The 230,686-nt window shown below is 45.8% G+C and carries 194 protein-coding genes, 3 rRNA genes, 10 pseudogenes and 2 riboswitches (1 of these 209 cut by a window edge); of the genes and pseudogenes, 64 read left to right on the forward strand and 143 right to left on the reverse strand.

The window, feature by feature from the left end:
* Nucleotides 1-3,104: 3,104 nt before the first annotated feature.
* A pseudogene (locus HW560_RS33460) lies at nucleotides 3,105-3,218 on the forward strand (excalibur calcium-binding domain-containing protein); the annotation flags it as partial.
* A gap of 671 nt (nucleotides 3,219-3,889) precedes the next feature.
* Here the strand turns inward: HW560_RS33460 and HW560_RS00010 are convergent.
* The 17 genes and pseudogenes from HW560_RS00010 to HW560_RS00065 form a co-directional block, all read right to left on the reverse strand.
* On the reverse strand, nucleotides 3,890-4,060 hold the full coding sequence (locus HW560_RS00010; RefSeq protein ID WP_179261363.1) for a hypothetical protein: 171 nt from the start codon (nucleotides 4,058-4,060) through the stop codon (nucleotides 3,890-3,892).
* A 247-nt stretch (nucleotides 4,061-4,307) separates the two neighbouring features.
* Nucleotides 4,308-4,910: a phage lytic cycle repressor MrpR family protein gene (locus HW560_RS00015; protein ID WP_179261364.1), complete on the reverse strand. Its 603-nt coding sequence runs from the start codon at nucleotides 4,908-4,910 to the stop codon at nucleotides 4,308-4,310.
* Complete coding sequence (locus HW560_RS00020) at nucleotides 4,903-5,544, reverse strand: hypothetical protein (RefSeq protein WP_179261365.1); 642 nt, start codon at nucleotides 5,542-5,544, stop codon at nucleotides 4,903-4,905. Before HW560_RS00020 ends, HW560_RS00015 begins: the two co-directional genes overlap by 8 nt.
* 1,011 nt (nucleotides 5,545-6,555) lie before the next feature.
* On the reverse strand, nucleotides 6,556-6,705 hold the full coding sequence (locus tag HW560_RS00025; protein WP_179261366.1) for a hypothetical protein: 150 nt from the start codon (nucleotides 6,703-6,705) through the stop codon (nucleotides 6,556-6,558).
* 104 nt (nucleotides 6,706-6,809) lie between these two features.
* Nucleotides 6,810-6,938 (reverse strand): annotated as a pseudogene (locus HW560_RS00030) (LuxR C-terminal-related transcriptional regulator); the annotation flags it as partial.
* Nucleotides 6,939-7,272: 334 nt separating this feature from the next.
* Entirely contained in the window at nucleotides 7,273-7,512 is a 240-nt protein-coding gene (locus HW560_RS00035) for a YhcN/YlaJ family sporulation lipoprotein (protein ID WP_257031556.1), read from the reverse strand.
* A complete protein-coding gene (locus HW560_RS00040; protein WP_179261369.1) occupies nucleotides 7,460-7,786 on the reverse strand; it encodes a hypothetical protein in 327 nt (108 codons plus the stop codon). The genes HW560_RS00035 and HW560_RS00040 overlap by 53 nt, the downstream gene beginning before the upstream one ends.
* A 35-nt stretch (nucleotides 7,787-7,821) precedes the next feature.
* On the reverse strand, nucleotides 7,822-8,064 hold the full coding sequence (locus HW560_RS00045; RefSeq protein ID WP_179261371.1) for a YhcN/YlaJ family sporulation lipoprotein: 243 nt from the start codon (nucleotides 8,062-8,064) through the stop codon (nucleotides 7,822-7,824).
* Nucleotides 8,065-8,661: 597 nt separating this feature from the next.
* Entirely contained in the window at nucleotides 8,662-8,832 is a 171-nt protein-coding gene (locus HW560_RS33570; protein WP_257031557.1) for a hypothetical protein, read from the reverse strand.
* Nucleotides 8,829-9,059 carry a hypothetical protein gene (locus tag HW560_RS33575; protein WP_257031558.1) on the reverse strand — a complete coding sequence of 77 codons (231 nt, stop codon included), beginning with the start codon at nucleotides 9,057-9,059 and terminating at the stop codon, nucleotides 8,829-8,831. The genes HW560_RS33570 and HW560_RS33575 overlap by 4 nt, the downstream gene beginning before the upstream one ends.
* 40 nt (nucleotides 9,060-9,099) lie before the next feature.
* A complete protein-coding gene (locus HW560_RS33580; protein WP_257031559.1) occupies nucleotides 9,100-9,492 on the reverse strand; it encodes an ABC transporter substrate-binding protein in 393 nt (130 codons plus the stop codon).
* Complete coding sequence (locus HW560_RS33585) at nucleotides 9,470-9,700, reverse strand: hypothetical protein (protein WP_257031560.1); 231 nt, start codon at nucleotides 9,698-9,700, stop codon at nucleotides 9,470-9,472. Before HW560_RS33585 ends, HW560_RS33580 begins: the two co-directional genes overlap by 23 nt.
* 38 nt (nucleotides 9,701-9,738) lie before the next feature.
* Complete coding sequence (locus tag HW560_RS33590) at nucleotides 9,739-10,038, reverse strand: ABC transporter permease family protein (RefSeq protein ID WP_257031561.1); 300 nt, start codon at nucleotides 10,036-10,038, stop codon at nucleotides 9,739-9,741.
* Nucleotides 10,039-10,111: 73 nt separating this feature from the next.
* Entirely contained in the window at nucleotides 10,112-10,600 is a 489-nt protein-coding gene (locus HW560_RS33595) for a carbohydrate ABC transporter permease (RefSeq protein ID WP_257031562.1), read from the reverse strand.
* 12 nt (nucleotides 10,601-10,612) lie between these two features.
* Nucleotides 10,613-10,879, reverse strand: coding sequence for a hypothetical protein (locus HW560_RS33600; protein WP_257031563.1), 267 nt, complete (start codon nucleotides 10,877-10,879; stop codon nucleotides 10,613-10,615).
* A gap of 185 nt (nucleotides 10,880-11,064) precedes the next feature.
* The gene (locus tag HW560_RS33605) at nucleotides 11,065-11,451 is read right to left on the reverse strand and encodes a carbohydrate ABC transporter permease (RefSeq protein WP_257031564.1); all 387 of its coding nucleotides are present in this window, start codon (nucleotides 11,449-11,451) and stop codon (nucleotides 11,065-11,067) included.
* Between the two features lie 187 nt (nucleotides 11,452-11,638).
* Nucleotides 11,639-12,568: a Gfo/Idh/MocA family protein gene (locus HW560_RS00065; RefSeq protein WP_257031565.1), complete on the reverse strand. Its 930-nt coding sequence runs from the start codon at nucleotides 12,566-12,568 to the stop codon at nucleotides 11,639-11,641.
* Nucleotides 12,569-13,246: 678 nt separating this feature from the next.
* Here HW560_RS00065 and HW560_RS00070 point away from each other — a divergent pair.
* Nucleotides 13,247-15,238 carry a DUF4832 domain-containing protein gene (locus tag HW560_RS00070; RefSeq protein ID WP_179261374.1) on the forward strand — a complete coding sequence of 664 codons (1,992 nt, stop codon included), beginning with the start codon at nucleotides 13,247-13,249 and terminating at the stop codon, nucleotides 15,236-15,238.
* A 195-nt stretch (nucleotides 15,239-15,433) separates the two neighbouring features.
* Here HW560_RS00070 and HW560_RS00075 read toward each other — a convergent pair.
* The 10 genes and pseudogenes from HW560_RS00075 to HW560_RS00120 all read right to left on the reverse strand — a co-directional run bounded on the left by HW560_RS00075 (nucleotide 15,434) and on the right by HW560_RS00120 (nucleotide 29,222).
* Nucleotides 15,434-17,274, reverse strand: a pseudogene (locus HW560_RS00075) (ABC transporter ATP-binding protein).
* Entirely contained in the window at nucleotides 17,255-19,018 is a 1,764-nt protein-coding gene (locus tag HW560_RS00080) for an ABC transporter ATP-binding protein (protein WP_179265709.1), read from the reverse strand. The pseudogene HW560_RS00075 and the gene HW560_RS00080 overlap by 20 nt, the downstream one beginning before the upstream one ends.
* Before the next feature lie 292 nt (nucleotides 19,019-19,310).
* Nucleotides 19,311-20,966 carry an extracellular solute-binding protein gene (locus tag HW560_RS00085; RefSeq protein WP_090893700.1) on the reverse strand — a complete coding sequence of 552 codons (1,656 nt, stop codon included), beginning with the start codon at nucleotides 20,964-20,966 and terminating at the stop codon, nucleotides 19,311-19,313.
* A 62-nt stretch (nucleotides 20,967-21,028) separates the two neighbouring features.
* On the reverse strand, nucleotides 21,029-21,898 hold the full coding sequence (locus HW560_RS00090; protein WP_090893698.1) for a carbohydrate ABC transporter permease: 870 nt from the start codon (nucleotides 21,896-21,898) through the stop codon (nucleotides 21,029-21,031).
* 15 nt (nucleotides 21,899-21,913) lie between these two features.
* Nucleotides 21,914-22,885, reverse strand: a complete 972-nt coding sequence (locus HW560_RS00095; RefSeq protein WP_090893697.1) for an ABC transporter permease — start codon at nucleotides 22,883-22,885, stop codon at nucleotides 21,914-21,916.
* Between the two features lie 143 nt (nucleotides 22,886-23,028).
* Nucleotides 23,029-24,105, reverse strand: coding sequence for a response regulator (locus HW560_RS00100; protein WP_090893695.1), 1,077 nt, complete (start codon nucleotides 24,103-24,105; stop codon nucleotides 23,029-23,031).
* 46 nt (nucleotides 24,106-24,151) lie between these two features.
* A complete protein-coding gene (locus HW560_RS00105) occupies nucleotides 24,152-25,930 on the reverse strand; it encodes a cache domain-containing sensor histidine kinase (protein ID WP_179261376.1) in 1,779 nt (592 codons plus the stop codon).
* 176 nt (nucleotides 25,931-26,106) lie between these two features.
* A complete protein-coding gene (locus HW560_RS00110) occupies nucleotides 26,107-27,006 on the reverse strand; it encodes a hypothetical protein (protein ID WP_090893691.1) in 900 nt (299 codons plus the stop codon).
* Between the two features lie 343 nt (nucleotides 27,007-27,349).
* Entirely contained in the window at nucleotides 27,350-28,081 is a 732-nt protein-coding gene (locus tag HW560_RS00115; RefSeq protein ID WP_090893689.1) for a nuclease-related domain-containing protein, read from the reverse strand.
* A 247-nt stretch (nucleotides 28,082-28,328) separates the two neighbouring features.
* Nucleotides 28,329-29,222 carry an NAD(P)-dependent oxidoreductase gene (locus HW560_RS00120; RefSeq protein ID WP_090893687.1) on the reverse strand — a complete coding sequence of 298 codons (894 nt, stop codon included), beginning with the start codon at nucleotides 29,220-29,222 and terminating at the stop codon, nucleotides 28,329-28,331.
* A gap of 196 nt (nucleotides 29,223-29,418) precedes the next feature.
* Here HW560_RS00120 and HW560_RS00125 point away from each other — a divergent pair, with 196 nt between their 5' ends.
* The 3 genes from HW560_RS00125 to HW560_RS00135 are packed head-to-tail and all read left to right on the forward strand — an operon-like array spanning nucleotide 29,419 to nucleotide 33,177.
* The gene (locus HW560_RS00125; RefSeq protein ID WP_179261378.1) at nucleotides 29,419-30,555 is read left to right on the forward strand and encodes an endospore germination permease; all 1,137 of its coding nucleotides are present in this window, start codon (nucleotides 29,419-29,421) and stop codon (nucleotides 30,553-30,555) included.
* Nucleotides 30,512-32,017 carry a spore germination protein gene (locus HW560_RS00130; RefSeq protein ID WP_090893683.1) on the forward strand — a complete coding sequence of 502 codons (1,506 nt, stop codon included), beginning with the start codon at nucleotides 30,512-30,514 and terminating at the stop codon, nucleotides 32,015-32,017. The genes HW560_RS00125 and HW560_RS00130 overlap by 44 nt, the downstream gene beginning before the upstream one ends.
* Complete coding sequence (locus HW560_RS00135) at nucleotides 32,014-33,177, forward strand: Ger(x)C family spore germination protein (RefSeq protein ID WP_090893680.1); 1,164 nt, start codon at nucleotides 32,014-32,016, stop codon at nucleotides 33,175-33,177. The genes HW560_RS00130 and HW560_RS00135 overlap by 4 nt, the downstream gene beginning before the upstream one ends.
* Nucleotides 33,178-33,283: 106 nt before the next feature.
* Here HW560_RS00135 and HW560_RS00140 read toward each other — a convergent pair whose 3' ends face one another.
* From HW560_RS00140 to HW560_RS00150, 3 genes are all read right to left on the reverse strand, one after another.
* Nucleotides 33,284-33,850 (reverse strand): hypothetical protein, encoded by a 567-nt coding sequence (locus HW560_RS00140; protein WP_090893677.1) that lies wholly within the window; start codon nucleotides 33,848-33,850, stop codon nucleotides 33,284-33,286.
* A gap of 17 nt (nucleotides 33,851-33,867) precedes the next feature.
* Nucleotides 33,868-34,197 (reverse strand): hypothetical protein, encoded by a 330-nt coding sequence (locus HW560_RS00145; RefSeq protein WP_090893675.1) that lies wholly within the window; start codon nucleotides 34,195-34,197, stop codon nucleotides 33,868-33,870.
* Between the two features lie 196 nt (nucleotides 34,198-34,393).
* Nucleotides 34,394-34,759, reverse strand: coding sequence for a hypothetical protein (locus tag HW560_RS00150; protein ID WP_090893672.1), 366 nt, complete (start codon nucleotides 34,757-34,759; stop codon nucleotides 34,394-34,396).
* A gap of 148 nt (nucleotides 34,760-34,907) precedes the next feature.
* Between HW560_RS00150 and HW560_RS00155 the strand changes: the two genes are divergently transcribed.
* Nucleotides 34,908-35,438: a hypothetical protein gene (locus HW560_RS00155; protein WP_179261380.1), complete on the forward strand. Its 531-nt coding sequence runs from the start codon at nucleotides 34,908-34,910 to the stop codon at nucleotides 35,436-35,438.
* Nucleotides 35,439-35,540: 102 nt separating this feature from the next.
* Here the strand turns inward: HW560_RS00155 and HW560_RS00160 are convergent, their stop codons facing one another.
* Nucleotides 35,541-35,837: a WXG100 family type VII secretion target gene (locus HW560_RS00160; RefSeq protein ID WP_090893663.1), complete on the reverse strand. Its 297-nt coding sequence runs from the start codon at nucleotides 35,835-35,837 to the stop codon at nucleotides 35,541-35,543.
* A 39-nt stretch (nucleotides 35,838-35,876) separates the two neighbouring features.
* Entirely contained in the window at nucleotides 35,877-37,232 is a 1,356-nt protein-coding gene (locus HW560_RS00165) for a lipase family protein (RefSeq protein WP_177185619.1), read from the reverse strand.
* Between the two features lie 160 nt (nucleotides 37,233-37,392).
* On the opposite strand from HW560_RS00165, the gene HW560_RS00170 reads away from it, so the two are divergent.
* Nucleotides 37,393-37,641: a hypothetical protein gene (locus HW560_RS00170; RefSeq protein WP_090807756.1), complete on the forward strand. Its 249-nt coding sequence runs from the start codon at nucleotides 37,393-37,395 to the stop codon at nucleotides 37,639-37,641.
* A gap of 413 nt (nucleotides 37,642-38,054) precedes the next feature.
* Here the strand turns inward: HW560_RS00170 and HW560_RS00175 are convergent, their stop codons facing one another.
* From HW560_RS00175 to HW560_RS00210, 8 genes are all read right to left on the reverse strand, one after another.
* On the reverse strand, nucleotides 38,055-38,336 hold the full coding sequence (locus HW560_RS00175) for a hypothetical protein (protein ID WP_179261382.1): 282 nt from the start codon (nucleotides 38,334-38,336) through the stop codon (nucleotides 38,055-38,057).
* A gap of 298 nt (nucleotides 38,337-38,634) precedes the next feature.
* The gene (locus HW560_RS00180; RefSeq protein ID WP_179261384.1) at nucleotides 38,635-39,933 is read right to left on the reverse strand and encodes a galactokinase; all 1,299 of its coding nucleotides are present in this window, start codon (nucleotides 39,931-39,933) and stop codon (nucleotides 38,635-38,637) included.
* A 201-nt stretch (nucleotides 39,934-40,134) separates the two neighbouring features.
* Nucleotides 40,135-40,953, reverse strand: coding sequence for an NmrA family NAD(P)-binding protein (locus HW560_RS00185; protein ID WP_179261394.1), 819 nt, complete (start codon nucleotides 40,951-40,953; stop codon nucleotides 40,135-40,137).
* Nucleotides 40,954-41,120: 167 nt separating this feature from the next.
* Nucleotides 41,121-41,612 carry a MarR family winged helix-turn-helix transcriptional regulator gene (locus HW560_RS00190; protein WP_090893651.1) on the reverse strand — a complete coding sequence of 164 codons (492 nt, stop codon included), beginning with the start codon at nucleotides 41,610-41,612 and terminating at the stop codon, nucleotides 41,121-41,123.
* A gap of 273 nt (nucleotides 41,613-41,885) precedes the next feature.
* A complete protein-coding gene (locus tag HW560_RS00195) occupies nucleotides 41,886-42,137 on the reverse strand; it encodes a helix-turn-helix domain-containing protein (protein WP_090893648.1) in 252 nt (83 codons plus the stop codon).
* A complete protein-coding gene (locus HW560_RS00200; protein WP_090893646.1) occupies nucleotides 42,118-42,297 on the reverse strand; it encodes a YvrJ family protein in 180 nt (59 codons plus the stop codon). The genes HW560_RS00195 and HW560_RS00200 overlap by 20 nt, the downstream gene beginning before the upstream one ends.
* Before the next feature lie 3 nt (nucleotides 42,298-42,300).
* Nucleotides 42,301-42,924, reverse strand: a complete 624-nt coding sequence (locus HW560_RS00205; RefSeq protein WP_179261396.1) for a sigma-70 family RNA polymerase sigma factor — start codon at nucleotides 42,922-42,924, stop codon at nucleotides 42,301-42,303.
* Between the two features lie 567 nt (nucleotides 42,925-43,491).
* The gene (locus tag HW560_RS00210) at nucleotides 43,492-44,253 is read right to left on the reverse strand and encodes a hypothetical protein (protein ID WP_179261398.1); all 762 of its coding nucleotides are present in this window, start codon (nucleotides 44,251-44,253) and stop codon (nucleotides 43,492-43,494) included.
* A gap of 83 nt (nucleotides 44,254-44,336) precedes the next feature.
* Between HW560_RS00210 and HW560_RS00215 the strand changes: the two genes are divergently transcribed.
* From HW560_RS00215 to HW560_RS00225, 3 genes are all read left to right on the forward strand, one after another.
* A complete protein-coding gene (locus HW560_RS00215; protein ID WP_090893640.1) occupies nucleotides 44,337-45,056 on the forward strand; it encodes a hypothetical protein in 720 nt (239 codons plus the stop codon).
* 221 nt (nucleotides 45,057-45,277) lie between these two features.
* Nucleotides 45,278-46,204, forward strand: coding sequence for a DUF2268 domain-containing putative Zn-dependent protease (locus tag HW560_RS00220; protein WP_179261400.1), 927 nt, complete (start codon nucleotides 45,278-45,280; stop codon nucleotides 46,202-46,204).
* The gene (locus tag HW560_RS00225; RefSeq protein WP_179261402.1) at nucleotides 46,179-46,991 is read left to right on the forward strand and encodes a MerR family transcriptional regulator; all 813 of its coding nucleotides are present in this window, start codon (nucleotides 46,179-46,181) and stop codon (nucleotides 46,989-46,991) included. The genes HW560_RS00220 and HW560_RS00225 overlap by 26 nt, the downstream gene beginning before the upstream one ends.
* Before the next feature lie 104 nt (nucleotides 46,992-47,095).
* Here HW560_RS00225 and HW560_RS00230 read toward each other — a convergent pair whose 3' ends face one another.
* From HW560_RS00230 to HW560_RS00250, 5 genes and pseudogenes are all read right to left on the reverse strand, one after another.
* A complete protein-coding gene (locus HW560_RS00230; RefSeq protein ID WP_179261404.1) occupies nucleotides 47,096-49,015 on the reverse strand; it encodes a 3'-5' exonuclease in 1,920 nt (639 codons plus the stop codon).
* Nucleotides 49,016-49,247: 232 nt separating this feature from the next.
* Complete coding sequence (locus tag HW560_RS00235) at nucleotides 49,248-50,162, reverse strand: hypothetical protein (RefSeq protein ID WP_179261406.1); 915 nt, start codon at nucleotides 50,160-50,162, stop codon at nucleotides 49,248-49,250.
* A 352-nt stretch (nucleotides 50,163-50,514) separates the two neighbouring features.
* Nucleotides 50,515-52,951: pseudogene (locus HW560_RS00240) on the reverse strand (DEAD/DEAH box helicase family protein).
* Complete coding sequence (locus tag HW560_RS00245) at nucleotides 52,935-53,261, reverse strand: nucleoside triphosphate pyrophosphohydrolase (RefSeq protein WP_105405575.1); 327 nt, start codon at nucleotides 53,259-53,261, stop codon at nucleotides 52,935-52,937. The pseudogene HW560_RS00240 and the gene HW560_RS00245 overlap by 17 nt, the downstream one beginning before the upstream one ends.
* A gap of 517 nt (nucleotides 53,262-53,778) precedes the next feature.
* Entirely contained in the window at nucleotides 53,779-54,294 is a 516-nt protein-coding gene (locus HW560_RS00250) for a HEPN domain-containing protein (RefSeq protein WP_179261408.1), read from the reverse strand.
* Nucleotides 54,295-54,435: 141 nt separating this feature from the next.
* On the opposite strand from HW560_RS00250, the gene HW560_RS00255 reads away from it, so the two are divergent.
* Nucleotides 54,436-54,777, forward strand: coding sequence for a helix-turn-helix domain-containing protein (locus HW560_RS00255; protein WP_179261410.1), 342 nt, complete (start codon nucleotides 54,436-54,438; stop codon nucleotides 54,775-54,777).
* Between the two features lie 73 nt (nucleotides 54,778-54,850).
* Here HW560_RS00255 and HW560_RS00260 read toward each other — a convergent pair whose 3' ends face one another.
* From HW560_RS00260 to HW560_RS00270, 3 genes are read right to left on the reverse strand one after another with little or no spacing between them, the layout of a single operon-like run.
* A complete protein-coding gene (locus HW560_RS00260; RefSeq protein WP_179261412.1) occupies nucleotides 54,851-56,710 on the reverse strand; it encodes a DUF2075 domain-containing protein in 1,860 nt (619 codons plus the stop codon).
* 16 nt (nucleotides 56,711-56,726) lie between these two features.
* Nucleotides 56,727-57,692: a hypothetical protein gene (locus tag HW560_RS00265; RefSeq protein WP_179261414.1), complete on the reverse strand. Its 966-nt coding sequence runs from the start codon at nucleotides 57,690-57,692 to the stop codon at nucleotides 56,727-56,729.
* Nucleotides 57,693-57,722: 30 nt separating this feature from the next.
* Nucleotides 57,723-60,860 (reverse strand): DUF3427 domain-containing protein, encoded by a 3,138-nt coding sequence (locus HW560_RS00270; protein ID WP_179261416.1) that lies wholly within the window; start codon nucleotides 60,858-60,860, stop codon nucleotides 57,723-57,725.
* Between the two features lie 189 nt (nucleotides 60,861-61,049).
* Between HW560_RS00270 and HW560_RS00275 the strand changes: the two genes are divergently transcribed.
* The 4 genes and pseudogenes from HW560_RS00275 to HW560_RS00290 all read left to right on the forward strand — a co-directional run bounded on the left by HW560_RS00275 (nucleotide 61,050) and on the right by HW560_RS00290 (nucleotide 64,545).
* Nucleotides 61,050-61,415, forward strand: coding sequence for a hypothetical protein (locus tag HW560_RS00275; RefSeq protein ID WP_179261418.1), 366 nt, complete (start codon nucleotides 61,050-61,052; stop codon nucleotides 61,413-61,415).
* 84 nt (nucleotides 61,416-61,499) lie between these two features.
* Entirely contained in the window at nucleotides 61,500-62,597 is a 1,098-nt protein-coding gene (locus HW560_RS00280; RefSeq protein ID WP_090893609.1) for an ABC transporter permease, read from the forward strand.
* A 6-nt stretch (nucleotides 62,598-62,603) separates the two neighbouring features.
* Nucleotides 62,604-63,695 (forward strand): ABC transporter permease, encoded by a 1,092-nt coding sequence (locus HW560_RS00285; RefSeq protein WP_179261420.1) that lies wholly within the window; start codon nucleotides 62,604-62,606, stop codon nucleotides 63,693-63,695.
* Between the two features lie 155 nt (nucleotides 63,696-63,850).
* Nucleotides 63,851-64,545, forward strand: a pseudogene (locus HW560_RS00290) (ABC transporter ATP-binding protein).
* Nucleotides 64,546-64,679: 134 nt separating this feature from the next.
* On the opposite strand, the pseudogene HW560_RS00295 reads toward HW560_RS00290, so the two are convergent.
* The 3 genes and pseudogenes from HW560_RS00295 to HW560_RS00305 form a co-directional block, all read right to left on the reverse strand.
* Nucleotides 64,680-64,926: pseudogene (locus HW560_RS00295) on the reverse strand (hypothetical protein); the annotation flags it as partial.
* 113 nt (nucleotides 64,927-65,039) lie between these two features.
* Nucleotides 65,040-65,702 carry a hypothetical protein gene (locus HW560_RS00300; RefSeq protein WP_179261424.1) on the reverse strand — a complete coding sequence of 221 codons (663 nt, stop codon included), beginning with the start codon at nucleotides 65,700-65,702 and terminating at the stop codon, nucleotides 65,040-65,042.
* 98 nt (nucleotides 65,703-65,800) lie between these two features.
* Entirely contained in the window at nucleotides 65,801-66,286 is a 486-nt protein-coding gene (locus HW560_RS00305) for a hypothetical protein (RefSeq protein WP_179261426.1), read from the reverse strand.
* A 314-nt stretch (nucleotides 66,287-66,600) separates the two neighbouring features.
* Between HW560_RS00305 and HW560_RS00310 the strand changes: the two genes are divergently transcribed.
* Entirely contained in the window at nucleotides 66,601-67,122 is a 522-nt protein-coding gene (locus HW560_RS00310; RefSeq protein ID WP_090893597.1) for a GNAT family N-acetyltransferase, read from the forward strand.
* A gap of 407 nt (nucleotides 67,123-67,529) precedes the next feature.
* On the opposite strand, the gene HW560_RS00315 is transcribed toward HW560_RS00310, so the two are convergent.
* Both HW560_RS00315 and HW560_RS33610 read right to left on the reverse strand, forming a co-directional pair.
* Complete coding sequence (locus HW560_RS00315) at nucleotides 67,530-67,970, reverse strand: hypothetical protein (RefSeq protein ID WP_179265710.1); 441 nt, start codon at nucleotides 67,968-67,970, stop codon at nucleotides 67,530-67,532.
* 134 nt (nucleotides 67,971-68,104) lie between these two features.
* On the reverse strand, nucleotides 68,105-69,157 hold the full coding sequence (locus HW560_RS33610; RefSeq protein ID WP_257031566.1) for an EndoU domain-containing protein: 1,053 nt from the start codon (nucleotides 69,155-69,157) through the stop codon (nucleotides 68,105-68,107).
* A gap of 655 nt (nucleotides 69,158-69,812) precedes the next feature.
* On the opposite strand from HW560_RS33610, the gene HW560_RS00330 reads away from it, so the two are divergent.
* Nucleotides 69,813-70,223, forward strand: a complete 411-nt coding sequence (locus HW560_RS00330) for a hypothetical protein (RefSeq protein WP_179261428.1) — start codon at nucleotides 69,813-69,815, stop codon at nucleotides 70,221-70,223.
* 169 nt (nucleotides 70,224-70,392) lie between these two features.
* Here HW560_RS00330 and HW560_RS00335 read toward each other — a convergent pair whose 3' ends face one another.
* The 6 genes from HW560_RS00335 to HW560_RS00360 form a co-directional block, all read right to left on the reverse strand.
* Nucleotides 70,393-71,280 carry a permease prefix domain 1-containing protein gene (locus tag HW560_RS00335; RefSeq protein WP_090893591.1) on the reverse strand — a complete coding sequence of 296 codons (888 nt, stop codon included), beginning with the start codon at nucleotides 71,278-71,280 and terminating at the stop codon, nucleotides 70,393-70,395.
* A complete protein-coding gene (locus HW560_RS00340) occupies nucleotides 71,267-71,593 on the reverse strand; it encodes a PadR family transcriptional regulator (RefSeq protein WP_256221904.1) in 327 nt (108 codons plus the stop codon). Before HW560_RS00340 ends, HW560_RS00335 begins: the two co-directional genes overlap by 14 nt.
* A gap of 279 nt (nucleotides 71,594-71,872) precedes the next feature.
* On the reverse strand, nucleotides 71,873-72,157 hold the full coding sequence (locus tag HW560_RS00345) for a DUF4183 domain-containing protein (RefSeq protein WP_090893587.1): 285 nt from the start codon (nucleotides 72,155-72,157) through the stop codon (nucleotides 71,873-71,875).
* Nucleotides 72,158-72,239: 82 nt separating this feature from the next.
* Nucleotides 72,240-73,049: a DUF4183 domain-containing protein gene (locus tag HW560_RS00350; protein WP_179261430.1), complete on the reverse strand. Its 810-nt coding sequence runs from the start codon at nucleotides 73,047-73,049 to the stop codon at nucleotides 72,240-72,242.
* A gap of 298 nt (nucleotides 73,050-73,347) precedes the next feature.
* Nucleotides 73,348-73,722 (reverse strand): hypothetical protein, encoded by a 375-nt coding sequence (locus tag HW560_RS00355; protein ID WP_090893584.1) that lies wholly within the window; start codon nucleotides 73,720-73,722, stop codon nucleotides 73,348-73,350.
* A gap of 66 nt (nucleotides 73,723-73,788) precedes the next feature.
* The gene (locus HW560_RS00360; RefSeq protein ID WP_257031567.1) at nucleotides 73,789-74,568 is read right to left on the reverse strand and encodes an ATP-grasp domain-containing protein; all 780 of its coding nucleotides are present in this window, start codon (nucleotides 74,566-74,568) and stop codon (nucleotides 73,789-73,791) included.
* A 270-nt stretch (nucleotides 74,569-74,838) separates the two neighbouring features.
* Here HW560_RS00360 and HW560_RS00365 point away from each other — a divergent pair, with 270 nt between their 5' ends.
* Nucleotides 74,839-75,225, forward strand: coding sequence for a VOC family protein (locus HW560_RS00365; protein WP_179261434.1), 387 nt, complete (start codon nucleotides 74,839-74,841; stop codon nucleotides 75,223-75,225).
* A 126-nt stretch (nucleotides 75,226-75,351) separates the two neighbouring features.
* Here the strand turns inward: HW560_RS00365 and HW560_RS00370 are convergent, their stop codons facing one another.
* Both HW560_RS00370 and HW560_RS00375 read right to left on the reverse strand, forming a co-directional pair.
* On the reverse strand, nucleotides 75,352-75,822 hold the full coding sequence (locus tag HW560_RS00370; protein WP_179261436.1) for a DUF4362 domain-containing protein: 471 nt from the start codon (nucleotides 75,820-75,822) through the stop codon (nucleotides 75,352-75,354).
* A gap of 70 nt (nucleotides 75,823-75,892) precedes the next feature.
* Nucleotides 75,893-76,369, reverse strand: coding sequence for a DinB family protein (locus tag HW560_RS00375; protein ID WP_179261438.1), 477 nt, complete (start codon nucleotides 76,367-76,369; stop codon nucleotides 75,893-75,895).
* Between the two features lie 175 nt (nucleotides 76,370-76,544).
* Between HW560_RS00375 and HW560_RS00380 the strand changes: the two genes are divergently transcribed.
* Nucleotides 76,545-78,116 (forward strand): stalk domain-containing protein, encoded by a 1,572-nt coding sequence (locus HW560_RS00380; RefSeq protein WP_179261440.1) that lies wholly within the window; start codon nucleotides 76,545-76,547, stop codon nucleotides 78,114-78,116.
* A gap of 175 nt (nucleotides 78,117-78,291) precedes the next feature.
* Here HW560_RS00380 and HW560_RS00385 read toward each other — a convergent pair whose 3' ends face one another.
* From HW560_RS00385 to HW560_RS00395, 3 genes are all read right to left on the reverse strand, one after another.
* Nucleotides 78,292-79,107, reverse strand: coding sequence for a putative phage abortive infection protein (locus tag HW560_RS00385; RefSeq protein ID WP_090893574.1), 816 nt, complete (start codon nucleotides 79,105-79,107; stop codon nucleotides 78,292-78,294).
* A gap of 188 nt (nucleotides 79,108-79,295) precedes the next feature.
* Nucleotides 79,296-82,775: a glycoside hydrolase family 2 TIM barrel-domain containing protein gene (locus tag HW560_RS00390; RefSeq protein WP_179261442.1), complete on the reverse strand. Its 3,480-nt coding sequence runs from the start codon at nucleotides 82,773-82,775 to the stop codon at nucleotides 79,296-79,298.
* 223 nt (nucleotides 82,776-82,998) lie between these two features.
* A complete protein-coding gene (locus HW560_RS00395; protein ID WP_179261444.1) occupies nucleotides 82,999-84,156 on the reverse strand; it encodes an epoxide hydrolase family protein in 1,158 nt (385 codons plus the stop codon).
* 202 nt (nucleotides 84,157-84,358) lie between these two features.
* Here HW560_RS00395 and HW560_RS00400 point away from each other — a divergent pair, with 202 nt between their 5' ends.
* Entirely contained in the window at nucleotides 84,359-84,937 is a 579-nt protein-coding gene (locus HW560_RS00400) for a hypothetical protein (protein ID WP_179261446.1), read from the forward strand.
* A gap of 255 nt (nucleotides 84,938-85,192) precedes the next feature.
* Nucleotides 85,193-86,962 carry an alpha-glycosidase gene (locus HW560_RS00405; RefSeq protein WP_179261448.1) on the forward strand — a complete coding sequence of 590 codons (1,770 nt, stop codon included), beginning with the start codon at nucleotides 85,193-85,195 and terminating at the stop codon, nucleotides 86,960-86,962.
* A gap of 202 nt (nucleotides 86,963-87,164) precedes the next feature.
* Here HW560_RS00405 and HW560_RS00410 read toward each other — a convergent pair whose 3' ends face one another.
* Genes HW560_RS00410 through HW560_RS00420 form a run of 3 tightly spaced genes read right to left on the reverse strand, consistent with a single transcriptional unit; the run spans nucleotide 87,165 to nucleotide 91,368 of the window.
* The gene (locus tag HW560_RS00410) at nucleotides 87,165-88,580 is read right to left on the reverse strand and encodes an ANL family adenylate-forming protein (RefSeq protein ID WP_179261450.1); all 1,416 of its coding nucleotides are present in this window, start codon (nucleotides 88,578-88,580) and stop codon (nucleotides 87,165-87,167) included.
* Nucleotides 88,577-89,992, reverse strand: coding sequence for a cysteine peptidase family C39 domain-containing protein (locus HW560_RS00415; protein ID WP_179261452.1), 1,416 nt, complete (start codon nucleotides 89,990-89,992; stop codon nucleotides 88,577-88,579). Before HW560_RS00415 ends, HW560_RS00410 begins: the two co-directional genes overlap by 4 nt.
* Nucleotides 89,993-89,994: 2 nt before the next feature.
* Entirely contained in the window at nucleotides 89,995-91,368 is a 1,374-nt protein-coding gene (locus tag HW560_RS00420) for an alpha/beta hydrolase (RefSeq protein WP_179261454.1), read from the reverse strand.
* A 481-nt stretch (nucleotides 91,369-91,849) separates the two neighbouring features.
* Between HW560_RS00420 and HW560_RS00425 the strand changes: the two genes are divergently transcribed.
* Entirely contained in the window at nucleotides 91,850-94,009 is a 2,160-nt protein-coding gene (locus tag HW560_RS00425) for an alpha-amylase family glycosyl hydrolase (protein WP_179261456.1), read from the forward strand.
* 102 nt (nucleotides 94,010-94,111) lie between these two features.
* Here the strand turns inward: HW560_RS00425 and HW560_RS00430 are convergent, their stop codons facing one another.
* From HW560_RS00430 to HW560_RS00445, 4 genes are all read right to left on the reverse strand, one after another.
* On the reverse strand, nucleotides 94,112-95,398 hold the full coding sequence (locus HW560_RS00430; protein ID WP_090893557.1) for an MFS transporter: 1,287 nt from the start codon (nucleotides 95,396-95,398) through the stop codon (nucleotides 94,112-94,114).
* A gap of 156 nt (nucleotides 95,399-95,554) precedes the next feature.
* Entirely contained in the window at nucleotides 95,555-96,391 is an 837-nt protein-coding gene (locus tag HW560_RS00435; RefSeq protein WP_076290382.1) for a sugar ABC transporter permease, read from the reverse strand.
* Complete coding sequence (locus HW560_RS00440) at nucleotides 96,388-97,743, reverse strand: carbohydrate ABC transporter permease (protein ID WP_090893555.1); 1,356 nt, start codon at nucleotides 97,741-97,743, stop codon at nucleotides 96,388-96,390. The genes HW560_RS00435 and HW560_RS00440 overlap by 4 nt, the downstream gene beginning before the upstream one ends.
* A 96-nt stretch (nucleotides 97,744-97,839) precedes the next feature.
* Nucleotides 97,840-99,126: a sugar ABC transporter substrate-binding protein gene (locus HW560_RS00445; protein ID WP_090893553.1), complete on the reverse strand. Its 1,287-nt coding sequence runs from the start codon at nucleotides 99,124-99,126 to the stop codon at nucleotides 97,840-97,842.
* A 458-nt stretch (nucleotides 99,127-99,584) separates the two neighbouring features.
* On the opposite strand from HW560_RS00445, the gene HW560_RS00450 reads away from it, so the two are divergent.
* Complete coding sequence (locus HW560_RS00450; RefSeq protein WP_090893551.1) at nucleotides 99,585-100,613, forward strand: LacI family DNA-binding transcriptional regulator; 1,029 nt, start codon at nucleotides 99,585-99,587, stop codon at nucleotides 100,611-100,613.
* Between the two features lie 124 nt (nucleotides 100,614-100,737).
* Here HW560_RS00450 and HW560_RS00455 read toward each other — a convergent pair whose 3' ends face one another.
* On the reverse strand, nucleotides 100,738-101,496 hold the full coding sequence (locus tag HW560_RS00455; protein WP_179265711.1) for an SDR family oxidoreductase: 759 nt from the start codon (nucleotides 101,494-101,496) through the stop codon (nucleotides 100,738-100,740).
* 190 nt (nucleotides 101,497-101,686) lie between these two features.
* On the opposite strand from HW560_RS00455, the gene HW560_RS00460 reads away from it, so the two are divergent.
* Nucleotides 101,687-102,289: a TetR/AcrR family transcriptional regulator gene (locus HW560_RS00460; RefSeq protein ID WP_062321122.1), complete on the forward strand. Its 603-nt coding sequence runs from the start codon at nucleotides 101,687-101,689 to the stop codon at nucleotides 102,287-102,289.
* A gap of 105 nt (nucleotides 102,290-102,394) precedes the next feature.
* Here the strand turns inward: HW560_RS00460 and HW560_RS00465 are convergent, their stop codons facing one another.
* The 5 genes from HW560_RS00465 to HW560_RS00485 all read right to left on the reverse strand — a co-directional run bounded on the left by HW560_RS00465 (nucleotide 102,395) and on the right by HW560_RS00485 (nucleotide 109,382).
* Nucleotides 102,395-103,534: a toxic anion resistance protein gene (locus HW560_RS00465; protein ID WP_179261458.1), complete on the reverse strand. Its 1,140-nt coding sequence runs from the start codon at nucleotides 103,532-103,534 to the stop codon at nucleotides 102,395-102,397.
* A gap of 81 nt (nucleotides 103,535-103,615) precedes the next feature.
* Entirely contained in the window at nucleotides 103,616-105,304 is a 1,689-nt protein-coding gene (locus HW560_RS00470) for a vWA domain-containing protein (RefSeq protein ID WP_179261460.1), read from the reverse strand.
* A 12-nt stretch (nucleotides 105,305-105,316) separates the two neighbouring features.
* Nucleotides 105,317-106,048 (reverse strand): hypothetical protein, encoded by a 732-nt coding sequence (locus HW560_RS00475; protein ID WP_256221899.1) that lies wholly within the window; start codon nucleotides 106,046-106,048, stop codon nucleotides 105,317-105,319.
* 362 nt (nucleotides 106,049-106,410) lie between these two features.
* Nucleotides 106,411-106,977, reverse strand: coding sequence for a Uma2 family endonuclease (locus HW560_RS00480; RefSeq protein ID WP_179261462.1), 567 nt, complete (start codon nucleotides 106,975-106,977; stop codon nucleotides 106,411-106,413).
* Nucleotides 106,978-107,048: 71 nt separating this feature from the next.
* Nucleotides 107,049-109,382: a glycoside hydrolase family 127 protein gene (locus HW560_RS00485; protein WP_179261464.1), complete on the reverse strand. Its 2,334-nt coding sequence runs from the start codon at nucleotides 109,380-109,382 to the stop codon at nucleotides 107,049-107,051.
* Between the two features lie 194 nt (nucleotides 109,383-109,576).
* Here HW560_RS00485 and HW560_RS00490 point away from each other — a divergent pair, with 194 nt between their 5' ends.
* Together HW560_RS00490 and HW560_RS00495 are read left to right on the forward strand one after the other, a co-directional pair.
* Nucleotides 109,577-110,344 carry an AraC family transcriptional regulator gene (locus HW560_RS00490; RefSeq protein ID WP_179261466.1) on the forward strand — a complete coding sequence of 256 codons (768 nt, stop codon included), beginning with the start codon at nucleotides 109,577-109,579 and terminating at the stop codon, nucleotides 110,342-110,344.
* A 171-nt stretch (nucleotides 110,345-110,515) separates the two neighbouring features.
* Entirely contained in the window at nucleotides 110,516-111,025 is a 510-nt protein-coding gene (locus HW560_RS00495; protein ID WP_064640524.1) for a GNAT family N-acetyltransferase, read from the forward strand.
* 144 nt (nucleotides 111,026-111,169) lie between these two features.
* Here HW560_RS00495 and HW560_RS00500 read toward each other — a convergent pair whose 3' ends face one another.
* Entirely contained in the window at nucleotides 111,170-112,213 is a 1,044-nt protein-coding gene (locus tag HW560_RS00500) for a 2,3-butanediol dehydrogenase (RefSeq protein WP_179261468.1), read from the reverse strand.
* Nucleotides 112,214-112,354: 141 nt separating this feature from the next.
* On the opposite strand from HW560_RS00500, the gene HW560_RS00505 reads away from it, so the two are divergent.
* Nucleotides 112,355-113,260 (forward strand): LysR family transcriptional regulator, encoded by a 906-nt coding sequence (locus tag HW560_RS00505; protein ID WP_090893533.1) that lies wholly within the window; start codon nucleotides 112,355-112,357, stop codon nucleotides 113,258-113,260.
* Between the two features lie 111 nt (nucleotides 113,261-113,371).
* On the opposite strand, the gene HW560_RS00510 is transcribed toward HW560_RS00505, so the two are convergent.
* The 5 genes and pseudogenes from HW560_RS00510 to HW560_RS00530 form a co-directional block, all read right to left on the reverse strand.
* On the reverse strand, nucleotides 113,372-115,126 hold the full coding sequence (locus tag HW560_RS00510; protein WP_179261470.1) for a methyl-accepting chemotaxis protein: 1,755 nt from the start codon (nucleotides 115,124-115,126) through the stop codon (nucleotides 113,372-113,374).
* Nucleotides 115,127-115,370: 244 nt separating this feature from the next.
* On the reverse strand, nucleotides 115,371-116,351 hold the full coding sequence (locus HW560_RS00515) for an anti-sigma factor (protein WP_179261472.1): 981 nt from the start codon (nucleotides 116,349-116,351) through the stop codon (nucleotides 115,371-115,373).
* Between the two features lie 26 nt (nucleotides 116,352-116,377).
* Complete coding sequence (locus tag HW560_RS00520) at nucleotides 116,378-116,869, reverse strand: RNA polymerase sigma factor (RefSeq protein WP_179261474.1); 492 nt, start codon at nucleotides 116,867-116,869, stop codon at nucleotides 116,378-116,380.
* 494 nt (nucleotides 116,870-117,363) lie between these two features.
* Nucleotides 117,364-118,658 (reverse strand): annotated as a pseudogene (locus HW560_RS00525) (amino acid permease).
* Between the two features lie 414 nt (nucleotides 118,659-119,072).
* On the reverse strand, nucleotides 119,073-119,528 hold the full coding sequence (locus HW560_RS00530; protein ID WP_090893526.1) for a GNAT family N-acetyltransferase: 456 nt from the start codon (nucleotides 119,526-119,528) through the stop codon (nucleotides 119,073-119,075).
* 441 nt (nucleotides 119,529-119,969) lie between these two features.
* Between HW560_RS00530 and HW560_RS00535 the strand changes: the two genes are divergently transcribed.
* Together HW560_RS00535 and HW560_RS00540 are read left to right on the forward strand one after the other, a co-directional pair.
* Nucleotides 119,970-120,545, forward strand: coding sequence for a GNAT family N-acetyltransferase (locus tag HW560_RS00535; RefSeq protein ID WP_177185617.1), 576 nt, complete (start codon nucleotides 119,970-119,972; stop codon nucleotides 120,543-120,545).
* Nucleotides 120,542-120,889, forward strand: a complete 348-nt coding sequence (locus tag HW560_RS00540) for a DUF1801 domain-containing protein (RefSeq protein WP_179261476.1) — start codon at nucleotides 120,542-120,544, stop codon at nucleotides 120,887-120,889. Before HW560_RS00535 ends, HW560_RS00540 begins: the two co-directional genes overlap by 4 nt.
* A 208-nt stretch (nucleotides 120,890-121,097) precedes the next feature.
* Here the strand turns inward: HW560_RS00540 and HW560_RS00545 are convergent, their stop codons facing one another.
* The 4 genes from HW560_RS00545 to HW560_RS00560 all read right to left on the reverse strand — a co-directional run bounded on the left by HW560_RS00545 (nucleotide 121,098) and on the right by HW560_RS00560 (nucleotide 127,022).
* The gene (locus HW560_RS00545) at nucleotides 121,098-122,402 is read right to left on the reverse strand and encodes a DUF1963 domain-containing protein (protein WP_179261478.1); all 1,305 of its coding nucleotides are present in this window, start codon (nucleotides 122,400-122,402) and stop codon (nucleotides 121,098-121,100) included.
* 78 nt (nucleotides 122,403-122,480) lie between these two features.
* Complete coding sequence (locus HW560_RS00550; RefSeq protein ID WP_090893520.1) at nucleotides 122,481-123,659, reverse strand: alanyl-tRNA editing protein; 1,179 nt, start codon at nucleotides 123,657-123,659, stop codon at nucleotides 122,481-122,483.
* A gap of 450 nt (nucleotides 123,660-124,109) precedes the next feature.
* Nucleotides 124,110-125,879: a dihydroxyacetone kinase subunit DhaK gene (gene dhaK / locus HW560_RS00555; RefSeq protein WP_179261480.1), complete on the reverse strand. Its 1,770-nt coding sequence runs from the start codon at nucleotides 125,877-125,879 to the stop codon at nucleotides 124,110-124,112.
* On the reverse strand, nucleotides 125,880-127,022 hold the full coding sequence (locus HW560_RS00560) for a glycerol dehydrogenase (protein ID WP_090893517.1): 1,143 nt from the start codon (nucleotides 127,020-127,022) through the stop codon (nucleotides 125,880-125,882).
* A 370-nt stretch (nucleotides 127,023-127,392) separates the two neighbouring features.
* Between HW560_RS00560 and HW560_RS00565 the strand changes: the two genes are divergently transcribed.
* Nucleotides 127,393-128,424 carry a PocR ligand-binding domain-containing protein gene (locus tag HW560_RS00565; protein WP_090893515.1) on the forward strand — a complete coding sequence of 344 codons (1,032 nt, stop codon included), beginning with the start codon at nucleotides 127,393-127,395 and terminating at the stop codon, nucleotides 128,422-128,424.
* A gap of 140 nt (nucleotides 128,425-128,564) precedes the next feature.
* Complete coding sequence (locus HW560_RS00570; protein ID WP_179261482.1) at nucleotides 128,565-129,554, forward strand: aldo/keto reductase family protein; 990 nt, start codon at nucleotides 128,565-128,567, stop codon at nucleotides 129,552-129,554.
* A 197-nt stretch (nucleotides 129,555-129,751) separates the two neighbouring features.
* Here HW560_RS00570 and HW560_RS00575 read toward each other — a convergent pair whose 3' ends face one another.
* From HW560_RS00575 to HW560_RS34335, 5 genes and pseudogenes are all read right to left on the reverse strand, one after another.
* Nucleotides 129,752-130,651, reverse strand: coding sequence for a LysR substrate-binding domain-containing protein (locus HW560_RS00575; RefSeq protein WP_179261484.1), 900 nt, complete (start codon nucleotides 130,649-130,651; stop codon nucleotides 129,752-129,754).
* Between the two features lie 32 nt (nucleotides 130,652-130,683).
* Nucleotides 130,684-131,154, reverse strand: coding sequence for an SMI1/KNR4 family protein (locus tag HW560_RS00580; protein WP_090893508.1), 471 nt, complete (start codon nucleotides 131,152-131,154; stop codon nucleotides 130,684-130,686).
* Between the two features lie 199 nt (nucleotides 131,155-131,353).
* Entirely contained in the window at nucleotides 131,354-132,454 is a 1,101-nt protein-coding gene (locus HW560_RS00585; protein ID WP_179261486.1) for a threonine aldolase family protein, read from the reverse strand.
* Nucleotides 132,455-132,460: 6 nt separating this feature from the next.
* On the reverse strand, nucleotides 132,461-133,087 hold the full coding sequence (locus tag HW560_RS00590; protein WP_373565026.1) for a LysR substrate-binding domain-containing protein: 627 nt from the start codon (nucleotides 133,085-133,087) through the stop codon (nucleotides 132,461-132,463).
* 75 nt (nucleotides 133,088-133,162) lie between these two features.
* Nucleotides 133,163-133,336 (reverse strand): annotated as a pseudogene (locus HW560_RS34335) (LysR family transcriptional regulator); the annotation flags it as partial.
* 136 nt (nucleotides 133,337-133,472) lie between these two features.
* On the opposite strand from HW560_RS34335, the gene HW560_RS00595 reads away from it, so the two are divergent.
* The 3 genes from HW560_RS00595 (at nucleotide 133,473) to HW560_RS00605 (ending at nucleotide 135,597) form a co-directional block, all read left to right on the forward strand.
* On the forward strand, nucleotides 133,473-134,462 hold the full coding sequence (locus HW560_RS00595) for a zinc-binding dehydrogenase (RefSeq protein WP_179261491.1): 990 nt from the start codon (nucleotides 133,473-133,475) through the stop codon (nucleotides 134,460-134,462).
* A gap of 392 nt (nucleotides 134,463-134,854) precedes the next feature.
* Nucleotides 134,855-135,073: a bacteriocin immunity protein gene (locus HW560_RS00600; protein ID WP_090893504.1), complete on the forward strand. Its 219-nt coding sequence runs from the start codon at nucleotides 134,855-134,857 to the stop codon at nucleotides 135,071-135,073.
* Nucleotides 135,074-135,099: 26 nt separating this feature from the next.
* Nucleotides 135,100-135,597 (forward strand): hypothetical protein, encoded by a 498-nt coding sequence (locus HW560_RS00605; RefSeq protein ID WP_090893503.1) that lies wholly within the window; start codon nucleotides 135,100-135,102, stop codon nucleotides 135,595-135,597.
* A 269-nt stretch (nucleotides 135,598-135,866) separates the two neighbouring features.
* Here the strand turns inward: HW560_RS00605 and HW560_RS00610 are convergent, their stop codons facing one another.
* Nucleotides 135,867-140,204 (reverse strand): S-layer homology domain-containing protein, encoded by a 4,338-nt coding sequence (locus HW560_RS00610; protein ID WP_179261493.1) that lies wholly within the window; start codon nucleotides 140,202-140,204, stop codon nucleotides 135,867-135,869.
* 40 nt (nucleotides 140,205-140,244) lie between these two features.
* On the reverse strand, nucleotides 140,245-142,563 hold the full coding sequence (locus tag HW560_RS00615) for an S-layer homology domain-containing protein (RefSeq protein ID WP_179261495.1): 2,319 nt from the start codon (nucleotides 142,561-142,563) through the stop codon (nucleotides 140,245-140,247).
* A gap of 380 nt (nucleotides 142,564-142,943) precedes the next feature.
* Here HW560_RS00615 and HW560_RS00620 point away from each other — a divergent pair, with 380 nt between their 5' ends.
* Entirely contained in the window at nucleotides 142,944-143,732 is a 789-nt protein-coding gene (locus HW560_RS00620; protein WP_053784134.1) for a formate/nitrite transporter family protein, read from the forward strand.
* A gap of 205 nt (nucleotides 143,733-143,937) precedes the next feature.
* Here the strand turns inward: HW560_RS00620 and HW560_RS00625 are convergent, their stop codons facing one another.
* From HW560_RS00625 to fabF, 5 genes are all read right to left on the reverse strand, one after another.
* The gene (locus HW560_RS00625) at nucleotides 143,938-144,924 is read right to left on the reverse strand and encodes a WXG100 family type VII secretion target (protein ID WP_090952727.1); all 987 of its coding nucleotides are present in this window, start codon (nucleotides 144,922-144,924) and stop codon (nucleotides 143,938-143,940) included.
* Between the two features lie 51 nt (nucleotides 144,925-144,975).
* Entirely contained in the window at nucleotides 144,976-145,434 is a 459-nt protein-coding gene (locus HW560_RS00630) for an acetyltransferase (RefSeq protein WP_373564972.1), read from the reverse strand.
* A 316-nt stretch (nucleotides 145,435-145,750) separates the two neighbouring features.
* A complete protein-coding gene (locus HW560_RS00635; RefSeq protein ID WP_179261499.1) occupies nucleotides 145,751-150,736 on the reverse strand; it encodes a DUF4132 domain-containing protein in 4,986 nt (1,661 codons plus the stop codon).
* Between the two features lie 23 nt (nucleotides 150,737-150,759).
* Nucleotides 150,760-151,179 carry a hypothetical protein gene (locus tag HW560_RS00640; RefSeq protein ID WP_179261501.1) on the reverse strand — a complete coding sequence of 140 codons (420 nt, stop codon included), beginning with the start codon at nucleotides 151,177-151,179 and terminating at the stop codon, nucleotides 150,760-150,762.
* A 308-nt stretch (nucleotides 151,180-151,487) separates the two neighbouring features.
* Nucleotides 151,488-152,726, reverse strand: coding sequence for a beta-ketoacyl-ACP synthase II (gene fabF, locus HW560_RS00645; protein ID WP_090893496.1), 1,239 nt, complete (start codon nucleotides 152,724-152,726; stop codon nucleotides 151,488-151,490).
* 142 nt (nucleotides 152,727-152,868) lie between these two features.
* On the opposite strand from fabF, the gene HW560_RS00650 reads away from it, so the two are divergent.
* Entirely contained in the window at nucleotides 152,869-153,732 is an 864-nt protein-coding gene (locus HW560_RS00650) for a helix-turn-helix transcriptional regulator (RefSeq protein WP_090893495.1), read from the forward strand.
* Nucleotides 153,733-153,858: 126 nt separating this feature from the next.
* On the opposite strand, the gene HW560_RS00655 is transcribed toward HW560_RS00650, so the two are convergent.
* The 8 genes and pseudogenes from HW560_RS00655 to HW560_RS00685 all read right to left on the reverse strand — a co-directional run bounded on the left by HW560_RS00655 (nucleotide 153,859) and on the right by HW560_RS00685 (nucleotide 161,647).
* Nucleotides 153,859-154,698 (reverse strand): MetQ/NlpA family ABC transporter substrate-binding protein, encoded by an 840-nt coding sequence (locus tag HW560_RS00655; protein WP_090893494.1) that lies wholly within the window; start codon nucleotides 154,696-154,698, stop codon nucleotides 153,859-153,861.
* A gap of 77 nt (nucleotides 154,699-154,775) precedes the next feature.
* Complete coding sequence (locus HW560_RS00660) at nucleotides 154,776-155,444, reverse strand: methionine ABC transporter permease (RefSeq protein ID WP_179261503.1); 669 nt, start codon at nucleotides 155,442-155,444, stop codon at nucleotides 154,776-154,778.
* The gene (locus HW560_RS00665; protein WP_090893492.1) at nucleotides 155,434-156,252 is read right to left on the reverse strand and encodes a methionine ABC transporter ATP-binding protein; all 819 of its coding nucleotides are present in this window, start codon (nucleotides 156,250-156,252) and stop codon (nucleotides 155,434-155,436) included. The genes HW560_RS00660 and HW560_RS00665 overlap by 11 nt, the downstream gene beginning before the upstream one ends.
* A 131-nt stretch (nucleotides 156,253-156,383) precedes the next feature.
* Nucleotides 156,384-158,666 carry an outer membrane protein assembly factor BamB family protein gene (locus tag HW560_RS00670; protein WP_179261505.1) on the reverse strand — a complete coding sequence of 761 codons (2,283 nt, stop codon included), beginning with the start codon at nucleotides 158,664-158,666 and terminating at the stop codon, nucleotides 156,384-156,386.
* Nucleotides 158,667-158,775: 109 nt separating this feature from the next.
* Entirely contained in the window at nucleotides 158,776-159,570 is a 795-nt protein-coding gene (locus tag HW560_RS00675) for an energy-coupling factor transporter transmembrane component T family protein (RefSeq protein ID WP_179261507.1), read from the reverse strand.
* Nucleotides 159,545-160,639, reverse strand: coding sequence for an ATP-binding cassette domain-containing protein (locus HW560_RS00680; RefSeq protein WP_373565027.1), 1,095 nt, complete (start codon nucleotides 160,637-160,639; stop codon nucleotides 159,545-159,547). Before HW560_RS00680 ends, HW560_RS00675 begins: the two co-directional genes overlap by 26 nt.
* A pseudogene (locus HW560_RS34340) lies at nucleotides 160,613-160,963 on the reverse strand (ATP-binding cassette domain-containing protein); the annotation flags it as partial. The pseudogene HW560_RS34340 and the gene HW560_RS00680, both read right to left, overlap by 27 nt.
* A gap of 90 nt (nucleotides 160,964-161,053) precedes the next feature.
* Nucleotides 161,054-161,647 carry an ECF transporter S component gene (locus HW560_RS00685; protein ID WP_053784146.1) on the reverse strand — a complete coding sequence of 198 codons (594 nt, stop codon included), beginning with the start codon at nucleotides 161,645-161,647 and terminating at the stop codon, nucleotides 161,054-161,056.
* Between the two features lie 238 nt (nucleotides 161,648-161,885).
* A riboswitch (TPP riboswitch) is annotated at nucleotides 161,886-161,996 on the reverse strand.
* A gap of 163 nt (nucleotides 161,997-162,159) precedes the next feature.
* Between HW560_RS00685 and HW560_RS00690 the strand changes: the two genes are divergently transcribed.
* Complete coding sequence (locus HW560_RS00690; RefSeq protein ID WP_090893488.1) at nucleotides 162,160-163,113, forward strand: copper amine oxidase N-terminal domain-containing protein; 954 nt, start codon at nucleotides 162,160-162,162, stop codon at nucleotides 163,111-163,113.
* A 172-nt stretch (nucleotides 163,114-163,285) separates the two neighbouring features.
* Here the strand turns inward: HW560_RS00690 and HW560_RS00695 are convergent, their stop codons facing one another.
* The 3 genes from HW560_RS00695 to HW560_RS00705 form a co-directional block, all read right to left on the reverse strand.
* Nucleotides 163,286-163,954, reverse strand: coding sequence for a pectate lyase (locus HW560_RS00695; RefSeq protein WP_090893487.1), 669 nt, complete (start codon nucleotides 163,952-163,954; stop codon nucleotides 163,286-163,288).
* 367 nt (nucleotides 163,955-164,321) lie between these two features.
* The gene (locus HW560_RS00700; protein WP_064640556.1) at nucleotides 164,322-165,197 is read right to left on the reverse strand and encodes a radical SAM/SPASM domain-containing protein; all 876 of its coding nucleotides are present in this window, start codon (nucleotides 165,195-165,197) and stop codon (nucleotides 164,322-164,324) included.
* A 136-nt stretch (nucleotides 165,198-165,333) separates the two neighbouring features.
* Entirely contained in the window at nucleotides 165,334-166,026 is a 693-nt protein-coding gene (locus tag HW560_RS00705) for an aspartate/glutamate racemase family protein (protein WP_090893486.1), read from the reverse strand.
* 286 nt (nucleotides 166,027-166,312) lie between these two features.
* On the opposite strand from HW560_RS00705, the gene HW560_RS00710 reads away from it, so the two are divergent.
* The 13 genes from HW560_RS00710 to HW560_RS00770 all read left to right on the forward strand — a co-directional run bounded on the left by HW560_RS00710 (nucleotide 166,313) and on the right by HW560_RS00770 (nucleotide 178,639).
* A complete protein-coding gene (locus HW560_RS00710) occupies nucleotides 166,313-167,503 on the forward strand; it encodes an iron-containing alcohol dehydrogenase family protein (protein ID WP_090893485.1) in 1,191 nt (396 codons plus the stop codon).
* Nucleotides 167,500-168,555, forward strand: a complete 1,056-nt coding sequence (locus HW560_RS00715; protein ID WP_090893484.1) for an ABC transporter substrate-binding protein — start codon at nucleotides 167,500-167,502, stop codon at nucleotides 168,553-168,555. Before HW560_RS00710 ends, HW560_RS00715 begins: the two co-directional genes overlap by 4 nt.
* A gap of 27 nt (nucleotides 168,556-168,582) precedes the next feature.
* Nucleotides 168,583-169,368, forward strand: coding sequence for an ABC transporter permease subunit (locus HW560_RS00720; protein WP_090893483.1), 786 nt, complete (start codon nucleotides 168,583-168,585; stop codon nucleotides 169,366-169,368).
* Between the two features lie 23 nt (nucleotides 169,369-169,391).
* On the forward strand, nucleotides 169,392-170,168 hold the full coding sequence (locus tag HW560_RS00725) for an ATP-binding cassette domain-containing protein (protein WP_090893482.1): 777 nt from the start codon (nucleotides 169,392-169,394) through the stop codon (nucleotides 170,166-170,168).
* Between the two features lie 24 nt (nucleotides 170,169-170,192).
* The gene (gene hisC, locus HW560_RS00730) at nucleotides 170,193-171,314 is read left to right on the forward strand and encodes a histidinol-phosphate transaminase (protein WP_179261511.1); all 1,122 of its coding nucleotides are present in this window, start codon (nucleotides 170,193-170,195) and stop codon (nucleotides 171,312-171,314) included.
* 105 nt (nucleotides 171,315-171,419) lie between these two features.
* Nucleotides 171,420-171,522: riboswitch (TPP riboswitch) on the forward strand.
* 170 nt (nucleotides 171,523-171,692) lie between these two features.
* Nucleotides 171,693-172,460 carry an ABC transporter ATP-binding protein gene (locus HW560_RS00735; RefSeq protein WP_179261513.1) on the forward strand — a complete coding sequence of 256 codons (768 nt, stop codon included), beginning with the start codon at nucleotides 171,693-171,695 and terminating at the stop codon, nucleotides 172,458-172,460.
* Nucleotides 172,447-173,292: an ABC transporter permease gene (locus tag HW560_RS00740; RefSeq protein ID WP_179261515.1), complete on the forward strand. Its 846-nt coding sequence runs from the start codon at nucleotides 172,447-172,449 to the stop codon at nucleotides 173,290-173,292. The genes HW560_RS00735 and HW560_RS00740 overlap by 14 nt, the downstream gene beginning before the upstream one ends.
* 119 nt (nucleotides 173,293-173,411) lie before the next feature.
* Nucleotides 173,412-174,479 (forward strand): ABC transporter substrate-binding protein, encoded by a 1,068-nt coding sequence (locus tag HW560_RS00745; RefSeq protein ID WP_179261517.1) that lies wholly within the window; start codon nucleotides 173,412-173,414, stop codon nucleotides 174,477-174,479.
* A gap of 279 nt (nucleotides 174,480-174,758) precedes the next feature.
* Nucleotides 174,759-175,571, forward strand: coding sequence for a hydroxyethylthiazole kinase (gene thiM, locus HW560_RS00750; RefSeq protein ID WP_179261519.1), 813 nt, complete (start codon nucleotides 174,759-174,761; stop codon nucleotides 175,569-175,571).
* On the forward strand, nucleotides 175,568-176,380 hold the full coding sequence (gene thiD, locus HW560_RS00755) for a bifunctional hydroxymethylpyrimidine kinase/phosphomethylpyrimidine kinase (protein WP_179261521.1): 813 nt from the start codon (nucleotides 175,568-175,570) through the stop codon (nucleotides 176,378-176,380). The genes thiM and thiD overlap by 4 nt, the downstream gene beginning before the upstream one ends.
* Nucleotides 176,380-177,045, forward strand: a complete 666-nt coding sequence (gene thiE, locus HW560_RS00760) for a thiamine phosphate synthase (RefSeq protein ID WP_090893476.1) — start codon at nucleotides 176,380-176,382, stop codon at nucleotides 177,043-177,045. The genes thiD and thiE overlap by 1 nt, the downstream gene beginning before the upstream one ends.
* Before the next feature lie 167 nt (nucleotides 177,046-177,212).
* Entirely contained in the window at nucleotides 177,213-177,956 is a 744-nt protein-coding gene (locus HW560_RS00765; RefSeq protein ID WP_179261523.1) for a MerR family transcriptional regulator, read from the forward strand.
* Between the two features lie 221 nt (nucleotides 177,957-178,177).
* Nucleotides 178,178-178,639 carry a ferritin-like domain-containing protein gene (locus tag HW560_RS00770; protein WP_179261525.1) on the forward strand — a complete coding sequence of 154 codons (462 nt, stop codon included), beginning with the start codon at nucleotides 178,178-178,180 and terminating at the stop codon, nucleotides 178,637-178,639.
* A 94-nt stretch (nucleotides 178,640-178,733) separates the two neighbouring features.
* Here the strand turns inward: HW560_RS00770 and HW560_RS00775 are convergent, their stop codons facing one another.
* The 5 genes from HW560_RS00775 to HW560_RS00795 form a co-directional block, all read right to left on the reverse strand.
* Complete coding sequence (locus HW560_RS00775; protein WP_090893473.1) at nucleotides 178,734-179,384, reverse strand: deoxynucleoside kinase; 651 nt, start codon at nucleotides 179,382-179,384, stop codon at nucleotides 178,734-178,736.
* Nucleotides 179,381-180,004: a deoxynucleoside kinase gene (locus HW560_RS00780; RefSeq protein WP_090893472.1), complete on the reverse strand. Its 624-nt coding sequence runs from the start codon at nucleotides 180,002-180,004 to the stop codon at nucleotides 179,381-179,383. Before HW560_RS00780 ends, HW560_RS00775 begins: the two co-directional genes overlap by 4 nt.
* Before the next feature lie 224 nt (nucleotides 180,005-180,228).
* Nucleotides 180,229-180,345, reverse strand: a 5S ribosomal RNA gene (rrf, locus tag HW560_RS00785).
* An 82-nt stretch (nucleotides 180,346-180,427) separates the two neighbouring features.
* Nucleotides 180,428-183,353: ribosomal RNA gene (locus tag HW560_RS00790) — 23S ribosomal RNA — on the reverse strand.
* 339 nt (nucleotides 183,354-183,692) lie between these two features.
* A 16S ribosomal RNA gene (locus HW560_RS00795) occupies nucleotides 183,693-185,244 on the reverse strand.
* Together the 16S, 23S and 5S rRNA genes form the textbook arrangement of a ribosomal RNA operon.
* Nucleotides 185,245-186,258: 1,014 nt before the next feature.
* Between HW560_RS00795 and HW560_RS00800 the strand changes: the two genes are divergently transcribed.
* Complete coding sequence (locus tag HW560_RS00800) at nucleotides 186,259-188,025, forward strand: methyl-accepting chemotaxis protein (protein WP_090904768.1); 1,767 nt, start codon at nucleotides 186,259-186,261, stop codon at nucleotides 188,023-188,025.
* Nucleotides 188,026-188,198: 173 nt separating this feature from the next.
* Here HW560_RS00800 and HW560_RS00805 read toward each other — a convergent pair whose 3' ends face one another.
* The 7 genes from HW560_RS00805 to HW560_RS00835 all read right to left on the reverse strand — a co-directional run bounded on the left by HW560_RS00805 (nucleotide 188,199) and on the right by HW560_RS00835 (nucleotide 194,747).
* Complete coding sequence (locus HW560_RS00805) at nucleotides 188,199-189,371, reverse strand: YhgE/Pip domain-containing protein (RefSeq protein ID WP_090904769.1); 1,173 nt, start codon at nucleotides 189,369-189,371, stop codon at nucleotides 188,199-188,201.
* An 80-nt stretch (nucleotides 189,372-189,451) separates the two neighbouring features.
* The gene (locus HW560_RS00810) at nucleotides 189,452-189,883 is read right to left on the reverse strand and encodes a MarR family winged helix-turn-helix transcriptional regulator (protein ID WP_177185918.1); all 432 of its coding nucleotides are present in this window, start codon (nucleotides 189,881-189,883) and stop codon (nucleotides 189,452-189,454) included.
* A 166-nt stretch (nucleotides 189,884-190,049) separates the two neighbouring features.
* Nucleotides 190,050-190,217 (reverse strand): DUF3934 family protein, encoded by a 168-nt coding sequence (locus HW560_RS00815; RefSeq protein WP_090904771.1) that lies wholly within the window; start codon nucleotides 190,215-190,217, stop codon nucleotides 190,050-190,052.
* Between the two features lie 143 nt (nucleotides 190,218-190,360).
* On the reverse strand, nucleotides 190,361-191,581 hold the full coding sequence (locus tag HW560_RS00820) for an MFS transporter (protein ID WP_090904772.1): 1,221 nt from the start codon (nucleotides 191,579-191,581) through the stop codon (nucleotides 190,361-190,363).
* Nucleotides 191,582-191,613: 32 nt separating this feature from the next.
* Nucleotides 191,614-192,213, reverse strand: a complete 600-nt coding sequence (locus tag HW560_RS00825; protein ID WP_090904923.1) for a TetR/AcrR family transcriptional regulator — start codon at nucleotides 192,211-192,213, stop codon at nucleotides 191,614-191,616.
* A gap of 120 nt (nucleotides 192,214-192,333) precedes the next feature.
* The gene (locus HW560_RS00830) at nucleotides 192,334-193,488 is read right to left on the reverse strand and encodes a trypsin-like peptidase domain-containing protein (RefSeq protein ID WP_179261527.1); all 1,155 of its coding nucleotides are present in this window, start codon (nucleotides 193,486-193,488) and stop codon (nucleotides 192,334-192,336) included.
* A 14-nt stretch (nucleotides 193,489-193,502) separates the two neighbouring features.
* Nucleotides 193,503-194,747, reverse strand: coding sequence for an FxLYD domain-containing protein (locus tag HW560_RS00835; protein WP_179261529.1), 1,245 nt, complete (start codon nucleotides 194,745-194,747; stop codon nucleotides 193,503-193,505).
* 305 nt (nucleotides 194,748-195,052) lie between these two features.
* Between HW560_RS00835 and HW560_RS00840 the strand changes: the two genes are divergently transcribed.
* Complete coding sequence (locus HW560_RS00840; RefSeq protein WP_179261531.1) at nucleotides 195,053-195,808, forward strand: class I SAM-dependent methyltransferase; 756 nt, start codon at nucleotides 195,053-195,055, stop codon at nucleotides 195,806-195,808.
* Nucleotides 195,809-195,916: 108 nt separating this feature from the next.
* On the opposite strand, the gene HW560_RS00845 is transcribed toward HW560_RS00840, so the two are convergent.
* Nucleotides 195,917-198,001 carry a penicillin-binding protein PBP4(5) gene (locus HW560_RS00845; RefSeq protein ID WP_179261533.1) on the reverse strand — a complete coding sequence of 695 codons (2,085 nt, stop codon included), beginning with the start codon at nucleotides 197,999-198,001 and terminating at the stop codon, nucleotides 195,917-195,919.
* Between the two features lie 147 nt (nucleotides 198,002-198,148).
* Here HW560_RS00845 and HW560_RS00850 point away from each other — a divergent pair, with 147 nt between their 5' ends.
* The 5 genes from HW560_RS00850 (at nucleotide 198,149) to HW560_RS00870 (ending at nucleotide 205,180) form a co-directional block, all read left to right on the forward strand.
* Nucleotides 198,149-198,553, forward strand: a complete 405-nt coding sequence (locus HW560_RS00850) for a CBS domain-containing protein (protein WP_090904777.1) — start codon at nucleotides 198,149-198,151, stop codon at nucleotides 198,551-198,553.
* A 388-nt stretch (nucleotides 198,554-198,941) separates the two neighbouring features.
* Nucleotides 198,942-201,221: a glycosyltransferase gene (locus tag HW560_RS00855; RefSeq protein WP_090904778.1), complete on the forward strand. Its 2,280-nt coding sequence runs from the start codon at nucleotides 198,942-198,944 to the stop codon at nucleotides 201,219-201,221.
* A 17-nt stretch (nucleotides 201,222-201,238) separates the two neighbouring features.
* Nucleotides 201,239-202,390, forward strand: a complete 1,152-nt coding sequence (locus HW560_RS00860) for a hypothetical protein (protein ID WP_090904779.1) — start codon at nucleotides 201,239-201,241, stop codon at nucleotides 202,388-202,390.
* A gap of 117 nt (nucleotides 202,391-202,507) precedes the next feature.
* Nucleotides 202,508-203,929, forward strand: a complete 1,422-nt coding sequence (locus HW560_RS00865) for an MBOAT family O-acyltransferase (RefSeq protein WP_090904780.1) — start codon at nucleotides 202,508-202,510, stop codon at nucleotides 203,927-203,929.
* A gap of 39 nt (nucleotides 203,930-203,968) precedes the next feature.
* Nucleotides 203,969-205,180 carry an alginate O-acetyltransferase AlgX-related protein gene (locus tag HW560_RS00870; protein ID WP_090904781.1) on the forward strand — a complete coding sequence of 404 codons (1,212 nt, stop codon included), beginning with the start codon at nucleotides 203,969-203,971 and terminating at the stop codon, nucleotides 205,178-205,180.
* Nucleotides 205,181-205,434: 254 nt separating this feature from the next.
* Here the strand turns inward: HW560_RS00870 and HW560_RS00875 are convergent, their stop codons facing one another.
* The 3 genes from HW560_RS00875 to HW560_RS00885 form a co-directional block, all read right to left on the reverse strand.
* Nucleotides 205,435-205,881 carry a hypothetical protein gene (locus HW560_RS00875; RefSeq protein ID WP_179261535.1) on the reverse strand — a complete coding sequence of 149 codons (447 nt, stop codon included), beginning with the start codon at nucleotides 205,879-205,881 and terminating at the stop codon, nucleotides 205,435-205,437.
* A complete protein-coding gene (locus HW560_RS00880) occupies nucleotides 205,878-206,327 on the reverse strand; it encodes a hypothetical protein (RefSeq protein ID WP_090904784.1) in 450 nt (149 codons plus the stop codon). Before HW560_RS00880 ends, HW560_RS00875 begins: the two co-directional genes overlap by 4 nt.
* 339 nt (nucleotides 206,328-206,666) lie before the next feature.
* On the reverse strand, nucleotides 206,667-207,146 hold the full coding sequence (locus HW560_RS00885) for a GyrI-like domain-containing protein (protein ID WP_179261537.1): 480 nt from the start codon (nucleotides 207,144-207,146) through the stop codon (nucleotides 206,667-206,669).
* Between the two features lie 293 nt (nucleotides 207,147-207,439).
* Between HW560_RS00885 and HW560_RS00890 the strand changes: the two genes are divergently transcribed.
* Together HW560_RS00890 and HW560_RS00895 are read left to right on the forward strand one after the other, a co-directional pair.
* Nucleotides 207,440-208,009: a hypothetical protein gene (locus tag HW560_RS00890; RefSeq protein WP_179261539.1), complete on the forward strand. Its 570-nt coding sequence runs from the start codon at nucleotides 207,440-207,442 to the stop codon at nucleotides 208,007-208,009.
* 119 nt (nucleotides 208,010-208,128) lie between these two features.
* Nucleotides 208,129-208,341 (forward strand): DUF6366 family protein, encoded by a 213-nt coding sequence (locus HW560_RS00895; protein ID WP_090904787.1) that lies wholly within the window; start codon nucleotides 208,129-208,131, stop codon nucleotides 208,339-208,341.
* A 26-nt stretch (nucleotides 208,342-208,367) separates the two neighbouring features.
* Here HW560_RS00895 and HW560_RS00900 read toward each other — a convergent pair whose 3' ends face one another.
* The 5 genes from HW560_RS00900 to HW560_RS00920 all read right to left on the reverse strand — a co-directional run bounded on the left by HW560_RS00900 (nucleotide 208,368) and on the right by HW560_RS00920 (nucleotide 212,952).
* On the reverse strand, nucleotides 208,368-208,541 hold the full coding sequence (locus HW560_RS00900) for a GntR family transcriptional regulator (protein ID WP_256222516.1): 174 nt from the start codon (nucleotides 208,539-208,541) through the stop codon (nucleotides 208,368-208,370).
* 100 nt (nucleotides 208,542-208,641) lie between these two features.
* Nucleotides 208,642-209,172, reverse strand: a complete 531-nt coding sequence (locus tag HW560_RS00905; RefSeq protein WP_076291655.1) for an HAD family hydrolase — start codon at nucleotides 209,170-209,172, stop codon at nucleotides 208,642-208,644.
* Nucleotides 209,173-209,382: 210 nt separating this feature from the next.
* Nucleotides 209,383-210,387: a phosphotransferase enzyme family protein gene (locus HW560_RS00910; RefSeq protein WP_179261541.1), complete on the reverse strand. Its 1,005-nt coding sequence runs from the start codon at nucleotides 210,385-210,387 to the stop codon at nucleotides 209,383-209,385.
* 388 nt (nucleotides 210,388-210,775) lie between these two features.
* A complete protein-coding gene (locus HW560_RS00915; protein WP_179261543.1) occupies nucleotides 210,776-211,363 on the reverse strand; it encodes a hypothetical protein in 588 nt (195 codons plus the stop codon).
* Nucleotides 211,364-211,368: 5 nt separating this feature from the next.
* Complete coding sequence (locus HW560_RS00920) at nucleotides 211,369-212,952, reverse strand: glycosyltransferase family 39 protein (RefSeq protein ID WP_179261545.1); 1,584 nt, start codon at nucleotides 212,950-212,952, stop codon at nucleotides 211,369-211,371.
* A gap of 246 nt (nucleotides 212,953-213,198) precedes the next feature.
* Between HW560_RS00920 and HW560_RS00925 the strand changes: the two genes are divergently transcribed.
* Entirely contained in the window at nucleotides 213,199-213,774 is a 576-nt protein-coding gene (locus HW560_RS00925) for a dihydrofolate reductase family protein (protein WP_179261547.1), read from the forward strand.
* Nucleotides 213,775-214,179: 405 nt separating this feature from the next.
* Here HW560_RS00925 and HW560_RS00930 read toward each other — a convergent pair whose 3' ends face one another.
* Nucleotides 214,180-215,826: an RNA polymerase sigma factor gene (locus HW560_RS00930; protein WP_179261549.1), complete on the reverse strand. Its 1,647-nt coding sequence runs from the start codon at nucleotides 215,824-215,826 to the stop codon at nucleotides 214,180-214,182.
* A 533-nt stretch (nucleotides 215,827-216,359) separates the two neighbouring features.
* On the opposite strand from HW560_RS00930, the gene HW560_RS00935 reads away from it, so the two are divergent.
* Nucleotides 216,360-216,836 carry a hypothetical protein gene (locus HW560_RS00935; RefSeq protein WP_179261551.1) on the forward strand — a complete coding sequence of 159 codons (477 nt, stop codon included), beginning with the start codon at nucleotides 216,360-216,362 and terminating at the stop codon, nucleotides 216,834-216,836.
* 192 nt (nucleotides 216,837-217,028) lie between these two features.
* Here the strand turns inward: HW560_RS00935 and HW560_RS00940 are convergent, their stop codons facing one another.
* From HW560_RS00940 to HW560_RS00950, 3 genes are read right to left on the reverse strand one after another with little or no spacing between them, the layout of a single operon-like run.
* Nucleotides 217,029-217,562: an isochorismatase family protein gene (locus HW560_RS00940; protein WP_179261553.1), complete on the reverse strand. Its 534-nt coding sequence runs from the start codon at nucleotides 217,560-217,562 to the stop codon at nucleotides 217,029-217,031.
* A gap of 48 nt (nucleotides 217,563-217,610) precedes the next feature.
* Entirely contained in the window at nucleotides 217,611-217,997 is a 387-nt protein-coding gene (locus HW560_RS00945; RefSeq protein ID WP_090904794.1) for an iron chaperone, read from the reverse strand.
* Between the two features lie 43 nt (nucleotides 217,998-218,040).
* Nucleotides 218,041-218,703, reverse strand: a complete 663-nt coding sequence (locus HW560_RS00950; RefSeq protein WP_090904795.1) for a M48 family metallopeptidase — start codon at nucleotides 218,701-218,703, stop codon at nucleotides 218,041-218,043.
* A 162-nt stretch (nucleotides 218,704-218,865) separates the two neighbouring features.
* Here HW560_RS00950 and HW560_RS00955 point away from each other — a divergent pair, with 162 nt between their 5' ends.
* A complete protein-coding gene (locus tag HW560_RS00955) occupies nucleotides 218,866-219,624 on the forward strand; it encodes a GNAT family N-acetyltransferase (protein WP_179261555.1) in 759 nt (252 codons plus the stop codon).
* A gap of 44 nt (nucleotides 219,625-219,668) precedes the next feature.
* Here HW560_RS00955 and HW560_RS00960 read toward each other — a convergent pair whose 3' ends face one another.
* Together HW560_RS00960 and HW560_RS00965 are read right to left on the reverse strand one after the other, a co-directional pair.
* Nucleotides 219,669-220,106 (reverse strand): phospholipase domain-containing protein, encoded by a 438-nt coding sequence (locus HW560_RS00960; protein WP_090904797.1) that lies wholly within the window; start codon nucleotides 220,104-220,106, stop codon nucleotides 219,669-219,671.
* A gap of 69 nt (nucleotides 220,107-220,175) precedes the next feature.
* Nucleotides 220,176-220,595 carry an ester cyclase gene (locus HW560_RS00965; RefSeq protein ID WP_179261557.1) on the reverse strand — a complete coding sequence of 140 codons (420 nt, stop codon included), beginning with the start codon at nucleotides 220,593-220,595 and terminating at the stop codon, nucleotides 220,176-220,178.
* Nucleotides 220,596-220,915: 320 nt separating this feature from the next.
* Between HW560_RS00965 and HW560_RS00970 the strand changes: the two genes are divergently transcribed.
* Together HW560_RS00970 and HW560_RS00975 are read left to right on the forward strand one after the other, a co-directional pair.
* Entirely contained in the window at nucleotides 220,916-222,961 is a 2,046-nt protein-coding gene (locus HW560_RS00970; protein WP_179261559.1) for a ring-infected erythrocyte surface antigen domain-containing protein, read from the forward strand.
* Entirely contained in the window at nucleotides 222,898-223,425 is a 528-nt protein-coding gene (locus HW560_RS00975; RefSeq protein ID WP_179261561.1) for a transglutaminase-like domain-containing protein, read from the forward strand. Before HW560_RS00970 ends, HW560_RS00975 begins: the two co-directional genes overlap by 64 nt.
* A 123-nt stretch (nucleotides 223,426-223,548) precedes the next feature.
* Here HW560_RS00975 and HW560_RS00980 read toward each other — a convergent pair whose 3' ends face one another.
* From HW560_RS00980 to HW560_RS01005, 6 genes and pseudogenes are all read right to left on the reverse strand, one after another.
* Nucleotides 223,549-224,451, reverse strand: a complete 903-nt coding sequence (locus HW560_RS00980) for an SDR family oxidoreductase (RefSeq protein WP_179261563.1) — start codon at nucleotides 224,449-224,451, stop codon at nucleotides 223,549-223,551.
* Between the two features lie 536 nt (nucleotides 224,452-224,987).
* The gene (locus HW560_RS00985; protein ID WP_179261565.1) at nucleotides 224,988-226,367 is read right to left on the reverse strand and encodes an amino acid permease; all 1,380 of its coding nucleotides are present in this window, start codon (nucleotides 226,365-226,367) and stop codon (nucleotides 224,988-224,990) included.
* Between the two features lie 127 nt (nucleotides 226,368-226,494).
* Nucleotides 226,495-228,245 (reverse strand): annotated as a pseudogene (locus tag HW560_RS00990) (SulP family inorganic anion transporter).
* Between the two features lie 168 nt (nucleotides 228,246-228,413).
* Nucleotides 228,414-228,743 (reverse strand): ArsR/SmtB family transcription factor, encoded by a 330-nt coding sequence (locus HW560_RS00995; RefSeq protein ID WP_179261567.1) that lies wholly within the window; start codon nucleotides 228,741-228,743, stop codon nucleotides 228,414-228,416.
* Nucleotides 228,744-228,867: 124 nt separating this feature from the next.
* Nucleotides 228,868-229,767, reverse strand: coding sequence for a carbohydrate ABC transporter permease (locus HW560_RS01000; protein ID WP_090904804.1), 900 nt, complete (start codon nucleotides 229,765-229,767; stop codon nucleotides 228,868-228,870).
* Nucleotides 229,768-229,782: 15 nt separating this feature from the next.
* Nucleotides 229,783-230,686, reverse strand: the 3' portion of a protein-coding gene (locus HW560_RS01005; RefSeq protein ID WP_218152291.1) for an ABC transporter permease. The gene runs 71 nt beyond the window's last position; only the last 904 of its 975 coding nucleotides appear in the window; its start codon lies beyond the right edge, outside the window — the gene reads right to left on this strand; the stop codon is at nucleotides 229,783-229,785.

The following is a 230,686-nucleotide window of genomic DNA, read 5'->3' on the forward strand; positions in this document are numbered from 1 at the left end:
TTGTAGATTTCCCCGTACTCCAGGGTAACCTTACGAACTAATTCACCCTTATGTAGAGCCTTCACAGTACATTTAATGGCTTACCTACAACCTCTGAATACGAATTAATGTCATACAGCATAATCATTTATCCTTTTTATGAAAGTATTATTTCACTAAGATAACCTCGAAATTTAAATTGAAATATCAGCACATAATACGCTGGTCCCTATCAATATAGACTTACTTTGCTACCACAATTATACAACAACAAGTGTCCGTCTACCTATTGTTTTCTGAATGTAGCTGTATACCACTAAGGAATCTTAATTGGTTTGAGTTTATATTTTGGGATTTTACCAAATTAGAATAATTCAATAAGCATATGATCAAATGATCAAATGCCCGAAGTGGTACATATGATCGCTGTCGACCACATCGACTGCCAAGGTAGCCGTGTAAACTCAAGTTCAACCTGAACCCAACCTCTTTTGAACTTTGAAGTTATAAAGCAATGTTACTGTCTCAGAGTAACGATGTGGTTTCAACCCAAACGTCTTATACAATCCTCGTTGGACAAAATTTTCGCGCGAGAAAAATGTTCTTCTCTCAGTGAAGGTAAGTTATTCGTTTCAAATGAAATAGTACCGTAGCCCTTCAGAGGAGATCGTTGACTCTAGGACAGACTGTCCTAGAGACCATTCCGAGGAATATCTCGTTATTTTACGAAATGTTAAACAATTGTTATAGGATCTGTGACTCACGCCAATTTTCGGTCATTATTAGAGACTTGTATTCAAGTTGGACATAACGCCCAAATCAAGAAGGATGGAATTTCAACTCACCTTAAACAGTTACCCTCAGTTTGGGGCTTCAGGTTAAACTTACGAGTAATATAGTCATGAATCAATGTGGGCATTTTGTCCTTATTGTGACCACGAATATATAATGTAAAAAGGACAACATCCATTTGTGTCATCCTCATCTATCATATTCAACTTGTCTTGTTATCTCCTGTTCCATCATTCGTTTCTGCTTCCTGATTAATGTTAACTCCTACGTATTGCCATCCTACGTTCAATTTTAAGTCTAATCGATCCTTCAGCAACCAAATGGCTATATCGTGAATCAATTGTTATAGGCTTACATTGTTTCTTTGGCTTAATACGATTGGCTCTGAGTTTACTACTAGGCGACTGATACGGAATTTCCGTATAATTCAGGCTCATTATCATTTCGAACAGTGTCACGTTACTGTGCATTGGATTTCGTTCTCCTCTATCAATATTTGATTTCGTTTGGTAGTGGTCTAAGCACCTCACGAAATAAATCTGCAAACAATGACTCCAGCCCATTCAACTCTTGGCTAAGAGGTGGTAACAATTTTTTATCAATCAAGTCAATCATGGTCTGATATCTTACATCTAGCTCTTTAGCCCTTTCCATCATCCCTGTGACCATAGCTACATCTAAACCGTAAGAGACGAAGTATTTATCATTGCTATGCGAGTACGTAAATAGTGATCATAATTCCAGCTGCTTTTCATCTGGCGGTAAGTTCTCATAGTCCTGCTTGTATAATTCGTTCATGCATGTCCTCCTATTCAACTCATCTATAACCATTTAAATCAAGTTGAAATTGTAATTTTATCAAGTCAATCACTCTATAATTAGAGTTGTTATATGAATTTTTAAGATATGTTACGGTACAGTGTTGCATCTATAATCTATAAAATCATCGGTGGCACAGTCTCCCGACAGAGAGCCGATCTAGTTCCTGTCACATTTGTTTTAAATTTTTAATTACCATACAACTTTTCTAACACATCATTAAGATGAATGTTATTATCCAATTGCTTCAGTCTAACTACATCTTTGATGTTGATTCCCACAGCCTGATACGTTCAAGATGAGCCGTTGATACGCTATGCTTAAAATTGGATGAGTGCAGCAATCGGATTTAGTAAATATATGTCCAAAAATACATCATGTTCCATTGAGTTTGTTTTGAGTTGCTCATCACGCATCTCATCAAGTAAAGCGTGAATATTGAACCAGATGGTTTGTGAGGAATACGCATCATAAATTCGTTGCAGAGTTCGCCAGTTGTAAGAACTGCTTTCATATCAGCAATCAACATAAGCGCTTTTTTTTTGATTTCACACTCAGTCATGATTTCATCAAACGTCCCAAGCTGTGATTTAAAGTTGTTGTTATTGTAGTTTTGCTCCTCTGTTGTGAAGTAGTGGATGGTTTATTCATGAGTGTCATTATATATTCGTCTCCTTTGAAGTTAGTTTTGATGACTAAACGTATGCAACAGATTTCAGTGCTATCCACGTACCGTTACGTGTACGAATACATAATTGTCGGTGATTAATTTGCCATGTTTGTTTGTACACCTGTCTCGCTCCCTTCTGATGAGTTTGCTTGTGGGAAATTTTCCAACAGCATATTTTACAGTTGTTACATGAAATACGTTGTTACTAAGATACTATTCTTATGAATGTAAGTTACAGTACAATGTTGCGCTATTTGATGTACAATGTGTACACAGGTGTTAACGTTTGATACTCATAATTTGATTCGCATAAACGAATAATAATTACCTCTACATAATATTCGCTCAAACGAATCATGTCAACTGTTTTTTAGGGGGAATTTCTAGTTGCGCGTTCTGAGAATTAAACTTAAAGATGTACTAAAACAGAGAAATATCACTCAAAGACAATTAGAGAGCACGTCTGGAGTCAATCAAGCTAGAATATCGCAACTCTGCAAGCCGGGTAGACAAGAGATTAACTTAGGTATCCTTAGAGAAAATAGCCGCTGCCCTAGATATCACAGACATATCTGAACTGATTCAGTTTGAAGAAGTAGCAGATACGGAAAACGATGAGCATACATCGAATTAAGAACTCTGAATAAGGGTTCTTTTTTACTTTTTATCCAAAGGAAATATGTAGTACTACTCATATATTTTTGGTAAACTATCTTTGCAACTTACATAAACATTGAAGGAGTATCAAAGTATGAAAAAGAAATTAGTTTTTACTGTGTTAGCCACGATTTTGGTTGCAAACGTATCAGTAATAGCTGTACCTAAAGCTGAAGCAAAAAAAGTGTATTACAAGAACTGTACTGCTGTAAGGAAGGCTGGCAAAGCTCCACTATACAAAGGTGAGCCAGGATACCGTAAAGCATTGGATAGAGACGGGGATGGTGTAGCTTGTGAGAAGAAAAAACTAACTAAAATTTTCAGCGCCTTAATCTGCTTTTCTGTGGTTTCTACTGTAATTACAGTTCCTTCCCTTCAGCCTAAAGTAGAAGCTGCTGCTAAAAAGGAGAGTACTGTAGCAGAAAAAGTGGCGTATTTCCAAAAGCAAATCAAGAAACTTAAACATTTGATTGCTAAATTAGAAATTGAACGTAGTAGTATAATGGTTAAAGGTTCAAAAGAACATATAGCAAACCTCAAGCAGACAAAGAAATACACTGAACAGATCATATATTATTCAGAGAAGATCCTTGAACTATATAAGTAATATACAAGCACTCCATTTGGTTGGGGTGCTTTTGTCTTCCACTATTTAGAGTGGATTTGGGTGTCTGCACATTTTGAAGAAACTTAGTACACGGTTCCCCGAAATTTTCGTGAAAGCTTCCCGTCAAATTGACGACAACCTCAAATTTCGCGATCAGATATGTGTACATCGAGTACACAGTTAAAATTATCATTTTGGTCATATGGGTGGACTGTAAGTAGCTGATACATAATGACTTGCATCGGGGTTCCCCGAAATACTATGACATATAGGTGATGTGGGCAAGGGAGTGAAATCTGACTGCTTAGAGTTGCTTATTGTATCAAACAAAAAGGTGACACCAAGTGCCACCTCATGTGATCAAATTACTCCAATCCATAGACTGATTCAAGGTTTTCCATGTTCAAGAAATCCTTTTTTAATCTAGCATAAACAAAACCACCCTCACGTGTACGTCCAACATTATAACCTTCACATATAGCAAAATACTCCTTTTTGCCAAGCTTACCACTTTCTTTATACAGCTTGTATGCCATATATAACATTCCACTGTTTCTGATATTGTAGGCGTTAATGTTGGAACTTGGTACAGCTCTGATATCTTCTTTATTCTTCTATTGATCAATGCGGAAGCTGCTGGTACGTTACCCTCAACACCTGTACGTGCATCAGCCGCGCCACGAACTATGTAGTCCGTTTTAGTAAGATAGTTTTTGTTGTTTCTCATGCCTTCAAACTCTAATCCATTATTCTTGAAATTTATCTCTTCATTGTTGGCAATTCTCATATGTTATAAAGTTTGTTTGAGATGGGTATTACTCTTGATTCTTTACTGCCATCTGATGTTTCATTGAATAATTCAACTTCATAACTCAACGTATCGCTACTAACTTCTCTTACTCTGTCCATTTTAAGGGTCAAAAGTTCACTGTATTGTCTGCCATATATCCCTTCAAATATTCCGAGTATGGCAAGTTTATCTTGATGATTTATGCACTCATCCACCCAATCCATGATGTCATCGTGAGAGAATAATGTAGGCTCACTTGTATCTAGAAATTGCCTATAAAATTCATCAGAACTAACAGCATCAAGTGGATTTATATTGTCTGTACGTAAATCTTGCTCTATAGCCCATCTTATATAATTTTGTATTATGATTCCTGTAGCAGTGATTGTAGTCATCTTTGTGGACTTTAATAGAAGGAGTACCTGTTTAATCTCGCCCAAGTTAAAATCATATAGATCACGACCTAATTTGCTCTCAATACTCGAAGCTCTCTTCAGTACACGCCCATATGAGATTCTCGCTGCTTGACTCTGATTTTTCAAGTATCGTTCTTTCACGGATGAATTGTAGAAGGATTCATCATAGATTTTATTCACACTGTGCACCTCTAAATATGGAGTCGAAATACTTGATAATATCTTCACGTATACGCTTGTTTCCGGTTAATACATTCTTCTTGTTAAGTAGATTCAATAGTTTTTCATCTTTTAGATTAATGCTATTAATGTAATGAGATAATTTCTGTAGAGGAATCTTGTTCTCATACATGTAATGGGATAAAACGATATATCCTATGAACATAAGGGGGTGACTCATCATGTGACTTCCTCGTAGTTTTACATTGATTGAAAACTCATCTGGATAGCTTCCTACTAAATAAGCAACGAATTCTATCAAGTAATCCGATACTTGAAGCACATCAAATTGCCTTTCCAATTTGAACACTTTATCTACAGCATAAGAAAGGATATCAAAAGTTGTAAGTTCGCCAACTAAATCACTTACTTTGTTAGATGATGCAATCTGTTTCCCGATTTCAGACTTACGTTGCAGATTTGCCACTACTTTATCAGACAACCTTTCTTGAGCTAACTCTTCTCTTCTTTCCTTCTTCAACACGTTAACTGTATTAATCTGACCAAAGTATCTCTGCGCTGTTTCATGGTCATACGATCGTATAGATAGGATCAACTCCAAGTCTAAGTATGGATTGACTTGTAGCGCAACCACGCCACCTTGTAAGCGATGGAAACCATCAAGGATGGATACAACAGCCCCCTCGTTAATTGTCAGTGTGTTGGACTCCTCATTGTACGTAACAGGGTCAACTTCACTTGAGATGCATTAAGAGTGATCATATCTTCAAAATAACTGTTGGAAGCCATTTATCAGCAATCCTTTTAACACTGGCTTTGTTTACAATAGGAGTCCTAACTATCCCCCCTGATATGTTTGTCTTATAGTTGACTCCACGTTGTGTTTCATCGTCATAAATAATTAACTGGCTGTCGTACAACTTGACTAAGTTTTGAATTGAAATCTTAGTGATGTAGCTATCAAATTTAATCTTTGTACATTCCTCAAAATGGATAGGTAAAGTGATTCTTTCTTGAACTGATTGGCTAAGAACATTCTCGGCTTCTATAATTTCTCGCTTACCGAAATACCTATCTGGGTCGAATAGTTATCCTCAGTTACTTCATATAAAGCTTTGGTCAGGCCATAAAGCATGGGAACATCTAAATTGGAAACAGACTCCACATTAGATATTATTGAATTAATCTCTTCAACTGGAACATTTAATTCGATTAATTGAACCTGTAATTGGTGCTTTACTTTTTTAGTTTTAAGAACTACTTCAAGATGAGTCAAAGGATTTGCTCAACTTCTATTCTATCTATCTTCATATGTATCTTCACTCCTTAAATACAGTATAGCACCCGCCAAAGTGATTTTAAACGTAAAAATACATATTAGTTGTAAATCAAATGGTCGGTAAGAGTTGACGTGATGTCAGCCAGCCATAGGGTGTCACCAAATGACACCACGGTAGTAAAATTTTGCACTTCCGAAATTCGGAACCACAGTGTCACTGGGTGACACGATTATGAAGATTTAGGATTAGCTATGACCTATTTAAATGTAGAACACATTTTGTAAGGGGTAAATAAAAACAGCCGTGTGAGGGCTGTTAGAAGTTTATTTGAGGTATCTCTGGTTTAAGCGGTGCAATAACTGATGTTATAAACCTGATAAATGTTCAAATGAGTATCCAATAAAATCACCCACACCTTGATAGCTATAGTCTGTCTTGTAAGCAACGTACAACAAGATGAGAAATGCAGAGCCACCAACAAGTATAAGCTTGTCCTTTAACGATAATGATCTCATGTACAACCTCCCTTTTATAGGAATATTATACCATGAGCAAGAACATACTTTCTACTCCGCTCGTCACTACCCTGAGTAGTATCTATTATGGGGGTAATTTCAAACTGCATCACATTCGAAATATGGTTACGCACCGTTTTCTCGCTGATGAATAACTGCCCTGCGATGTCACGCGTCGTTTTGTCCTGAACCAGTAATTCGAATACTTCGCGTTCACGGTGGGTCAACAGAATTTGCTTTTATGATCGATACCCTTCAATGTTCACCCCTCCTTGCTCGGGTTGTGTTGGTGTAACAAGGTTAAGGGGATACAGTCAACTCATCTTATGTAAGGTCAAGGCGTTGGTTCAGTTTTATCAAAAAAATGGGCAGTCTTATATGAGATCCAATGACGATGCATGATGATGTCCATTAAAACAAGTGTGCCTTTGCTGCTGATGTAAACATCTGCGCAAAGGCAACTTGTTCTTACAATTATGAGTTACCGATGATTCATGCGATTCAAGCCATCGTAGTTATTACGATGCATGATGCCATCATCAAGCACGCCGTCACGGTGATTTGTGTTCAACGCATTCGTTGGAAAATACGTTCAACCATCGATTGGAACGTGTTAATCATGCCGCTAACCGGTTTGCCATTACGAATATCTTTGGAATACGTTTCTACATGTTGTACAAAGTCCGGGTTAGCTGACACGTATACGTTCTCCACGTGAGGTGCAAATTGTTTGATTTTCGCCGAGATTTTGGATTTAATCTCTTCGGGGTGTGTTGTCATCCGTGCTGTCAATACGCGATGTTTCACTCTTCATCCCGTAGTGACCATCGGTCATTGTACGTGCATTGCCACTGTTCGTCAGACCACGCATCATGCCATAAGATCCGGTTCCCATGGTTCCATAGATGCTGCGGTCATTGCCCATATGGCTGCGATCCGTAGCTGCATTCGTGTTCAATCCCGGTGCTATGCCACTGGTGCTGTATGGAGACATGGTTCCATTACCACCGTGTACACGCAACCCGCCCATATCTTGATTGTAGCTTTCTGTACGCATCGTGCCGTTCGCACGGTTACGCATCGATTTGCTTTCCAATTTGCCAGTGTGACCATCTGTCAACGGACTGCTACATATGCGTTACGATCGGTCAGCATGACACTTGCTGACTTCACTTCCTTCATTTCCGCAATGCGTTTAGCCAGCTCGTCACTGGATTTCAGGTTAGTGACGTTATGCGTCCGATAGCTTTTCGCACGAATACCATCCATCCCATTGGACTCAACACCATAACGGTTAATGCCTTTCACTTCATGACGAACACTTTTGGTGTGCAGATTGTTATCTTTGGTGTTGTTCACAACCCGTCAATCCGGCCATTACGAAGATTGCAGTAGACAAAGATAAGCTGATTGCTGTCGCCTTTTTGGCTGCTGGCATGTCTCATCCTCCAATTATGTTGGTTTTGGTCACAAGGATAGGATGCTCTTCTGCATGGACTGATATGCTGAAAGGATATGGAACAACAGCCTCCTTTATCTGGACTCCATGGGTTCTCTTCCACGTAAAAAAAGCGATGCTTGCACAACGTGCAGCACCGCTCTGTATAACCGCGTATATCCTGTTCAAGTGTGAACCTTCATTATCATGTTGAAGGGCCACTCACTTACTTGGATGAGGAATTCGCATCGCATCATCTTCACTCATAGAAGAGTTGCGTCTGATTCTGATTTTTGGATGGAATTCGGAAATTGTTCAGCTTCCTTCAGACTAGCTGCATCCATCGGATAAGCCCACTGACCGTCTGGTGTGACTACCCGATCTGATCCGGTTTCGATGGAATAGTAAGCCCCCTGTAAACATCTGTACAGCCTCTCCATTAACGATCTGCTCAACGGATAAAGTAAAGCGTGGCACAGTGCCTTTCAGTTCAGAGCTTTGCTTTGTAAGCCGCCTCTTCAGCTTTGTATTGGAGCTGATGGCAAGACCTGCTGCTGAACAACGTTTGGTTGGTTTGAATTTTGGCAAATAGGAGATACCGTAATCACACCAGCCTCCTGGTAGTTGGTTGTATTCCAGCTGCCACCCGGATTCATCGCTACTTTGGATGTCGTAATCGCAAGATTCACCTGTCCACCCAAACCTTCAATCTGTGCAGGAGTGGTGTTGATCTTTTTATTTTGGTCAAGTCGATAAAATAGTTCAGCACTTCCATCGCTTCAGGTGTCTCAAGCGCAAGGGAGCCATCGTCATTCACCAATTCGCACCGTTGGACCACAATTCCGGCTCCAGGAACCAATCCATCGTTGATCCTGGTGAAATGGACAAGCCCACTGCACAATGTTTCCGGCGTCAAAAACCCGCTTCGTCTGCGCTTTTCCCGTTCTTATCCAGCGTCAGCTGGTTGCAATGTCAGTAATTTCATCCCACGTTGGCTCAAGCGATGGAACGGGAGCTTTATGAGGATTCGTGGCTTCATTCTCAAAAATCGCTTTGTTGTAATACCATACGATGACGTTGGCATCGATAGGCAAGGATACTTGCTTGCCCTGATATTGGTGAAGACCGAGCAGACTTTTGTCCACATTGTTCAGATCAAACTGATTTTCCGCGAGCAAGCCGTCCAATTCCTTGAAAATGCCCAGCTCGGCGTATTTCTCCACGTATGCATAACTCGTTTTGAACACGTCCGGAAGTGTGCCCCCAGCTGCATTGGCTGTTAGTCCGTCCCAGTAGCTGCCCCAATCCTTGCCTTCGAGTTTGACCTTAATATCGGTATTGACCTTCATGAACTGATCCAGCAGTTCCTGGTACGATGAAGCTCTTCTGCCGTCCCCCACTGGGAGTATGTGATCGTAACAGGTTCGCTCTGGCTGCTGCCGGAATCAGAAGAGTCGGCGTTTTCGGACGATCCCCGTTTCCACATCCACTAATCACCACCATTGTAGCAAGTACAAGTGCCCAAACATTGAATAGCCGTTTACTCTTCGCTCTCATATACACAGCTCCCCTTTAAGTCATATCAATAAGTCCTGTCACCTGAAAACCGGAAAGCAGGCAGCCACTCTACCCTTTGGTGCCCGTAAGCACACCCCCTCGACGATATAACGTTGTGCAAACAGATACAGCAGACCAATAGGTACAATACTGATAAATGCACCTGCAGCAAGCGCCGGCAAATCCTGGCTCGTCTGACCAATCAACAGCTGCAAGCCTACGCTCATCGTAAACATTTCTGCATTTTTGATATACAGGAACGGCCCCAGAAAATCGAGCCAGGAGTTCACAAAGGCAAAAATAATAGTCGTCATAATAATGGGTTTGGACAGCGGCATAATGACTCGTGCATATCCGTCCAGCGATTGCCGCCATCGAGATATGTAGCCTCGTCCAGCTCCTGGGGAATCGTCATGAAAACTGTCGGAACAGGAAGATATAATAGGCACCTCCAAGCCAGGCTGGCACAATGAGCGGCAACCAGGTATCAATCCAGTTCAGCTTGGAAAAAAGGACGTACGAGGGAATCATCATAATGGATGGAGGAATCATTAAGGTAACAAGTACAACCGGGAACAGAATATTCCGGTACTTGGTTGCAAAACGGGAGAAACCGTAAGCCACAAGTGAACTGGACACCACCGCCCCCGCTGCAACAAAAAAGGAAATGATAAATGAGTTCTGAATCCACTGCCACATCATCGGCTGCACAGCGAACAACCGTTCAAAGGCTTCCAGACTGAATGTGTCCGGCAGGATGGTTGGAGGTACCTTGTAGGTTTCCGCTTTGGTTTTCAGCATGGTCGAGAGCATCCATACCAGAGGCCCTGCGAACAGCATTAATGCTGCAATCAGCATGGTATATTTGGACGCTTTTACCGCTATTTTTCGGCTGTTCATGTAACTCTCCTCCTATCGTTCTCCCTCGTAATACACAAAGCGGTTCGATACTTTCATCAGGATCAGGGTGACAAGCGAGATCACGGCGAACAGGAAAATCGACTGCGTCATCGCCATGCTGAATTTCAGATCGGTAAAGGCCGACTTGTAAATATTGTAGACAAACGTATAAGCAGAGTAGTTCGGACCACCCTTAGATAGCAGCAGCGCTTCCGTAAACATCTGAAAGTTATACATCGTCTGAATAATGATGACAAACAGGATGGAAGGACTGATCATCGGCAGTGTAATTGGAAAAATCGGCGAATCCCGCTTGCACCGTCAATTGCAGCAGCTTCATACAAATGTCTAGGTACATTTTTCAGTGCAGCCAGGAAGATCAAACCCGCTGCCCGAGATCCAGACCTGAAGCATGATGATGACCGGCTTAATCGTATGCTCCCCGCCAATCCAGTCCACTTTGCCTATACCCAGCGCGCCAAGTCGGCGTTCAGGATGCCGAATTCGGAGTTGAATACCAGTCGCCAGATAATGACCGTTGCTACGATAGGCACCAGGGTCGGTAAATAGAAGAAGGTACGGAACAGGGCAATACCTTTGACATTAAAATTAAGCAGCATGGCCAGACCCAGCATACCCGCCGTTACGATCGGAACACCGAATACCACGAAAAACATCGTGTTCATCAAGCTTTTCAGGAAGATGGGATCATCCATCATGTGCGTAAAATTATCAATGCCGACAAAATTGAAGTTGGTCGCTCCCGGGAGTCTCGCATCCGTAAAGGCGTAGAAAACCGAAGTCCCGAAAGGAAACAGGAAAAAGGTGATAAATCCGATAATCCAAGGCAAAATGAAGAGAAAAAACAGCAGTGTGTCATATTTCTCAACCTGTCATGATGACACCCCTCAGCCTGAAATTTCTTCTAAATAGACGTACCGTTCTTCCAAAATAGATTTCTCTGCCGCCAGAGCAAAAGCAGCGCGTTACGACCAACCTGAGCACTAGCAAAGGGCTGTCTGCCTTCCTGTACACATTTCAAAAAATCAATGCGCTGGGTCTGTCCACCCGTGTGTCCACCCATATGGAATCCGACGTCACATCAATCTCGAGATGGTCCTTCGTCCAGTCCTGCCCGCCAACGATATCAATCGTTTTGTCATTACGGGCAACCATTTGGCCGCCGTTCTCTCCGATCAGGCCAATCTCAAGCCCTTCTCCCATCAGATTGCGCGGTTTCAAATACATGCACAGGCCCAGATTGGCCTTGCTGCCGTTATCATAATCAATGGTGATAAAGGCATGGTCGACGATGGAGGTATCCGAAATTTCTTTCGTCGGGTAGTGACTGTATGAATTCTGAATCCGATTAGGCTCTCCTTGCTTCATGACATGCTGGCCTCCAGAGGCAAACACGCGGACAGGCTTCGCCTGGATCATCCAGTTGAAAATATCGAAGTGATGACAATCCTTCTCTACAATCGCTCCCCCAGACTTGGTCTTGTCATAGAACCAATCCGCAGGCGGGAACGGATCACGGAATTCCTTGCACCACATCAATTTCACGTCACCAAGACGTCCGCTCTCCAGTTCCTTCTCCATTCGGCGATACAGATTCGAATACCGATATACCAATCCGATCTGCAATACCCGTCCCGAGGCTTCCGCCGCTTCTATAATGGCATCACAGTCCTCAATGGTATGGGCAACCGGCTTCTCCAGAAATACATGCTTGCCTGCTTCCAGAAAAGCGACTGCCACTTCACGATGCAAATAGTTCGGTACACTGATGACCACCGCATCCAAATCTTCCTTGGCAAGCAGCTCACGATAATCGCTAACGATGGTAGGATTACTGTTCTTAAGTTCAGCCAGCGTACGTGCCACATTGGCTTCATTCATATCACAGATATAACGAACCTCACTATCCTCAAGCAAATCAAAACCAATGCAATGATGTGACCCCATCTCCTACACCGATAAAAGCCATTTTTTATCTTCCCCATGCTTACACTCTCCGTTGCTCGTTAATTTGCGGCAAATGCCATGAAGCCAACTCAATGTCAATAAATCTAACAAGACTGTGACTATGTAACGATAGTAAAATAGTTTTAAATCCTTGTCAATTGATTTTGGCTAAATTTTAAATTATTTTGCGGCAATATATTTGCAGTGCATTTCACATACTACTAAACAGTATAACTCTTTATTCATCATAAATTAAGCGTTTACATTTTTATTGTATTATCATATACTTTAATTTGTATTCATTTTTATTTGCGGCAAATATTATATTATTCCCATGTGTACTCATGTTCAAAATTCAATGGAACACGCTTATTTTCAATAGAAAACACAATAAATTCTGGAAAAAATTCTGTTGAATCTCCCGTATCCATCCCCTATAATGCAATTTAGACACAGAATCCAAGAACTAAAAATACATTTTAAATTTGCCGCAAACCAAAATCACATCTTTTTAGTTGTTTATCCCCCGATTACTACCATGAATCTTACATAAAACGTTACTATTCTGCTGCTTCATGCGGATCAGAAAGGAGTTGAGCTCTCCTAACGCTCCCTCATAACGAAATTCGGGGGGCAGAACGAGGTATCATTCAAAATCCATTATTCAGGAGGTATACCATGACAAGATTATTTGATAAAAGCAAGCGGAGCCTTGGATTGTTTTTGGCTTTTGTCCTCATGATTACCCTGCTATTGCCTGCGGGAGCCTTACCCAAAGCCTCTGCTGCAACCATCACCATTGATGGCAATATCAACGACTGGAGCAGCGTTAGTGCTCTCACCACCAATAGTGGCACTGCCCAGACGCTCAAGGTGACCAATGATGGAACCAATCTCTATCTGCTTATTCAAGGCTCTGGTCTGAGTACAACGATGGGCAACTTCTGGATCAATACCGATAACAATACGTCAACGGGTTACCAGGCTGCGGGTTGGGGAGCTACAGGTGTGGAGTGGCTGCTTGAAAATACGGGGTTATACCGCTACGGCGGCAGCGGAACGGACTGGGTCTGGAACTTCAACAGCACGTTGACCAGCTCCCAATTCTACCGCAGCTCCACCGTCATTGAGGTCGCTATTCCTCTCTCTACACTGCAAATCAGTGCTGGCAGCACAGTGCGGGTCGGGTATATCGACAACAGCTCGGATACGTCGAGATTGCCTGCGGCTGGACAAACACTGCCCGCTTACCTTCTGACCTCGGCTGGATCGGGTGGTGGTACAGGGAACAATACCGTAGTGAATCCTGTAGAGCTGGACAGCCCACTCAACAATCCATTCAAAGGCTGGGCGCCTTCGGCCAAGAGCACAACATATACACAGCCACACAGGCTTGTATATGCTGGTGTAACTTGGAAGGAGCTGGAGTCTACCAAAGGCACATATGATTTTAGTGCAATTGAAGCCGCCAACAATTTTGCCTACTGGAAAAGTAAAGGGGTCAAAGTGGTGTTTCGCTTCATTCTGGACAGCCCGACAGGACAGGCTCATCGGGATATTCCCGACTGGCTCTACAATGACATGATTGCCCGCGGAGAATCGCCTGGAACCGTATACAACGATACAACCGGAGGCATGGGTACGGGAAACAACATGGGCTTCTCCCCCAACTACAACTCCACCTATCTGCAAGAACGGCACAAATTAGCCATCGAAGCCATTGCGGCAAGGTACAACACGAATGATCGTCCGGTCACCTTTGTCCAAATCGGTTCCCTCGGACACTGGGGCGAGTTCCATACGTGGCCTTATGTCGGACCCAATGGTGAAACCAATTACACGGGTGCTTTCCCTACCAATGACATCTCGAACAAGTACGTTCAACATTATATTGATGCTTTTGCTGGCAAAGAGGACAAAATGCAGGTTCTGATCCGGCGCAGTATCGCCCTCGCCAAAACCAATAACAAAGGCATGGTCATGGGCATGTTCAACGATGTGTTTGGACATAAAGACAGCTTTGATGCCGATTGGGGCTGGTACACAGGTACCCAGAACGGTTATTGGGATGATATCGGCCAGCAGCAGCCAGGACATCCGAACTTCTGGGAGACACGTATCTCAGGAGGCGAATTTTACGGGGGAGCTTCCGGCATGCTTGCGGCATTAACTACCGGCAGCGGATTCACGGAAACGTTGCGTCAAACGGAGCTTAGCAAACCAAGTTGGCTGGGACCGAATTCCCCTGCCTCGCTTCCTCTAAATCATGCCTTACAGGCCAATATGGATGCACTCAAGAAACGAATGGGTTACCACTTTGTCGTGAAGGAAATTTCGCATCCATCCACCATTAGCGGAAGCACGTTTACAACAACGATTAAAGTGGAGAATAAAGGTGTACAGCACTTCCCATTTGCGTGGCCGGTTGAAATTCAACTGCGCAGCGGCAATACCGTGGTCGCCAAGAAAACAACAACCGTTAATCTGACCACGTGGAAAACGGGTACCTACACCCTGTCCGATTCCATTCCGGTCTCCGGTCTTGCTGCCGGAACCTATGATATCGCGATTGCGATCATTGACCCGGAAACGAATAAACCTGGCGTAGACTTTGCCAATACAAACAAGCTGACCGACGGCTCGTTCAAGCTGAGCAGTGTAACGAAATAAATTACCACAAGCTACAATTCATATCCAATTCAAATGCAAAGAGCAGGAATGCAGGGCACCATGCCCTCCATACCTGCTCTTTCTTTTCCGGGTATAAGAAACTGAACATTCTTTACCAGGATAGCTGGAAACTATCCAATAGAGCCTACAGAAAAGAGCATGGTCGCCATTGTTCTTGGTCCATGCTCTTCTGCGTTATTGCGCCTTGTTCCGCAGCTGACTGTAATACAGTTCGCTGTAGAAGCCACCTTGTTCCAGCAATGCGTCATGCGAACCCTGCTCCAGGAGCTGACCATCCTTCAGTACAAGAATACGATCGGCTTGGCGGATCGTGTTCAGTCTGTGAGCGATAACAAAGCTGGTGCGGCCTTGCATCAGGCGCTGCAGCCCTTCCTGGATTTTGATCTCCGTGACGGTATCGATGCTGCTGGTCGCCTCATCCAATACAAGAATGGACGGATCGGCCAGAATTGCCCGGGCAATCGCAAGCAGCTGCTTCTGTCCCTGACTGATGCCACTTCCGTCGGCCTGAAGCACTTTGTCGTACCCGTCCTTCATCCGTATGATGAACGAATGGGCATTCGCCAGCCTCGAAGCAGCTTCCACCTCTTCGTCGGTCGCATCCAGACGGCCGAAACGGATATTTTCACGAATCGTGCCCTGGAACAGGAATGAATCCTGAAGGACAAATGCCATATGTGAGCGCAAATTCTCGCGCCGAATGGTCGTAATGTCACGTCCATCCACCGTTAGTGTACCGGATGTAGGATCATAGAAGCGGGATAACAGCTGAATCAATGTTGTTTTCCCTGCCCCGGTCGGACCTACAAGAGCAATCATCTCACCCGGCTTGGCTTCAAAGTTAATTTCATGTAAAATATTGCGTCCTTCATCGTATCCAAAGGATACCTTGTCGAAGCGAACGGCTCCCTCCACCTTTTCGAGAGATACTGCTGCGCCTTCATCCTTCGCTTCCTCATCCTCATCCAATACCTCGAACACACGCTCTGCCCCGGCAATCGCAGACAGCAACGTATTCCACTGGTTGGCCAGATCGTTGAGCGGACGGGTAAACTGACGGGCATATTCTACGAAGATGATAATCACGCCGACGGTAACGGAACCTTGAATCGCCAAGATCCCGCCAATGCCTGCGACAATCGCAAAGCTCAGGTTGTTCAGACCATTCATCAGCTTTGGAATAAAACCGGAGATGGTCTGTGCCCAGAAACCGGACAACCGGATCTTCGTATTTCGTTCCTCAAAGCCGCGAATGACCCGCTCCTCCTGAGAGAACGCCTTGATAATCTTCTGCCCGGACAAGGTTTCCTCAATGTACCCATTGAGTTCGCCGAGATTACGTTGACGCTGTTTGAACAACGGTCCGGTTCTGCGCGTTATCCAGCGCATGCCGATAGCCATCAGTGGTACCACGATAAATGTAAGTAAGGTCAGCAGCGGACTTAACCAGAGCATCACGCCAAACGTTCCGATCAGTGTTAACACACTGGAGAAAATCTGGATGGCCGAGCTGTTCAGCGTACCGCTGACATTCTCAATGTCGTTGGTAACCCGGCTCATGATCTCCCCTGCTGACGCTTGCCGAAGAATGGAATCGGCAGTTTGTGCAGATGGGAGAACAGATCATACCGCATGCGGAACACGGTCTCCTGTGCAATTTCGATCATCCATATATTTTGCAGCCATGACGTCAGGGAGAAGAAAACGTAGACTGCCACCAGACCCAATAAAAATGTCGTCCAGCTGGAACTCGTTGCTTCTCCATCAATGAATTTATCCACGGCCACACCGACCATATAAGGACCAAGCAAAGCGAGTGCAGAACTAGCAAATACCATCAGCAGCACCATCGTCAGCTTGACCTTGCGACGGGCCAGATACGTCCAGATTCGGCCTAACGTACCAGACCAGTTCTTCGCCCTTGCCTTCGGCTTGCGACCTCCTCCTGCCTTCAGCGTATCGGGATCAATCGGAGGCGGGGGCTGACGGAAAGGTTCAATGAATGCTTTGAACATGTGGTGTACCCTCCCCGTATTGTGATTCATAGATTCGGCGATACAATTCGGATGAATCCATCAGATCCTCATGTTTCCCCTGTCCAATCAGACGCCCGTCGTCCAACAACAGAATCAGATCCGCAGAGGTGGTTGAGCTGATCTTCTGCGTGATGATAAACGTTGTACACGACAGCTCTTCCAGTGCGCCCAGCAGCCTTGCTTCCGTGGCTACATCGAGCGCACTTGTACTGTCATCCAGAATCAAGATGCTTGGACGACGAATCAATGCACGGGCAATCGAGAGCCGCTGCTTCTGTCCACCCGACAGATTGACTCCTCGCTGACCCAGCTGTGTATCATAGCCATTCGGCAGCTTCTCAATGGTCTCGTGAATCTGGGCACGCCGCGCTGCTTCCTTAATCTCTTCGAGCGTTGCGTCCTCCCGGCCCCAGGCGATGTTATCCCGTACCGATCCGGTAAAGAGGACCACCTCCTGGGGCACATAACCGATAGCTCCGCGCAATGTGGCTATGTCCAACTGTTCTGCGTCATTACCATCGATACGAACCTCGCCGTGATCTTCGGTATAGAGCCTTGGAATGAGCTGTACCAGCGAGGATTTACCCGAGCCTGTCGCTCCCATGATGGCGATACGCTCGCCTCGTTTGGCTGAGAACGTAATGTCCTCCAATACGGTAATTTCACTGCCCGGATAACTGAACCCTACACCCTGAAAATCAACTCCACCCTGGATCACAGGATTCCCTTTACCCGTTTTTGCAGAACGATCTGTATCCATGGATTGACCCGAATCCGAAACTTCCTCCGTGTCAAAAACTTCGTTAAGCCGTTGTGCCGAAGCACTCGCTCTGGAGAAGGTCACCAGAATCCAGGACAGCGCAGACATGGCGCCAATGGTGCGAAGCAGATAGTTAATAACTGCGACGACTTCACCCACGGTTGCACTTCCGGTAGTGATGTCACGTCGTCCAAACCATAGCACGGCGATGATACAACCATTCATCATGAGCAGCATGAATGGCATCGTCGTCTCCGTCAGGCGCAGCGCGGAGATCGTGCCCTTCATCAGCTTGCCGCTATATCCGGCAAAGCGTTCAATCTCGTGGCCCATCCGGACGAAGACACGGATCAGCCGAATGCCTGTCAGATTTTCCTGGATGACTCCGTTGACGGCATCCAGTCTGCGCTGCACATTGCGGAACAGCAGCGCTGCCTTTTTGATCATCCAGATGACAAACACGAGCAGTACAGGCACCATCACAACGAGCAGCAGACCCAGCTTCGGATTCACCACAACCGCCATAATCATGCTCCCAATCACCACCAGCGGCACACGTGTCATGAATCGCAGACTCATAAACACCGTATCCTGCACCTGTGTAACGTCTCCGGTCAACCGGGTAATCAGGGATGATGTGGCAAACCGGTTAAACACTGCATAAGAGAACGCTTGCACTTTGTCATACAGCTTCTCCCGCAGATCGTAACCGAAGCCGAGACTCGCATGTGACGCAAAAAACGAACTCGCAATTCCCGCGGCAAACGCCACAACGGCACTGCCCACAAGCACTCCACCCCATAGCCAAACCACTGACAGATCTCCTTGCTGGATACCGTTATCAATGATCTTTGAGATTAAATAGGGTTGAGCCAATTCGACCGTCAATTCAATCAGCATCATGACCAGTGCTGCGATGGCGGCGACTCGATACTTCTTCAAGTAGTACAACAGCTTGATCATAACCATTCCTCCGGCCCAGAGCGTTTCATCTTCGTGACGATTTGGTATGTTCACGCAGCTAGCTCCGTTAGTCTCTTTACATAAATCTATGTAAAATTTCACGTATCCAATACGCCTATTATATCGCATTTTGAACTTTCAAATCGCTAATATCTTCTATGCTTCTTATTATTAACCTGAAATAGACTTGGAGTGAACATTCATCTGCAACAAAAAACCTGAGCAGACTGCCCAGGTGCGATGATATTCCAATTCGAATACGTTTATTGACACTCAACTCATCCCAGCTATTTTACTCAGACTTCTTGAAATCGGCTTGCTGCTGTTCATAGATTTCATAGAAATCATCCCAGACAAGTACATTGTCCTTTTCTTTGCTCCACCAGTCTTTGTACCATGTTTCAATCTCCGGGCCACCACCCTGTTCCCACTTTTGCTGCGCTTCTGCAGCAGCCTGCTCAACTGTATACTTACTACCGCTGATAATGGAACGGGTGAAAATATCATTAATGGCTGTCGTCACATTGGTAAGCTTCACCTGAAGCTCTTTGGGCAGCTGCGGCATATGTTCTGAGTGGGTAACGCCTTCACCCACCGGCAGATCGTTCATGTATACTTCCCTTGCTTCCTTGAAGAGGCGAAGTCCTTCCTTCTGGGAAGGGATTTCCTCACTAAACAGCATTTCGGTGTAACCGCATTTGCCTTCCTCCAGGCGGCTGTACAGCATCGCGTAATCACCAGCCCAGCTTATTTCCTGTTTGTACTTTTCCTGATCAGATATACGCGGGCAGCCCTGTTCGTTCAACGTATAATGAGTGCCTTCGAACCCGTTCTTGACCGTTCGGCCTGTCTCGGTTTTGGTTAGAAAATCAATATATTGAATGACGGCTTCCGGATTTTTGGCACGGGCATTCACAACGGCCGTCATCTGCACCGGGTTATTCCATACCATCGTATATTGACCCACCAATGTGGAAGGCAGGGCAATGACCTTCAGCTTGGCATCAGGCACATTCTGCATGAGCGTATCCAGTTCCTTGGCCGCAAATCCAGTGTAATCAGCCGTCATTGCGGCATACATGCCTATTTTCCCGTTCAGGAAATCCTGTTTGGACTTAGCTCCATCCTTGTCGGTCAGAAAATCCTTGTCTACTACCCCCGCCTCAAACAATGCCCGCTTAAACGCCGTCATTTCCTTCATGTGATTGGGGCCAACAACGATCTCCCCGTCCTCCACGTTCACCCAATTGGCATTGTACATGTAGCGGAATAATCCCGCAGTGTCCCCAAATTGCAAACCTCCGATTCCAAAAGTATCGTCTGCACCGTTCCCATCCGGATCATTCTCTGTGAATGCCTTGGCGACCGCCAGCATCTCTGCTTCGTTCGTCGGCACCTCCAGGTTCAGCTTTTCCAGCCAATCTTCACGAATGAAGAAACTGGTCAGCGGAAATACCTCATTCATTCGGCCTACTTCATATAACTTGCCATCGCTCTTGATCCCAGCTTTCTTTAACTGTGGATACTTCTCCATCAGCGCTTTATATTCCACACTGGAGTTCTCAATCAGTTCATCCAGCGGCATCAGTTGTTTTTGATTAAATAACGTATTCCGAATAGGCGTTCCGAATTCAAAAATAACATCTGGTGCACTGCCCGAAGCAAACAGCACGTTTAATTTGGACTGCGATTCCCAGCGGGGAACCGCCGTATATTTGACATTGGCCGGGCCGTTCTCATTGATCCACTTGGACCACATGTTATCCTCAATCGTTCCCATACCGCTTGGTACGGCGCCCCGATCATAGATCGTCGACGTTATATTGCCGCGCGCACCTTCCCCTTCAGCCTGCTCACTTCCACTTCCTCCTGAACACCCTGCCAGTATTCCGCCGATTAAGCCCAGAACAAGACCGGACTTCATCCATGCCTTGATGGATATCACCATAAGATCAGACCCTCTTTCTTATATAATGTGAAATGAAATAAGCGAATGGCTTGCAGCCTGCACTACCCTTTGATGGAGCCCAGCATGACCCCTTTAACAAAGTACTTTTGCAAGAATGGATACACTGCCAAAATGGGAATGACCATCACGATTACGGCCGCTGCCCGAATGCCTTCTGGCGTTAGATTCGAAATCATCGTCGGATCGGTAAAATCCTGCACGTTCAGATTGGACATAATCATATTTTGGACCAATACAGTCATGTTGTACTTAGAGGTGTCGTTGATATAAATCATCACACTCATGAATGAATTCCAGTACCCTACACCATAGAACAGAGCAATGGTCGCCAGCAACGGTTTGGACAGAGGCAGCACGATCCGAAATAACAATCCGAGCTCTCCGCATCCATCGATGCGTGCAGCTTCGTCCACTTCCCCTGGCAGATTTTCAAAATACGATCTCATAATCAGCATGTTATACGTACTTACCAGACCTGGCAGCCAAAGTGCACCATAACTGTTCACCAGCCCAAGGTTCTGCACCACCAGATAAGTCGGAATCAATCCGCCGTTAAAAATCATCGTGAATACCATCGCCATCGTAAAAAACCTGCGGTGGTAAAAATGCCTGCGCGACAGCGGATACGCCGCCATAATCGTAACAGCCATACTCAGCCCCGTACCGATTAACGTAATCTCGACACTGTTCCAGAACGCATTCAGGATTGGCGTCCCAGTCATTAGACTGTGATAGGAAAACCAGGTGAAGTCGACTGGCCATAGCCCTACTTTACCGGATACAACGGCTCTCGCATCACTCAACGACAAAGCCACAATATTCAGAAGGGGCAGGATACAGCTGATGGCTACCAATGTTAACAACACATAATTGATCATATAAAAGACTTGTTCTCCTCGTGTTTTTCTCACTCTGCTCCGCCTCCCTTACCACAAACCTTCGTTAAATCGACGTGCAATATAGTTGGCACAATAGATGAGAATAAACGCGACCAGTGATTCGAATAATCCCATGGCCGTCGTCAGGCTGAACTGCGCTCCCTGAAGACCTGTGCGATAAATATACGTACTGATGACATCAGCAACCTCGTTCACGTTAGAGTTCTGCAGCATATACACTTGGTCAAATCCAACTTCCATCACGCGCCCCATCGACAGAATAAGCAGCAAAATAATGGTGGAGCGAATGCCCGGAAGCGTTACGTGCCAGATCTGTCGCATCTTGCTCGCCCCATCCATCTGTGCAGCTTCGTACTGGCTTGGATCGATGGTCGTTAGTGCCGCCAGAAAAATAATCGCGTTAAAGCCCATGTCCTTCCAGATACCTGACCCGACAAACACGGCGATCCAAGAGCCTTTGTTGTACATGAACGGATACGGCTCTCCCGTCCAGGCTTCCACCCATCGGTTCACAATTCCGTTCTCCAGTGAAAATACGGTCATGATCATCATTGCAATGATGACCCAGGAGAAAAAGTGCGGCATGTACACCACGGTCTGCACGGTCCGCTTAAACGCCATGTTTCTCACTTCATTCAGCATGATCGCCAGAATAATCGGGATCGGAAAACCCACGATAATGCTAAGCAGACTGAGAAATAGAGTATTACGGATGATCTCCACTGTGCGCGGATCGCTGAACAAGGTCTGAAAGTGTTGAAAGCCCACCCATGGACTGTTCCAAAGCCCGTCATAGAAGTTATAATCCTTGAAGGCGATGACCAGCCCCCCAATCGGCGCATAACGAAAGATAAGATAAAACAGGATCACCGGAAGAAACATCAATAGTAGCGGAATATTCGTCTTGAAACGGCGAAGCCGCTGCTGCCGGATTCTCTGCCTCACTTCGTTTTCTGGCGGTTCCAACCTTGGCGGCCCTGCGGCCAGCTCTCCCTTCATGTTCATCACTCCTCTCTGCTGTGGATGTCTATAGTTGTATTTTAGATATAAATGTAAGCGTAAACATTCGATATTTAACGATCCTTTTTTAAATTTCTACGCAAAATAACCCCACATCGTGGGGCTGTGTTCGGTAACAGCTTCTACTCGCTGCTCTCATGGCTCGGCTGCTTGCGAAATTCGCGGGGCGACAGCCCGGTTATCTGTTTGAACACGGTTGTAAAATAACTGGAGTTATCGAACCCGGTCTGTTCAGCAATGTCCGCCATGCTCTGCCGGGTACTGTGCAGCAGTAACTTCGCCTTATCCACTCTACGCTTGCTGACGTACTGGCTGAAGCCATGACCGGTTTCTTTTTTGAACAGGTGACTGAGATAATTGGGGGTCACGTGAACATGCGCGGCTGCCGCTTGAAGATTACAATTGCTGGAATAGTTCATCTCGATGTACTGAAGGACCCGTGTGACCACATGATCCTGTTGTTCCTGCGTAAGCCGGACCAGCATACCAAGCCATTCTTCTCTTTTGCAGCGTGCCCAAGCCATCACTTCCGCTACCGAATGAATCCAGAGCAACGGATCTGGGCCGAACTTGTCGACACTCGCAAACTGCTGAACACGGAACTGCTGCACTAACAGATCGGTCATCACTTTCATGAGCAGCTGAATCTCGGCTTTACATTCAGGGAGAGGCATCCGGGATGCATGGCTGAACAGTTCATCTATCCGTGCAGCCATTTGCTGCATCTGCTGCTTCAACAAGAATGCTGCCAACTCATCACGCAATCGATCCGATCTCTCTACCAGACTGTACTGTTCCCTAATTCGGTTATCGGATTGCCGCTGGCAGTATCGCTCATGCGCTTTGCGAAGAACACGACAGGCCTCATCTAGAGAGAAGGGCTTGAGCAGAAACTCCATAGCACCATAACGGATGGCGCGCTGTGCATATTCAAACTCCCGATAGCCCGTCAAAATAATGATCATAATGTCCTGACCACGATCATGGATCTGTTCTGCCAAGTCCAAGCCATCCATCACCGGCATGTTGATATCCGTAATAATTAGATCCGGTGTACAACTGTTTACGGCTTGCAGCGCTTCTTCTCCGTCGGCAGCTTCACCAACTACTTCCCACCCGAGTGGATTATTGGAAACCAGATGTATTAATCCTTGCCGAAACATCGCTTCATCATCGACTACGAGCATTCGTCCATTCAATGGATGTATTCTCCTCTCAGCATGTTATCTGTTCTCTTCCAGCAACCTATTCTACCTGATAGGGCAAACGAAGCCGCACCAGCGTTCCCACTTCAGGAGTGGATTCGATCTGCACACCATAAGGGTCGCCATGAATCAGTTCGATTCGTCTGATTACACTTCGCATGCCAATGTGTTGACGCTCCTCATCAGCGTGTGCCAAAGGTGCCAAAATACGATCCATCATGGATGGGTCCATCCCGCATCCGTTATCGGCTATCTCCAGAATAAGCATGTCCGATTCTGCATCATTTCCCGCGTACCGGAAGACGCGAATCTCGAGACGACGATTGTCTCTTTTGTCCGCAAAGGCATGAACAAACACATTCTCCACAATGGGTTGCAGCAGCAGCCGAATCACCTGGCAACGTAGCAGTTCAGAAGGAACAGAAATCTCGATCGATAAGGCCTCCTGATACCGGGCCTGCTGAATCTGCAGGTAATGGTCAATCTGGTTCATCTCATCCTGCAGGGTAGTCAACCGCTGGACTGGCTCCAGTGTATATTGCAGCATTTCGGACAAGGCCGTAACCAGACGCGCCGACTTCTCATCTCCAAGCATATAGAACTTCCAGAAGAACATACTTAATGTGTTATACAGAAAATGTGGATTCAACTGGGCCTGTATAGCCTTGAGCTCAGCTTGCTTTTCACTTAATTCACGCTCATAGACTTCATGAATCAACGTATCGATCCGTGATGCCATCGCATTGAATCGTTCTCCAATGAAGCCCAGCTCATCCTGTGTCTGAATCTGAACGCGTGTATCGAATTGTCCGTCGCGCACTCTTTTCATCGCGTTAACCAGACTGGCCAGTGGACGCAGCAGCCTGCGGCTGATGATGGTAATAATGATCCACGAACACAGAACCGTGGCTGCCGCAGAAAATACAGCAACCTTTACGATAATCTTGCCCTTATGCTGAATCTGAGCCAAGGATACTTTGCTGATTAACGTGAACTTGGCTTTGTCCGACGTTTGTTTTGTATACAAATGAGCGGTTCCCTGCTCGTCCCTAATCTCGGTTGCTCCCATGCTTAGTTGTGTAAGCGGTGGTGGGTCTGCATCTTGATTATGAAACGCATATACCAGTTTCCCATCTGCATCCAACAAATACGCGGCAATATCTTCATTAAGACGTAGGTCCTTAAGATAGGATTCATACAGAGAGGTATTAAAGAGGATCAACATGACCCCATACGTCTCCAGATCAACAGAACGCATTAAGCGCCCTGCCAGAATCCAGTTGGATTTTTCCTCCTGAAGAAAAGCATCTACATCCAGACGGTTCCATACATATTCTCCTCCCGTCCCTTCCAGCTTATGGACCATCTCAGCCAAATATGAGGGGTCCATCTGTTGGAACGATCCGGCAAACGTACCGAGATTAAATATGTTCCCCTTCAAATCATAGATTCGAATTCCCATGATCTCCGGTGCATCGAGACGAACCTGATACAACTGATCATCCAGTTCCTCCTCCAGCTTCATCTGATCATAGGAGGAAATGCCCGCAGCCTGCGCCTTAATTGCATTTTTCACGGAGGGATTCAGCGTAATGTAGTCCGTCACTTTATACATGTCGTGCACCCTGGAATCGAGTCTTGCAAGTACCTGTTCTGCGGTAAGACTATACTGGCGACTCACTTCCTCATTAAACAGCGAAATATGTATGCGATAAGTAATTAACCCCGTGATGCCTGATATCAATACAGTCGCCGCCGACAGAAACAAAATCAGTTTTGTTCTGAATTTAAAGCGTTTACATAACTGAATCCATCTCATCACTCTTCGCACCTCACCCTTGTCCCGCACCACTTTATTCTTAAAAAAGATATCATACCCCTATGTAAAACAACAGAAAAACCCTGACCCCGTGTTGACGGTAGTCAGAGTTTCTACCTGCTCTATGAAGGATAAGCCGTATGAACATTTGTCAGAACAGTATTTTCCATAGATGACTATTTGCCGTATGTCTGCTCCATACGTTCTTCTTCATTGGTGGACAGCAAAATGTTCAGCAGCCCCATCACGTTATTCGCTTCTGTTCTGGCTTCCGTATACTTCTCAGCAAATGCGGCTTCGTCCTGTTCCGGATCTATTGCAGCCAGTTTGGCCCACGACTCGCGTGCTTTATCGTAAAGTTTCGTTAAAGTGATGTCATACGTATGCTGCGCGACAGGTGCCATGGAGTCGAACTCCGCTGCATTCTTGAAAAATACCATCGAGTCCGTAAAGGACTGACTGGTGTAATCCTTGTTCTTCATGGCATCCTCCGTGAGGAGCAGCGCCTGACGAGAGATAAACAACGTCTTTACCATGGCACGTTCCAGATTGGTTGCTTCTTCCCATGATACATAGGAGACTTCCGGTGCCTGAACGGTTGTGAAAAAAGGAAAGGCATCATCGATCAAACGCTGTGAATCGGAATGGATGGGAATACCTGTGTTCATATTCACTACCGCATCACTGTAGTTGGCGATATTAATATTTTTGGAGCCTTCTTCACTTACCCTGCGTACCGGATGATCGTTAAGCGGGACACGGATATAGCCAAGCTTGTCTGCATATTTCTGCTTCAATTCCTCCAGTGTAGAGTCCACTCCGATCTTGCCTTCTTCAGGCGAAGACCCCGCTGTATCGGAAGTTGAGGAGGTGCCCGCAGAGTCTTCAGCATTGGTATCTGCTGCGGACGTGTCAGTCGTTGACGTGTCCGAGCTATTGGTCGCTGTAGCCACCGTGCCAGCATCCTGAGCAGACTCCTTCATCGTTGCTTCCTTCGCCCCACCGCCACATGCAGTCAATATGGCAACCAAGCTGAAAATGGCCGTGAACATCTTGATTCTATGATTCCAACTCATTGTGTAATCTTCCCCTTATCTTATGTATGTACCTGTGTTATATTAACCTCTACTTCAATCCATGAATAGTTCATTCCATAAACATTCTTTCGGATAACATAGATAGACTACTATATAATCTGGTCTTTATTCTATCATAAGTTAAATACTGGGTGTATAAGACATTGTGCCTGCATGCTTATGCTGTATTTCCGTCAGTCCTATTCTCACTTACGGAGAGAACAAAAAACACGGTCATCCATGAAAGGATAACCGTGTTGATATGCACGCTCGGTAAGCTGCATTATTCGTTTTCAATTCATCGCCGTATGAATGATGCAGCAGGTTGCAGGTTCGATTCCTCTTATTTGATGCCTTTGGCCTTCTCCATATGATCAGCCCGAATCTGGGGATCCGTGGAATTGACTGCGGACAGCATGTTGTAGATGGCCTGAATATCCTGTTCCTTATACAACGTTTCGGGGACTTCGGTCTCAAGCCTTTCCGTTTTGCGCAGGATGGTCTCCACCAATTCATGATCATAGATAATCAGTTCATCCGAATTAACATACCGCACAGCTGGATCAACACTGATCCGGCAGCGATTGGTGAAGGTCACCATAGAGACGAGACGAACTCTTTTATAATCACCGAGGTGTGCCTGAATGGCCTCCACATGCCCTCGGTGCTGCATCAGTGGGTTGTACATCTTGATTCGGCTGCTGCTGACTGTCCAGTTGGCCTCTCTTCGGCCGCCACGAATCTCACCTGTCGTCAGGTTTCGTGTCTCAATCACGAAGATTCCCCGTGGACCGATAACGACATGATCAATCGATGAGTAACCCGAGCGAGACTTGGGATTGGCAACGAGCAAGTCGTTCAGCACTTTGTATTCACCCGGAAGAGCATGCAGCTGCTGGGCAGTGCTTGGTTCCTCGGGCTGACGGGTCCAATCTCCGTCCGATTTCGTTTTGCGACGACTACGGACCATACGTGTGGGAATGGGGGCCGTTGACGGTAAAGATGAAGCGGAAGCTGATATCTGGTTCGCGAGCTCTGGCTGTGACTTGAACAGAGACAGGATTTTTTTGAACATGGGCAAGCTCCGTTCTATGTAGTGTGGGTTTCGCACATCCATTATGTATACTTCTATTACTTATGTCGGATAAAGAGGGGCAAAAATAAAGGGAAGAGGACCAACAATCCATTGTTCAACTAAAGTATATACCAATATTTAACCAATACTGTGACTTTAGACGCATACGAGAAGGGGAATTTTAAAAAAAACAGCGTATTCCTTTCTATTGAAGAAAAAGAACACGCTGTTGTCTTGGTTGTGAGGATTAAGCCTGTAAATAATAGGTGTAAAGCACCTGCGTACCCTTTTCATCCAGACCGTTGCTGGATATTTCCTGATACAAGGACTCAGCCAAGGCCAGCCCTGGTGTCTTCATCCCCATAGCTTTGGCAGATTCGAGAGCGATACCCATGTCTTTGATAAAATGTTTCACATAGAATCCAGGCTCATAATCGCCTGCGATCATGCGCGGACCGAGATTGCTAAGTGACCAGCTCCCGGCTGCACCGGTAGCGATGCTCTTCAGCACATTCTCCGCGTCCAGACCGGATGTCTTGGCATAAGCGAGTGCCTCGCATACACCCATCATGCCTGAAGCAATGGCGATTTGGTTGCACATTTTGGTATGCTGTCCTGCTCCTGCTTTGCCTTGCAGCACAATGTTAGTGCCCATTTGCTCGAACAACGGACGAACCGCTTCAAAAGCCTCCGTACTACCACCAACCATTATGGACAGCTTGGCATCCCTTGCTCCGATATCCCCACCGGAAACCGGTGCATCCAATGCATGCAGTCCTTTCGCTTCCGCGGCTTCATAGATCCGTGCAGCCAGCAGCGGACTGGATGTGGTCATATCAATCAGGTACGAGCCTGGTTTCGCGTTGGCCACGAGACCATCTTCACCAAGATAAATCTCCTCAACATCCTTCGGATACCCCACCATCGTGATGATGACATCACACTCGGCTGCCAGTTTGCCTGGTGTGTCATGCCATACGGCACCTTCCTTCACCAGCGCATCCGCCTTGGCGGCCGTGCGCGTATAGACATGCAGTGGATAGCCTGCCTGCTGGATATGCCCTGCCATGCTTTTGCCCATTACGCCTGTACCGATAAAGCCAACTTTCGTCTCTCCAGGTGCCTTCGTTGTATTTGTCATCGCAGGTTTCCTCCTATTTCTCTATACTTCGTTTGGAGCTTGTCTTCTAAACTTGCTATATCTGTATGTTAATGCTTTCTGTCTCTTCCGTCTATCTTGTTTCGTCTTCTATTGTTCAAAAAGATAAAACAGGAATCGAAAATCCATTTCCTGTACAACCTAACGGAAACTTCCTTGAACGGAAAGGAGAATTCCCATGAGCCGTGAAAAGGGAGAAATCACGATTTGGCTGTCCTTTTCCATCATTTTGTTAAGTGCAGGCCTCGTGTGCCATGTGCTGTCCATTCCGGCGATCCTGGATTATGCAGGCAGAGATGGCTGGCTATCGGTAGTCGCTGCTGCTCCCTTATTTTTGTTATTTCTATGTATGATGTTCGTTATTATCCGGCGGGTACGCGGACAGCGTTTGACGGACTGGATCACGCGGGAATTTGGCGTAATTCCTTCATGGGTTTTCCGTATCACTGCCTCACTCATGCTGCTTGCACTTGGATCACATACCTTATATGAAACAACAAACTGGACGGTATCCACCTATCTTCAATTCACCCCACCCTATGTGCTCGCAGGTGTGGGTGCACTGGTTGCTGCCTGGGCGGCTGCCAAAGGTATCCGTTCCATTGCCATGACTTCAAGTCTTCTGCTTCCATTCGTGATCCTGCTTGGATATTTCGTGATGTCAGCCAACATGAAATATAAAGACTATGGTCAGTTGTTTCCCATCATGGAATATGGTTCCGGCCCCGTTCTAAGGGGCATGATCTATTCGCTTGCTGGACTGATGGAAATCTGGATATTAATGCTGTTCCAACACGATATCAAAAGTAAAATTCGCTGGTGGCATCTTCTGCTGCTTGGGTTATTCATGCTCAGTATGGCAATTGGCCCAACGCTGGGAGCCATCGTTGAGTTCGGTCCGGAGGAAGCAGCAAAACAACGAAATAGCCCCTATGAACAATGGAAGCTGGTGAATATAGGAAAATTGCTCCAGCACGTGGACTTCCTGTCCATCTATCAATGGCTAAGCGGTTCATTTGCCAGAGTGGCGATCTCCATCTATCTTATCGTCGATCTGCTCGATTTTCGTAGACCAAAGAAAAGGTACGTTGCCGTTCTAATTGTCACCTTCATCATGTGCGCCATAGCTGTACAGTGGTGGAGAATTGATTACGTTGACTATTATGTAAACCATATTCAATTTCCCGTGATGCTGGCCTATGTATCCACGGTAACAGTCCTGTTGACCCTCGCCGCATTCATACACAAAAAAGACAAGGAGGCTCCCGCCCATGCCGCTCACAACCACACCAAAGAAGAACCCCCATCTGGCTGAACCATTCCGAATCAATGAGCATAATCTGACGACGTTTTTTGCAGGTTCAGACGATGTGATCACCAGCAGCCATATGATTGGGGAATCTCCGCAGCAGATTGTCATCGTGTATTGCAGCGGTATGGTCGACAGCAAATCCATATATGATATTATTCTTCCCGAACTGACCCGAACGTACGAGAGTACTCACTTTGTTCGTGCATCGGATATCGAGAAGTCCATTACCCTGCAATGGACAAGTATAGACATACAGAATAATCCGCTGGGAAAGGAACTCATGTCCTTGCGGGTGTTTGAGGGACACATGCTCATCTGCATTCCTTCCATCCAGAAGATGTGGAGCATGGATATATCCAACATTCCTACACGGTCGCCGGATGAATCCACTACGGAAGTATCGATCCGCGGGGCACGAGATGGCTTTATCGAACGACTATCAGTTAATATTGCGTTAATTCGTACACGCCTGCGTACGGCTGAATTAGCCTGTAATATTGAATTAATTGGTTCTCGCTCCGTGACCAAAGTCGCCCTGATGTATATTAAGAACATTGCCAATCCCGAGCTGATTGATGATGTGAAGAATAGGCTGCGCAAAATCGATATCGAACGCATTATGACGGCCAATGAACTAGAGGAATTATTGTCCCCTTCCAAAGTCACATTGTTTCCGGTAACCCATTACACGGGCAGACCTGATTTTGCGGCTGAATGTCTTCTGAACGGACGTTTCGTCATTATCGTGGATGGCAATCCCAGCGTCATCATCGGACCCGTCAATTTGTTTCTGCTTCTCAAATCCCCCGAGGATGCCAGCTTCCCGTTTCTTCCGGTGAATGTGGGCCGTATGCTGCGTTTTATCGGGCTATTAATAACCGTGTTCTTGCCTGGTTTCTATATTGCGCTGACTTCTTTTCACATGGACCAGCTACCCTTTCCTCTAGTAGCCACGATTTCGGTTGGGCGCATGGGTTTACCTATGGAGTCTGGTGTGGAAATGTTTCTCATTATGCTGCTGATGGAGCTATTCCGGGAAGCAGGGGTGAGGCTTCCCAGCGCCATTGGTCAGACACTGACCGTTGTTGGCGGATTGATTATTGGGGATTCGGCCATCCGTGCAGGCATGGTTTCCCCGCTCATGATTGTCGTCATTGCTGTAACCGTAGTGGCCGGAGCAACGATTGTGAATCAGGTCATGACCAGTTCTGTTCTGATTCTACGTTTTTTCTGTTTTGTACTGGGGGCATCCCTTGGCATATATGGGTTCATTCTGTCCATTATCCTGTTCCTGATCTATCTGACCGATCTGAAATCGTTCGGGATTCCTTATCTCACGCCGCTCAGTCCGCTTAATTTCAAACAGGCACTCGCCTCCTTGTTCAAACTTCCGAAAGGATGGATGAAACGCAGACCTGTCTATCTCGAAACGCAGGAGCCGCGCAAAGAAGGGAATGAGCGATGAAGCGCCTTTTACAGCGATGGTTGCTTGGAGCGTTAAGTGTCTCTCTTTGTTTCGTGACCAGTGGGTGCTGGAGTGCATATGAAATTCAACAGGTGGATTATGCGAAAGCGATCGGGATCGAGTATAAGGATGGGTTGTACCATATGTATGTTCAGAGCATGGACTTTACCAGTGTAGCCAAAAGCGAAAGTTCAACCAAAACGGCGGAGGCTCCACCCGTGTGGGTTGGACATACATCAGGGAAAACATTGAATCTGGCGGTAAACGAGCTGTTCCGAAGTTCCCAGCTGCATATTGCTTGGGGCCATGTGACAGCCATTGTCATGGGCGAAAGTGTCTTGACAAGCAAGCATATTAAGGAAGTGTTTGACATGCTTGGACGTTTCCCGGAATCACGTTATACCACCTGGGTGTACGGCACGCGCGATCCACTAGAAAATATTCTTAGTGCCACGTCCATATACAATTTGTCGCCACTGGATAGCATTCTGCACAACCCTCTTCCCTCATTTCTGGAAGAATCGCTGTTTCCTCCAGTGCTCAGTTTCAAACTCATTGCCACCCATAACAATACGTCCACGACAACTTATCTGCCTTGTATCACCCTGAACAAGGAACACTGGTCGCAGAACAAAAAGAATTATGAACTGTTTATGATTGACGGTGCTTTTTTTGAAAGAACCGGGGATGATTTTGAATATTTGCCCCATAGCAAGCTTTCTGGATTTCACTGGTTACTTAAGGATATGCGTCGTGCGCCATTGATTATTGAGAACGAAGGAACCGTCTATGGTGTGCTCAGCGTTGGTTTGCCTAATATCAAAATTGTGCCTGTCATTCGTGGGAATGAGGTTCATTTCAACATCGATGCCAAGTACCTGACCGCTTTGTATGAATATCTCACCCCTGTTTCCTATGACGAGATGGTCCGATTCAGCGAGAAGACATTGCGGGAGCAAATCATGCAAACGTATCGCGAAGGTCTGAAACGCGGGGTCGATGTCTATGGACTTCAGGAGAAGGTTTATCGCAAAAATCCAGGTCTGTGGCGCAAGCTGTCCAACAACGGCTCAAAGATGATCCTGACGGAAGATTCCATTCAGAAGCTGGACATTCATATTACCATTCCATATACGGGTAAATTCCGTAGGAAAGTGTAGCCATAACAAATCCCCTGCCGTATGAAACGGACTAGGGGATTGTTTGGTTGATGCTTCGATTATTTTGGTAGGGAGATGAGATTTTAAATAACATTCATGTGATCTTCTAATCTTCGTTATCCAGGGATGAGTAGATCGTATTGCCAGCGTTATCGAGCCCTCGGATGTCCATCTGCATTTCCGTTATTGGCTGCTGAATTACAGCAAACCACAACCTCCCCTGATCAGAGGGATCAAGGATCCCTGCCTCTACTTCCGCAACCGGAGAATTCGGATTATAGTGGATAAGTAATCTGATTATGTCCGGATTGTGGATATATCCGTATATAATATAGCACGTGTTGTCATTAGAATACTGGTATCCCGTCAGACGATAAGATATTGGCTCATCCTTATTGTCCTCAAGGACATTTTCTGATTTTATTACTTTTGAAGACCACTTCCTTTGCTGAATCAAGGCAGAAGCAATACCCTCAGTCTGGGTGTCCTGATATAAAACCAAGTGAGTTCTTGAATCGACGGGTGCTACCACCCTCACCTGTTCAGGTTGAATGTTATTTCTGGCTAGCAGGGGGGCGAACTCTTCTGGCTTGCATGATCGAATCAAGAGGAGAAGCGCTACAAATACTATAATAAATAACACATATGCTCCCCGTTTTCGATTACGTGTCATATGCAATCCTCTTTTCTTTAAAAGCTAAATTTCAATCCTAAGTATTCGACTATGATCCATGCAACAGGCCAAAGTAATGGAACATGAACAACCCAATAAGGGGCTTTATATCGCCCGTTCTCGTAACTGATCCCACAATAAAAAATCGCGAATAATACGCCTAAAGGATAGGTGAAAAGAATTTTAACCAATAGATCACGGGAAGTATCATATGTGTGTGGATACGGTGCCGATAAGGACATACCAAGTCCAAAAAGAGCCATAGGCCAAATAAACAAAGTAACTCCATACAAAACTAAAAATAATAATAAATAATTGTATAACTTCTCATTCTTCCTCTTGCTCATATGCCCTCCTGATTGCCTGAACGTAATCGCCCAACGTGAATAACCTTTATCAGAAGATTTTACAGGATAGATATGGAATTATAAATAGTTTATTCCTTGCTGATTAATAAAAAGACCTCCAACCATACAGGTTAGGAAGTCATTAATGATGTTAAATTATCATATTCCCCCTAGGCAGCGACCGCCTATCAGACTATTATCCGTTCTGCCTATAGTACTCCATTATTCGCATGCGTGTGGTCAGTATCAGGGTCTGTGGCAGTAGCACCACAAATATAAAAATCAGCACGATCAGCCACAGATGAGCGGCAAAATTCTCTGCGCCAAACGATGGTTTGGGAAGCTCAATGAAATACCACCAGCACGGGATGGCAACAAACCAGGTCAATCCGGTAGAGATGAATAACTCCTTCACCCCACTCCATAGAAAACAAAACACAATGGCAATGGTTAACGCGAACCATGGATGGGGCTGCCCCGTCCAACTCCTATCTAAAAACATTAGCAGTGGATACAACAGTGTTGTGCTCCATCGCCAGATGCTGTTGGTGTACAGTTTCATGAGATTCCTCCTTTGTAACAAGCAACCCTTTTACTTTATAAACAATACCTATGCTAAAAAGTTGGACCTTCTGATCCATTGGTTTGCATGCATAATTACCAATTTACGGTTCATACTACCATAAGGAAATTATATAAGGAGTGACAACATGAGGTTAAAAAGCATCATCGCCGTTGGAACGGTGTTAACTTGCTCGACTCTGTTATGGGGCTGTGGCAATGCCAATATGAACCATGCTTCGCAGCAGAAGGATACTGTTCAAACCGAGAGCTGGAGCGATCCCAAACGACTGGAGGCTTCCCATCTGGAAGCGCTGGAAAGGATGGAAAAGGATCATATTCATCGCATGGTTTCGCTAAATGCGAGCATGGATGAAGACAAAGTAATGACCACTCTTGAACGATCCACCCAGAAGCTGGAGGAAATGAGACCGCTCGCTGAAATGCTGCAACATGAGGGCCATCCAACACTGTTACAACGAATTCAGGAGATGGCTGGAGATATTCAAGGCTCGAAACAAGTGGTTGCTGAGATGAAAAAACTGCCTCAGGATGGAAAAATTAAGATTCAGTCGGAAAATTCCGATTCTTTGCACCACATCAGCAGTTTTCGCGATTACCACCAGTACATGCAAGAGAAGATTCAAACGTTGAACAAGTCTAAGTCAGCTACACATTAATCCGAATCAGCTACTTGGATGACGCTGCTCTATATAGAAAAAAACCATAATAGTTAGATGGGAAGGTCCATTCCTATCTAACTATTTTCTTGTAAAGAGGTGTTACTGTACCCTGCTGCGATCCCTGCGATCTTCTCTGTCCGCTTCCTCCATTTTACGAATAAATCGCATCAGTTCTTCTTTATGAGCTTCGAGTTCATTCAGCTTTGCAGATGCCCCATCCATAAATGACTGCATTCTGTGTGACAGTTCTGTTGCGGATGTACCGATCCAGTCCTGCTGCAATCGGCCATGAATGGAGCGCATTTTCTGTTCCTGCTGCATGAGCCGTTGCTGCAACTGCTCACATTGCTGAACAGCCCTTCTTAAATCAGACAAGGATACGGATATTCTGCCCATTTCTCATTTCCTCCCGTTAGTCCTTCTATGTAAACTAAATTAGTGTTGGTCTGCGATTACAAAATCCTCTCGTTTACGCTCAATATATTCCGCTATTTCGCTGATGGATTCCTGATACCAACGATTGATCGCTTGCAGCGTTGCTGTTGCGTTATAGGCGATGGGAGTAAAGGACTGACTTTCGCTGGTAGATATATGTGTCTGAAACATCTGAATTGAAGCCTGGGCATCATTCGAGAAGTCACTTAAACTCAGCCTCATCTCCCGAGCAGCCTGCGCTAACTCTTCCGGTGTTAATTGAATCTTGCCCCCGCCTTTTCCACTAACCATTCCTGTAGCCGCTGCAATCAACGGAGGAACAATGCCTGACATCAAATTGGAGAACGTGGCTAATGCTTCCTGATGTGCTGTCCATCTTGGAGAAATATCAATGGTTTCACCTGTGCTCCGGTCTATTAGCGGTCCTTTTAGATTTCCATTCTCATCAAACTCATATTGATCCATGGAATGATAACCCTTGCCTTCGTCCTTCGAGAATGAATCAAAAAATCTCATAATATCACCAACATGAAGCTTGTCCAGATCCACACCTACTCTTACGTCATGAACTAACATCGGTGAGCCTGCACCCAGAGGCTGAAAAGGAACCTTTAACTGAAACTGAAATTTCCAATTCTGATACATCGCATTAGCGGTGTCAAAGTCCTGACCCTTATACACGGTACTTCCTACGTGCCTGTCATATTCACTTATTCCCCCAGCCCCTACAGAATCATTGGGATGAACCACGTTAACCATTTTGTTATCAAAATGACCCTCATTCACCTTGGCCAAACTGACATCATCCAGCAGATTCGTTACACTAGGAGCACTATACGTCATCCCAGACACATCCTGACGAGCAGCTACATATTGAGCCAAACCGCCACCCAGGGAATGACCCGTCAATGAAATGTCTGAATCAGGGTACGCCACCTTCACCGCCTCATACAATTCCTCAGCTTGGTGGAACTGATTATTTTCCCAATCCAATTTATCCTTCATAAGTTTGAAGGGACTATTTTTAAATATATTATGACGTTCTGGATCGGTTATCGCATCTTCAAGCCTTCTGGTTCTGCCACCTACGACATCGAAGGCATCTGTCTCAATATCAGCTGCTTTTCCAATAATACCTTCAGGTTCAGTACCTCTATAACCGATGATAACTTGATTTGTTTTGGGATTCTCAAGAACTATAGCATCAAATCCTGAATACGCACTATGCAGACTTGCACCCTTTGGTTCAACCGTTCTCCAATCCTTGTACTCATCCTTGTCCAAAATATCACTACGACCTGCAGGAACATCCGTATATGCAAGCTCAGATATTTTTAAATATAATTCGTCAGTCATGTATTTATCCATCCTATTCACCCTTTCTTCTAGTTAACGGAAGTTGTATAATGCACATTATCAAACGACAACATTAGGAATATGAGGTGATTACTTGAAAAAATCAGGATTACTTTTTATATTAATGATCTGCGCCATATCATTCACTTTAGGAGGATGTATGTCAAACGAGAAAAAAGAGATTATTCAAAAAGCTCAGGTAGCAAGCCAAGCCTATTTTAAAGAAAAGTATGGAATTGATGTTGAATTCACAGACCATAAGTTTATTCCCGCTGATTTATCCCATACCGTTTCTTTAACTGGATATGTGAAAGGAAACAAAGATCAGGAAATATTCACTATGGTCGATTATGATACCTATGAAGTCAAGACGGGTTCAGTGCCAGATGAAATCAAGCCTCTTCAATAAATGAATTCTACTTAACTCAAACAAACATATACGATTTTTTTATCTGAGAGCCTTGTAGATATACTCGGCTCTTTAATTATGTAATAAGAAACCACTTCACTAGATTCCATCCTCTTTTTCCAAAAGAAGTAGAATCATTATAGTGCATCTTCGGCGTGACGTGTACATAACAACTGAAAAATGAGTACAAAGTCTTTATCCTTTTGGGTAGTAGACAGTAGGTACATTCAAGTACTTAGGCAGTTGTTACCAGTAATAAGCTCACACTTTTGCGTGTATACGTGAGGAAATAAATCTAGCTTTATCCTAATAAAGTTAGTAGGCAGTAACTGTCCACATAATTTCTAGATATGCCACTGCCCTCACTTTAACATGCTATTCATTCAAAGGTATTTACCCTAATCAATCATGATTCATTCCACCCACAAGGATACCCATATAAAAATGCTGAACAACATAACTGGCATAAGCGCCCCAGTGGCTAACATGATCCAAAGTGTTACTGGCCTTACATTCTGGAAGTATTGATCAAACCAGTGAAATCGTTCTTTCCGCCATTTGGCAAACTTGAGTTGCCTGATCATATGCTTCAACATTTTATGCCGTTGCTTTCCTTCCTCCACTTCTTCCAGCGCATGTCTTAACTCGTCATACAAACACGCCTCTTCCTGCTCAGCCAGTGTGGTTGTCGTCATTCTGCATCCCCTCCTTTACCTAATTTAACACGGAAACGTGACCAAAGTTTGGAATTTTATAGAGAAATGAACTTAAGATTGCTCAGGTTCCACAATCATCTTCACCAACTCCTGATCTGAAGTTCTAAGAACAGGCCATTCTTTCAGAACAAGTCCGGATCAAGCTGTCTTCCCTCGTGTGATGCACAGCAAAAAGCGATCCTCTTCCATGACCAGCGTCAAGTTGGAGAACCGCCATAATGTACCGTTTAATACAATTCAGTCGGGTTAAACATCACAGTGTGATACAACGATTACATTAGCCCACGTTTTTGATCAATTCATTCAAGCACACAGCACCCTGCGCACGCACATTAACCACAATAATTGGCGTATCCAGCATACCGTGCATCCAGGACATATACTCCTCAACCTTTTCGTTGGGAAGAATCGTCAGAATGACCCCTGCAAATCCACCGCCGTGTATACGGCAAGCACCATCGCCCAGCTTTTGCAGATAATTCTCAGTTAACGCCAATGCGATACCAATCTCCTGTTCCTTCACCGAGCCGCTCTGATATACATTCTGGAGCCATTTCCAGGAAGAGTTCCCGGATGCCGTAATCAGATTCAAGAAATCAGCAAAACTACCTTCCCGCAAGGCCTGTACCTGACCGTCCACTCGATTGTTTTCCTCCAAGAAATGCAGCGCACGCAGTACCGCGCGATCCCCTGCAGCTTCACGTACCTGCTTGAGATTGGCGTAGATCGCCTCAGCCGTAATTTCCCGGACATACTCACTGCCCAGCGCTTTAGCAACCGCTCTCATCTCATATGGTACAGCAGCGTAATCCTCCGTCAGATCCGCGTGATTCCCACCTGTGTTTACAATGACCAAGGAGTAACCGTTTTGTTGGAAATCCCATTGTACAGGCTCAATTGCAGGCTCGGCCGGATTTTCAAAATCAATCGCAATTAGCCCTCCATGGGCACAAGCCATCTGATCCAGCAGACCGGATGGTTTATTCCAATAGTTGTTCTCCGCATACTGACCAATCTTGGACATGACGACCACATCTAATGTGCCCTCATTATAGAAATGATTCAGAATCGTACAAATCAGCATCTCGAACGATGCCGACGAGCTCAGCCCGGACGCCGAGAACACGTTACTGGAGATGTACGCCTGGAAGCCGCCCACTTTGTATCCGAACTTCTCAAATCCCGCAGCCATACCACGAATCAAAGCTGTAGTGCCGTCGTCCTCAGCCTTCGGTGCCAAATCTGTGAGATCGATTACATATTTCTGTTCATAGCCTTCTGAATAAAAGGTAATTACCGAATCCGTCGTTGGCGCAGCCACCGCTATCGTATCCAGCGTAATACTGCCCGCCAGCACCTTGCCGTGGTTATGATCCGTGTGGTTGCCGCCAATTTCGCTGCGTCCAGCCGCACTGAACAATTTGCTGCACACTTGTACGCCAAAATACTGTTCGAATGATTCATTGAGCTTGGTGTAACGTGCTGTCTGTTCTTCTAGTTGTTGCTGACCGTACATTTGGGCAAGCAGCGCTTGGCCTGAAGTGGATTGGATCAGTTCCAGTGGTTGAGTGTTCATTGATAATCCTCCTATGGATATGCAGCATTTATTTTTGACGTAGATGATAAACAATACGGGGAACAATTCATTCCCGTTTACTCTCCCATTATCTCAGCTTCGTTTGGTAAAAGGTAGGGTAGAATTGCAAGTTTGCAAGCGTTTTTTAAATTGATTTTATTTTACAATCATAGGCTTAACTTCGCTCCAATTGGCGTTCGCTTATTTCAGAAAGGGTGCGATGCTATCCTTCAACGAAGTTACCGGATGACCCATCCATTGCTCAAGGTCCTTCGATGTAGATACCGTATCTATACTACTTAAAAAAGGGTAGATCCAGTGCTGCACTGACACATCCTCGCTGTGAATAACGGTCTTGCCTGCAAACGCTGTAAGCACCTCAGCCAGATCAGCAAAGGTCCAAGTTTTTGGCGCGGCCAGCTCATAGATTTGCTGCTCATATCCTTTGCCTGCGAGTACGTTCGAAATTGCCTGTGCAAGATCGCTACGTGTTACAGCATTGAACCGCCAATTTCCGGGACGAGTTGTCAGTACACCACTTTGTATCGCCTCATTTAATCCAAGTACATCCACAAAATCAATGTACAGCCCGTTGCGCAAAATCGTATACTTCATACCTGAATCAAATATGACCTGCTCGGTAAGTCTATGAACGCTTACTGGAATTTTAAGACCCGTCTGAGGAAAAGCAAAGCTGGTATAGAAGATATGTTCAACTCCTGCTTTCTTCGCTGCATGAATTACACTAGTATGTTGAGTTAGCCGCACCGTATCATCGGTATGTGAGCTAGAGATCAGCAGCAATTTATTCACACCGTTAAAAGCTTTCTGGCATGTTTCCGGACTATCATAGTCCATGAAGCGAACCTCTCCACCCTGATCCTTTAATGCTTCTAAGGTTGAGGACATACTCAAATTACGGACACCTGCAATAATTTTTGTAGCCGGAATTTTATCAAGCAGATTTGCGATAATCAGATTGCCTAATTGTCCTGTCGCTCCAGTAATCATAATAGACATCCTATTTTCCCCTCCTTTAAATGAAATTATAATCAAGTAGTTAAGTTATTAACTAAATGGACAGAATGATCAGCTGGACTTTAACATATTCCTCGCTGGACCAATCATATCCATTTCCACACAACCCGCTCTAGAATCTTCTGATCATAACACCGTTTTAAACTGTATTAAGACATGTTCAGCTTCTGTAACAAAATGATCAACTGATGCTGCTCTTGTTCATCCAATTTGTCCATCTGTCTTGCTACAGCTTCACGATTTCCCGGAAGATGCCCACTCAATAATGTCCGTCCAGCATCGGTAATGGAAATCACCGTCTTGCGACCATCTCGGGCATGTTCAGCTCTCGCGATATAACCATCACGCTCCAGTGGTGTTAGCAGTAAGCTGATATTAGCCTTGGTGACACCAATTTTTTCGGCAAGCACTGAAGGTAGCATCGTTCCCCCATCTTTGGCAATCTCCACAAGCACACGGATTCTTGCTCCATTCAGCCCCTTCGACTGCCAGTATTTTTCCGATACGGCTACCAGGTTGGCAGTCGCCTCAACCATTATGAAAAAAGCTGTATTCGGCAGTGGTAGATGAAGCAAGTATTCCTGCAACGCATCTTGTTTAGAGTCAATTGAGGGCAAGTTTTCTTCTTGTAATTGGTCCATACGGTCTGTTCCTCTCCATTTAGTTAATAACTTAACTATATAGTTTAAGATAACTTTCCCTATTGAAAATGTCAATGTACCCATTTGTTCAAGACTCCATATCCCCTTTCATTATGCCTAGCAGAAACGATATCAATATCGCTTTGATGAAGCCACTATAAATTCTTATTTTATTGACAAATTACCCTGTGAATATTTCACAGTGAACTAAAGACACCATGAAATATGGACAGGGTTCAGATTTAGTTTTTTTAAAATATACTCCCTCGTTTTTCATTCGGCATCAAACAGTTGTTTGCAGAACTCCGAGTATGTAGGTACATGCTCCAACTCATAATTCATGATCTTAATGATCAATCCTTCAACAATGGTCTGTGACAGATCGTCACGCTCTTGAGGTCTCACCTGATATCTCATCCGCTGAATGATAGGTTGAAATGCACTAATAATTTGAAGCATGCTCTCCCGATCCCCACTCTGTGCCTTCTGCACTGCATCATAAAATTCAACGTTGTTTTGATTCATCTTTAATCACCGCTTTAATTACCTCTATAAGGGTATTAATATTCACTGAGAGTTGATCCAGCTTCTTCTCAAATCGGGTAAATAAATATAATGTAATCATGATGGGAAAACCGACCTGACTGATTCCACCTATAAAAGTCGCAAATGCGCTATTGTCCATTACTTACTCCTCTCTAACCAACACGGTTTTCATTTTTTTCAGAGCTGCATTTCTTGTCTTCGCTATCGCCTGCTGGCTGACCTGAAGTCTGCTCGCAATTTCATGATCGTGGTAACCCTGTCCATAATATAGTGTAGTGACATGCTTCTGCTTATCCGTTAAACTATCAAATGCCGATTCCACATACTCATCCGCAAAGCCTTCCTGGAAATTAGTAGATTGTTTATCCGGCTGTACATTATCCACTGAAGTTTGATAGGCACTCATCTTCTCACCAATACACATACTGGAATCGTCCGAGGATGGCCTGTCATAGATCAATACATTTCGGGTAGCATAACGCTGATTACGCCGCATCTGATCGATACTCATGAATTTGAGCGATGATGTGACATAAGTGATAAATCGAAATTGAAAGAAATATTTGCGGAACGCCTCATTTAACTCTTCTTCCTTACCAGCCTCCCCTCTCAAGGACTCCAACAATAACTTCTGGTGCTTCTCCTGTTCGAAAAAGTTTAGAACAACCCGATTATGGAATAACGCGGGATTCTGATGCTTGTACTCCTCAAACTGTGCAGTCACCGAATGTGTTGGGTAATGACAAATCTTCTCTAAGGAACTCATATGACTCCGCCTCCTTCACTTTTTATATTTACGAAGGCGTTTTTGGCAGAAGAAAAAACAACCATAAATAAGAACATTTGTTCTCTTTATTATACTATATTTTTTCCCATATCGTACAAAATAATTAAAAATCCATCCCTCAGATGATTATCCTCATGACCCTGAGATATAAAAAATAAGACACCAGCACAATTAGGCTGATGTCTCATTATCACTTTCAGGGTGAATAATCCTTATCTTTGGAGATTAACGACAGAGAAAACAAAAAGATAAGTATTTTTTTCATCATATACTCCATATTAGGTTGTTTTTAGATAAGTTCATCACGCTTTATGAAATAGATTGGCACCGATCAAATAATTCATAGAGGTGATTACACATATCTAACCAACGCAGGTGTAGATGTAGTGATTACACGAACTTCAGAAATACTGTAGGCATTAATGATCGCGGGGTTCTGGACGATACAAAAACAGCTGTTGGATCTCTTGGTGTATTGCGATAACCGTCAGGAGCCACGTAATTAAATAGAAAGCTGGGAGACTAATCTCCCAGCTTTACTTCGTTTTACATTGCTTTTGGATATTCATTGAGGCGTTTGTTCACATCCAGCCCAATCGTGACCTTCCTGGTTTTGCGATTTTCGGAAGAAAACCAGTTTTTTAATGCTGAATACTCGCTTGTTTCCAACGCTGCCGTTTCAATGTTGAACTGGTTATTATCTATCCAATCATATGAGATGATGGGCCAAGTTGGCTTCAACATAAATGGTTCTTCAAGAGCAGCTGATGTATACGGAATGATTTTTAATTTTTCGAGATCTACGGCAACAAGAATTTGTCTTTTGACCAGACTACCTTCGTCATAAGCGTAACGAATTAACACCTTTTTATGATCTGAAGAAACTTTATAATCCTGAAATATGCCCACAGGCATGGTTAGACCTTCGCTTTTATTCCCATCGGTTTGGACTAGAATGGTGGAACACTCCTTGGACCCACACCCATATTTTAGCATCACATACATATTAGAAGAAGGTACATCCAATGAAGTAAATTGAGTGCGCGCAATCTCCGTTTGAATATCCCCTTCATTCAATAAATAATTCTTATACTGAGGAATGTCGTTAAGGGATAATTTTACAGATTCCCCCTCACTTTTGATTTCAACGATATCAGGTAAAGTGGATAATTCGGTATGCGGGAGTTCCGTCTCGGTGGAGACTGTTTCAGTCGCCTCACTCGCGGATGAGCTGGTTAAGTACAACCAAACCGTACTCCCTGAACCGACAAGCAACAGGAGCAAGAAAGGGATCATATATTTTTTCATAACCTTTTTCCTCATTTCAGGTTGTTTTAAAGTCGACTTCGTTCGCCTTATGAGTATTCCCAAACATAAGGAGATGAAGTTATATGGCACTTACAGACAGCTTGAAAGACAAATTGTTGAGAAATACCGGATTTTTTGAAGGAAACGATGGTTATTCCACCGTTTCAGGTAATTTTGATGGACAAGGAATTTCGTTCGGCATTATCCAGTACAACTTTGGTCAAGGGACCCTGCAACCTTTACTAAAAGAGTACATTCAGAACAACGAAACCGAGTTCAAAGCCGTATTCGGTACTTCCAAAGCCGCGACCCTGAAAGATGTGGTCAACAACAAAACGAAATCACAACAAATTGATTGGGGCGCCAGTATCTCAACAAGCGGCGGTAATGTGGTATCCGAATGGAAGACACTGTTTGAGTCCATGGGGGCAAAGTCTGCGAACCAGGCACTTCAACGTAAATATGCCGAAAGTTATTTTGATCGCGCCGTCACCTTCGCTGGCAAATTCGGCATTATTAGCACGCAGGGGCTTGCCTTCTTATTCGATCATTCCGTTCAGTCCTGGAGTCTTTCCGGAGAAAGCTCAATCATTTCCGAAATTAAATCTCTCGAAAAAGCATGGAGAGATATGGGAGAGACAGGTCGTTATCCCGATAAAGAACGATTGTATTCTGTCTTGAAAGGAGTTAGCGGCTCAGATCCAATTGCCCGTAGAACAGCTATTCGTAATGGATCAGGCACCGTACACGGAAAGAGTTATAACATTTCAACATTTGGATTGTCATACTCGACCAACTTTTAATTTGGTAAAAGCGGAACACCCCCTCGTGGGGTGTTTTTCCAATTTAAAAGCATTATATAATAAGGATCTTTGGTGGGGGTTTCAGTTCTGTCTCAAAGTTCAAAGGAATTGAACCAAAATTGTAACAATTAGTAAATAAACTATTTAGCGATTTCTCCTTGACTGTTACGTCAGGTCATACTTGATAATGATCTCAAGTTCACCTAAAGGAGAGATTAAGGATGAAAATTACCGCTTTGCGCTCAGATCAAATCTATGAAGAGATCATTCAGGCTGCACCCGATGAGAAATTGGAGTTATACCGCGAGCGAATGATGGGTCCTTTCATGAACAAATGGAACATACAACATATCCCGTTTCGCTCTCATGAGCCTCACGGCTTCGATGTGATCATGATGAATAACTTTATGAATATCGCTCCCGCAGATATCACACCTGAGATTAACGAATCGCTAGCAGCGATTTCGTCTGAAGCATTTTGGCAACAGTGTCATGAAGCCGTTCGTACGAGTCTATCTACCTTTACAGATCATGGGATTGAGCTGTCTGTCTCCGAATATCTATATACGATTTTATTAGGCGATAAGAACAGTCCATCACTCACCATGAACGAAGGTATCAGCGGAGATGGCGGCATTCCTGGTTATATTATTGCGAACCTGATTCCGGGTGCGTATACTTTACCTCGTATTCAATCCGTGTTAGCTCATGAATGCAATCATAATGTGAGATATCAATTTATCCAGTGGAATCCACAGATTACGCTTGGAGAAATGGTTGTTAGTGAGGGGTTGGCTGAGAGCTTTGCGACATCCCTGTATGGAGAAAAGTTGCTAGGCCCCTGGGTAGCCAAAACGGATATGGAGACTTTGAACACCTTAATTAAACCAAAAATGAAAGACCAGCTGCATCTCACCGGTTTTGACCAGATTAATCCGTATCTATACGGCGATGAACTTGCCATCATGCAAAACTTCACGCCCGTTGGTATGCCCTATGCGGCTGGCTATGCCTGCGGTTATCACTTAATCCAATATTATTTGAATAAAACAGGTACACCGATCACCGAAGCAACCATCACTCCGGCAAGTGACATCCTTGCGGAAACAAAGGACTTTTGGAATGAAGACACCCTATTTCACCGTTAAAGATATCATTCAAATAACAGGCATCACCAAACGCGCATTACATTATTACGATAAAACGGATCTATTGAAACCAAGCAGAGTCGAGGACAATGGCTATCGGTATTACGATCAAGAGGCACTGGGGAATCTGCAAATGATTCTCTTGTTCAAAGAAATGAATTTCTCCTTAAAAGACATTGCAGCCATGATGCAACTCTCCAAAGACGAACAGAAAGATATCCTGAGAGAGCATCGCAGTACACTCGTTCATCACAAACAAAAACTCGAAACCATCATCGACCAATTGGATGAGTATGTAGATGGGACGGATATCTCTCATCTTCATCTGTTTGACGACTCTTCCATTCTGTCTATTCAAGAGCAATATGAAACTGAGGCGAAGTTTGTATATGGAGACACCGAGAAATATCAGGAATTCGAAGCTAATGTGAACCAACTGTCTGCGGAAGAGCAAGAACAAGCTTACCAGCAGTTCTCGGTCAACATGGAGCAGGTATTTCGGGAATTGGCGAAGCATCAGGATCTGTCCCCTGATTCTGATGAGGTGCGATCGTTAGTGCTTGAATGGAAGAGTTGTCTGGAGCAGTTCATGGTCTGTGATGCTGAGATTCTCAGGTATATCGCAGAAGCCTATACGGCAGATCGTCGCTATGCGGGTTATTTCGATCAGTTTGGCGATGAGGGATTTTTGAGGTTTTTGCATCAAGCGATTATGGTTTATGTGGAGGGTGGGGAAAAGTCATTTTGTGTGAATTGGATACCCTCTACCAACAAGGTAACAAAGTAAAAAAACGTATCTCCATTGCATATGTATGGAAGATACGTTTTTTTAATATAGTTCATTTTACGTGTAAATATTACTTTCCCATTGTTCGTTCAGACCACATGCGATTACCCTCTGCTTACCGCTTTATCTCTTTGCCTTTCCGTCCGTTGCTGCTGAACCTCATCCAGATATTGCGTGAATCGGGATTCACCAGAATAGCTCAGGAACAGCCATTCCAAGGCTCGTGTCATACCGATATAGAAACGGGACACCTCCCGTTCATCCACTTCATCTATTTTTCCCATCTTACGTGGCATCGTTTCAATGGCAATGATAAACACCGCCCTGAAATCAAGCCCTTTAGCGCTATCGATGGTTAACATTTTAATGCTTTCCTCTTCGCGATCAAAACTCTTCTTGCTCTGTTCATCTTTGGTCACCCAATTATACGGAAGACTGTTATCGTTTAGAGCTTGCTCCATCTCACCAATAATGTTAATTCCTTGATGTTCCTGTACCCTATACAGGATTGCAATATCCTTCAGGGCAAACGATTTTTCCCGGCGCAGATAGTCAATCGACTTAGCTACAAACGCCATCTCCGCCTTCGTGCTTTGGCTTTGATAGATCAGAGGCTCTGGTCCTTTTCGTTTTGTGAACTGAGGCGGTATAATCTCGATTCCGTCTGCCGCAGTGCTAATGACTTTGTGCTGTAACCTGGAGTGTTCCTTGTAAAAATCCCACGCAAATTGCACGATTTGTGCCGTGTTCCTATAATTGATCGTCAGAATTTTGGAGCGGCCACGGAAGTCCAGTCCCGTATCTTGAGCCAAACTGTTTTTTCGTTTGAAAATCGTTTGCGCCCGATCCTCCACAAGCAAGAGCGACTGCGTCTCCTCATTGAGACAAGCACTCACCAACTTCAACCAATCCGGTTCGAAATCCTGACCCTCGTCAATCAATATTGCATCATATTTCGGCAACTCTTGCATCCCCTGCTCCATCTTCTCCAGCAAGGCCGGCAACTTCTTGTCCATAATCCGAAATTGCTTTCCGAGCCACGAATGGAACGTACTCACCTGAATATTGGATCCAAGCGTAGAAACCCCATCATTATCTACAAGATCAAATAAATCCTCAGGCTCTGCCATCTTCTGCACAATGGCCTGTCTCAAGTATTGGGATAAGGTTGATCCATAACAAAGTACAAGAATGTCCCAGTCTGGATTGGCCTTCGCCAGCATCCGCGCCCGACTGACAAGCACCAGCGTTTTACCGCTACCCGCAACGCCACGGATTAATCGGTGCTTGTCTCCAACCTGCTTCGCCATCTTTTCCTGATGCAGATCCATCGTCTTGATGTTATGCAAGGATAACAATAGCTGGTCCTGATGAGGCACGATTTCTTTGCGCTCCAAACTAATCCGCACTTCGGGGAACAGATGGTAACGAATTGCTTGTATATCGTCATGGGTCAAGCTATATCGGTTCCGGGTAGGCACCGTAAACATGTGCAGAAGCTTCTCAATCAGAATTTCTTCCGAGAAATCTTCATCCTCCGGATTGACCTCTTCTCTGGTCAGCACAAACACCGGATCAATAACACTGTATAAATCCATATGTAGAAAGTCCCTTTGCTTCAACCGGGTGAAAACAACACCATACCCATAATTGAATTTCAGATATCCTGGCGTTCCCTCTTTGATCAGATTCTTATCCTTCTTCAATTGATCCGCTATGAGGAATGCGTAACCTCTTGCTTGCTTCAGTGGACTCGGTTCAGTAGTCGTCTCACCTGCCGTAGTGTGTAAAGTCCATTCATCCCGATTTACCTGATGCAGTGTGCCTTTGGTATAATCCTTCACTTCTAGTACAAGCAACCCTAAATCTGGCCCGATAATGACAAAATCCGGTCGTCTTCCACGAATCTCAGGTTCATAGTACACAATGTAGTCTTCCGGAAGATGTTTCTTAAGAGTTTCAAATAATAACCGCTCACCAGGCATCGCTTTCTTCGGGATAACCTCTGGTACTGTATTTGCCATGCTAATCGCTCCTAGTCAAATCTATAATTGCTATATGTACATTATATTATTCAACATAAAACCACAATTTTCCACAAGTAATTTTATTCTCGAAACAGTATTCGTTGCAAATGAATCTATCGAGCGCTAAAGCAAAAAAGAGAGACTCATAAGTTCAGAGTCACTCTTTTGTTAAAAATGGGAAACTCAACTCATTTCTAGTTGTTATATACTAATAAGTACCAATACCCATTTAAGGTTTGTAATTCTGTTGAGTATAGATGTGAATGAAATAAGGAACAATAGCTCCGGCTGCCTGAGCTTTAGCACCTTCATTATTGGCAATAGTAATTATATTATTCGGGAAGCTGCTTGGAACGGTTTTATCTTGAAAATCATACTTATCATAAGTATGAATATATACTTTCCAGCTTCCACTCACTTTTTCAGCTGCCCAACTAACAGTAACTTTACCCAGAGCCAGATAAAAATCCAAACCCGCATTTCCAGCGCTTGTAGCAACACTGGAATCACCAGAAACAAATGTTTTCCCAGCAGCATTTGCATTATCAATCGCTTTGGCAATAGGTATTGAAACTGTAGTGTAAGCTGAAGTTAGTGACCATGCATTTGAACGACTGCTGCCTGCAGCATAATCGAGTGCTGAAGGAGAGTCCTGAAGCGAATTTTTAAGAGCCTGTCCTGCAAAAGGGCAAGAGAAAGAGCCTAGAGATAGCGCTACCAAATTAAAATCAGAACGATACTGTGCTTTTGTTTTTTCTGCTGCCGCTGCAAAATTCAATTGATCATTGGCATTTGTAGAAGACTGGAATTGTTGAACTTCTTCCAAAAATTTGGCCTCAGCCTCTTGTTGGGCCTGAGCTTTTAAAGCAGAAGTATTGTTGCTTTTGATACTTTTCAATACCGTCTTTGCCTCATCATCATATCTTATATTCCAAGTCGATAAATCTGCTTCTTCTTTCAGCTGTTCATTATTTACAGTACCATCTGTCCAGGCATTATTTACGCCATTCGTGATAGAAGTTGATGCTTCGACTGAGAGGGGGTCTGCATAAGTAGTATTGCTAGAAAGAGCATATGGCATAAATGCTGCAGACAGTAACGAGAATGCAAGTACTGGTTTTAGTAGCTTACTAGAATTATCCATCTCACTTCTCCTTCTTTATATGTTATTTATTTACATGTATGATATTATCATATATAAAATAATTTGTAAAATTTACCTATAATAGAAAGGTTGTTTTGTATGAAAAAATAATTACCAAGTTATCCTCTATACTAGGTTACGGACTTCTAATCACCCTTTTTATTTTTTTCCTTATAGCACTAATTGCTATTATAATTCTGGCTATCTATGAATTTAAAAACTAGATTGATAAGCCAATTAATAATCATGAATCGATCACAAAAAAATAAGAGGCAACAAAGCAAAGGTCTTACCAGCTTTGTTGCCTCTTATTTTTTATAAAACAACTTCAATGAATCTCACCAAAAGAGGATTACCTCCGCTCAAAATACGCATGCAACCGATACAAACAAATCTCCTTCGTCCATCGGTACAGCACCGCCCGTTCCTCCGCATCCTCTACCTGCACACTCAACGAGAACACGCCATCCTCGAATCGGGTCATACTGCCCTTCGCCCCGCTCCACATCGACATGGGCATTTTAACAATCAGCTTCTCAATCTCCGTTCTCGTCTTCTCGTTCCATTCCCAGAGCGCAAGTTTGCCATTGTCCGAAAAGTCCTTCCGTTTCCGGTATTCCTTTTCCGTAAGATACGTATGGAAAAATCTCGCCATCTCCCCCGGTGTGATCGGGTCCATCCAGTGCGCTTCGCCTCGCTCCAGCATGTACAGCAGCACGATCATCTTATAGCTTTTGTTCATGACCGTCTTCTCGACATCGCGCAGCCAAGCCTCATGCCGGACGTACATTTCTCCCTCATATGGGGACAGCAGTTCTGCCCAATATAGAAACCCAACATACGAACCAAATTCGCCCCGATACCCGATACTCTTGGAACGTCCCAGCAGATGCAGTTCCAGATACGTCGGAATACGCCCCAGCTCTCGCTTCACATCCAGAAAATCCTGATGCAGCTTCTCTCGGCGCGGCAGCCGTTTGCGGCTTAGCTCCTGAAGCAGGTTCACCACTCGGGTTTCCAGATGAATCCCGCAGTTGTCCGGAACTTCCGGCACCGCCGAATCCCGGTCTTTCGCCGCTCCTTCCAGCTCCCCGCGCACGTCCAACAGACTCAGCTTCACATCCGCATTTCGGTAGTTTCCGATCAGGTCGATGATGACACAATGCGATTTGCCCTCCGCCAGCCGCAGACCGCGCCCCACCTGCTGGGTAAACACCGTAAGCGACTCCGTTGGACGCACAAAGAGCAGCGTGTCTACACGCGGAATATCCGTTCCTTCATTGAACAGATCCACCGTCAGCACAACCTCCAGCTCGCCCGAATCAAGCTGCCGAATCGCTTCCTCCCGCGACATCTCCGATGTGCGCGAATGCAGACTGAGTACCTTCACCCCCCTGACCGCGAAAATACGCAGCCAAATAGTCCGCCTGCCGGATCGAGGAGCAAAAGCCAATCGTTCTCGTCTGCTTGTACCGCAGCCAGGCCGCATAGATCGTCTCCACATGCTCCTCTTGCAACTGAACAGCCATGAGCTGTTCTTCATCATACTTCGTGCCAATCCAGCGAATCTGCGAATAGTCCGTATCGTCGAATACTCCGTAATATTGAAATGGCGCCAGCCAACCTCGTCGGATCGCTTCGATAAAATGCATCTGGTACGCCACATTCCCATCACAGAGCGCATACACATCCTTGCCATCCAGTCGATCCGGAGTTGCCGTAATGCCCAGCAGGAATCTTGGTTGAAAATGCTCAATCACCGACATGTACGTCTTCGCCGCCGCATGATGGAACTCATCCACCACGATCAGATCAAATGCATCGACGGCAAACACGTCCCGGTGCTTCTGCATACTCAGCGTAAAGATCGAAGCATACACACAATCCGCCGCCCCATCCTTATACTGCCCGTTATAGATCCCATGACTGCGCTCCGGCATGATCCGTTGAAAAGACTTCTTCGCCTGGAACAGAATCTCTTCCCGATGTGCCACAAACAACACCCGCTGGAATCGCTGGGCGAAGAAACCCGCCAGATACGTTTTGCCAAGCCCGGTCGCCATGACGACCATCGCTTTGTCGTACTGCTCCTCCATCGTGCCATGGAGTGCTTCAAGCGCATCCAACTGCGCCAAACGTGCCTGGATCGGCACAAGCGACAGCTCAGCGGCTTCTTCCTCTTTTTCCTCGAGTAGACCTGTGCCAAATTCCGCTTCTTCCATCTCCGTGATTCGCTTGATCATCTCCGGGTTCTTCTGGTGATATTTGCGGTACTCTTCCTCATACAATTCAATGGAATCCGGGTTCACCGGCAAGGTTGTCTCGTGGTAAAAGCTCTGCATGAACTTGTCCAAAGCTGACTGGAACGTATACGGCTCCGCCTCCGCATTCATCGCGAGATTCCATTCATATCCCGTCTTCAGCGCTGTGAAGGAAAAGTTCGAAGAGCCAACGATCAGCAGTCCTTCCCCGTTGTCATGATCGAACAGATAAGCTTTTGGGTGAAAAGAAGTGCCCCTACTTCGCCACAGCCGTGTCTCAATTCGGGGATCAACCTCACACAGCGCCCGTAATCCTTCCGACTGCGTGATATACAGATAGTCTCCCGCGAGCATCCGCACCTCGGCTCCACGTTCTGCCGCCTGTTTCAAATGCGGGGCAAGCAGCTTCACACCAGACTGCATGATAAAGGACGTCATAATATAAATCCCGGACGCATGCTGCATCCGGGTGATCAATTCATCTGCCAGGTTGTCTGTAATGAGCTTAACGTTAAGCTTCGTCGACATCGATCAGATACACCCGCTCCTGGAATCCACCGCGCGCCTCGGCTTTGTCCGCCCGCAGTTTGTCCAGCTGTGCCGCATTCGCCCCATGCACCTCAGCCAGCGCCCGGATCACTTCGAGCATGTCGGCCAGTTCTTCTAGCGCTTCCTGATCGCTTCCTGCACTCATGTATTCTTCCGATTCTTCTTGCAGCTTTGTTCTTAGTTCTTGCTTATACTCCTCCGGGTCCAGAATGCGTGTGCGGCATTCCTTACCGCTGGATGTGATAATATGCGGGATCTTGTCCCGCACCAATTTGTTGTATGTAGGCATGTGGTATAACATCCTTTCTGCTGTGAGAGCCTTCGAGCCTCGCGCTAGAATCTCCCTTTTTGCCATTATACCATTTGCTATGGGGAGGGATGGGTGGATTTAATAGAAAATGATTAACAAAAACACCAACGGGCACGCCGTCAACAATGCCGCTGTCAAACTGATCTGTGCCGCGACTCGTCCTCCGGTAAACTCTTGCCGTGAAAAGAACATCCAGATCGAGAGGTACGTAGCGCCTAGTGGGAATGAAATTATCCCGCTAAACGTACTCGGTTCCATATACCCAGTCATCAAGCTTTTGCCAATTAGGATTAATGTAACCAATTCCATTATAGCTAATATGAAAAACGCGATAGCAATTACTCTTTTCAAAATGTACACCTACTTTCCAGATGCAAAGCAAAGAGCATCCTTTGTAATCTCTGCATCATATACCCTTTATTTGGATGATTTCATCTTGTAAACGTAACACATATAAATCAAACATTTAACCGAAATGATCAATTAAAAAAATATCTTACTCTGATGAATCATCCTTCAATCGAGTGGCTAACTCGTCCAATATCTCTTCTGTTCGTTGAAGAAGCTTTTCGATGTTGTTCAGTTCTAGTGGCTGGTCATGTGGGTAATCTGCTAGGGATGACATATGTTGCATCGTACCGATGAACAAGGCAATATCCAATCCGGGTTCAGTGTCCGTATGCACTAAAGGCAAAATTACGTTCATGGTGAGTTCCTTGGGTGGATGAACTGAATGATACTTATGGATATAAAGCGCCTTAATCATAGAGGCTAAAGCCCAATCACATAAAATCAGGCAGGCTTTGAACTGATTGTGATTACGCATGATGGTGGCAAGTTTGAGATGATACTTAGCATGTTGGTGATACTCCATTATTGTGGTACGTAGCATATGGTAAGCAGGAGTTTGTTTGGATCTAGGTTTTGTGGAGATATCATGGTCTTGCGAACGTGGAGTAAAATCTACTTGGTGATTACAATGTGCTTCGGTTATGGACCAATTTCTTGCCATTGTCATCCCTCCAAAGAGTTAATACCAGTATTATACAATAAAATGATACTTATGATAATCAAATAAATTATTTGTATTCTTCGTTTGGTGTTTACCTTGAGAAAACTTGTCTACACTTTTGAACATAGAGAGGTGAATACCATGAACGAAGAAAGAGAAGTTTTGAAGTTGGTCGGAGCCAGAATTCGCGCACTACGCAAAGAAAGAGGGTATTCACAGGAATCCCTCGGAGAAAAAGGCGGATTTCATTTTTCATACATAGGACAGATCGAACGTGGAGAAAAGAACGTTTCTTTGGTGAATTTAGCAAAGATCGCTGAGTCACTGGATGTTAATTTGATTCAGTTATTTGCTTATATAGAAGAAGAGTTTGAAGTAACTGAAGATGAGAAACAAATCAAAGAAATTGTACAACTGCTAAGAGATTCTTCTCCTGATAATATTCGTGTTGCCAAAAATGTTATTAAAGGAATATTGATGTGAAAACGGCAAACCCTATCCTTCTATTTATGGAAGGATAGGGTTTCTCTCTACTTTGCATAGTCCCTGGTGCACATCATCTTGAATTTGCTCTGCTGCATAAATAATTCAACAATTCTTGATCTCTACAGTAAACATAACAACCTTTCATCCCCCGAGACATCAAGATTTTATAAATATTTTTGATAAGTTTTGTTAGTTCCTCATTCTTAAATTTAAGCCCGCGTTTTCCCATTCTATCTTTGTACTCATCATAATCTGAATAAAGTTCTATTTTCTCCGAATCGAATTTAAGATCATTCCCTATAATTACGCCTACATAATCAAACTCAAGACCTTGAGACGTATGAACGCACCCGATCTGATCTATACCACTCTCATGAATGGCCCAGGTGCTTGATATAGAACGTGCATTCCAAGGCATAGCAAAACGATGTTCTTCAATAGTTACATCCGGAATTTCCCCATTGCGATTACCTTCTTTATCAGCTGTCCAATTCCAAGCAAAACCTGCTAACATCCTCGCCTTATATCCCTGATCGTTTTTACTTTTGATTAGATCGTATACTTCGTTAGGCGTGTCTACTAATTTGAATTCGAAAGAATCTTGATCCCAACCATCGAAATTAGCGGTGGGACGAATCTGTAAAGCATCATCAACCCAATTCAAAAATCCTTCTGCTCCAGAACAACGGAACTGTGCTGCTAGTGAATATTCATGCACTTCCGAATCATATAGGGCAGCTAAACGTTTAATCTCGTCTATAGAACCTATATCTTCAGGACGAATACGTTGAAAGTCATCTATGAAAAACACATTCACTTTAGATGCTTTTATGATATCCTCGATCTGATTCTCCCCAAGATATTGATATGCTCCTTTACCTTTTAAACGATGCGCCTCATCCACAACAAGTACGTCGTACATATCAGCTGGCTCTTTGTAAAACTGACTTGATCCCGTAAATAACATCTTTGTCCTAGTTTTGTTTCTAGCTTGTCGCTGAGTCAAGGTCTCTACCATAACCGTCCGGAATGAGGCATTCGGGGCAATGAATTTAACATTCAACTTATTTTTAAGTAATCTACCAAGGGCATTCATAGATATCACTGATTTACCTGTTCCAGGCCCACCTTGCACAATGATTGTGCGTTTTACATCTGTTTGCTTGGCAAGGCTCATAATGGCCTCGTATGCAACCTTCTGCTCATCAAGTAAAACAAAATCAGAGTTCCCTTGAAATAATCCATCGATATGATCGATTAGCTTCTTGGAAGGACGAATCTTACCATTCTCAATTAAATAAAGTAAATTAACTCCATTTCCTTCACCTACATGCCTTTTCAGAAAATCTTGAAGTTTAGATGCATCATCAGCTAGAAACAAAGGAGCTTCACGGATAATATCCTGATATTGATTATATTCGAGAGGGTCAGGCTGAACTTTTCTGTAATTATGTAGATATGCACATGAGTATCCGTTAATATCTTTAGAGTATACAGCCTCATTCATATCACTCAAATATTGTTTGTATGACCAAGCTTGATACGAAGGATGCGGTGTCTCTCTTGTCCTACCTCCTATAAAAGCTCTTACGACATCTTCCCGATCCATAGCCTCTACTGAATCCCATTGTTTTAACTCAACGATCACAAAGTTATCATTCTTCTGTTCATCCTGACCTGCAATGATAAAATCTATCCGCTTACTTGTAGAAGGAATATTATATTCAATCAATATTCCGCAGTCATCTGCTACCTTCGAATTACGGATAATTTTCTCCATAAACTGCATAGAGTTGTTCCAAGCTCGTACTTCCCCTTGATTAGGTCTTTTTCCCATGCCTTTAATGAATGCTTCTTCAATCTGAACTGTAATTTGGTTGTTATCAACTGATTCCCGGAAAGCTAATGCGTTACTGCTGTAGATAATCATGATGCACCCCTAAAAATTAATTTTCTTTAACTTCTTTTTTCTCTAATCCTAAAGCATTAGACGTAAGGGTAGCTATCCCCGCTGCAAATAAGTGTAATTCCAATAATTTGTTTTGTATGTAATGAAGGAATTGAAGTATTTTCATATAAGAGTTATTCATAATTGAGTTTTGCATATTAAAATAAAATTCAGTTGTAGGCATAGGAACAGCAAAATGTAAGCAAAAAGTGTAATAAAAAGCTTTGCTATAAAAAACAATCATACTTCCTATATCAAAGTTATCTGCATAATGAAGAAACTCTAATGACTCACTTGTCTCAGCAAAAGATAGGTAGAGATATGAAAATACCATATCAGGAAATATTAAGGCAAACAAAGAAAATAGAAATATAAATATGATTTGATACCGAGATTTATTGTTCAATACTTTAGTCTTTACAAGCTTAAAAAGAGATTCGAAGACATAGTAAGCAATTATTATTGTGAACAACGCCACCAGAAGGGTTTTCAACATATTCCATGTTAGGTATCCTGATATATAAAGTAACATATTATTGCTCGGATATTGTTCAAATACTTTTATAAGGAAAGCATAATAAACAAAAAATAGAACCAAAAACGTAACTAAACTTAACATAAGCATAATAACAACGGAAATATAAATGCCTAATTTCAATTTATCATTTATAACATGATGTAACGCAACAAGAATATAAACAGGTATAAATAGTATTGTCACTGTGCTCAAAACAAAAAAGAATTCTACGGTCCATAAATGAATAAGCACTATTGGTATTGCCCCTAATAAACAATATGCAAACCAAGATTTAATCTTCTTGTGAAATTGAAAAGCTAATAGTATAATTGTTGACCAAATAACTATAACTTTCGTATTTATGTCTTTTGAAAACAAAAATATCAGAAAATTAAATATATGTGGAATATATAACATTATTAAATAAGTTATATTACTACTTTTCATTTTATTATATCCCCTGTTCTATTTAATTCCTCAAACAATACACTTATTCGCCACCGCCACCATCTTCGCAGGCATCTCTTCCCGTAATCGCCATACAAAGCTCATCGGTTTATTCCCCTCATGACTTACATAATCTGCTTCGCCCAGGAAGACAAATGGAGACGTATAGCCATGCTCCTCCTTATACTCCCGCACGAACAGCACAATCCGGTTGCCCGTCTCCCGGTGATGAATATACCGCTGCGCGGTAGCCGTATGCTCCGACACCCTGCTCTGTGTCTGCCAGTGGAATAGACGCTCGTTGATCGCATAATCCTCGTACAGCGTGGAGGGTGAAAAGTCTTTGTCCGATTTGTTCAGCGTAATGAAGAAGATATCGGTCTGTTCATCGGCAAAATACTTCACCCCTTCACGGAAGGCGGGTGATTGCTGGGCATTCCAATAACCGAAGGCGGCAAGCACTTGGTCGATGGAGTACATACAGTGGATATCCAGTGGACAAGTGTACGGGAACGAATTGCTTTTATCCACAAATCGCAGATGACCCAGATTATATTTGAAAATATCCACAAGCTCTTCTCGAAAAGCCTCACAAGACAGCACGCGCTGCACACCCTCTTCAATGCTGCTCAGTCCTAGTTTCTCGGGCGCAGCCCGGTGGAAGGTGTAATAGAACATGATCAACATGCGCCGTTCATCCGCGGTCGTCGGTTCTTTGCCTTTTTCGATATAGTCGATCAGGAACGTCAGCCAGCTTCGGGAGTTGATCGTCAGCACAGATGGCAGTCTGCGGATATACTCATCCTGCTCACTCTCGATAGGCTCTGTCAGTCCAGCTTCGGCTAACATACCGCGGAAATACCTTCTCCCCGTACGTCCACCATAGAATTCATAGAGTTTCATCCCGTGATGCTCTAAAAAATGAGCCAAGGTCAGCGGCAGTCCGGTGTCTTGCTGGAACGTTTGCAGCTTCTGGATCAACGCTCTACGATTGCGGCTCATCTGCTTCAAGTTGCGCATGATGTATTCCTTCGCTTGTTTTTCCAATTGAATGAACGTGCCGCGTGGTAAGTTCGAAAAACCATTCTCGACGTAGTACGAGATGGAATGTTTGGTAGCGCCGATCAGGGCGCGGAATTTATCCTGGAACCTGTATTCCTGATGCGCTTGTCCGATGAAGTCGAGCACGGTCAGGCACTCTTTGCCATCCGCCATCCGCAGTCCACGTCCCAACTGCTGCAGGAATACGGTCAGACTCTCGGTAGGACGCAGGAACAGAATCGTGTTCACCTCAGGGATATCCACGCCCTCATTGTACAGATCCACGACAAAGATCATGCGCAGTTCCCCGTTCACCAGCTGTCCTTTCGCAGAATGACGTTCCTGTTCGCTCGACCCGCCATGCAGGGCTATGGATGGAATGCCGGCTTCGTTAAATATTTTTGCCATATACATCGCATGATCCACCCCAACACAGAACCCAAGCCCCTTCACATCGTCCAGATCAGTTGCGTATTTGTTCAAACTTTGGATGATCTGGTTGGCACGAATTTTGTTATGAGTATAGAGCTTCTCCAGTTCGTTCAGATCGTAGCCTTTTCGCGACCATTTCACCTGAGATAGATCGACAGTATCGGTGACGCCAAAATATTGAAAAGGACTCAGCAGTTTCCGGTCAATGGCATCGGTTAGACGGATCTCGGCGGCAATCGTATGATCGAAGTAGGCAGAAATGTCTTTGCCATCCATCCGTTCCGGTGTTGCAGTAAGTCCTAGCAAAATCTTCGGTTCGTAGTGAGACAACAGCCTCTGGTACGAAGGCGCAGCGGCATGGTGGAATTCATCCACGATAATGTAATCGTAATAGTCTGGGCTGGTGATCTCCGTCAGCTTCATGGAGTTAAGACTCTGAATGCTAACAAACAATTGGTCCAGCGCCTCTGCTCGTTGATTCCCGACATGCAGCTCGCCAAAGTTCATATCCTTCAGGATATACCGGAACGTGTCCCGGCTTTGCTTCAAGATTTCTTCCCGATGGGCGACAAAAAGCAGCTTGGCTCCCGCATGGCTTGCCCGGAATCGCTTGTAGTCGAAGGCAGAGATGACCGTTTTGCCAACACCTGTGGCGGCGACGATCAGATTGCGGTTTCGTCCGTACAGCGTACGCTCGGCGTGAAGCTGTTCCAGCACTTCTTTCTGATAATCGTAAGGCTGGATGTCCAGGTGAAAGTGGTTAGACTGATCTTTTTTACGATTCAGAGCTGCCTTCAACTGTGCCTCATGTCCTTTATCCTCAGCCACATATCTCGTGAATTCACGGTCATTCCAGTAACTCTCGAAGGTCGCTTCAATCTTGCGCAGCACGTCGAGTGAATCCTTCTCCGTCACCTTGAGGTTCCACTCCATACCACTGGTCAGCGCCGGGTTGGACAGGTTGGAAGAGCCGACATAGGCGGTGGTGAATCCAGTATCACGGTGGAAAATGTACGTTTTGGCGTGCAGTCGGGTCACTTTGGTATCATACGAAATCTGGATTTCCGTGTTAGGCAGTTTGCTAAGTTCAGTAATGGCCTTGAGGTCGGTTGCTTCCATATAAGTCGTCGTGATAATCCGCAGCTTGCCTCCGCCAGCCGTGAACTGTTGAAGCTGTTCCAGCAGCAGGCGAAGCCCGCTGAACTTGATAAATGATACCAGCCAATCGATCCGATCGGCGGTCACGATCTCCTTTTGCAGCTCCAGTAACATACTCGGCTCGGACTTGGCACCTGTGAATAAAGAGCTTTGGGAGATCGGAGTATCTGGACGAACGATTTTGGTATCCCGGACAGCCCGAATGCTGTTCAGCTTGGAATACACATGGGTCAGTACCTCCCCCTGCTCATCCAGTTGCAATTCGTTGTACTCTTCTTCTCCCAGTGTGCCTTTCAGGGTAGCAATAATCTCATTACACGTTCGGATCTGCGCCAGTACTGCGGCGCTGTCTTCGGACTGTTCCCGTACAATCTTGAGCGCTCGTCGGGTCACCGCCGCCAAATACGTGGACAGCAGCTTGCGTGCTTCCTCTGCATCCAGCTTCTCAGTCCCAATGTGATACACATCCGGGTCCAGCGCCGAAATCTCCTGTCTGGTGATTGTGTTGATAAGCTGTTCATATATACCTTGTTTCATGAATGTACCTCGTGTGGGTGTAGGATGGTTGTGGATATGTAGGTGATTTCATTAGTTGATTTGTTATTCACAAATGTAAAACCAGTATTAAACTGTAAAATTTTTGTAAAATTATTGTTTTTCAACTATCTTATAAGTTAATATTTGGATGTGGCCACAAATATATCAAAAGGAGTAGATTCCATAATCATGAAGAGTCTATTGAAAAAATCTATACTTACTCTTGCACTTACAGCATGCACGGTAGGTGCTATATCTGCGGCCTCATTTGCATCATTCAGTTTTGATTCGTACGCAACGACTACAGGTAGTGGCGGAAGATTTATCGTTACCGCATACACTGCTCAAACCAATGAACCATTCATCAAATCAATACATGTCTCAGCCCGAACTAACGATGGTACTTATGAGTCTCGCAATAAAGAAGCTTCGCCAACGGATCAAGTAACTCTTATCATGACTACTGCAGGAGCTGCAACTAGCGGTACTTCCTGGCATGATTGGGTCAGCGCAGTAGATGAAGCAAACCGTACGAAAAGCATAAATTTCCGCTGATCCTTCCCGATCTTACTTCATATTATCCAAAACGTGAATAAGGCTGACACCTTATTCACGTTTTCCTTACTATTGGAGGAAAACATGCGACATATCTTTAACGATATATGGATTAACAAAAAGATTTTTGTGATGCTTTTTCTCGGCTTTGTATTAACTGTACTGCCGATCCTCATTTCTCTTTCAACTCAAGAATACTACGACAAGATTTTTTACTATTCCAAGAATGGAAAATACGAACATTACTATTCAGCAACTTTGACAAACATGAATCAAGTGAATTATAGCTCACTTCAAGCTATTGCTGAATCAATTACGTCGAATACAAGTGTGATCACCCAGAACATAACCATATTTCATCCTGAGTTAGGCAATGTTCAAGTCGTCGGAATGTTGAATCACAACTGGTCGCCTCCGTTACTTGAAGGTACCGGAATATCTTCCGAAACAGCCAATGCGGTAATGACTGGAACCATGATATCCAAACACGTTGGCCCACTGGAACTATTCGATAAAAAATACAATGTTACGGGGATTGCGGGAGACAACACTGGAAAAGAGTCTATATCGGTATTCAACTATACAATATTCACTTCCTTTGAGGGATTGCCGGATGTTATTAAACACGAAATAGAACAAAAAAAATCCATTGAACTTCTATTCAGATCGGATCAAGACACAACTAAAGAGATTCAGCAGTTTATTTCAGAGGTACAGCGAATTACCCCTGAGGTTAGGGCAACGATTGAGAACATAACAAAGTCTTATGAGGTAGAAAAAAAATCAAGGGCGGGTGTAAACGAAGTATTAAGTTATCCATATAAACTTTTTATCATTTCGCTCATTAACTGTATAAATATAAGCTATCTGTGGATTTACTTGAAGCGAAAAGAAATCTCGTTGCGCAAAGCTTTGGGAGCTAGCCATTTGCAAATTATTGCTCACCTGTTCAGTCAACTGCTTGTGTGCGCAGTAGTGGCATCCGGCTTTTCATTTTGTATTCAATGGGCCCTCAGCCGTACCAGTTTCGCTATCATTGATGCCACAAGTTACGATGTGCAGTTGAATTACATGCATATCATTCTTGGCACATTCATCACCCTTGCTACGGCAGTCATTACTGCCATGATTCCGCTTCTGCTCATTCTCAGAACAGAACCAGCGCAAGCCTTAAAGGAGTAGACCCTCATGTATAGAATCAAAGATGCGCTCAGAGCATTGAAAAACAGATGGGTGATATCCATACTTTTACTTATCCAGTTTACATATGGTTTGTCCACCATCACTGGAAGCAGCAATATCTTTTTAAATCTATATGACATGAACTTTAACTCCCTGCTCGATTTGAAAAGCACATATGTTGTTGTGCCTGCAAAAGGAAGTGCTTCTGCTCATACACTATCTAAGGAACAAGTGGACAAGGTATACAGCCAATTGGAACAGCATCCCGACATCATTTCATTAGGTACGTACGCCGAGGAGATTTTACTACTGGATACGTCTTCGAACCCTGACCGAAGGTTAATGGATCAGCTGACCCGGAGCTCTATGACATCGGGGCTGAACGAGCCCTTTATTACTGGAATCATGATTGATGAGCAATATAATGAACTTCTTAATGGGCAATTTGCAGCTGGCACCGGATTTACTTCGCAGGATTTCAGAAAAAATAGTCAAGGGCAAATGCCCATATTGGTCGGCTCCTTCTTCAAGTCGTATTACAGCCTCGGCGACCTCATCAATCATAAATACAAAATTGTCGGCTTCTTGCCTAATAAATACTTGGTGTATAGCAACACATCCAACGTCTACTTAAAGCTGGATAAGGCATTCATAATGCCTATGCCCACAGATCGTTTTGATAGTAATGATGCCATCTCATCAAGATTACAACAGACAACCATCCTCACGTTGAACCCTAACGCCAATGTGGATGAGTTAAATAACATCTTCAGTTCAAATCAAGTCAATCTGACTCTGAAGAATTTGGGTGCATCCGTTCATGAAAACATCGAACAAAATATGTATCTGGAGACCTTTCAAACCATACTTGGATTGGCTTTTGTCCTGTTTTCAGTCACTGGAATCGTGGTAACTACGATCGTCTCGCTGATGATTCGCAAAAGAGAATTTGGCATCAAACTCGCTTTGGGTGAACGTCCTTTAGGCATATTAGGTCAGATTACGATTGAAAATATCCTGATCGGGGTTATTGGCTTCGGGTTGTCTCTAATCCATTTTCAATGGAAATATAAAGAACTGCTCCAAATCTCCAAATAGATAAATATGCTTAGTCCGTTAGACTTCAAATTAGATGGTTCCATTCTATTCATCATTTTTATCATCTTTAGTTTCATTATCGTCGTTTCCAGTTTCATCATTTATTTATATATACGAAAACAGGATATAAAATCGCTCATAGGAGGCATGGAATGATGGAACTTATTCAATTAAAAAACATCACCAAAGCGTATCGTCGCCAATCCCCTGACGCCCCTGCCCTGGAAGATATCAATCTTACTATACACCGCGGAGAGTTGATTGCCATCATGGGACCCTCAGGCTCCGGTAAAAGTACCTTACTCAATATACTGGGGTTTATGGATCATCCTACCGAAGGCGAATATCTTTTTGACGCTCAACCTCTGCAACGAATCTCGTCTCGTCATATTCATAGGACAAGAAATCAAATGGTTGGATTTGTTTTTCAACATTTTGCCCTGCTCAAAGATTATACAGTTCAGGATAATGTTATACTGCCGCTGACCTTTCGAAAAGGAAAACATAAAGACAGAGTAGCCAAGCCACACATTATCTTGAAAAAGTCGGGTTAGCATCGCATCGTCTAAAAAAGGCAAATGAACTGTCCGGGGGCCAGCAACAGAGGGTGGCCATCGCCAGAGCCTTGGTGGGAGAGCCTGAATTGATCTTGGCCGATGAGCCCACTGGAAATTTGGATCGAAGAACCGGTGAAGAAATCATGGATCTCCTGCAACAATTACACCATGAAGGTAGAACGATTATCATCGTGACGCATGATGATGAGGTTGCCAAGCGATGCAACCGCATCATTAGATTAGTTGATGGAAAAGTCCTTACTGATCAGAATAACTATCAAAACCAAGTTTAAAATGAATCTGCAAAATGATGGGCCGAGTAACTCCGCTAATTAGCATTAGAGTTCAGTTTAGGACATCATACGTGGCTTGATAGACATCAAACTCATTAGGTGTATCAACTTTCCCGACAATTTTACCGTTAATATTTGGTATCCCGGACCGCACGCATGCTGTTCAGCTTGGAATACACATGGGTCAATACTTCCCCCTGCTCATCCATCTGCAATTCGCTGTACTCTTCTTCTCCTAACGTGTCTTTCAGGGAGGCAATAATCTCATTACAGGTTCGAATCTGCTCTAATACGGCCATCTTATCTTCCGTCTGTTCCCGCACAATCTTGAGCGCTCGCCGGGTCCAGCGCCGAAATCTCCTGCTTGGTGATGGTGTTGATAAGCTATTCATATATGCCTTGTTTCATGAAAGTTCTTCCTATTGCCTCTAAACGGCAGGAGTATTCCACTTTGAATGTGCATCTCATATCTAGTATCAATTAGCTCTTCTTCATCATTCGTATCTTGGATTCAAAGCGTCTCTCCAAACGTCATCATCCACGAAATTAACCTTTTTCTCACTAAAATAAGCTCGTGTCACTTGCTCCAGATCATTCAAGATTTGGGGCCAATCATTCTCGTTAATTTCCTTGGATTCAAAGTCCCCAACAATGTTCAGCCATCGATGATTTAACTGCCGGTACTCCTCGATCCTGGCTTTAAGTTCAGCTGTTACAGGATAACTGTTTATATCCAGCCTCTCGAACGTCATTCGCATGCGGTGAAGTGTAGGTGGCAAAATGTCATCTTGGCCTAAGTCGTTTGTAAATAATGCTGCGGGTTGTAGCAGCCAGTTGGCTTCTTCGCTGAAACTTAGATTCATCAAGTTATACTTATCTATAATCTGCGTCATATCTGTAAAGTTGTAATAGAGCTGGCTGGCTTGTTCTCCATCCTCAACCATCTCGTTTGTTATTATTTCATTCGTAAGTATTCGGTTAAATAAAATATCATTATTTATAATCGCACTCTTCATATCAACGATATCTTGGCGGACATTCATCGTTAGATACTCTTCATACATTCTTTTCTCTTTATAAAAGCTATAAGTTAGAACAAGTAAGATCACACAGGCAATACAACATCCGATCATTAAAAGTCGTTTTTTTAGTATCATGGCACTTTGTTCTCCTAAGATTTTATGGTAAAAGCACCTCTAGTTTGTGTGTAGAAGTGCTAACCCATGTTCCCTATTTATTAATAAATCCTCTTAACTCATACAATCTTTTCGCTACACCACTTTGGGTTGTACGGCTTTTGACTTAATATCAAGATATCGTCAGCTGTATAATACCACTCAGCATCATCAAACCATAGGTAATCTTCCGTGTTATCTTGAAAATACTCTACTACAAACCTATAAATAAATTTATATTCATGACTAATATTTACAACATCCGCTGCCCAAAAGTAATCTGTTGATTCGGTGAGCCACGTAAAACTATCATATGAATTTTCGACAACTTTATTCACGTTAAAAGTGAAGTACCTAATAGTTTCTTCATCATCAGTATTTGATAGGGTCTCTTCATCCACTTCAGATAGCGTGCCTTCTGCAGATTGAAAGTTGTTATCTGTTTCATGATCAACTGTTAAATGAAAACAATACATATTCGCTCTCTGTGCTGCATGCTTAAAGTTCTCAAGAGTCTGCTCCGGAGAATAATTTGAGATTTTTTTTAGAATGATTACTGAACTCATTTACTTATATCCTCCTTCAATTCGTCTAATGAGCTAATTTTATATTCTGATCTTTTAATTTTTCAACTGAGTCAGACTGAGTTTTATTTTTCACAGTTACATCTTCCATACTCGTGTGGCAGCGGGCTAAACCGCTGAAAGAAGATGCAGATTATGTCCGTAACCACTTGTAAAGGCTGATGGAACACTAGGAATACGAATATCCATTAAACCAAAAGACAATCTCCTGATGTTGAATAACGAAATAGGAATGTTATACTTGCTATAGTATATTAGTAGTATTTAGAATTAAAGTTTATTGGAGGGAAGTATTCATGAATATAGTAATTGAGAAGTTAAAAGACACTGATCTTGAAAGCTTGTATGAATTTGAGATTGAAAACAGAACTTTTTTCGAGGAAATGGTACCGTCTCGAGGAAATGATTATTACAAGCCTGAGGGTTTTAAAGTAAGGAATGAATCTCTGCTTGATGAACAAGCTAAAGGACTTTCCTTTTTTTATTTAATAAAAGACGAAAATAATTCTATTCTTGGAAGAATAAATTTAGTTGATATTGATGATTCCGATAAAATAGGATTTCTCGGCTATAGAGTGGGACAAATTCACACTGGAAAAGGTATTGCTAAAAAAGCATTAAAATTATTTCTCAATACAATAGTTGATTTAGATATAAAAGAAGTTGAGGCAAAAACAACCACCAACAATATAGCATCTCAGAAAGTTTTAGAGAAAAACGGATTCGAGCATACAGAAACTAGTGATAAAGAATTTGAAATGAATGGGCAAATGTTAAAATTCATTAGTTATAAATGGATAAATAAATCATTGTTTTAATAACCAATGCCTTCTGCTTAACCTCTCCTCCATCATCTCTCTTGAATCATCTAGAAAACCACGATTCCAGGTCCACTGGTGAGTCTCCTATTATTCCTGGAACATATGGATTGGTGTAAAGAAAATCCTTATTTATTTTCAACCCACCTTTTTGAATGGCGTGTCACTAATATAGTCGAGTATATTTTAATGCTCCTTCGCTATTGTAAGTTTCTTCATCCTTATCAAAGAAAAGTTTCTCTTTTCTACATATGTTCCGAGCAGCACTCGATAAAAGATAAGTCGGCATGCTCTTTCCAAGTCTAAATAGTATAAAAGATGATACCCATGAATTAAATCTCCCAATAATAAGATGATACAACTTTTCACTGCTTGTCGGCCATGATCAGGGATGAGCTTTATATCAGCTATTGTATAGATTCATTTTCTATACTCTCAACTTCTAACATCTTTTGTTTAACCCATTTCATAACCATTTCTGCCTCCTTTAAAGCAATCACTCCCTTTTTACTTTTAAATTTGTAAGTTTCGTAAGCCCATAGTAATATTACTTTTACGAATTCAACTGTCTCTAACTTACAAATGGGTTCAATTTCATCTTCTTCCTCATCATAAAATGGATCTTCAATTATTGTGTAATCTTTATGTGATATGACGCTGGATGCATTTCCTCCATGTCTATATTCGGGGATTCCTCCCCTTAATAAATCAAAATAATTCTCAATATCTTTTCTCAAATCTTCAAATCTCCAAGGTATATCAGATCCTAAAGGATCACTTATCATAGTGGCGAACTTAAGTGATTTTTCCTCGTCAAAATCCATTACAACCATATTAAATTCATCCATGTATTTCAATTTATAATTATATTTTATCTTCACTAATGTACCCTCCAATTCAGTATATTGGGTATGCTGAGATTATCTTATCATTTCTCAAAATAAGCTCTATTTCCATACCTGTGCTTGTTTTCCCTATATATTTATTGTTTTTTTATATTTACTTTACTATTAAAAGCTTCATTTACTGAATCAATTACCTGTTGTGGTGTCCATTCCTTTGGAAAAAATGTGGATTTGGGTCCTTTTGGTACTCCATTAATTTCAACATTGGCTTGATAGACACCAAACTCATTAGGTGTATCAACTTTCCCGACAATTTTGCCGTTACTATTTGGCATCCCTTCATAATGAAAACCATTGGCATTCCCATTTTTGAGTATTTCACCACCAAAAATATGGCTTAATCCGTTTTCTTTAGTTCCTGTTTTAAAGTTTTCTGTATTTTGTAGACTCCCGAGCCACCTCTCTTTATTTACAACAGGTTTACCATCTTGTCCAGCCCCTTCTTTACCCTTATCCGCTTCTTTCTTACCTCCCCCTAATCCCCCGCCCATATCTTCTTTCGAACGAAGCGCCCTGCCAACAAAGGCGTAGGCCAATACCTGACCCATCACAGAACCACTATAATAGCCTACCCCACTCTCATCCATCTGTTTCTTCTGCTCATCTACAAACTGCTCAATGTCAGACCTGGCTGTTCCTGTGCCCCAAGCGGCATCCCATGCGAATCCGATTCCTCGTCCAACATCGACCACTCTGCCCAAAGTCAGCCCATAGGCCACACTGGCGACCGTCCCGAATGGATCATAAAAGAGCGCCTCTGCTGTCTGTCCAATTCCCGTTACGGTCTCTCCAACCGACTTGTCGAGCAGTCCAACACCGAAATTTCGTTTCAGTTCTTCCGGAATGTACAGTGCAACCTCACCCGAACCATCCGCTGTTCTAAAACTCTTCGCTATAAATATAAATTCATTCTGAATTTTATCCAATAGCCCAATTGTGGCTGGGAAAACTTCTTTCACCTGCATAAAATCCCAGAAGAACCGCTCTCCTGTGACACCAGACCATTCGGACTGCAACAGGTAAATTGATTTTTCCAGATCCCGTACCATTCGCTCCAATTCCAGCTTCTTCTGTTGAACCAATCGCGCTTTTTCCTCTAATTCATCGGGATGTACCTGAATACGCTGCATCTATCTTCACCGCCAACCTGACCGTAGTATATGTACCTAAATTTAACAAGTTAGAAGGGGGATTGGAATCAAACAGAGGATTCAATTTTTTATAAGTAGTCCGGTAGGTAGGAGATATCCTACAGGCAAGTATATTGCACATTAGTGCATGTTGAAGGCTAATATACTGAGCTTCTCTATCTTAAACGAAAGCGCCAGTCGATCAAATCGGCGGTCACGATCTTCTTTTGCAGCACCAATAACATACTCGTCTTAGACCTTGCGCCTGTGATTAATGAGCTTAGAGGTTCATAGAGTGTGGGGGAAAACATCTTCAACTTGGCCGGTAGAAACATCAGCGGATTATACCAGTATGTCTAGGATCATAAAGAGCAGTATCCCGAAGTTCACATTACTCACCATTCTTCCATACTCGTGTTGCAGCGGGCTATACCGCTGGGCGGCGATGATGAGGTTGCGGCGGGTTCGTCGATACAGTGACGCTCGGCGTATAGCTGTTCCAGCACTCTGCCCGTGAGTTATATGACATTCACTACTCATGTAGCGAGGAGATGAAGATACAGCAGAAGGCCAATTCTTCTTGTTCTCCTATGAACCCAATCAAAATGAATTTAATAACATAACATAAACTATCACTTTTAGGAGGTTGATATGTATGACATTAGTAAAATATTCTACTGGTCCAGTTGAAAATGCTATTAATACTGCAACAGTTCCCGGAGAGTCCAGAACTTTTTTCGCGAAGGCAGTTAATAATGGAAGTAGCAACGCTACGGTACGTGTTCGATTATTCCGTTTGAATGGAGCAAAAACTCTGGTTAGCACATTTACTTTCACTCTTGCACCAGGCTCTTCTAGCTTCCGGGTTCTGAATGTTGCTAATTTGGTTCAATTTGAAGTTGAGTATACTACAAACAGCGAACATGTCCTTGTGTCAGGATGGGGTAAAAACGCAACTGGCCGACTGGTTGCAGCTCATCGCTTTTCACCTACAGAATTGGCTAAGAAAAGTTTCGGCAAGCACTCTAAGCATTATAAACACTATAAACATTATAAAAAGCATTAATAATAATCAGTAGATTGGAGATCGACCTGCTTCTACAGAGGTGGGTCTTTTGGGTTTATGTTTCAGATTCTGCCGACCTTCTATTATTTGTATTAAAGCTCTCTTGTTTTATCAATACATAAATCAAAAAAAGCCGCCATATAGCGACACAAAAAATACTCGGTGGCTATCAAGCTAAGTTCAACTTCCTTTTCGAAGTCCATTTCCCCCAGAGCATCAATAATACAAGCACTAATGCACCGATAACCAAATTAAGTCCGATCTCCATCAAACGCTGCACATTACCATCCAGGAAAACGCCATACCCCTGAGTTACCGAGGAACTAAACTGCTCTGACGTAAAGAATGCGTAATAGAGAGTGAACATCATCATATGAACCAATGTATACATGGTGGAAAAGACAAACGGGAGTATGGATATATAACGATTTTTACTTACAGCAAAAAGGATGAGCACTTGTGTTACCAGGAACAAATCGCCTATCAACATGACTTCAATCCGACCGGAAATATCATATGAACCACTGAAAAATAACTTTTCAAACATCGTAAACGATAATCCCTCACCCCAATAATCAACCAAGATTTGAAAGTAGGCTTGCAGATATCCTAAGGCAAATAACAGTGGCAGAGATAGCAGACAAAGTCGATCTACTCGTTTACGAGTTAAACATATACAGATGCTTAATGCACTCACGGTAATCAAAACAACCGGCATAATCTCGATATATCGGTTATGTACACCGTATTGATTGGCTACTAGTCCAGCTACGAGTGTCACGATGAAAAGGATAAAACTTGCTAAAGCACAACCAAGTATCGTCCTCATATTGAATCCATATGTTTCTTTGGTTACCGTTCTGCGTAGTTCTGAAATAGAGCCAAATTGTTGGATGCTGCGTTCCATAGCCTGTTCTTCAGAATATCCCTGACTTCTATAGTGATCGGTAGACGAATGGAGATGAGCGGCCATTTCTTCTCTCCACTCGGACTTTTCCCGTTTGGACAAAAACGTATAGCGGAGTACTTGATCTAAATATTGTTCAATGACTTCCATGAAGACTCCCTCCCAAGAAAATATTGATGATCTTTATGTTATCCGTCCAAGATGTTCTCAACTTGTCGAGCTGAGTCTGACCCTCGGAGGTCATTCGGTAATATCGTCGCCGTGGTCCTCCAATTTGCTCCCCCCAATAGCCCTCAATGTACCCATTAGCCTCCATTCGTTTGAGGGCGGGATATAACGTCCCTTCTTTCAGATCAAATTGACCGTTCGTCTCGTCATGTACCATTTTGGATATTTCATACCCGTATGCATCCTGCTTACTCAGAACAGACAGTACAATACCATCAATGTAACCTTTCATCATTTCATTCCTCAGTTCTCACACCACCTACTGTGTAATTCTATGTAGTCAGCATAACAAACAAATATTGTAAAAAGCAATACATAAAATCATTTGAGATTAATGTTCTCCCTCGAATTTAGGCATATCTAGAAGGTTTATTTCTTCCTATTGCCGAATTCGGCCGTTTGTTAAGTTCGTTAATACCCTTTAGAGTCGATTGGTGCCTTGTACAAAAAAGTCCGGCTTCTATCACAGATAGAAGCCGGACAAGATAATGATGCAGCATGATTCAAGTAAACGTTAAGACACTACGAATTGTACTACGACTGGAATTCCAGCATTCAGCGCGTCTCCACCAGGAATCGTAATTGTAGTGGTTGTAACGGAGGAAGTATCTGCTGTCTGCATAATACCGTTAATATAAAGATTGTAATAATTGAACGTGCCTGGAAATGCCGTTGCAGCTGTACCTGCGTCGTTTGTAAAAGCCGTCGCAGCAATCGCAAACGTCGCTCCGGTACCTGTTCCATCGCCAATGGTTGCAGCATATCTTAAACTGTTCTGAAAGGGGGTCACGAGTGGCATGTTTCTCACCTCCTACCTGACATAGTATATGTGGTAGATTCGAGAGTCGTGAAGGCAAAGTCACGAGGAGGTTTGACTAATTTTAACCATTTATTATATTTACTGTTAGTTGGATAGTCTCCAAGATGATCGGCGTTTCTGCAAAAAGTACACCACCTTGCGAAGGAAAAAACAGCATAACCTTATTTACTTCATATGAGTTACCTGGCTGTACGATCCCGTTGATATAAAGATTGTAGAAACTCGTAAGTCCTATTCCTGCAAATTCGGATACGATACCACCCTCATCATTCGCGAATTCCACGGCCGGAATCGTAACCGAGTCCAATAAATTCAGATCGGTGTCTGGAAAATAGAAGTAACGGTTTACCGTAGGAATGATCTCAATTCCGGGTACACTGCCCGGCGGACCTTGCTCACCTGGGGGACCCGTTGGTCCTTGTACTCCGGGAATTCCTGGGAAACCCTGCTCGCCTTGGGAGCCAGCGGGACCCTGCGCTCCGGGCAGACCCGGTTCGCCTTGCTCACCCTGCGGGCCGACAGGACCCTGCGCTCCGGCAAGACCCGGTTCGCCTGGATCGCCGCGAAGGCCAGCAGGGCCTTGCGCTCCAAGTTGGCCCGGCTGCCCAGGCACACCGTGGGGACCGACAGGGCCTTGGGGGCCTTGGGCACCTTGCTCCCCTACCAGACCTTGTGTTCCATGAGGTCCAACAGTCTGAGTTTCATGTTGTCTCACCGGAGCCAGCCGGGGCCTGGACTCCCGGCATGCCGGGTCGATGCCAATTCCCCTCGGCAAAGCAATGATTTTTTTGCCACAGACTACTTTCAGTTGTCTTATTGGACGCTTCGGTCGGAGGTAGCGCCGCTTTTTCCGGCAAGGTTTACGGGTCATAGGGCAATTCCTGAGTTTTCCCAGGGATTTTTTTCTACATTTCGGTATTGAACGTCTCGATCTTAATCGTTTGGGCGCAGCTCTTCTCTTATTCAGATACTTCAAAACGTTCACTCTCCTTAGGCCAAAGCACACAGTGTATATGCCCTATTCTATGTCCTTGCCACATTCGGAGAGTGTGCGAATAACTATGAAGGATGCCCAATAAAAAAAGACAACAGCTCCTGCTGCAGTCCTTTGTCTTAGCCATATGCTTTCATTGTTTGCTCATGAGGTTTTTTTTGGTGGACTCTTACCTCTACTCAAAATGCTGAACGATTTCTTCAGGTTTATGTGTCTCCAATGTAATCTGACCTTTCTCGAAGAGGATCATATACGGGTATGTTTCTAGTTCAAAAATCTTCTCAAATTTAAATTTATGTTCATCACGAATATTATAAAAAGTCACGTTGGTGATTGGGCCTTCCGCCCTCAGATTCTGGTTGTTCACTTCATTCAATTCTGTCTGTAAATCAACAATAAATGGCCGCTCCGCAGGGCGATCGGTAAATACAATTAGAGAAGCATCATTCCTCTGGTTTTGAGTCAAATGTTCAATGGCCTTCTCTCTATTGTTCTGACCACACCCTGTCAATAAGAGTATCAACACACTCACTATCCAGAACCTCTTCATCAAACACGCCTCCAATATATGATATAAGTTAATTCATAATCACCATGAGTTAACTCTTTTGATTGTTTACACTAATGCTCTTTTCAATTGCTTATAAAACGTCAACGGGTCAGCATAATCCGGTAAACCCGCAACCTGTCCGTCACCTAGTTCGAGAATAATCCAGGATCCGCCTTCCATCTTGGCAAAATCCATTGTGAAGAAACGACTTTGAATCGATTGGGCAATGTCCAGAAACGAAATAAATGCTTCCTTGAATGCTTCGTCCTGACCGTCATCCCAATAGTTTGAAATGTATGCAGGCTTACCGTCCATCATAAACACACGCATCTCCCGGGACAACGGCATGCCGCTCTGATCGTGGTAGGATAGAAACTCCAACTGAACATACTCCCTGAACACAAGCCCTGCATTCAATTCCTCACCTTGTAACGTCACAAAGTTATGCACAATCTGCTTCATATGCTCCTCATCCGCAGCATCTGGGATGTAACAGGCTTCCTTCCACTCATGTTTACGAGATTTTACGTAATCCTTAACGATAATCGGCTGATTACCAAACTGGCGCGCGGCCTCCTTAACGGCATCTGGAGAAGCCTGGATATCTGACATAGGCACCCAGACGGAGCGCGGTGTATATCCTTTGATTACGTCATATGACTCGGGCAAGTAATGGCAATGCTTATATTGCTCCGGTGTGTTAATGAGATATAGATTTTTTGACTCCAGGGCCTCATATAGTAGCTCATACTCTTCCGGTCTCAGCATCCAGCCGCGATATAACACGTCCTCTCGTTCTGTTGCTTTCTTCAGCCGTCTCACCGCGAGATCCGGTCGCTGGTTCACTATTAGCTCTTCCAGATGAACTAATCCCAACTCAAATCCAAATTCCTTGGCACATATATACTCTTGTTCGTAGCTTTCGTCTACCTTCTTCTCATTCAGCGGTGAACTACAAAAATAATTTTCATATGTATCTCCTTTTTTCATTTTGCTTTATTGTGTTTCTCATACGATGTCGATCCAACTGAGCTCTAAGGTATAATAAACGAAATACTATTATATACAACCCTCGTTTTACAGGAGCTAATGATCCAATTCGAAGGAGGCTCATCCATGAAATTAGAACGACTTGATCATCTCGTGTTAACCGTAGAGAATCTGGAAGCAACGATTGCATTTTATACGAATGTATTAGGCATGCAGGTAGTTGAATTCGGCCAGGGCCGAAAAGCGTTACAGTTTGGACAGCAGAAAATCAATCTGCATGAGCGGGGCAAAGAGTTTGAACCGAAAGCTCATATCCCCACGCCGGGTTCAGCAGATCTTTGTTTTCTGGTCAGCACGCCGTTGGAGGAAGTCATTGCGCATTTAACACAACAGAACACGAAGATCGAAGAAGGACCGGTAAAACGCACAGGTGCACTGGGGCCAATCTGTTCGGTGTATATACGTGACCCTAACGGTAATCTGATCGAACTATCCAATGCTTTGTATGCATAAGCCATCAGCTCTCACTCTCCATATGGCAGTAAAAAGATCCTGAAAAGCCTCGGCTTCGCAGGTTCTTTTTGGTTTACAGCATGAATAGTTACATAGCTCAAATATTTACGGTTGATATCACTCTCATCACTTGGGAATAGAAAAGGTGCTCCCTTCCTTCTCACAACCGGTTAACACGTAAAAAACACGTCCTTGCTCACTCTTCATCGTACCAATCCCTTTGCAGGTGTTGGTCGTCATCCCCTGTTTGGAGCCATAGGCATCCCTAGAGTTATCATAAGTCGCTTGAATCGCTGAGCCATCGTAAATCAATTCATGGATAATGGCCCCACCTTCAAAGGTATACATTGTTACACGAACCTGATCCTGCTGCTTGTTCTTCACATTCTTCACAAATGTGTTCCACTTATCCTTGTTCCGCATGCCTTCGAGAAGTACAACGACATCCCCGCTTTGCTCCGCTTGCTCAGGGTTATGTGGCTCAATAATTTCCGAAAATGAATTCATGATTACTGGAGAATCCACTGTCTGATCATTTGCCTCACAGGCTGTTAACATCATTAACGCTATCGAAAGCGTGAGCAGTACTCTTTTCATCCTATCACCTCATGCTTAAGACGATAAAGTCGCTGTTCATGTTACATCTCTTTTCAAAACCCTGTTCCAATCATTGTGTGCAAGCGCTAATGTACCTTTGTATCGACTGAATGTACCCCAGATGATACCACTCATGATAAAGCGTGCGCGGAATAATTTCCCCGATGGTGTTCATGCCAAGTTCACTCTCGCGTTGCAGCGGTTCTTCAAGACGACCGGAAAATTTGCGCTTTAGCACCTCTGGCTGCATCTTCAAACGCTCCATTAATTCCTCCCACGTTGGCAGTTCTTCTGTCCATGTTGCAGGGCTTGTCCCGAATCCAAAAAATTTCTCATACGCCGTCGGAATTTCCGCCTCATCAGCAATCAGATAATGAAACCACGTATCCTGATCCAAAATGATATGTCCCACATTCCATCGAATGGAATTGTTGAAACCCTGAGGAACCACATCTACTTGTTCCGGATTCATGGCCACGCACACCTGCAACGTAAATTGCCTTACATCCTGCAGTTGATTCCAAAGAACATCCTCATTGAATTTCATGATTGTTCCTCCTCTGTTTACTAATGGTAATGACTGCTCCATAAGCTGAAACGGCGATTTCTATCTTCAATATAAAGGAAATTTTATCATTTGTATGTAACTTCGACTCTCCATAAAGTGTTTATATAGCAATGCATCATTTACGTCCATCTCATCTGAAAAAGAGGCGATACCTATGCGTTCGATTAACCCATCCAATAACATAGCAAAAGAAAAACGACGCTCTACTTCACGCTTGAATCATAGACCCAATGGGAAAGGTAAAACGGCCCGCCGATTCGCCATTGCCATGGCTGCAGCATTAGTTGTATCAAGTCTGTTGATTGAGCTGGCAGATGAGCAAACGACTCACGCAGCCACTAACGTACAGCATTCCGCCAGTAACACTTCTGTTCCATCGAATGCAGCAAACGCAGAGAAGAAACTCCACTATACCGCTGTAGAGGGGGCTTATTATTACACAGTCGCCTTAAGAAGTGATGGTTCGGTCTGGACCTGGGGCCGCAATCTCTTTGGAGAGCTGGGTGTGAGCGAGAACATTCGATATCGTCATACGTCTAGTCCAATCCGAATACCGGTACTATCTAATGTAACAGCTATTTCAGCCGCCGGTGGTGGAATCAACGCAGCCGTTCAGGCGGATGGAACGGTCTGGGAGTGGGGTGCTGGCAAACTACCAAGCAAAGTCGAAAGCATCAACTCTGCGAAGGATGTAGTGAGTGGTTCTTTTACTGTCGCCCTTCTCCAGAACGGGACAGTCTGGTCATGGCAGCGCCCTAACGCTCAAGGAATCAATTCAGATGATCTCATACGTAAACCGCATGAGATTAACGGACTGAAAGATGTTATCCAGGTTGGATCCGCAGGTCTCCATGGATATGCTCTGAAGAAAGATGGCTCCGTATGGACGTGGAACGAGCCCAACGAATCCGGTAAAATCCTGTCCAAACCTACCAAGATAAAAGGTCTGACCAACATATCTTCGATCACAAGTACAGATACGTCCCTGCTTGCACTGGATAAGAACGGGAAAGTCTGGGGTTTGGACGAGACAGGGAAAGCATTCGCCTTTCATTACGACTTCAAGGTGAAAAAGATGGATGGAAATTCGCAATATATGTTATTACTCACGACATCCGGTGAGGTATATAGCTACGGAAGGAGCGTGAACGGCAAAGAAGGCAAAGTAAACCATTTATCCGGCATTACTGATATTTCAGCAGGATATTACCACAGTCTTGCCTTATCCTCGGATGGAGCCGTCTGGGGCTGGGGAAGTGATAAATACGAGGAAGCGGGTGCACCTGCAACGTCATCTGGTGGCATGGTCTACAAACCCGTTCAAGCCAAAATTGGCACAGATGTATATCTGAACGGTGAGTTGTTCCAGTCGATGTATGCCGCTGTTGAAACGGCTAAGACCGTGCAACTGCCCATCAAAGCCATCGCAGCAGCACTCGGAGCAGAATTTGAGATTCACCAGGTGGAAGGTAGCCTGAACCACTATACGTTAACATATGACAATCGGACAATCACAATCCAACCTAACGAAACACAGTATGTTATAACTTCCGCAGATGTGTCTGGGGAGAGAGTCATGCAGCTGCCTGAACCCATAAATAACTACTCGGGAGCAACCACAGTGCCTTTTGAGGTATTGCGTGGTTTGGGATTGAACGTGTCCTGGGATTCAGAGAAAGCAATGCTGACCATTGACGATGCTGATAAAAAAGAGTCAGGAAGCTAAAAAAGTCCATTTCTTTCTAAAAACACGCGCTTCTTGTGACTTCTGCATTTTCTATTCTATATACAGCATCTCCTTTTTGGTTACTAAGAGTCTAGCGTATGAATTGGATGAAAGAACTTCGTAAAGAATCTAATCTAAATAAAAAGAGTGACGGTTATCCGTCACTCTTAAATAACTAAGAAGTCATCCACTCATAATGATGCCGAGCGAAATGATTTAATTCACTTATATCAGTAAATTTCTCCAAAAATAATCTCGTCTCACTCTTGTATCCCAATGTATAGAAAATCAGAAATCGTTCGTCCTCTGATAATTGAGAGAGAGCAATACGGGTATAATTCGAATCTCTCAAATCTTCTTCTGTGTTCAGACCATGCTGCTCAATCAATTCAAGTATACAATAATAGTTATTAAGGTAATGTTTAATATGCCGACCTTTAAGTCTAAGAAAATCTTCTATTGTTTTATTCAAATCACGCTTATGATCAGCACGTTTCAATTCATCATAGAGAAACTCTCGTAGTTTCTCTATGGCTCTTCTTCCCTCATAAGGTTTATCATTCATTGATGCAATTAAATTGTGATGGAGTTCGATCATTTTAAAAAAAGTGTTTTCAAAGCTTTGCTGTATCATTACATTTTTTTGTTGTTCTAATTGATCACCATTACGAGCCACTTCCAAACGTTGCATCTCCAACTCTTTTCTTTGTAAACTCAACTCATATCTCTGAATGAAAAGAGTGTACACTAATCCTCCAAAAGCAAAAGCAGAGAAAAGTGCATTGATCGCTCCAAACATATCACCAAATGTTCCCCTGTCACTCCACTCCGAGAATGCATAGTAAATAATTACTCCTGATAGACACCAGATAACCAAAAATCCTAATAAAATTGCTTTAAAGTTCACAATAACATTCGGCTTGTCTTGTTTTTTAATTGAATCCAAATCTTCTAACATAAACTTTCTAACACTAGACTTAAGACGATTCATATGTATATTTTCTCCTTTAGGTGACTTTCTCAGGAAAATTATACATAACAACAAGCAATGTGACCATCCTGAACAAAAGAGATTTAAAAAATCCCCTTCAGGTAAACGTCCTGTTCTGAATGAACACCGTTTACTTGAAGAGGATGGATATAAATCATCTCTAACCCTGAATTACTATATTTGGACTCCTACTTCTCGAACCGGAACCAGCCAAAGTCAAACTGACTACCCGGCAGGAAAATAAAGGTCACCTTCTGCACACCTTTAACTTGCTCAAGCTCAAACACCCGCTCCTCATATCCATCGGACTGTGTGAATTCGACCAGCTGATTGCTCTGTCCGTCCTCACCTGCAAAGCGGATATGAATCGTGTTTTTATCAATCGGCGAACGTCCATAGATCACAAGCTTGGACGAGCCGTCTGCCGTGAAGTCCATATTTTCAAACTCCAGCGACACATTGTTCCCGATCCCCTCAACATGATCACCCTCGATCTTGAATGTATCCCCGTAGAGATGATCGCATGATGCAGCCGTATTCTGCTCAAATGCCCGGCTTTGGCGCTCGAACGAGAAGCCTTTGATATGAATCTTCTGCTTCAGTACAAAACAGATCGATGTAATCCCGCTCAGCCGCTTGGACAGATGATACGTCTCTTCCTGATATACATTCCATCTGGATTCTTTGTCATACACCACATCTGCCAGCAGTGTACTTCCCTCTTCATCCGGCATGCCTTCCCAGATCTGAATGAAGTACTCTTCACTGGACAGCGCAAAGATTGGAATCGTAATGGTGTCAGATCCATAAGGCCCGAAGTCAATGTTGCGGAAGCCCACATGTGTCTCCCCGTCCCGGCTTGTCGCTACCCCGCGTTCATTGCCGTTGCCGACATCCCCTTTGGTGTAATCGTACAGCCCGCCAGTAATAAAGCCGTATGGATCTTTGTAAGCCGTACCTAGACCTGTTGCTTTGAACTCCAGTTGGGAAATCAGTTTCGTTTTATCGGTACCGTTACTGCTCGTCGCACGAAGACGGAATTCCCCATCGCCCAGAGCGGATACGTTGACTTCCAGACCGTTGGCTTCGACCTTGGCAATGTTGGATTCGATACCTGCGTCGTTCACAACTGCCCACTCAATATCCCGATAGGATGTGTTCTCCGGATACAGCTTGGCTTTCACCGTCATCTCCTGTTTCGATTCATCGAATAGCTGTCCACCTTCGCTGACAATCTCGATTTTTCGCAAAGGAATCTCCTGCACGTGGCCCGTCAGAACCGGACGTTCTGTATTACTCATGAGTACGATATGCTCCTGACCTGCAGCGGCCTCGGAATCACCTAAGGTACGATCTCCTGCGCCTGCAACAGCTCGTGATTCGAACTCGGCAGCTGCACTTTCCAACCCTTCCGAAGTCACCTCGATGCGTACCGTTCCCGATTCGTTCGTTGCCCCGATGATTGCCATCAGCTTGCCGCTGAACAGCCTTCTGCTCAGTCCTTTATATGGATCATAGTCCGTGCTGTCCCCGTTATCGAGACCCAACAGACGACCTGCACCTGTCACTTGGACCTGCACACGGTTGTTTGCATTTTGCACGGGATTGCCCGCTTCATCTTCCACTTGGATTTCCACGAAAATAAGATCCGTACCGTCCGCTTGCAGCTGCTCCCGATCGGCTTGCAGACGAATCTTCTTCGCATCTGTATAGGATCGTTGCACATCCGTTGCAATTACGTTGCCGTTCTCATCATAAGCGATCGCTTTGAGCTCGCCTTCTTCATATGGCACTTTCCACCAGCCTGCCAACTGGGTTCCCTTTGCATGGTCGATATCATGCGTGCCGATTGTCTTGCCATTCAGCTGCAATTCAATTTTCGGCGCATTACTGCACACGCGTACATCGATCAGCTGACCCGGGCTGAAATCCCAGTAAGGGAACAGGTGAACCATCGGGCTTTTCTTGTAATCCGTCCAGGCCGCTTGGTAGATATAATAGGAATCCTTCGGGAACGTTGCTGTATCCAGCTGTCCAAAATACGAATTCTTCGTATGATACGGTGTTGGTTCTCCAATATAATCGAATCCCGTCCACAGGAACTGCCCCAAGGAATACGGCGTATCTCGTTCCGCCAAAATGCAATATTCTGCTGACTTTGCGCCCCAGCTTGTTGTACTGTTACCCAAAGCTGAGCACTGCTCGTCATCGTCGGCCAGAATGGATTGCTCGAACGGGAAGTGATAGATCCCACGGCTCTGCACCACAGACGACGTTTCACTACCATAGATAATCCAGTCCGGATGTTCTTCGTGATGTTTGTCGTAGTATTTTTCCGCGTAGTTATAACCTGCGAGCTTCACGATATCGGCGCATTTTTGTGCGTTTTCCCACGGCATGTAGTTCGAACCGATCGTCACGCCTGCATTCCCTTTTGGATCGAATTCCAGTACATACTCCATCAGCATCCGGGTTACTTCTTGGCCCCTCTCATCCGCATGAGTGTCGTAAATTTCGTTACCGATACTCCACATGATCAGACTTGCATGGTTACGATCACGCTTGACCCAGCTCTTCACATCAGAATATGCCCACTCCGGGAAAAATCTCGCATAATCGTAAGGGGTTTTGGCTCTCTCCCACATATCAAACGCTTCCGAAACGATCAGCATACCCATCTCATCCGCAAGTTCCATGAATTCTTTGGCAGGCATGTTATGAGCGGTCCGGATGGCATTGACGCCCATTTCCTTCAACAGAGTAAATCTTCTGCGCAGCGCCGTCAGGTTAAAAGCAGCCCCGAGCGCCCCGAGATCATGGTGTTCACACACACCGTTCAGCTTCATCTTGACCCCATTCAGGTGGAATCCTTCGTTTGCATCCAACTTGATATCCCTGAAACCAATCCGCTGTGTGGCGGTCTCGATCGTCTCATAGCCCTGCTCACCTGTAGCTACTTGTAGTTCCGTTACCAGATCATACAGATTCGGTTCATCCGGGCTCCATAACTTCGGAAGATCGACCGTCAGCTTTTGGCTGTTGGATTGTATCTCTCCATGTCCGGCGTCTTGACCCGCTGTAGCTGTAACGTCCTCTTTGCTGGATACGATCTGATTACCCTGATACCAAATCGTGTGCACAAGTTGTGCGTTCTGATTGAGACTCAGCTCTGTATCCACCTCAACCTGCCAGCCTTCTGTCTGCTGCTGAATCGATACATAGGTACCGTCTGTGACAATATGATTCCGATCTCTCGTTTTGAGCCACACATTGCGATAAATGCCAGCCCCCGAATACCATCTGCTGTTGGGACTCTGATGCACAACCTTGACTACAATTTCATTGTCACCTTCCACCAAAGCACTCGTGATCTCATGCTCAAAAGCCGAATAACCGTACTTCCACTCCCCCACAAGCTGACCGTTTACATATACGAAAGAATCCATATACACCCCGTCAAAGCAAAGCAGAAGCTGCTGCTCATCCTTCGTATACGGGAATGTCTTGCGATACCATCCGATGCTATCCTCATACAGATCGAGCGTATTATAGATCAGCCAATCATGAGGAAGCTCAACCGGTTCAAACGTTAACCCCGCAGGCTCCGTAACCTCCAGCTTACTTTTCGCAAATTGCCATCCATCCGTAAAAAGCTTTTTCTGATTCATCTCAGCTCTCACTTTCTGTGTGTATTATGATTGCGGTTACAAACAACAATAGACTACGTACCGAAAACCTTTTCGAAAATAATTTGGTGAGACAATAACACTTGACCCGATTATACCATCTGACCGCCTCTGTACGTCACTTTTTGAACAGATTGAAGAAAAAAGGGCCCGCTTTAGATTTCCAAGTCGGGACCTTACGAATTCTACCAAATATATAACTGCATTAATTATTCATAGCTCGAATCGGTCTGTAGAATGCCCGAATATCATCTGCCAGCAACTCCGGTTCTTCCAAAGCCGTAAAATGCCCTCCACTTGGCATGGACGTCCAACGCGTTACGTTCAGGTTTTGCATCGCCCAAGACTTGGGCGGCAGCACGATATCCGCAGGAAATATGGCAATGCCTGTCGGAACATCTATCCGTCCCAATGGTGGCAAGGAATGTGAATTTTCGTAATACATACGTGTGGATGATCCTATCGTGTTTGTAACCCAATAGATCATAATATGAGTCAGCAATTCATCCTTGCTAAATAGTTGATTAAGGTCGCCTTTACAGTCGCTCCAAGCACGAAATTTCTCAATGATCCAAGCGGCCAAACCTACTGGGGAATCGGAAAGTCCATACGCAAGTGTCTGAGGTTTGGTTGATTGAATGGACATATAACCCCCCTCTTGTGAAATCCAGGTTGAAGCATTTTTCTTGTACTCTCGCTCTTCCTCTGAGCGTTCTCCTTCATCCTGGGAAGATAAGAGATCTCTTATGATACCAATATCCGTTAAGTGGATTCCAACTAGAAGTTCAGGATTATTCGATGCCAGATAACGTGTAACGCCAGAGCCAATATCTCCACCTGCAGCAGCAAATTTGCTGTAGCCTAATTCTTTGGTCATTAGTTTGGCCCACATCTGGGAGACACCAGAGTTGTTGATTCCAGGTTGGTCAGGGCGACTAGAGAATCCAAATCCAGGCAGTGAAGGCACAATGACATCAAAAGAGTCCTCCGGATTACCTCCATGACTCGCGGGATCGGTCAGGAGAGGGATAATCTTTTGATAACGAAGATAGCTATCGGGCCAGCCATGGGTAAGAATAATCGGCAGAGGGTTAGGCCCTTTACCACGTTCATGTACGAAGTGCACATCCACCCCATCCAACTGGCAACGAAACTGGGAAAATTGATTCAACCTGGACTCTTGTGCTCGCCAGTCATAATGATCTCTCCAATAAGAGACAAGTGATTTTAAATAACTAATATCTGTTCCTCGCTCCCAGCCGGAATCTACAAATTGATCTGGCCAACGGATGTGATGCAGCCGATATTGCAAATCGTCCAGAATCTCATCGGAGACATGAATATGAAAACGTTCAACAGTCATCAAGATTTCCTCCCTTTTTGCTGATTCACAACGTTATTATATCCTTTTAAACTTGCATCTTGCACGGTTATAACTGAAGCAAACAACTTCATATTGATTCATAGATTCCATCTCTGTAAATCGATTCCTGTAATTTCTTGTCGTGCTATGTTAGATTATCCATTGGAATAATATCACATATATAGATAGGGGAAATTAGAACGTGAAGAAATCATGGGTACTATCAATTATTATGAGTTTTGTTTTGCTCGGCGGGGTACTCGCACCTGCAGGGTCCTATGCCGCTGCGGCGGATGACTCAACCACTACATATTCGGATGATGCATACTCCGAGGTTGATACAACAGAAGAAGAGCCGGAACTTACAGCCGATGAAGAGGATTTCTTGAACTACCTGGATCAACTGGATAGCGCATCTGTGTATGAGGAGAAAGCCTTCAATGCTTTGGTGGGCAGCTCATACATTACGTCTTCCAATCGCAAATCAGTTTTCCTGAAATTGACCAACACAGCGATTCCTAACTACACCAAATATGTATCTATGCTGAAGCTGATCAAGCCGCAAAATGCGGAACTGCAAAAAATTCATGCCAGCCTGATCAAAGGAAGCTACACACAGCTGGAAGGATTCCAACTGGCTAAAAAGGCTGTATCGAAAACAACGATAAACAGCGCTGTTCTGAAACAAGGTAACGCCAAAATCGATACGGGTAAGAAAAGCATTGAGAAGTATCAGAAAGAATTGTCCGCTTATGCTGATAAACTTGGGTATGAATTTTAAAACAAAAACCCAAATTGAATGGTGACTCCAAAAATCATCCTTATCTCATAAATGAAGTGAAAGCGCAACTTGCGTTTTGAATTCGATAATTTGAGAATTAAGGAAAAAAAGTGTTTTCTTTTTCCAATTTAGTTCGTATAATAGCACTATAATCAAAAGGCTATGCTGCCGAAAGGTACAACCTCGTGAACATTGGGGTTGTGCCTTTTTTGCGTTTATAGCCATATTATCCATCCCAGATAAGGAGTGAATGCTATGTTACTTGAAGCTATTTATCACCGTCCCAAAATGAATTGGTCCTACGTATATGACCGTTCCACCATGCACCTGAGACTCCGTTCCAAGCGGGGCGACCTGGATGCGGTTATTGCCATCATCGGGGATAAATATGCGTGGGATCGTACGGTCCTTCACCTTCCGATGCGAATCTTTGCCCGTGATGCCCTGTTCGATTATTGGGAAGTGGAAGCGCAACCACCTTACCGCAGATTGCGTTACGGCTTCCAACTGATCGAGGGAGAAGAATCGGTCTGGATGACGGAACGGGGATTCGAACAGGCTCTGCCTGATCATCCGCTGGAATTTTTCGATTTTCCATTTATGAATCCAGCAGATTTCTTCGAAACGCCTGCTTGGGTTAAGGATGCTGTGTTCTATCAGATCTTCCCTGAACGTTTTGCCAATGGTGATCCGTCGATCAGTCCAAAGAACGCTGAGCCCTGGGGTGGTGAACCGACTCCTGTCAATTTTTTCGGAGGTGATTTACAAGGCGTTTTGGACCATCTCGACCATCTGAGTGCGCTTGGCATTAACGCCATTTATTTCTGCCCAGTGTTCCAGGCTACAACCAACCATAAATACAATACCGCAGACTACCTGAAGATCGATCCGCACTTTGGCACTAATGAGAAAATGAAGGAGCTTGTGGATGCATGCCATGCACGTGGGATACGGGTAGTTCTGGACGCGGTGTTTAACCACTCCGGCAGAGAGTTCCTTCCGTTTGCGGATGTGCTTGAAAAAGGGGCTGCTTCCCGTTATGCGGATTGGTTCCATGTCAGAGAATGGCCAGCACGTATCGAGGACGGTATTCCCACATATGATACGTTTGCCTTTGAACCCCTTATGCCCAAACTGAACACGGAGCATCCCGAGGTTAAGGAATATTTGCTGGAGGTGGCCCGCTACTGGATTCAGGATATGGGAATCGACGGTTGGAGGCTGGATGTTGCCAATGAGGTAGACCATCAATTCTGGCGTGAATTCCGGCAAACAGTCAAATCACTTAACCCGGATGCTTATCTGCTCGGCGAAATCTGGCATGATTCCATCATGTGGCTGCAGGGGGACCAATTCGATGCAGTCATGAACTATCCGTTCACGAATTCAGTCATGGATTACGCTGTGCTTGGCAAGCTGGACGGTCTCGGATTCGCCAACGAGGTTGGCAAACTGCTTGCTGCCTATTCACAGCCTGTAACCGAAGCGGCCTTCAACCTGCTCGGCAGTCATGACACGCCAAGACTGCTCACCCTATGTGAAGGGGATGTACGCAAAATGAAGCTGGCCGTCATTCTGCTGCTTACGTATCCAGGTGCTCCTTGTATTTACTATGGTGATGAGGTAGGACTTGATGGAGGCTATGATCCAGGTTGCCGCAAATGTATGGAGTGGGACGAACAGAAGCAGAACAAGGATCTGCTCGATTTCTTCACCCAAGCCATTGCCCTGCGTAAACAACACGCTGCATTGCGCAGTGCGGACATCACGATGATTTACGCGGAAGCCGGAGATCCGTGCATTGCCATCGGACGCAAGGATCAGGATAGCGGAGAACAATTCGTCCTTGTCCTGAATGCAAGTGAAGAACCGCGCAGTATGGAGCTGCCACTACATCAAGGAACTTGGCGTAATGTATTCTCAGCCACAACTCGGGAAACTCAGCAGAACAATCTGAAGCTGGACTTGGAACCATACGGTTTCTCCCTGTTGCAGCTGGATGTCAAAGCACACGTGAAGGCATAACATTTACGTTAATCACAGCCCTTCTCAAAGCTTTCCTAAATCATTTGCAGCGAGAAGTTGTGTATGTTAATCTCTCAAAGTGAAAAAAAGGGGAACCCTCGGTGCATCATGTATCCAAAGGTTCCCCTCTCCTGTTACAACTCATGATATCCCCTGCTGCATTGGCATTCATGAGTCACTTTATTCATTCGTTCATTCAGATTCATTCAGTATTGTGTTCCTCCGAATGTTCCTCCTTGCTTGCCGCAACCTCATCTCGAACGGAGGAGCTTTGACCGGAATTTCTTATTTTCTTCATTCTTGGGCTTGTTAATGTATCCTGGGTGATCACGATTTTTTGCGGAATTTTGTACTGGGGCAGCTTGTCTCGGCAAAAGTCCCAGATTTGTCTGCGCAGTTCCGTAAGAGGCTGCTCACCTGTAAGTCTGACCGTGGCCTTTACCATCTGCCCCATAATTCCACTCGGCTCACCACTCACGATAGCCGTTTCAATGACTTCCATTTGCTCCAGAATACTCTCCACTTCCGCAGGATAAACCTTACGTCCGCCTACATTAATGATCTCGGAGCGGCGACCCAAAATACGAATGTAACCATCCTCCATCTCCGCTTCATCCCCGGTCTGGAGCCAGCCATCTTCCGTGAACGGAGAAGGGGCGTTCAGATACCCGATCATGGCCGTTTTCGTTTGGATCTCTAACAGCCCGTCCACAATGCGATAACGGACTCCTCCGTCACGAACCGTAAATAGCAATGAACCCGAATCCTTGGAGCGTGTCGGCAGAATGCCAAGCTCCGACATCCCATAAGCCTGCACCGTGCGCACATTCGGAAACTGTCTGTTCCATGCGGTAAGCATCGCCTCCGGCATAACCTCTGAACCATAGGAGACCACTTCGAGACTGGATAAATCGAATTCCCGATAGACTCCGCTAAGGAGCAGCAAATTCATGAACGTTGGTGAGACTGGCAGTGCCTGAACACGATACTTTTCAATGGTTTTGCATACTTCCAGGGGGGAGCGATCCGGTATGACACATAAACAGCCGCCGCTGGACAGGGATTGCAGCATTGTGTTTAACCCGCCAATGTGATCAAACATCATGAAAGGGATCGTACAGAGCGGCCGGACTTGCCGCCTGAACCCGTGCAACAGGCGATCCGCGCTGTGAACAGCAGCTTTGCTTCGTCCTGTCGATCCGGATGAGAAGATCACCAGACCTGCATTCTTTTTCTGACTCAGCCTTGCCAATATCGGAGACCGAGAGCCTTGCACAGAGCAACGTCTGGCTATCGCTTCCCCTTCCCCAACACTCATACGCCATTCTGCCTGAGCGAGCGTTGTATACTCATTCCGTTTGGCCTCAACCAAGTGTCGATCCAGCGGAACCACAATACAATTCCGCTCCAGAAGTGCGATCAATGCCGCTGCGGCATAAGGAGAATAATCCTCTTCAAGCACAACAATCGCCTCTTCGAGCCCTTCTCTGGAAATCCACTGGCTAAAGGTCTGAATCTGATCCAATAACCAGTTATAACTATATTGCTCGTCCTTCCATATCAACGCAGGGCGATGGTCATACGCGGCGAACCGTTCCAGAAGAAAAGTGATATTCATCCCTTATCATCCTTTGGGCAATGTTTCAATTGCGCCTCCAGATATTCAACCAGCGATTCCACCGTTCGGTAAGGACTTTCTGGCATGGAAGCTGCCGCCATTTCCGCGAGGGTTATCCCTACACCGAACGCATCTTCAACACTTTGCTCGACAACGGCAAGTAAAGTTACAAGTTCAAGGGAGTCCAGTCTCCCCCGACTTCCATATAGGGGTGCCTGCAAGCCATGCTCTAGTGGAATGGGCGCGTTATGGTACCGATTAAGCTCATCGCAGCTGTCCAGCACAATCCGCTCTATGACTTCCCGATGTGAAGGCGCGGGATTTTCCACAGTCAATGAGGTCCGTCTGAAGCGATCAGCATGCTGATGTGTCGTCATTAGCGCTTCGTACCAGCCTAATTCGTCCGCCGCCAATTGTTGAATAATAACCGTTAACTGCTCCCTCCATTCTGGGCTTCGTTTCATTCTGGCGATCTGCAGCAGCTTATGCGCCTGTTCCCACTGGGCAATCATTGCACCGAATTCTGCAACATATTGATCATGGGGAGAATCGAGCCATTCGGCGGCCTCCTCCAGCAAATCGCGGAAAAAGTAGCGGCTCCAGCGCATGTCGAACAGGAACGCGGAGATGGCTTTCTCCTGTTCCCGATCCACCTCGGCATCCGGGTGCAATCTTTGTAACAATTGTGATGTGACAGCCTGTCCAAAATAATAGCTTCGATGGCCCTGCCAGATCGTTCTGCCCGTGATGAATTCATGCGCCTGCGTCGCCAGCGCAGAGCGCAGCATGGTTCGGTAGCCTGCGGCGTCGAGTGTCTCCACAGCACGGATCTCCATCGTGCCATATGTCCGTAATGTTTCTTTGCGCCGGGCTATTTCGAGCTCGGAGATATTTTTGTTCCCTTTCCAGAACTCCTGGAAATCAGTAGACGATACAGCTCCCATGTATTTGGAGGGAACGGGGTCATAGACATAGAACTGCTCCTCATCCATCCCGTACACAGCCAGCCAATGATCGACCAGATGAAGGCGCGAGCCTTGTTTAACGAGTTTATGAATATACTCGGGATTTCGATAATCCTCCCCGTAAGGCAAGCAATAACTTGTGCCTGTAACGACCAGAAGCCCCTCATTTTCAAGGCGTTCCCGAATATATGCCTTCCCTTGTTCGAAGCTGTCAAACTCCCGTTCTCCAAACACTTCCCACATCGGCTCCTCATAATCCAGCTTATGAAAGTAAGGCTTGATCAGACCACGTTCCGAACAGGAAGGCAGACTATACAAACGGCTGGAAGCCAGCAAGCCCAGACTGCTTATTGAGCCCTGACGCTGAAGGATTTCGTGGATCAAAGGAAAATTGCAGGGATAATAATACGGAATATCCATCGTTGGTTGAAATGGTTGACTGATCATGGCTACCTCCTGTTCCCGGCTTTGGCAGCCATGCTGCCCCAAGACTGGATTTTGTAATGAAGTGACAGGTTATCATGGGCACGAAACACCCGATTGGGAAGTGGCTTTCCATCTGCATCGGTTTCAAACTGCCGGAAGCCTCGAGTGAACCTGAACCGAAATCCGCTGTCACGTGGAACCTCGAAGCAGCCCTCATAATGGCCACCTCCGGTGTGCAGAAGCTTCATGCCCATGCCTCCGTAGATCGAGTCATCGTACATGTCTTGAAAGGGGGCCTCGGCACTCAGGCAGACTGTCACGTGACCCGATAATTCTTCCACAACTGTGTACATTCGTGATGCCGACAGCTCTCCCACCGTGAGGGTGACCACTGCATTACCTATCTTGACAGGAACCAATTCCCCATTGGGTCGAACCTCAATAACATCGGGTTGATCGGAATGATATTCCCCTTCAAGCACACTCATGGTGAACCCGCTGTCGTAATGAAGCAGCGCATTGATGTGACAGTTCATTCCGCCTTTCAATCCGATCATGTCCCTTCCCATCAGCTCCAGAGAAACCGGTTTGCCGATTCGGCCAAACATGTACAGTAGCGGAAGGTGAACCCTCTCTCCCCAATCCGCTTCCTGATGACCTGCATCCGGCTGTTCCAGAAATGCGATGTCCTTGCCAGGCTTGTATCCCCGTTCAGTGATCTGACGGACTACATTCCTTACCTGGGAAGGAAGAAATAATCCTTCTGCATCCCCAATATCTATCCACATTTGAATCGGAGCACTGCGCTCAGGCATGAGGTACATATCCTCCTCCTGTAAACTGCTCTCCGACGTTTCATCCAGCTGCACGTCCACGAAAAAGGGAGAGAGCATGATCAGTTTGCCAAAAATTTCAGGATGACGTGTTCCTATATGGAAGGTGCTGAGTGCCGCTGCGGAAGAACCAAGCAGTCCCGTATTGTCCTTGTCTGGAAGTGTGCGGTAATGCTCGTCAATGAACGGTTTCAGTTCATGAATGATAAAGTGTTCATAATCCAGGCCTGAGCAGCCCACACTCACCGCTTCTCTTGCAGGCGCAATGAAATGATAGAATTCATTGTGTGTAACTGGACGAACATGGGCAATTCCGACAATGATCAGCCCGTCCATCAAGCCTTGATCAATCAGTTGGTTTGCCGCCTGATCTACGTGCCACGTTTCATTTCCCGTAGTCGAAGGGCCGAAGGCCCTCTGACCCGCATGCATGTATAACACAGGATAGCGATGATCCACATGCTCCTTATAGCCTGGTGGCAAATAGACAAAAATCTTTCTCGTGTTGCCCAGCCTGGATGCCTTGAAACCTTCCACACATTCGATGACAGAATGAGTGTTCACTGAGCCATCAACCGCCTCTCCTATAGATTTCCCTTTTACAATACCGGGGTTTTCTTGTTAGTCTTGCTTCGTTCTTCCCTCGGCTACATCGACAAACAACCCCGTCTCTAAAGAGACGGGGTTGTTTTAAAACACCGAAATGTTCTAAAATGCATAGCCCTTATATTGGTGGGTCTGCGAATAGTTTAAATCTGTTGAGCCTGATTTGTAAATATAGAAATAGAAAAAAAATGCTCAAGAAAAAGTTATTGACAACCAAACCATTATTTAATTATCATAACGTTGTGATTATAACTAGAGGGCCATGCTTTTAAACCCAATCGGTTTAGGACAACCCCGGTAACTCCAGCAGGAGGTGCCGGGGTTGTTGGCGTTCATAAAGGGGGGGATATCTTAAGAATAACGAACCAGCGTCTAACTTGAAAGCGCTTTTCTAATCAAGAAGAGATTACACATCTAAACCACGAAGGGTGGATTATCAATGTTCAAATGGACCAAGCGAATCATCCTCAGTACCACGCTGAGCTTCAGCTTGCTGGCCGGAAGTGCACTGCCACTATTCCCGGCGGCCTCCGTATTCGCAGATGCTGATACGGCTGTAACCAACAAGCAGAACTTCAGCACCGATGTTATTTATCAAGTATTTACCGACCGTTTTCTGGACGGCAATCCCTCCAATAACCCTACTGGGGGAGCCTATGACGCCTCCTGTTCCAACCTGAAGCTCTATTGCGGGGGCGACTGGCAAGGACTGATCAATAAGATCAACGACAACTACTTTTCCGATCTCGGCATTACGGCACTCTGGATTTCCCAGCCTGTGGAGAACATTTACTCGCTGATTAACTATTCCGGTGTCAACAATACAGCTTATCACGGCTATTGGGCACGTGACTTCAAGAAGACCAATCCTGCTTTCGGTACGATGACCGATTTCCAGAACCTGATCAATACGGCACATGCCAAAGGCATTAAAGTCATCATTGATTTTGCTCCTAACCATACCTCTCCTGCCATGGAAACCGATACCTCATTCGCAGAGAATGGAAAGTTGTACAATAACGGCACTCTGCTTGGTGGCTACACCAATGATACGAACAAATTTTTCCACCACAATGGCGGCTCTGACTTCTCCACACTGGAGAACGGTATCTACAAAAATCTCTATGATCTCGCTGACCTGAACCACAATAACAGCACCATTGACACCTATTTCAAGGATGCGATCAAGCTCTGGCTGGATATGGGCATTGACGGAATCCGGGTGGATGCGGTGAAGCATATGCCGATGGGATGGCAAAAGAACTGGATGTCCTCCATCTATGGCTACAAACCGGTATTCACGTTTGGTGAATGGTTCCTGGGTTCATCCGCATCCGATGCGGACAACACCAACTTCGCCAACCAGTCCGGCATGAGTCTGCTCGACTTCCGCTTCAACAATGAAGTACGTAACGTGTTCCGTGATAACACATCCACAATGGTTGCCCTGGATTCCATGATCACCAGCACTGCCGCTGATTATGCCCAGGTGAATGACCAAGTGACCTTCATTGATAACCATGACATGGATCGCTTCAAAACAAGTGCCGTTAACAACCGTCGCCTGGAACAAGCTCTTGCATTTACACTTACCTCGCGGGGCGTACCAGCCATCTATTATGGCACTGAGCAGTATTTGACAGGTAACGGCGACCCTAATAACCGTGCCAAAATGCCTTCGTTCTCCAAAACAACAACCGCTTTTAACGTGATCAGCAAGCTGGCTCCATTGCGCAAAACCAATCCAGCCATAGCCTATGGAACAACCCAGCAGCGCTGGATTAACAACGATGTGTATGTGTATGAGCGTAAATTCGGCAACAATGTGGCCGTCGTAGCGATTAACCGCAATCTTTCGACTTCCACATCTATCAGCGGTCTAACCACTTCACTCCCTTCGGGTACATACAACGATGTTCTTGCAGGTGCATTAAGTGGTAATACCATTACCTCTACTGGAGGTAACGTCGCTAACTTCACTTTGGCAGCAGGAGCTACAGCAGTCTGGCAGTATACAGCCAATACCACTACACCAACCATCGGGCATGTGGGCCCTGTAATGGGTAAAGCGGGTAATACCGTTACCATTGATGGTCGTGGATTCGGCACTACCAAAGGTACTGTTTATTTTGGTACAACCGCTGTTACCGGTTCAGCCATCACATCATGGGAAGATACTCAGATCAAAGTGACCATCCCTGCTGTTGCCGCCGGCAACTATGCAGTTAAAGTCGCAGCGAGTGGAGTCAACAGCAACACTTATAACAATTTCACGATTCTTAGTGGCAACCAGGTTTCCGTTCGGTTTGTCATCAACAATGCATCCACGACACTCGGCCAGAATCTCTATCTGACGGGCAATGTTGCGGAGCTGGGTAACTGGTCCACAGGCCCTCTCGCCATTGGTCCGGCGTTCAATCAGGTGATCTATTCTTATCCAACCTGGTATTATGACGTGAGCGTGCCTGCCGGAACGAATCTGGAATTCAAGTTCTTCAAAAAGAACGGCTCTACGATTACGTGGGAAAATGGCAATAATCATACCTTCACCACACCAACCAGTGGAACCGCAACCGTTACAGTGGACTGGCAGCCTTAATTCCTTCACCGTCCTATCATTCAACCCGGAGTCAGACGCGATGTGCGTCTGCTTCCGGGTTCTTTGATTAGGCTCGCCCATACCTTTTGCATGGTTGCTCTGCTATCGATAGGTCCGAATGGATTTTAATCCAGCTGAAGCAATCACTCCTACCACTAGCAGCAGCGCGCCCAAGCTCTCCAGCACGGTTTGGGCACCCCACTGATCAGCCAAAACGGAAACCACCGTTAATCCCAGAATCGGGGCTGTACTTGTTATGGTTCCGAGCACCCCGTAGATTCTCCCCTGCAGCTCATCGGGAACTTCGGCACGCATCATGATCTGGGTTAACATTGTACAGCACGCAAACATCGCTCCCCCCGCAATGATCAGCGGCAAGGCCACCAAAGGAGAAGATACATTGGCTAACAGCATATACAGTGGGCCGAGAACCAGCAGACCGATAAACACCCATCGCCCCTTTCGTTTCAGCCGGTTGCCTGAGGCAATCAGAATTCCGGAACCCAGCATGTACCCCAGTGGAATACATGTCTCGATCAGTCCGAACTGGACAGGATTCGCCTGCCATACGTTGACGGCCATGACTTGAACAAGCATGATGGCTGACATGAAGAAAAGAATCAGCAGCGGATTAAGAATAACGATAGAGCGAATCAGGGGATGTGCAAAGATGTAGGAAAATGAACCGCCCCACTCCTTTACAAACGATCCTCTATGCATCGAAGAGCGTTGTACATCCGGAAAACGCCCAGCCAACATTACACATATCGCTGACAGCAGAAAGGTCACACCTGTAATCATAATAGCCGTAAACCCTCCAAATGCTGAAACTGCAATCCCCGCTGCGGCCAGTCCGCTGATCCGGGCAATATTATCGACCAGATGAATGGTTCCTGTAGCTTGCTGCAGATGCTCCCTCCCTACAAGACTGGTTACCGAAGCATGAAAGGCAGGCGCCTGAAACAGGCTGGAGAACATCGAAAGGGAAAGCATGAGCAGTACGATTGGAAAAGGAGCATGCAGCACAAACAGACTCACCGCGATGATAAACGCCATAGCACCACGAAACAAATCCGACGACAGCATCAATGTTCTGCGATCCAGCCTGTCGGCAAACGTACCCGCGAATGATCCGAACAGAAAACTGACGACCATATTACATACTTGTACAGCTGCCATGCTCTTCGCACTTCCCGTGGTCTGCAGCACCCACAGACTGATGGCAATGCCGTTGAAGCAATCACCAAATACGGAGATGCCGTAACCGCACAAAATTCTGCGATATGCAACATTGCGCCAAAGCGCCCTGTTGGCCATTTTCGGACTTTCCGCGGCAGCGAGAGCCCCGTTCGGTCCTAATTCCGGTTCTGGGGACTGTAGCGTTCCCATCGATCTTTTCCTCCTCTTGTCATTCAGATCTCAAACAGCAGGCAGGCGCTTCCGGAGCAGTTCCAGCGATAAATGGAACCTCTCAGAAGCGCCTGATTGGTGGCCTGGATATGTTCTACAGGCTGTCTATGCGGTTAATGGTTTATCCTTTATCTTTTATCCTTTGGAGGCGCCAGAGGTCAGCCCCTGCACTAGGAAGCGCTGCAGGAATACAAACAACAACGTAATCGGAATGGCGATCAGTACCGCCCCGGCAGCAAACATGGTAAAGTTACTGTCCTGATAACGGCTAACCAGATCCCACATGCCAACAGCAAGTGTCCAGTTCTCTTTCGTCCGAAGTACCAGCCGGGCAAAGATAAAGTCCATCCACGCTCCAGTGAAGCTGGTTAAGGCTACATAGGTCAGCATTGGCCGGGACAATGGCAAAATGATGCTGGTGAACACACGCAGATGACTGGCACCGTCAATTCGTGCGGCTTCATCCAAACTGCGCGGAATGGTATCAAAGAACCCTTTGACAATAAATCCACCTAGCACGGCCCCGGAAGAATAGACCAGAATCAACGCGGCATGAGTGTCCAGCAATTTGATCTGAAGCAAAATAATATAAATGGCAATCATGCTCATGAAGCTGGGGAACATCCCCAGAATCAGCATCGTGGATAGAATGGTCTTACGACCGCGAAAACGGAAACGGGACAAAGCATACATGCCCAAAGTGACCATAAGCGTTGAGAAAATCATCGTGAAAAAGGCGATCTTCAACGTGTTCAGATACCATGTGCCATACATGAACGACGGGTTGGTAAACAGTTCCCCGTAATGGGCCAGCGTGAACGCTTCAGGCCACAGACGTTCACTGTATAGCGCTGCCCCTGGACGCAGTGACGAGAGAAATATCCACAAGACGGGATACACCGATACGATGGCAATGATGACCAGCAGCACATAACTGATCGCCAGACGCATGGGATTGTTGCGCTTTTTCATTGAATCATGTCCTCCTCCTTGAACGATTTGGAACGACGGAAATTCCAGATGGAGAACGACGCAATAATCAGGAAAATAATGATGCCGACCGCCGAAGCCATATTGAATTTGTTGTTATCCAACGTCAGTTTGTACAACCAGGTCACGAGGAGATCGGTTGATCCCGCGTATTGATAATCTCCACGCAGCGGATTCCCGTTCGTCAGCAGGAAGATGACATTGAAGTTGTTGAAATTCCCGGCAAATTGCATAATAAGCACCGGTGTCGTAGCGAACATGATAAAAGGAAGCGTAATGATGCGGAACTTCTGAAAGCCGGACGCACCGTCTACCTCAGCCGCTTCATACAAATCCCGTGGAATCGCCGTCAGCACGCCCAGGATGAGCACCATGCTGACCGGGATTCCGATCCACATGTTTACAATAACGACTGTAACTTTTGCCCAGAATGGATCAGTTAACCACGGCAACCCCTCAAGGCCAAAAGCCTTCATATACGTATTAATCGGGCCAAACTGTCCGTTGAACAGGTTCCGCATCAGAAGCAGTGAGATAATCTGCGGAATGGCATAAGGAAGAATGAATATCGTCCGCCACACCTTTTTGAAGCGAATACCCTTCTGCTCGATGAGAAGTGCAACCAGCACCCCGCCGAAATACGTAGTGACCGTTGCCAGAATGGCCCAGATCACGGTCCATGTTAATACGCCAAAGAAGGTATGGCTCCACGATTTAAGCTGGACCAGATCCGTGAATGTCTTGAAGCCGACCCAGTCCACCAGCTTGGCGGGCGGAATATGATCCGGTGCCGAGTAATTGGTAAAGGCCAGGGTAATCGTAAACAAAATCGGCATAATGGTGAAAAACAGGATGCCGAGTGCAGGGATGGATAAGAAAAGATACGGGAATTGTTTATCGAGCAGATATCTCAGGGAAGCAGAAGCTCCGGTGGCCTGCTTGCCTTCCTCTCTTAATTTTCCCGTGAGGTACGCATCCCGGATATTGAATATATACAGAAGAAGAAAAACGAAAAATACCAGAAGTACTATGATTCCGTTGAGCAGTAAAAAGATGGAGTGGTCGCCCTGCTGGAGCACCGTTGATCCATTGACCTTGACGAAACGCTGCGTTTGCTCGCCCAGCGTCCATACTCCCCATACGGCCTGATTCAAACGGGGAATCAGATAGGCGAGTCCCACTGCCTCTAAGATCAGAAAACAAATTCCCTTGATCCATTGACGGTTATACAATTGTCCAAGTCCTTGCAGGACAACGGACAACACAGCCGCTGTCATACGATGCTGTCTTTCTCGATTCGGCTTAACCGTGACTGGAACATGCTGTTGTTTCATTCATTCCTACTCCTTCCCGGCAAGCGAAGTTACCGATCAGTTATAGCAGAGTGCAGAGGACATGTTGACTTCCTCTGCACCTGCTCATTTTTTATTTTATTGGGTGGTTGCAAGGCTCTCCTTGACTTGTTTGACTGCGTTATCCAGAGAGGTCTTTACATCCTTGCCTCCATCCCATATGTCGGTAATCGCCGCGCTGATGGGACCCCACACGCTATCCATGGCAGGAAGCGAAGGCATAGGGGTGGAGTTGTTGAATTGCTCAAGGAATGCCTTCGTGATTTCATCCCCTTGAATCTTCGGATCTGCCGCCACATCTTTATTGGCCGGGAGTGTTCCGTTCATCTCAAAGTTGACCATCTGGGATTCGGCACTGGAGAGATAGGCCGCAAACAGCTTGGCAGCATTCGGATAGGTTGTAAATGCATTGACGTAATAGGCCTTAACTCCAGAGAAGGAGGTCATCGGTTTGCCTTCAATCGCCGGGAGTGGAGCCACACCGAAGTCAATGCCAGCATTGCGATAATCGGCGATGGACCAAGGTCCGTTAATATCCATGGCCAGTTTCCCACTTGAAAATAGACCTTTTTTGATGTCATAGTTCACATCACCCATTTTCACAGGCAGTACTTCCGATTTCAGCGTTTGCAGGAACTGACCGCCCTTGATGGCTCCCTCATTGTTAAGACCAATGTCCTCGCTGTTCATGCCTTCATCGCCGAAGATATATCCGCCCTGAGAAGCCAGATAAGCAAAGTTGTAATAAAATTGCTGGAGTTCCCACATCAGAGTGTACTTGTTGTTTTTGGGGTCATTAAAGGTTTTGGCAAAGCTGATAATGTCATCAAATGATTTTGGTGCTTCGGGATAAAGCTTTTTGTTATAAAACAACGCATAGGTTTCTACGCTGTAGGGATATCCATATAAGATGTCTTTGAAGGTTACGGCTTTAACCGCATTGTCGCTGGTAGATTGCGTGGTCTGTTGCTCAAAAATATCGTTTGGCAAGATCAGTCCGGCCTCTGAAGCGCTACCAATCTTGTCATGCGGGAAAACGACTACATCCGCAGCCAATCCTGCGGGTCCGTCCGTAGTGAGCTTGGTCACTTGGTCGGTAGGCGGCAATTCCTCGATCTTTACAGAGACGCCATACTCCTCTTCAAATTTCTTCGCCCGCTCCTCGATAAAGCTGCGTTGATTCTTATCCTCCCATATAACAAGGCTCGCGCCCTCTTCTGGCTGAATATTTTCCGCGGTCACTGTGGTTTCTCCAGTCTCACCGCTGTCTGTTGTGGTTGGCGCTGCGCCTCCACCTCCGCTTGAACATGCGGTAAGTGCAAGTGCCATGAAACCTGCAAGTGCTGCTTGCTGCCATTTTCTCATTGAATTTCCCCCTTTTCGTAGTCTTGATCGATGCTGTACTCGCGCTTTTCACCCGTTATTCTGTGTACTGTTCCTGTACTCCGAAGTTCGCCGTGGTTCCGTTTGAAAGCAATACAAACGTTTGCTCATATTAACCTCAGACTGGTCCAATCCTTATGTAATCGGGATGAATATTCTAGGAAGTATGTTGATTTAAGTTATGTAAGCGCTATAATGACAATAACATCATACAACAGCAAACTTTGTTTGTACAAACGTTTGCACAAGTCATTTTCGTTCATTTTCCGTCACTTTTGTGGTGTTTCTTTCTGTAATTTCCTATTTGCTTGATCTACCACCATCTTCCTTTATTTTTCTTTTTCCCTCTTCACCATGATGCAGTTAGCAATTGATTTATCCAAGTCTTTGAATTAACATAGGAGACATGTTGAAATGCTTGTACAGAAGGGATTTTTCACATGATTACAATCAAAGATATTGCCAAATTGGCGGGTGTATCCCCTTCTACGGTCTCACGGGTTATTTCCAACCATCCCAGAATCAGTTCGGAAACATCACTCAAAGTGAAGCAAATCATGAAAGAAATGAATTATCATCCCAATATGATGGCCAAAAGCCTTGTTTCCAAAACGACTCAAACCCTGGGTATCATGCTGCCCCGACCTGCTGAAGAGCTGTTTCAGAACTACTTTTTCGGAGAATTGCTTCGGGGAATCATTACCCATGCCACCCGCATGAATTATGAACTTCTTCTCTCCACCGAAACGTCTTCCAGCGATGAATTGAATGCCATATCTCGCCTGGTACACGGGCGGCGCGTAGATGGAATTTTGCTGCTTGGTTCTAAACGGGAAGACCCGATTATTTCATTTTTGGAGGCGGAAAAGTTTCCTTTTGTACTGATTGGCCGCAGCGAAACGCATCCTGATGCCCCGATGGTGGACAATAACAATGTACAGACGGCTTTCGATGCAACTACACATCTGATTGCCCAAGGGCATAAACGAGTCGGATTTGTTAGCGGACCACCAGATTTGACGTTGTCTCATGATCGCCTGCTTGGATACAAAAACGCGCTTGAAGAAGCGGGTCTTGATGCTAACAATGACTGGATCGTGGAGGGAGAATTCCTGCAGGAAAGCGGCTTCCGGTCGATGTCCCTGTTCATGTCGCTACCCGACAGGCCTACCGCCCTCGTTGTCATCGACGACAATGTTGCCTTTGGCGTACTTCGCGCTCTGGCCGAGCTGGGATACAACGTTCCTGAAGATATAAGTGTTGTGAGCTTTAACAATATTGCCTTATCGGAACTCGCATCGCCTCCACTCAGTTCGATTGATATCGGAACCTATCAACTGGGCTATACCGCGGTTCAGGTACTGCTGAAAATTCTGAGTGGGGAGCAGTTGCCTCAGAATCCGGTCATTATTCCCCACCGCTTAATTGTTCGGGATTCGTCCTTGTTTACGCTGTCCGGGAATGTCTAGACACGTTTGTGCAAACGTTTGTCCTACTGGTTTGAAGTGTCACATTCTCGCCTGTTGCAGACATGCAAAAGAAGCCCATACAGCGGTATGAGCTTCTTTGCACATTTAAGTTATGAACGATGGATTAGTAAGAGCTCCATCCTGCATCTGCCGTTACGACGGTTCCGTTCACAAAGCTGGATTCGTCTGAGCCTAAGAACAGAGCCACCTTAGCAATCTCTTCACTTGTTCCTATACGTGGGTTAATCGCCATACCCAATTGTTGTCTGCCCGCACCAAACTGACTTAACCCCGCCATGGATGAACTAATATTGGTTGCTACCGCCCCAGGAGCGATGGCGTTACAGCGAATGCCTTGCTCGGCGTACATGTAGCCTGTATTTTTGGTGAATCCAACCACAGCGTGTTTGGAAGCTGTGTAGGCTGCACCGGCCCGGCCACCGTTCAAGCCACCTGCTGATGCAATATTGACGATGACGCCTTTTTGTTTCTCCAGGAAGATTGGCAGCACCTTACGTGTTGCACGCATAACACTGGTCGTGTTGATTGCAAATACTCTCTCCCATTTGTCATCGGACACATCAGCAGCCGGCTCCATGCCATCCATAATGCCTGCATTGTTCACCAGAACATCCACTGTTCCGTATGTGCTCACCGCAGTATCAATCAGGTTCTGGATATCTTCTTCTTTTGCCACATTGGCAAGCACCACAATGGCTTCGCCGCCCTGTGCCTTAATCTCATCCACGACCGTCTGTGCTGTCTCCGCATTGATATCCGATACGATTACCTTCGCTCCCTCCTGTGCGTACAATGTTGCAATCGCTCTACCCATACCGGAACCCGCACCTGTCACCACAGCCACTTTATCTTGAAGTTTCATCATGTATCATCCTCCATGTATTCGTTTACAATAAGTTAACAAACAAATGTTCATTAACTCGTATCCTTAGTATAATAAGTCATAGCATTCCTGTTCAATCAGTAAAAGCATGCCCAAATGTACGTTAATCAACAATTTCCATGATGTATGTACTTTAACTTATAACTCGCTCTTCCAAGGAGGCTGTAGTATGACTGAACTTCCGAACTCCATAGACCGAAGAATCAAGAAATCCAAAGCCGCGCTGAAGGATGCCCTCATCCAGTTAATGCAGAAGCAGCCGTTTAAGGAAATATCCATAACCGAGATCGTGCAGCTTGCGGATCTGAATCGAGGTACCTTTTACAGACATTATCAATACAAAGAAGACCTGTTCAATGAAATGATCGATGATGTGATCAAGGATCTGGTGGCTTCTTTCCGTGAGCCTTATCAGGATATGGAACTATTCCGAGTAAGTCATATGCCTTCTTCCGCAATCAAAATATTTGAACATGTGCATCAACATGCACCATTCTACACGCTTGTGGTGAAGTCCGAGGCCGCGTCCAACTTTCAACAAATGATCTGTGAGGTTCTTCGTAACCTTGCCTTGCAGGATCTCACTGAGGTTTTTCCTTCTCACATCAACCAGGAACTGCTAGCCAGCTACCAGTCCCATGCGATCTTTGGCATGATCCTGGAGTGGATTCGGCAGGAATTCAAACACACCCCCGCCTATATGGCAGAGGAGTTATTCAAAATCATTAATTTCAAGCCTGCCAATGCGGTGGTCCAGTCCAATCTCAAATGATCGATCCAGGCGTATTTATCCACGAATTCTGAATGAAAGTCAAAAAGCGACCGTTCCCCAATGATTAACAAGGAACGGCCGCTTTGTATATTTATGAATGTCGAACTACAGCCCCAGCTTCTGCCCTTTCTCCAACCGCTGAATCTGCTGCTCCCCGGTATCCGCCAGTTCACGGAACTGGTTAATGGTCTCCCGCATCCGTGGCAATGCCTCCTGCTTATATACACTGATGGAGTCGAGCGCGGACAGCACATCCGTGAACGCCTGCTTCATCGTATCGACCGAAATGCTGGCATCATAAGCTTGCTTCTGGATGGCAATGCCCTGATCTTTCAGCATTTTGGACGTACCTGCGATCAGGTCGTTGGTCGTCCGGTTAAGCAGTTCAATTTTCTGCAATACAATCTTCTGATTGTAAAGTGCACTCGCAACGGTGACGGCAATTTTCAAGGCCGAGATCGTTACATTTTTGGCCCGATCCACACCACGGATCAATTCCTTGTTGTTGCGGATGACAACTTCAATCGCCATAATGCCCTGCTGGTTCACCACCAGCATTTGCTGCAAATCCATGACCCGCTGACGAAGCGGGAACAGCACTTCTTCCGTTATAAATCGGACTTTCTCCGGGTCCTCGTTGCGTACTTTGGCTGCTTCGATCTGTGCGTCAATCGACTCATCCATCAGCACCCCAAGCTGAATTTCCTTTTGCAGTCGTTTGGTGAGCTCCCGCAGATTTTGCTGTTCAATCTCCAGTGTAGTGTTATCATTTCTCAAGGTTGCTCTGCCTTTATCCAGCGAGGTCACAATATCAGCGATGACCGCGTCAGCCTTCTGGTATTTCAGGAAATAGGCCCGCAGGGGATTAAACAATTTGCCAAGGAATCCGGTCTTGGCAAAGTCGACCACGCTGGGGTCGAGATCCTTCAGTTGCATATGCAGCTCGGCCAAGCCTTTGGCGACCTGTCCGCCCTCGTCTCCCGTCTTGGACAGATGTCCAACGGAGACTTGAAGCAACGCGTTTTTCTCGGAAGAAGATCTCATCGTGTTCATGCCAAAGCCGTCAATGGATTGCAGAATCTCCTTGCGTTTCTCCAACGATTCAAGATCGAGTGTCATGATCATCTCCACGTTGGCATTGGCGACTTGCTGCAGTTCCGCCACCTCGGCAGGTACGGGCTTTATTTCCTCCTCAATCACCTTCTGAATTTCCTTCTGGCTAGGTATCTCCATCGAAAACGACATCCAAGTTCCCCCTTCAATTACGTGCTATATAAAATAGAATAATAAACTTTACATCAGGGCACTTCGAGCGCAGTCCCCGTGCTACATCTGCACGTTGAACAGGTTACCGATTTTGTATACCACATCGTCGGTATCCGCGTTAATGCTCGCTGCTTCGTTAATGCTGGAGATGCTCTCCAAAGCTTTGATGTCCGCGTTGTAACCAATCGTGTAGATCGGCACTTTGTACGTCTCGACCAGATCACGAATATCTTTCAGTGTATGTCCTTCATTGGTCTCTCCATCACTTAGGACAAAGATCAGTGGCTTCACATTCGGATTCGCAGCCATATAATCTTCCAGCATCTTCATTGCCACAACGATTCCATCGAAGGTTGCCGTACCGCCACCCGCTTGCAGGCTATCCACCGTACCGACAAACATCGACTGCTGATTCGTATCATACTTGGCAATGGGCAGATTCACCGTTACTCCACTAGAGTAGGAGACGAGGCCAATACTGTTATCTGTGCCTAGGAACTTCTGGCCTTTGCGCAATGATTCCTTGAGTCGGTTCAGTGGTTCACCATCCATACTCCCGGATACGTCGGTTACAAATACGGCTGCAATCGGTTTACTGCCGTTCTTTTTCTCTTTCCATACTTTCTGAGCGGACAACAAGGTGCCACCATCCACTGTGTTCAATTCGGACTTGTAGTCTTGCAAGCCGTTGAAGCCGAACGCCTCAGCCGATTGCTGATACTTCGCTTGGGTTACGAACTCTGCATACTTCTTGATAATCTCTTGCTTGTTCTGCGGCAGTTGCCCCAGTGCATACAGCGGGCTGTCATGTCTTACACCAAAAGGGGTAAAGACGTATCCGCTTTTCAGATCTGCGGTGTTTACGTAAGTCTGGTATTCCAGTACAAATGCGTCCAAACGGCCTGACTTGGCTGCCTCACGCATCTGAATGGTTGTGGACGCCGTAAACGGTACGTTAGCTTGAAACTTCTCAAAACCCTCAATCGCTTTCTCACCAAGCGGATTGGAGCTGTCGTATGTGTTGAGTGCCGTCACCAGAAAGTTCAGTCCCGTGGAACTGGCAAATGGATCGGTGTACCCCATCGCGAGTTCATTGTTGGCAATCGCTTCGGTCACGGTTTTTACATTAACTGAGCCGTACGTGTCGACCAGCGCATCATATTTGGCTTTCGAGATGACGATTCCGGGAACGTTCCCCACCAGTCTTTTGGATACCAGGTCTGTCTTCACTCCGCTTGCAGCTACCATCTCGCCCCATAACTCATTGGAGGGAGTGTACGCATCAGGCACATATTTACCAGACTTGATATAATCGGCCGCCGTACCGGATGCGATATTGCGTAACTTTACCGAAACCTGCTTGCCGCCAACGGTAATGTTAGCCTTGTTGAACTCTTCGGTGACCTCGGTTAACCAGCCATCTCCGCCAGTGCCTGCTTTCTCCGGGGATGAAAAGATTTCCACATAATCATTCGTTGTATTTTCGACCGTGATCGGAAATTTCGAGATGTCTGGAAGTGACTCTGCCACATCCACCGGATCGAGATCAATCTGTCCCTTCACAGGTTCAGCCGTTGCCGGAGCAATGTCCGCATACAGCTTGCCTAACTCTTTGCCTGCATTCTCTGTCGTTACCTGTGTACTGGATTTACCCACGTTCGACGTCAGCGTGATACCTGCATATACGAGTCCAAACACAAGTACCAGCATTAAGATCGATATGAAAAAAAACTTTCCCTTCTTAGCCATACGTACAACCCCTCACTGTCTGTATAATTTGGTGTGCTTGATTAATTGGTCAATTTCTTGCATACAAGGCATCTGTTCAATATCTCCTGCTTCAAAGCTGTCCAGGCGGGAGATTTCCAGCATCAATTGGTCGAGCTTCAAAAGAATTTCCTCATTGGTATGAAGCGAGCTTTTCACATAGCTCAGATAGTCGTTATATACTTTAGTCTTTTCCTGAAAGAGCTTCTGGGGAAGTGTTGCGGATTTGGACTTCATCAGGCTGGCGTACTCCGCTTCATCGAACACATTGAGTCGGTTAAGTACACTTCGGATGTTGAGGTATAACAGCTTCTCCACTTCGAGGGTGACCGAAGCAAATTTCTTGTAACTCAGTTCCCCCGGATCAAATCGCTGATTCAGCACGTTCAGGAGGGTTTCTTTCTTTTTCTTCATGCGACTTAGTTGAGATAATCCCAGTGTGATATCTTCCTCAAGCACTTTAATGCGTCGATAAAAGGATAACGCTTCCACATAATCATCATGGGTTTCGATATTTTTCACGGGCAAGACCACAGGCTGTTTGAACAACAAGGTGTAGCTTCCATAGAAGAGCGTCATCACGCTGCCGAACAGAAATGTCACCGAGAGCGCTGTCGTAAATGCTCCCCCGCCAAACTCCAGTCCGATGAATCCTGGTGAGAACAACAGAACATTCATGACCACAACGCCGAAGATTAGCCCCAGCAGTTTTATGTACTTTATCATGTAAATCATCAGACCTCCTTTCGCGCTATGTGTTGGAGCTTTATGTCGATATTTACCATTGGAACTTTATTTCATTGTACATGATGTTGCCGCATTCGGGTGGATTAATATGGATATTCATAATATACGTGGCTTGGGCTTATCCCATTTCATCTTTAGAGGGACAACGTGGATAAGATTTTGTAACCTTTGGGAAGCGAGCCTGGTACCCTTGAACAATCGGTGGCGGAAAAAGAAATGTTATCAGGTAATACGTGGAAATTTGCTGTGCGTGTCATTTTTTATATAGAGCTTGTTTGATACGATAAAAATCAAAAAACACCCCGACGCCCGGCGCCGGAGTGATGATGATGTTGTGTAATCTAATTCAGCTTGAATAAATTCCGAAGCGGAATTTCCAATTCCGGATATAACACCGATTGAATCGTTTCTTGCTCCGTGTACAGATGACGGTTCTGGTAACTGCCTTCTTCCAATGTGTACACATGAACGGTCTGATTGCCAGGGTCAACAATCCAGTATTCATTCACACCGTATTTCTGATACAGATTAAACTTCTCGTTAAAATCCTTTAGCGCAGTTGAAGGAGACAGCACTTCTATGATTAGAGACGGCGCACCTTGACAGCCGTTTTTGGTTATTTGGTCTTTGGAACAAACCACCGATAAATCCGGTTGGACAACATGATCAGGTACGTCATACTGCTCATTCTCACTGAAATACACGTCAAAGGGGGCAACAAATACGATACATTTCCGATTCTGAAAAAAAGTACGCAAGGAGAAGTGCAGCTCACCCACAATAAACTGGTGTAATGAGGTGGGTGCTGGAGACATATTGAATGCTTTGCCGTTAATTAACTCCCATGCCCCCTCCCAAGTTAACCAATCCTGAAAACTATAGATGCCTTTATTATCCGGTTTGGCCACACTTCCAACCTCCTCTTTTACCTAATCAGCATTTTGCTATTATTATACCACTGTGTTTTCCCATTTTCATATCATACCTCATTTTGCGAAAAGACGGTTTCCGGTTTACTCCGCGTTGTACGTACCTCCACCACTTTCCCGGCACAACCATTGTCGTCCAACGCCTGGAATGCAACCCGAACGCTGTCTTTACCTGACGTTACCTTCTCAGGGATGTCATAGGTAACGTAGAACACTTCACCAATCTTGTTCATATGAATCCACTGTTCTCCGACCACATGTCCATCGACGGCGATACTAAATATTCTCTCATGCCGTGTTCCTTCCCGTACAAAAGGAGAATGATCGCCGCCCCAGTATGCCACGCATACATAGTTCGGTGCAGAACCATCCACCGCCAGCTGGTAGCTGAAGTAAGACCCGCTGACACCAAAAGCTTCCCGCCACATATGCAGCTTGTTGCGGCTGTCTGTATAGGAACCGTTATGATGTTCTGCGCGGCAATTGCTATCCAGATGATGTCCAATCTCATCCTGCTGACCGTCAGGCTGCACCCTGTCGATGGTGATATCATTCAATTCCTTCTCCAGCGCATCCCCTTCATCGTTGAACGGCCAATAGACCGTATAGAACTCATGATGCACATCATAGAACGGAATTAGCTTCACCGGGTTACCGTCTGATGTGACATCCTTGCTGATCTCAAACGTCAACGTACTTGCGTCTATGACCTTGATCCACTCGTGCACATCCTCCTGCTCTGTCCATATAACAGGTACAGGTGCAGTTTTGGGGTTCAGTGCCGTTTCGTCCACAATGGTATCCTCAGGCAGCCCTTCGCTTCCCAGAGCCCCTGCCAGCACAATCGGGCCATACAGGAATGCCACCTTGTGAGCATCATCCCGGGACGTATATTGGTGGAGCGACATCGGCAGCGTGATGGTGATGACATCGCCAGCGGTCCATGTGCGCTCGATGTCGAGGTATCCGGGTTCCATCCGGGTATGCGGATGGGCCGTATCCCCGTTGACCGTTGCCGTCATTGGCTCCTGCAGCCAGGAGGGCACGCGTAGTCTAAGATTGGCCGAGGCGCTGCCTTCGGTGATCGTAAGGGTACCCTTTTCCGAATAAGGAAAGTTGGTTTCGAGCTTCAGCGATATGCCTTGGGATCTCCAGTCCAATTGGGAAGCGATATACAGATTGACATACAGATCCTGCTCATCCTCGAAATAGATGGCCTCCGCGTATTTGCCCGGATTCTCCATGCCAGATCCTGTACAGCACCACCAGGCGGTATCGTGAGTACCGTAGATTTTGTAGTGGCCTTGCAGCGTTGATGCAAAATACGTTTTGTTGCCTGTGTCCGGGTCCTGTGTGCCCAGGATGTGGTTGTAGATCGCATTTTCATAATAGTCCATGTAGGCACTGTCCGGATTCCAGGTGTAGAGCTGCTTCGTCAGATGCATCATGTTGTGGGTACAGCAGCTCTCTCCGGTTTTAATGCCGAGACTCTCCATGCCTTTCGCTTCATAATGCTCCGAAATGCTCGTAGCACCAAATACATAAGACCGATGATGAATCGTAGTGTCCCAGAAAAACTCCGCTGCTGTCCGGTAACTCTCGTGATGATGGTCCTGATTGTAGATTTCGGCTGCACCGATGACTTTCGGAATCTGCGTATTCGCATGTTTGCCCTGAAGATCGTCCTGCTTGTGTTCCAACGGTTCGAGGATTAATTGATGTGTGAATTTGTTGGCTATATCAAGGTATACGGACTTCCCGGTGATTCCATACAAGTGTGCAAACACTTCGTTCATACCGCCGTGTTCACATTGAAGCATGATCTGCATCTGTTCTTCGGTCATCGGGCTTAGACCGTCCACCGCCCAATCCGCAAACCGTGTTACCACCTCAAGGGCCTGCCCGTTGCCCGTTAGTTTGTAAGCGTCAATTAGTCCGCGATAGATTTTGTGTATGCTGTACCAAGGCACCCAGTATTCACCGATGTTAAAACCACCAATATGCTCTGCCCGAAATGCGATACGGAAAGCTTCTTCGGATAAGCCGCCGACATACCCGCTGCCCGTTGTCTGTTGAATGGATGCAAGCTCGCTGACGGCATAGTCCAGCGTTTGCTTTAACGTTTCATTACCTGTCGCCTGATAGGTCACTGCCAAGGCAGACAGATAGTGTCCAAGGGAATGCCCGCTAATCGAGCGTGCCTCCCAACCCGCGTATCGTTCCTTTTTCGCCGGTAACCCATGGGCCTCAAAACATGGTGCCAAAAAACGGTCAATGTCCAGTGATAACAAATACCGTTCTCCAACCTCCTGTGATGTTTGAAAGACGCCATTTAACAGCTCTACATGCTCAGGTCCCAGAAATCCCTTTTTGGTTTCAATCATTCTGCTCGCTCCTCCTCGGTATGTAGTGGATATTTAGAAGCACTTATATCATTGTACAAAGGGTAAAATCCGTGTTTAAATTCATATGTCCCTTGCGATCTTTCTTCATACAGTCCTTGAATATCCTCATATTATCAAATAAAATACAACTACATCAGACTCATAATCCAAGAAAAGGTGGAGAAATCCGTCCTATGCAAAAGCCATTGGAACATTACTTGTGCGGCAAATTCATAACCGAGGGCAATTGGAGCCATATGAAGCGCAGCATGCCTGTTCACGAGATCATTTTGATGCTGGAGGGCGAGATGTACATTGCGGAGGAGGAAGAGCAGTTTGTGGTTCGTGCCAATGATCTGCTGTTTCTGAGGGCTGGACGCACCCATTATGGCTATCAGGTTAGCGATGCTCCCGTCAGCTTTTATTGGGTTCATTATGATTCAAATGAGAAAGAGTTCGACCAGTATCCCACCCATGCGACTATTCAGGTTCCGTCCACCGCCAATCAGCTGTTCAAGCAGCTGCTGCATAGTTCATCGTTTTCGCCGGAAGAAGCAGACGCAGCATTGCTGCTGCTGCTCAAAGAACTGGAACGCAATACACAGGCGGGTTATCGACCGCACAATGCAATCGTTGACCACATCTGCAAGTGGGTGGATATTCATCTGCATACCGACATTACGGTGGGCAAGATTGCCGAGACTTTTAATTTTAACAAGGACTATATCTCCAAAATGGTGAAACGTGAGAAAGGCATTGGACTCAAAACCTATATCCTCACGGAACGGATTCGCCGGGCCAAGCAGATGCTGCTCAATACCAATGCCAGTGTGAAAGAAATTGCGGGGCAATGCGGTTTTTCGGATTACAAACTCTTCCTGCGCATGTTCAAACAATACGAAGGCAATACGCCCACCGAATATCGCAATAATTTGTATTCTACACAGCTCAATCGCCTATAATGAACCTTATACGTGCGAACCTTGGATGTGCTTGTGCGGATATAACCACTCATAGAATTTCATGAGTCATATATAGAAAATTTGAATGAATCCAGTACCATCAGGTGTGATACAATTCAAGTCAACTATATCTCTTATCAAACCAAGATCAAATCAGAAGGAGAACTTGAGATGACAACGGCAGTAACGATTCATCCCGCTACAGAAGCTGACCATGAAGAAATTGTACATATTCTCATTGAAAGTTACTCCGAGTACCGGGACACGTTCCAAACCCAGGAGCAATGGGAGCATTATTTGAAGGATATTCGGGAATCGCCGAGCAATCCTTATATCAAGCAATTATGGATTGCCAAAATAGATAATCAGATTGTTGGAACGGTCCAATTGTTTGAGACTGCACATAAGGCTTACCCGAACTTCGAGCTGCCTATTGATTATCCGTTTATTCGACTGTTGGGCGTTGATCCCAAGTGGAGAGGTCACGGTATTGCCAGAGAATTGCTTCAACAATGTGTTGAATCTGCCAAAGACATGGGCAAAAATACGGTGTATTTATATACGGGCGGCCAGATGGTCAACGCGATCCGATTATACGAGCGTTTCGGTTTTGTAGAAGACCCGGAATTCAGTTCCGAGAGTGGTGGAGGCAAAGCGATCTGCTACCGTTATGATTCATAATTCTCGCAAATGGTAATAAGTGTGGATAACAGAAAAAGGGATGTCCTAAGTCATTAATATGACGGAGGGTATCCCTTTTAGCGTTATTCTGAGCTAAAGAATCGGAATCGAGCCGCAAATGCGATTCGCTCCATTTCCTCACTATTAGCCGCCGATTTCTACCAGAATTTTCGCATGGCTCTTGTCGGTCATGAGCAGTTCAAGACCTTCCTGAACGATGTCGTCCAGCTTGATTTTTCTGGTGATCACCTGCTTCACATCAAGTGCTCCCTCAGCAATCAAAGAGATGACTTCAGGGAAGATATGACGGTAGGCCAGCGTTGCTGTCAGGTTCGCTTCCTTCACCAACAGGTCGAAGAAATTCACCTGAAGTGGATTCGGAATTGCTGCGATGACAACAACTTCTCCACCTTTTTTGATTACGGCTACGGCGCTGTCCATGGTTGGCTGCACACCTGCCGCTTCATATGCTACATCTATTCCGCCAGACTGCTGCAAAATCACCTCAGTGGCATTAACTTTGGCACTATTCACCGGAATGGCTCCCAGCTTGGCAGCCAGGTTCAGGCGTTCTTCAAATACATCAACTGCATAGATCGTGGAAGCTCCGGCAGCTTTGGCTGACAGGATCGTCAGGAGTCCAATCGGACCTGCACCATATACAGCAACCTTCTGACCTACTTTTAGTTTGCTATGGCGAACCGCATGAAAAGCTACCGCTGTAGGCTCAACCAGTGCGCCCTCTTCAAAGGAGACGTTGTCCGGCAATTTGTGCACCATATACGCCTCAACCACAACGTATTCAGCAAAACCTCCGTCACCGTTCAGTCCCACAAATCCGAACTCGGTGCATTGGTTATAACGCCCCTGAATACAGTACTCACACTGTCCGCAATGATACAGCGGTTCAACAACAACACGGTCTCCTACACTGATACCGTTTACATCACTTCCCAATTCACTGACGGTTCCAGCAAACTCATGACCAAGTGTCAGCGGTGCTTTCTGTCCTGAAAGCGGGTGGTTCTGCCCTTCCTGAATGCCTACGCCATGATGGTAAGCGTGCAAGTCACTACCGCAGATTCCTGCGTACTCCACTTTAATTTTCACTTGTCCTGAATGGGCTACCGGTATTTCCCGTTCTTCGACCCGGACATCTTTTTTGGCATACCATACTGCTGCTTTCATAAGATACATCCCCTTTGGTTTATCTTGTCTACCTGAGATTCAACTACTGTCTATTAATTATATCGCTGTTCACGTATTATTCATATTTATAGATACTAATGTTAATATTACTTGTACTAATGCTAAAACGGAGATGAAACCATGAATCTGGAACAGCTTGAATATGTCGTTGAAATTGCCAAAACCCAATCATTCTCGGCTGCCTCGGAGCACCTGCATGTCACTCAATCGGCGATCAGCCAATCTGTACATCGTCTTGAAAATGAGCTGGGTATGATCCTGTTCGAACGCTCGCGGCATGGGACGTTTCCCACTCCTGAGGGCAAACAGTTTATTGCCAAGGCACTCGATATTTTGCAGCGAATTGATGAATTGAAATCACTGAATGCCGAGACATCCTTGTTAACCGGAGACCTGCATGTTGCTACTTTTCCAAGTGTGATGCCTTACCTTGTACAGACGGCTGCAGATATGAAACGCGAGCACCCTCAATTGAATATTGCCATTGAAGAGAAAGGTTCCATGGAAATTATCGAGGACATCCGTAACAACAGAACCCACCTGGGTTTCATCGCCATCTACGCCAAACAATTGCGGGAATTCGACGGACTGCATTTCAGTCCCATGTATTCAGGCAAACTGGTTGTGTGCACTCATCACCAATCCGAACTAGCCAAGCTTAACCGTGTTACTCCCGAACAATTAAAAGAACATAAGCTTGCTCTGTATCGTGATGGATTTATCGAAGATTTCCTGCAGGAGTTCACGTATGATTATGGCCCTCTGTCCATCCTGTTCAAAACGAACAACTCGGAAGCGATTAGCACCGTTCTAAGAAACAATATTGCTGCCACCATTGGTCATGACTTCTCCTTCCACCAACATCCGCTATGGAAAGAAGGTATTGCGAAAATGGTTGAGATCGCCTCGATCGACCAGCCTAAAATGCAAATCGGCTTCGTACAGACCGAGTCCAAGGAGGTTGCTGTATCTGCTGAGCGATTTGCCCAACGCTTCAGACAGGCGATTGAGCTGGATCAGTTATAATGGCAGAGTCTAAGTCATCATCGGGGTGTCAAAAAAACACTCCGGTGCTTGCACCAGAGTGTTCCACATTTGATGATAAGGATTCAACTTACTGCTTCCTGCTTACTTCCTTTATACCTTTACTTTTCTTACCGCTTCGCTCAACTCAATCGTTTGCTGTCTTAGCAGGGTGGACGTCTGTGCCACCTTCTGGAACATGCTCGACTGCTCCCCTGTCAAACGATAAATGTCATCCGAATGATCTGAAACGCCGGATGAAATTTGCGAGATCGTATTGACCGATGCTGCCGCTTCCTCGGAACCCGCCGATATCTCCTCCGCTGCTGCGGATACCTCCTGGATACGATGTGTTACCACACGAAAAGCCTCAACCATATGCGTGAAGGCAAGCTCTGCTTCTGCTGTGCTCGTTACTCCCTGGCCGATCTCTTGCGAGGTAATATCCATCTGTGATCCGATGTTCTGGGACTCCTGCTGAATGCCGAGCAACAAATCCGATATCGTCTGCACGGATGTGCTTGATGCCTCCGCCAACTTCCGCACTTCATTCGCCACAACGGCAAATCCCTTCCCGTGCTCTCCTGCATGAGCGGCTTCAATCGAAGCATTCAGTGCCAGCAGCTTGGTCTGACTCGCAAAATCCTGCACCGTATGAAGCGCACCGCCAATCTGCTTCGAGAAGTCGTTAAGCACTCGGACCATGGCTACAACTTCAGCAGATACAGCCGAAATGCTCTCCATCTGTTTCTTCATTTGCGTCATGCTCTGCTTACCCGATTGTGCCATAGCAAGCGCAGTTGTTGCAGCGTCGGACACGGCTGTAGATGACTCTGAAATATCGGTAATCCCTTTAGCGATTTCTTCCATCGCATTGGCGCTGTCGCTAGCACCTTGCTTCTGGGTGTGTGCTCCCTGTCTGATCTGCTGCACGGACTGGTCAACACTCTTATTCATCTCAAGCATGTCTTCTGCATCACGATTGAATTGCTCCGTTGATTCCGCGAGAATACCGGTGGTTACCGAGACACCCGCGACCATGTCACCGATCATTTGATTTAAGTCCCCGGACATATGAATCATCGCCTTGAATGTGCTGCCAATCTCATCCTCACTTTGCAGCCGATACGCGGTCAGGATTCGGTTGGCTTCCGCCAGTTCACCTTGCGCCATTTGTTCGACGCTTGCCTTCAGCGGTTTCAGCGGTCGCAGGCCTCTTACGATGAACCACAATACAACCGCGATGCCTGCAAGCGTAATGAATAACAACAGGGCATACAACGGAATGCTGGATTTCATAATATCTGACTCAATACTTCCAATGACCGACACAGCTGTATCGATTCCTATCACACCCGTTAAGGCTCCATTACTGTCCAAAATCGGAGCGTATGAGGAAATATATTCGCCATATTCCTCATTATGAATGATCGGAGAACTGGCCGTTTTCCCTTGCAGAAGCTTTTGGACTGCATCACCTGGGATATCCGTCACTTCATTGATCGGTGATGCTTTATCCGCATCTTTCATGCCGTCCACCATAATGAGGGGCGTGCCTGAATCGTCTATTTTTACAAAATACACATACATCGCCCCGATGCTCACACGAAAATCATCCAGCTCATCACGAATCTTCAAGAACACGTCATTTTCTTTGGGATCTTGGGCAAATTCCACATACGGTCCTGTATCCAGCTGTTTCACATAACTCTCGGCAATTTGAATATTGTAACTCGATATGGCCTCCTGCGCGGCAAGCTTCATATTCGCCAGCTGAAGCAGCATGCTTCCCGCAGATATAATCATAATGACCAATGTAACCATGGCAACAATGCGAACAACCAAACGTTTCTTGAAAAAACCGACCATCCAATCCTCTTCCTCTCACGCCTGTATGTAAGCCTTTTCGACTACGCCCTACCCAAAAACTACATGCTCGAAGCACTATGTAATGTGAAAATAGTATATGAAGTTGTCGAATTAGGCAAGAAAATATTGGGACGGAATTGGAACGCTATCATGAATGTGTTAGCTACTTTAAAAGCACTTTACAAAAACACCGTCAGCTCTTAACTGACGATGTTTTGAACTACAATTTACCGTTAACTCAAGCTTAAAATCGGTCTACCACTGCCCCCAAAGTTACACCTCTCACATAAGGCTGTCCACTTAACATTTGAAGTTCTTTTGCTGTTCCTGTAACCACTACTCCAAAAATACGAATATCACTCTCATTAGGTTTGGCCTTGTCTTTTTTTAAATAATTGTATATTCGGTTGAACTCATACTGATAATGTCCTTTCAGTTGAACTCCCTGTTCCAAGGCTTCCAAAAATGTTTTCTCGCTCACTTCGCTTGAATCGGGGTCCGAGTTCCCAAACCCTTTCACCCAATCTTCCGGGTCCGGTATTGCGTAACTCTTATTCCCATTGCCATCGATGTACGGATCATAAAATGTTTTATTATCATAAGTATCCACCCAATACCACGTCTGGGTTAACTCATGAGGAAGCAGCTGCTTCACTTCATTTAAAGAGTAATCTTTGTCAAAGGATACTGCCATTTCTACAAGCTTATCTTGATCCAATTCATGAACTAATGGAAGATCATTCAGAATTTTGTCATTATAATTTACTTTCGGAATGTAAAATAACATTTCTCTCTGCCCATTTAATCCATTGTAGCTACGTGTATACTTATAGCCTTGTTTTTTCATGTTCTCATCCTGCAACGAAACAGATTGTGACGTATATCCCCCAAAGGAAACAAAATTAATAAAGGGAAACACTTGATAATTGATTTTTTTATCTGCCCAAGGGATGGGTACGCCCTCTATCACTTTAACTGTATAATACTGAAAGGAGCCGTTCAGGAAACCGCTGTAATTGACCTGTCCTATCTGCTTTTCATCAGGTCCGCTAATAAGGCTCATGATCCGCTCGCTATGGTCTGCACGATTGTAACTCCAGCTTGTCAAATAATGATTGCCCAGCAGTACTCCAAAAAATGCGATTAAAGACACAAGTAAGGAAATGACAACTGTGCGAATTGTTGATACCCGCTTTGCTTTCTTAACCATCTTGCTTATATTCACTGAATCTCCCTCTTTGTGCTGTCTTTTCAATTGACCTCACTCCCATACCTTTTTTTGAACTGCTGTCTAGCCTGATATAATGACGCTTTGACGTGTTCCATCCGAATTCCCATTAAATTCGCTATTTCTTGATACGAAAGATCCATCTCATATTTCATAATTAGAAGTTGCTTATGCAGCGGAGTAAGCTGAGTGAGAACAGCCTCCACTTCCTCTTTCTTTTCCTGTTGTAGCAGAGCATCTTCAGGCAGTTTAGAATCCGGTATTTCCACAGTGTCGATTGGAACCATAGTCCATTTCTTTCGACGGCAAAGATCATAATAGCTGTTAATAGCTACTTTATACATCCATGCACTTAACTTCCCGTTTTCTATTGAGTCTATGTATAAAAAAGCTTTATACACGGTCTCCTGCAAGATATCCTCTGCATCGGCTGGACAAGCACCAAGTCTAATCAAATAATGCCGGATTTCATTCAGCTTTGGCTGTAGCAATTCATTAATCTGTCCGGCGTCCATGTTTCACCGCCTTTCACAGGTATAACGGACAGAAGTCGGAAATGTTAAAAGTTCAAAGAATTTTTTTTAAAAATTTAGGCATTTCGCCTACTACTTTCAGAACACTATTATTGCTGTATTAGCTTATTTTCGTAGAATTATATTCATGTTTTTTTCGATGAAACAGTTACAAAGTTATAAAATTTAAGCATTTCTGAGCAAAAAAAGATAGTGAGAAATCTTTTTACGAATATTACATGGGTTAAATGTATTAATGGTTGAATAATGGTTCATTCGACACTATGTAACCCTACAAAAAAAGAACCTTCAAAGGCTCTGAGCCAAAAAAGGTTCAAACAACTCTATTCTTTCAAAAATTCTACACTAATTCGGTCAACTTGGAATTCTACCACTTTGTCAGTCCCTATTAAAACTTTTCTTTCTCAAAAAAACACCCCAGCGTGAACGCTGAGATGTCTTGTTACTGCGTAGCTATTATGATTCTTCTACAAACACTAAACTTCTTGCCCATGGTTCTTCCTGAATCGAATCAGAGACCAGAGGATCAGTAACACGAGTACAGTTAGACAGATGCTGATGCTAAAACGGTTGCCTTCATCAAATACGAACATGACTGCAATCACGCCAAGACAGAGCACAGCAGCTCCAGTTACGTAAGGAAATCCCCAGACCTTAAATGTCGGCTGTACCGGATACCTCTTGCGCAGCTTCAGCTGTGAGGTGGCAATACAGATCCACACGAGCATCACGACAAACCCCGGAACCGCCAGCAGCACGCGGAAGAGCTGGTCTTGTGCGAACAGCCCCAGCATGGAGCCCCAAGCAGAATCACAGCACATACCAGCAGTGTATTTACCGGACTGCCGTTGCGATTCGTTTGTGATAATGCCTTGGGAGCTTCACCACCTACCGCCATGGAATGCATCATACGGGATGCGCCGTAAATGCCCGAATTCGCAGCAGACAGCACAGCGGTTACCAAAATAAAGTTCATAATATGAGCGGCTCCGGGTAGTCCCGTGGAGGCAAGCACCTGTACAAACGGACTGCTCTCCGGTCCAATTTCATTCCACGGAATGAGTCCACAGATGATGAGAATCGGCAGCGTGAAAAATAAAATAATTCTCAGCATAAAGTTGCCCACAATCTTAGGCATCACCTTGTCCGCATTTTCCGTCTCCGTTAAGGTGAGTCCAATCAGCTCCGATCCTCCATACGAGAACATCACGACCAATAATGCCGAGAAGACCGATGACCATCCATTAGGGAAGAAACCGCCTGCTTGCGTGTAATTATGCAGATAAGGCGTGTTGTCACTTGGAATGATTCCGAAGATCAGACCAGCACCAAGGATAATAAAAATAATAATCATGGCGATTTTAATGCCCGCCAGCCAAAATTCAAATTCCCCAAATACGCCCACACTCAACAGATTAATCAGTATAATAAACACCGCACATGCCAAGCTCAGCATCCACAGCGGCACTTCCGTGAACCAATACTGCAAAAAGCTCCCTGCTGCAATCACCTCAATTACACATACCGATAACCAGAGGAAACAATACATCCATCCCATGATAAAGGAGACTCTGCTGCCGAACGCTTCCTGCACAAAGTCTTTCATATTTTTGTTCTTGTATACCGTAGCCATCTCCGCCATCGCAGCCATGACAACCAGTAACAATAATCCTGCAAAAATGTACGTTACAATGACGCCTGGACCTGCAATTCCAATCGTTTCGGCGCTTCCTTTGAAAATGCCGGTTCCAATGACACCGCCCATAGCCATAAAGCTAATATGCCTTGGTTTGAGTTTCTTCTGCAATGTTCCTTCTGTCTGAGCCAATTCAAATCCTCCTGATGTAAAAAACGTCTATAATCTTCTGTTATGTTTTCTAAAACATAACTTCCAGTATACCCTATTGTTCATGGATCAGCCCAGCAGTTCCTTAGGGCCAATTCATCCCAAACCGTCGCTGACATAACCTATGTTTAATACCCCACAATGATACATGGCAAACTGTATGCAATCCCATTTGTTCATTTGAATACATTCTACTCTTCTTGCGATCTCCCATATGTATGATTTGTTGCAATCCACCACTTCGGACAACAATCATTAGACGCAAAAAACCAGCGTTCTGTCTGCAACAGAATGCCGGTTTCCTGTGTTCCTGCTATGTTGTTTTGCCTATCATGTAATTTATAATTCCTTCGTCATAAAAGCGCTGTTCGGGTCCAAACTATAATCTGCAAATGGCTCACAGTATACAAACCCAAAGTCTTCATACAGTTTCCGCGCCGGAATAAAAGAATCCATCGAGCCTGTCTCCAAACTGATCCGTTTATATCCCCGATCCTTGGCAACCTCGATAATATGGGCAAGGATTTTTCTCGCTACGCCTTTTCTCAGGTGAGCCGATGCTGTACGCATCGATTTCAATTCTGCATGCTCCGAATTCAATTCCTTCATGGCGCCGCAGCCCAGCAACTCCTCCGCTTCCCATGCGCACCAGAAGGTAATCTCAGGTTTCTTTAACCCCTCCAGATCCAGAGCGTGAATGCTTTCCGGCGGCGAGTCTGCTGCCATGCCCTGCAAATGTTCTGCAATTAATCCAATGACCTGATGACCGCTCAAATCGTCTACTTTGATCTCCATATCTACCACTCCTGCCGACATTTTGTTGTGTGTTATATCAATGAATACATGTCTATTATTTATATAGTACTACCATGACAGGTTTTCTGACAACAACTTCAAAAACACAAACGAAATGTCTATTGTGATACCCTTAAATTTCCATTATAGTGAGGCTATCTGAAACCAAAAGGAGCGAAGAATATTGCGTAGCAGCCATATAGCTAAATTGATATTTACTCGAAAACGGAGAGGACAGAAATAACCTGAAGAAGCGGAGCGTTCGCCTTTATCCCCGGATTTTCCCCTTTGAAAAAGGAATTCAAAAAATCTGGGGATAACAGCGATCGGAAGGTTGTTCTGTCATCGGAGTGGCATGTGTAAATATCTTTTTTAGTTCAATTTATATAGCTAATTGTCGTGCTAGGTGAAGCGAACTTAATTTGTGAATAGGAGATCATCATGACACTATCGACTGAAAATCTGTTTTATAGCAAACGATTGAAAATGACCCCGCCCCGTGCTGAAGACGTGCAAACCATGCTGCAATGGAATGAAGATCCCGAATATTTGCGAAATGTGGACACGGATATTGCCATTCCTTATTCGGAAAAGCAGCTTGAAGATGAAGGCGAGACGAAGGACAAGGAAGTTTACTTCCGGCTTCGAACGCTTGAGGATGAACAACTGATCGGATTCGTTGTCATTCACAGTATTGAATGGAACAACCGCTGCGGACAGCTTGCCATTGGCATTGGACTCGCACAGCATCGCAACAAGGGGTACGGAACGGAAGCGTTGAATCTTATTTTGCGGTATGCCTTCCATGAATTGAATCTGGACCGGGTAGGTCTGGATGTCATCGCCTATAATGCCAAGGGCATCCGAGCCTATGAGAAGGTCGGCTTTCAGTTGGAAGGTCGGGCTAGATCAGCCGTGTATCGTGATGGAAAACGCTATGATCGCTTATGGATGGGAATTCTAAGACCGGAATGGGAAGCACACAATCAGATCAAATTGGAGGGTGGACAAGCATGAATAGGAATGAGGAAGTCACTGAATTTATCGAACAGATCACGGTACCATGGCAAGTCCAGGTTGCAAGTAAACTGCGGGAGTTGGTACATGAGTCCATCCCTGAAGTAGAGGAACGTGTGCAGTACAAAAAACCTCATTTCCTGAAAAACGGTAAATATACGGCGGTCATCTCTCCTTCCAAGCCGGCTGTATCCTTCACGATCTTCAATGCAACCGGACTTGATCTGCCAGATGGGATATTTGAAGGCCCTGCGGAACGCAAAACCATCAAGATCAAGGAAAAAGATACGCCGGACTATGAGTGGCTCGCTGGCCTTCTGACACAGGCATCGGCAGAACTCTAAGCTGGTATCGAGGATATAACATGTCATAGATTTTTCTAACCGACTATAGCAACTATTAAAAAGGCCAACCAGCATATCTGGTTGACCTGATCATACGAAGGGGCTTCCTATACTGTTGAACACATATAGGATCGCCCCTTTTGGGTGTGCAGCATTTATTACAATTTAAATCGCATCTATGCAATAACAGATCATTAGAGTTCCCTCATCAGGATTGTTGATAAGATACCGCAGTCATCTGACACGGCTCGCAAATGAACATGTAATACATGCCATCCCCGTATTCCTCAACCTCGCTCCAGTCTATTTGTCCAACGGCCCGCATCCTAGAAGAGCAGCATGGACAGTTCGGGTACTCCGCGTCCTGAACCCATCCGGGATGGCCCCCAATCTGGGAAGCAGAAGGCTCCATCGCCCACTCACTGGCATGGAACGCATGACGTGGTGTGGTCGCAATCCGAAACTGCTGCCCTGCATCCGCTGCAAGCTGAACATCGTCGTCCGGGTCAAGATTATCCGCTCCCATCGGCATCACATTATGCGCACTCCAGCACGGTTCACCTGCTGAATCCATCTCCATATAAACGACGCCATAACAACTACAACTAATGCAAGTCTGCACTTGAAGTCGTTCACTGTTCCAAGCAACGTCCTGCAGTGCTGGATGCCGTACATCCAAATCCATTAAGGTCGTTAACTGACTGCCACACCACTCACAGGTATCGGCACTGGTCAGCAGCATGGAGATGGGATCGCCAATTGATGGGTCGTCTGCCCCTTCATTCCCTTTTACTTTATAGAGTGAATAACTTGGGGTGATGAATAAATCCCTGCGCTGACCTTCATTCGTTAACTCCCAACCGGCTTCGGTTGTATAGTACTCTGGTGCAACATGCAGCTGATCTGCCCAATGAGGTGGCAACTGCCTCCATTGCTGGAACTGACGTACGACCACTTCATCTCCAATATAGGCGAGCATGAGCAACAGGTTATTCCGATTCTCATCATCGGTGTTCACCCGCTGCAAAAGTTGATCACGTACTTCGGGCGAGGCACTCTTATACAAAATGGCAGGGTAGTCAATTTCATGCTCCAGCAGCTCAGGAATCTGTGCAGACAACGAGGTATCATGGTAACAGACCAGATATACCAATATATCTTTACCTGTATCATCATCCCCTGAACGAATCAGCTGCATCGCATACTCAATCATGAGGGCTTGCTGCTCCGCAGACAAGGACAGATATACTTCTTCTTTGGAATGATCGTATGCCACATAACGGATTAGCGGATCATGAACCTGGCGTGTATGCATAACTTTCAAAATCTCCACAGGGTCCGTCATTCCCTCATACAAGTTCACGTCGCGCCGATTGGCTTCAATGTATCTTTGACGTGCCTCACGTTCCATCTCCTGCTTGCAAGGCATACAGTACCCACCTGTTCGGGCAGCCGTTGCTGGCAAAATCGTATTTGGGCACCCCTCTCGTATGCACGGAATGCGTTCTGTCATCCGTTGGCACCTCCTCTGCTATTGATCACGCTTCACGATCCATCGAGTCCCATCCATATCGATCAGCGGGAAGGTAGATTAGTGATGTCCCAGTTGCTCCTTCGTGAATTCATAAAATGCGAGCGCATCTTCGCTGCTGGCAAAGCCCGCCTGAGCCATCTTGTCGCTGCCGCCACCTTTGCCCTGGTAGGCTCCGAGATTGCCCTTGAAGAAAGGTCCACAAGCCCACTCTGGCGGCTGCCCGTTCTGCGCCAATACAACCTTGGCCTCCGAGATGCTCGCAAAGAGTACAAGGCCTTCATGTTCTGATGTCAGCTTGGTTGCCAGACTCTGCATATCCTTGAGCGATTTGTCCTCAAAGATTTGGGCAATGACAAGCCCTTCCCGTGCAGATAAAAGCTCCTGCGCATAATAAGCGTCATTGGAAGCTTTCACCACGTTCAGCTCTGCTTGCAGCTGCTTTTGTTCTGCTTCCATTTTGTCGATCCGATCCGTCAGCTCTTCCCGGCTCGTCTTCAATTTGGCTGTAATTCCGGTCAGTACGCTTTGCGCGGCGTTGAACTCATTCAGTGCTCGGTATCCACATTTAAAATAAATCCGGGTGCCGCCCTTCACTTTCTCGGTTTTCAACAGTTTAATGATCCCGATCTCGCCAGTGGCTGACACATGTGTTCCACCACAAGCGTTATATTCCACACCCTCGATTTCCACGATGCGAATATCTTCGGTGACGGAAGGCTGCTTCACCAGCGGCAGACGGGCCGCTTCTTCCGCTGTGACCCAGGAACTGCTGATTTTGGCATTTCGGTATATCTGCTGATTGACCTCCATTTCAATGGCAGCCAGTTGGTTCGCTCCCAATTCGGCTGCGGCCACATCAATCGTGATATAATCTGTGCCCAGATGAAAACTGAACGTCATCGCATCTGCCAGTTTCAGCGCAATAGCCGATAGCAAATGCTGCCCGCTATGCTGCTGCATATGATCGAATCTGCGCTGCCAATCGATGTGGCAATCCACGTCATTCTGCTCCGGCGCACGCTCCAGCTTGTGCAGCACCTCATCATTTTCACTAATTACATCCAACACATCCATGCCGCCGATCTGTCCCAGATCACAAGGCTGTCCACCCCCATGCGGATAAAAAGCCGTCTCTGCCAGCGTCACATATATACCGTCTTCCTTGTCCACTCTGCCTGTAATTTGTGTATGCCACTCGCGTGTGTATGCCGAGTCATAATAGATTTTTTGCGTCATCGAATCATCCCGATCCCTTCTCTTTCAAATGGCTGTCCATACTCTCCAGATTACACTATCTGGAACCGCCAAGCCAAATTTTCCGACTCACATCTTCGCTTTTCCATATCAAAAAAAGACCGCTCTGTAAGCCAAGCTACAGAGCGGTCTCCTTACTTATATCCACTATCCACGTTTAATGAAACGTTGGATATGGTTTGTACCTATGATTACACCAAAACAAGATGCAGTCATATTAATTTGGTATAGACACAAGAGCGAAACAGACAGAAAGGACCTGAAGAAGCGGAGCGTGCTCCTTTATCACCGGATTTCTCCCTTCAGGGGAAAATCATTGAAATCCGGGGGTAAGAGAGATCGAAAGGTTTTCTGTCTGTGTAGTTCCTGAGTGTCAAATCAAGTATGGTCTGCAATCGGAGTGGCCAAGTGTAATCTCGTTGCACTCCATATTTATTTCATTGACTCAGATAGCTCTGTGAAAATAACACCCAGCGCATAGGCGCCAGCATCCGGGTATCCGAGACTGCGATCACCAACAGCACCCGCGCGGCCCATGCGTGCCACAATGTCTTCTGTTTTCTTCGCGCCTTCTACCGCGGCTTCAGCACCTTTGGCAAACGCCGTTTGGAAGTTATCTCCAGACTTCGCACTTTGCGTCCATGAATCTGCACAAGGAACAAGTGCGTCAATTAATGTCTTGTCACCTACAACGGCACCACGTCCGAAGGAGCGCTCCCCTGTAGATTGAATGCCTTGTACTGCCGCCTGCATCATGTCAGCGAACTCTGCAACGTTCAATTGCTGCTTGTCCCCAACGGCTTTGCCTGCCGCCCGGAATGCCGAACCCCAGATTGGACCGGAGGCACCGCCGCAGTATTCCATAATGACAAGAGAGCATGCATCGAGGAATGAACCGATATTCTTTTTCTCTTCATTCAAGATATGGTTCCATTCACGCTTGAGCTGTCTGAAGCCCTTTGCTACGCTCATGCCAAAGTCGCCGTCACCCGCATGGGAATCCAGTTCACAGAACGGTACTTCGTTCTTAATGATGATCTCACTCATCTTATCGATCAGGTAGACGATATTTTCCAGGGAGAATTGATTGTTGTTGATTACAGCAGAAGATGCAGGTGTCTCCACTTCATAGGATACTGGCGCATCTTCAGTCACGACGGCTTCCAACGCTTCGGAATATGTCACTTGTGCTACTGGAGGACCAGTCACTTTGAAAGCAGGTGTATCACTTTCCTTAAACAACAACGTTTTCAGTTCATCGTCCAGTTTCAGGATGGTTACCGATGCGCCTGCCATATCGATGCTCGTCATGTAATTGCCAACAAACGTAGTGGCTACATTCAGTCCTGAATGCTGTGCCAGCTCACGCTGAACCGAGTTGTTGAGCAGATAGAGCTCCTGCAACGGTGTAGCGCCAAAGCCATTGACGAGCACAGCAATCTCAGCAGAAGCATCGTTGTCCAGCTTCATATCTGCAAGCAGCGCTTCAACCATGCGTCCTGCAAGCTCATCCGCAGATACCAATTTCTCGCGGCGAATACCTGGCTCACCATGAATGCCCACACCGAATTCCATCTCATCTTCAGCGATTTCAAATGTCGGTGTTCCTTTGGCAGGTACGGTACAGGATGTGAATCCAAATCCGATGCTGCGTACGTTCAGGGCTGCTTTCTCAGCAACGGATTTCACCTCTGCCAGACTGCGGCCTTCTTCGGCAGCGGCACCAGCGATTTTGTGAACCAGTACAGTTCCGGCAACGCCGCGGCGTCCTACCGTATACAAACTGTCTTGAACAGCAATATCATCCTCAACCCGTACATATTGCACGTCAATGCCATCTTCCTCGGCAAGATGCGCCGCGTTCTTGAAGTTCATCATATCTCCGCTGTAGTTTTTGATAATCAGCAGCGTGCCCTTCTTGCTAGCTGTGGCCTTGATCGCCTGATATACCTGAATCTGGGAAGGAGATGCGAATACATCTCCGCAGACCGCAGCATCCAGCATGCCTTTGCCAACGTAACCCGCATGAGCAGGTTCATGACCACTACCGCCGCCACTGATGAGGCTGACTTTATCCCCATTAATCTCTCTGCGTTTAATGACCTTATATTTTTTCAAAAATTCAAGCTCCGGGTGCGCCAGCGCAATTCCGTTGCACATTTCCATGACAACATTTTCAGCCTGATTGATGATTTTTTTCATTTATTTCGCCTCCCGGCGAGCTTTTTTGTAGTCCCGTCCCATCCGGTCAGCAGCCGCAATGGCAGCAGCCACTTCAGGAACAGTAATCGGGAACGGCATGGCGTGAATGGATTCTTCCGGAATACATGCGATCTCGGCCACCTTCAACAACTCTTCCTGACTAATGGTATCTACACCGATATCCGCCAAGCTTACAGGCAGTCCCACCGCGAGACAGAAGTCCATGACTTCATGCAGCTCTTCGGTTGGTGCATTTTCAAGGACGAGTTGTGCAATCGTACCGAAGGATACTTTTTCACCGTGGAAGAAGTGATGTGTACCCTCCAGAACAGTCAAACCGTTGTGGATCGCATGGGCAGCAGCCAGACCGCCACTTTCAAATCCAAGACCAGACAACAGAATGTTGGTCTCAACGATGTTTTCCAGCGCTTGAGTCACGACGTTGCTGTCACTGGCTACTTTTGCTTTCAATCCATCAGTCAGCAGCATTTCATAACACAGTTTTGCAAGGGCAAGTGCTGCATTCGTACCTACTGCGGATGGCGTGTATCCTTCACGGGAGCCCATCGGCAGACTTGCGTTCACACGAGAGTACGACTTCGCTGTAGCTCTTGCTTCAAAGTATGTCGACAATGCATCACCCATACCCGATACGAGGAAACGTGTTGGGGCGTTTGCGATAACCGTTGTGTCCACGAGAACAACACTTGGGCTTTGTTTGAAATAAGCGTAGTCATCAAAAGCACCTTCCGGCGTGTACAACACAGCCGAGTGACTTGTTGGCGCATCCGTTGCTGCGATGGTAGGACAGATAATCAGCGCTTCACCTTCTGCCACACATTTGGCTGCGTCGATCGCTTTACCGCCACCAAGACCGATGGTACAATGACATCCTTTTTCCTTCGCGATCTCTTGCAGACGAGCAACTTCCTCGCGGGAACATTCCCCTTTAAAACCGCTTTCAACAAACGTAATATTGAATTTCTGTGCCGTTGCATCGAGCTTCGCCTTTACACGCTGCACATCATCCGGATGTGCGATCAGCAATGCAGATTCACCAAAGGATTTCACAAAGTAACCGAGGTTCAATAATTCGTCTTCGCCTTGCACATATTTCGTTGGGCTAATAAATGCTTTTCTCATAATGATATAGACCCTCCTATGGATGATATAAGTTAAGTTCGTTTACTGCATAAATGTTCTGCATACCTACAACAAGGGTACCTGATGTCATTCTTGGATGAACTTATACATTAAATTTTAAATGCTCACAATTAACCTAAATATATACCATGCATGTGAGGTTTACAGTGGACTTTGATAACAAATTATTATAATTTGCAATCGTAATTTTTTGCTTTTCAACGGAAACATGGTATCTTATTGTCATGCGATAGGTTAATTTTTGACATCTTCTATACATTACCCGTCATTATCTCATCTTAATATGTACAACTTGCTAACTTTTAACGAACAAAATCTTTCATCAGGTTAGCTATGGAGGGTTCCATTCATGATTAAAGAATATCTGCATATCAATAAAATCCTTGATTTGAATAAATGGAAGCGTCTACAGGATTCCCTTGCCACCGTGACCAAGCTGGCTATTCTAACCGTCGACTATAAAGGCATTCCCGTAACCAGCCATAGCAGCTGTCAGTCCTTTTGCCAAAATGTTCGCAAAGATCCCGAACTGCTCCCCTACTGCCAGAAATGTGATTCTCGTGGTGGTCTGGAAGCCGTTCGATTGAACGAGCCTTATGTCTACCTGTGTCATTTCAATATCGTGGATATCGCGATTCCTATCACAATTGATGGGAAATATATCGGCGCCGTAATGGCAGGACAAGTTAAGCTCGCTGACCCGGAGAAAGGTACAGAACTGGAACAGATCGTCACGTCCAAGAACGTGCCAATGCATGCTGCAAAGCTAAAGGAATTACAGGACGATTATGACCAGCTGCCGGTCATGACCTATGAAGAGGTTGTGAAAATTTCCAACATGCTTTCTTTACTTTGTAACTACATTGTGGAGGAAGCACTAAACAAAAATTTGCTGGTGGAAATGTTCGAGAAAGCTTCGGGGCATCAGGAGTCTCTGAATCTGTCTACGATTCTGCCTGGATACTCCATCCGTAATATTGAGTCGATCAAAAAAGAAATGACCAATGCGATTGCGGATGCCTATCTTAAAAACAGCCCAAGCGATACAGAGAGTTCCAGCCCGGTGCTCCAACCTGCTTTTGAATATATTCACAGTCACAAGAGTGAGCAAGTCTCACTCAAACAAATGGCCGATCTGTGCCACCTGAGTCCAAGTTATTTCAGCAGGCTGTTTGCCAAGGAAACGGGAGAGAACTTCACGACTTATATTGCCCGACTCAAAATCAAATGGGCCAAGCAACTGCTGGAGGTTACGGATATGCCCGTATCACAGATCAGTGATGAACTGGGGTTCAATGAATCGGGTTATTTTATCAGAATATTCAAAAAATTCGAGGAGATTACGCCTGCCCTCTATCGCAAATACATGCAGGAACAATGAGCAAGCCTAACTATACGTTTTTGTTACAAGAGAAAACTCAGTGATATCTTTTTCGTATCAAAGATGAGGTTAAAAGATATTTCACCTATTAATCTGCCATTGCTACAATGGAGTCCAGATTACTTAGGGAGGCGTCACGAATGGAATATCGCAAATTAGGAAACAGCGGTCTAACCGTCAGTGAAATTTCACTGGGGAACTGGATTACACATGGAGCACAAGTGGATGATGGAATCGCAAAAGCCTGTGTTCAGGCTGCTTTGGAGGCAGGTATCACGACATTTGATACGGCAGACGTCTATTCCAATACCAAGGCAGAAACTGTGTTGGGACATGCTCTTAAGGAGATCCGAAGAGAAAGTATTGAACTGTGCACCAAAGTCTGTCATCCAACCGGCTCAGGTCGCAACGACAGAGGACTTTCCCGCAAACATATCATGGAGGCCTGCAACGCTTCATTGCAAAGATTGCAAACCGATTATATCGACGTCTATTATGCTCACCGTTATGATCCAAATACGCCGCTGGAGGAAACATTCCTTGCATTTGCCGATCTGGTTCGTCAGGGCAAGGTTCACTATATTGGAGCTAGCGAATGGACTGCTGCTCAGATTGAAGAGGCTTCCGCATTAGCTAAGGAGCTTCGCGTGCCCTTTATTGCGAGCCAACCACAGTATTCAATGTTATGGCGTGTTATTGAGCAGGAAGTTGTGCCAGCAAGTACACAAGCAGGTCTGGGCCACATTACATGGTCTCCCCTGGCTCAGGGCATACTATCGGGTAAATATATCCCGCACGAAGCGATCCCAGCCGGATCACGTGCAGCGGCCGAGGCTGGAGCACCCTTTTTCAACAATCTTGCTGGTCGGTGGTTACGTGACGACGTTCTGACTGCTGTTCAGCAGCTTATTCCACTCGCGAAAGACATCGGGCTGACGCTCCCTCAACTTGCCGTCGCCTGGGTTCTCCAGCATTCGTATGTGTCATCCGTCATTATTGGCGCATCTCGTCCAGAACAAGTTCTTGAGAATGTAAAAGCCTCTGGTGTTCAACTGGATCGGGACATCCTGTCCCGCATTGATGAAATATTGGGTGAGTGGATTGAAAGAGACCCTGCCAAGACGGGTTAGTAGCTCTTCTTAAACTACTCTAACCATACTATATAAGTTGGACTAATCATTTGCACGACAACGGAGAGGACAGAAAAAACCTGAAAAAGCGAAGTTACAAGCTTTCTACAAGAAAGCTGCATCGGAAGCATACGCTTATCCCCAGATTTTCCGATTGGAAGGTTGTTCTGTCATCGAAGTGCTAGTGTAAATAATCTTTAGCTCAAGTTATATTCCCCTTCAACAATTTCATCTACAATATTCATAAAACGGGAAATCACTTCCTGATTCATGTCCGTCCGCCATGCCGTGTATAACGGTACGGAGGGCGGACTTTCTATTAGTGGTAGAAATACCACACCCCTCCGCTCGAACACATCTACTGAAGAAGGAACGATGGAGATGCCCATGCCCGCTGCCACGAGATTCACAATCGTGTACATCTGAATGGCTTCCTGTGTAATACGAGGATCTACACCATGCTCCCTGCAATAATCCAGAACGAGACGATGAAACGGAGACCCCAGATGCCGCGGGAATAAAATAAAATCTTCGTTCGCCAGCTCTGTTATGGACACCTGAGTCTGTGAAGCTAAAGGGTGATGGTCTGGCAGCACTGCAAGTAATGTTTCCGTCTGACAGACCCGGAACGACAAATGTCCGTTATGATCCGGATACCGCAAAAATCCAATATGGATCTGTCCATCTGCTAGTGCCTGCAATTGTTCGGACGAGGTCATCTCGCGCAACGTAAGTTCAATCTGCGGGTACGCAGCTCGGAATTTTCTCAGCACATCGACCATAATACTCCCCGAAGCAGAATCCACAAAAGCAACCGTTAAATGTCCAATGATGCCCTGGTCAGCCTTCTGCGTAAGCTGGATGGAGCGTTCAAGTTGGGCCATGATCAGCCTCGCCTGTTCCAGAAATACGGCACCTGCCGCAGTGAGACGAACCATTTTTTTCGTGCGTTCCAACAGCTTCACGCCAAGCTCTTCTTCCAGATTCTGAATCTGCTGGCTCAGCGGCGGCTGCGTCATATTTAATTTCTCTGCCGCACGGTGGAAATGAAGCTCCTCCGCCACGGTGATAAAGTATCGTAATTTTCGGATATCCATTCGCCTGATGTACTTCCCTTCTGTCTGACCTCTTACTTCATCTGTTCCTGAACCCAAACGGCTGATTCAGCCAGCATCGTCATTAATTCATTAAAGTCCACGGCTATCTCACGAAGAGGTAGTTCTCCCGCATCGTGGATTAACATCAGAACCTTGCCAGAATTTTGATCCAGTATAGCAATGCTTCCTTCGCCAAACCCACCAATTGGAAATGGTTGCAACTCAGCGGGCAACTCGTATTCCTTCTCATATTCACGGTATACTTCCAGGAACTCGGGATATGCCCAATTCAATTCTTTCACCGAATACACGGCAGGATCGCCGAAGTTGCATGCACCAAATTCAAGCAAGAGCTCACGATACACTGCGGGCAATTTCACATTAAACTTTTGCTCAAAATCCTCAATGCTTTGTTGCGTTTCAGGAGTACACCCTTCTCCCATGGTTGTATTGTATGCTTCCACCAAAAGATCACGAATGGACTCCAAACGTATTGACTCCACTTGAACTCCTCCTTATAAATGAAAATCAATGAAATTGTGGTCCACGAATATGTTCACTATTAACGACGCGATGATACTAGAAGCTGCATTATTGCTGTTATTACTGCATTAAAGTACTTTTCGTCAGCTATCTTTCTTTTCCTGCAACAAAAATGCCCTATCCAACAAGTGGATAAGGCAGAATTAGCATAGCTTTATTTTAGTTCACATGTTTCCGCAGTTCTTCATCCAACCATTGCAGCGCTGAATGCAGCTTGTCCTTGGGTACATTCTGATAACGATCCCCCGTTGACAATTCAAAGGCACAGCTATGAGCACTGGTCTGCTGCAAGTATGAAGTAAACCCTAAGCCGAATTGCTGTGTCATGAATGCCAGAATACGCTCCACTTCGGCTTGGGCCAAGGGGAAATGTACGTGAAACATATTGGAGACGGGTACTTCTGGCAATGTACGTATACCGTGACACGCATTTAACAAGGAAGCAAGTTCTTTCGCCTGCTCATAATAAAGCCCCATTTTGCCAATTCGTTCATTGAAATAATATTGAGAACTAAGAATATACGGATATAGGCCGATCAGATCGCCGCCGTGCCGACGCTTCCATATTTTCGATTCTTGCATGACATCCGTATCTCCTGCCAATATAGCCCCAGCAATTCCTCCAATGCCTTTGTAAAAAGACACGTAGACACTATCGAACAGACTGCAAATCTCGGCGGGTGTCTTCTGATAATAAGGCGTGATTTCGAACAGGCGTGCCCCGTCCAGATGAAGCTTGATTCCACGTTCACGGCAATAAGCCGAGATTGCTTCCAACTCTTCATAGGCAGGCAATTGTCCACCAATCTCGCGTTGAGGCAGTTCAAGCAGCAGGCAGGAAATTTCCTCATTCATCCCCTCTACATCTTCCAATCGAATCAGTCGGTCCTCGTCCGCCAGCAAAACGGTTTCAATCTGATGCAGTTCCTTCAGTCCGTCTTCCTCATGGATTTCCAGATGAGATAAAGGATGATAGGCTACCCGCTTGATGCCTTTGCGGTCACACCAGATACGTAGCGCAATTTGCTGTGCCATCGTACCACTGGGGAAAAATACAGCCGATTCCTTGCCCAGAACTTCAGCCATCTGCTGCTGGAATTGATCAATGATTTTACCGTTGCCGTAATGATCACTATACTGTTCCCCATCCACCTGCTCCAGCGCTTTCTGAAGCACTTTGACTTTACGACTTCCGTGACCGCCTATAATAATCTCTGCCTGATTAAAAGCTTCCGCTAATGTTAACTCTGTATTCTTCAAGGTTATTTACTCCTTTATTGTCCTGGTTTTTTGGTTCGTTATCATCTGCACCAATGCACCCAGCGCTCCGTATAGATGCTCACTCCGGGAATGCACAAATCCCACTTCCAACCTGCGGTACGGATCAGGCAAAGATAACACTGTAACCTCGCCTCTCCCTTCGGCTTTCGTAACCGAGGATCGTGGGAGCAATGACACACCTATTCCCTCAGATACGCCATTCATAATGGTGTCCAGTGTTCCATATTCCGTAACGTTGAGGGTGTGCACACCTTGATCTTTCAAAAAGGCTTCTGCCTGTTCGCGATGAGTACACCCTACTTCAAAGAATAACATGGGTTTACGCAATAAATCATGCATTTTATGGGTTCCGGGTTCGGCAATCAGCACCAATTCTTCGTCGTACACTTTCATATAGTTCAGCTCAGGGTGATCAATTGGGCCATATATTAAAGCTCCATGCAGCTCATGTTGAATGACCTTCTGATTAAGTTCATGTGTACCCCCTGTAATTAACAAATGCTGAACCTCGGGGTAACATAAACGGTATTCAGCGAGCAGCGGCGTCAAATAACTGGAGGCTGCGGTCTCAATCGCACCAAGACGAAGCATCCCTGCGGGCGGATGGCCCATTTGCGTTGCCTGTTCTGCTTCATATAACAAATGTAATATTTTATCCGCATATCCCAGCAAATTCTCACCCGCTGGTGTGAGCGACATGCCCCGGTTGGAGCGATGAAACAGCGGTACTTGCAGCTGATCCTCCAACTGTTTAATTCGTGTTGTTACATTGGATTGCACATAATTCAGCGCTAATGCTGCCTTGCTGATACTGCCTTCGCGGGCAACCGCCTGAAATATTTTTAAATCTCCTGCATCCATGCCCTGATCACCTGCTTGTTATCTATGATCTGAATTGATACTGACATTCATTTTTGTTCATTTTACGTGAATCTGCCCCATCTGTACAATGAGGCTCAGTAGTGAAGTTTTTTATACACAAGGAGGATTTTTGAAAATGAAAGCTATTATACATTCCGGCCAGAGCGGCCTTGAAGGTCTTCAATATACAGATTCAACATCTCGGGCACCAGAAGCCGGTGAAGTACAGATCCAACTGAAATCTGCTGGAATTAATCATCGTGATCTGTTCATCATGGCAGGACGTACACTCCAGGACACACCACTCATTCTTGGTTCCGATGGAGCAGGTGTAATCATAGCGATTGGAGAAAGTGTAGATGGCTTATCTGTAGGTGATGAGGTCATTATCCACCCTACTCTCGGTTGGGACCATGCAGTAGACGTGCCCATTGTGCCCGATATTGTAGGGGGCCCTACGGATGGAACTCTCGCACAATATATTACGCTGCCTGCTAGAAATGCCTTGCCCAAACCCTCTCATCTATCATGGGCGGAAGCAGGGGTGTTGTCCCTTTCGGCTTTGACAGCATACCGCGCCCTATTCACTCGTGGCGAACTTAAGCAGGGTGAACATATCCTCATTCCCGGCATTGGCGGCGGTGTAGCGACCTATGCTTTGCTTATAGCCATAGCTGCTGGTGCCAAGGTAACCGTTACATCCAGAAGTGAAGCCAAGATACATGAGGCTCTGCGTCTGGGCGCTTTCCAAGCTCTGGACAGTCATGCAGACTGGAGTCTGCAGAACGATCTTAATCCTATTGATCTCATCTTGGATAGCATCGGACAAGCCATGTTTCCCAAATATTTTGATATAATCAGACCAGGTGGCCGTATCGTGATGTATGGTGCAAGCTCTGGAGATGATCTGGCTGTTCCGATCCGCTCGATCTTTTTCCCGCAAGTTAGCTTGATTGGCACCTCCATGGGCAGCCGTGAAGAGTTTGTCCAGATGCTCCAATGGGTTGAAGAACATGATATACATCCTGTAATCGATAGCATATATCCGCTACAAGACACAGCCAAAGCATTCGAACGTATGGAAAAGGGAGAACAGTTTGGCAATCTTGCTATACTCGTGGAGTGACATCTGGTTATAGATGGACCTTCATTACTTGGTAAAAATCATCTTACGATAATGGGGGAATCCATCTGACCCGTCTCGCTAAACGTACAGCCATTGTTCTGGTCGCAATTATACTTTTGGCTCAAATTCCGTTGTTGAAAGCAACCCTTGCCCGCGGGGTAACTACGCTATATGTGAACATAAAGTACCCCGAACGCTCCTTTCAATACAGGGATTTCATCTATGAATCTCATTTTGGGAGCTATCTCATCTCTTATGCTGATCAAGACGAACAACTCATTAGCCTGATGCTTGAGCCTCAATTTTTACCAGTGATCGTTACATATGATCCATTGGATCAACCCATGAAAGACTAAATTATTCACTCTATGAATCATTCAGGAGGTATAGATATGTCTAATCATTTGCACTTGGTAGAATTAGTTCGCAAGCTAATGAATGCCGAAGGAACCGAGGATGAACTGGATGAGATGCTAAACGAGCTGCAGCAGCAATTGCCTTACGCGGAGATCAGCAATCTCATTTTCTGGGATGATCGAGATCTGACACCCGAGCAGATTGTGGAGGAGGCGCTGACTGCTCGTCCCATCATTCTTCCGCCCCAGCCCTAACATACTTCAGGAGGTTAATGAAGGATATGTCGGATCTGAATCATAACAACAATGAACAGCCTGATTTGAGCACTATCAGTGGAGAAGAAAAACTACAGGCCCTTCGTGATCTGATCGATCTGACGGATAACCACCTTGCTCAGCAAATTCTCACTATTGGCATGGATTCTCGCGAAGAAGATCTGGTGCGCATCGAAGCATGGCGTGCTCTTGGTATGGCAGGCACCTCTGCTCTTCTAGGTGAGATCCTTCATGCTGCCGCACAACTTGTTCGTAATCCAGAAGAAGATGAGGATGTACAGAATTACGTCTTGCAAACTCTCGCCTTATTGCCTATTACCGAAGCGGAGATCAAGTTGGCTCAGGAGGTTTTGGAGGGGGAAGCCTATATTTTGGTCAAAGCAGCGGCCTTTGCTATTCTTGTTGCACATCAACATGTTTCTGGTGCCACATCCGCGCTAGAATCGCTTCAATACGATCCTGATTTTGGCGCTTCCGCGAAGCGGGTACTGCATTTGAATTAAGGAAGTGATAATGATGACTAGTGAGCGGACATGACCTTTCACATCAACATGAATTTTATGAAAACTGAATCAAAACCAGGAGAAGCTGTACGAGATCTGTCCGAATGAACAGAGGAACCGAAGATCAAGATTCTCAGATCCTGTATGTATTCATCTCCGTTTAAATATTAAAATCCTCCCTACTCAAGTTCAGAGTAGGGAGGATTTTAATATCAATAATGAATCATACTACCTAGTAAACTGTATTTCTTGGTTTCTTACCCTCAACTCTACGGTGTATGTTTACCCACATGCTGTAAAGTTCCTTTAGGGAACTCGTTCCACTCACCTGTTAATGAAAACTGTTGTGAACCCGTGTAAATCCCACGTTTGCGAATAAATGTCCCACCAGCAGGCATAAATTGATCATGCGAGGATGGGTCTCCCAGTACATCGACAATTCTTCCGTCCTTTTTGAGAACCAAAGCAACGACGTTATACTCATTCGGGTTATACAATTCCAGTTCATCATTGTAGTACGTGGCTGAAGTGATATCAAAAAAGTCGTAAAATATATAATTTATATAAATGAAAGGCATTCCTGGAACAACATCGAATACATTTTTCGTCGTCACCTTCATTGTTGACGTCTTTTTCATCCACTGATACACGTCCACTTGATAACCTGTTGCCTTGTGAGACGGATTACCGTCACCAGTATAGTACAGTTGGACAACACTACGTCCATCTCCTGCATCCATGTATTGAGAGAAAAATAACTCGGGTGAGCCTTGTGGAAGCGAATTGACCTGAACGACCACGGCTCTACCATCATTTCCAATAATCCAGAAGTACAACGGAGATGCGGTTAAAGTAATTTGAGTCGTATTTATCGTATCCGGTCCCGTAAACGTCGAATCTGGTGTGCCACTATATAGTTTGAAACTTGTCTGTCCCGGGAACAAATTCGAAGTTGAATAGGTTAGAGCATCCTGCACCCCTGATTTCGTATTGATCTGCATCACTCCATCATTCACCAGAGAAGCGGTACGAACATTAAAGGAATACTCTGCCTCTCCACCTTTTCCATCCTTCGCCGTCAGGGTTAATGGGGCTACTGCATTACCTGTTCCCGGCTTCAAGGTTAACAGGCTACCATTAATGCTTGCATTAACTGCTTCGCTCGAAATGCTGCTAATTGCAAATTGTAACACATCTCCATCTGGATCACTGAACAATTGACTCAGATCAAACGTACGATCGTTCGTTACATTGGGTGTTAAAACTTGTTCGTAAATACTGCTTACAACCTCTGGTGATAAATTAGGACCAGCAGGCTCACCTTGTATGGTCAAGCCAAAGGACGCTTGCTCGCTTCGTCCTGTCTGATCATACACCGTTAACGTCACTGTTGTGTGTCCTTCCGCAATTGGAGCGACAGATACCCTCGAACCAGTAGTAGAAACTTCCGCAATATTGACGTCTTCAGAAGAGGCATCCACCGTTAATGTACTTATGTCAAAATTCAGCAGGTACGGAGTAAGGTCTATATCCTCAGTCGTCCAAGGCCATGTTACCGTTTGATCCGGAATCGAACCAATGCTTCCTGATTCTAAGACCTCTACATCAATAGGGACTGTTGCCTTTTTGCCATATACATCTTTTGCTATAATGTCAGCTTGAAATTTCCCAACTTGCTTGGGATGAATAATCAGCTTGTTTTCTTGAATATTCATCTCTGCTATCAGGAAATTATTGAAGTCAATTGGCGTTTGAAACTCTAATGCATCTCCATCTGGATCACTAAAATATTGTGAGAGATCAATGACAATATCCTCCTTACCCAGAAACAACGTTTGAGCAGGTAGATCACTCGTAAGAATTGGAGAAGCATTAGGCTTAGGATTAACGCTTATTTGAAAACCAGTGGAAACGAAACCTCCCCTACCATCTTCAACCGAATAGTTAATGGTATATTCTCCAAATTTCAGAGCAGTAAAATTCAGCACTCCGGAAATTTCCTCCACTATCAATCCATCCGGATCAGATGAACTGGCGCTGAATGTAAGCGGGTCACCGTCTGGATCACTATAATAATCATTTAAGTTAACAGATGGAATTCGATCTGGTAAGAAACCAAAATATACGTTAATCCAACCAGGTGACTGTCCTACCGGATTCAAATTCGGTATAGGATCTACATTGATATCAAATGTGCCACTTGTTAATCCGCCCTTACCGTCATTTACGGAATACGATATGGTATAAGTTCCAAGTTGAAGAGCAGTTAACTTCAACTCACCTGCATTTTCCTCCACAGCAACCCCATCTGAATTGGATGAAGCTGCTGAATACGTTAAAGCATCACCATCTGGATCAGTATATAGCTCGTTCAGTTTCACTACAGGGATGTCATCACCCAGATAGACGTCTATTTTCGATGGAGCTTCTCCCATAGGCGCACGATTCAGTGGTGGAAGAACAACAACCCTCATGTCGAGTTCTGTAACACCCGTACTGCCATCATCTGCGATTTGCCCATCATCCACTTTGATTTTAAGAACAACTTCGCCCGCCTTTTTAGGCGTTAACCTCAATACAGATTGCCCATATTCCGATTTTACGATCTCCGTATCCACGATTTCCGGGGCACTATTCAATACACTGTAAAGCAGCTCCGATTCATATTTCTCGTCATCCATAACATAGACCATGAGATGGACATCTGTGCTGCCTGACCCGGCTATAAGCTCTTGATCCGGGATCGGTGATGGAAGAGGTGGTGCATTCACGTTGACGTCAAATGTGGACCTTAGCCTTTTGCCGCGACCATCATTCGAGGACACGGTTATTGTGGCTGTACCATGTTCCAAGGGTATAATTTCGAGATTTGATCCACTAAGCACAACCTTAGCTACTGAGGATTTGGACGAAGCAACCGTATACGTTATTGAATCACCATCCGGATCAGTCACATAGTCGTTCAGGTTTAACGTCTTACCCTGACCATTTGCCGTAAACTTGCGATTTTCAAATGGCTTCAGCAGTTCAGGTGATCGATTGGCAACAACAGGAGTTGTTTCGCTCCCTCCCGTTCCACCTGACGAAGAAGATGCCGCATTCGAAGTTACTGTTCCGGTGTTTCCACTTACGGCCGAAGATGGTACTCCAGCAGCCAGAGAAACCTCGGCAACCTTAATATTCCCTGTTATATTAACCTGTGCTGCTGCATTATTCACCTGAAGTCGTTGAATGGTACCCGCTACATTAAGATTAACAGCCCCAACCCCATCAACCGTTAATTGTGGCAGGCTGACATTACCGTTAAGTTGCAGAGGCTTTGACGTATTCAACTTGACCGTATCTACAGTTCCCTGCATTTCCACCTTACTCGCGCCATCTACAATATTCAGTAAAGACAGCTCAGCTGTGTTTGCAATTTCAAGAGCACTGTCAGTTTTAATACTAACCTCTTGAGCATTCGTACTGCCCGAGAACACCACATGTACATCACTTTTATCTATATTCACATTGTTTAGAACAGAGTCTTCGAACACAACGGTATTGCTGTCGCCACCCTGAACTGAAATAGATTGTTCTACTTTTATATTTTTGGCATAGAAATCATGCTCCATCTCTGGTGCTATCGTCAGTTTGCCTTTGATCTTAAGCCCTTGTACCGAATTGAAGTCCGCCTTAATCGTCAGATCTCCATTCAATGTGGTTTCCCCAGCATTCAATAACAGATTACGGCTGAATTCCGCCTCTCCTGTCTGTGCTGATTTTCCACCTTTTCTAATTTCCAAGGCGTTAATTTCGGTAATTGTATGATCTTGGCTCTTAAACTGTATACCAGCCTGATCAAGTACAGCCTTGTTACGTTCATTCAGAAGACCTGCCACTTGTTCAGATATCTGATAGACAACTCCGTTGATCTGAACTTGGCTTCCATGGATTGACTGGACCACAGACAGGCGGGTTTCTGGGAAGATGGCTGACAACATCATACCTATGGCTTCGCCCCGAACAAGACCTTGTTTAACTTTATTCTCTCCCTGATATTCACTTAGAAGATTAGCCTTCTCAGCAGCTTGGATATAAGGAGCCGCCCACGCACTTGCCCCTTTCCATTCCGAAGGAAGTGACTCTATTTGATTACCTTGTTTAGCATAAGCCGTTGCTCTCACCAAAACGGTGATCAATTCCTGTCCGGTAATCTCCGCTCGTGGATGGAAATACCCTTTTGTATCTCCCTGCAAAAGACCAGCCTTCTTCACCGCTTGAATGGAAGGTGCTGACCAACTAGATGAGTTCACATCTACAAATGGCTCTGAAACTTTCTTACTTGTTGTTAGTCCGAGAGCCTGCGCAAGAACAACCGCCAGTTCCTGACGGGTGATCGGATCGGTCGCCCGAAGGTTCCCATCTGGATCTCCTTTGATGAACCCCATGCCTACAGCCTTATTCATCGAATCATTTAATTGATTTGTAGCATTGGAGCCTGAAGATATGCTAGATGGGGTTATCGTCTGCTCTGCTGAATCCCGACTCTGTGCAGCAACTGGAACAGTATTACTTAAGAGCAATGCAATCATGGCTAATTGTGCTGTTCTTTTCATTTTTCGCATTAGTATTCTCCTTCTGTATCTGCTGTTGAATTAAACGAAATTAAGGAGTAATTAAAGAATCGAATTTGCCCAAGTTATCATAATTGTTTTCTCCGATATTGCTCCATTCGGATGGCTCATAAGAAAGCTTGTCACCTTGAACAGTATCCCTTTTTCTTGTCAAAGATTGAGCAGGTACAATAACTGCCGTATCCATGATTTCCCCTTTGTAATATAGCGTCAGCGTTACCGGCTCCGTATTTTCAGCCAGACCTAGAATCAGATAATAGTACTCTTCCTCTATAAAATTACTAAGCTCTTCTGCGAGAACCAACGTGCCTGTGGTGGGAATAATTGTGTCGGGATCTAACGTAATAGGCGTATCAGTATCGCTGCGTACAATTGTGATATCCCCTCCGTTAAGCGGTTTGGATGTAGGGTTATACAACTCAATTGCCTGATTGAACTCCTCACCCCAGACTACCTCAGAAATAAATAATCCCTTTCCTGCATCCGGGTCTTCCACTTTAACCGTAAATGTGGTCTCAGCTTCTTCACCATCAGGATCGGTAGCTTTGACCGTAACCGTAGCTGAACCAATAACGTTTTTGAAGCCCAATGTCAATGTTTCTCCTTGCACACTGGTATCTACTACATTGGAATCCGAAGATTCTGCTGTATACGTCAGAATGTCTCCATCTGAATCTTCGAACACACCATCCAGGCTTACCGTATCGCTAACCTTTCCCAAAGTTACATTCAACTTAGAAATCTGCCCTGCTACCGTGGGCTTATGATTAATAGCTACAGGAGCTTTGACCTCGACAGTGAACTCGCTCTTCACTTCTGCACCGATATTGTCCTTGGCAGTTACAGTCATCGTGGCAGATCCAACAGAATAGAAATTCAGTGACATCATATTGTCTGTAATATCAGCACTCGCAACTTGATTATCGGATGAAGTAACAACAAAGGTCAGTTCATCTCCGTCCGGGTCTGAGAAAATAGTTTTTAAATCTATTGGATCACTTGTAGTTCCCAATTGAATTTCAACAGTTTGCAGTGTTTTCACCACTTCGGGAGCATGGTTTATTGGCGGTAGCGGCGTTACAACTGGCGGATTTGTTTCAGGTGTTGGCGTTGATGGGCCCGATGAGCCACCTGAATCTGAATTAGAGTTGCTAGTCCCCGTATTACTGGATGGTCTCGTTACAGTCGGTGTACTGCGGATGATCTGTGTTGATACCCCTCCTTTCGGAAGAATAACCTTGTCCGTTTTTACAGTCTCAGGCAATTGAATAACAGACTTCGCATCTTTCAGTTGTATCTGTTTCCATGTTCCACTTCCCTGAACGGTAACCTTATCAGTAGTATCTACGGTCACTGCCTCGATGTCCCCTTCGATGCTAACTACACTAACTCCAGATTTTAAGAAAACTTGGGACAATGTGTCGGCTCTCAAAATCACATGATCTGCCGAGACTGAAATCACGCCCTTATAAGATGAACCTTTCAGATCCAATGTCACTGGATCTTTAACTGTCCCTGCTTGAACAATCTGAATTTCCGACAAGGAAGATAGATTACGTGTTCGAGCATCATAAGTGATCACAGCGTTCTGTAATGCATCTTTATTCCCATCATTCAAAATACTTTGAAGCTCTTTACTAATTACAAAAGGACGTCCGTCGATGTAGGCAACATCTCCATCCAATTTAGTCAGAGAAGCTGTTCTCTCTCCCGTTTGAAAAACGTCTACTAGAATTCCAGCAATATCTTGCCGCTCCACCAAAGCCTTGGAATTGAAACTTCCTTCACTGGATTCCAACAATCCAAGCTTTAATGCTGTATGTACCTGCTCTTTGGCCCAACTACTCACCATGGATTCATCTGAAAGTGTCTGTTGTTGACCTCCCTTTATTCCTTGTGCTCCTGTAACTCTTACCAAGATGGAAGCGAGTTCTTCCCGTCGAATTGGATCGTTGGCACGGAAATTACCGGATGCGTCTCCAGTCATCCAGCCTACTTTTCGAATAGCATCAATATAAGGAGTGGCCCAGTCTGAATTATTCCGAACCAATTGCGATGGTTCTTCAAGTGTTAAATGGGCTGCTTTAGCCAGCAATACGGCCATTTCTCTTCGAGTCAAATGCTGCCTCGGATGAAAGGAGCCATCAGGATATCCCGCAATTAATCCTTGTTTTACCGCTTCCTGAACCGCTTGCAAGGAAGTGGAACGGATATCGGTTTGATCTGTGAAAACCGATGATATATGATTTGCTACTTCTCCCGTTTGATCGGCTGCGTTGACGATCTGATTTCCCCACAGCATGCCCACTACAATTGAAGTAAGTAGTAATTTTTTCCAATCTTGATTCATGCTTGTTCCTCCCCAAAAACTTCGTTTTCGGCACATAGTTTATCAAGATTTTCTGAACAAATTCTGAACAAAAAAACTAACATATTATCCAATTAAAAGGTGCTTACTAATAACCCCTTCACCCCCACTTCACTTAACATTGGATCAAAAAGTTAAATACAAAAAGAGATTGCCCATTGGATTGAAATAGGTGCAAATAAATTATTAAAAAAAATAATATCAGTTCATATAATACGTATTCACGTGAAACTCACATTGCGCTTTCTTACATTCTTTTTCTGAAATCACGTGTATCTGCCTCAAAATTCGTTATAATGAAAAGAACTTGGTGAGATTTGTAAGTTTATGCAATTAATCAACTTAGCTATTGGAGGCGAATTATGGAAACGGAAGGTTTACGCAACGTAGAGAAGCTGGCGCTGAAGAAACACAAGATTTACAAACAAAGCTTGATCAGGTACCTTGCACGCTCCATGCTCGCCAGCATGTTTATCGGGTTTGGCGTCATCGTGGCGTTCAAGACGGGTAACTTCTTTTATATGGAGGATTCCCCTTTTACATACCCTATGGCTGCCCTCACGTTCGGCGCGGCAATTATTCTGATCGCCTATGGTGGCGGTGATTTGTTCACAGGAAATACGTTCTACTACACCTATGCCGCCTTACGCAAGAAACTGAAATGGTTCGAAGTGGTGAAGCTGTGGATTGCAAGTTACAGTGGAAATCTAATGGGTGCGGCGGTATTTGCCTTGTTAATCTACCTGACGGGTCTGTTCGATTCATCTCAGGTGAATGGTTTTCTGCTGAGTGTCGTAGAGCACAAGATGGAGGCTCCGGCCATGCAGCTTTTCTTCCGGGGCATTCTGTGTAACTGGCTCGTATGTCTGGCGTTCTTTGTGCCGATGTTCATGAAGGAGAATGGTGCGAAAATGTTCGCCATGATGCTCTTTGTCTTCTGTTTCTTCATCTCGGGATATGAGCATAGCGTCGCCAATATGTGTACGTTTGCGATTGCGCTGGTACTGAACCATCCGGGGACGATCTCATTCGGCGGGGTTATTCACAACCTGATTCCGGTCACGCTCGGCAATCTGGTGGGCGGCGTACTGTTGATGGGCTTCATGTATTATGCGGTGAACAAACCGTTTCTGGACGAAGAGACACACTAATCTTTGGGCAAAAAAAAAGCCCCCTTACTGGCCTGGTCACCTGACCGTGGATGGACGGTAAGCCAAACCGCAAACACCCGCGCAACCTTTCCATCCTGTGATGAAGGTTGCGCGGGTGTTTGTTTATGGGCAGGCTCCTTATTTGCCTGCCCTCGGTTCTACCTGCCTTGTACCCGAATGAGGCTACAAGGCAGGGCTTCGTGGCTTAGTTATACTCGCGCCACGGAATATATTCAATATCGTTGTCGCCACGGGTGACAACGATCATATTCTCGATTTTTCCTGTATCCTTGTTGGTTCGGTAGATCATCGTACGCGTCTCGCCTTCTTCCGGCACGGAGAACAGGAACTTGTCCGCAACAAAGGAGGAACCGAGCCCTGTCGCATGTTCTGTAAAGGCAGATCCACTCTTGCTGGTCAACAGCAGGCCGATTCCATAAGCTGTAGCCGTTTGTGCTCCTTTGCCAAAGAGATGCTCCCCTTGACTGGTCGTATGGGTTTGTTCCCAGTACTCGTATTTTTTCGTATCCTTGTTGTAATCCACGACGTTACCCTGTTTATCCAAGCTGATGCTGGTCGTTTCACCCTTGTCACTTTTCACTTGATACGTACCTACAATCGAATCCTCGGTAATCTTCACCGTCTTGCCTGTGTTCGGATCGGTTTGGTAGATTTCGTCCTCATATTGAAGCCGAATAACGTTCATGCTGGCCTGAAGCTGCTGCGCCAGTTTCTCGTCACCCATTTCCTCGGCTTTCTTTAACATTTCCTCATAGTTTTTGTAATCCTCGGCGTCCTTCTTATCCCAATCCTCCATATTCTCGGGAGGACCGGACGTTTTGCCCGAGCCATCGCCTTTATGTTTACCGAGGGACGTAAGAGTCTGTGCCGCAGCCAAAGCCACCATAAGAGCCTTGTTCACAACATCTTCATCCGTGGTGCGGAAACGCTCCGCAATTTTCTTGAGTTCGGATTGGATGGACAAGACCAGCTCAAGGACAGACTTCATTGTAGCTTGGGCCGTTGCATAATCGTTATAAAAGCGCTCCCGCTCCATTCCGTCCCAATTGCTGCGCATGACACGGATCTGGCTGTCCAATGTGGACATGAACCCCGACAATTGCTGATGTGCCTGAGCGAATTGCCCACTAACTGTATCCAGTTGTTCCGGTGTTACCTTAATCTGTGTCATCCTGCACGCTCCTCTTCGTCATATTCCTCCTGTTTCGTGGTCCACCGATGATTATCTTGCAGCCTGATCTGCCTTGATCTCCAGATGCAGCAGCGGAAATGGATTACCGGAACCATCCAACTCAGAACGACCAATTTGTACAAATCCCATTTTCTCGTAGAATCGGGCTGCTCCAGCATTCTGCTCATTGACATCCACCTTGAGGTGACTGCCTTTGATGTTAAGGGTATGGTTGATTAGAAGACGTCCAAGACCCTGTCCGTGCTGACTGACATCTACAAACAACATTTCAATAAAGTTATCATCCAAGCCGATAAAACCAACGGGTTCATTGTCAGCATTCAGCACTTCCCATACCTCAACTTGCTTTTGCTGCAACACGTCGCTCACTACTTTTTTATAGAACTCGATGTGATGCTCTTCCAAAAACGTATGGGTTGCCCGAACGGCCCTCTCCCAAATCTCGACTAACTTGTCATGATCCTGTTCCCGATATGAAGCGATTAGCATGTCCAATGTATTCTCCTTTTCCTTTTCAAGATAACGATTATGTAACCATCCGATTCTGCGATTGGATTTGGTTAGTACCTCAAATTTTATATAACTTTACATATATTTTACCATGCCCAACACTCAATCTGTACCCACCATTGCCAATCTTGAGTCAACTCTTCACTGCCTTTTAAGGATTAGTTACCAAATGACACAAAATAAAAGACAGCCAAAGTCACCTTGGACTGGTGCTCTAGCTGCCTGATATTCGATAGGTTCACTCGGCTTCGGCAATCTGATGCGGCTTGGCTACAGCATCATTGCAACATGCTAATCAATGCTGCAATTGTGCAAGGATTTGCGGATCCTTGATCTTCTTGTCTTCAGCCAATAACATCACTTTCGATAAAATCTCAGCCGTTCTCGGATCTTCATCAAGGAATGGCAAGAAGATCCTGCCTCGATGCTGACTGTGCACAGGAACGATATGAAGCGCGCCCGTCGCCTGTTTGAACACATTGCCGCTGCCAAGATGAACGGCATACTCGCCCAGTTCACCTTCAATTCGAGCGTAATTTCCATCGAGGCGTACATTATCGACCTTCAACAGACGCAATGACTCATTCACAATCACATGACGCATCTCAATTGTGGTCAAGCTGGCTTCCGGATCTACTCCGCCAACATGCGCAACGCTAACCACCAAATCAATGTCACGCATAACTTCCGAGAAGAAGACCGGCGGTACATCCTTCAACGCCACAGGTTTATACGTTTTCCGATCATAGAACTGTACCGTCTCCAGGGTAGGCGCTTCTGTATCTGCGGGTGAGAACCAGTCTGCCATGGCATAGAGATTGGCAATCAGATTATGCTCATAGCTTACCTTCTGTAGCCCTTCCTCATAGCTGACGGTCCATTGACGTCCTTTAAGCAGAGCAACTGCTTTTTTCGGCTGAATCTGATAACCTGCGTACCGACGGGATACGGTTCCATTAGCCAGCTCATCCTCATTCGGAAGATAGAGTTCACGGAACACCTGCTTGAATGGCTGACGTTCCTGACGGTTGAACAGATCCCGTTGGAATTCACTCCAGCTTCCACTCTGGAACAGATGCAATGGATGCGCAATCAGTAGGCGATCCTGTTCCGTCAAGGCTTGAATCGAGCGTTCTGAATCATCCGAAGCCGGAGTAACCAACCCACCGGACGTTACATCGAAACGCCCCAGCTTGTCATCTGCTTGGAACACAAGCGTGCGAACCAGTGGACGAAGAACCGGATTCTGGAACAGACTTGAAACTTCCTCACTCGTAAAGGCCGTTCCTGCCGTCATGGATCGCTCCAATTCCTGTCTTGCCCGGCGATACTGATCAACCAGATCTGTTTTTAATTCCTTCAATTCGGCAATGTAACCATCTTTCTTGAACCGGGCAGGTACAGACTTGAGTGTTTTTCCTTTGCTTACGATGAGCAGTTCCGGCTGGCCTTCTTCATCAATGACCAACTGTGCTGTCGTAGCCTCATCCAGTTCATGGGGCTCAAAATAGGATTTCATCTCATCCAGCTTGCGAGCTTCCATATCCCACATCAGCCGGGTAACATCGGCATATCCCGCATTACGGGCAAGGTTGCCCAGCGCAATCTGGGATACCAGACCCTCACTGGCACGACGCTGTGCGCCAAACTGCTTGCTCTGCATTAGAAACTTCTGAATGAAATCGTACCGCTCACGCAGATCTTGTTCCCGATCTTCTGCAAACGGAATCAGGCTGTAGGTCAACAAATGATCCTTATTGCGTTTATCTTCCACGGACTGACGCATGTCTTCTAATTTCAGCTTTCCAAGTGCCGCATCCGCGAACAACTGTGATCTGCGGTGATTGGCTCCCCCGGAAATATATTTGGCGCAATCGTACAACAGATTGAACCTTTCCTCACCGACGGCTTCATATGCCTCCTCGAACCAGGCGATATCAAATGCACCTTCGTTAAAGTCCTGAGGTGAAATTGGAGAATAATGCGCCACGATGGTTTCCTTTTCAGCAGTGAATCTTTCATTAATATGAGCATGAAAGTACCAGGCTGCACTGCGCAGTCCTTCCCATCCGAGATGCTTCGCAACAATCTCCATCCATTGCGGTGCGTACATTGCAGCTTCCAGGAGCTTCTTCTCCTGGATTGGATGCTTCGCCAGCAATTGTCCCAGCAGCACTTCGTCCTCTCCATCACGCGGATGACAAACCTGGATCAGATGGCTGAACGTTTCTTTGCGAGTCGTATTGTCACCATAGCTGTAGATATATCCACGGACAAAGGTATCCTGATCCATGGCAGCAACAAGATGCACCCAATGCTCCATACCTTCAATGCGTTCAAGCTTCATCGCCAGTGTACTTACTTCTGTCGAGAGCTCTCCTCGGGTCAACTCAATCTCCAAAATTCGTTCAACAACTGTTCTTCGCAGTTCTGCCAATACGGGTTTCTCCGTAATCCAGTCGGACCGACTGGATGTCAACTCCCGAATAAACAGGGCACGGGATTCTCCCACAAGCAGCTGCTTGTAGACTTCCTGTGCATCAATGAAGCCCAGTTCGTATGCACGCAGGTAATCGTTCAGAGTGAGGAAGGAGCCTCGGTTACTATCCTTATTTAATCGGTCGAATTGGCTTAGCGTTTGGAAGTATCGCATGAAACTGTAATCGTCGTGTACTCGATCCCGGACAATATAGAACCATGGGCCAGACAAGAGAGCGAGCATGCCCGATTCCTTTTCCATTTGTGCCTCAGGCATCATTTTCATCAACGCATACAATGTCCGCTCAGCGATTTCAAATGTATCTGACTTATCACTGTCCTCATAAACGGCCTCAATCAGCGTTTTCACCTGATCTGCGTAACGAAGCTCACTGACCATCTTTTTCATGTCCTGGATATACTGAACGGGATAGACCTCTTCGGCAAACTCCTTGCGCCATCCTTCCAGCAGCCAGTGTTTCTCCAACTCACTATATTCGTATGTGGTGGAATAGTAACGGTAATAACTATCCAGCTTCTTGTTCAAATCCTCCAAACGAATCACAAACAAAATTTGCAGCAGTTCTTTACTATCCAGACCACTCTTCTGAACATATTCTCTCCATATGTTATGGAGAGGGAACTGCTCCAATAATGCTATATCTTGCCGCTGATCATAAGGAATGAAGACCATGGCACGCAATGTCGCACCTACAAGCAAGGTTTCTTTGTAGCCGGCATAATATTCTGCCTCATATTCATGGTCTCTGTGCTCATGTAACAACGCATCCAAACCATCAAGAAACTGCTTCGCTTTTTCCAGGGAAAGGGTAAACATGTCCTTCGGCTTGAAGCCGCCGAGATCACGTTCTTCCTGAAGCAATGGATTTTCCCATGAAGGATCATACAAACCGAATCCATTAGCCGCCGTATACCTGCTGCTCTCCTCTGTAAGCTTGTCCAGCAGCTTCTGCTCCTTGGCTGTTGGTGTCTTGATTAACGCTATGATCGGCTGCATCTGCTCCTGCTGCTCCGTGCGTTGTGGATCTGCGGAGATCTCGGTCAACAGTTCCAGGGCACCCAAGCGCTGCAGTTCAGTTTTGGATTGTACAAGTCGTTTCAGGGATACCATCAGCTGATCGGTTGGCTGTAGCAGTAACACCTGAATGATCTTCTGACGCAACGATCCTGTTTTCAGTTTGAGCAACGCCTCCATTTGCAGCATCTCTTCGAGCGTCAGCGTCAGCAGCTTGGCTTTGAGCAGAGCATTCTCACGGTTGTTCATGCTCTTATCCGACAGACTGTCAAAAATAAATTGTCGTTGTACTTCGTTCTCGGGATGCTGGACAAAATGGGACAACAATTCTCCTCGCAAATCCGGGCTTAGCTTGTCTTTGAGCGCAATGACCTCGCCAATCCATTCCGGGTCCATGTCATACGCAGCAAGATACAGCATTTTTTTCACTACATCATCCGGATCGATCCGATATTGAACAAATTCAAGAACACCGGATGGTCCACCTGCCCCTCCCTGCGGAATATAGGCCAGCATTTGTTTAAACAGATCAAAGTCACGCCGACGCACGGCTTTATCTTCAAAAACAGGCAGCGGCCAGACGTGAACACTGCGTTGATTCTCCCCATTTTCAAAGCTCCAGTTAAACATGTACATGGCATCATAATTCTCAATCACCCAATGCAGCAGCTCCATATCCTGCACTTCAAGATACTGACGTGCCATGTTTAAGCGCAGCCCTCTGTTCTGACTGTTGGCAAGTACGTATTGTGCAACAATCTGCTGATATACTTGCCCGTAATCCATGATCTGGATCACTTTTCGCTCCAATTCATTCTCTTCGATGACTGCCGTTGCCCAGAGACTGATAAACAATTGGTTTGCATTGGCACTTAGCTGCCATTCCTCTCGCACCGCAGGATCAGTCAATGCTTGATGTGCTTGTGTAATTAGTTGCGCAGCAACACGCTGATTCGCCGCTTCAATGCCAATACCTGTCCATACAGCGAGCGCTCTCACCACCGAACTGAACCGAATCAGGTTGTTGTCGATGATTATTTTTAATATGTATATATACGCCTCAAGCGTTCCTTCATCCATCCGTTCCACAATGCTCTGGCGCAAACCCTCCTGCAGTCTGGCTGCAACCAGCAATTCCCCAACCATCTGGTAAGCATCCAGCTGATCGCTCATGAAGATACCCTTGATCATTTCATTGGTCAGCCATGCATTCTGATTGTCGCCGTAGATAATATCATGAAGCGCCTGCTTCATATCGCCGGTTTCATGATCCAGTTCAAAGGCAATGCAATCCGGTATAACGGCTCTAACCTCATGAAGATAATCAAACTTGTACTCCCGCATGGATACATATTCGTTCAGAGAGAAGCCATGCATCTCCATGCGGAACAAGGCAATCATTTTACGAAGAACCTGTCCAATATGCTGCTCTGGATCGGTCGTACGAAATGGTCTGCGCTCATAATGTTTGCTATAAGGAAAATTTGCGGCACGTTCTGCAATGTAACGGAACCGAGCCAGGAAAGATTCACTGACCAGCTGCTCCAGCACATTCAGCAATGGAAGGAACAATGGAGTTTTCGTCTCAACAGACATACGTTGCAATTGCTGCTCTGCATCCAAGTAGGCCCTTTCGTCTTCGCGCAAATAGGTAAATCCAGCCATCTCTGCAACATAGCCTGCAAGTTCCTGCTCCCCATCCTTCAGCAATTTCACTTTTTCCTGCAACTCTTGCTGGTACTGTTGAACTTTATCTTCCTGATTCATTCTATTCTCCTCCTCGTCACTCTCTACCACATACGCCCGGCAAGCATTGTAAAGCGGATAAATACCACATTATCGTCTTCCTGTATAATCAACGGCTCATCCAGTGCCTGCAACTCTTCATCATTGAGAAACACTTTAAATAATCCATCTTCATATGCGGTTACAGCTGTATCCATGGCGCCTTCTACATCGGGAACCCCTTCGTTATATATCGTGCCAAAGCCTACTTTTCCTGCCGCTCCCTGCTCTTGAATGTCCTCGGGCATCAGGTAGGCAAGCCATTCCGCTTTATTTTTCTTGTCCTGAAGAGCCTTGAGCTGCTGAGCCACCATGTTCTGAATAAGCTTTCTCAGCGTATCGATTGTTTCCGGAAGTTCGGCAGCTTGTTTGGCAAGTGCCGGCTTGCGTTTACCCAGACTTTTCACCGTAATCCATACATTCACTGCTTACCCTCCTATGTATAGCTTTATGTTAGAAGAAGCCTCTATCAGCCCTTATATCTATACCACCATGGAAAATGGACCAAACTTAAGCTCCGGCCTATTTCGTTATCCATTAATATACGTACATATGTGCCCCTATTGAATATTCTAACGAATATCACGACCATATTCATGGGCCATTTCTCATGTTTACATGCAACCAGCGAACTAATGACCTATATTGCAGCACTTTCGCAGCCGAAACAGTCTCCCCACAGCAAATAAAAAGAGAACAGTGCGCCTTCGGGCAGTCACTGCTCTCTGTAAGTTTACGATGAATACTTCTGCAAAATAATGACCGCATTATGGCCACCGAAGCCAAATGAGTTGGACATGCCAATCTTCAGGTCAGCTTCTCTTGCAACGTTGGGAACATAATCGAGATCACATTCCGGATCACTCTGCTCTTGATTGATTGTCGGTGGAATGATGCCGCTACGCAAGCTTTGAATGAGCGATATAGCTTCCGCACCACCAGCCGCACCCAGCATATGTCCTGTCATCGATTTGTTTGCTGTTACCGGAATATGATAGGCTTCCGCACCAAACAGCTGCTTAATTGCTCGTGTCTCCGAAAGATCACCCGCTTCGGTACTGGTAGCATGAGCATTAATGACATCAATGTCTTGTGGCTGAAGCTGTGCATCCGCCAGAGCGGCCTTCATGGCCAAGTATGCGCCACGTCCTTCCGGATGGGTCGCTACCATATGATACGCGTCTGAACTGGCACCATAACCTACGATCTCTGCAAGGATGTTTGCACCTCTCGCAAGGGCGTGGGACAAAGACTCCACAACCAAGACCCCGGCACCCTCAGCCATGACAAAACCATCTCTGCCTGCATCAAATGGTCGACTCGCTCCTTCGTACGCTTCGTTTCGTGTAGATAGCGCCGTCGCATTGCCGAAGCTTGCCAGTGATACTTCGGTGACAGCTGCCTCCGTCCCTCCAGCAAAAATTACATCCGCTCCACCATGACGGATCAGCCGGAAAGCCTCACCTATCGCGGTGTTGCCGATCGAACAGGCTGTCACTGGCGAGAGAGTGGGTCCCCAACAGCCAAACCTCATGCTCACCATAGCCGCCGCCATATTGGATATCATCATGGGCACCAGTGTTGGACTGACTCTTGCAGGCCCGCGTTCAGACAGGAGTTTACCTTGTTCCATCAGAGTCTGGATTCCGCCAATGCCGGAACCGATATACACCCCAACGCGCTCCCTGTCCACCTGATCCATCTCGAGTCCGGAGTCAGATAAAGCCTGATCTGCGGCCGCAACAGCAAATTGCACGAACCGGTCCATACGCCGTGCTTCTTTCCGTCCAAACCGTTCTTCTCCGTCAAAATCACGGACCGCCCCTGCTATCTTCGTTTTATAGGACGTTGTATCAAACGCTTCAATTGGCGAAACGCCTGATTTGCCTTCCACCAATCCATTCCAAAATGTATGCACATCATTCCCCAGAGGAGAGATAATCCCCATTCCTGTAATAACAACACGCTCCATAATGCATCCTCCTTCAGTGCTCTTTCCATACTTGTTTAGTTAAGTTATGCACTTATATTGCCATTCGTATTATCCTATTACAAGTTGTCAATTATAATAGTATAATGACTACCATGATAAACGAAGGAACGAAGGTGATGGAATGAACCATGATGTCAGGCTGCAGGCACTGTCCGCTTTTCTGAAAAACCAGCGCTCCAAAATCTCGCCAGAATCCGTCGGATTACCCGCGGGCTCCCGGCGAAGAACGCCTGGATTAAGAAGAGAAGAAGTATCCCAATTGGCAGGTGTGAGCACCACATGGTACACCTGGCTTGAACAGGGCCGAGATATTCAGGTATCTCATTCCGTATTGGATAACATCGCCTCAGCTCTCAAGCTGACAGCGGATGAACGGAAGTATTTGTTTTCCCTTGGTCTGGATTACCATTCGGAACTTCATATCCTGGATGAGAAGCCACTCCAAATACATCCCTCTTTACAAAAAATATTGCAGGAACTTCGCAATTGTCCCACAATCATCTCAGACCGACGCTGCCACATTGTGGGCTGGAATGACGCAGCGCGGCATGTGTTTATGGACTTTGAACAGATTCCGGCTGAACAGCGGAACATGATCAGCTTGTTGTTTGAACGAAAAGAATTTCGAAGACTGGCCGTCAACTGGGAGGATTTTGTTAGCGGATTCCTGGCTATTTTCCGTGCTTATTATGGTCAATATGTCGATGATGAATGGTACAACTTGTTTTTGGATGACATGATGGACAGATATCCTGATTTTCAACCCCTTTGGAAACAAAGCAGTGTTAGCAGTGCCCCGGATGTGTTGATTGAATTTAGACATTCCAGAGCTGGCAAAATGCTTTTTGATCTTACCTCACTCCAGGTTCAGGGAAATGCCGATTTGCGGTGCAGCATCTACACACCTGCAACGGACACGGCTACAGAGCGGAAACTGATTCGCCTGATGGAGCCAAAGGTAGAAACTGACTCCGACAAAAGCTGATGCAGACCTTCTTCCTTTATTCGGTAATACAAGGTAACAAAAAAAAGACCCAGGCGATCAGGCCTGGGTCTTCATGTTTGTTTTGAACCTATCTGTACCATCATTTCAGTTGCAGATTAACCGATGTTATTTAAAAGCCGGGATTGCAATATCTGCATACTTCTCTTCAAAGAAGGCTTTCACTTCTGGACCCGCCATACGCTTCGCCAGCTTCTGAATGGCTTCCGAATCCTTGTTATCTTCACGGGCAACCAAGGTAATAGCAAAATGAGAATCGTCCTTCTCAGTGAACAGCGCATCCTTCTTCGGTGTAAGTCCCAGCGGACTCGCATAAGCTGGAGTCATAGCAACCAGATCGGCATCATCCAACATGCGGGCCAGCATCAACAGGTCCACTTCCTCGAACTTGAAGTTTTTCGTGTTTTCCGTGATGTCTGCTTGCGTTGCATTGAAACCGACGCCTTCTTTCAGCTTAATCAGGCCGTTCTGTTCCATCATCACCAACGAGCGTCCAATGTTGGACGGATCGTTGGCAATCGCTACCGTTGCACCTTCAGGCAATTCTTCAATGGATTTATACTTCTTGGAATATGCTCCGTAGATGGCATTGTAGATCGGTTGAACAGCCACCAAGTTAGCGTTATTTGCTTCATTGTACTGATTCATGTAAGGTACGTGCTGGAAGAAGTTTGCGTCTACTTCTTTGTTCGCGAGTGCAGTATTCGGTTGAACGTTATCGGAAAGTACAACAACTTCCAGATTAACGCCATCTTCTTTGAGCAATGGCTTCACAATATCCAGCACATCCGTCATTGGCGGAATCAAAGTAGCTACTTTCAACGTCACTTCTTGTCCGGCTTGAGCACCTTCCTTAGTACCTTCCGCCGCAGGTGTTTCTTCTTTTTTGCCGCATCCGGCTGCTACGAGCATTACTGCCAGCAGCATGAGCATTAGTTTTGCTTTCATCTGATATAAACCCCTTCATCATATAATCTGTATTGTTCATGCTGTAATTCAAATTTCTCTGCTCTGCTTGTCCTTCTTCAGGATCGGCGATCGAGCCAGCGGGACAGTCTACTGCCAGTAAATTGGATCATCTGTACCAGGATAATCATAATGATAATCGTAAATACCATAATCTCCGTCTCGAATCGCTGATAACCGTAACGAATTGCAAAATCACCAACCCCGCCACCACCGACAATACCCATGACCGTAGAGTAAGAGATAAAGCTGATGGTTGCCGTTGTTAAGCCGAGCACAAGACTTGAGCGAGCCTCCACATACAGGAATTTCACCACTAGCTGTATGGTCGATGCACCCATGGAAGAAGCAGCTTCAACGACCCCTTTCGGGACATCAAGCAATGCCTGTTCTACCAGTCTGGCGTAATAAGCAATGGCGATGACCGAGAGCGGCACGGTTGCCGCGAGCGTCCCGATGGATGTTCCAACAATCAGACGTGTGAACGGAATCATAAATACGACTAGCAGCAGAAACGGGAAGGAACGAATGATGTTGACGAGACTTCCCAGAATCGTGAACAGAGGTCGATTCTGATAACGTTGCCCTCTTCTGAACAGATACAACAGTGTACCCAGAGGCAACCCGATTAACACGGCTGCGGTGATAGAGATCCCCACCATGACAAACGTCTCTCCGATGGCCTTCCAAATTTCATGCTGATATTTCACAACGGACTCAGGTATCATCGTTATGGTCCTCCTGACCGCCATGAAGAGAGGTATTTCGTCCGCTCATGGATGCATCTTCGCCCATCAACAAGGATGTTAGAAGATCAGGCTTCGGTGCCGGTATGCTGCGTACTTCCGCTTCCGACAGCGTTTTGATGATCCGTCCCTCTTTCATCACCGATATCCGGTCGCAGAGCTTTCGGGCAACCTCCATCTCATGTGTAACGAGTACGATAGTTACCCCCAGCGTTTCATTGACATGACGCAGCACATCCAGAATTCCACTCGTGGTCTGCGGATCAAGCGAAGATGTTGGTTCATCACAGAGCAGCACATCCGGGCGGCTGGCAAGTGCTCTGGCGATGGCAACTCGCTGCTTTTGCCCTCCGCTTAACTGTGCAGGATACTGGTTGGCCTTATCTTCAAGTCCGACAAATCTCAACACCTCAAGTCCTCGTGCAACCCGTTCGGTCCGGGAGACGCCCGCAAGTTCCAGAGGCATGCAGACATTGCCACTTACGGTCCGATTGCTGACCAGATTGAAATGCTGAAAAATCATGCCAATGGACCTGCGTGCCTGGCGCAAACTATTCTCACTCATCCGGGTCAGATGCTGCCCATTCACAATGACTTCACCGTCATCCGGCTTCTCCAATCCATTGAGCATACGCAGAAGCGTGGACTTCCCTGCACCACTGGAGCCAATAATACCGTGAATCTCTCCCTGGCCTACTTCCAGGGAAACCGAGCTTAACGCTTCGAATCCCTGATCTTCACGGGACCCACGCTCGTTATAACGCTTGCTTACCCGGTATAATGAAATCATGGGAGATTCCTCCTGCGATTAATCGTACATGGTCCTTCAAGAACACATGAAGAAAGCCCGCACAGCCGATAACCGGAGCGCGAGCAATCCTGTTTATTTATAATAAATCATCATTCGACATGAAACAAGCTTTAACGTGAGATATCTGTTTTTAAACTACCTGCATTATATAAGCTGAACCGTCCGTTGGACGAACCAATATAGACTTCATTTCCAAGTCGATTCATAGTTCCGTTCTTCGCATCCCGATCACGATGCTCCGGGTTTCCCATCACAACGTCATGCACACGACCAAGCAAAGTACCGTCCTGTTTGTTCATCACCAGAAGATCATCACCCATCGGCAGCAAAAGCTGATCATCAATCACCACGTAACTCCCCTGATTGGTAGGGTATTGATAGGCAGCAATCGTGTTTTGTGCGGACCAACGAGTCTCTCCTGAATCATATGCAAGGGCTGATGGGTACCCATTTTTGATTACATATAATTGATCTTCCTCCACAAACCCTCGTTCAATCTTGTTATTCTGCGTCCACCATTTTTTTTGGGTCTTGGGATCATACAAGGTGGTTGTGTAATCCTTATATTCACCATACATTTCCCCGTTGTTGTTCTCTCGAATGAGCACCATGCCGTCATTCAGCACCTCAAATTGCTGTCCATTCCGAGCTGGGAATTGTGCAAGCTTCTTGCCAGTGTTCAGATCAAGCAACGCCCATTGATCTCTCAACAACATCCAGCGTTCTGGCTGAGTTGACGCAAAAGGATCAAGACGGTATATTCCATCAAAGTATGGATTGTTCTCAGGATGATCCACAATCGGTTTACCAACCTTGATGCTCCATACGGTTCGGCCAGACTGAGGGTCCGCTGCGACCAGTTGGTTTTTCTCCCAATACATCACATAAGGGTCATCTGCACCCTTGTTTAACAGTTGATATCCTGTACTAAGTTTTCTTGTCCATAATGTTTTTCCATTTGCACTGTCCAGCACCGTTAACCAGCTATTACTTGATCCTTCAACAACAGAGCTGTCGACAATGACGACATTCTTCGCTGCCGTGATGCCATTCAATCTGAAATTTTGCTTGGGGGTATACTCCCACTCGACCTTTCCGTTCTTCAAGCCCAGATGGCGTATACGATCCACGTATTTTTTCTTGTCAGGGTCATAATCGGTGTAGATGGTAACGTATTGGCGTCCTGCATCCACCTCTGCCTGCTGTCTCCCATACCCCGTATTGATCCCCCATAACTTCTGGCCTGAATGTCGGTCAAGAGCATATATGGAACCTTCGTAGTGCCCCCCGCTAAATCCACCGTCATCCCCTTTCATCAGGAGCACATCATCCGTTGCTGCTTGTAAAAAGGTGTAGTTAATATCACCCTGATTGGTCCATACCGATTTCCAGGGTAAAGTGGCAGGCAGCATTGTGCCATAGATTTTAGTCGTGAACGGATATTCATCTGAACCACCAAATTCCCAATTAGACACTACACCGTTTCGATTATCCTGGGGTATATTCCAGCGCGCTCGCACCAGCCTGCCGTTCTTGTTAAATGTCACGAGAAAATGAGCATCTGCTCGTTCGTACCGCCAGGTCTTTCCTATGCTCATGGCATAACCCGTATCGTTTAAATTGCCGGAATGCTCTTGCCAATCGGGTTCGCCAAGCCACTGCGCCACCTGTTTCGAGGTCGTTTTTGAATTCAGCACAATATCTGTCAAATGACGTATAGTGGACGTGGGCATCGCCAATGATCTACTGAACCAGCCATCCGCTACCTTGGTATGCTGTGCTACATCCTGTGCCTTAACCCAAAGCAATGCAGGACGATAAGTGGACGATTCCTTATTCCAGACGCGCGGGGCAATGGACAAGCCGTACCAATCCTTCGTCGCTGCAACAATCAACGCCTGATCTTTCAGAAATGCCCCTGAAGACCAGGTTGCCTGACTTCCGGGAAACAGGTACAGCTTGCTGCCCGATCGCATTGTAAACGTTTGTGGAATTGTTTTCGTCAAGCTGCGGCTTTCTTTGGAGGTATACCAACCAGGTATCCAGAATTCAGTGTAATCGCTGCCTTTTAGTTTGATCCATTCCCCGCGAACAGCGTCTATTTGCAGGCTTCCTTGGGCGGAGCTATACCCGTTTATGTCCATCAGATCAGGGGAAACACTGCTCTCGACCACACCACTGTAAATAGGTACACCTTCAGCTACCGTCACCTTATCCCCCTTTTTATAATTAAGCTTCACCGATTGCACTTGTATAACTGAAATGGAACCTTGTCCTTCAACCGCCCTAGCATGGTTATTCAGCAACAGTCCCCCCGTGACCAGCACAGCTACGATACCAGCAATTACATTCCATGGGTAGCCCGTCCCTGGCCTCTTACGCTCGGTCTTCACGTCAGTACACTCCAATCATTTGAAGTTATTTCCAATAAAGACGTTTTGAACAAGGAAAAGTTACCGTTAATCCTAAATATATTTACAAGGTGCAAAATAAATACAGGACTTACCTTACATCCACAAGCATTGAATGATAAGGGAATGTAGTTCCCAATATATAAGCAGCGGTTAACATGATGATAAAATACCCCACAAACCATACATCCGCTCGGGAATATCCGATCTGAACGTAATAGGTCCGGCTCCCGCCTTCCTTGAATCCTTTTGCTTCCATCGCCACCGCCATACGCTGCGCACGGCGAATACTCTGTGCAAGTAGTGGAATAGCATATCGTTTCAGTGTGCCGTATACATTCCAGCGGGAGCCGTGCTCCCTCGTTCCCCGAATGCGGATGGCATACCGCAGCGTCTGGAATTCATCCAGCAAAATCGGAATCATACGCATCGCCGCCAGGAAACTATAAGCATACTTAGGTGGGAGCCTCCACTGCTGCATGAGGGAATAAAAGAGACGAACAGGCTTGGTCGTCAGGCCGAACAACAATCCAGCTGCCGCCATACTTAGGGAACGAAAGCCCAGGTGCAGCCCGCGATAGAAGCTCTCTTCGGTAATATGAATCAATCCCCACTGAAACCAGGTGGTCTCGCCTTTACCAAACATGATCATACCTGTGGAAGTTGATATAAATACCAGAATGAACGGAGACGCATACAGCAATAATCTGGGCCATGGGTGACCTGTCCAGCCCAGCAATAACAGCATGACAACTGCCACATTCGCCATTACATTCAGGTTGTGAACAAGAATGACGAAGACAAACAGCAATGTCAGGAAAATCATTTTCAACCCCGGATTCACCGCGTGAAGCCAAGTCTCACGATGAGGAAACGAGAGCTGCATCCGTTAACCTCCCCTCATCCACCGTCCAGATCCTGTTGCAATAACGTTTCACGATTTCATGATCATGCGTAACCATCACGATGGCTGTCCCTTCACGCCGCAACCGCTCCAGCTGGGATAACATGGAAAAGGTATTCCGCGCATCCTGTCCAAAGGTAGGTTCATCCAATAACAAAATACGCTGTTCCCGTACCAGAGCTGATGCTACACTCAGCCGTCGTTTCTGTCCCATCGACAATTGATATGGGTGCCTACCGGACAGCTCACTCAGTCCGAATTGCTCCAACATATGATCGGTTCGGATACCTCTTTCTTCGGCAGTTAGCTTTCCGCTCAGCAAGGAAAATCCCACTTCATCACGGACTGAATTTGTCACGAATTGAAATTCAGGATTCTGGAATACAAAGGCAATGCGATCTGCAAGCTGCTCGGTTTTTCCAGCCGATTGTCCTTCCACAACATATTGACCTGTCGTTTTTAGAATATTCATCATGGACAGCAATAATGAACTTTTACCTGCCCCGTTAGCCCCGACAATCCCCACCCAATCTCCGTGCCATACCTTGGCCTGCTCCACCTGAATGAATGGCGTTTTTCCGCGCCATCCGGTGAATTGCTGCATTTCCAGGGCTGGTTGGATCAGTGCAGAGGTTTCCCCCTCCTTATAATCTATACTTTCAGTTTCTGTTGCACCGTAACGACTATCCTCTCCTGAGACCCATGCCTGTGCCTTCGATTGGCCTCGTTCTTCCCAGACCCCTGGATACCAGATCCCGTATTCCCTGAGCATATTCCGCTCATCTGTAAACACCTGATTCGCCGGGCCATCTGCCACAATCTTTCCTTCAGGCGACAATACGATGATTCGGTCTACCCACTCGACGATTTCATTAATTTTATGTTCTACGATAATGAGTGTTTTGTCCTGTGCAATCTGTTTCACCGTTTCCCACACCTGAGAGGTTCCTTCATCATCCAGCAGTGCCGTTGGTTCATCCAAAAAGAGTACGTCTGGCTCCATGGCCAGAATCGAAGCCATCGCAAGACGCTGCTTCATACCCTGAGACATGGATTGAATGAGTGTTCGATTATGTTCAAAGCATAACCCGACCTGTTCCAGGTATTGATGGATAAGGGTAGGCATCTGCTCGCGTGGAATATTCCGGTTCTCCAATACAAAAGCAATCTCTTCATCCGTATATGACATACAGAACTGGGTATCCGGATCTTGAAAAACAATGCCGGGCTGCTCAGGCACCTGAATGTCATCACATTTCATCGGAATCTCCACAGATCGCGGAATCAGACCGCTCAGAATTTGCAGCAAGGTTGATTTGCCAGATCCGCTTGGACCAAGCAATAATACTTTCTCCCCTTGACGCACAGAGAGAGACAAGCCTTGAAACACCAAGGCCTTCTCTCCCGGGAACTTGCATCTTAGATTCGTAACACCTACCGCTTGCACATTCTCCACTTCATTCATCTAGTCCAGCGCCTCGTAATCCTGCTTCGACACCGGTCTAAGGGATCGTGTTACACCTGTAAGCTCCAGCGCTTTGGCAAGGTAATAGGCGAATACACCTGCAATCAGAATACTGCCAATGAAGCGGAACCCGATAAACAGTGTATAATTCCAAGCCGAGAGGGAATCAATGTACCCGTACTGATAATCCAGTACAAGCGAAGCTGCCGCTGCACCAATAGCCGCAAGGCAGGTGACGAACAGATTGCTTTTCCGATACAGAAATGCGGCGAAGAAGATCTCTGCACCCAGCCCTTGCAACAGTCCATACACCAGTGTCGACATGCCCCACTCACTTCCGAGAAAAGCACTCACCGTGGATGCCGCTACTTCAGCCAGAATGGCTACACCCGGCTTACGAATGATTACAAAGGCAAAGGTTCCCGCCATAAACCACATGCCATAAATCATCTGCTCCGCATGAACGCCGAATGGCTTCATCAGATCATATGTAGGTCCCCATATTTTGTAGATCACCCCGAAGACCACCGCAATCACAATCGTTACCAAAATATCGGTTAACTTCAATCTGTTGCTGCCTACTGCTGTTGACATGTTCTCTACTTCCTTCCTCTGTTTCCCTGGATTTATAAAATAAACAATAAAACAAACAAAAAAGCCTCCCCGGTTTCCAGGCAGGCCATACGCACAGTTTACAATCTCACGATGCTGCGCATTAGGCAGATATAGAGAAAGAAGAAAACAAACGACACCATTCCCGTCACATCAGAAAAATCCTGCTGCACCCAAGAAACGCTGACATTTATGTTCTATCCCTATCGCTTACCATTGCACATCGCAAATTCATGTTCTCTACGCTGGCATTACCCAGATCAGATTTACGGTCAGCGGCACAAGGCCGCTCTCTCAGCCCAACTTCATTGAGCTCCCGGTTCACTTATTTCATTGCTTCTACTGTACAACACATGGGTATTTGTGACAATCCCGGAAAAATCATTACGCTGTATTTTGGGTAAATCAGAGAAGACATTCTGTGGTGTACTTTACAATACTATGCAACATTTGGATCAAGTAGTCCGTTTGGTATACAAGAAGGGAGATTGATAATGATGAAACAAACCAATACTGCCTGGCAGCAAAAAAAGTGGAAAATGATCCTTGCCGCTTCGATTCTCACCGCGGGTACGGCACCCGCACTGCTGTCATCCACTGTCGCGGAAGCAGCAACAACACACAAACCGACAGCGTATATTAACAATGTACAAGCTCAAAATGATGTGGTTATAAAGCAGGGTATAACGTACGTAGCATTGACTGAACTTCAATTCCTCGGGGACTATACGTTTGGCTACAATAACAAAACAAAACAGATTAGCATCAGCACAGACAGCGACAAATATGTTCTTATACCCAACAGCAAAACAATGAAGAAAAACGGTCAGAATGCGACGTTGTCGTCCGCTCCCATTCTGGTGAATGGCAAAGCCATGCTTCCGCTCCGTGCCATTGGCGAAGCCTTTGGCGCACAGGTTCGCTGGAACCAGACGGCCAAGGAGGCCTACATCTACACCACGGATGCTGCGGTGGTCAAAGACTACAGCAGTGCTGATCTGACTGTGGCGCGTGAAGCTGCGCTGCATTTGCCACGCTTCTCTGAACTGGGACAAGCACGCCTGGAGATTCGCAACCCTCTGGGTCCAGTGGATTCATCCATTCAATACATTTTTGAACAAGGCAAAAAGGAAAGTTTCTTCATTGTTGAAGATAACGATCTGATCAGCTATTACACGATTAAAAATGAAAACGCCCTGCTGAAATGGCAGGCCAATATCGGTAAAGATGCCGGAACTATCGGTGACCTGTTTTTTATCAAAACCAAACCCGTTGCTGAAGCAGGGACTCGCCCTTCCGTCAAGGGTCAAACCCTCGTATCATTTAAGTATTCTCGTATGCTTGAAGAGACTTCCTACGAGATCATGAACAAGTCCGGCTCCATCCATGCGGGCTCCATTGCCCCTGAGAAAGGTAAAGTGATCGTTGAAGTTCCGGAAGAAAAGTAAATTGGAATGCCCGCCCAGGCTTTAGAGACCTTTGTATCGGCGCAGGTGGGCAAATGATGCTTCTTCTGAATGCAACACCAAAAGGGATGTCCCCTACGTGATGAATAAACATAACGGGGGACATCCCTTTTTAGCATTATTCTTTATTTATTCGCTCACGGATATCATTGTCTTAATATTGCGTATTTCCGGACTGACTGGTTTTTCCCGAAGCAAATCCCTTAAATAAGGTCGGGACTTTAGAATAACGGGTATTTGTAATTTTCCCTTGCGATGTACTGCTGTCCGTACGCATGATCGAATCTTTGACGTTGGAAATATTTGAGTTGTCCAGCGTCATGTTCACCGTGAAGGTGGTTCCACCATTTTGACGCACCAGCTTGCCAATATCGTCTGCACGGAAATTTTTAATGTTAATCGTTCCGGCTGCATTAATTTGAAATACTTTATCGTAGGCTTTGTAAGCTGCCCCGCCAGTAATGTTGACTGTTCCGGCTGATTTCAGAGTCAGAGCGTCCTCGCCTACATCCTCCCACACCACATTTGAAATTGTACAGTTACCGTAACAATGAACACCGTCAGCTGCGGGTGAACCGATATTTACATTTTTGAGCGTGGCGCCTGCCTCCAGTCGAAATACCGGCTTCTGATTTTCCGCTTGAGATCCATCTCCCAGTGTGGAGGGGTTAGCTACATAGGTTTGGCCTTTGCCGTCAAACGTTTCACCCTTGGGTACAATAATCGTTGAGTTTACCACAGTAGGTGCGGCAAAAGCTGGAATTGCACTGAATAATGAAGCGACCAAACCCGCGGACAGTAACAACGTCAACATTTTTTTCATCACTTAAATCCTCCCTTATTCTGATGAATTGGCGTACAAGCATAAGCTTGTCCTCAAGGAACCGATCAGAGGTGCACCTCTGGCTTGGAACCTACCCTGATCCTACCAAAAAAGGAATGTTACGATAATAATCATTAGCTTAGATATAGAAACGACAGCATTATACCTGTGTTCTCGGCATTTTTTGCATCGTACTCCATTGTGTAATGTGCCGATCTCAACTTCGGGTATGCTTCTTTTACAACTTATAATCTATGGCTATATGCTCCTTTATCGTTCTAAAAAAAAAACGAAAGACCACTTCATCTGTTTTCAGACAACGTGATCTCTATTATTTTGAATCTCATTTTATTTATTAAATTACGCTTTAGGCTCCGAACCGCTGACGATATCCGCACTTCCGACATAATTCCTCCACGGCTTCCCGTTTGGAGAAACCATAGAACAGATTATTGGCTCGTTCACCATCCACAATCTCCGAGAACGATTTTTCGTGAACGTTGCCCAAGTTAATTACACCTTCACCATCTAGACAGCATGGAACCACAGTTCCATCGACAAGCACGGCTGCCTGACTGCGAAGCGCATGACAGAAGCCTTTACCATCATCTTCGGGTGCATCCAGACTCGGCCACTGGAATTCATGATCCTGATTCAGATATACATTCGGGGCAATTTTGACACCACTCCCTGGCACCACTTTCTCCTCAATACGGAAATCCAGATTGAACTCTCGTTCAAGGACCTCCAGCGTCTCCCGGTTTCGGTTCATCTGCGCATTCGTAAAGTTATCCTGTGTCAGATTCCAGAGTCGGAATGAAATAATGACATTGTGCTTCACGGCTTCTCGAACAAAAGACAACACATTGCCCAGATAACCCTCACGGTCTGTAGAACCCTCATGACCATCAAAGCTGTGCAGGGAGAAGTTCATCTGACGCAGCGCGGGTTTGCCAAGCAGTTTGTGCTGGGTTTTGGGCAGCAGCGTACCGTTTGTTGTAATGTTGACCTTGAATCCCTTTTCATGCGCTGAATCCAATAACAGATCAATTTTGGGATGAAGCAGCGGCTCACCTTTGACATGTAAATAAATATGTTTGGTATGGGGTTTGATCTGATCCAATATATTGTTGAAGACTTCAGGGTCAATGAAATTTTTGGCACGTTTGGTCTGTGGACAGAAGCTGCATGCCAGATTACATATACTTGTGATCTCAATATATACTTTCTTGAACGTTTTCAACTCGGGGTCCCCATTCTGCTTAGAGGGAGAACAGTCCCACCCTCATTTGTGATCCGGCTCATATGTGCCACCACTATTATATCGGGTTCAGGTGCCAAGGTAAATCAGAGAACCGGTTTATACCGTTAGGTCCATTTTATTTGGCTAATGCCAGATTAACAGATTCAATGGCATGTATACGTGTTGTGTCAAATAAGGGCACTTCTGAATCCTCCGGTTTAACTAATAATCCAATTTCGGTACAACCTAATATTATTCCTTCAGCTCCATTGTCAACTAACCTCTTGATCACCTTTTTATAATAGTCCCTTGATAAGGGTTTAATTTCACCTAAGCATAATTCGTCATATATTATTTCATTGATCACTTTTCGATCCTCTTCATTCGGTATCAAAACCTTAATGCCGTTATGCTCAATACGTGTTTTATAAAAATCTTGTTCCATCGTATATTTGGTGCCAAGTAAACCAACTGTACTTATTTTGGACTTTTGAATCTGGTTGGCTGTTGAATCAGCAATGTGTACAACGGGTAAGCTAACTTTTTCTTCAATATGATTAATCACTTTATGCATCGTATTTGTACAAATTACAATCATTTCAGCTCCTGCCTTTTCCAAAGACTGAGCAGCATTGCCTAATAATTTTCCAGCGCTTTCCCATTCTCCCTCAGCTTGATAGCGCTCGATCTCTTCGAAATCCACGCTATATAAAATGCACTTGGCTGAATGCAATCCTCCCAATTTAGTTTTCACTTCTTCGTTAATAATTCGATAATATTCTAGCGATGACTCCCAGCTCATTCCACCAATAAGGCCAATAGTTTTCATAAGCACTCCCCTCTTCCTAGGTCATATCCCGAAAGCAACCTATAGAAATTTAATAGACATTGTACCGTATTCTTACATCTTAAATAAACCTGCCTCCGTAAGCAAAGTAAAGAGTCGATTCCCCCTCGTTCCCCCGTTCTACAGTCACCTATAGATTCTTTCAATCGAAGTATAGGATGTATTGATAGTCTGGGTTATTGTGGTTGCTGCAACGCGATGCTAGAATTTAAACAATTTAAAACCAAGTTAAAACGTAAGAATAATAAGTTATAAGGGGAGTGTATTCATGATTACTGTTAAAGCACCCGCAGTATACGTACACGAGGCTAACATTCTTGAGCAAAGTGGTTCGCGGATTGCACAGCTTGGGCAGCATGTTCTCATTATCGCCGGTGAGTCTGCATTAGAAGCCGTGAAGCCTTACCTTCTTCCTTCACTGGAGGAGCATAAGATCAAATTCCATGTGCAGTTGTTTCATGGTGAGGTTACAACAGGCCAGATTGATACTTTTACGCAGCAAGCTTTCGATCTGGATGTTGATCTGATTATCGGCGTCGGTGGTGGTAAAGTGCTCGATCTGTCCAAAGCAGTGGCCGAGCAAGCCCAATTGCCCATTGTAACAGTCCCAACGATTGCCGCAACCTGTGCCGCCTGGTCCGCCTTAACCGTGCTCTATGATGAACAGGGACAATCTGCAGGCTATCGTCCCCTGCGGCGTTCGCCTAATCTCGTTCTGGCTGATTCTCATATTCTGGCGAGTGCACCAAGACGGTATTTGGCCGCTGGGATCGGTGACACACTCGTAAAATGGCATGAGTTCGCCGTTAATCTAAGTGGCAACGCCACCAGTCTCACTCTTCGAAACAGTGTCAGCACTGCCAAGCTTGCACTTGATATTCTTGAAGCGCACGCCATCGAAGTCTATGAATCTACCGATACAACCGGTAGTACACCCCAATTCCGTGATGTTGCCGATGCCATTATTGTGCTCGCCGGCCTTGTAGGCAGCATTAGTGATGGATCACTTCATGCCGCGATTGCTCACGGGCTGCATGACAGCCTCACCAAATTACCCGAAACACACGCTTCGCTACATGGAGAAAAGGTAGCCTTTGGACTCTTCACCCAGTGGATTCTTGAAGGCAAAGCAGGGGATGAGCTTCATGAGCTGACCACGCTGTTACATAAGCTGAATCTGCCTATCACTCTTGCTGAGCTTGGCATACAACAACAGCCTCAGGAAGCTGCTGCACGCATTGCAGCAGGACTACAGCTGCGGGAAGGCAGTGCGGCACATCTCTCCTTCGGAGTTAGCACAGCGCAGGTAACTGAAGCCATTCTTCAGGCAGACCGTATCGGCCAGGCATTTATCGAATCCAATGATTCTATTGAGTCCAATGGATCTATCACTAAATTCACTGAGTCCGTTGAGTCCAATGAGAACAACTCATACACCAAGGAGGTTTCCTCCCTATGATCCGTCCAAACCGCCAGCACACTCTTGCCTTAACTGTATTTCTGAGCGCGGTTCTGTTGTTGCTAATTTCCGGCTGCTCTGCCGGAACTGACAATCAGGCCGCGGGTACAGGTACAACACCGACAGCGGCATCAGCTGCTTCGAATAAAGACGTTACCATTCGGGTTGGTCAGACCGGATGGGGCAATCTCGAATTGGGACTGAAAGCCGCCGGACTCGATGACACCCCCTATAAAGTCACTTATAACGTATTTCAGGGAGGTAACCTGATCCTTGAAGCGATGGCTGCAAACCAACTGGACTTTGGTGTAACCAGTGAAATTCCGCCCATTTTTGCATCTCAGGCTGCCAATGGTGGAAGCTTCAAAATTATTGCGGTACAACAAGGCAGCACCTTGAATCAAGAGGTCGTTGTCCCCAAAGGTTCTTCGATCAAATCGGTTGCTGACCTGAAAGGCAAGAAAGTGGCTTTCGTAAAAAATACAACGGCCCACTATTTCCTGCTCAAAATGCTGGAGGAAGCCGGATTAACCTGGAGTGACATCAGTCCGGTCGAACTTACAACAGCGGACGGACTCAGTGCCCTAATTAGCGGGAAAGTGGATGCTCTCGCCAGTTACGGCAATGCCATCATCTCCGCACATCAGAATGAAGCAACAACGCTCGCCAGCGCCAAAGATATCCTGTCAGGCAGCTTCCTTGTAGCCGCCTCCGATCAGGCTATTGCGAATGAGGAACAGAAAAAGGCCCTTGCCGATTATCTGGAGCGAATCAACAAATTCAATGATTGGGCTCGTGCCAATAAGGATGCGTGGGCTCAAATTACAGCAGACAACACCCACCAGCCCGTGGAGCAAGCCCTTAAAACCTACACGGATGGAGAGGCACAACGGCCATCGCGGATTGTTGCCATTTCTGACGAAGCCATCAAGTCCGAACAGGACGTAGCAGATACGTTTCAACAAGCAGGAATTTTTGACCAGGCAGTTGATGTGAGCACATTCTGGAGTGATGCTCTTCAAGATCAACTTCCAGCTCCAGGTAGCCAATAATGAACGAAGCAAGGAGGTAGGCATAACGTGCGGTCCAACACCTTTAACCGGGCATGGTTTAACCGATTTATTCCTTTTGTTGTACCACTACTCATTCTGGCTCTGTGGCAATGGCTGACTGCATCCGGAGTTGTTGCAGCCAATATTTTGCCCCGTCCCGCTCAGGTACTGGAGGCCTTCATTCGTCTGCTTCGTAACGGTGAACTACTGAACAATATCAGTATCAGCGCCAAGCGAGCTTTGGGAGGATTCCTCATTGGTGGGGGTCTCGGTTTCCTTCTGGGTGTGCTGAACGGCATCTCCTCCCTTGCGGAAAAGATCGCTGACTCCTCGGTGCAGATGATCCGCAACATTCCGCATCTGTCCTTGATCCCCCTCGTTATTGTGTGGTTCGGGATCGGTGAAGAAGCCAAATTATTTCTCGTTTCCCTGGGTGTATTCTTTCCGGTATATCTGAATACGTTCCACGGTATTCGATCGGTTGATCCCGGTCTGATTGAAATGGGCAAAGTATATGGACTCAGCCGCTGGTCCCTTTATAAGGACATTATCCTGCCTGGTGCACTGCCTTCCATTCTGGTGGGCATTCGATATGCACTTGGCATTATGTGGCTGACCCTCATCGTAGCCGAGACGGTTGCGGCGGATGCGGGGATTGGATACATGGCAATGAACGCGCGGGAATTCATGCAGATGGACGTCATCGTCTTAAGCATTCTGCTATATGCTCTACTGGGCAAGTTGTCCGATACCATCGCCAAATGGCTGGAACGGCGCTGGCTGCGCTGGAACCCGGCCCTATCCCGCAAGTAAAGCCAAAGGAGCGTGATTCATCTATGAGCACAAGTCAGATCAGTCCTTTTCTTCAAGTAGATGGGGTTCAGAAATCGTATGATCAGCGGACGATTCTGTCCGACATCAACGTCAATGTAAGACAAGGGGAATTTGTAGCCATCGTTGGACGAAGCGGCTGTGGCAAAAGTACGTTGCTGCGTCTGATCGCCGGGCTGGAGGCCCCCTCTTCCGGGAGCGTTACGCTGGGCAACAGAAAGCTTGGCAGTACGGCACCCGAGACACGATTTCTGTTTCAGGAAGCCCGGCTGCTGCCTTGGAAATCCGTGCTCGACAATGTACGGCTGGGCATCCCCGACAAGAACAAGGAAGATGCACGCCAGTCGCTTCGCAATGTGGGACTCGGAGAGCGTGAAGGTGACTGGCCGGGGGTATTATCTGGCGGACAAAAACAACGTGTCGCCTTGGCACGGGCACTCGCTAGTCATCCGCGCCTACTGCTGCTGGATGAACCGCTGGGTGCATTGGATGCATTAACCCGAATTGAGATGCAGCAATTAATCGAACGCTTGTGGGTAGAAGAAGATCTGACCGTCATTCTGGTCACGCATGATGTCAGCGAGGCGGTTGCGCTGGCAGACAGGGTGCTGCTAATCGAAGATGGTCATATAACGATGGATACCCGTATTACGCTGGAGCGGCCACGCGTTCGGGACAGCGGGTTTGCTCATTTTGAAAACCTGATTCTGAATCGCTTGTTGACTCCTCCACAAGAGACACCACAGCAGATTGCCCAGAAACAGATATCATTCTCGATCTAATTCCACTGGAAAGAAGGCATGATTATGCAATCCCTTTCACCCGTTCCCTCTCCTCCTGTTAAAGACCTGTTAAATCAAATTCCGGCTTATACGCCTGCTAAATCCATGGAACAGATCCGGCGGGAGTTGGGACTGGAAAGTGTGGATCGACTCGCAGCAAACGAGAATCCGTTTGGTTCCTCTCCGCTGGCAGCAGAAGCGGTCAGATCGCTGAGTTCCGATCTTTTGGCTCAATACCCCGACGGTTCCAGCCAACTGCTGCGTGACAAACTTGCGGAACGTCTGGGGGTTCGTACTTCCCAACTGGTATTTGGAAGTGGATCTTTCGAGCTCCTCACCCTTACCGCCCAAGCTTATCTTAATCCCGGGGAGGAATCACTCATTCCGGTGCCCTCCTTTAACTGGTATAAGGGCGCTACGCTGCTGGCAGGCGGGGTCATTCATGAAGTGCCTTTGGTCAACCATTCACTGGATCTGGAGCAATTCCGGCAGCGGATTAATACTTCTACCCGAATCATCTGGCTGTGCAATCCGAATAATCCGACCGGAACCATTTTCACGGCAAATGCCCTGCTTGATTTACTCGAACATGTTCCCTCCCATGTCGTGGTTGTCCTGGATGAAGCGTATTATGAATTCGCGGAAAGTGAAGATTACCCTGATACGGTTAAGCTGCTGGAGCAGTATAATAATCTGATTATTTTGCGGACCTTCTCCAAAATATATGGACTGGCCGGACTGCGTATTGGATATGGCATCGCGAATGAAAGCATCATTGAAGGCATTAACCGGGTCAAGCTGCCCATCAGTCTGACAGCCACATCCCAAGCCGCTGCTTCGGCCAGCCTGGATGATCATGAATTTGTTTCTCATTGCCTGCAATACAATCGTCAGGGACGTGAAACGTTAATGCAATCCTTTGATCAGTGGAAATTACCCTACATCCCTTCCGAAACCAATTTCATCATGGTGGATCTGTTGCAGGATAGCGGCCCGATTACCAAAGAATTGTTGAACAGAGGTATCTCTGTCCGCGGCGGTGCCGAATTCGGTATGCCTACCTGGCTTCGGATTACGATTGGCACACCTGAGCAGATTGTCCGGCTGATCAGTGAGCTTGATTCACTGTTACATTCAAACGATTAGAATAGGTTACTTTCCTAACTCTCATTACGCACACTTCTTTTAAGCCGCCCTCTTTACATTCTGCTTGCATGTGATATATGCTGAACACACAACTGCATATCTTAATCATTGCACTAGGGGAGCCTTGCGGCTGAGACGAATCGAACGATTCGGACCCTTTGAACCTGATCTGGATCATACCAGCGGAGGGAAGTGGAGCGGCCTCTCAGTAAGCGGATTTTTTCATGTTGATGATGAAATTTAATGTGAATTGAACTTACAGACCCACTCATTTCTCCGGAAATGGGTGGGTCTTTTTCGCATTCTTCGGGCAGATCAGAAGGTGTAATTAAAGATCACGCAGTTTGAAGTTTGAATAATAAAGGGGAACGGATCGAGATGGATAACGACATAACCATTCATAACATGAGCTACGCCTTCCCGGGAAAAAGGGATTCCCCCGTGCTCTCCAATGTGTCGATGCGTGTAGCCAAAGGCGAATTCGTCTCGCTCATCGGTTCCAGCGGCTCCGGTAAAAGCACCCTCTTCAAGCTGCTGGCAGGCCTGCTTGAGCCAACCCACGGAACCATTAATATTCCTTGGGTTCAGGAAGGAAAGCGACTGGGGCAGGTGGCCTACATGCCGCAAAAGGACCTCCTGTTACCCTGGCGAACCGTCATGGAGAATTGCATGCTCCCCGCTGAACTTGCTCCAGGTCGGCAGGATAAGGTACGAATTCGAGCGGACATTCTGGCCGGTCTCGACCGATTTGGCTTATCTGGCCACGCGCATGCTTACCCGGACGAGCTGTCAGGTGGCATGCGCCAGCGTGTCGCGCTGCTTCGTACGTTGCTGACAGGTGGCCAGCTCATGCTGCTGGATGAACCATTCGGCGCACTCGATGCCCTGACCAAACGTGAGATGCATCGCTGGCTGCTGGAGCTCTGGGAAGGCTTGGGCAAAACCGTGTTGTTCATCACGCATGACATTGAAGAAGCCCTGCTGCTCAGTGATCGGATTATCCTGTTAACTCCGGTGGGCCATAGCCAACAGCTGCTGGATCTGACGGTACCTTTGCCGCGTCCAAGACATTCGGACATGATCTACGAACCCGCTCTCGTTCAGATGAGACGACGACTGGAGGAACAATTGCATGCGAGACGGTAACTTGAGAGATAGCACGAAGTATAGCGTGAGAGGTTGGCTTGCCCGTTATGGTCTATTTCTTTTGCTCATGATCCTGCTGCTTGCTCTCTGGGAGTGGATTGTGCGTATGGGATGGGTGCCTTCCTTCATCATTCCAGCCCCGACGGCGATTGTCCGTTCCCTGTATGAGCATCGCCACCTTCTGCTGGGTACACATTTGCCCGCTACCTTGATGGAGGTTGTCGTTGGCTTTGGCTTGTCCATTGGTGCCGGAATTGCACTTGCAACGGGTATGCATATGAATCAGTCGATTGAAAAAGCGTTATATCCCTTCATCGTGATCAGTCAGACGATCCCGCTGATTGCCTTGTCCCCCGTCTTCATCCTGTGGTTTGGCTACACGCTGTGGAGTAAAGTCGCGGTGGTATTCCTGATCTCATTTTTCCCGATTGTGGTGAGCACCTACGATGGCCTGCGCCAGGGTGATCCGGAGCAGCGTGAACTGCTCCTGACGATGGGGGCCAGCAAGTGGGATATTTTCCGCAAACTCCAGATTCCACTTGCCCTTCCCTCCTTCTTTTCGGGAATGAAAATGTCTGTGGTGTATTGTGTGGTCGGTGCAACGATCGGGGAATGGCTCGGTGGAAGCAAGGGCCTTGGGTACTTCAGCCGCAGAATGTCGAGCAATATGAACACGGACGCCATGTTCGCCGCCATTGTGCTGTTATCCCTGCTCGGTATCGCGCTGTTTGTAATCATTGCATGGATGGAGAGAAGATTCGGTACACCACGTCATGCAGGTAGAAGAAAAGCTGGATCATTTCCGGAGGCAGACCTGCCAAAACAGACTTAGTGTGCTTTGCCCAATCCCCCTGCTATCGACTAAAAATTACAGCGCAGCGTTATCCCATCTCAGGAATGTAAAACTTATGAATGATTAAACAGATAAAAGGAAATGAGGAATTTGAAGCTATGAAGAAAAAACATATCTACTCCCTGCTCCCCACTCTGCTCATGACCCTGTTGCTGATCGTCAGCGGATGCGGAAATACTGGTACCAACACACCTGCTACAGATTCAACTTCCAATGCAAAAGATACAGAATCATCTGCGTCCGAGAGGTCATCGGCATCCAAAGACAAGCTGTCCATCATGCTCGATTGGTATCCGAATGCAGTGCATTCCTTCATCTATGCTGCACAGGAAAAAGGTTACTTCGCGGATCAAGGTCTGGATGTTGATATTCAGATGCCTGCCGATACCAATGACTCACTCAAGCTTGTTGCTGCCGGGAAAATCGATCTGGCGCTGAGCTATCAGCCGCAAATCTTGCTCGCGCGTGGGGAAAACATTCCTGTACGTTCGATTGCAGCCGTCGTTCGGCATCCGCTCGTGCATCTGTTAACCGAAGCCAACGGTAAAGTGAAATCGCCAAAAGATCTTGAAGGGCTGACGGTCGGCTATTCCTCAATCCCCCTGTATGAAGCAATGGTGCGTACCATGATCAGCCAGGATGGCGGTAATCCCGACAAGATGAATCTGGTCGATGTAGGATTTGACCTGATCCCTTCCCTGGCTTCCGGGCAGGCAGATGCCATTATGGGTGGTTTTATTAACCATGAACAATTGATTCTGGAAAAGGAAGGTCATGCCATGAAATCGATCAATCCCGTCGATTACGGTGTACCTGATTATTATGAACTGGTCCTCACTGCAAGTGATGCGGGCATTGAAGCGAAAAAGGATCAGCTTACCCGCTTCATCAAAGCATTACAGGATGGACAGAAATATGTAACAGAGCACCCCGAGGATGCGCTGAACATTCTGCTCGCACATGAGAACGAAACGTCTCCTCTTGACCCGGAGATCGAAACCAAAAGTCTGAATATTTTACTGCCGCTGATGAATGAAGAAGGTCAGCCGTTTGGCAGGCAGGACGCCCCTTCTTGGGAAAACGTACGGGCATGGTTGGTTCAAAGTGAACTGATTCCGGATTCCGTAAAGGCTGAGGATGCTTTTATCAATTTGCAGGGTGAGTAGGAAACTCGACTGCTGGGTGAAGATCAAGAGATTTTGAAAGTTGTATATTCATTTTCGGATGACGCCCACATGAGTAGCTGCAGAATTCAATCACTCTACGAATAGAATCTTTATCGAGGATAGGAATTTTAATTAAGCTTTCTATATGCACTTTGTAGCTATCCGTGAATAGCTTTTTTGTTCCCATCATTTAATAACCCCTATTAACAACATATATAAGGGCCATCCTGCCCTGCCACTTTTATTGATTAATTTGCTTATTTATAAGGAGGAACTCATATGACTTACCTGGAACGTGTTCGTACACAAAATCCGCTTGTTCATAACATTACGAATATTGTCGTCGCTCCGTTTACAGCCAACGGTTTGCTCGCACTAGGTGCATCTCCCTTTATGGCCTATGCGCATGAAGAGGTCGCTGATGTTGCCAAGATGGCAGGAGCAGTTGTACTGAACATTGGCACTTTGGACGAAAAGGTAGTTGAGGCAATCCGCCTGGCTGGTCAATCCGCCAATTCAAATAACGTGCCTGTTGTGCTCGATCCGGTTGGTGCTGGCGCAACCGCCTATCGTACAGAAACCGTTCAGATGCTCGTTCGTGAGCTTCGCCTCACGGTGTTGCGGGGTAATGTGGCGGAAATCGCCAATGTCATCGGTGAGCGTTGGAGCATCAAAGGTGTGGATGCAGGTCAAGGCGAGGGCGATCGAATTGGAATAGCGGAACGGGCAGCACAAAAACTCGGCTGTGTGGTCGTCATTACCGGACGCGAGGATGTCATTACGGATGGACAAACGACGTTCCTGACGAGTAATGGACATGCCTTGCTTACCCAAGTGACAGGTGCAGGCTGCTTGCTCAGCTCGGTAATTGGTACTTTTGCAGCCATTGCGAAACCGGGAGACGACCTGCTGGAAAGTATTGTGGAAGCTCTAGCTTTCTATGGCGTTGCTGCAGAGATTGCGGCGGAACGTACCGCTGACCTGGGACCGGGCAGCTTCCAGATCGAATTGCTGAATCAACTGGCTCAAGTGACACCTGACGTTCTTGCGCAGCGGGCACAGGTTCGTCAGATTGATGGAGGTGCGCAATGAGTATTGCACAGGCTTTGACGATTGCTGGTTCCGATAATGGTGGTGGCGCCGGAATTCAAGCTGATCTGAAGACCTTTCAGGAGCTCGGTGTATACGGCATGACTGTGATTACGGCTATTGCTGCCCAAAATACTACAGGTGTGCAGGGCGTCTTCCCTATTTCATATGAAGGTATCGCTCAACAATTGGATTCGACCGGGGATGATTTTCAACCTTCAGTCGTGAAGACGGGCATGCTCTACAGTGCCGAAATTATTCGACTGGTCGCCGAGAAAAGGCAGCAATACGGCTGGTCCAATCTGGTCATCGATCCGGTTATGGTTGCCAAAGGCGGCGCCCCTCTGCTGCAACAGGAGGCCGTTCAGGCGCTAATTACAGAGCTGCTGCCTCATGCACTGATTACGACACCGAACATTCCGGAAGCCGAGCTTCTTACTGGAATGTCTATTATGAATTTGAGTCAGCGCGAAGAAGCCGCAAGACGAATCGTGCAAATGGGCTCCACGTATGCATTGGTGAAAGGTGGTCATGATGAGGGAAGTGGCATGATTGTCGATGTGCTTTATGATGGGCGGTCTTTTCACTATCTGGAGAACGTTCGGGTGGTGACAAGGCATACCCATGGAACGGGATGTACGTATTCTGCAGCCATTACTGCCGAATTGGCGAAGGGCTCAACTGTATTGGCTGCCGTCACCACCGCGCGAGCATTCATTCAGGCAGCCATCGAAGATGAGCTGGGAATTGGGTCCGGACATGGGCCGACGAATCATTTTGCGTATCAGCGCAGACTGCGGGGTGAACAATAATGCGCCCTCTGGATGCAGAAGCGGTAAGACGTGCGATGCAGGTGTATTTGGTCATGGGCAGCGTGAATACGACGCGTGACCCGGTGGAAGTGCTGCGCCAAGCCATCGCTGGCGGCATTACGCTGTTCCAGTTCCGGGAAAAAGGAACTGGCGCTCTGGTTGGCGAAGCACGCATCACGCTTGCGATGCGGCTTCGCGAGGTGTGCAGCCAGCACGGGATACCGTTCATCGTGAACGATGATGTGGAGCTGGCTGTGGCGGTGGAGGCCGACGGTATGCATGTCGGCCAGGACGATGCGGACGCGGCGCTGGTACGCGCCCGCATCGGAGAAGGGCGGATGCTTGGCGTATCCGCCCACTCCGCGCTGGAAGCCCGCCGTGCAGTGCAGGCGGGCGCCGACTATCTTGGCGTCGGGCCCATGTACCCGACGCGGTCCAAAGCGGATGCCCACGCTGTGCTGGGCCCCGCCGGGGTTGCCGAACTGCGCGCCGCAGGCATCGCAGTTCCGGTGGTGGGTATCGGCGGCATTACGCCCGATACCACGGCCGCCGTGATGGCGGCAGGAGCCGACGGCGTAGCCGTCATCTCCGCCATCGCGGGCGCGGCCGATGTACGCGCAGCGGCTGCGCAGTTCGCTGCGGCGGTGCGCGGGATGCAGGCGTAGCCATGCGCTCCCTGCACCGCCAGCCCGTGTGCTGCACCAAATAGTTCGTGCAGCACACTCATTCTCAAGATGCAGCTTCTACGCCTGCATCTTATTTTTTCATTTTCACCTGTTGACTCTCACGTAACGTGACGCTGTACAATCGATGGTGTAAGGAGGTTTCCATCATGGCCATGAAAGTAAAAGAAGTGGCCGAACTTGTCGGGATTAGTGTGCGCACACTGCATCACTATGATGAGATCGGGTTGTTAACACCGGACGAAGTGACTTCTGCCGGATATCGACTGTATTCAGATGCCAATCTGGAAATGCTGCAGCAGATTTTATTTTTTAAAGAACTCGATTTCTCTCTGAAAGATATCAAGGAGATTATAAACAATCCATCTTTTGATCGAGAAGAAGCCCTGAATATGCACCGTCGTATTTTGCTGGAGAAACGCCAACGATTGGACCTAATGATCGCCACCATTGATAAATCGGTTCAACACGTGAGAGGAGAAATTAAGATGACAGCCAAAGAACAATTTGAAGGGTTTAATTTCAGTCATAATCCGTATGAACAGGAAGCGAGGGAACGTTGGGGAGACCAAGCGGTGGATCAGGCTAATCAAAAGTTACACAAGCAGTCTCCTGAGGAGCAAAAAGCTCTATCCGATCAAATGAATTCAATCTACACCCGTCTTGCAGCAATCCGTCACACGGATCCAAACTCTGCCGAAGCTCAAGCCGGAATCTCGGAATGGTATAGCTATCTGAACAACATGGGCAATTATCCTCCTGAAGTCTTCAGAGGGTTGGGCCAAATGTACGTGGACGACGAACGTTTTACACGTAATATTGATCAATTCGGCGAAGGCTTGGCTGTATTTATGAGGGATGCCATGGCTGTTTTTGCTGGTCGAAACAGTTAATCAAGCGTTAAGCTTTAGTTACGATTTTGTATCAACCGGTGTCAACCAACATTAACTTTCTTAAACAATTGGGATATCACTCAAAGCTACCTATTACTATATGCATTTAAAAAGGGGGTGTCCATAAGTCATAAGCATGACGATGGGCACTTTAAGAAATAGGAACATCCGCCCAATAACCGCATATTCTGGTTAAAACGTGTTTGGAAGGAGTACTCCCCATGTACTATGTTCCCTATTTCCGGAATGACAACATGCTGTTAGCGCAAATTTCCAAAGCTATTAATGGAGAATCCTCAGCAATTGCCTGTTACGCAAAACTGGCAGAATTGGCACCCTCAGAAGTGGAAAAAGCCCGTATTCTGGAGATACGTCTTGATGAACTAGAGCATCTTCAAAAATTCACCGCTATTTATGTTTCGTTAACAGGTACGCAACCTACGGTCCAAATCTCTCCGGATTGTCCATCAGAGTATTTTGCGGGAATAGATTATGCTTTTAATGATGAGCAAAATACGGTTGAGTTTTACTCACAAGTCGCAGATCAAGCAAATGACCCTTACATTAAGGAAACGTTTCGCCGTGCAGCAACGGATGAACAGAGACATGCCGTCTGGTTCCTGTATTACTTAACAAAGCATAAGTCAAAAACATCTTTTGAGAATTCTCCTATTACCAAATAACGAAAAAAATCCCCTCTAGAAGCTTTCGCTGGCATAGAGGGGAAAACGATATAACTCTCATCATCTCTTGTCAAAAGACAGTTTATATATACACTTAAGCTCTCTTGGAAGGATTAATGACAGCAGCAATCTGCGCCAAAATGGCATCCACCGATGCTGGGTCATTCACATCATACTCATCAATGTTCAACCGCAGTACCGGACAGGCCGTAAACTGATTAATCCATACCGAATAGCGCTCATGCATATGCTCCCAGTAAGAACGGTCCGTCTGAATCTCCATCTCCCGTCCGCGTTCCGTAATCCGATTCAGAATGGATGGCAGGCTGCCTTCCAGATAAATCAGCACGTCCGGATGAGGGAAATACGGTGTCATCACCATTGCTTCAAACAAACTGCTGTACGTCTCAAAATCCGTAGCCGACATTGTACCCTGATCCGCATGCATTTGTGCAAAGATACCTGTATCCTCATAGATAGAACGATCCTGTACAAATCCGCCGCCCAGTTCAAAGATTTTCTTCTGCTCCTTGAAACGCTCTGCCAGGAAATAAATTTGCAAATGGAAGCTCCAACGTTCGAAGTCATGATAGAACTTCTCCAAATAGGGATTGTGGTCGACTTGCTCAAGCGAAGTCTTAAAGCTCAAACGCTCTGCCAGTGCCGCTGTTAGCGTAGATTTGCCCACCCCAACGGTACCTGCTACCGTAATTAACGCATTGGCCGGAATGCCATAGTTGTTCATGTGATATACTCCTTTACCTGATTAACAATCTGTTTGAAATGTTCGGGATGTTCTACAAAATCGAGCTGCTCCGCATTCACCTTAATGATAATTGGCCGATTCGGGCTGCTGGCCAGATAGGCCATACCTGTTTTATAATCTGCAATTAACTGCTCCATATAAGCGGGGTCCATATCCTGCTCAAAAGAACGTCCGCGTTTGTTGATACGTTTCATCAATGTATCGAGTTCAGCCTCAATATAAAGCACCAAATTGGGTTTCGGTAAATCATCCGTTAAGAGATGATAGATTTGACGGTATTTGTCCCGTTTCGTTCCTTTTAAGGTACGTTCGGCAAAAATCATATTTTTATAGATATGATAGTCCGAAATGACGGGGGTATTCTTCTTAATATAGTGCACGCCTGTGTCTTCCAGTTGCTTAAACCGGTTACACAGAAAAAACATTTCAAGCTGGAAGCTCCACTCATCTATATCCTGATAGAAGGAAGCCAAAAAGGGATTCTCTTCTACAATCTCCTTGACCAGCGGAAGGTTCAATTCCTGAGAAAGCATCGTTGCTAACGTTGTTTTCCCCGCACCAATCGGACCCTCCACGGCAATAAACGGGGCTGATTTCATCGTAATTCAGTTCCTCCTCGTACTCATGCGTGTTTCCGTTTCTATATAGACCCCACCTATTGTATCACAGCTTGGATGATGGGAAGGCCAGTATTTTATGTATAAAATGAGTTTAATCTCTAAGATGAAGATATATAAAACAGCCTACAGTAGTTATAATCATTCCCATGATCATAATAACAGAAAAAGACACGATCGCAGATAAGCGATCGTGTCTTTTGATTGCTTGGCGGCGTCCTACTCTCCCAGGACCCTGCGGTCCAAGTACCATCGGCGCTAGAGGGCTTAACGGTCGTGTTCGGGATGGGTACGTGTGGAACCCCTCCGCCATCGCCACCAAACGCATAGCTTAGCTTACATCTCAGAGTGTATTCTCTGAAAACTAGATCCGAAACGAAATTTGCGAGTTATAACCTGCATATCTTGGATAAGCCCTCGACCGATTAGTACTGGTCAGCTCCATGCATTGCTGCACTTCCACCCCCAGCCTATCTACCTCGTCGTCTTCAAGGGGTCTTACATACTGGGAAATCTCATCTTGAGGGGGGCTTCACGCTTAGATGCTTTCAGCGCTTATCCCTTCCGTACATAGCTACCCAGCGGTGCTCCTGGCGGAACAACTGGTACACCAGCGGTACGTCCATCCCGGTCCTCTCGTACTAAGGACAGCTCCTCTCAAATTTCCTACGCCCACGACAGATAGGGACCGAACTGTCTCACGACGTTCTGAACCCAGCTCGCGTACCGCTTTAATGGGCGAACAGCCCAACCCTTGGGACCTACTTCAGCCCCAGGATGCGATGAGCCGACATCGAGGTGCCAAACCTCCCCGTCGATGTGGACTCTTGGGGGAGATAAGCCTGTTATCCCCAGGGTAGCTTTTATCCGTTGAGCGATGGCCCTTCCATGCGGTACCACCGGATCACTAAGCCCGACTTTCGTCCCTGCTCGACTTGTAGGTCTCGCAGTCAAGCTCCCTTATGCCTTTGCACTCTTCGAATGATTTCCAACCATTCTGAGGGAACCTTTGGGCGCCTCCGTTACTCTTTAGGAGGCGACCGCCCCAGTCAAACTGCCCACCTGACACTGTCCCCGCACCGGATTACGGTACCAGGTTAGAACCTAGATACGATCAGGGTGGTATCCCAACGGTGCCTCCACACAAGCTGGCGCTCATGCTTCAAAGGCTCCCACCTATCCTGTACAGATCGTACCCAAATTCAATATCAAGCTGCAGTAAAGCTCCATGGGGTCTTTCCGTCTTGTCGCGGGTAACCTGCATCTTCACAGGTATTAAAATTTCACCGGATCTCTCGTTGAGACAGCGCCCAAGTCGTTACGCCATTCGTGCGGGTCAGAATTTACCTGACAAGGAATTTCGCTACCTTAGGACCGTTATAGTTACGGCCGCCGTTTACTGGGGCTTCGGTTCATAGCTTCGGGTTACCCCTAACCACTCCCCTTAACCTTCCAGCACCGGGCAGGCGTCAGCCCGTATACTTCGCCTTACGGCTTCGCACAGACCTGTGTTTTTGCTAAACAGTCGCTTGGGCCTTTTCACTGCGGCCCCCTCGTGCTATTCACACTACCGGGGCACCCCTTCTCCCGAAGTTACGGGGTCATTTTGCCGAGTTCCTTAACGAGAGTTCTTCCGCGCGCCTTAGAATTCTCTTCTCGCCTACCTGTGTCGGTTTGCGGTACGGGCACCATCACCTGGCTAGAGGCTTTTCTTGGCAGTGTGAGATCATGACCTTCGCTACTATAATTTTCGCTCCCCATCACAGTCCAGCCTTATGATGTGCGGATTTGCCTACACATCAGCCTCACTGCTTAGACGGACATCCATCAGTCCGCGTCACTACCCTGCTGCGTCCCCCCATTGCTCATAACGGCTTACGGTGGTACAGGAATTTCGACCTGTTGTCCTTCGACTACGCCTTTCGGCCTCGCCTTAGGTCCCGACTTACCCTGAGCGGACGAGCCTTCCTCAGGAACCCTTAGGCTTTCGGCGGATCAGATTCTCACTGATCTTTTCGTTACTCATACCGGCATTCTCACTTGTATAATGTCCAGCGCTCCTTACGGTACACCTTCAACCCTTATACAACGCTCCCCTACCCCTGATGCAAAGCATCAAGCCATAGCTTCGGTGGTGTGTTTAGCCCCGTTACATTTTCGGCGCAGAGTCACTCGACCAGTGAGCTATTACGCACTCTTTCAATGGTGGCTGCTTCTAAGCCAACATCCTGGTTGTCTGTGCAACTCCACATCCTTTCCCACTTAACACACACTTGGGGACCTTAGCTGATGGTCTGGGCTGTTTCCCTTTTGACAATGGATCTTAGCACTCACTGTCTGACTCCCGGAAGTAAGTCTATGGCATTCGGAGTTTGACTGAGCTTGGTAACCCTTGCGGGCCCCGCACCCAATCAGTGCTCTACCTCCACGACTCTGTTTTCCGAGGCTAGCCCTAAAGCTATTTCGGGGAGAACCAGCTATCTCCGAGTTCGATTGGAATTTCTCCGCTACCCCCACCTCATCCCCGCACTTTTCAACGTGCGTGGGTTCGGGCCTCCAGTGCGTGTTACCGCACCTTCACCCTGGACAGGGGTAGATCACCCGGTTTCGGGTCTACGTCCACGTACTACATCGCCCTATTCAGACTCGCTTTCGCTGCGGCTCCGGCTCTTCACCTTAACCTTGCACGGGAACGTAACTCGCCGGTTCATTCTACAAAAGGCACGCCATCACCCCTAAAACGGGCTCTGACTTTTTGTAAGCACACGGTTTCAGGTTCTATTTCACTCCCCTTCCGGGGTGCTTTTCACCTTTCCCTCACGGTACTGCTTCACTATCGGTCGCTAGGAAGTATTTAGCCTTGGCAGATGGTCCTGCCGGATTCATACGGGGTTTCACGTGCCCCGCACTACTCGGGATACATCTCGGAGAGAGCCAACTTTCAACTACAGGGCTTTTACCTTCTTTGGCGGGCCTTTCCAGACCTCTTCGTTTAACCGGCTCCTTTGTAACTCCATGTGAGATGTCCCACAACCCCAAAGAGCAAGCTCTTTGGTTTGGGCTTCTCCGCGTTCGCTCGCCGCTACTGACGGAATCACTATTGTTTTCTCTTCCTCAGGGTACTTAGATGTTTCAGTTCCCCTGGTATGCCTCTGCATAACCTATGTATTCAGTTATGAGTAACTGGAAATTACCCCAGCTGGGTTTCCCCATTCGGACACCCCCGGATCAAAGCTTGCTTACAGCTCCCCGAGGCAGTTTCGTTGTTCGCCACGTCCTTCATCGGCTCCTAGCGCCTAGGCATCCTCCGTGTGCTCTTAGTAGCTTAACCAGTTGCTCCGGTTTCGATGGCGCGCTCCGCTTGTTTTGGACTACGTCCAAAGCCAAAAGTCGCTTCCCATTCGATACCATCGCAATAGCAGTCTACCTTATAAACACTTCACTTGTTTACACAAGATCAGCTTAAAGGAATGTTCTAAATCGCAAAATTTCGTTTCGATATCTAGTTTTCAAAGAACAAGCTCCATGCAAAAGCAAGCTGTTTGAGAGTTTGAGCTCTCAAAACTGAGCAACGAGTGAGTGAAAAGCTTTACGAAGTAAAGCTCGCTTCGGAAGCATGCTTCCTGAAGACTTATTTGAATGTTTCCACTCGGGAAACGATTCTCCATAGAAAGGAGGTGATCCAGCCGCACCTTCCGATACGGCTACCTTGTTACGACTTCACCCCAATCATCTATCCCACCTTCGGCGGCTGGCTCCTTGCGGTTACCCCACCGACTTCGGGTGTTATAAACTCTCGTGGTGTGACGGGCGGTGTGTACAAGACCCGGGAACGTATTCACCGCGGCATGCTGATCCGCGATTACTAGCAATTCCGACTTCATGCAGGCGAGTTGCAGCCTGCAATCCGAACTGAGACCGGCTTTTTAGGATTCGTTCCACCTCGCGGCTTCACAGCCCGTTGTACCGGCCATTGTAGTACGTGTGTAGCCCAGGTCATAAGGGGCATGATGATTTGACGTCATCCCCACCTTCCTCCGGTTTGTCACCGGCAGTCACCTTAGAGTGCCCACCCGAAGTGCTGGCAACTAAGATCAAGGGTTGCGCTCGTTGCGGGACTTAACCCAACATCTCACGACACGAGCTGACGACAACCATGCACCACCTGTCTCCTCTGTCCCGAAGGAAAGGTACATCTCTGTACCGGTCAGAGGGATGTCAAGACCTGGTAAGGTTCTTCGCGTTGCTTCGAATTAAACCACATACTCCACTGCTTGTGCGGGTCCCCGTCAATTCCTTTGAGTTTCAGTCTTGCGACCGTACTCCCCAGGCGGAGTGCTTAATGTGTTAACTTCGGCACCAAGGGTATCGAAACCCCTAACACCTAGCACTCATCGTTTACGGCGTGGACTACCAGGGTATCTAATCCTGTTTGCTCCCCACGCTTTCGCGCCTCAGCGTCAGTTACAGCCCAGAGAGTCGCCTTCGCCACTGGTGTTCCTCCACATATCTACGCATTTCACCGCTACACGTGGAATTCCACTCTCCTCTTCTGCACTCAAGTCACCCAGTTTCCAGTGCGATCCGGGGTTGAGCCCCGGGATTAAACACCAGACTTAAATGACCGCCTGCGCGCGCTTTACGCCCAATAATTCCGGACAACGCTTGCCCCCTACGTATTACCGCGGCTGCTGGCACGTAGTTAGCCGGGGCTTTCTTCTCAGGTACCGTCACCTTGAGAGCAGTTACTCTCCCAAGCGTTCTTCCCTGGCAACAGAGCTTTACGATCCGAAAACCTTCATCACTCACGCGGCATTGCTCCGTCAGGCTTTCGCCCATTGCGGAAGATTCCCTACTGCTGCCTCCCGTAGGAGTCTGGGCCGTGTCTCAGTCCCAGTGTGGCCGATCACCCTCTCAGGTCGGCTACGCATCGTCGCCTTGGTGAGCCGTTACCCCACCAACTAGCTAATGCGCCGCAGGCCCATCCCCAAGTGACAGATTACTCCGTCTTTCCAGTTTCCTTCAGGAGAAGAAAACAACTATTCGGTATTAGCTACCGTTTCCGGTAGTTGTCCCAAGCTTGAGGGCAGGTTGCCTACGTGTTACTCACCCGTCCGCCGCTAACCATCTGAGAAGCAAGCTTCTCATCAAGTCCGCTCGACTTGCATGTATTAGGCATGCCGCCAGCGTTCGTCCTGAGCCAGGATCAAACTCTCCAATAAAGTATTGAAAAGAGCGATAAGCTCATTTTGAAACTGACGAGATTAAAAATCTCATTGTTGCTTCAAAATCATACAGCCCGAAGGCTTGTACCGATTTCTCAGCGTCGATCTTGCAAGCAAGATCGTTACTCACTCGTTGTTCAGTTTTCAAAGATCAAACTTCTTTGCGTCGCTGTCGTTGTTCTCTTCAGCAACTCTTATATATTATCACGTCCGAACCAACTTTGCAAGCATTTTTTTAAGTTTCTTTCGAAGATTATTTCATTTGCTTGCCGCACCATGTTTCTCGTGTTTTCTTGGCCGGATTAATAATATATCATGTTCTAATACTAATTACAACCCATAATATAAATTAATTTATTTCACTACATTTAGTTAATCTACTCTCCTAGTTATACATATACTCCAGCGGTTGTTAAGCTAACGGAATCTCGCGATACGCTCTATGCGTTCTATAGGATAGCCTATATTGACTGCAAACCCAACGCGTAAGCTCTAATAAACAGTTTGTCTCGTAGGGCCGTAAAAACTTTTCTTCATTAAAGTCACTACTTATTAAGTAGCTTCATCTATGTACTGCTGTCTTTCATTACAGTATTAGGATATCGTACAGGGAACTTTTCTATATTCGCCAAGTCTCGTTTAGAGTCATTTTGCGTATTAATGTATTTCATAGTTGCGCATATCTTTATTTCAATCTAAATCTCTCTTCCCTTTATGTATATACATGTTAAGCAAAATTCACTTCTTGAAATGAAGGGAGCTTATTCCTTTTTGGCATTTAATTGCCCAATCTTCTAAGAAATTGCCGTTATAGATTTGCGCATTTTTTTAATAATGAACATATTAATGAAAGAAATGAGGAAAATTCTGAAAACCTTGGTACTAAAGCATCATTTTCATTCAAAAACTAACATTAATCTAACCCTATTACGATATATCACATGGATACAAAGCACCATGCGTTGAGCGAACGCGCATCCAGATACTCACAATTTGAAAAAGGAGTGAACTATGTTGTTAGATAAGATACGGTGGAGTACTCTTCCCTTCTTTGCTAAAAATCTCGTTATTTCATTCGGCAGCATTACGCTAATTGGCGTTATTTTAATTACAGCCGGATATCAGTTCCAAAAAAGCATTTTGATTCAACAGTTATATGATCAGGCTGAGGTAACGACGCAGAAATGGTCTGATGATCTGGATACAAGCAAGGTTCTTGAAGCAGCGAATGAGAAAAACTATGACGGGACTGCCCAAAAGGTAATTCGAGATTATCTGGATTCCATCCATGAACTCTATCCCAATATCGCCCAGGCCTATATTTTTGGAACAGAGTTGGAAAAGGGAAATGAGACCTCCATTATCGCGATTCCAACCAGTCTCGTTGAGTCCTTCGAAGAAGGCAATATGGCAGCAGGTACTATGTATCCCTTATCCTCACAAATTGTCGAAGCTCTTGAGGATATGAAAGTAGACAGTGAGCCTGGATTCAGTAGCTTTTATACCGACGATTATGGCACTTGGACAACAATTATGTATCCCATCAAGAATGCCGAGGGCAATACCTATGCAGCAATATACTTTGATGTTGATGCAAGCGCAGTTCCAAAAGGACTTCATAAACTGATTACATACAGTAGTATTTTTCTGATCGTTTTCCTGATCGTGTTTATGGTACTTCAGTATGTTCTATTGAAGAAAACACTTAAGCCAATCCGTGACCTTATGAAAGGTATTGAGGCTGCGAGCTCAGGCAATCTGGATGTAAGCATTCACACCGGACGGGATGATCTGGGAATTATTAATCAAAAATTCAATACGATGATTCAGCGATTCAATGACACGATGTTCAAAGTGCAAACGACATCCTATCACCTCTCTGACTCATCCAAGAAATTATTAGATATTTCCGAGAAAAATAATGATAATATCCAGATGATCAGCAGCAATATCCGGGACATCTCTCACGGCCTTCGCTCCCAGGATCAGGCCAGCGTGGAAAGTGCCCGAGCAATGACAGAAATGTCTACCGTTGTGCAGACGATTGCCAGCAGTTCTGCAGATGTTGCGGATGAGGCATCAAGCATGGAAGAACGTTCTAATACAGGTCATGAGATTATGCAACAAGTGGTTGAACAGATGAGACTGATCTCAGGTGCAGTGAAGCACACGTCGGAATCGATACAGTCTTTGGAAAGCCGCTCGAACGAAATTAGCAGCATCGTCAATATGATTACACAAATTGCAGATCAGACTAATTTGCTCGCACTAAATGCTTCCATTGAGGCGGCTCGTGTTGGTGAGGAAGGAAAAGGATTTGCGGTTGTCGCAGGAGAAGTCCGCAAGCTCGCTGAACAGTCCCAGGACTCTGCCAAACAGATTCGTACCTTAATTGACGGAATTCAACGCGATATCCTTCAATCTGCCGAAGCTATGCACCTTGGCTCTCAAGAAGTGGAGAAGGGCTCTCAGGTTACCATGGAGACGGGTCAATTCTTTGAAGATATTTTGACAGCTACGAACAAAGTCGCTAACCAAATTCAGGATATCTCCAGCTCTACCGAAGAAATATCCGCCAGCACACAGGAAATGTCCGCTACTGCGGATGAGTTGTCTGCGAGCGTCAGCAAAGCAGCACATAGCAGCAAACAGATTGAGCAATCCATTGCTGAACAGGAATCATCCATGGCTTCCATTGTGGCCGCCTCTGATGAACTCTCGGCTGTATCGGGCCAATTGCAAGAACTGATCTCCTTCTTTAAAGTAAGAGCAAACTGAATCACTTTTATTATTCATCACCTTTCAAGCCAGATTCAGCCGGCGCTCCAATTTTAAATCTTGGATGCTGCCGTTTGAGTATGGCTTTTCTTATGTAAAAAGCGATTCACGAAGGTTTAAATCTTCGTGAATCGCTTTTTAATATGGTCATTACATTGTTATAAAATACAACCTTAATGCTGAGTCTGCACTGCTGCAGGGGACACTGAAGCTTGTTGTGCTGCTTCTTTTTGTAAACCTACACGAAGCAGCGTAATTCCCCACGTTACAGCCGAGATCAACAGAAGATTTAGCATGAACCCACCCACAGCTTCTCCACTATAGATCAAACGCATAAAGCCCTGTACCCCATTGGAAGCGGGCAGAAAGTTCCCTATATAACGGTAGAATGGCGCCAGCATCTCGGCTGGAATGATACTTCCCGCTGTCATCAACTGGAGTGGAACCATCGCCACATTAAATAGAGGGCCTGCATTGCCAAACAGGGCAAAACTCATTTGTGTAAAACAGATACAAGCCAGACATACGAGCACATGATAGAGATACAAAGCGCCGAAGGAACTCGCCACATCCGTAAACTGAAGAGCCACCGTATCCACAATAAGGGGAACGATTACAGCTATACACAACAGCAGCACTTGCCGTCCCCAGAAGATTTCCCATTTGGAATGGTTACGCTTCATGATGTTCGACGTAATATTGAACTGAATATTCATAGTCATGGTGGCAATATAGGTGATAAAACCCAGAATCATGGGCAGCATCGATGTTGCAAAATCACTTACACTGTTCGTTTTATTAATTTCAGCCTTCACAGGCCCTTCATTCATCTTCGCCATCGCTTGTCCAATGGCTGCACTTAAATCTTCGCTGTTTATACTATCGTTATTGAGTGTCACTTGAACCTTGGATTCCAAAATCCCTTGACCTATTTGTGTAGTCATTCCAGTCGCCGCGTGTTCTACAATGGATTTGGCTACATCGGCATTTCCCTGATTGATATAAAAGGATAAATTCGCCTCTGTACCACCTTCAATCCGGTCAGTGAATCCTTCCGGAATAACAATAACCATCGCATAGTTACCTGCATTCATCTGTTGCTCAGCTTCCTCGGCAGAACCCAGTACATTGACATGGAAAGGCGCGAGCGTTTCAATCTGCTTCTGCACCTCTGTTCCCTGTGTCCCATCTTCGTTCACCAGAGCAACTTGAAGTTGATCCACTCTCTCCGTGGCTTGATGATAACCCGTCATCCAGATCACAACAAATAACAGCGGAACAATCAATGCAAAAACCAATCCTATTTTTGTCTGTGGCACTTTAAGAAAATCTTTGAAGCTTTTCATTCGTTCACGACTCCCATTAGTTAAAATTAAAATAATTGCACTGCATATATATGCACATGCACATATTTGGTCAAAAAAATTTATTTCATCTTTTCATAGATGCGATTCATCACATTCATGAATACATCAAGCTCTTCAGGGGAACATTCGGCAAGTGCCTCTTGCTCTTGCTGTTTTGCCTTTGGTGTCAGAACGTTATTCATTTCCAGTCCTTCCGCCGTCAAACAAAGTAAAACCGCTCTGCGATCCTGTGGATCTTCTTCTCTCGTCACCAGACCTTTGCGAATCAACTTGTCTATAATTTTGCCTACCGTTGTCTGGTCCCGAACTGTTAATTCAGCCAGTTTTTTCTGTGATATATGGCTTCCAGCCTTGCTCAATTCATTCAGAACTGCAAATTGTTCGGGAGTAATATCCTGTTCGCTCAGATTTCTGGTTGTTGTTTTTTTGTATGCCAGATAAGTACGTGACAGAATAAGTCCAAGTGGATTTTCATCCATATTAACAGGCATGCTGATGCTCCTTTCTCTATATAGTAGCACTACCATCTAATTTGCGTAAGCTCTATATTATTACCAGATCTACACTACTGTCAATTTAATTTTTTTATATCTCTAAACAAAAAGAGACCCACCCGTTAGTCAGGCAGCTCTCTCCTCTGGCATCGTCAAGCCATACTTACTCGGGCTTGCCACTTGAAGTTTCGGTATCGTCCTTCTTCTTTGTACCTTTACTTTTGTAAGGCTTCGGGGCACTTTTCGCCCGGTTAGCGGCGGCTTGCCAACGGTTCCAGCCTTTTTTGCCGGTACCGCGGCCGGTGCCACCTTTTCCTTTTGCTTTGCTCATGTTATCACTCCAATAATCCTGTATATGCTTAAAAATGACCGTCCTCGGTAACTTGTTATGCAACCCAGCCCATCTTCTTCACTTCCAGCATTTCTTATTATAACAAAGTTTGACGTCTTTACGTTCATTTCCAGAAGTCAGGCTTACATTTCAGCCTTAGCATTACCTGTGGAGTTAACTCCTCTTAACACCCGCAAAGATAACAGGAAACAGATTGCCAGAACAACAGCTGCTGAAACGTAAGGATAGTTGATATTCACATCAAACAGTGCTCCCGCTACAATTGGACCTGCGATATTCCCCAAACTTGTATAGGCTGAGTTCAATCCGGCCACAAAGCCTTGTTGTTCTTCCGCCAGTTTGGACATCTGCGTACTGATTGCCGGACGCAATATATCCATACCAAGGAAGACGATAAACGTTACGACAAGAATCATCCAGTAGGTATTTACAAACAAGGTCAATAGCACAAATACAGCCACAAAAAGCAAGCAGACCGAAATGACTTTTTTCTCACCAAACCGGTTTAACAGCCAGCCAATCAGTGAGACCTGCACCACGGCTCCCGCAATGGAACCAAACGTAATTATGAATGCAATATCCTTGGTGGTGAAGCCAAATTTGTGATCCACAAACAGAGAAAAGACCGTCTCATAGTTAGCCAGACCAAACGCCATGACAAATACGATAATTAAACTGAAAAAGTAAGGCTCCCGGTACGAATGCAGCAACTGGGAAACCATACCCGGGCTTTTGACCTTCGGTGCACCCGCAACAGGTTTGGTTTGCTCTCCGGTAATTCTGGTCGATTCCGGCAAAATAATCAGGGTAATGATGGATGCCAGCAAACCTGCAATACCTGCGGCATAGAAAGGAATCCGAATGCCAAAGTCAGCGATATATCCGCCGATCCCCGGACCAATGATAAAACCTGTAGTAATTGCCGCATTAATTAATCCCATACCTTTACCGCGTTCTTCTTCTGTCGTAATATCTGCGGTATAGGCCATAACTGCTGGGAAGATCATCGCTGCACCGATTCCTCCAAGCATCCGGGCTGCGAAGAGCAGCGATGGTGCATTCACAGCACCAAACATGAACTCCGATACAGCAAAGATTAACATGCCGCCAACAATAATTTTTTTACGCCCCAAGATGTCAGACCAACGGCCCGCAACTGGAGAAAACAGAAACTGCGTGAAGGAGAATGCTGCTACCAGCAAACCAACCGTGAACCCGGTGATATGCAGTAGATCCATATACGCAGGCATAATAGGTACCACAAGACCTATACCTGTAAAAACGAGAAAAATATTAAACATTAACAGCAGCAATGCGCCCCTGTTCCGTGTAAGTAATGCCATGATTCCATCCTCCGTGTTGTCAAAATGTTGCTTTAAGATTTTTCTTTTGCTATTCCATACAAGAATACGCTAGCCGCTTGGCGGTACAAGGCAAGAGCCTGTTCTGGCTCCATTCCGCGCGACAGCTGACTAAGTCCAATGATGGTGCTTTCCAGAATGAGCGCAAGATTGTCTGCGTTGTCCGCCTTGAACTCTCCGCTCTCTATCCCCTGCTCCACCAATTGTTTGTTAAATTGAATATGCCGCTCAAACATCAAAGCTATGCGTTCTTCAATATCATTTTCTTTCTTTTCTCCGGTAAAGAACTCATCTGCCGCCTTCGTAAGCGGGTGATTCATATCATCGAGGATTAATTGTTCTGCCAAGCCGTAGATCTTCTCGGTAGAGGTATGATACAGATGTTCCTTGGCCGCCCAATTCTCTTCCCATTCCCGATCCCACTCATCAATCAGATACAGAAAGAGGCCTTCCTTGCTTTTAAAATGGTAATAGATATTGCCTTTACTGCTGCCTGTCGCAGCCACAATATCTTCAATGGAAGTAGCTTTATACCCTTTTTGCACAAAAAGAGCTCTTGAGGCATCCGCAAGTTTCTTCTTGGTCTGCTCGGTTTGAATTTGCTTTTTATTCATACTCATCCATTTCACTCCACCTCTTGCATACTGAACGTTCGTTCTGTATTTTAACAGAACCATCAAACTTAAGCAATCAAAAAGGAGAATCGGCTTGGCGCCCATTCTCCCTCCACAACTTTATTTCACTTTTTTCCCTTGGCCATGAAGTATTTTCAGTTGTCCATTTTCATAACCGACCTGATACGTAACTTTATATTTCGTGGTGACCAATTCACCGTCTTTTCGTTCATCCGCTGTAATAACAGCAGTGACCTCTATTTCATCATTTGTCTTATCTGAGGACGAAACTTCGGCAATGGTCACATAACTGGTGTTGATGTAACCTTCACGGAACTTGGCATAACTTATCCCGCTCTGCCACTCACTGCCAAGCAAGGCATACGCGGTAACATAGTCGTTCAGATTCAGGTTCATATAAAATTCGGTCACCAGGCCCTCTGCTTCCAAAGAAGCTGAATTTGATCCCGCTCCCTGATTGCCACTCGTCTGAACGGCCGTTTTAGACGATGACGGTTTCTCAGACCAGGCCTGGACCTGCTTCAACACGCTGGTGATGGGAATGCTGAACCCGATTCCGCCTTCCTGCTCCACAACGGCTGAATTAATGCCCAGTACTTCACCGGTTTCTGCACTGATCAGCGGGCCACCGCTGTTGCCGTGTGTAATGGGCGCCGAGATTTGATACAGATTACTATAGATATATGGGGCAATTTCGAAGCTGCGGCCCACACCGCTGATAATGCCTGTAGTTACGGTGTTCTCCAGACCTAGCGGACTGCCCAGAGCGAGAATCTCATCTCCCGTCTCTGCTTTGGATTTGGCGATAGGCAGCGGTTTAACTTTTTTCAGATCAGGCACCCTGACGACAGCAACATCCGTCTCTTCCCCAATCCCGATAACGGTTCCTTTATACTCCTCATGATTGAGGGTTCGAATCGTTACTTCTTTCGAGCCCTCCACCACGTGAGCATTGGTTACCACATCACCCTGATCATTGTAGAGAAAACCGGAGCCCAGTCCACTGCTGCTCTCAATCGTAACCACTTTCTTCTGACTGTCTTCAATAATCTGTTTACGTGTTTTCTTCACGGTTGTCTGGGAGGACGGTTTAGACGTTGTGGTTGCCGTTTCCTTCGTAGTGACAACAGCCAGTCTTGGTCCTCCATCCTGCAGTTGATCTGCTGAATACTGATGAATCCAGAACACACCTCCTGCTCCCGCTCCAATAATGATTGCACTGGAGATAATCGTACTCCATGTTCGTTTGGCCATTCCAACCTGTCCTCCTATTCCAGATACCACGTTGCGTTCACTACAGAAACTTCCGCTTCCTCGTACACACCATAATAATACGTTTCAAAAAATCCCTGATCCCCTACTTCAAGCCAGCTTGGATATACATCCGCATAGGTTTGACCAAGGTATGCCCCGTCTGAGCTGTAGATGTCCAACATAACCGTTACGGAAGAGATAGGCCGAGTGGCATTATTCACGATTGAGCCGCTTATATACAGATCGCCATACATATCAAGCGTCGCTTCTACGTCTACAATGCTCACCGCTGCTGTGCGGTTCTTCAGGTCTTCTTCTGCTGCCTGTTGCTCAGCAAGTTGAATTCGTTCGGCTTCTGCTTTTTCAAAAGCCTTCTTCTCACTCAATACTCGTTCGCGATATGCTGTCAGTTTTTCATCCTCCGGAGCGTAGGACAACCCCTGATCAACGGTTTGCAATGCAGCCGTAAAATCCTTTTTCTTCACTTGCTGTTCAGCTTGCTTATAGCTAAGACCAGCCAGCTTGTCGATAATTTGTTTCTGAACCGCCTCGGCTTCCTTGCCTTTCAATTTCGATACCGTGTCCAATTTCTCAGCCAGTGCCTGTACGGTGGTCAAACTATCGATTTCTTTCTTCACCTTCAGGACAGCCAGTGTCACCTTGTTGTTGTTTAGAGTCGTCCGCACCTTGGCAAAAACCGGTTCATCTCGCTCTTTCAACACTTTTGCTACAGCCTGAAGCGTCTTGTCGCCAGCAGCAAGTTTGCCCGTTTTCAAACTTGTCGCAGCTTCGTTCAGCTGATTCATCAGATTGAAAGCTTTGGCTGTAATTTGACGATCCTGCACAAGTCCATCCACGTTTGGCCGTTTCGCAAGAGCCGAATCCAGAAATTGAAGCGCCTCTTGATATTTTCCGTCCAAGGCCGCCTGCTCCGCCTGTTGATGCAGTGATTTTACCTCCGCATTGATGCCCATCTCCTGCTTGTAATAATAAGTCAATAAGGCCCCCATCACCGCTGCCAGAAGCAGTGGAATAATCCAGCTAAATGCTCGTCCTTGTGCCGTGTTGCTCTGCTTTGGTGCAGACTGATGCTGTCTGGATAACGGATCTAATGCTTTTCCCGTTCCACTCTCCAGGCCAACCGCTGTTTCTGCCCAAATCTGTTCATCGGTAGAGCTTGAACCTTTTAATTTCGTTCTACACTTTCTACATGTGCTGTCCCCTAGACTGCTTTTGGTCCCACATACGTGACAATACACCCTGATCCCTCCATCAAAAAGAACGTATGTATCCTATGCTATTTTTACATGAATCGACACTTATCATATAGTAAAAAGGTAAATTGCACCATATCTTTATGGTGTATAATGGATGCATTCCAAACTGTGAGGTGACACGGATGTCGTTCCCAATCGTTCGAAGTAATTAGTCGTCGGGCTGGGTCAAAACGCGTACCAGCTAACATGGGATACGTCTGCCCTTTTGAGCCTGTTCGGCATCTAATCATAACGATTTTGCACAACATCTATTTAGAATCAAGAACTCACATTGGAGGAATCATATAATGAAGAAAAAGATGGACTATACTACTTTTTACGAACGTATTGGGCGATTGAATGGCTGGGACTTCAGCTCCCTGAAAGTGACTTCAGAGGGCATTGGATGGAACTTCTACGAGGAAGTTACACGCTGCACCCAACCGTCAGATCTATTGCTTGATATTGGCACAGGTGGGGGAGAAGCTGTTCTTTCCATCGCGGATGCTGCACTATTATTGGTTGGAATAGACCTTTCCCGGGGAATGATTGAGACTGCCCAGCGTAATCTCAAGGCATCTGGTTCCCGTTCGAATGTCCGTTTTGTGCATATGAATGCAGAGCAACTGACATTTCCAGATCAATTCTTTAATGTCGTGTCCTCCAGACACTGCGACTTCTGCGCTACAGAAGTATTCAGAGTATTGGCCGATGGCGGTGTACTCCTTACCCAACAAGTCAGTGAACATGATAAATATAATCTCTCAAAGGCTTTTGACCGTGGACAGTCACTGGGCGTTCAGCCTGGCACATTAATGGAACGATACAAACGTGAACTTCGCGAAGCGGGTTTTCAAGACATTGAGGCATACGAATATAACGCAACAGAATATTACGCCACGCCTGATGATCTACTTTTCCTGCTGACCCATGCACCGATCATTCCCGATTTTGGAGAGAAGGAATCCGACTTAGAGCGTTTCCAACAGTTTGTTGAGCAAAATCGCTGCGATAAAGGGATTCGAACGAACTCGGCACGTTTTATGCTGACTGCTCGGAAATAAATCTTATAACATAAAGGCAAAATAAAGCCCATCCACCATTCTGGTAACATGAATGGTGGATGGGCTCTTCAAATACTAAAGATACATCGTAAATCGCAATCCATCCAATTACTGCGTTACTCCCTTTTTCTCCAGGAAAGGCTTTAATTTGTCCAAAACATAATGACTGCCGCCTCTTCCGTTCACTTGTTCAATGACCGCGGCTATAAGGAAGGATGGTGATTCGGTATCAAACACCACCACAAAACCGTTCTCCTGTCCTTTCTCCCCCTTCTTGGCCTTCAGTTCGGCCGTCCCTGTCTTAGCTGCCAGTCCTTCAGGGAGTGAATTCAAGGAATGAGCCGTTCCTCCCGATCGGGTCACCACCTGGCCCAAGGCATCCTTCACCGTATTTGCAACTTCAGGTGTAATTACAACCTCCGGTTCGGCGGTTTCCTTTTCCTCTATCAGTACGGGCTTCACCATTTTCCCTTCATTAATAAAAGGAGTGAAAGAGGACGCCAGATGGATTGGCGACATCAGCATTTCGCCCTGTCCATAGGACGTGTCAGCGAGCAGCACCTCCGATGAAAGATCGAGATGAGCCTCGTTTGCATACTGACTTGGTTTCAAATACAGTTCATCCAGTCCAAAGTTGTCTCCAAAACCGAACTTCTGGATGCCCTCTATGAACTTGGCGCTGCCCATCTCAACCGCTTCCTTCGCAAAATAAATATTGTCCGAGTAGACCAGCGCATCAACCATGTTCACCGGGGATACACTTTTCACACGTTTCACATAATAACCGCCCCAGCTCTCATCCTTACGCCATTGCAGACCAGAGATATCATGCGATTTGTCCGCTGTGGTAACCTTCTCCATCAGACCTGCCGCTGCCGTAATGGCTTTGAAGGTTGACCCTGGTGCATAACGATTCGTAAACCTATTAATAAAAGGAAGCTTCTCATCTGCTGAATAGGCATCCCACTCAGCCTGTGTCAGTCCCGTAACCATCTTGTTCGGATTATAGGCGGGCGCACTTGCCAGAGCCAGCAGATTGCCGTCCGTCGGATTCATCAGCACCATCGCTCCGGCGTCACCACCACTCGATAATGTCTTATACAGTTTACGCTGTTGCTCGGAGCTGATCGTCAGTTGAATATTCTGGCCATCCTCTGCATCCTTGCGGATAAGCTCTGAACGGGTATTTCCCGATTCATCGGTAATCTCGATCAGGCCACCCCTTTCGCCGCGAAGCTGCTTCTCCAGGGATTGCTCCAGTCCGGCTTTGCCAATCCAATCTTCCGCACGATAATAGCCTTCCGTATCTTTCTCCAAATCTTCTTTGGTGGCCTTGCGCACATAACCGATCAAATGAGCAGCAGCCTCACCAAGAGGATAGTATCGTATTTCCTTGGATTGAACCTGCACACCAGCCAGTGCTGCAGGCACCCGGGAGTCCTCTGTTGAAGCAATCGGGACAAAATATTCCGGCTTCACCCATTTCTGTGCAAGCGCGGTGTTGATGATAGCTTCTGTTACTTTGTAATGCTCCGCGATCCGGGCGATCATCGGCTCCGGATTTTCTCCCAGCTTCTCCGGTATGATGCCCCACTCGTATATATTCCCCTTGGTTGCAAGGGGCAGCCCTTCACGATCAACAATGTCCCCACGTTCCGGGAAAAGGGTTCTAACCCGAACTTTGCTTCCCTTGACCATGTCAGTCAGAATCATGGATGGCTTCCAATTGATCCGCCAGACTTTGCGACCCTCCTCAAGCTCTTCACGCACCAGTTTCAGTGTATGTGTCTCGGCCACTTCTCCCAGGAAGGTCGTTAACTGCAGGCTGTAGTCCACTTCATAGGCATCCGGGTTTTGGTTTTTATTGTCATTACCCGTGCCATCCGTTGTCTCTTCGATTACTTTCGGTTTCAATTCTGCCTTAATTGCAGAAACCTCCATGCCCGAATAGATCGCGTTATATTTTTCCACAAATTGCTCACGGTTCATGCCGGACTCTTTCAATGAAGCAGGCGTCATCAAGGTGTACAGTTGATCAAATTCTTTCTTTTGCAAATGCTCTATGTACTGATTAACGGTTACCTCAGGCTTAACTTCCTCTGTTTTGCTATTCTGCATGTATAAGTACATTCCGATTCCACCGGCAAATAAGATGGGAAGCAGTCCATAAATAATTTTACGTTTCGATTTCATAATCATATCACCTCTAATATACACTATAGATTTCCAGCCTCAATTAAACAATGGAACAAATCTGACGAATTTATCATTAAAAATAGCCGAAAGCTCACATAATATGTTTAAATAAGGAGAGCGAGATTACAGTAAAGGAGCCCGATGATGGAAATCAGCTATTTTTTACTCCCCAAAGCCGAAGTGGCCTATATCAAGTCTTCCGCTTCCATGAAAGATGCGATCGAGCAGCTTGAATTGCAGCATTATACCGCCATTCCCGTGATTGACCAGGATGGAAAATATGTTGCCACCCTGTCCGAAGGCGATTTGTTATGGAAAATGCGGAACACCCCCGGACTGACGTTTGAGACGATGGATCAGGTCCAGGTGCATGAGATCGACAACCGTGTATATAATGAATGTGTCTTTATTAAGGCAGAAATGGAGGATATGCTGACGTTGGCAGCAGATCAAAACTTTGTGCCTGTGGTGGATGTGGACCGTGTCTTCCTCGGGATTATCCGTCGCAAGGATATTATTGAGTATTATACGCGCAACATCTCCGACTAAATTTGAAATGAATATATGCCTTTTGCTGATTACATGGGCAAAAGGCTAAAACAGAAATGACGAGTCCTTGGGGCAATGTCATTAAGTTATTTAACTTAATGATATTAGAACCTTGGGCTCGTCATCTTTGTGTTTTCAGATAACATCCAAGCCCCACTTTCAGATATGCGGAAAAATAAATAAACATATTGCGCAAATTTCGACATATAAATACAATAATTATTACGATACGACAAAATTAACCATCAAAAATGGAACCGATGGCTCTATATTTTTCGAGGTCCTATCTCATTTTTCAGAATTTGTTCAGAATCGTTTAGTACAATGATCACATTCTTTTTATTCCGATAGGCGGCACTACTCAGAAAAATCAGGAAGAGGTATTCACTTGAACTACTTAAGTACACGCAACAAGATACTTGTCACGGCTACAGTGATTATGTCTTGTATTTACGTCATTTGGCGTACATTCTTCACCATTCCTTTCGGACATGGCCCTCTCGCCGTGACGGCAGGTCTTGCCCTCCTCATTGTCGAACTAATAGGTATGTTCGAACTGGCCGTCCATTTTTACAATATGACCCGGCTCGAATATCCCGAACTTCCCGTTGTTGACGAAGCCCTATATCCGGATGTGGATGTATTTATCGCAACTTATAATGAACCCACTTCACTTCTGTTCAAAACGATTAATGGCTGTCTGAACATGGATTATCCTGATCGCTCCAAAGTACATATCCATCTGTGTGATGACTCCAATCGTCCCGAGATGCGGGAACTGGCTGCACACCTGGGCATTAACTACCTTACGCGAACGGAGCATGTACACGCCAAGGCGGGTAACCTGAACAATGCCATGAAGCATACGTCCTCCCCGCTAATCGTCACCTTTGATGCAGACATGATTCCAAAACATGATTTTCTGACGTCGTGCGTTCCCTACTTTCTGACCGGAGAAAAAATTGGTTTCGTACAGACACCACAGAGTTTCTATAATCCCGATCAGTTCCAGTACAATCTGTACTCCGAGAACCGGATACCGAATGAACAGGATTATTTCTATCGGGACGTACAAGTGGGACGCAACAAGTCCAACTCTGTCATCTATGGTGGAACAAATACGGTACTCTCCAGACAGGCACTGGAAGACGTCGGCGGTTTCTACACCGGTTCCATTACAGAGGATTTTGCTACGGGTATTGAAATGCAGAGCAAAGGGTATCGCTGCTTCGCCACCAATAAAGTACTAGCCTCCGGACTTGCTCCCGGTGATCTGAAAAGTCTGATCAAACAACGTCAGCGCTGGGCGCGCGGTTGTATCCAGACAGGCAAAAAGATGAACCTTCTTTTCAAGAAAGGACTTAGCTTTGCCCAAAAACTAAACTACATTTCTTCCATTACCTACTGGTACTCCGGGTTAAAACGACTGCTGTACATCATGTCACCCATACTGTTTGCCGTGTTCGGCGTTCTGGTTGTGAAATGTACCATTCTGGAAATTCTCGTGTTCTGGTTGCCGATGTATCTGTTGACCAACACCTGTCTGAGGATGTTATCCGGCAATATTCGGACCACCAAATGGACCAATGTATATGAGACTATTCTGTTCCCTTCCCTTCTGCCAGCCGTCATTCTGGAAACACTGGGCATCACGATGAACAAATTTGTCGTTACTCGCAAAGACGGTGCGCAAAATGATGATCGGAACTATCAGATTAAACAGATGATTCCTCATCTGATTCTGGCGGTTCTGTCCATTATCGGAATCGTGAATTGCATCCACTGGACATTCAGTCAGGGAACGATTGGTTTCCTCGTTGTGCTGTACTGGTTATTGATTAATTTCTACAACATCATGATGTCGATCTTCTTCCTGGCTGGACGCAAAGTATTCCGCAATCATGAGCGCTCAATGGCTGCCGTGGATTGCACGCTCACAACGGAAGGGGAGACGATCTCCTGCATCACTCACGATCTCTCGGAAGGCGGTATTTCCGTCATGCTTGATACACCGAAGTACATTCCAAGTGATACAGAGATTGGCATTAAACTGGTAAATGATCGATATTCAAGCGAGTTTACAGGCAAGGTGGCACATGTCGCTTCGATCGGGAACCGTTGGAAATATGCTTTTACGGTTAAGGATATCACGGAACAAGAGCAGCGCCAGCTACTGCACATCATCTATGATCGCGAACCTACACTGCCTCAGAAGCTGGACAAGGATATCAGTACATTTGAAGATATTCGCCTGAATTTTGTACGTCGGGGTCAGAGTGAGTTCATGTCCAACCGGAAGCTGGCACGAATTGCGCTAAATCGCGAATTGCCAACGGCAGATCATGGAACCGTGACATTGCTGGATTTCAACTATGAATTCGTCCTGGTGGAGATGGAGCCTCATGATTTGGCCAATGAGATCCAACTTCCGCTTAGCGAAGACATCTCACTGAAATGCGTGTGGGTACAGTCCCTGCGTAACAAACGAGGCAATTTGTACCATGTGACCAATATTCGTGATATTGCTCGCAACCATCAGATGCCAACCTTGGAAGCTCTGCTGAAACAGTGGAATAAGGAACATATTCAGTTGGGTAAAACAGGCCCTGCATCCCAGGGCAAGAACAACATCTCTCCAGACGAACTGAACGAGATGGCTTATCTATAGAGCGGAGGCAAGAAAGCATGATCAAGAAGTGGAAACAACTGACGCTTGTCGCCAGTCTTGTTGTGTTATGGAACGTATATCCCATTCAGGCTGTTCAGGCAGAGCAGCTTAAGGTGAATGAGAATAAACTCCATGAATGGAACAACGGAGCCAGGGTAGACGCCAGCGTTGATAACAAAGGTAGTATCCAGATTAAGACCTCCACGCAGGGGCTCCAAAAAGGATACTATTCGGCCTACGTCTATGAGCTGCAGAATCGAGACTGGTCAGGCTATGGGGCTTTGACCTTCTCCATCCGCAATGAATCGGAGCAAAAATTGCCTCTTAATATCGTACTGACCCGAGCGGATAAAACCTCCCTTACTGTGTCTGATGATCGAAACGTCATCGTAGTCGAGAAATCAACCGGACATGCCGAACTGATTCGCCCGGTTTCCGGCCAGATTGCTTTGGAACCGGGATTTGTCGGACAGATCCGCATCCCCTTTTCCAGCCTGATGGTCCAGGACAAGGCCAACACGGCAGGTCGGGTGAGCTTGGGTAAAGTCATTGGCTGGGGAATTACAACTACAACTCCCGAAAATGCCAAACTGAGCTTCCGCATCGGCAACATCAAGCCGTTGTCCAAAAAGCAAGCTGTGGTGGAGAACGGGCTCACCACCTTGCATATGACTGGTGACGAACGTGTGGTAAAGCCTGTAGCCGGGGAATCCATTGCCCAATACGCTGTTGAATCCTCCTCAGAAGAAAAGCACGATGTACAATTCCAGCTCGACACCCCCGTACAGGGAGTATCCATTACACCGAATGGACTGCTGACGCTTCATACCGAAGTCGATGCTGAGCAGGCCACCATACGTGCACTTGTGAATAACAAATGGAACCTAACAAAGACTGTCATGCTGGATCGCTCTTCGGCCATGAATGTTCAGGAGAAAGACGGGACGCCACGTTCTATTCCTGACCCATCTGAAGTTACCAAGGTACTCAGCCCAGCGGACCCACTGATGAAAACATCGGTGGGATGGTTTATTCGACTCTTGTTAACCGCTGCCGGAATCCATGGACTCGTCCTCTACTGGATGTGGAGAAGACAACGGATTGCCCATGGCGCCATAAAACGGCGTTCCCGGGAAGATCGACAAGCACGGCGTCCTTTTCGTATGTAAATGACCCTTGCAGACCAACTCGCCTCCTTAGATGCGGGTGTCTGCCTGTTTTGCTTGAGCATGTTGCATCCATAGATACAACGTGCACCCTTATATGATGCTCAAGGAGGAAAGGCAGTGCTCTTTTCCAGTGTAATCTTTCTATTTTATTTTCTGCCGCTTGTGCTGGGGCTGTATTACATACTGAGATTCTCGGTTACGGCCAAAAACATGCTGCTGCTGGTTGCCAGCCTGTTCTTCTATGCATGGGGTGAACCGTGGTTTGTCCTCATCATGCTGGCCTCCATCTGTTTCAACTATATTTTCGCCCTGCTTGTGGACAAGTTCAGGGAACGAAGGAATACCGCGTACACCATCATTACGTTGATGCTTATCGTCAATCTGGGTATGCTGTTCGTCTTTAAATACATGGCTTTTGCACTGCGTATTGTGAATGAAAATACCGGCTTTGGCTTAAATATCCCGAATATTGCGTTACCGCTAGGCATCTCGTTCTTCACCTTCCACGGAATTTCCTACGTCATCGACGTGTATCGCGGACATGGTGCCGTGCAAAAAAATCTCTTTTATGTGGCGCTGTATATCTCTTTCTTCCCTCAGCTCGTTGCCGGACCGATTCTGCGCTATAACACAATTGCAGATCAAATGGTCAACCGTAAGGAAAGTTGGGACAAGTTCGCACTGGGCTGCTGCCGCTTCATTGTGGGCCTGGGTAAAAAGGTGCTGTTATCCAACAGCATGGCAATTGTCGCCGATCACATCTTTAGCATGGGTGGCACCTCGGATATTCCGGCGAGTCTGGCATGGCTTGGAGCCATCGCCTATACGTTGCAGATTTATTTTGATTTCTCAGGATACTCCGATATGGCCATTGGTCTCGCCCTCATGTTCGGGTTCAAGTTCGAAGAGAACTTCAGATATCCTTATATCTCCCGGTCCATCACTGAATTTTGGCGCCGCTGGCATATCTCGCTGGGCACCTGGTTCAAGGAATATGTCTATTTCCCGCTCGGGGGATCACGTGTCACCAACAAGGATAAAATGATTCGCAATCTGCTCATTGTCTGGGGACTGACTGGTGTGTGGCATGGTGCGGAGTGGACATTTGTAGTCTGGGGATTGATTAACTTCGCATTCATTGCGCTGGAGAAAATCTCTAACTTTGATAAAGGAACCCGCTTCAACCCGCTGCGGCATCTCTATGCCATGTTCATTGTGGTCATCGGGTGGGTGATCTTCCGTTCACCAGATCTAATACAAGCTGGCAACTATCTGGGCAACATGTTTGGACTGTACGGTAATGGGTTCTGGAGTGATACGACTTGGATGTTCCTGAAGGAATACGCGCTCTTCTTCATTCTGGGCATTCTGTTCTGCATGCCGATTGCCACGCGAATGAACAAACTGATGGTCGACGGCGCACGTTTCAGCAAACCACTGGAACTGGTATATCCAGTTACGATCATCGTGTTATTCCTGGTGTGTGTATCGTATCTGGTCAAAGGTACATACAACCCGTTTATTTATTTCAATTTCTGAGTCAATTTATAAACTAACTCTCTGAGAGAAGGCACAAGCATGCACAACTTTTTTGCCAAAAAGAGAATCACGGCTTTCCTCTTCATTCTCGTGCTCGTGACATTCTCTGTTCTGAACATCATTCAGTCCTTCGGGCCGATCCAAAAGACACTGGCCTCAGCGGACTTCCATTATTCTGAAGCCAAAGAACTGATTCACGAACTGGACGACGACATTAATGAACATGTCTTCGATAAATTCGGCTTCGTGGAAGCGTATGGATATATGCAGTCACTCATGTGGAAGAACGAGGAGAACAACTTCGAAGTCGTAAAAGACATGGAGGGCAAGCTGCACTATACCTACTTCGCCACAGGGCCGACGGATACGAAAGATCTTTCGAATCGGGTTGCTGCGCTCGGAGCACATTTGGACCCCAAAACAAAGCTGACTTATGTAATGACACCAGACAAATACGTTCGTGGGTATACACAGTTCCCGGAAGGCATTCCTTACAATTATAACAACGAAACAGCCGATGGCTTTCTGGCCAATCTCAAGCAGGATGGCATCGATACGGTGGATCTGCGCGAAGGTCTATTGGAAAACGGTATTCCGGCAAAGGATCTCTTTTTCACCACGGATCACCACTGGAAAATCAAGACTGCATTCTGGGCCTTTGGCCAGCTGGTGAATCATCTGGACGGCATGTACAACAAACCGCTGGACCCGGATCATTATTTCACGGACTTAAATAACTATAATGTGGTTCCGTATCAGGATATTTTCATTGGATCACAGGGTCGAAAAGCCGGGAAATACTTTGCGGGTGACGATGACTTTGACCTGATTTATCCGAAGTTCAAAACAGACTATTCCTTCTACTTCAAAACCGGCGAGACGGAAGCCACATTGAACGGCCGCTTTGAGGATGCTCTGCTCACGACCTATCCGCTGAATGTGCAAGGAGCTACCTATGATCTAACCGCTGACAAGTACTTTACGTACCTGTACGGAAATCAGGGAATCGTTCATGTGGTGAACAAAGACAACTCGAATGGACTCAAGGTACTGTTCATCAAGGACTCTCTCGCAGTGCCGATGATCTCCTTCCTGTCGACCGTCGTGTCCGAGATTTACCTGATTGATCCGCGGTATTATACGGGAGACATCATGGATTTCGCCAGCAAAACCGACCTGGATCACGTCTTTGTATCCATATCGCCGCAGGATCTCGTGGATGAATTTTTCCCTTACGGATCGAAAGATTAACTCGGTGAAGGATCATACTTTACCACTACAGTGGCAGAACAATCTTCCGATCACTGTTATCCCCAGATTTCTTTTATCCCTTTTTATTAGGGAGAAATCCGGTGATAAAGGTGAACGCTTCGCTTCTCCAGATTCTTTCTGCCCCCCTCCGTTCCGGTATGATCTTGTAGTCAAACACAAGAAAAGGGTACCCCACAGCCAATGATCTGGCAGACAGGGTATCCTTTTCTTTTTGTAATCCAATAGAAATAGAATCAGTTTCGTTCACGCTTCGCCTTTTGTTCCTTATAATATTGCAAAACGTCACGCGGGCTGCCTTGAAACGCTCTTTCCTTGCCATATGCATACGCCAGGTCCAAATTAGCAAAAGCCTCATCATGCTGCTCTAGCCTCATGCAGACTATACCCAATTCAATCCACGGGCCGGTATTAATATCCGAACCTCGCGTTTGCAGTGCTATTTCAGCCCACGGCTTCGCCAGCGCGTACTGCTCTAGGTCCATATGTGTATTCACGTGACAGGAAGCGATCCAGCTTGCCAATTCCCAGTCCGTCTTCGGCTCGGGCAGCATCCCCCAAGCCTGTTCATAATAGATCAGGGCTTGCTCATGTTGCTGCGTTTCATCCAGAACATTGCCTGCTTCTACCGTTTCGATAATTTGTCTCTCCAGTTCGGGATGCTCCGGCGTCAAATCTTTCACTCCGTAACCTCCTCCTCCAGTTCGAAATACCATTCCAGAAAGTTATTGAAGCTTGCCCATTGCGGTGTACTTTCACCGCTCAGGAAACGTTCAATTGATTCACCAAGCTCCACCAGAGCCACGTCTCCCGTTTGGCGATTATAAAAGAACCCGCCCTCGCCCTCAAAGCTGTCCAGCGGGATGTAGGCTTCTGGCAATCCCAACGTGAGTTGAGCCACCGTCATGTCCTCCAAATATACGGTGTTTTCCATCACCCAGCAGATCTGATAGATTTCCTGATGTCTACTGTAAAAGGTCGGACCATCATCAGCATGCAAATAAAAATGTGCAAAATCAGATGCAAGATCAATACCCAGTTTACGTAAAGCTTCTTCGTACTCTGCTGGCACATCTTCATGCCACCAGCCCTGATTTTGACAATAATCAATCACTTTATTGGATAACATATTAAGCCTCCTAATGAATCGAACATGATGCAGCCATGATGAGTAAACCCTCTGGTACAATATAAATTGAACTAAAGATTATTTACACGTGGCACTCCGATGACAGAACAACCTTCCGATCGCTGTTATCCCCAGATTTTTTGGATTCCCTTTTTAAAGGGGAAAATCCGGGGATAAAGGCGAAGCGTATGCTTCCGATGCAGCTTTCTTTCAGAAAGCTTTTAGCTCCGCTTCTTCAGGTTATTTCTGTCCTCTCCGTTATCGTGTAAAAGTTTAGTTCAATTGATATAGTTGATCTTTACCTATATAACGATATAACCTAGCCTGTTATGCGTTAAATCACGATAACGGTTTAACAGGTATCCATACTTGAGGAGGAAGACCCTGACCACGGTATACCTCAAGTTCCGGAATTCCCGCATGCTTGTAAGGGGTGGCTCCGAACCATTCGCTCATAATATACCTCCACAACCGCTGTATCGCTTCTGGCGCCAATTCATCGGCTTCAAACACCATCCACTGGGACGCGGGAATCTCTATTGAGAACAAACCCTCAGGCACTTCCCCGGAGTGTGAAGTTGCGATCCAATATTCCATTTGACCTCTGTGTAATTCCCTCTGATCTATACAAATGCCAACCAAACCGGAGACGGCCCCGTTATTAAACTCGTTTAAACGATCTTCTATTCCGTCCGCCAAAGCTTCCTGCCACATCTTTGGAATCTCTCTCAAATTCTCGCCATCCACACAAGAGAACGTTCTTTTAATGCCTACGAAAGTTAAGGACTGCTGTTCAATCAAGTTATCTTTCACATTCATGGGATCGGCTCCTTTCAGAATGAACGAATTATTAGTATCTAACCGAAACGTGCCTACGCACGCGCATTCCGCAGGAGTTCCTGAAGTGATTGTTGCATAAACAATATATCCCCACGGATTTTACTATAAATACTGTATCAAAAGAGCAAGACGATTGGAAATAGGTTCATTCATATCCAGCCTCATTTTCCTAATTCTGGAGCAACTTTACCTTCATTCTTTCGTCTAATGATTAACTAACAACGAAGGAGATGACTATGCGAATAAGTTGCAGTCCCGGCTTCCCCGGGAGCATGATTGGGTCAATTGACCTTCAACCTACCAAGTTTAATACGGGTGTTTCCAGCAACAGCGAGATTTCTCATCATGTTGATCCTAAACTCATTGCCATTCCCTATGTGGATGATCCTGAATTCGGTTCTTGCTTTGATGCAATGAAGATGATGAAGGGAACGTACAAGGAAGAGTTTCACGTAAGCTATGATGTGGAATTTACGATTGATGTGGATAAAAAGGGGTACATCACTCAGTTCGAGCATACCTTTGCACTGGAGCGTTATCTTGATCTTGTGCGGACGCAGTCCTATAAAGTGATTAAAACGAATTGGAAAGGTCGTTCCTTCCATGTCATGACCTACAGTTATATGGAGGAAGTGTGTAATCCGAACAACGTGATCTTCAAATGTAACCATACAGAGGATGTTTTCGTCGTAGCCGAACTTGTCCCCTATTCTGTCGGTGGTGTTGTGGTGCAACCCCATAATCGCTACCTTCACCTTCGTGCATTAATCTCGGCGCGAGAGGATCTCTACCCGATCGACTATATGTGCGAACCCAATTTCGATCTTAGTATCGAACCATAACTCCTACATCATTTGAATACAACAAGAGCACAAAGCGTTCCTGACTTACTTCGGATCACCTGTGCTCTTTTTGAATATAGGTTCTGTCTACCAAAAAATCAAATCTCAGGGGTGGTTACATGGATTTTCGAGAAGAAACACCCGAAGAAAAAAGAGAACGTTTGAGACAAGAAGAATTAAAAGGAAACCCTATGGGTACGTTTGGTGATGGCATAAATCGTGCTCAATTTGGAAGCTTCGCAGATTTAGTTGGTAGTTTGGGATGGAAAGGCACTGGAATCCTCATTATATTATTGGTAATAGGGTATGTAATCTATAAATTAGTATCCTAAATATAGGGATAAATAAGCATTCTTCCCTACTTGAAGAACTCCTTGGCGAGCTCGCCTTCTGATGGCACGGGATCATGTGGCCGCAATTTCCGGTTACGGATTTCTTCCATCACCAAATCGGCAGTTTGCAAGTACAACAACGGTTTCCGATGTGGTTCCTCCATAAGAACACCTACCCCAGTTCCGGATTTTACGATCATTCTATCATTTTCTCATGTAAAAAAGTAAAAATAACCCGTGAGCAGAAGGTTGAATGACATTCTATCCTTCTGCTCACGGGCATACAAGCAAACATTTTATTTATTTGACTTCGGCATTTAGCCGTTCAATAAGTTCAAGCAGCTCCAGCGGTTCACCGACTGTGTGAGTCGGACGTTCTGTCTCATCCACCGGCTCATGGGGATAACGTGGCGTCCAGCTCTGAAAGATGCTGGTGATGCCAAGTGCGTTGGCTCCCTTCATATCACGACTCAGGTTATTGCCAATCATCACTGTTCTTGAAAAATCCCCTTCGGACAAATCAAGAGCACCAATTGCTGCCTTGAACATCCGCGGGCTTGGCTTGCTGGCTTTAATATTTTCCGAAATAATCATTGCGCTAAAATAATCATGAAGTCCATGCTGCTTAAATACGTTCTTGAAGGATTGTGCATCGCCGTCAGCAACCAGGGCCAGCGTGTACCCTCTTTCATGAAGCTTCTGAATCGTGATATCCGCACCCGGAATCAAATCCGCACTCAGAACAATTCCCTCTTCGTCCCGAATCTCGGTCGATTCATCAACAATGGTATCGCCGCTGTCAAAAAAGATAATTAACTTTTTGTCGTCCATGTTCGTTATGACCATCCTCTTCATTCAATTGGTGAAACGAATTGCCGGTTTCCACTTGACCATGTAATCCAACATTGATGTTTTAATAAAAGGTATAGCGCTTAATCTAATGTTACAATGGAGACGAATAAAAAATCAATCAATATTTCGTTGTGCATATGCAGATGCCTGATTTAAGCTTAATCATCTTGACTGAAAAAGTAATGAGGATCATTTAGCCGGTAGTTGGAGGGGCTGCTGCTTACCAAACTGCTTTGCTTTCACTGTCATCGCTTTATCCAGCCTTGCTCTTAATCCACTCATCCACTCCGGCTCATTTGCCCATTGTTCTTCCCCAGATCGAAGCACACGTACATAACCGTACAGATTGGCAAAACGACGACATGCCAGAAACATCGACTCCATATCATAGGCGTCTCCTGCTTCCTTCCAATACCCTTGCAAGAATATTCGCTTCTTCTGCTCCCATTCATCCGGCTGAATTTCATCCCGTAAACTATCCAGACTCTGCTCCACATCCATTGCGTACCAGTGGTACATGGCGTCATCGAAGTCAATGGCGTAACAGGAATGACTCTCCTCGTCATAGAAGACATTATCCAGTTCAAAATCATAATGAATTAACCCGAAGTTCTGCTGTGTAACGGGCCAATTTACAAAATAATTCCGGAGAACTTCCACCTCATTGAGCGCCGCATTCTCGCCAGGGAACTCCCCCAGAACGTCCTTCATCCAATCCAGTACATCGGTATACGTCCAGCGTTTTGCCTGTTTGGGTGTGTATTCACGAGATAAACGATGCAGCTTACCCAATGCCTCACCCAAGCTGTACACGATCTGGTCATTTAAATCGATACTGCCCATCTGGTTACCAGGAACTCGTTTGAATACGGAGGCATAATACGTTCCCCAAGGCGTATGAGCCTCTACCAGCTCTTTTCCCGCATGAGAAGGTACAGCTTCCATGGCACCATATTGGTTTAGTTTAAGATAGGTCAGGAACTCCAGCTCCGCTGCAAGATTGGTTTGATTTTTCTCTCCTACAGGGGCAAAACGAAGCAAGTGAACCTTTCCCTGAACTCTGAACGGATACACGGCATTGGAGGAAATACGATAATACCGGAACATGTCCAGTGACTCCGGATCATAACTCCAGTTTTGCAAAATCATCTCGGCGAGATCGTTATTATGGAATAAATATTTAAGTTTTAACATGGGCATATCTCCTTAGTGGTCGTTTAATATAGAACGCTTTAAGCGTTCCGAATCCTATTTTTGCGCGCAAAAAGCCGCAGGCTATGCCTGCGGCTTTAAAAATTCTAGATACACGGGTTTACTTGCATAAGCAAATAAACCTCGTGCAACCCAGGAAAAATGAGCAGTTATATCCCTATATGTCGGCAGGCTTCAGATCGTCACATTAGTAAACACCAAATGCTTCGCCATGTGTCCGTTGTTCTGCCGGATCTATTCAGTTCGTAATCACCTTAATTGTTGTAGTCACACTCTGCATCATCTTAGCCCGTCGTTTCATGACGCTCACTCCTTCCGAAAAACAAGTTATTTCCATAATACTCCATTAGATGATTATCGGCAACGAATATCAAGACTGTGTAACAACCATTCGTTCTACGGTCTCGGTGTTCTCCTTATACCAAACCCTAACGACATCTCCCTCTTTCAGATCAGACACCTGAATAGATGAATTAGCGTTTTGGTTGTTACCTGGGGCACCCATGCCCATACCTTCCGTGATATCCACATCCCCACTGATGTTCAATTTCATTTCGATGCCCGTATCTTTCATATCCATGCTTCCGCCTCTAGAGGCACCTGGTTGTCTTCCATTTCCATTCGTGGAGTCTGTGGATGAGTTGTCCTGCACCTCAAGCAACGAGATCGTGACGTTACTTCCTGTGGCAGAGATCACTCTGCCTGTAAGATCGGCATTCATCATCCCCCGCATATCGTCCTGACCGCCTGTTCTGCCATTCATTCCTTGCCCTACGCCCCTCTGTGTTCCTCCGTTCATGCCCGGGCCACCGCCATTCATCATTCCGCCACCATTCATGCCTTGGGCAGAACCGGTATTCGTAATGTTCTGGGCAGTAATAGCATCACAAGCAGAGAGCAAAACTGAGCAGGTCAACAGCGAGAGTATAGCCGCTGTGAGATAACTATTTTTTCGCATACAGATCACCCTTTTCTCAGGGAAGAACGTTCCCAGCCGAGTTTTCTATGAAACATGAAGTTATACGCATCTTTGAATCCCATGTACGACAATACAACCAGCAGCGGATATACGGGGTAAATATACCTCGATTTAATCTCCCACAGAATGTAGAACCCGATAAATCCGAGAATAACCAGAATCAAAGAGGCTTCGTCATACCGCTTTCCACGAATCCCACCGACCAAACGAATAAAAATAAAACAGTACATCATGAAATTCATCACATAAACGATCCAAAGCACCCCCGTCCGGTAGACGGAATCTCCCTTGAATAAGTCTGTTACCGCATTGGTATAACTGTAGGAGCCGGCAATTCCGCCACCTCTTCCTCCTCCCATACCCGTGGAGCTTTCGTTGCCAATGCCATATCGATCCATTTGGTAGGTACCTTCGGTCCAGGTCCAAATGATCTTTTTGTAATACATCTGGGCCAAGGCACTTAAGCTCGCTTCCGACAGCTTGCGTTCAATCTCCTGTTTGTACAGTTCTGTACTTTCAGCTTTGTTATAATTGGCTTCTCTTTGATAGATCTGGTAGCTCTCCATGTTGTCCCAGAAGCCGAATCGTTCCAGATTAATACCCATGTTCAACCACATATAGACCGGTGCCGAATTTTCCCCAACAGGCTCACTTACAGCACCTGAAGATTTCAAGACCGCATTCTGAGTCCACCCTGGGACGTTAAACAACATAGCCAGCACGAAGATGGAGGCAATCATTTTCTTGAATCCAATACTTCGCATATTTAGCAGGATGGTTAATATAGCAGCAATCAGCACAATCACACCAATGCTTCGGAAGTAGTTGCCAATCGCAAGCAAAATGGCGGCAATGACGATCGTCTGCCAAGACTTTTCACGTATAAACCGAATCAAAAAGTATAAACAAGATGTTAGAAACGCCGTAGCAATGACATCGTTATAGATCAGGTTGTTCAGAAACAGGGATGGCAGATACGTCGCTGCAAAGATCAGAACTCCGTAATCACGTTCCGTGGACTTATGATTTAACTGTTTATAAATGAGATAAATCATTAATGTCGTTACCGTTGAGAACAAAATATTGAACAGCTTGATCACCAGATAATTATCCGGGAACAAGTACAGCAATGTTTTTAGATACAAGACGGTGGAAAAGTTAAACGGGAACATGTGCAGATATCCGCCCGTTTCGAACGAAGAATAATCCTGATCGTAGAGCATGTTCATCGCGAGTGAAAGCACGGTCTGTGAATCATCCGTAGGCACTCGTGGAAACACGAAGATAATGATAATTTGAATAGCAATTGAACATAGCAGCACCCCCGGAATGACAACTTTGGGACTGTATTTGTTCAGCTTCAGACAAAGGCGGTACAATCCGATACCCGCTCCTAGAAGCAAAGCAATCACCGGGATAAAAATACTCCACTGCTGCATGCCCAGAATCGGATTATCCCCATACAAGGTGTAGTTGTACTGCGCCCGGACAAACAGGGACGAAACGATAAATACGCCGACAAAAACAAGCAAAATGAGATAAAGCGACTTATGGATCACCTTAGACATGCCAAAACTCCTTTTCCAGTACAGGATTCGGGAATAGTATAATGCCTCTACCTGAAAAAAGGCTGAATTCAGATTCGTGCTTAAGAATGCTCATTAAGACAACAAGGAATATGAGGATACCTCATCGAATAAGAAAAATATGTTGGTCGGATCGTGCCAATCCATAAGAATCAACCCAAGTTGAATTAGGGTAAAATGTAGTAAGTGTAAAGTTAGATATCCCTTATGCACAAAGGAGAACTGAAAATGAGAAAACTCGTTCTATTTCTGCACGCATCGCTTGACGGTTTTGTAGAAGGGCCGGAAGGTGCAATGGACATTGGCTGGGTTGCCTACGATGCTGATTTGGAGAAACATGCGAAAGAAATTCTGAGTACTGCCGACACTGTCATTTGGGGGCGTGGGACATATCAGATGATGCACAGTTACTGGCCATCTGTACCTTCAAACCCATCAGCTTCGGAACATGAGCGGAATCATGCCGAGTGGATCGAAAAGACAGCCAAAATTGTTTTTTCCACGACGCTGGATACCGTTGATTGGAATAATTCAAGACTCGTGAAAGAAAATATCGAGGAAGAGATCAATAACCTCAAACAGCAGCCAGGCAACGATATGGTCATCCTCGGCAGTCCCAGGTTCGCACACCACCTTATGCAGCTTGATTTAATTGATGAGTATAAAATTACGGTTTCTCCCGTGCTGATCGGTAAGGGATTGCCGCTATTCCAAGGCATCAAGGAGAAGATCAATCTTAAGCTAATCGAAAACAAGACCTTTGATTCTGGAGCCATAGGCCTCGTTTACCAGACGGTAAGATGACCTTGTCACTAAGGTGATTACGCTAAAAGAAAGCTCAATAAGACCAAGAAAGCAGCTGATCAACGTGATCGGCTGCTTTTATTCAACTAACGGGCAGGTTAGTTGAATAGATCTGCTGAGTAGTGGAGCATCTGGCCTCTCACGGTTGGTTGCGGACAAGAAAAATTAAAAATCGTAAGGTTAAAGGAGAACTCTGGCAGATACGATTGCGATTAAAAACTACCCATGACGCACATGCGTCATGGGTAGTTTTTAATCATTTCCATACGTTAAGGAGGGGGGCCGTGGTAAAATAGCGATGTCCTAATTACTTCGTTGGAACAGACAGAGTGGAAAGAAAGAGTTTTGTGTAAAAATGGCCACCGCCCGGGAACGGCTATTCTTCGTATACATTTCCGAACCGACTTACTTGACCGGCCCCATCCAGGTCGAAATCGTCTTCTGCTGGTGCGGCAACGGCGGTTTCAACTTCCCGTTATCGATCAAATGCTTCAAAATATAAGCGACCAGCCGACCTCCTCCGGTGTTGCCTCTCACCATGTAAGCAAGCTGCGACTCCAAATGCTTAGGCTGATTTTGCAGGAACAGGTTGAGCATTTTGTCGTAGAGCTTGCCGACAGCAGGCGCATAAAGAGCGGACAAATCCGGCATTGCTTTGTTCAACCGATCCAACGTTTGCGGAGAGTCAATCCAAACCGCATTGAACTTGTACCCCTCCTTCGTCTTGCGGATGTACCCCTTCTCCAGCAGGAACGAATATTGCTCAGCGTTCTCTTCGTTGTCGGGCAGTTCCCCTTGTTGGAACGCATAACAAATCTCGACATTCCGATATTCCAGGAAACGCCAATCCATCTGGCGGTCGCTCCAGTACGTATTGAATTGCCACAAGTATAAAGGAGAGTCTTCGACGTAGCGGAGCGACGGACCGAAGGTGACGTAACTACTCATATCAAAACCCGGATCGGCATCGTAGCTCCGATTTAACGCCGCATAGGCAATATATTGACCTCCGTCCTTTCGCATTGGTGCGACCGCATCGAAGTTTTCGCCAGCCGGCATGCTCCGCCAAGATTGCTCCTCGATGTTCTTGGGCAGCAAGGTCCAGAGCAGGAAGTTATAGTCGCCTTCCGGAACGTACACTCCGCTATCCTCAACTTGCCGGCGAACTTCCATTAACGCGTCAAAATGAACATCGGCCACTTCGGCGGCGCAATCTTGCCAGAATTGATGACCGGCTACGGCCAACTCGAAGAGGTCCCAGACGATGGTATTGCTTTGATATTTGCCGGGAGAGGTTTGGATGAGAAAATTGTAATCGGCCAGGTGCCGGACTTCGCCTTCCAGTAAAGACGGCGGCATTCCGAGCTCCTCCGCGATTTGATGTACGGTACGCGCCTTGTGATAAGCCGCGTAAACGATATTTTGCGCCAAGGCGCGTCCAAGAAAATCGTTGGTTTCGCCCAGTCTGCCGGCCGAACCGGAATGGCCCATTTCCCCCATGCTGACCGGATTGACACTTAAAGTTCCTGTTGCACGCATACGTTTCATCCCTTTCCGTAACTTCTTTTTAGCCTCGCTCAAATGCCACTTCACCGTGTTGACAGGAATGTTCAGAGCACTCGCGATATCGCCGATTTTAACCTCGTCGTAGTAATGCATGACCACGATCCGGCGATGGATATCGGACAGAAACGCGACTTCTCGGCGCAGCTCGCGGTAAGCTTCGGTTACCAGCAGCCGGTCAAGCGGCTCCCGGGAAGGGGCGGCAGACAGTTCGGACATACCGTTGATTTCGATCGCTTGGGGAGCGTGCGCCCGCTTTTTCAACCAATTCACCCAAGTGTATCGGGCAACCGTCCAGACGTAAGCGTCAAGGCTTCTAATGTCCCGCACCCCAGAGAAGGATTTCAACAACTGCAGCATAATCTCCTGAGCCAGATCCTCCGCCTCGGCCCGCTGCTTGACCCGGTTTAAGGCAAAACCGAAAATCGGTTTGACATAGCTCCGAATCGCTTCCGCCGCTTCTTTTCCGCTTTTACTAATTGAATCCATTTTTTGCCTCCATAGTTGCATCTGTAATTCCTGACAATTATATAGTGTGCCAGGCGAAATAAAGGTTGGGATTATTTCAGAAAAATTTGGGCATCCTACCTGATTCCTTCATACATGTATAATTACAAACATCATGAGTAGGTCATTTAAATGGTTAAAGAGACGTTATGAACTTTTTGTTAAACAAGTTGAAGATTACTTTAGATGTTAAGGTCTCACTTTTAGTATATAAAGATACTTCTTTTCCGTTTAACTATGGGAAGATACAAACTAGGTGCACGAGCCGAAGTTCTCCTTCGGGTACTTGGGGTACTAGGGAGTATTAATATTAAAACGGAACTTTACTTATATACCAGGATTATAATATATTTGTAAATATAAAGAAATTAACACAAAACAGATAGAGGATATTTAATGAATGAAAAAGAATTTCAGTAAATTCTTTAAGTAGTTTACTACTATTTTCAGCTAGTGGTGTTGTTTCAGCCTCTATGGCCTCATCTTTATTTTTCATGATGTAAGGAGCAAGAATTATGGATAAAAAAGAAAAGAAGTATGTTATTGCTATTGTTATAGTTGTTGCAGTTGTATTGGGTGTTATATGGTATTTTAGAGTGGGTTATTTATTAAAAAAACCAGAGATGCCCGAAGCAAATATTGAAATTAAAACAAAAATGGTTGATAGAGGCACTATTAATTTACGAAATGCTGAATACACGGAAGGACAAATAAAGGTCGGGTATGAAGTGAATGGATTCAGTTTGAAAGAGTTTAATGTTTCTTGTAAGCTTTATAATGACGGAAATTTAATTTCATCTTCTGGCTCGACAGATGGAGGCTTAATAGAATTAGACGAACAGCATTATTACTTTGTCGGATTTGAGAATATAGATCAAGTTAATCTGCCTGACTCTATAAATCTAACTGTGGAAATTACAGTGATACCAAATGATTCTGGACAAAAACCTTTAACAGCATCATTCAATGTGGACCTTGATAAAGAAATGTAAATAGAATTAAATATCATAATAGTTTTTCGTTTAATTTCCTTCTACACTAGTTGGTCTCCGTAGTGAAACCATTCAACTAACGGGAAACGATAGCTCAATAAACCGCCTTTTCACAAAGGCGGTTTTCTTATGGTCACAAATCAACATTAGAATGTAACATATCATTTTTTATAGAAAAGAGTATAAACCGTGTTAATCCTCGTACATTCTCTTATACTCATGCAAATATAGAACCTCAATACAATTGGACCAGTTTAGAATTGAACCAACAAAGTCCTGAATATCTAACCCTGGCATTTCATACGTCTCTTCTGTATTTACCGAACCCGTTGCGTCCTCGATCAGAGTGACTTTGAATCCTTCATGTTCGGCAGTAATTGCCGTAAACAAGCAACAATATTCTGTGTTAAATCCAACAATAAACACATGTTCCACTTGATGTTCATGTAGCCATTTCTTCAACTTCGGGTTGCTAAAGGCGTTAGGTTTACTTTTTTCCAGAATCGTATGCCGCCCAGTGTCGACTACAATCTCCAGATCCGCAGCATTCTTGTAAAAAAGTGAAGACCCCTCATGATCATAGTCTACATGCTTCAAGTAAATGACCGGTTCATTCCGCTGGTCAAAATCAGCGATAACAGCTTTAATTTTCTCCAGCTGTGCTGTGAAATCTCTTAATGACGTAATCCCGTATTGCACATCCAATACCATCAGTGCTTTGTTCATATGCTCTCCCCGTGCTTTAGTAGATCGAAAAGCGTTTTCCCCAATACACTACTTCTTTTGCTTCTTTTCCTGAGCCTTCTTCACATTTTCCTGCACCCGAAATTCCACGATCCGGCGGATCAATTCTTCTGGCAATGGTTGATCCAACGGAAACTGCACTGATCCTTTGGCTCCTTTATACCGTGAGAGTTCTTCCTTAAACGCTTCGATCCCACTGGCACCCGGGTAAAATCCGATATGCTTAGAGTACGCTGCAAAATGAACCAAGTTTCCGTGCTCTGCATATGTTGGCATCTTGTAACTGATCTTCTCCACGGCATTGGGAGCGGAATCGCGAATAATCTGTCTTAATGCTTGTAATTTGACCTGTACATCCGAAGGAAATTGCGAGATATATTCATCTACTAGCACATCAAAAGAGGTACTCTCTGACATCTTGAACTCCTTCCACCACGTCCATTCGTGGTATGAGCATTTTTCACAACGTCATGGCTCGGCCATTTCGCATCAGATAATCCTCTTTGGCTTTGTAATCAGGCATAATACTGCCCACACGGCGCCAGAACGAACGATCATGATTCATATGATGGATATGGCATAACTCATGAATGATCACGTAATCAATCACCTCTAGTGGAGCCATCGCCAAGCGGTAGTTAAACGTCAGCTTTTTATCCCAACTACAGCTTCCCCACTTGGTCGCCGATTCCACGATATCCACAGACTTCGGCTTCACCTTCAACTCCTGCTGGTAACGGCCGATACGCTCACCGATCATTCTTTTACACTCCGCAAAATAAAACTTCTTCAGATTCGCACGCAAATCCTCTTCCGAACGTCCCTCTACGTCAATTAACTCATGCAGCGCATGTTCTTTGCCAAAGAGCAGAAACTTCCCTTTGCCCTCCTCTTCATATTCTTTCGCTTGAGGACCATCCAACGCCTGCTGCATCAGAGCTGATTTCGTCAAAATAACGTCCCCATGCTGCGCAACTAGCTGCCGGATCATGTCTTCGCTAGTACCATTGGGAGCCTTGATTGTGACCATATAGGGTAAATCCATCGTAATGGAAGCTTTCTTCCGTTTCCCATATTCAATATGACAGTTAATGATGTGATTGTTTATTTCAATAGTTAGCATAACCTGCTCCACTTCTTCCGATATTTCAATTTCAATTTATTCATTCAGATTGTAACCCATTCAGTAACTCTATGCATAATGTTTCGCAACAATATATATCTTATATTGAATTTTTATTCATTAATATGTATTATTATAAAATCATAAGATAGGAGGATAGATATGACCCTTAGATCGAATTCGGAATACAAAACGATTGAGGAACTATCCCTCAACCATTGGCAGCCCTTATCCACCTTGCTTTTTGACGGATGGGTACTGCGTTTTTCAGAGGGATTTACGAAGCGCGCCAACTCCATTCAACCTATCCACTACTCTACCCAAGATGTGCATGAAAAGATCGAGCAATGTGAGCGAATCTACGCCTCCAATCAATTAAGTACCATATTCAAGATTACGCCGTTTATCCAGCCGGATCATCTCGACCAGCTTTTGCATGAAAAGGGGTATGATGTTGTAGATCTGAGCCGGGTCCAGACTCGGAGCCTGGAAACCATTAAGGAGCCTGAGCACGCTGATGTAAAAATGGACGAACAGTTAACCGGAGAGTGGTTGGATCACTTTTGCAGACTGAATCAGGTAAATGATCTGTATCGGGGAACGATGAAACAAATGTTAAACAACATCCGTACGCGCACAGGTTTCATCTCGCTGTTCATCGACGGACAAGTCGTTGCGTGTGGATTCGGTGTGGTGGAACGAGGTTATATTGGATTGTATGACATCATTACGGACGCTAACTTCCGGAATCGGGGATTGGCCGAGCAGATGATCCTTCATCTGTTGCATTGGGGAAAAGAGAATGGTGCTACCTCCAGTTACCTGCAAGTCGTTGCTAATAATGCTCCCGCATTAAAACTGTATGCCAAACTTGGATTCTCCGAAATCTATTCATACTGGTATAGGGTCAAGAAAGCTTAGGCTTTTCTGTAATCACTCCACTAGCTAGCTAATGGTTTTATAATCTATAAACTTTTCAGTTCATTGAAGTCCTTACCCAGAAGCACACTCAATCTGCCGGACATCCCTTGTGCAGAAGACACGCTCACATAAAACAAGCCCCTTGACCAAGCTTGGTCACTCCAATACGTATGCTCTTTTCCATCTGCTGGGACAGTATAAGACATTTTTGCGATTCCAGCAGTAGATTCTTGGTTAATCGTGAACGTGAACGCTTTCGAACCGGTATTTTTAAAGCTCACTTTCACACATTCAAATCCCTCCGGGATATTAAACTGTTTTGTAGTCGCAGTGCCTGCGAGATCCTCATTATTAATTACTGATAATGTGGATGGGGTAGAAGTAGTGACAACAGTTTCATTATTCATTAATGCTGTTGTTATTACTGTAGTAATAATGGCGGTGGCGGCCAGAACAGCCATTGCCATTTTTATGTGTTTCATGATGTCACCTCCACCTGTTATATCTGAATTATACAGTTTAAGAAATCTCTCCTGTGAAAGAGCTGGTTCTCAGCTCTGATTGCGCTCCAATTGTTTTTCGATCCCCAGCCTGTCAATCTGAATCCAGTATTCTGCAATTCTCTCATTCTCCACTCGATATACCGCACTCGCTATTTCAATCACGGGAAGATTGGTCGGCGCATATCCATCCACTTCTCCAACATGAGTACCCACTTGTCTCCAGCGTACATATACTTTATCTCCCTGTGCAAGCAACTCCTGAATCTGCATCGAAAAATCTCCGTACGCCTCCATCATTTCCCTCACATGATCCGCATAGACGGAGGGCGTTCTTGTGACTGTCACTTCCTCTTCCGAGATTACCTGGTGAGCCAGTACCTGCTCGGCCATCAGTGTATTGGCATAATCAAGATTGCGATCCGAGCGCACTTCTTCAAAAAAGGTCCTGACAATCTGTTCTGGCGTCATCCGATCCACTCCATTTTTCGTTTTATCATGCATTGTACCAGAAGTCTCAACAATTCTCACTCTCTCGCAAAGATCATTTTAACTAACTCTAATACACGATTATCACTCTATTGTATATAGTCATAATATACCATTACATATCTTGACAATAAGTCTATATGACCATAGACTAGCAAAAGACATTAGGGAATTAATAGGAGGTCTTGCTGATAAGAGGTTTGAAAATAGTTTTTAACCAGAAATGATAATCTTCGGTGTTGAGAAATTATTTTTGAAATTAGCCTTTGCAACAACTTAGAATAACGAGAAAGTGGTGTACCATGAAACGTTTATTTTTGATTATGTTTACGCTCACCCTGTTATTGGCTGGATGCCAGAGCAATGACAAGGAGAGTAGCCCGTCCGAGAATACCCCCACAGAAATAGTAGAAGGCTCTAGCGTATTAAGTTTGAAGCAGAAGTATGGCTCCGAATCGGATAAAGCGATTATGCCGATGTATAACGTAGCTCAAGATGAAGAATTTACGTTCAAGTTTAAAGCAGATTTAGGAAAAAGTAACTGGTCACTGAGTGATATGATTTCAGTACATACCGATATTAAAGCACTTAAGGCAAGTGAAGTAGCTTTGTTATCAGATATTCATGACAATAGTATTTCTATTAAACCTCTTGGATGGGGCGTTTTAAGTTCAGATTCCATGATGAAAAGGGGGCAAAGTTCTTGGGGTGGTGCCCCAATATATTACATTCGTCTGAATTATGATCCAGATGCAGAGAAACTGACATTGCTCGAACATCCAATCATTATTCCATTTACGGTGAAATCAGAGTTACCTGTACCCAATCTAAGATACGAAATTGACAAAGATAGACGGTTCAAATTGGTCTGGGACAAGGTTGAGGGTGCAACTGAATATAAAATTTATAAACGTTCTGACCTAACCGACTTTGATACAAACAAACCTTTAACTGGCGAAGAGGATGCTTTCAGCAATAGTATACCTTTAGATATTGCGGTAACGACTGAGACTTCCTTTAATGATTTTATGAAGGACGGAAGAGGCGGGCTTGCGACTTATAATGAAATGATAACGACTCATCAGAACCATGGTATACGAGGAGAATATTACGTCACTGCAATCGGTGGGGGCAAAGAGTCCAATTTTAGCAAAGGGGTCCCTACTGCTCCACTGGCATCCCAGTTACCGACAGCTTTGAAAGAACAACTGTATATGGAGAAATTAAAGAATATAGATGTACTTCCCCAAAAAACGACAGTTGAGTACAATGATGGTTCTTTAGCCCTTGAGACGATCATCTATGATACTGCCAACGTAGAGATTTCGGAGTTCAACGAAACGAATATTCCGTTTCACATTAAAGGAACAGCTCTGAAAAGTTACGTACGAGTGGAGAATGTGACCCAAGATGACCTGGATAGACTTGCCCAGCAAACCGTGGCTGATTCCAGTAACGGACTGGTAGAACCGAAAAATGACACACCATACGTCCCTGCACCTGATGTGCCAACCATTATCAACAATCATGATGCACCTGCGACTGAGCCGGCAACGGAAACAGAAGCAGACACAGAACCGACGTTGGAAGAAACTCCATCTACGGAGTCCACAACCAATATTGGAACGTCAGAGGATAAAATTGATTCTGAATCCAACGAGGCTTCCGATGATACTTCCGATAAAGCTTCTGATGAAATTACGAGTGAATCACCTGAAACTGAAGAAGACAACTTGGTGGATGAGCAGAAATCCAATACACACCAGAATGTAGAACAAGGCAATCAGGAAACGGTTCCTGAGCCGGCTACAGGCGATGCAATGATCAATGCAGATTCTGCATTGGAAGAAGTTTTGGCTAAAAACATGGTTGCTGCCCATGACAAGATCTCATTAAAAGCTTTTCCAGAAGCCCAGAATTTCACAACGCTCTCCGATGTTGTCCTGAAAGTAATGTACCAGAATCCATTGATTCTGGGTGTGGAAGGTTTTGAATACAATTACGGTACACTTACCCTTTCAATCCATTACAATGAGTCGGTAGATGTCATCCAGAAGAAACAGAGCGAGATTATTGCCAAAGCAAACGAAGTTGTTGCTTCCATCATCAAGGATGGCATGAAGGATGATGAGAAACGGAAAGCCATCTACGATTATCTGAACGATAACGCGAAGTATGATGATGCGGCACTTGAAAATGCGGAACAGAACAACTTTAAAAATGTCGATGCACAGTTCAATGATTCGTTTACCACTTACGGTATCCTGGTCAAAGGCGTTGGCGTATGCGCCAGCCTTCCGTCTACAAACTGCTCTCCGATCTGTCTGGACTGGAAAGCATCGTCGTAACGGGAGCTTCTAGCGGTGTTCCTCATGCGTGGAATAAGGTCAAAATCGGGAATGAATGGTTCCATGTGGATGCCACCAACAATCTGACCAATTCCGGTATTCCTTACTTCCTGTACAATGCAAATGATGAGACGGCTGCAAGTCAGAAAACGATAGCCGACAAGGATTACTGGCTTGATTCCGAACTCGCCCTGTTTAATGGTGAAAGTGATGCGAACGATTATTATGTACAGAACGATCTCGAAGTCGCTTCCATTAGTGAATACAAAACGAAGGCTGAGAGTGAACTGAAGAATGGAGAAAATCGGGTAATTCTCCGTTTTGCCTCACCTGTGGACTCTGATGAGCTGATGACAGCTGCAGGCGAAGCCCTCGCTGCGGTAGATGAGGCCCTGCTTAATACGGCTCAATTGGCCACGCTTGGCAGCTACGCCATTCTGGAGCCTAACCCGGATCAGAAGTAATGCAATAATCAGGAAAAATTCCATAACAACAAAGAACTCCATTCACCTTCATCGGGAATGGAGTTCTTTGCTTCTCTTGCCAATGATCACTGACCTAAGATTCATAGGCCTTTTTATCCAAAATTACGGACTAACTGTACCGCCATTGGCGTTCAGTGTCTCACCGCTCACATAGCTGGATTCCTGGCTCGCCAGGAACACAAACGCTGGTGCCATTTCAGCAGGTTGCCCTGCACGACCCAGCGGAGTATTGGAGCCGAAATCAGCAAGCTTCTCTATGGGCTGTCCACCAACGACCTGAAGCGGTGTCCATACTGGACCTGGTGCGACGACGTTTACGCGGATGCCTTTGCTGCCGACTTGCTGAGCCAGCGCTTTGCTGAAGGTGTTGATTGCTGCCTTTGTTGTCGCATAATCCAGCAGGATTGGAGATGGCTTATAGGCCTGAATAGAAGACGTGTTAATGATGGAGCTGCCTGGTTTCATGTGTTTCACCGCTGCTTTACAGAGCCAGAACATCGAATAGACATTGGTTTTGAATGTCGCATCAAATTGTTCTGTAGTCAGATCGGCGATCTGCTCAACAAACTGCTGTTTACCTGCCACGTTGGCGAGGATATCGATCCCACCGAGCTCTTTTACAGCAGATTCAATGAGTTCTTCGCAGTATTTCTCATCCTTGAGGTCGCCTGGAATCGCAACAGCCTTGCGGCCTGCTTCTTCGATCAGTTTGACCACTTCCTTCGCATCGGCTTCTTCCTCAGGAAGGTAAGCCAGGACAACATCCGCGCCTTCACGGGCAAAAGCGATGGCTGCTGCCCGACCAATACCGCTGTCTGCTCCGGTTACAACAGCTTTACGTCCGGTCAGACGCCCGCTGCCTTTATAGCTTTTTTCACCTGCATCAGGTACAGGAGTCATTTCACGCTGAAGTCCCGGCTCCTCCTGCTGCTGCTTCCAATCTGATGTAGCCTTCGGATATTGTGTCGTCGGATCTTGCATGGTGTGCTGGTCTTGATTAGCCATGTTCAATTCCTCCTCGGATTAATTTACACCCTATAAATAGAACGAAATGATTCTACACTGGCCACTACGCGGTCAGGAGCAACCTTCCGATCGCTGTTATCCCCAGATTTTTTTCTATCCCTAATTAAGGGGAAATCCGGGGATAAAGGCGAAGCATATGCTTTCGAAGCAGCTTTCTTTTAGAAAGCTTTTAGCTTCACTTCTCCAGGCTTTCTCTGCCCTCTACGTTATTGTGTAGAAAATAAGTTCAATTTAAATAGACTGTGTAAATTTAAAATTTATTTTGTATATTGTTTTCATAAAAGTTGCACTCTTTCCTTTGTAACCGAGATGGGCGGAATTTAAACTGGCTCTGATAGCAGCTCTTCTATTTTCAATCATAAAACCATCATTTACATGAGATTCAAGCAAGAATTTTGAAAAACAAAAAAATGCACTCCCTGCATGACACTGGATCTCCCGAAGGTTCTCCCATGTATTCAAGGAATGCACGTATGATATTACGATATTAACATCAACGATTTTATAACATAAGGCTAGTGATCCTCGCTTGCATCTACCCGCTGTCTTTTTCCTATGCCAAATACGAAATATCCGATCACAACGATCGCCATAAATGTAGCCCCGACAATCAGGGGTAACCGCGTATCCGGGTTAAATGCCATACCAATAATGACGAGCGTCAGATATACGATGATGATATAGTTGCTGATGGGGAACCATTTGGATTTAAAATTGTGGTCTCCCATTTCATTGCCCCAACGCTTTCTGAACCTGAACTGGCTGAAGGCCAGCGCGAACCATGGAACCATCCCCGGAAGAACACTTGCGCTATAGATGTACAGGAACAGTTTGGAGTCCGGCATCAGGTAGTTGAGTACCACACCCACCAGCAGCAAGGAAATTGTGATGATAATACTGTTGCGGGGAACCCCGCCTTTGGACAGCTTTTTGAAAAAGGCCGGTGCCTGTCCATTCTCCGCAAGCGTGTAAAGCATACGTCCTGCACTATAGATCCCACTGTTACATCCCGACATCGCCGCGGTAAGCACGACAAAGTTGATAATTCCCGCAGCAGCGACAATCCCGACTTTGGCAAACGTCAGTACAAACGGACTTCCCGTCTCTCCCACTTCATTCCAAGGGTACAATGTCACGATGACAAAGATGGCCCCAACGTAAAAAATAAGAATGCGCCACACGATGTTTTTGATCGCTTTACGCAGCGTGATCTTCGGATTTTCCGCTTCACCTGCCGTAATCCCTACCATTTCGACACCTTGATAGGCTGCCGTTACGATACACAGGGCAAAAAGGAAACCTTTGATGCCTCCAGGGAAAAATCCGCCATGGCTCACCAGATTCGATAGCCCAATGGGCTCTCCTCCGTTCCCCCAGCCGAAGAAAATTAGTCCGGTTCCAATCACGATCATGAAGACAATCGCCGTCACCTTGATCAGCGCAAACCAGAATTCAAATTCGCCATAGTACTTTACCGCTGCCAGATTCGCAGCCGCAATAATGAGCACACCAGCCAAGGCAGGCAGCCATTGTGGAATATCCGGGAACCAGTAGCCTACATAAATCCCAATCGCGGTGACTTCCGCCATACCAACCGTGACCCAGAGGAACCAGTAACTCCAGGCAGTCAGGAACCCGGCGAGTGGACTGATATACTTATGAGCAAATGTGGCAAATGAACCGGTAACAGGCTCCTGAATCAACATTTCCCCCATAATGCGCATGACAAAAAAGATAATGATCCCGGCCAGCAAATAGGCCAGCAGCACTGAAGGACCTGCCCATTTGATCGTACTTGCCGATCCCATGAACAATCCGACCCCGATCGTACCTCCGAGTGCAATCAGCTCTACATGGCGGGGCTTTAGCCCTCTGGATAGTTGCTTCGATTCCAAACGATTCTCCCCTTTTCACATTCGCATTAACGCAATGCAGAATTACTTCACCAAATTGTACGAGATGTGCCGCAGAAATACAACAAGGAATGTAAGGAAGCGGATACACTATATCAATCATGGACACCTATGAAGTAGGCTCCAGTAAACTTTTCCGTCCAGCAACAGCATCCTCCTGAGACAACACAGCACATTCACGAAAAGCAAAATGCTTGCAGCCTAGGCATTTCTGGTGATTTAGATGCTGTAATGCATAATTGATGGCTTCACCGGTATGCTCAAACATGTGATCCGGATGAATGCCCTCCATTAAACCCGTTTTCCTCATCATCTCCAAGGGCTGTGCCTGAACGCCTGAAAACAGTATCATGCCACCATATCGCTCAAAATGCTTTACCAAACTGGCAAGGTTGGCTTCACCTGTTGTATCCATAAAAGGAACCTTCCCCATACGCAGCAGCAGAATACCTGGTCTTTGATGAATTGAATCCATCACCGATTTCTCAAACAGATCTGCCGCTCCAAAAAACAAAGGGCCTTCAATCGTATACATACTGATCTGCGGACAATCATGCCCTTCATGAACCATATGCGCCATAACCTTCTCATGCTTGTGATCGGGGTCAGGCAGCACTTTGGCAACCTTCAGCATCTCGCTCATGCGCTTCACGAATAGAAGGACCGCAAGGATCAATCCCACCTCCACAGCGGTGGTTAGACTCGTAAAAACGGTGAGCAAAAAGGTAATGAGTAGTACGAGTGAATCACTCGTTTTGGTTTTCATTACATGTATGAACGATCTCCGCTCACTCATATTCCAGGCAACCAGCATCAGCACCGGGGCCATACTGGCAAGAGGGATGTGGGACGCATATGGTGCGAAGAGAACAAGCACCAGCAACACAACAACGCCGTGAATAACGCCAGAAAATGGCGATACTGCACCGGATTTTATATTCGTTGCCGTACGCGCAATGGCCCCTGTTGCTGGAATGCCGCCGAATAGCGGTGTCACCATATTCGCGATTCCCTGCCCAATCAGCTCCCGATTGCTGTTATGACGGGTCCCGGTCATGCCATCCGCAACCACAGCAGACAACAGCGATTCGATGCCGCCCAGCATGGCGATAACAAAAGCGGGCTGCAGCAAGTTCACCACACGCGCCCATGTGATCTCCGGAATATGAAACTGGGGCAACGCTCCCGGAATAGCGCCAAATGACGATCCGATCGTAGCAACCTGCCCTTCAAAAAGAACGCTGCAACTAGCGTCGATAGAATCAACCCGGCCAGTGATGCAGGCACCTTGGGTGCAAACTTGGGCACAAACAGAAGAACAGCCAGACAGATTCCAGCCGTCAACAAACTGTATATATTAATTGTCGAGAAGTGCATCCCGATTTCTTTCATATTGGACCAGAAATCCTCGTGCTTCTCGATGCCGCTCAGCCCCAGAAAATTCGCAATTTGCCCACTAAAAATAATCACAGCAATTCCCGCCGTAAATCCAATGGTCACGGGTCTTGGAATAAATTTGATTAACGCCCCAAGCTTGAAAACGCCCATAAGTACAAGCATTAATCCGGCCATTATTCCGGCGATCAGCAGATTTTCGTATCCATACTGCATGACAATAGCGAAAAGGATCGGAATAAATGCCCCTGTCGGCCCGCCAATCTGGAATTTGGACCCACCCAGCAAGGAAATGAGAATGCCCGCCATAATTGTCGTGTACAGACCATACTCGGGCTTGACCCCGGAAGCTATCGCAAACGCCATCCCGAGCGGGATCGCAATAATGCCAACAATCAGCCCCGATACCAGATCCTTGCGAAATGCGGCAGCATTGTATCCTGCAAATCTTCCCATCCATTTCATCTGTCCTGACCTTCTTTTCTTCATATATTTGAATATTTGAATATAATAAAAAGACTACTCCCGTCTGTGCTCCCTGTCAATCGTAATGCTCACAGCAGTGACCCTCCTAAAACGCAAAAAACAAGAAGTTACCTGAAACTTGCTTCCGGTTCCCCTTGTTTAATGTGTTTAAGTATCTTTTCGAATGTCTTCCAGCATGGAAATGGCGTCAACCAGATGATTGTCAAAAATCTGTTTGGCAACGGCCAACAGGTCTTTAATCAATGGGTCACGCAGCGAATAAGTGACTGTCGTCCCTTCTTTTGTTCCCTGGACAACGTTTTTACTGCGCAATACAGCCAGCTGCTGCGAGACGGCGGAGCCTTCTGATCCCAGAATGCTTTGCAGTTCATTGACGTTCTTCGCTCCTTCGCTCAGCAGCTCCAGAATCTGAATTCTCATCGGGTGCGCCAAGGCTTTGAAAAAATCCGCTTTAAACTGTTGTATGCTCTGATTCATACGCTATGCCCCTTCAATCAAACTTTTGAAGATGCAAATATCATAACATATAACATATTGAAAGGAAGCAGGTTTTCCGCGGCCTTCATTCACAACCGGCCATCCTCACCCTGAATTGCTTTTTTTATTCTTTCACCCCTCCAATGGTGAGTCCAGTCACAAAATATTTTTGCAAGAACGGATATAGTAAAACGATGGGCATGGCCGTCACAACCGTAATTGCTGCCCGAATCGATACGGGAGTGACCATGTTTGTTACATTTTTGTACTGGTCCACATTGACAGTTCCACCCTGTGAAGTCGCAGAGGACAGCAATTTCATCAGCTCATACTGCAAGGTGGTCAAATTCCGGTTGCCCGCTGTGTACAGCATGGAATCAAACCAGGAGTTCCACTGTCCCACGGCGATAAACAGCGCGATGGTGGCCAACACCGGTTTGGATAGCGGAAGCACGATGCGCATAAAGATTTTAAAATCGCCGGCACCGTCCATCTTCGCCGATTCGAGCAGTCCTTCTGAAAGTCCCTGAATGTAGGTGCGGACCACGATCATGTTGAAGACACCGATTAATCCAGGGATAATATATACCCAGAAGTTATTCAACAGCCCCAGTTGCTTGATCAGCATGTATCCCGGAATCAATCCGCCGCTGAAATACATCGTCACCACAAACAGCGTGGTGACCAATTTGTTAAACATGTACTCCTTGCGGCTCAACACGTAGGCCAGCATCGCGGTACAGAACAACTGCACCATCGTCCCAACTACCGTTCTAGCGACCGAAATAAATGCCGCTTGCGTGAGATGGGGATTCTGGAATACGGATACGTAGTTCTGAAGTGTCCATTCCCTTGGCCACAGATATATTCCTCCGCGGATCGTATCAAGCCCATTATTGAAGGATACGGCAATCGTGTTTAAAAAAGGATATAATGTAACAACCATAACGAACAACATAAAAAAACCGTTTGTGAATGAAAATAAATAATCGCCAAAGCTTCGTCTTCTGCTAAATCGCTTCACAGCTACACCTCCTTATCAAATCAAACGCTCTTCGCCAAGAGCCTTGGCAAGCCCGTTGGCCATAAATATGAGCACCAGGCTGACTACGCTCTTGAATATGCCTGCGGCAGTTGCAAGAGAATAGTTGCCCAGGTTAATTCCGTACTTCAATACGAAAATGTCGATGGTCTCGGACACGTCCTGCACCAATCCGTTCCCCAGCAAATATTGAATCTCGAAACCCGCGTTCAGCACGTTGCCGACATTGATAATGAGCAGGATAATAATCGTTGGTTTAATGCCTGGAAGAGTGACATTGAACATTTTGCGAAATCGGCCTGCCCCGTCAATCGAAGCCGCCTCGTACAAGCTCGGATTAATTGAAGTCATGGCAGCCAGATAAATGATGGTACCCCAGCCAATTTCTTTCCACATGCTGGACAAGCCCACAATGCCCCAGAAATATTTCGGCTCGGCGAAGAAATTAATTGGAGCGCTGATGATGTGAAGCTTCGTCAGCAGCACATTGACGATTCCCGTCTCAGTGGATAATACGTTGGCAACGATGCCTGTAACGATGATCCATGATAGAAAATGTGGAAGATAGGAAACCGTTTGCACGACACGTTTGAACAGCACCATCCGCAATTCGTTCAACAGAAGCGCCAGGCCAATCGAGCCAACAAAGCCCAGAAACAGACTGATTAAGCTCATCGCCAGCGTATTTCGGATGACACGTACAAATGTAGGGTCCGTGAACAGGGTTTTAAAATGCTCCATGCCTACCCATTCCTGCTGAAAAAAACCAAGGCCGGGTCTGTAATTCTGAAACGCCATCAACCAGCCCCATAACGGTCCATACGCAAAAATAGCGATAAACGCAATAAATGGAAATGACATCCACAATAATTGACGCTGACTTTTCATTCGTGACAGGTTA

Origin of the sequence: Paenibacillus sp. E222, from assembly GCF_013401555.1 — a bacterium.
Lineage (GTDB): Bacteria > Bacillota > Bacilli > Paenibacillales > Paenibacillaceae > Paenibacillus.

Coding starts and splice junctions, on each gene's coding strand:
- HW560_RS00065 (WP_257031565.1), bottom strand. CDS start 12,568: ATGGGGTCACATCATTGCATTGGTTTTGATTTGCTTGAGGATAGTGAG.
- HW560_RS00140 (WP_090893677.1), bottom strand. CDS start 33,850: ATGACACGTAATCGAAAACGGGGAGCATATGTGTTATTTATTATAGTA.
- HW560_RS00675 (WP_179261507.1), bottom strand. CDS start 159,570: ATGCAGCTCTCGTTTCCTCATCGTGAGACTTGGCTTCACGCGGTGAAT.
- HW560_RS00160 (WP_090893663.1), bottom strand. CDS start 35,837: ATGGGCAGAATATCCGTATCCTTGTCTGATTTAAGAAGGGCTGTTCAG.
- HW560_RS00650 (WP_090893495.1), top strand. CDS start 152,869: ATGAACCATGATGTCAGGCTGCAGGCACTGTCCGCTTTTCTGAAAAAC.
- HW560_RS00080 (WP_179265709.1), bottom strand. CDS start 19,018: ATGATCAAGCTGTTGTACTACTTGAAGAAGTATCGAGTCGCCGCCATC.
- HW560_RS00340 (WP_256221904.1), bottom strand. CDS start 71,593: ATGATGAAAGGTTACATTGATGGTATTGTACTGTCTGTTCTGAGTAAG.
- HW560_RS00145 (WP_090893675.1), bottom strand. CDS start 34,197: ATGAGCAAGAGGAAGAATGAGAAGTTATACAATTATTTATTATTATTT.
- HW560_RS00885 (WP_179261537.1), bottom strand. CDS start 207,146: ATGAATGTGAAAGATAACTTGATTGAACAGCAGTCCTTAACTTTCGTA.
- HW560_RS00225 (WP_179261402.1), top strand. CDS start 46,179: ATGAAGACACCCTATTTCACCGTTAAAGATATCATTCAAATAACAGGC.
- HW560_RS00210 (WP_179261398.1), bottom strand. CDS start 44,253: ATGAAAAAATATATGATCCCTTTCTTGCTCCTGTTGCTTGTCGGTTCA.
- HW560_RS00540 (WP_179261476.1), top strand. CDS start 120,542: ATGAATAGGAATGAGGAAGTCACTGAATTTATCGAACAGATCACGGTA.
- HW560_RS00250 (WP_179261408.1), bottom strand. CDS start 54,294: ATGGCAAGAAATTGGTCCATAACCGAAGCACATTGTAATCACCAAGTA.
- HW560_RS00010 (WP_179261363.1), bottom strand. CDS start 4,060: ATGGCATACAAGCTGTATAAAGAAAGTGGTAAGCTTGGCAAAAAGGAG.
- HW560_RS33610 (WP_257031566.1), bottom strand. CDS start 69,157: ATGCAGCGTATTCAGGTACATCCCGATGAATTAGAGGAAAAAGCGCGA.
- HW560_RS00310 (WP_090893597.1), top strand. CDS start 66,601: ATGAATATAGTAATTGAGAAGTTAAAAGACACTGATCTTGAAAGCTTG.
- HW560_RS00435 (WP_076290382.1), bottom strand. CDS start 96,391: ATGAAAAAGCGCAACAATCCCATGCGTCTGGCGATCAGTTATGTGCTG.
- HW560_RS00870 (WP_090904781.1), top strand. CDS start 203,969: ATGCACAACTTTTTTGCCAAAAAGAGAATCACGGCTTTCCTCTTCATT.
- HW560_RS00935 (WP_179261551.1), top strand. CDS start 216,360: ATGGATAAAAAAGAAAAGAAGTATGTTATTGCTATTGTTATAGTTGTT.
- HW560_RS00390 (WP_179261442.1), bottom strand. CDS start 82,775: ATGAATCAGAAAAAGCTTTTTACGGATGGATGGCAATTTGCGAAAAGT.
- HW560_RS00655 (WP_090893494.1), bottom strand. CDS start 154,698: ATGAAAGCAAAACTAATGCTCATGCTGCTGGCAGTAATGCTCGTAGCA.
- HW560_RS00205 (WP_179261396.1), bottom strand. CDS start 42,924: ATGAGTTCCTTAGAGAAGATTTGTCATTACCCAACACATTCGGTGACT.
- HW560_RS00565 (WP_090893515.1), top strand. CDS start 127,393: ATGATTAAAGAATATCTGCATATCAATAAAATCCTTGATTTGAATAAA.
- HW560_RS00970 (WP_179261559.1), top strand. CDS start 220,916: ATGAAACGTTTATTTTTGATTATGTTTACGCTCACCCTGTTATTGGCT.
- HW560_RS00495 (WP_064640524.1), top strand. CDS start 110,516: ATGACAACGGCAGTAACGATTCATCCCGCTACAGAAGCTGACCATGAA.
- HW560_RS00930 (WP_179261549.1), bottom strand. CDS start 215,826: ATGGATTCAATTAGTAAAAGCGGAAAAGAAGCGGCGGAAGCGATTCGG.
- HW560_RS00385 (WP_090893574.1), bottom strand. CDS start 79,107: ATGAATCGTCTTAAGTCTAGTGTTAGAAAGTTTATGTTAGAAGATTTG.
- HW560_RS00470 (WP_179261460.1), bottom strand. CDS start 105,304: ATGGCTAAGAAGGGAAAGTTTTTTTTCATATCGATCTTAATGCTGGTA.
- HW560_RS00745 (WP_179261517.1), top strand. CDS start 173,412: ATGAAGAAAAAACATATCTACTCCCTGCTCCCCACTCTGCTCATGACC.
- HW560_RS00660 (WP_179261503.1), bottom strand. CDS start 155,444: ATGATACCTGAGTCCGTTGTGAAATATCAGCATGAAATTTGGAAGGCC.
- HW560_RS00460 (WP_062321122.1), top strand. CDS start 101,687: ATGACTGAACTTCCGAACTCCATAGACCGAAGAATCAAGAAATCCAAA.
- HW560_RS00410 (WP_179261450.1), bottom strand. CDS start 88,580: ATGAATATCACTTTTCTTCTGGAACGGTTCGCCGCGTATGACCATCGC.
- HW560_RS00665 (WP_090893492.1), bottom strand. CDS start 156,252: ATGATTTCATTATACCGGGTAAGCAAGCGTTATAACGAGCGTGGGTCC.
- HW560_RS00255 (WP_179261410.1), top strand. CDS start 54,436: ATGAACGAAGAAAGAGAAGTTTTGAAGTTGGTCGGAGCCAGAATTCGC.
- dhaK (WP_179261480.1), bottom strand. CDS start 125,879: ATGAAAAAAATCATCAATCAGGCTGAAAATGTTGTCATGGAAATGTGC.
- HW560_RS00200 (WP_090893646.1), bottom strand. CDS start 42,297: ATGGACAATAGCGCATTTGCGACTTTTATAGGTGGAATCAGTCAGGTC.
- HW560_RS00245 (WP_105405575.1), bottom strand. CDS start 53,261: ATGCCTACATACAACAAATTGGTGCGGGACAAGATCCCGCATATTATC.
- HW560_RS00025 (WP_179261366.1), bottom strand. CDS start 6,705: ATGAGATCATTATCGTTAAAGGACAAGCTTATACTTGTTGGTGGCTCT.
- HW560_RS00520 (WP_179261474.1), bottom strand. CDS start 116,869: ATGGACGCCGGACAGATTAATGAATTGCTACAGCCAAAGCTGAATGAA.
- HW560_RS00430 (WP_090893557.1), bottom strand. CDS start 95,398: ATGGGAACGCTACAGTCCCCAGAACCGGAATTAGGACCGAACGGGGCT.
- HW560_RS00780 (WP_090893472.1), bottom strand. CDS start 180,004: ATGAAATCAGCCCCGTTTATTGCCGTGGAGGGTCCGATTGGTGCGGGG.
- HW560_RS33600 (WP_257031563.1), bottom strand. CDS start 10,879: ATGATCAGTCCTTCCATCCTGTTTGTCATCATTATTCAGACGATGTAT.
- HW560_RS00740 (WP_179261515.1), top strand. CDS start 172,447: ATGCGAGACGGTAACTTGAGAGATAGCACGAAGTATAGCGTGAGAGGT.
- HW560_RS00630 (WP_373564972.1), bottom strand. CDS start 145,434: ATGCTAATCGCTTCATATCGGGAACAGGATCATGACAAGTTAGTCGAG.
- HW560_RS00345 (WP_090893587.1), bottom strand. CDS start 72,157: ATGCCACTCGTGACCCCCTTTCAGAACAGTTTAAGATATGCTGCAACC.
- HW560_RS00490 (WP_179261466.1), top strand. CDS start 109,577: ATGCAAAAGCCATTGGAACATTACTTGTGCGGCAAATTCATAACCGAG.
- HW560_RS00590 (WP_373565026.1), bottom strand. CDS start 133,087: ATGGGCCATCCGCCCGCAGGGATGCTTCGTCTTGGTGCGATTGAGACC.
- HW560_RS00120 (WP_090893687.1), bottom strand. CDS start 29,222: ATGACAAATACAACGAAGGCACCTGGAGAGACGAAAGTTGGCTTTATC.
- HW560_RS00220 (WP_179261400.1), top strand. CDS start 45,278: ATGAAAATTACCGCTTTGCGCTCAGATCAAATCTATGAAGAGATCATT.
- HW560_RS00820 (WP_090904772.1), bottom strand. CDS start 191,581: ATGGCATTACTTACACGGAACAGGGGCGCATTGCTGCTGTTAATGTTT.
- HW560_RS00685 (WP_053784146.1), bottom strand. CDS start 161,647: ATGTCAACAGCAGTAGGCAGCAACAGATTGAAGTTAACCGATATTTTG.
- HW560_RS00190 (WP_090893651.1), bottom strand. CDS start 41,612: ATGGACCAATTACAAGAAGAAAACTTGCCCTCAATTGACTCTAAACAA.
- HW560_RS00620 (WP_053784134.1), top strand. CDS start 142,944: ATGGAAACGGAAGGTTTACGCAACGTAGAGAAGCTGGCGCTGAAGAAA.
- hisC (WP_179261511.1), top strand. CDS start 170,193: ATGCAATCCCTTTCACCCGTTCCCTCTCCTCCTGTTAAAGACCTGTTA.
- HW560_RS00605 (WP_090893503.1), top strand. CDS start 135,100: ATGTCGGATCTGAATCATAACAACAATGAACAGCCTGATTTGAGCACT.
- HW560_RS00805 (WP_090904769.1), bottom strand. CDS start 189,371: ATGAAAAGCTTCAAAGATTTTCTTAAAGTGCCACAGACAAAAATAGGA.
- HW560_RS00890 (WP_179261539.1), top strand. CDS start 207,440: ATGATTGGGTCAATTGACCTTCAACCTACCAAGTTTAATACGGGTGTT.
- HW560_RS00115 (WP_090893689.1), bottom strand. CDS start 28,081: ATGTTCAAAAAAATCCTGTCTCTGTTCAAGTCACAGCCAGAGCTCGCG.
- HW560_RS00845 (WP_179261533.1), bottom strand. CDS start 198,001: ATGAAATCGAAACGTAAAATTATTTATGGACTGCTTCCCATCTTATTT.
- fabF (WP_090893496.1), bottom strand. CDS start 152,726: ATGGAGCGTGTTGTTATTACAGGAATGGGGATTATCTCTCCTCTGGGG.
- HW560_RS00510 (WP_179261470.1), bottom strand. CDS start 115,126: ATGGTCGGTTTTTTCAAGAAACGTTTGGTTGTTCGCATTGTTGCCATG.
- HW560_RS00950 (WP_090904795.1), bottom strand. CDS start 218,703: ATGCTAACTATTGAAATAAACAATCACATCATTAACTGTCATATTGAA.
- HW560_RS00610 (WP_179261493.1), bottom strand. CDS start 140,204: ATGCGAAAAATGAAAAGAACAGCACAATTAGCCATGATTGCATTGCTC.
- HW560_RS00695 (WP_090893487.1), bottom strand. CDS start 163,954: ATGAAAAAAATGTTGACGTTGTTACTGTCCGCGGGTTTGGTCGCTTCA.
- HW560_RS00815 (WP_090904771.1), bottom strand. CDS start 190,217: ATGAGCAAAGCAAAAGGAAAAGGTGGCACCGGCCGCGGTACCGGCAAA.
- HW560_RS00110 (WP_090893691.1), bottom strand. CDS start 27,006: ATGAGTTGGAATCATAGAATCAAGATGTTCACGGCCATTTTCAGCTTG.
- HW560_RS00830 (WP_179261527.1), bottom strand. CDS start 193,488: ATGGCCAAACGAACATGGAGTACGATTATCTCCAGTGCAATCATTATT.
- HW560_RS00335 (WP_090893591.1), bottom strand. CDS start 71,280: ATGGAAGTCATTGAACAATATTTAGATCAAGTACTCCGCTATACGTTT.
- HW560_RS00765 (WP_179261523.1), top strand. CDS start 177,213: ATGGCCATGAAAGTAAAAGAAGTGGCCGAACTTGTCGGGATTAGTGTG.
- HW560_RS00895 (WP_090904787.1), top strand. CDS start 208,129: ATGGATTTTCGAGAAGAAACACCCGAAGAAAAAAGAGAACGTTTGAGA.
- HW560_RS00370 (WP_179261436.1), bottom strand. CDS start 75,822: ATGAAAAGAGTACTGCTCACGCTTTCGATAGCGTTAATGATGTTAACA.
- HW560_RS33595 (WP_257031562.1), bottom strand. CDS start 10,600: ATGAACAGCCGAAAAATAGCGGTAAAAGCGTCCAAATATACCATGCTG.
- HW560_RS00275 (WP_179261418.1), top strand. CDS start 61,050: ATGAAGAGTCTATTGAAAAAATCTATACTTACTCTTGCACTTACAGCA.
- HW560_RS00475 (WP_256221899.1), bottom strand. CDS start 106,048: ATGATAAAGTACATAAAACTGCTGGGGCTAATCTTCGGCGTTGTGGTC.
- HW560_RS00350 (WP_179261430.1), bottom strand. CDS start 73,049: ATGACCCGTAAACCTTGCCGGAAAAAGCGGCGCTACCTCCGACCGAAG.
- thiD (WP_179261521.1), top strand. CDS start 175,568: ATGAGTATTGCACAGGCTTTGACGATTGCTGGTTCCGATAATGGTGGT.
- HW560_RS00440 (WP_090893555.1), bottom strand. CDS start 97,743: ATGAAACAACAGCATGTTCCAGTCACGGTTAAGCCGAATCGAGAAAGA.
- HW560_RS00710 (WP_090893485.1), top strand. CDS start 166,313: ATGATTACTGTTAAAGCACCCGCAGTATACGTACACGAGGCTAACATT.
- HW560_RS00810 (WP_177185918.1), bottom strand. CDS start 189,883: ATGCCTGTTAATATGGATGAAAATCCACTTGGACTTATTCTGTCACGT.
- HW560_RS00405 (WP_179261448.1), top strand. CDS start 85,193: ATGTTACTTGAAGCTATTTATCACCGTCCCAAAATGAATTGGTCCTAC.
- HW560_RS00155 (WP_179261380.1), top strand. CDS start 34,908: ATGAGGTTAAAAAGCATCATCGCCGTTGGAACGGTGTTAACTTGCTCG.
- HW560_RS00840 (WP_179261531.1), top strand. CDS start 195,053: ATGAAGAAAAAGATGGACTATACTACTTTTTACGAACGTATTGGGCGA.
- HW560_RS33585 (WP_257031560.1), bottom strand. CDS start 9,700: ATGAGAGCGAAGAGTAAACGGCTATTCAATGTTTGGGCACTTGTACTT.
- HW560_RS00375 (WP_179261438.1), bottom strand. CDS start 76,369: ATGAAATTCAATGAGGATGTTCTTTGGAATCAACTGCAGGATGTAAGG.
- HW560_RS00505 (WP_090893533.1), top strand. CDS start 112,355: ATGAATCTGGAACAGCTTGAATATGTCGTTGAAATTGCCAAAACCCAA.
- HW560_RS00880 (WP_090904784.1), bottom strand. CDS start 206,327: ATGTTATCCAATAAAGTGATTGATTATTGTCAAAATCAGGGCTGGTGG.
- HW560_RS00425 (WP_179261456.1), top strand. CDS start 91,850: ATGTTCAAATGGACCAAGCGAATCATCCTCAGTACCACGCTGAGCTTC.
- HW560_RS00920 (WP_179261545.1), bottom strand. CDS start 212,952: ATGTCTAAGGTGATCCATAAGTCGCTTTATCTCATTTTGCTTGTTTTT.
- HW560_RS00905 (WP_076291655.1), bottom strand. CDS start 209,172: ATGGACGACAAAAAGTTAATTATCTTTTTTGACAGCGGCGATACCATT.
- HW560_RS00355 (WP_090893584.1), bottom strand. CDS start 73,722: ATGAAGAGGTTCTGGATAGTGAGTGTGTTGATACTCTTATTGACAGGG.
- HW560_RS00635 (WP_179261499.1), bottom strand. CDS start 150,736: ATGAATCAGGAAGATAAAGTTCAACAGTACCAGCAAGAGTTGCAGGAA.
- HW560_RS00265 (WP_179261414.1), bottom strand. CDS start 57,692: ATGAAAAGTAGTAATATAACTTATTTAATAATGTTATATATTCCACAT.
- HW560_RS00600 (WP_090893504.1), top strand. CDS start 134,855: ATGTCTAATCATTTGCACTTGGTAGAATTAGTTCGCAAGCTAATGAAT.
- HW560_RS00445 (WP_090893553.1), bottom strand. CDS start 99,126: ATGAGAAAATGGCAGCAAGCAGCACTTGCAGGTTTCATGGCACTTGCA.
- HW560_RS33580 (WP_257031559.1), bottom strand. CDS start 9,492: ATGAAGGTCAATACCGATATTAAGGTCAAACTCGAAGGCAAGGATTGG.
- HW560_RS00230 (WP_179261404.1), bottom strand. CDS start 49,015: ATGGCAAATACAGTACCAGAGGTTATCCCGAAGAAAGCGATGCCTGGT.
- HW560_RS00465 (WP_179261458.1), bottom strand. CDS start 103,534: ATGTCGTTTTCGATGGAGATACCTAGCCAGAAGGAAATTCAGAAGGTG.
- HW560_RS00095 (WP_090893697.1), bottom strand. CDS start 22,885: ATGAAGGGAGAGCTGGCCGCAGGGCCGCCAAGGTTGGAACCGCCAGAA.
- HW560_RS00775 (WP_090893473.1), bottom strand. CDS start 179,384: ATGAACAACTATGGCATTCCGGCCAATGCGTTAATTACGGTAGCAGGT.
- HW560_RS00125 (WP_179261378.1), top strand. CDS start 29,419: ATGAGCCGTGAAAAGGGAGAAATCACGATTTGGCTGTCCTTTTCCATC.
- HW560_RS00965 (WP_179261557.1), bottom strand. CDS start 220,595: ATGACGCCAGAACAGATTGTCAGGACCTTTTTTGAAGAAGTGCGCTCG.
- HW560_RS00150 (WP_090893672.1), bottom strand. CDS start 34,759: ATGAAACTGTACACCAACAGCATCTGGCGATGGAGCACAACACTGTTG.
- HW560_RS00330 (WP_179261428.1), top strand. CDS start 69,813: ATGACATTAGTAAAATATTCTACTGGTCCAGTTGAAAATGCTATTAAT.
- HW560_RS00235 (WP_179261406.1), bottom strand. CDS start 50,162: ATGGATAATTCTAGTAAGCTACTAAAACCAGTACTTGCATTCTCGTTA.
- HW560_RS00215 (WP_090893640.1), top strand. CDS start 44,337: ATGGCACTTACAGACAGCTTGAAAGACAAATTGTTGAGAAATACCGGA.
- HW560_RS00625 (WP_090952727.1), bottom strand. CDS start 144,924: ATGACACAGATTAAGGTAACACCGGAACAACTGGATACAGTTAGTGGG.
- HW560_RS00800 (WP_090904768.1), top strand. CDS start 186,259: ATGTTGTTAGATAAGATACGGTGGAGTACTCTTCCCTTCTTTGCTAAA.
- HW560_RS00185 (WP_179261394.1), bottom strand. CDS start 40,953: ATGTCTATTATGATTACTGGAGCGACAGGACAATTAGGCAATCTGATT.
- HW560_RS00850 (WP_090904777.1), top strand. CDS start 198,149: ATGGAAATCAGCTATTTTTTACTCCCCAAAGCCGAAGTGGCCTATATC.
- HW560_RS00105 (WP_179261376.1), bottom strand. CDS start 25,930: ATGAGATGGATTCAGTTATGTAAACGCTTTAAATTCAGAACAAAACTG.
- HW560_RS00500 (WP_179261468.1), bottom strand. CDS start 112,213: ATGAAAGCAGCAGTATGGTATGCCAAAAAAGATGTCCGGGTCGAAGAA.
- HW560_RS00975 (WP_179261561.1), top strand. CDS start 222,898: ATGCGCCAGCCTTCCGTCTACAAACTGCTCTCCGATCTGTCTGGACTG.
- HW560_RS00130 (WP_090893683.1), top strand. CDS start 30,512: ATGCCGCTCACAACCACACCAAAGAAGAACCCCCATCTGGCTGAACCA.
- HW560_RS00280 (WP_090893609.1), top strand. CDS start 61,500: ATGCGACATATCTTTAACGATATATGGATTAACAAAAAGATTTTTGTG.
- HW560_RS00825 (WP_090904923.1), bottom strand. CDS start 192,213: ATGAATAAAAAGCAAATTCAAACCGAGCAGACCAAGAAGAAACTTGCG.
- HW560_RS00415 (WP_179261452.1), bottom strand. CDS start 89,992: ATGATCAGTCAACCATTTCAACCAACGATGGATATTCCGTATTATTAT.
- HW560_RS00615 (WP_179261495.1), bottom strand. CDS start 142,563: ATGAATCAAGATTGGAAAAAATTACTACTTACTTCAATTGTAGTGGGC.
- HW560_RS00315 (WP_179265710.1), bottom strand. CDS start 67,970: ATGGATGAATTTAATATGGTTGTAATGGATTTTGACGAGGAAAAATCA.
- HW560_RS00860 (WP_090904779.1), top strand. CDS start 201,239: ATGATCAAGAAGTGGAAACAACTGACGCTTGTCGCCAGTCTTGTTGTG.
- HW560_RS00900 (WP_256222516.1), bottom strand. CDS start 208,541: ATGATCGTAAAATCCGGAACTGGGGTAGGTGTTCTTATGGAGGAACCA.
- HW560_RS00085 (WP_090893700.1), bottom strand. CDS start 20,966: ATGGTGATATCCATCAAGGCATGGATGAAGTCCGGTCTTGTTCTGGGC.
- HW560_RS00915 (WP_179261543.1), bottom strand. CDS start 211,363: ATGCGAAAAAATAGTTATCTCACAGCGGCTATACTCTCGCTGTTGACC.
- HW560_RS00285 (WP_179261420.1), top strand. CDS start 62,604: ATGTATAGAATCAAAGATGCGCTCAGAGCATTGAAAAACAGATGGGTG.
- HW560_RS00560 (WP_090893517.1), bottom strand. CDS start 127,022: ATGAGAAAAGCATTTATTAGCCCAACGAAATATGTGCAAGGCGAAGAC.
- HW560_RS00980 (WP_179261563.1), bottom strand. CDS start 224,451: ATGGCTAATCAAGACCAGCACACCATGCAAGATCCGACGACACAATAT.
- HW560_RS00135 (WP_090893680.1), top strand. CDS start 32,014: ATGAAGCGCCTTTTACAGCGATGGTTGCTTGGAGCGTTAAGTGTCTCT.
- HW560_RS00545 (WP_179261478.1), bottom strand. CDS start 122,402: ATGACAGAACGCATTCCGTGCATACGAGAGGGGTGCCCAAATACGATT.
- HW560_RS00180 (WP_179261384.1), bottom strand. CDS start 39,933: ATGAACACTCAACCACTGGAACTGATCCAATCCACTTCAGGCCAAGCG.
- HW560_RS00995 (WP_179261567.1), bottom strand. CDS start 228,743: ATGAATCAGAGCATACAACAGTTTAAAGCGGATTTTTTCAAAGCCTTG.
- thiM (WP_179261519.1), top strand. CDS start 174,759: ATGACTTACCTGGAACGTGTTCGTACACAAAATCCGCTTGTTCATAAC.
- HW560_RS00530 (WP_090893526.1), bottom strand. CDS start 119,528: ATGGAGATCAAAGTAGACGATTTGAGCGGTCATCAGGTCATTGGATTA.
- HW560_RS00690 (WP_090893488.1), top strand. CDS start 162,160: ATGATGAAACAAACCAATACTGCCTGGCAGCAAAAAAAGTGGAAAATG.
- HW560_RS00365 (WP_179261434.1), top strand. CDS start 74,839: ATGAAATTAGAACGACTTGATCATCTCGTGTTAACCGTAGAGAATCTG.
- HW560_RS00485 (WP_179261464.1), bottom strand. CDS start 109,382: ATGATTGAAACCAAAAAGGGATTTCTGGGACCTGAGCATGTAGAGCTG.
- HW560_RS00770 (WP_179261525.1), top strand. CDS start 178,178: ATGTACTATGTTCCCTATTTCCGGAATGACAACATGCTGTTAGCGCAA.
- HW560_RS00960 (WP_090904797.1), bottom strand. CDS start 220,106: ATGAAACACATAAAAATGGCAATGGCTGTTCTGGCCGCCACCGCCATT.
- HW560_RS00175 (WP_179261382.1), bottom strand. CDS start 38,336: ATGACGACAACCACACTGGCTGAGCAGGAAGAGGCGTGTTTGTATGAC.
- HW560_RS00910 (WP_179261541.1), bottom strand. CDS start 210,387: ATGTTAAAACTTAAATATTTATTCCATAATAACGATCTCGCCGAGATG.
- HW560_RS00270 (WP_179261416.1), bottom strand. CDS start 60,860: ATGAAACAAGGTATATATGAACAGCTTATCAACACAATCACCAGACAG.
- HW560_RS00680 (WP_373565027.1), bottom strand. CDS start 160,639: ATGTCTCAGGGTATGAAGCAGCGTCTTGCGATGGCTTCGATTCTGGCC.
- HW560_RS00395 (WP_179261444.1), bottom strand. CDS start 84,156: ATGACTGTTGAACGTTTTCATATTCATGTCTCCGATGAGATTCTGGAC.
- HW560_RS00195 (WP_090893648.1), bottom strand. CDS start 42,137: ATGAATCAAAACAACGTTGAATTTTATGATGCAGTGCAGAAGGCACAG.
- HW560_RS00955 (WP_179261555.1), top strand. CDS start 218,866: ATGACCCTTAGATCGAATTCGGAATACAAAACGATTGAGGAACTATCC.
- HW560_RS00550 (WP_090893520.1), bottom strand. CDS start 123,659: ATGACGCAAAAAATCTATTATGACTCGGCATACACACGCGAGTGGCAT.
- HW560_RS00450 (WP_090893551.1), top strand. CDS start 99,585: ATGATTACAATCAAAGATATTGCCAAATTGGCGGGTGTATCCCCTTCT.
- HW560_RS00945 (WP_090904794.1), bottom strand. CDS start 217,997: ATGTCAGAGAGTACCTCTTTTGATGTGCTAGTAGATGAATATATCTCG.
- HW560_RS00570 (WP_179261482.1), top strand. CDS start 128,565: ATGGAATATCGCAAATTAGGAAACAGCGGTCTAACCGTCAGTGAAATT.
- HW560_RS00380 (WP_179261440.1), top strand. CDS start 76,545: ATGCGTTCGATTAACCCATCCAATAACATAGCAAAAGAAAAACGACGC.
- HW560_RS00925 (WP_179261547.1), top strand. CDS start 213,199: ATGAGAAAACTCGTTCTATTTCTGCACGCATCGCTTGACGGTTTTGTA.
- HW560_RS00070 (WP_179261374.1), top strand. CDS start 13,247: ATGACAAGATTATTTGATAAAAGCAAGCGGAGCCTTGGATTGTTTTTG.
- HW560_RS00040 (WP_179261369.1), bottom strand. CDS start 7,786: ATGCGTAACCGTGCGAACGGCACGATGCGTACAGAAAGCTACAATCAA.
- HW560_RS00300 (WP_179261424.1), bottom strand. CDS start 65,702: ATGATACTAAAAAAACGACTTTTAATGATCGGATGTTGTATTGCCTGT.
- HW560_RS00735 (WP_179261513.1), top strand. CDS start 171,693: ATGGATAACGACATAACCATTCATAACATGAGCTACGCCTTCCCGGGA.
- HW560_RS00715 (WP_090893484.1), top strand. CDS start 167,500: ATGATCCGTCCAAACCGCCAGCACACTCTTGCCTTAACTGTATTTCTG.
- HW560_RS33590 (WP_257031561.1), bottom strand. CDS start 10,038: ATGCCGCTGTCCAAACCCATTATTATGACGACTATTATTTTTGCCTTT.
- HW560_RS00455 (WP_179265711.1), bottom strand. CDS start 101,496: ATGAAACTTCAAGATAAAGTGGCTGTGGTGACAGGTGCGGGTTCCGGT.
- HW560_RS00165 (WP_177185619.1), bottom strand. CDS start 37,232: ATGACTGACGAATTATATTTAAAAATATCTGAGCTTGCATATACGGAT.
- HW560_RS00305 (WP_179261426.1), bottom strand. CDS start 66,286: ATGAGTTCAGTAATCATTCTAAAAAAAATCTCAAATTATTCTCCGGAG.
- HW560_RS00535 (WP_177185617.1), top strand. CDS start 119,970: ATGACACTATCGACTGAAAATCTGTTTTATAGCAAACGATTGAAAATG.
- HW560_RS00595 (WP_179261491.1), top strand. CDS start 133,473: ATGAAAGCTATTATACATTCCGGCCAGAGCGGCCTTGAAGGTCTTCAA.
- HW560_RS00575 (WP_179261484.1), bottom strand. CDS start 130,651: ATGGATATCCGAAAATTACGATACTTTATCACCGTGGCGGAGGAGCTT.
- HW560_RS00705 (WP_090893486.1), bottom strand. CDS start 166,026: ATGAAAACTATTGGCCTTATTGGTGGAATGAGCTGGGAGTCATCGCTA.
- HW560_RS00725 (WP_090893482.1), top strand. CDS start 169,392: ATGAGCACAAGTCAGATCAGTCCTTTTCTTCAAGTAGATGGGGTTCAG.
- thiE (WP_090893476.1), top strand. CDS start 176,380: ATGCGCCCTCTGGATGCAGAAGCGGTAAGACGTGCGATGCAGGTGTAT.
- HW560_RS00260 (WP_179261412.1), bottom strand. CDS start 56,710: ATGATTATCTACAGCAGTAACGCATTAGCTTTCCGGGAATCAGTTGAT.
- HW560_RS00940 (WP_179261553.1), bottom strand. CDS start 217,562: ATGAACAAAGCACTGATGGTATTGGATGTGCAATACGGGATTACGTCA.
- HW560_RS00170 (WP_090807756.1), top strand. CDS start 37,393: ATGTCAAACGAGAAAAAAGAGATTATTCAAAAAGCTCAGGTAGCAAGC.